The sequence below is a fragment of the Fundicoccus sp. Sow4_H7 genome (genome assembly GCF_052115865.1).
Lineage (GTDB): Bacteria > Bacillota > Bacilli > Lactobacillales > Aerococcaceae > Fundicoccus_A.
The window spans coordinates 1-230,686 of the sequence record NZ_JBQKME010000002.1; the positions used below are offsets into that span (position 1 = coordinate 1).

The 230,686-nt window shown below is 35.0% G+C and carries 220 protein-coding genes, 1 other RNA gene, 4 pseudogenes and 2 other annotated features (1 of these 227 cut by a window edge); of the genes and pseudogenes, 40 read left to right on the top strand and 185 right to left on the bottom strand.

What is annotated here, in order from left to right:
• From ACTQ54_RS02695 to spxA, 3 genes are all read right to left on the bottom strand, one after another.
• Positions 1–187: IS3 family transposase (locus ACTQ54_RS02695; protein WP_441754877.1), on the bottom strand; the 187-nt coding region annotated here is incomplete at its 3' end.
• Positions 188–210: 23 nt separating this feature from the next.
• Positions 211–966 (bottom strand): transposase, encoded by a 756-nt coding sequence (locus ACTQ54_RS02700; RefSeq protein WP_441754426.1) that lies wholly within the window; start codon positions 964–966, stop codon positions 211–213.
• A 150-nt stretch (positions 967–1,116) separates the two neighbouring features.
• Positions 1,117–1,515, bottom strand: coding sequence for a transcriptional regulator SpxA (gene spxA, locus ACTQ54_RS02705; protein WP_441754428.1), 399 nt, complete (start codon positions 1,513–1,515; stop codon positions 1,117–1,119).
• Positions 1,516–1,996: 481 nt separating this feature from the next.
• Between spxA and trpS the strand changes: the two genes are divergently transcribed.
• The gene (gene trpS / locus ACTQ54_RS02710) at positions 1,997–3,001 is read left to right on the top strand and encodes a tryptophan--tRNA ligase (protein ID WP_441754430.1); all 1,005 of its coding nucleotides are present in this window, start codon (positions 1,997–1,999) and stop codon (positions 2,999–3,001) included.
• A gap of 89 nt (positions 3,002–3,090) precedes the next feature.
• On the opposite strand, the gene ACTQ54_RS02715 is transcribed toward trpS, so the two are convergent.
• Complete coding sequence (locus ACTQ54_RS02715; RefSeq protein ID WP_441754432.1) at positions 3,091–3,546, bottom strand: Fur family transcriptional regulator; 456 nt, start codon at positions 3,544–3,546, stop codon at positions 3,091–3,093.
• A gap of 188 nt (positions 3,547–3,734) precedes the next feature.
• Here ACTQ54_RS02715 and ACTQ54_RS02720 point away from each other — a divergent pair, with 188 nt between their 5' ends.
• Positions 3,735–4,862: an FUSC family protein gene (locus ACTQ54_RS02720; protein WP_441754434.1), complete on the top strand. Its 1,128-nt coding sequence runs from the start codon at positions 3,735–3,737 to the stop codon at positions 4,860–4,862.
• Between the two features lie 92 nt (positions 4,863–4,954).
• On the opposite strand, the gene ACTQ54_RS02725 is transcribed toward ACTQ54_RS02720, so the two are convergent.
• Entirely contained in the window at positions 4,955–6,340 is a 1,386-nt protein-coding gene (locus ACTQ54_RS02725; RefSeq protein ID WP_441754436.1) for a L,D-transpeptidase family protein, read from the bottom strand.
• Positions 6,341–6,609: 269 nt separating this feature from the next.
• On the opposite strand from ACTQ54_RS02725, the gene ACTQ54_RS02730 reads away from it, so the two are divergent.
• The gene (locus ACTQ54_RS02730) at positions 6,610–7,659 is read left to right on the top strand and encodes a peptidoglycan-binding protein (RefSeq protein WP_441754438.1); all 1,050 of its coding nucleotides are present in this window, start codon (positions 6,610–6,612) and stop codon (positions 7,657–7,659) included.
• 48 nt (positions 7,660–7,707) lie between these two features.
• Here the strand turns inward: ACTQ54_RS02730 and ACTQ54_RS02735 are convergent, their stop codons facing one another.
• The 3 genes from ACTQ54_RS02735 to ACTQ54_RS02745 all read right to left on the bottom strand — a co-directional run bounded on the left by ACTQ54_RS02735 (position 7,708) and on the right by ACTQ54_RS02745 (position 11,194).
• Positions 7,708–8,202 carry a ComE operon protein 2 gene (locus tag ACTQ54_RS02735; protein WP_441754440.1) on the bottom strand — a complete coding sequence of 165 codons (495 nt, stop codon included), beginning with the start codon at positions 8,200–8,202 and terminating at the stop codon, positions 7,708–7,710.
• Between the two features lie 29 nt (positions 8,203–8,231).
• Positions 8,232–9,059: an alpha/beta hydrolase gene (locus tag ACTQ54_RS02740; RefSeq protein ID WP_441754442.1), complete on the bottom strand. Its 828-nt coding sequence runs from the start codon at positions 9,057–9,059 to the stop codon at positions 8,232–8,234.
• A 173-nt stretch (positions 9,060–9,232) separates the two neighbouring features.
• Positions 9,233–11,194 carry a heavy metal translocating P-type ATPase gene (locus tag ACTQ54_RS02745; RefSeq protein ID WP_441754444.1) on the bottom strand — a complete coding sequence of 654 codons (1,962 nt, stop codon included), beginning with the start codon at positions 11,192–11,194 and terminating at the stop codon, positions 9,233–9,235.
• A 209-nt stretch (positions 11,195–11,403) separates the two neighbouring features.
• On the opposite strand from ACTQ54_RS02745, the gene ACTQ54_RS02750 reads away from it, so the two are divergent.
• Together ACTQ54_RS02750 and ACTQ54_RS02755 are read left to right on the top strand one after the other, a co-directional pair.
• A complete protein-coding gene (locus ACTQ54_RS02750; protein WP_441754446.1) occupies positions 11,404–12,075 on the top strand; it encodes a TMEM164-related integral membrane acyltransferase in 672 nt (223 codons plus the stop codon).
• 89 nt (positions 12,076–12,164) lie between these two features.
• Positions 12,165–13,709 carry a ClC family H(+)/Cl(-) exchange transporter gene (locus ACTQ54_RS02755; protein WP_441754448.1) on the top strand — a complete coding sequence of 515 codons (1,545 nt, stop codon included), beginning with the start codon at positions 12,165–12,167 and terminating at the stop codon, positions 13,707–13,709.
• Between the two features lie 278 nt (positions 13,710–13,987).
• Here ACTQ54_RS02755 and ACTQ54_RS02760 read toward each other — a convergent pair whose 3' ends face one another.
• The gene (locus tag ACTQ54_RS02760) at positions 13,988–14,956 is read right to left on the bottom strand and encodes a hypothetical protein (RefSeq protein WP_441754450.1); all 969 of its coding nucleotides are present in this window, start codon (positions 14,954–14,956) and stop codon (positions 13,988–13,990) included.
• Positions 14,957–15,080: 124 nt separating this feature from the next.
• Between ACTQ54_RS02760 and ACTQ54_RS02765 the strand changes: the two genes are divergently transcribed.
• On the top strand, positions 15,081–15,749 hold the full coding sequence (locus ACTQ54_RS02765) for a YggS family pyridoxal phosphate-dependent enzyme (RefSeq protein ID WP_441754452.1): 669 nt from the start codon (positions 15,081–15,083) through the stop codon (positions 15,747–15,749).
• Between the two features lie 61 nt (positions 15,750–15,810).
• Here ACTQ54_RS02765 and ACTQ54_RS02770 read toward each other — a convergent pair whose 3' ends face one another.
• On the bottom strand, positions 15,811–17,034 hold the full coding sequence (locus ACTQ54_RS02770; RefSeq protein WP_441754454.1) for an AI-2E family transporter: 1,224 nt from the start codon (positions 17,032–17,034) through the stop codon (positions 15,811–15,813).
• Positions 17,035–17,058: 24 nt separating this feature from the next.
• The gene (locus ACTQ54_RS02775) at positions 17,059–18,003 is read right to left on the bottom strand and encodes a VOC family protein (RefSeq protein ID WP_441754456.1); all 945 of its coding nucleotides are present in this window, start codon (positions 18,001–18,003) and stop codon (positions 17,059–17,061) included.
• 139 nt (positions 18,004–18,142) lie between these two features.
• Here ACTQ54_RS02775 and ACTQ54_RS02780 point away from each other — a divergent pair, with 139 nt between their 5' ends.
• A complete protein-coding gene (locus ACTQ54_RS02780) occupies positions 18,143–19,105 on the top strand; it encodes a glutathione S-transferase family protein (RefSeq protein WP_441754458.1) in 963 nt (320 codons plus the stop codon).
• Positions 19,106–19,241: 136 nt separating this feature from the next.
• Here the strand turns inward: ACTQ54_RS02780 and nth are convergent, their stop codons facing one another.
• Entirely contained in the window at positions 19,242–19,865 is a 624-nt protein-coding gene (nth, locus tag ACTQ54_RS02785; protein WP_441754459.1) for an endonuclease III, read from the bottom strand.
• 207 nt (positions 19,866–20,072) lie between these two features.
• Here nth and ACTQ54_RS02790 point away from each other — a divergent pair, with 207 nt between their 5' ends.
• A complete protein-coding gene (locus ACTQ54_RS02790) occupies positions 20,073–21,764 on the top strand; it encodes a YfhO family protein (RefSeq protein WP_441754461.1) in 1,692 nt (563 codons plus the stop codon).
• A 36-nt stretch (positions 21,765–21,800) separates the two neighbouring features.
• On the opposite strand, the gene ACTQ54_RS02795 is transcribed toward ACTQ54_RS02790, so the two are convergent.
• The 12 genes from ACTQ54_RS02795 to ACTQ54_RS02850 all read right to left on the bottom strand — a co-directional run bounded on the left by ACTQ54_RS02795 (position 21,801) and on the right by ACTQ54_RS02850 (position 37,427).
• Positions 21,801–22,376 (bottom strand): DNA-binding protein, encoded by a 576-nt coding sequence (locus ACTQ54_RS02795; RefSeq protein WP_441754463.1) that lies wholly within the window; start codon positions 22,374–22,376, stop codon positions 21,801–21,803.
• Positions 22,376–22,720, bottom strand: a complete 345-nt coding sequence (locus ACTQ54_RS02800; protein ID WP_441754465.1) for a hypothetical protein — start codon at positions 22,718–22,720, stop codon at positions 22,376–22,378. The genes ACTQ54_RS02795 and ACTQ54_RS02800 overlap by 1 nt, the downstream gene beginning before the upstream one ends.
• A 328-nt stretch (positions 22,721–23,048) precedes the next feature.
• On the bottom strand, positions 23,049–25,721 hold the full coding sequence (locus tag ACTQ54_RS02805; protein WP_441754467.1) for a DUF1002 domain-containing protein: 2,673 nt from the start codon (positions 25,719–25,721) through the stop codon (positions 23,049–23,051).
• A 161-nt stretch (positions 25,722–25,882) separates the two neighbouring features.
• Positions 25,883–26,578, bottom strand: a complete 696-nt coding sequence (locus ACTQ54_RS02810) for a YitT family protein (protein WP_441754469.1) — start codon at positions 26,576–26,578, stop codon at positions 25,883–25,885.
• A gap of 312 nt (positions 26,579–26,890) precedes the next feature.
• Positions 26,891–27,370, bottom strand: a complete 480-nt coding sequence (locus tag ACTQ54_RS02815) for a hypothetical protein (protein WP_441754471.1) — start codon at positions 27,368–27,370, stop codon at positions 26,891–26,893.
• Positions 27,371–27,904: 534 nt separating this feature from the next.
• Complete coding sequence (locus tag ACTQ54_RS02820) at positions 27,905–28,894, bottom strand: tRNA dihydrouridine synthase (RefSeq protein ID WP_441754473.1); 990 nt, start codon at positions 28,892–28,894, stop codon at positions 27,905–27,907.
• Between the two features lie 125 nt (positions 28,895–29,019).
• Positions 29,020–29,874 carry an ABC transporter ATP-binding protein gene (locus tag ACTQ54_RS02825; protein WP_441754475.1) on the bottom strand — a complete coding sequence of 285 codons (855 nt, stop codon included), beginning with the start codon at positions 29,872–29,874 and terminating at the stop codon, positions 29,020–29,022.
• On the bottom strand, positions 29,861–32,467 hold the full coding sequence (locus tag ACTQ54_RS02830) for a hypothetical protein (RefSeq protein WP_441754477.1): 2,607 nt from the start codon (positions 32,465–32,467) through the stop codon (positions 29,861–29,863). The genes ACTQ54_RS02825 and ACTQ54_RS02830 overlap by 14 nt, the downstream gene beginning before the upstream one ends.
• 361 nt (positions 32,468–32,828) lie before the next feature.
• Positions 32,829–33,809, bottom strand: a complete 981-nt coding sequence (locus ACTQ54_RS02835; RefSeq protein WP_441754479.1) for an aldo/keto reductase — start codon at positions 33,807–33,809, stop codon at positions 32,829–32,831.
• Between the two features lie 125 nt (positions 33,810–33,934).
• Positions 33,935–36,544 (bottom strand): ATP-dependent chaperone ClpB, encoded by a 2,610-nt coding sequence (gene clpB, locus ACTQ54_RS02840; RefSeq protein ID WP_441754481.1) that lies wholly within the window; start codon positions 36,542–36,544, stop codon positions 33,935–33,937.
• A 131-nt stretch (positions 36,545–36,675) separates the two neighbouring features.
• The gene (locus ACTQ54_RS02845; protein WP_441754483.1) at positions 36,676–37,062 is read right to left on the bottom strand and encodes a hypothetical protein; all 387 of its coding nucleotides are present in this window, start codon (positions 37,060–37,062) and stop codon (positions 36,676–36,678) included.
• Between the two features lie 17 nt (positions 37,063–37,079).
• On the bottom strand, positions 37,080–37,427 hold the full coding sequence (locus ACTQ54_RS02850) for a metal-sulfur cluster assembly factor (protein WP_441754485.1): 348 nt from the start codon (positions 37,425–37,427) through the stop codon (positions 37,080–37,082).
• Between the two features lie 144 nt (positions 37,428–37,571).
• Between ACTQ54_RS02850 and ACTQ54_RS02855 the strand changes: the two genes are divergently transcribed.
• Positions 37,572–38,399 carry a Cof-type HAD-IIB family hydrolase gene (locus ACTQ54_RS02855; RefSeq protein ID WP_441754487.1) on the top strand — a complete coding sequence of 276 codons (828 nt, stop codon included), beginning with the start codon at positions 37,572–37,574 and terminating at the stop codon, positions 38,397–38,399.
• Positions 38,400–38,449: 50 nt separating this feature from the next.
• Here ACTQ54_RS02855 and ACTQ54_RS02860 read toward each other — a convergent pair whose 3' ends face one another.
• The 25 genes from ACTQ54_RS02860 to ACTQ54_RS02980 form a co-directional block, all read right to left on the bottom strand.
• Positions 38,450–39,376 (bottom strand): YitT family protein, encoded by a 927-nt coding sequence (locus tag ACTQ54_RS02860; protein WP_441754489.1) that lies wholly within the window; start codon positions 39,374–39,376, stop codon positions 38,450–38,452.
• Positions 39,377–39,394: 18 nt separating this feature from the next.
• Positions 39,395–39,829 (bottom strand): hypothetical protein, encoded by a 435-nt coding sequence (locus tag ACTQ54_RS02865; protein WP_441754491.1) that lies wholly within the window; start codon positions 39,827–39,829, stop codon positions 39,395–39,397.
• A gap of 69 nt (positions 39,830–39,898) precedes the next feature.
• Positions 39,899–40,699, bottom strand: a complete 801-nt coding sequence (locus ACTQ54_RS02870; RefSeq protein ID WP_441754492.1) for a sugar phosphate isomerase/epimerase family protein — start codon at positions 40,697–40,699, stop codon at positions 39,899–39,901.
• A gap of 196 nt (positions 40,700–40,895) precedes the next feature.
• Positions 40,896–41,243, bottom strand: coding sequence for a 50S ribosomal protein L19 (gene rplS, locus ACTQ54_RS02875; RefSeq protein ID WP_441754494.1), 348 nt, complete (start codon positions 41,241–41,243; stop codon positions 40,896–40,898).
• 134 nt (positions 41,244–41,377) lie between these two features.
• Positions 41,378–42,103, bottom strand: a complete 726-nt coding sequence (trmD, locus tag ACTQ54_RS02880; protein ID WP_441754878.1) for a tRNA (guanosine(37)-N1)-methyltransferase TrmD — start codon at positions 42,101–42,103, stop codon at positions 41,378–41,380.
• The gene (gene rimM, locus ACTQ54_RS02885) at positions 42,093–42,620 is read right to left on the bottom strand and encodes a ribosome maturation factor RimM (protein WP_441754496.1); all 528 of its coding nucleotides are present in this window, start codon (positions 42,618–42,620) and stop codon (positions 42,093–42,095) included. The genes trmD and rimM overlap by 11 nt, the downstream gene beginning before the upstream one ends.
• Before the next feature lie 102 nt (positions 42,621–42,722).
• Positions 42,723–42,983: a KH domain-containing protein gene (locus ACTQ54_RS02890; protein ID WP_441754497.1), complete on the bottom strand. Its 261-nt coding sequence runs from the start codon at positions 42,981–42,983 to the stop codon at positions 42,723–42,725.
• A 31-nt stretch (positions 42,984–43,014) separates the two neighbouring features.
• Positions 43,015–43,284, bottom strand: coding sequence for a 30S ribosomal protein S16 (gene rpsP, locus ACTQ54_RS02895; RefSeq protein ID WP_441754499.1), 270 nt, complete (start codon positions 43,282–43,284; stop codon positions 43,015–43,017).
• Positions 43,285–43,383: 99 nt separating this feature from the next.
• Positions 43,384–44,862, bottom strand: coding sequence for a signal recognition particle protein (ffh, locus tag ACTQ54_RS02900; RefSeq protein ID WP_441754501.1), 1,479 nt, complete (start codon positions 44,860–44,862; stop codon positions 43,384–43,386).
• A gap of 26 nt (positions 44,863–44,888) precedes the next feature.
• Entirely contained in the window at positions 44,889–45,212 is a 324-nt protein-coding gene (gene ylxM / locus ACTQ54_RS02905; RefSeq protein WP_441754503.1) for a YlxM family DNA-binding protein, read from the bottom strand.
• Between the two features lie 161 nt (positions 45,213–45,373).
• Entirely contained in the window at positions 45,374–46,393 is a 1,020-nt protein-coding gene (gene ftsY / locus ACTQ54_RS02910; RefSeq protein WP_441754505.1) for a signal recognition particle-docking protein FtsY, read from the bottom strand.
• 28 nt (positions 46,394–46,421) lie between these two features.
• Positions 46,422–47,237: a Cof-type HAD-IIB family hydrolase gene (locus ACTQ54_RS02915; protein WP_441754507.1), complete on the bottom strand. Its 816-nt coding sequence runs from the start codon at positions 47,235–47,237 to the stop codon at positions 46,422–46,424.
• A gap of 8 nt (positions 47,238–47,245) precedes the next feature.
• Entirely contained in the window at positions 47,246–50,800 is a 3,555-nt protein-coding gene (gene smc, locus ACTQ54_RS02920) for a chromosome segregation protein SMC (RefSeq protein ID WP_441754509.1), read from the bottom strand.
• Positions 50,781–51,503 (bottom strand): ribonuclease III, encoded by a 723-nt coding sequence (gene rnc / locus ACTQ54_RS02925; protein ID WP_441754511.1) that lies wholly within the window; start codon positions 51,501–51,503, stop codon positions 50,781–50,783. The genes smc and rnc overlap by 20 nt, the downstream gene beginning before the upstream one ends.
• Positions 51,504–51,668: 165 nt before the next feature.
• Entirely contained in the window at positions 51,669–53,441 is a 1,773-nt protein-coding gene (locus ACTQ54_RS02930; RefSeq protein ID WP_441754513.1) for an oligopeptide ABC transporter substrate-binding protein, read from the bottom strand.
• Positions 53,442–53,913: 472 nt separating this feature from the next.
• Positions 53,914–55,692 carry an oligopeptide ABC transporter substrate-binding protein gene (locus ACTQ54_RS02935; protein WP_441754515.1) on the bottom strand — a complete coding sequence of 593 codons (1,779 nt, stop codon included), beginning with the start codon at positions 55,690–55,692 and terminating at the stop codon, positions 53,914–53,916.
• Positions 55,693–56,000: 308 nt separating this feature from the next.
• Complete coding sequence (locus tag ACTQ54_RS02940) at positions 56,001–56,918, bottom strand: ABC transporter permease (RefSeq protein WP_441754517.1); 918 nt, start codon at positions 56,916–56,918, stop codon at positions 56,001–56,003.
• A gap of 12 nt (positions 56,919–56,930) precedes the next feature.
• Entirely contained in the window at positions 56,931–57,893 is a 963-nt protein-coding gene (gene opp4B, locus ACTQ54_RS02945) for an oligopeptide ABC transporter permease (RefSeq protein WP_441754518.1), read from the bottom strand.
• A 1-nt stretch (position 57,894) separates the two neighbouring features.
• The gene (locus ACTQ54_RS02950) at positions 57,895–58,854 is read right to left on the bottom strand and encodes an ATP-binding cassette domain-containing protein (RefSeq protein ID WP_441754520.1); all 960 of its coding nucleotides are present in this window, start codon (positions 58,852–58,854) and stop codon (positions 57,895–57,897) included.
• The gene (locus ACTQ54_RS02955; RefSeq protein WP_441754521.1) at positions 58,854–59,870 is read right to left on the bottom strand and encodes an ABC transporter ATP-binding protein; all 1,017 of its coding nucleotides are present in this window, start codon (positions 59,868–59,870) and stop codon (positions 58,854–58,856) included. The genes ACTQ54_RS02950 and ACTQ54_RS02955 overlap by 1 nt, the downstream gene beginning before the upstream one ends.
• Before the next feature lie 67 nt (positions 59,871–59,937).
• The gene (gene acpP, locus ACTQ54_RS02960) at positions 59,938–60,180 is read right to left on the bottom strand and encodes an acyl carrier protein (RefSeq protein ID WP_441754523.1); all 243 of its coding nucleotides are present in this window, start codon (positions 60,178–60,180) and stop codon (positions 59,938–59,940) included.
• A gap of 127 nt (positions 60,181–60,307) precedes the next feature.
• Positions 60,308–61,306: a phosphate acyltransferase PlsX gene (plsX, locus tag ACTQ54_RS02965; protein ID WP_441754879.1), complete on the bottom strand. Its 999-nt coding sequence runs from the start codon at positions 61,304–61,306 to the stop codon at positions 60,308–60,310.
• A gap of 118 nt (positions 61,307–61,424) precedes the next feature.
• On the bottom strand, positions 61,425–63,464 hold the full coding sequence (recG, locus tag ACTQ54_RS02970) for an ATP-dependent DNA helicase RecG (protein WP_441754525.1): 2,040 nt from the start codon (positions 63,462–63,464) through the stop codon (positions 61,425–61,427).
• Between the two features lie 91 nt (positions 63,465–63,555).
• Positions 63,556–65,244: a DAK2 domain-containing protein gene (locus tag ACTQ54_RS02975; protein ID WP_441754527.1), complete on the bottom strand. Its 1,689-nt coding sequence runs from the start codon at positions 65,242–65,244 to the stop codon at positions 63,556–63,558.
• A gap of 30 nt (positions 65,245–65,274) precedes the next feature.
• Positions 65,275–65,631 (bottom strand): Asp23/Gls24 family envelope stress response protein, encoded by a 357-nt coding sequence (locus tag ACTQ54_RS02980; protein ID WP_441754529.1) that lies wholly within the window; start codon positions 65,629–65,631, stop codon positions 65,275–65,277.
• 316 nt (positions 65,632–65,947) lie between these two features.
• On the opposite strand from ACTQ54_RS02980, the gene rpmB reads away from it, so the two are divergent.
• Positions 65,948–66,136, top strand: a complete 189-nt coding sequence (rpmB, locus tag ACTQ54_RS02985) for a 50S ribosomal protein L28 (protein WP_441754530.1) — start codon at positions 65,948–65,950, stop codon at positions 66,134–66,136.
• A gap of 54 nt (positions 66,137–66,190) precedes the next feature.
• On the opposite strand, the gene ACTQ54_RS02990 is transcribed toward rpmB, so the two are convergent.
• The 13 genes from ACTQ54_RS02990 to ACTQ54_RS03050 form a co-directional block, all read right to left on the bottom strand.
• A complete protein-coding gene (locus tag ACTQ54_RS02990; RefSeq protein ID WP_441754532.1) occupies positions 66,191–67,150 on the bottom strand; it encodes an NAD(P)-dependent oxidoreductase in 960 nt (319 codons plus the stop codon).
• Positions 67,151–67,170: 20 nt separating this feature from the next.
• Positions 67,171–67,842, bottom strand: a complete 672-nt coding sequence (locus tag ACTQ54_RS02995; RefSeq protein ID WP_441754534.1) for a thiamine diphosphokinase — start codon at positions 67,840–67,842, stop codon at positions 67,171–67,173.
• A gap of 31 nt (positions 67,843–67,873) precedes the next feature.
• Positions 67,874–68,518: a ribulose-phosphate 3-epimerase gene (gene rpe, locus ACTQ54_RS03000; RefSeq protein ID WP_441754536.1), complete on the bottom strand. Its 645-nt coding sequence runs from the start codon at positions 68,516–68,518 to the stop codon at positions 67,874–67,876.
• 31 nt (positions 68,519–68,549) lie between these two features.
• Positions 68,550–69,488, bottom strand: coding sequence for a ribosome small subunit-dependent GTPase A (gene rsgA / locus ACTQ54_RS03005; RefSeq protein ID WP_441754538.1), 939 nt, complete (start codon positions 69,486–69,488; stop codon positions 68,550–68,552).
• 169 nt (positions 69,489–69,657) lie between these two features.
• On the bottom strand, positions 69,658–71,646 hold the full coding sequence (pknB, locus tag ACTQ54_RS03010; RefSeq protein WP_441754541.1) for a Stk1 family PASTA domain-containing Ser/Thr kinase: 1,989 nt from the start codon (positions 71,644–71,646) through the stop codon (positions 69,658–69,660).
• A gap of 1 nt (position 71,647) precedes the next feature.
• Positions 71,648–72,406 carry a Stp1/IreP family PP2C-type Ser/Thr phosphatase gene (locus tag ACTQ54_RS03015; RefSeq protein WP_441754543.1) on the bottom strand — a complete coding sequence of 253 codons (759 nt, stop codon included), beginning with the start codon at positions 72,404–72,406 and terminating at the stop codon, positions 71,648–71,650.
• A 17-nt stretch (positions 72,407–72,423) separates the two neighbouring features.
• Positions 72,424–73,797, bottom strand: coding sequence for a 16S rRNA (cytosine(967)-C(5))-methyltransferase RsmB (rsmB, locus tag ACTQ54_RS03020; RefSeq protein WP_441754545.1), 1,374 nt, complete (start codon positions 73,795–73,797; stop codon positions 72,424–72,426).
• A 9-nt stretch (positions 73,798–73,806) separates the two neighbouring features.
• Positions 73,807–74,757 carry a methionyl-tRNA formyltransferase gene (gene fmt / locus ACTQ54_RS03025; RefSeq protein WP_441754547.1) on the bottom strand — a complete coding sequence of 317 codons (951 nt, stop codon included), beginning with the start codon at positions 74,755–74,757 and terminating at the stop codon, positions 73,807–73,809.
• 11 nt (positions 74,758–74,768) lie between these two features.
• On the bottom strand, positions 74,769–77,189 hold the full coding sequence (priA, locus tag ACTQ54_RS03030; RefSeq protein ID WP_441754549.1) for a primosomal protein N': 2,421 nt from the start codon (positions 77,187–77,189) through the stop codon (positions 74,769–74,771).
• Between the two features lie 99 nt (positions 77,190–77,288).
• Positions 77,289–77,483 (bottom strand): DNA-directed RNA polymerase subunit omega, encoded by a 195-nt coding sequence (rpoZ, locus tag ACTQ54_RS03035; RefSeq protein ID WP_441754551.1) that lies wholly within the window; start codon positions 77,481–77,483, stop codon positions 77,289–77,291.
• Positions 77,483–78,118: a guanylate kinase gene (gmk, locus tag ACTQ54_RS03040; RefSeq protein ID WP_441754880.1), complete on the bottom strand. Its 636-nt coding sequence runs from the start codon at positions 78,116–78,118 to the stop codon at positions 77,483–77,485. Before gmk ends, rpoZ begins: the two co-directional genes overlap by 1 nt.
• Before the next feature lie 104 nt (positions 78,119–78,222).
• Complete coding sequence (locus tag ACTQ54_RS03045) at positions 78,223–79,236, bottom strand: LCP family glycopolymer transferase (protein WP_441754552.1); 1,014 nt, start codon at positions 79,234–79,236, stop codon at positions 78,223–78,225.
• Between the two features lie 124 nt (positions 79,237–79,360).
• On the bottom strand, positions 79,361–80,746 hold the full coding sequence (locus ACTQ54_RS03050; RefSeq protein ID WP_441754554.1) for a D-serine ammonia-lyase: 1,386 nt from the start codon (positions 80,744–80,746) through the stop codon (positions 79,361–79,363).
• Positions 80,747–80,907: 161 nt separating this feature from the next.
• On the opposite strand from ACTQ54_RS03050, the gene ACTQ54_RS03055 reads away from it, so the two are divergent.
• On the top strand, positions 80,908–81,252 hold the full coding sequence (locus ACTQ54_RS03055) for a hypothetical protein (protein ID WP_441754556.1): 345 nt from the start codon (positions 80,908–80,910) through the stop codon (positions 81,250–81,252).
• 56 nt (positions 81,253–81,308) lie between these two features.
• Here ACTQ54_RS03055 and ACTQ54_RS03060 read toward each other — a convergent pair whose 3' ends face one another.
• The 6 genes from ACTQ54_RS03060 to uvrB form a co-directional block, all read right to left on the bottom strand.
• Positions 81,309–81,932 (bottom strand): energy-coupled thiamine transporter ThiT, encoded by a 624-nt coding sequence (locus tag ACTQ54_RS03060; protein ID WP_441754558.1) that lies wholly within the window; start codon positions 81,930–81,932, stop codon positions 81,309–81,311.
• 11 nt (positions 81,933–81,943) lie between these two features.
• A complete protein-coding gene (locus tag ACTQ54_RS03065) occupies positions 81,944–83,629 on the bottom strand; it encodes a ribonuclease J (protein WP_441754560.1) in 1,686 nt (561 codons plus the stop codon).
• Between the two features lie 185 nt (positions 83,630–83,814).
• Positions 83,815–85,914: a polyribonucleotide nucleotidyltransferase gene (gene pnp / locus ACTQ54_RS03070; protein ID WP_441754562.1), complete on the bottom strand. Its 2,100-nt coding sequence runs from the start codon at positions 85,912–85,914 to the stop codon at positions 83,815–83,817.
• A gap of 163 nt (positions 85,915–86,077) precedes the next feature.
• The gene (gene rpsO, locus ACTQ54_RS03075) at positions 86,078–86,347 is read right to left on the bottom strand and encodes a 30S ribosomal protein S15 (protein WP_441754564.1); all 270 of its coding nucleotides are present in this window, start codon (positions 86,345–86,347) and stop codon (positions 86,078–86,080) included.
• 204 nt (positions 86,348–86,551) lie between these two features.
• A complete protein-coding gene (locus tag ACTQ54_RS03080; protein WP_441754566.1) occupies positions 86,552–88,576 on the bottom strand; it encodes an acyltransferase family protein in 2,025 nt (674 codons plus the stop codon).
• Between the two features lie 30 nt (positions 88,577–88,606).
• Positions 88,607–90,598: an excinuclease ABC subunit UvrB gene (gene uvrB / locus ACTQ54_RS03085; RefSeq protein WP_441754568.1), complete on the bottom strand. Its 1,992-nt coding sequence runs from the start codon at positions 90,596–90,598 to the stop codon at positions 88,607–88,609.
• 263 nt (positions 90,599–90,861) lie between these two features.
• Between uvrB and rpsT the strand changes: the two genes are divergently transcribed.
• Positions 90,862–91,125, top strand: coding sequence for a 30S ribosomal protein S20 (gene rpsT / locus ACTQ54_RS03090; protein ID WP_441754570.1), 264 nt, complete (start codon positions 90,862–90,864; stop codon positions 91,123–91,125).
• Between the two features lie 38 nt (positions 91,126–91,163).
• Here the strand turns inward: rpsT and holA are convergent, their stop codons facing one another.
• The gene (holA, locus tag ACTQ54_RS03095; protein WP_441754572.1) at positions 91,164–92,183 is read right to left on the bottom strand and encodes a DNA polymerase III subunit delta; all 1,020 of its coding nucleotides are present in this window, start codon (positions 92,181–92,183) and stop codon (positions 91,164–91,166) included.
• 111 nt (positions 92,184–92,294) lie between these two features.
• Between holA and ACTQ54_RS03100 the strand changes: the two genes are divergently transcribed.
• On the top strand, positions 92,295–93,029 hold the full coding sequence (locus tag ACTQ54_RS03100; RefSeq protein ID WP_441754574.1) for a gamma-glutamyl-gamma-aminobutyrate hydrolase family protein: 735 nt from the start codon (positions 92,295–92,297) through the stop codon (positions 93,027–93,029).
• A gap of 54 nt (positions 93,030–93,083) precedes the next feature.
• Here the strand turns inward: ACTQ54_RS03100 and ACTQ54_RS03105 are convergent, their stop codons facing one another.
• From ACTQ54_RS03105 to ACTQ54_RS03115, 3 genes are read right to left on the bottom strand one after another with little or no spacing between them, the layout of a single operon-like run.
• Positions 93,084–93,419 carry a glycine cleavage system protein H gene (locus ACTQ54_RS03105; RefSeq protein ID WP_441754576.1) on the bottom strand — a complete coding sequence of 112 codons (336 nt, stop codon included), beginning with the start codon at positions 93,417–93,419 and terminating at the stop codon, positions 93,084–93,086.
• Positions 93,420–93,434: 15 nt separating this feature from the next.
• Positions 93,435–94,622 (bottom strand): FtsW/RodA/SpoVE family cell cycle protein, encoded by a 1,188-nt coding sequence (locus tag ACTQ54_RS03110; RefSeq protein WP_441754578.1) that lies wholly within the window; start codon positions 94,620–94,622, stop codon positions 93,435–93,437.
• Entirely contained in the window at positions 94,619–95,617 is a 999-nt protein-coding gene (locus ACTQ54_RS03115; protein WP_441754580.1) for a YihY/virulence factor BrkB family protein, read from the bottom strand. Before ACTQ54_RS03115 ends, ACTQ54_RS03110 begins: the two co-directional genes overlap by 4 nt.
• Positions 95,618–95,781: 164 nt before the next feature.
• Between ACTQ54_RS03115 and ACTQ54_RS03120 the strand changes: the two genes are divergently transcribed.
• From ACTQ54_RS03120 to ACTQ54_RS03135, 4 genes are all read left to right on the top strand, one after another.
• On the top strand, positions 95,782–96,489 hold the full coding sequence (locus ACTQ54_RS03120; RefSeq protein WP_441754581.1) for a histidine phosphatase family protein: 708 nt from the start codon (positions 95,782–95,784) through the stop codon (positions 96,487–96,489).
• Between the two features lie 22 nt (positions 96,490–96,511).
• A complete protein-coding gene (locus ACTQ54_RS03125) occupies positions 96,512–97,468 on the top strand; it encodes an NAD(P)-dependent oxidoreductase (protein WP_441754583.1) in 957 nt (318 codons plus the stop codon).
• A 68-nt stretch (positions 97,469–97,536) separates the two neighbouring features.
• Positions 97,537–97,903: a transfer-messenger RNA gene (gene ssrA / locus ACTQ54_RS03130) on the top strand.
• Between the two features lie 1,634 nt (positions 97,904–99,537).
• Entirely contained in the window at positions 99,538–99,765 is a 228-nt protein-coding gene (locus tag ACTQ54_RS03135) for a hypothetical protein (RefSeq protein WP_441754585.1), read from the top strand.
• Positions 99,766–100,078: 313 nt separating this feature from the next.
• Here ACTQ54_RS03135 and ACTQ54_RS03140 read toward each other — a convergent pair whose 3' ends face one another.
• The 16 genes from ACTQ54_RS03140 to ACTQ54_RS03215 all read right to left on the bottom strand — a co-directional run bounded on the left by ACTQ54_RS03140 (position 100,079) and on the right by ACTQ54_RS03215 (position 110,088).
• Positions 100,079–100,558 (bottom strand): GNAT family N-acetyltransferase, encoded by a 480-nt coding sequence (locus ACTQ54_RS03140; RefSeq protein WP_441754881.1) that lies wholly within the window; start codon positions 100,556–100,558, stop codon positions 100,079–100,081.
• A gap of 7 nt (positions 100,559–100,565) precedes the next feature.
• Positions 100,566–100,742 (bottom strand): hypothetical protein, encoded by a 177-nt coding sequence (locus ACTQ54_RS03145; RefSeq protein WP_441754587.1) that lies wholly within the window; start codon positions 100,740–100,742, stop codon positions 100,566–100,568.
• A gap of 466 nt (positions 100,743–101,208) precedes the next feature.
• Entirely contained in the window at positions 101,209–101,841 is a 633-nt protein-coding gene (locus ACTQ54_RS03150; RefSeq protein WP_441754589.1) for a head maturation protease, ClpP-related, read from the bottom strand.
• A 498-nt stretch (positions 101,842–102,339) separates the two neighbouring features.
• Positions 102,340–102,834 (bottom strand): hypothetical protein, encoded by a 495-nt coding sequence (locus ACTQ54_RS03155; protein ID WP_441754591.1) that lies wholly within the window; start codon positions 102,832–102,834, stop codon positions 102,340–102,342.
• On the bottom strand, positions 102,834–103,484 hold the full coding sequence (locus ACTQ54_RS03160; RefSeq protein WP_441754593.1) for a hypothetical protein: 651 nt from the start codon (positions 103,482–103,484) through the stop codon (positions 102,834–102,836). The genes ACTQ54_RS03155 and ACTQ54_RS03160 overlap by 1 nt, the downstream gene beginning before the upstream one ends.
• Positions 103,485–103,501: 17 nt before the next feature.
• On the bottom strand, positions 103,502–103,906 hold the full coding sequence (locus ACTQ54_RS03165) for a hypothetical protein (RefSeq protein ID WP_441754595.1): 405 nt from the start codon (positions 103,904–103,906) through the stop codon (positions 103,502–103,504).
• Between the two features lies 1 nt (position 103,907).
• Positions 103,908–104,267: a hypothetical protein gene (locus tag ACTQ54_RS03170; protein WP_441754597.1), complete on the bottom strand. Its 360-nt coding sequence runs from the start codon at positions 104,265–104,267 to the stop codon at positions 103,908–103,910.
• Between the two features lie 21 nt (positions 104,268–104,288).
• Entirely contained in the window at positions 104,289–104,816 is a 528-nt protein-coding gene (locus ACTQ54_RS03175) for a hypothetical protein (RefSeq protein WP_441754599.1), read from the bottom strand.
• Between the two features lie 240 nt (positions 104,817–105,056).
• Complete coding sequence (locus ACTQ54_RS03180; protein ID WP_441754601.1) at positions 105,057–105,446, bottom strand: hypothetical protein; 390 nt, start codon at positions 105,444–105,446, stop codon at positions 105,057–105,059.
• A gap of 298 nt (positions 105,447–105,744) precedes the next feature.
• Positions 105,745–108,120 carry a phage NrS-1 polymerase family protein gene (locus ACTQ54_RS03185; RefSeq protein WP_441754603.1) on the bottom strand — a complete coding sequence of 792 codons (2,376 nt, stop codon included), beginning with the start codon at positions 108,118–108,120 and terminating at the stop codon, positions 105,745–105,747.
• A 39-nt stretch (positions 108,121–108,159) separates the two neighbouring features.
• Entirely contained in the window at positions 108,160–108,423 is a 264-nt protein-coding gene (locus tag ACTQ54_RS03190) for a hypothetical protein (protein ID WP_441754605.1), read from the bottom strand.
• Positions 108,424–108,588: 165 nt separating this feature from the next.
• Complete coding sequence (locus ACTQ54_RS03195; RefSeq protein ID WP_441754607.1) at positions 108,589–108,783, bottom strand: hypothetical protein; 195 nt, start codon at positions 108,781–108,783, stop codon at positions 108,589–108,591.
• A 30-nt stretch (positions 108,784–108,813) separates the two neighbouring features.
• The gene (locus ACTQ54_RS03200) at positions 108,814–109,146 is read right to left on the bottom strand and encodes a hypothetical protein (protein ID WP_441754609.1); all 333 of its coding nucleotides are present in this window, start codon (positions 109,144–109,146) and stop codon (positions 108,814–108,816) included.
• Positions 109,147–109,183: 37 nt separating this feature from the next.
• A complete protein-coding gene (locus ACTQ54_RS03205) occupies positions 109,184–109,501 on the bottom strand; it encodes a hypothetical protein (RefSeq protein ID WP_441754610.1) in 318 nt (105 codons plus the stop codon).
• A 91-nt stretch (positions 109,502–109,592) separates the two neighbouring features.
• Positions 109,593–109,880 (bottom strand): helix-turn-helix domain-containing protein, encoded by a 288-nt coding sequence (locus ACTQ54_RS03210; RefSeq protein WP_441754612.1) that lies wholly within the window; start codon positions 109,878–109,880, stop codon positions 109,593–109,595.
• Between the two features lies 1 nt (position 109,881).
• Entirely contained in the window at positions 109,882–110,088 is a 207-nt protein-coding gene (locus ACTQ54_RS03215) for a helix-turn-helix domain-containing protein (protein WP_441754614.1), read from the bottom strand.
• 191 nt (positions 110,089–110,279) lie between these two features.
• Here ACTQ54_RS03215 and ACTQ54_RS03220 point away from each other — a divergent pair, with 191 nt between their 5' ends.
• The 3 genes from ACTQ54_RS03220 (at position 110,280) to ACTQ54_RS03230 (ending at position 113,547) form a co-directional block, all read left to right on the top strand.
• Complete coding sequence (locus tag ACTQ54_RS03220) at positions 110,280–110,879, top strand: helix-turn-helix domain-containing protein (RefSeq protein ID WP_441754616.1); 600 nt, start codon at positions 110,280–110,282, stop codon at positions 110,877–110,879.
• Positions 110,880–110,944: 65 nt separating this feature from the next.
• Entirely contained in the window at positions 110,945–112,069 is a 1,125-nt protein-coding gene (locus ACTQ54_RS03225) for a tyrosine-type recombinase/integrase (protein ID WP_441754618.1), read from the top strand.
• A 365-nt stretch (positions 112,070–112,434) separates the two neighbouring features.
• Positions 112,435–113,547, top strand: a complete 1,113-nt coding sequence (locus ACTQ54_RS03230) for an IS4 family transposase (protein ID WP_441754620.1) — start codon at positions 112,435–112,437, stop codon at positions 113,545–113,547.
• A gap of 693 nt (positions 113,548–114,240) precedes the next feature.
• Here the strand turns inward: ACTQ54_RS03230 and ACTQ54_RS03235 are convergent.
• The 5 genes and pseudogenes from ACTQ54_RS03235 to ACTQ54_RS03255 form a co-directional block, all read right to left on the bottom strand.
• Positions 114,241–114,795 (bottom strand): Dps family protein, encoded by a 555-nt coding sequence (locus tag ACTQ54_RS03235; RefSeq protein ID WP_441754622.1) that lies wholly within the window; start codon positions 114,793–114,795, stop codon positions 114,241–114,243.
• Between the two features lie 40 nt (positions 114,796–114,835).
• Complete coding sequence (locus tag ACTQ54_RS03240; protein WP_441754624.1) at positions 114,836–115,066, bottom strand: heavy-metal-associated domain-containing protein; 231 nt, start codon at positions 115,064–115,066, stop codon at positions 114,836–114,838.
• 341 nt (positions 115,067–115,407) lie between these two features.
• Positions 115,408–117,209 (bottom strand): annotated as a pseudogene (locus ACTQ54_RS03245) (heavy metal translocating P-type ATPase).
• A gap of 127 nt (positions 117,210–117,336) precedes the next feature.
• Positions 117,337–117,549: a heavy-metal-associated domain-containing protein gene (locus ACTQ54_RS03250; protein ID WP_441754626.1), complete on the bottom strand. Its 213-nt coding sequence runs from the start codon at positions 117,547–117,549 to the stop codon at positions 117,337–117,339.
• A gap of 165 nt (positions 117,550–117,714) precedes the next feature.
• Complete coding sequence (locus tag ACTQ54_RS03255) at positions 117,715–118,026, bottom strand: hypothetical protein (RefSeq protein ID WP_441754628.1); 312 nt, start codon at positions 118,024–118,026, stop codon at positions 117,715–117,717.
• A 167-nt stretch (positions 118,027–118,193) separates the two neighbouring features.
• Here ACTQ54_RS03255 and ACTQ54_RS03260 point away from each other — a divergent pair.
• Positions 118,194–118,778, top strand: a pseudogene (locus ACTQ54_RS03260) (site-specific integrase).
• 271 nt (positions 118,779–119,049) lie between these two features.
• The gene (locus tag ACTQ54_RS03265) at positions 119,050–119,412 is read left to right on the top strand and encodes an ASCH domain-containing protein (RefSeq protein WP_441754629.1); all 363 of its coding nucleotides are present in this window, start codon (positions 119,050–119,052) and stop codon (positions 119,410–119,412) included.
• 615 nt (positions 119,413–120,027) lie between these two features.
• Here the strand turns inward: ACTQ54_RS03265 and ACTQ54_RS03270 are convergent.
• The 3 genes and pseudogenes from ACTQ54_RS03270 to ACTQ54_RS03280 all read right to left on the bottom strand — a co-directional run bounded on the left by ACTQ54_RS03270 (position 120,028) and on the right by ACTQ54_RS03280 (position 124,048).
• Entirely contained in the window at positions 120,028–121,341 is a 1,314-nt protein-coding gene (locus ACTQ54_RS03270; protein ID WP_441754631.1) for an IS1380 family transposase, read from the bottom strand.
• A gap of 484 nt (positions 121,342–121,825) precedes the next feature.
• Positions 121,826–123,502, bottom strand: a pseudogene (locus tag ACTQ54_RS03275) (ABC transporter ATP-binding protein).
• Between the two features lie 114 nt (positions 123,503–123,616).
• Positions 123,617–124,048, bottom strand: coding sequence for a MarR family winged helix-turn-helix transcriptional regulator (locus ACTQ54_RS03280; RefSeq protein WP_441754633.1), 432 nt, complete (start codon positions 124,046–124,048; stop codon positions 123,617–123,619).
• 297 nt (positions 124,049–124,345) lie between these two features.
• On the opposite strand from ACTQ54_RS03280, the gene ACTQ54_RS03285 reads away from it, so the two are divergent.
• The 4 genes from ACTQ54_RS03285 (at position 124,346) to ACTQ54_RS03300 (ending at position 128,108) form a co-directional block, all read left to right on the top strand.
• Entirely contained in the window at positions 124,346–125,215 is an 870-nt protein-coding gene (locus ACTQ54_RS03285; protein WP_441754635.1) for a helix-turn-helix domain-containing protein, read from the top strand.
• A gap of 14 nt (positions 125,216–125,229) precedes the next feature.
• Positions 125,230–125,835, top strand: a complete 606-nt coding sequence (locus ACTQ54_RS03290) for an NADPH-dependent FMN reductase (protein WP_441754637.1) — start codon at positions 125,230–125,232, stop codon at positions 125,833–125,835.
• A gap of 17 nt (positions 125,836–125,852) precedes the next feature.
• Entirely contained in the window at positions 125,853–127,103 is a 1,251-nt protein-coding gene (locus tag ACTQ54_RS03295; protein ID WP_441754639.1) for an NAD(P)H-dependent oxidoreductase, read from the top strand.
• A gap of 72 nt (positions 127,104–127,175) precedes the next feature.
• On the top strand, positions 127,176–128,108 hold the full coding sequence (locus ACTQ54_RS03300) for an FAD:protein FMN transferase (RefSeq protein WP_441754641.1): 933 nt from the start codon (positions 127,176–127,178) through the stop codon (positions 128,106–128,108).
• 97 nt (positions 128,109–128,205) lie between these two features.
• On the opposite strand, the gene ACTQ54_RS03305 is transcribed toward ACTQ54_RS03300, so the two are convergent.
• The 9 genes from ACTQ54_RS03305 to ACTQ54_RS03345 all read right to left on the bottom strand — a co-directional run bounded on the left by ACTQ54_RS03305 (position 128,206) and on the right by ACTQ54_RS03345 (position 135,995).
• On the bottom strand, positions 128,206–128,712 hold the full coding sequence (locus ACTQ54_RS03305; protein WP_441754643.1) for a GDSL-type esterase/lipase family protein: 507 nt from the start codon (positions 128,710–128,712) through the stop codon (positions 128,206–128,208).
• The gene (locus tag ACTQ54_RS03310; protein WP_441754645.1) at positions 128,713–128,853 is read right to left on the bottom strand and encodes a hypothetical protein; all 141 of its coding nucleotides are present in this window, start codon (positions 128,851–128,853) and stop codon (positions 128,713–128,715) included.
• A gap of 119 nt (positions 128,854–128,972) precedes the next feature.
• Positions 128,973–129,707 (bottom strand): class I SAM-dependent methyltransferase, encoded by a 735-nt coding sequence (locus tag ACTQ54_RS03315; RefSeq protein WP_441754646.1) that lies wholly within the window; start codon positions 129,705–129,707, stop codon positions 128,973–128,975.
• Between the two features lie 182 nt (positions 129,708–129,889).
• Positions 129,890–130,552, bottom strand: coding sequence for an NAD-dependent epimerase/dehydratase family protein (locus tag ACTQ54_RS03320; protein WP_441754648.1), 663 nt, complete (start codon positions 130,550–130,552; stop codon positions 129,890–129,892).
• Positions 130,537–130,986: a MerR family transcriptional regulator gene (locus ACTQ54_RS03325; RefSeq protein WP_441754650.1), complete on the bottom strand. Its 450-nt coding sequence runs from the start codon at positions 130,984–130,986 to the stop codon at positions 130,537–130,539. Before ACTQ54_RS03325 ends, ACTQ54_RS03320 begins: the two co-directional genes overlap by 16 nt.
• A 168-nt stretch (positions 130,987–131,154) precedes the next feature.
• A complete protein-coding gene (locus ACTQ54_RS03330) occupies positions 131,155–131,523 on the bottom strand; it encodes a GrpB family protein (RefSeq protein ID WP_441754651.1) in 369 nt (122 codons plus the stop codon).
• Between the two features lie 35 nt (positions 131,524–131,558).
• Positions 131,559–131,975 carry a site-specific integrase gene (locus ACTQ54_RS03335; RefSeq protein ID WP_441754653.1) on the bottom strand — a complete coding sequence of 139 codons (417 nt, stop codon included), beginning with the start codon at positions 131,973–131,975 and terminating at the stop codon, positions 131,559–131,561.
• 420 nt (positions 131,976–132,395) lie between these two features.
• Positions 132,396–134,309 (bottom strand): family 78 glycoside hydrolase catalytic domain, encoded by a 1,914-nt coding sequence (locus ACTQ54_RS03340; RefSeq protein ID WP_441754655.1) that lies wholly within the window; start codon positions 134,307–134,309, stop codon positions 132,396–132,398.
• An 18-nt stretch (positions 134,310–134,327) separates the two neighbouring features.
• Positions 134,328–135,995 carry a DUF4091 domain-containing protein gene (locus ACTQ54_RS03345; RefSeq protein ID WP_441754657.1) on the bottom strand — a complete coding sequence of 556 codons (1,668 nt, stop codon included), beginning with the start codon at positions 135,993–135,995 and terminating at the stop codon, positions 134,328–134,330.
• A gap of 230 nt (positions 135,996–136,225) precedes the next feature.
• Here ACTQ54_RS03345 and ACTQ54_RS03350 point away from each other — a divergent pair, with 230 nt between their 5' ends.
• Positions 136,226–136,867, top strand: a complete 642-nt coding sequence (locus tag ACTQ54_RS03350; RefSeq protein WP_441754659.1) for an SGNH/GDSL hydrolase family protein — start codon at positions 136,226–136,228, stop codon at positions 136,865–136,867.
• A gap of 346 nt (positions 136,868–137,213) precedes the next feature.
• Here ACTQ54_RS03350 and ACTQ54_RS03355 read toward each other — a convergent pair whose 3' ends face one another.
• Genes ACTQ54_RS03355 through lysA form a run of 5 tightly spaced genes read right to left on the bottom strand, consistent with a single transcriptional unit; the run spans position 137,214 to position 143,187 of the window.
• The gene (locus ACTQ54_RS03355; protein ID WP_441754661.1) at positions 137,214–138,950 is read right to left on the bottom strand and encodes a M3 family oligoendopeptidase; all 1,737 of its coding nucleotides are present in this window, start codon (positions 138,948–138,950) and stop codon (positions 137,214–137,216) included.
• 24 nt (positions 138,951–138,974) lie between these two features.
• Complete coding sequence (locus ACTQ54_RS03360) at positions 138,975–140,183, bottom strand: LL-diaminopimelate aminotransferase (protein WP_441754663.1); 1,209 nt, start codon at positions 140,181–140,183, stop codon at positions 138,975–138,977.
• A gap of 17 nt (positions 140,184–140,200) precedes the next feature.
• Positions 140,201–140,977: a 4-hydroxy-tetrahydrodipicolinate reductase gene (gene dapB / locus ACTQ54_RS03365; RefSeq protein ID WP_441754665.1), complete on the bottom strand. Its 777-nt coding sequence runs from the start codon at positions 140,975–140,977 to the stop codon at positions 140,201–140,203.
• A 10-nt stretch (positions 140,978–140,987) separates the two neighbouring features.
• Entirely contained in the window at positions 140,988–141,878 is an 891-nt protein-coding gene (gene dapA, locus ACTQ54_RS03370; protein WP_441754667.1) for a 4-hydroxy-tetrahydrodipicolinate synthase, read from the bottom strand.
• A gap of 16 nt (positions 141,879–141,894) precedes the next feature.
• Entirely contained in the window at positions 141,895–143,187 is a 1,293-nt protein-coding gene (gene lysA / locus ACTQ54_RS03375) for a diaminopimelate decarboxylase (RefSeq protein WP_441754669.1), read from the bottom strand.
• A 400-nt stretch (positions 143,188–143,587) separates the two neighbouring features.
• Here lysA and ACTQ54_RS03380 point away from each other — a divergent pair, with 400 nt between their 5' ends.
• The gene (locus tag ACTQ54_RS03380; protein WP_441754671.1) at positions 143,588–144,574 is read left to right on the top strand and encodes an aspartate-semialdehyde dehydrogenase; all 987 of its coding nucleotides are present in this window, start codon (positions 143,588–143,590) and stop codon (positions 144,572–144,574) included.
• 79 nt (positions 144,575–144,653) lie between these two features.
• Here the strand turns inward: ACTQ54_RS03380 and ACTQ54_RS03385 are convergent, their stop codons facing one another.
• From ACTQ54_RS03385 to alaS, 11 genes are all read right to left on the bottom strand, one after another.
• Positions 144,654–144,977 carry a HesB/YadR/YfhF family protein gene (locus ACTQ54_RS03385; protein ID WP_441754673.1) on the bottom strand — a complete coding sequence of 108 codons (324 nt, stop codon included), beginning with the start codon at positions 144,975–144,977 and terminating at the stop codon, positions 144,654–144,656.
• 81 nt (positions 144,978–145,058) lie between these two features.
• Positions 145,059–145,697 (bottom strand): response regulator, encoded by a 639-nt coding sequence (locus tag ACTQ54_RS03390; protein WP_441754675.1) that lies wholly within the window; start codon positions 145,695–145,697, stop codon positions 145,059–145,061.
• On the bottom strand, positions 145,694–146,782 hold the full coding sequence (locus ACTQ54_RS03395; protein WP_441754677.1) for a sensor histidine kinase: 1,089 nt from the start codon (positions 146,780–146,782) through the stop codon (positions 145,694–145,696). The genes ACTQ54_RS03390 and ACTQ54_RS03395 overlap by 4 nt, the downstream gene beginning before the upstream one ends.
• Positions 146,779–147,528: a cell wall-active antibiotics response protein LiaF gene (gene liaF / locus ACTQ54_RS03400; protein ID WP_441754679.1), complete on the bottom strand. Its 750-nt coding sequence runs from the start codon at positions 147,526–147,528 to the stop codon at positions 146,779–146,781. The genes ACTQ54_RS03395 and liaF overlap by 4 nt, the downstream gene beginning before the upstream one ends.
• A gap of 177 nt (positions 147,529–147,705) precedes the next feature.
• Positions 147,706–148,188 (bottom strand): transcription elongation factor GreA, encoded by a 483-nt coding sequence (gene greA / locus ACTQ54_RS03405; protein WP_441754681.1) that lies wholly within the window; start codon positions 148,186–148,188, stop codon positions 147,706–147,708.
• A 98-nt stretch (positions 148,189–148,286) separates the two neighbouring features.
• Positions 148,287–148,910: a uridine kinase gene (udk, locus tag ACTQ54_RS03410; RefSeq protein WP_441754683.1), complete on the bottom strand. Its 624-nt coding sequence runs from the start codon at positions 148,908–148,910 to the stop codon at positions 148,287–148,289.
• A gap of 132 nt (positions 148,911–149,042) precedes the next feature.
• The gene (mltG, locus tag ACTQ54_RS03415; protein ID WP_441754685.1) at positions 149,043–150,287 is read right to left on the bottom strand and encodes an endolytic transglycosylase MltG; all 1,245 of its coding nucleotides are present in this window, start codon (positions 150,285–150,287) and stop codon (positions 149,043–149,045) included.
• 272 nt (positions 150,288–150,559) lie between these two features.
• Positions 150,560–150,898, bottom strand: a complete 339-nt coding sequence (locus tag ACTQ54_RS03420) for a DUF1292 domain-containing protein (protein WP_441754687.1) — start codon at positions 150,896–150,898, stop codon at positions 150,560–150,562.
• Between the two features lie 12 nt (positions 150,899–150,910).
• The gene (gene ruvX / locus ACTQ54_RS03425; protein WP_441754689.1) at positions 150,911–151,348 is read right to left on the bottom strand and encodes a Holliday junction resolvase RuvX; all 438 of its coding nucleotides are present in this window, start codon (positions 151,346–151,348) and stop codon (positions 150,911–150,913) included.
• Positions 151,345–151,608 (bottom strand): IreB family regulatory phosphoprotein, encoded by a 264-nt coding sequence (locus tag ACTQ54_RS03430; RefSeq protein WP_441754691.1) that lies wholly within the window; start codon positions 151,606–151,608, stop codon positions 151,345–151,347. Before ACTQ54_RS03430 ends, ruvX begins: the two co-directional genes overlap by 4 nt.
• An 84-nt stretch (positions 151,609–151,692) precedes the next feature.
• On the bottom strand, positions 151,693–154,353 hold the full coding sequence (alaS, locus tag ACTQ54_RS03435; protein ID WP_441754693.1) for an alanine--tRNA ligase: 2,661 nt from the start codon (positions 154,351–154,353) through the stop codon (positions 151,693–151,695).
• Positions 154,354–154,721: 368 nt separating this feature from the next.
• On the opposite strand from alaS, the gene ACTQ54_RS03440 reads away from it, so the two are divergent.
• Positions 154,722–155,660 (top strand): diacylglycerol/lipid kinase family protein, encoded by a 939-nt coding sequence (locus ACTQ54_RS03440; protein WP_441754695.1) that lies wholly within the window; start codon positions 154,722–154,724, stop codon positions 155,658–155,660.
• A 46-nt stretch (positions 155,661–155,706) separates the two neighbouring features.
• Here the strand turns inward: ACTQ54_RS03440 and ACTQ54_RS03445 are convergent, their stop codons facing one another.
• On the bottom strand, positions 155,707–156,357 hold the full coding sequence (locus tag ACTQ54_RS03445; RefSeq protein ID WP_441754696.1) for a hypothetical protein: 651 nt from the start codon (positions 156,355–156,357) through the stop codon (positions 155,707–155,709).
• Positions 156,347–156,967, bottom strand: coding sequence for a hypothetical protein (locus ACTQ54_RS03450; protein WP_441754698.1), 621 nt, complete (start codon positions 156,965–156,967; stop codon positions 156,347–156,349). The genes ACTQ54_RS03445 and ACTQ54_RS03450 overlap by 11 nt, the downstream gene beginning before the upstream one ends.
• 174 nt (positions 156,968–157,141) lie before the next feature.
• Between ACTQ54_RS03450 and ACTQ54_RS03455 the strand changes: the two genes are divergently transcribed.
• Both ACTQ54_RS03455 and ACTQ54_RS03460 read left to right on the top strand, forming a co-directional pair.
• Entirely contained in the window at positions 157,142–158,401 is a 1,260-nt protein-coding gene (locus ACTQ54_RS03455) for a GHKL domain-containing protein (RefSeq protein ID WP_441754700.1), read from the top strand.
• Between the two features lie 2 nt (positions 158,402–158,403).
• Positions 158,404–159,156 carry a LytR/AlgR family response regulator transcription factor gene (locus tag ACTQ54_RS03460; RefSeq protein WP_441754702.1) on the top strand — a complete coding sequence of 251 codons (753 nt, stop codon included), beginning with the start codon at positions 158,404–158,406 and terminating at the stop codon, positions 159,154–159,156.
• A 5-nt stretch (positions 159,157–159,161) separates the two neighbouring features.
• Here ACTQ54_RS03460 and recD2 read toward each other — a convergent pair whose 3' ends face one another.
• The 7 genes from recD2 to ACTQ54_RS03495 form a co-directional block, all read right to left on the bottom strand.
• The gene (gene recD2 / locus ACTQ54_RS03465) at positions 159,162–161,606 is read right to left on the bottom strand and encodes an SF1B family DNA helicase RecD2 (protein ID WP_441754704.1); all 2,445 of its coding nucleotides are present in this window, start codon (positions 161,604–161,606) and stop codon (positions 159,162–159,164) included.
• A 112-nt stretch (positions 161,607–161,718) separates the two neighbouring features.
• Positions 161,719–162,009 (bottom strand): 50S ribosomal protein L27, encoded by a 291-nt coding sequence (gene rpmA / locus ACTQ54_RS03470; protein ID WP_441754706.1) that lies wholly within the window; start codon positions 162,007–162,009, stop codon positions 161,719–161,721.
• A gap of 14 nt (positions 162,010–162,023) precedes the next feature.
• Complete coding sequence (locus tag ACTQ54_RS03475) at positions 162,024–162,359, bottom strand: ribosomal-processing cysteine protease Prp (protein ID WP_441754708.1); 336 nt, start codon at positions 162,357–162,359, stop codon at positions 162,024–162,026.
• 1 nt (position 162,360) lies between these two features.
• A complete protein-coding gene (rplU, locus tag ACTQ54_RS03480) occupies positions 162,361–162,669 on the bottom strand; it encodes a 50S ribosomal protein L21 (RefSeq protein ID WP_441754710.1) in 309 nt (102 codons plus the stop codon).
• Positions 162,670–162,689: 20 nt separating this feature from the next.
• Positions 162,690–162,767: a sequence feature (ribosomal protein L21 leader region), on the bottom strand.
• Positions 162,768–162,854: 87 nt separating this feature from the next.
• A complete protein-coding gene (mreD, locus tag ACTQ54_RS03485) occupies positions 162,855–163,406 on the bottom strand; it encodes a rod shape-determining protein MreD (protein WP_441754712.1) in 552 nt (183 codons plus the stop codon).
• A complete protein-coding gene (gene mreC, locus ACTQ54_RS03490; protein WP_441754714.1) occupies positions 163,387–164,232 on the bottom strand; it encodes a rod shape-determining protein MreC in 846 nt (281 codons plus the stop codon). Before mreC ends, mreD begins: the two co-directional genes overlap by 20 nt.
• A 20-nt stretch (positions 164,233–164,252) precedes the next feature.
• On the bottom strand, positions 164,253–165,293 hold the full coding sequence (locus ACTQ54_RS03495; RefSeq protein ID WP_441754716.1) for a rod shape-determining protein: 1,041 nt from the start codon (positions 165,291–165,293) through the stop codon (positions 164,253–164,255).
• 204 nt (positions 165,294–165,497) lie between these two features.
• Between ACTQ54_RS03495 and ACTQ54_RS03500 the strand changes: the two genes are divergently transcribed.
• Positions 165,498–166,235: a class I SAM-dependent methyltransferase gene (locus tag ACTQ54_RS03500; RefSeq protein ID WP_441754718.1), complete on the top strand. Its 738-nt coding sequence runs from the start codon at positions 165,498–165,500 to the stop codon at positions 166,233–166,235.
• Between the two features lie 55 nt (positions 166,236–166,290).
• Here ACTQ54_RS03500 and ACTQ54_RS03505 read toward each other — a convergent pair whose 3' ends face one another.
• From ACTQ54_RS03505 to ACTQ54_RS03565, 13 genes are all read right to left on the bottom strand, one after another.
• The gene (locus ACTQ54_RS03505) at positions 166,291–166,494 is read right to left on the bottom strand and encodes a cold-shock protein (RefSeq protein ID WP_441754720.1); all 204 of its coding nucleotides are present in this window, start codon (positions 166,492–166,494) and stop codon (positions 166,291–166,293) included.
• A 186-nt stretch (positions 166,495–166,680) separates the two neighbouring features.
• Positions 166,681–167,409: a RadC family protein gene (radC, locus tag ACTQ54_RS03510; protein WP_441754882.1), complete on the bottom strand. Its 729-nt coding sequence runs from the start codon at positions 167,407–167,409 to the stop codon at positions 166,681–166,683.
• Positions 167,410–167,440: 31 nt separating this feature from the next.
• Positions 167,441–168,790: a bifunctional folylpolyglutamate synthase/dihydrofolate synthase gene (locus ACTQ54_RS03515; RefSeq protein WP_441754721.1), complete on the bottom strand. Its 1,350-nt coding sequence runs from the start codon at positions 168,788–168,790 to the stop codon at positions 167,441–167,443.
• 33 nt (positions 168,791–168,823) lie between these two features.
• Positions 168,824–171,460, bottom strand: a complete 2,637-nt coding sequence (locus ACTQ54_RS03520) for a valine--tRNA ligase (protein WP_441754723.1) — start codon at positions 171,458–171,460, stop codon at positions 168,824–168,826.
• A gap of 60 nt (positions 171,461–171,520) precedes the next feature.
• Positions 171,521–171,728: a binding site (T-box leader), on the bottom strand.
• 81 nt (positions 171,729–171,809) lie between these two features.
• Positions 171,810–172,565: an NAD-dependent protein deacylase gene (locus ACTQ54_RS03525; protein ID WP_441754725.1), complete on the bottom strand. Its 756-nt coding sequence runs from the start codon at positions 172,563–172,565 to the stop codon at positions 171,810–171,812.
• 111 nt (positions 172,566–172,676) lie between these two features.
• Positions 172,677–173,171: a thiol peroxidase gene (locus tag ACTQ54_RS03530; RefSeq protein ID WP_441754727.1), complete on the bottom strand. Its 495-nt coding sequence runs from the start codon at positions 173,169–173,171 to the stop codon at positions 172,677–172,679.
• Positions 173,172–173,263: 92 nt separating this feature from the next.
• Positions 173,264–174,481: a tRNA uracil 4-sulfurtransferase ThiI gene (gene thiI, locus ACTQ54_RS03535; protein ID WP_441754729.1), complete on the bottom strand. Its 1,218-nt coding sequence runs from the start codon at positions 174,479–174,481 to the stop codon at positions 173,264–173,266.
• Between the two features lie 9 nt (positions 174,482–174,490).
• On the bottom strand, positions 174,491–175,633 hold the full coding sequence (locus ACTQ54_RS03540; RefSeq protein ID WP_441754731.1) for a cysteine desulfurase family protein: 1,143 nt from the start codon (positions 175,631–175,633) through the stop codon (positions 174,491–174,493).
• Between the two features lie 105 nt (positions 175,634–175,738).
• Positions 175,739–177,460 carry a septation ring formation regulator EzrA gene (locus ACTQ54_RS03545; protein WP_441754733.1) on the bottom strand — a complete coding sequence of 574 codons (1,722 nt, stop codon included), beginning with the start codon at positions 177,458–177,460 and terminating at the stop codon, positions 175,739–175,741.
• Positions 177,461–177,676: 216 nt separating this feature from the next.
• On the bottom strand, positions 177,677–178,285 hold the full coding sequence (gene rpsD / locus ACTQ54_RS03550) for a 30S ribosomal protein S4 (protein WP_441754735.1): 609 nt from the start codon (positions 178,283–178,285) through the stop codon (positions 177,677–177,679).
• A gap of 485 nt (positions 178,286–178,770) precedes the next feature.
• Positions 178,771–179,481, bottom strand: a complete 711-nt coding sequence (locus ACTQ54_RS03555; protein WP_441754737.1) for a 5'-methylthioadenosine/adenosylhomocysteine nucleosidase — start codon at positions 179,479–179,481, stop codon at positions 178,771–178,773.
• Positions 179,482–179,495: 14 nt separating this feature from the next.
• The gene (locus tag ACTQ54_RS03560) at positions 179,496–179,951 is read right to left on the bottom strand and encodes a hypothetical protein (RefSeq protein ID WP_441754739.1); all 456 of its coding nucleotides are present in this window, start codon (positions 179,949–179,951) and stop codon (positions 179,496–179,498) included.
• Between the two features lie 21 nt (positions 179,952–179,972).
• Positions 179,973–180,551: an NUDIX hydrolase gene (locus ACTQ54_RS03565; protein WP_441754741.1), complete on the bottom strand. Its 579-nt coding sequence runs from the start codon at positions 180,549–180,551 to the stop codon at positions 179,973–179,975.
• A gap of 121 nt (positions 180,552–180,672) precedes the next feature.
• Here ACTQ54_RS03565 and ACTQ54_RS03570 point away from each other — a divergent pair, with 121 nt between their 5' ends.
• The 3 genes from ACTQ54_RS03570 to ACTQ54_RS03580 all read left to right on the top strand — a co-directional run bounded on the left by ACTQ54_RS03570 (position 180,673) and on the right by ACTQ54_RS03580 (position 184,051).
• Positions 180,673–181,827, top strand: a complete 1,155-nt coding sequence (locus tag ACTQ54_RS03570) for a 5-bromo-4-chloroindolyl phosphate hydrolysis family protein (RefSeq protein ID WP_441754743.1) — start codon at positions 180,673–180,675, stop codon at positions 181,825–181,827.
• Positions 181,827–183,125, top strand: a complete 1,299-nt coding sequence (locus tag ACTQ54_RS03575) for a toxic anion resistance protein (RefSeq protein ID WP_441754744.1) — start codon at positions 181,827–181,829, stop codon at positions 183,123–183,125. Before ACTQ54_RS03570 ends, ACTQ54_RS03575 begins: the two co-directional genes overlap by 1 nt.
• A gap of 128 nt (positions 183,126–183,253) precedes the next feature.
• Positions 183,254–184,051, top strand: coding sequence for a C39 family peptidase (locus tag ACTQ54_RS03580; RefSeq protein ID WP_441754746.1), 798 nt, complete (start codon positions 183,254–183,256; stop codon positions 184,049–184,051).
• A 66-nt stretch (positions 184,052–184,117) separates the two neighbouring features.
• On the opposite strand, the gene ileS is transcribed toward ACTQ54_RS03580, so the two are convergent.
• From ileS to ACTQ54_RS03680, 20 genes and pseudogenes are all read right to left on the bottom strand, one after another.
• Positions 184,118–186,907 (bottom strand): isoleucine--tRNA ligase, encoded by a 2,790-nt coding sequence (gene ileS / locus ACTQ54_RS03585; RefSeq protein ID WP_441754748.1) that lies wholly within the window; start codon positions 186,905–186,907, stop codon positions 184,118–184,120.
• Between the two features lie 255 nt (positions 186,908–187,162).
• Positions 187,163–188,044, bottom strand: a complete 882-nt coding sequence (locus tag ACTQ54_RS03590; protein WP_441754750.1) for a DivIVA domain-containing protein — start codon at positions 188,042–188,044, stop codon at positions 187,163–187,165.
• A 63-nt stretch (positions 188,045–188,107) separates the two neighbouring features.
• Positions 188,108–188,890 carry an RNA-binding protein gene (locus tag ACTQ54_RS03595; protein ID WP_441754752.1) on the bottom strand — a complete coding sequence of 261 codons (783 nt, stop codon included), beginning with the start codon at positions 188,888–188,890 and terminating at the stop codon, positions 188,108–188,110.
• Positions 188,891–188,899: 9 nt separating this feature from the next.
• The gene (locus tag ACTQ54_RS03600; protein WP_441754754.1) at positions 188,900–189,163 is read right to left on the bottom strand and encodes a YggT family protein; all 264 of its coding nucleotides are present in this window, start codon (positions 189,161–189,163) and stop codon (positions 188,900–188,902) included.
• A gap of 200 nt (positions 189,164–189,363) precedes the next feature.
• A pseudogene (ftsZ, locus tag ACTQ54_RS03605) lies at positions 189,364–190,563 on the bottom strand (cell division protein FtsZ); the annotation flags it as partial.
• 31 nt (positions 190,564–190,594) lie between these two features.
• The gene (ftsA, locus tag ACTQ54_RS03610; RefSeq protein WP_441754756.1) at positions 190,595–192,058 is read right to left on the bottom strand and encodes a cell division protein FtsA; all 1,464 of its coding nucleotides are present in this window, start codon (positions 192,056–192,058) and stop codon (positions 190,595–190,597) included.
• A 145-nt stretch (positions 192,059–192,203) separates the two neighbouring features.
• Positions 192,204–193,331 carry a cell division protein FtsQ/DivIB gene (locus tag ACTQ54_RS03615; RefSeq protein ID WP_441754758.1) on the bottom strand — a complete coding sequence of 376 codons (1,128 nt, stop codon included), beginning with the start codon at positions 193,329–193,331 and terminating at the stop codon, positions 192,204–192,206.
• A 29-nt stretch (positions 193,332–193,360) separates the two neighbouring features.
• Positions 193,361–194,488, bottom strand: a complete 1,128-nt coding sequence (murG, locus tag ACTQ54_RS03620) for an undecaprenyldiphospho-muramoylpentapeptide beta-N-acetylglucosaminyltransferase (protein WP_441754760.1) — start codon at positions 194,486–194,488, stop codon at positions 193,361–193,363.
• A 4-nt stretch (positions 194,489–194,492) separates the two neighbouring features.
• A complete protein-coding gene (gene murD, locus ACTQ54_RS03625; RefSeq protein ID WP_441754762.1) occupies positions 194,493–195,878 on the bottom strand; it encodes a UDP-N-acetylmuramoyl-L-alanine--D-glutamate ligase in 1,386 nt (461 codons plus the stop codon).
• 33 nt (positions 195,879–195,911) lie between these two features.
• Positions 195,912–196,862 carry a phospho-N-acetylmuramoyl-pentapeptide-transferase gene (mraY, locus tag ACTQ54_RS03630; RefSeq protein WP_441754764.1) on the bottom strand — a complete coding sequence of 317 codons (951 nt, stop codon included), beginning with the start codon at positions 196,860–196,862 and terminating at the stop codon, positions 195,912–195,914.
• A 17-nt stretch (positions 196,863–196,879) separates the two neighbouring features.
• A complete protein-coding gene (locus ACTQ54_RS03635; RefSeq protein ID WP_441754766.1) occupies positions 196,880–198,388 on the bottom strand; it encodes a UDP-N-acetylmuramoyl-L-alanyl-D-glutamate--2,6-diaminopimelate ligase in 1,509 nt (502 codons plus the stop codon).
• A gap of 15 nt (positions 198,389–198,403) precedes the next feature.
• Positions 198,404–200,116: a peptidoglycan D,D-transpeptidase FtsI family protein gene (locus tag ACTQ54_RS03640; protein ID WP_441754767.1), complete on the bottom strand. Its 1,713-nt coding sequence runs from the start codon at positions 200,114–200,116 to the stop codon at positions 198,404–198,406.
• Positions 200,116–200,550 (bottom strand): hypothetical protein, encoded by a 435-nt coding sequence (locus ACTQ54_RS03645; protein ID WP_441754769.1) that lies wholly within the window; start codon positions 200,548–200,550, stop codon positions 200,116–200,118. The genes ACTQ54_RS03640 and ACTQ54_RS03645 overlap by 1 nt, the downstream gene beginning before the upstream one ends.
• 19 nt (positions 200,551–200,569) lie before the next feature.
• The gene (rsmH, locus tag ACTQ54_RS03650) at positions 200,570–201,538 is read right to left on the bottom strand and encodes a 16S rRNA (cytosine(1402)-N(4))-methyltransferase RsmH (protein WP_441754771.1); all 969 of its coding nucleotides are present in this window, start codon (positions 201,536–201,538) and stop codon (positions 200,570–200,572) included.
• Entirely contained in the window at positions 201,538–201,969 is a 432-nt protein-coding gene (gene mraZ, locus ACTQ54_RS03655) for a division/cell wall cluster transcriptional repressor MraZ (RefSeq protein WP_441754773.1), read from the bottom strand. Before mraZ ends, rsmH begins: the two co-directional genes overlap by 1 nt.
• 172 nt (positions 201,970–202,141) lie before the next feature.
• Positions 202,142–202,528 carry a hypothetical protein gene (locus ACTQ54_RS03660; protein WP_441754775.1) on the bottom strand — a complete coding sequence of 129 codons (387 nt, stop codon included), beginning with the start codon at positions 202,526–202,528 and terminating at the stop codon, positions 202,142–202,144.
• A 123-nt stretch (positions 202,529–202,651) separates the two neighbouring features.
• Positions 202,652–202,855, bottom strand: a complete 204-nt coding sequence (locus tag ACTQ54_RS03665) for a DNA-directed RNA polymerase subunit beta (RefSeq protein ID WP_441754777.1) — start codon at positions 202,853–202,855, stop codon at positions 202,652–202,654.
• A gap of 36 nt (positions 202,856–202,891) precedes the next feature.
• Positions 202,892–203,962, bottom strand: a complete 1,071-nt coding sequence (locus tag ACTQ54_RS03670; protein ID WP_441754779.1) for a rod shape-determining protein — start codon at positions 203,960–203,962, stop codon at positions 202,892–202,894.
• Between the two features lie 26 nt (positions 203,963–203,988).
• Positions 203,989–205,308 (bottom strand): UDP-N-acetylglucosamine 1-carboxyvinyltransferase, encoded by a 1,320-nt coding sequence (gene murA / locus ACTQ54_RS03675; protein WP_441754781.1) that lies wholly within the window; start codon positions 205,306–205,308, stop codon positions 203,989–203,991.
• A 72-nt stretch (positions 205,309–205,380) separates the two neighbouring features.
• Complete coding sequence (locus ACTQ54_RS03680; RefSeq protein WP_441754783.1) at positions 205,381–205,614, bottom strand: DUF1146 family protein; 234 nt, start codon at positions 205,612–205,614, stop codon at positions 205,381–205,383.
• Between the two features lie 444 nt (positions 205,615–206,058).
• Here ACTQ54_RS03680 and ACTQ54_RS03685 point away from each other — a divergent pair, with 444 nt between their 5' ends.
• On the top strand, positions 206,059–206,739 hold the full coding sequence (locus ACTQ54_RS03685; protein ID WP_441754785.1) for a hypothetical protein: 681 nt from the start codon (positions 206,059–206,061) through the stop codon (positions 206,737–206,739).
• A gap of 81 nt (positions 206,740–206,820) precedes the next feature.
• Here ACTQ54_RS03685 and atpC read toward each other — a convergent pair whose 3' ends face one another.
• The 9 genes from atpC to ACTQ54_RS03730 form a co-directional block, all read right to left on the bottom strand.
• Complete coding sequence (gene atpC / locus ACTQ54_RS03690) at positions 206,821–207,261, bottom strand: ATP synthase F1 subunit epsilon (protein ID WP_441754787.1); 441 nt, start codon at positions 207,259–207,261, stop codon at positions 206,821–206,823.
• Positions 207,262–207,285: 24 nt separating this feature from the next.
• On the bottom strand, positions 207,286–208,749 hold the full coding sequence (gene atpD / locus ACTQ54_RS03695) for a F0F1 ATP synthase subunit beta (protein WP_441754883.1): 1,464 nt from the start codon (positions 208,747–208,749) through the stop codon (positions 207,286–207,288).
• A gap of 17 nt (positions 208,750–208,766) precedes the next feature.
• Entirely contained in the window at positions 208,767–209,693 is a 927-nt protein-coding gene (atpG, locus tag ACTQ54_RS03700) for an ATP synthase F1 subunit gamma (protein ID WP_441754789.1), read from the bottom strand.
• Between the two features lie 30 nt (positions 209,694–209,723).
• A complete protein-coding gene (gene atpA / locus ACTQ54_RS03705) occupies positions 209,724–211,196 on the bottom strand; it encodes a F0F1 ATP synthase subunit alpha (RefSeq protein WP_441754884.1) in 1,473 nt (490 codons plus the stop codon).
• Between the two features lie 26 nt (positions 211,197–211,222).
• Complete coding sequence (locus ACTQ54_RS03710; RefSeq protein ID WP_441754791.1) at positions 211,223–211,615, bottom strand: F0F1 ATP synthase subunit delta; 393 nt, start codon at positions 211,613–211,615, stop codon at positions 211,223–211,225.
• Positions 211,612–212,124 (bottom strand): F0F1 ATP synthase subunit B, encoded by a 513-nt coding sequence (gene atpF, locus ACTQ54_RS03715; RefSeq protein WP_441754794.1) that lies wholly within the window; start codon positions 212,122–212,124, stop codon positions 211,612–211,614. The genes ACTQ54_RS03710 and atpF overlap by 4 nt, the downstream gene beginning before the upstream one ends.
• A gap of 21 nt (positions 212,125–212,145) precedes the next feature.
• Complete coding sequence (gene atpE / locus ACTQ54_RS03720) at positions 212,146–212,358, bottom strand: F0F1 ATP synthase subunit C (protein WP_441750123.1); 213 nt, start codon at positions 212,356–212,358, stop codon at positions 212,146–212,148.
• Positions 212,359–212,384: 26 nt separating this feature from the next.
• Positions 212,385–213,104 (bottom strand): F0F1 ATP synthase subunit A, encoded by a 720-nt coding sequence (gene atpB, locus ACTQ54_RS03725; RefSeq protein ID WP_441754796.1) that lies wholly within the window; start codon positions 213,102–213,104, stop codon positions 212,385–212,387.
• 327 nt (positions 213,105–213,431) lie between these two features.
• Positions 213,432–213,785, bottom strand: a complete 354-nt coding sequence (locus tag ACTQ54_RS03730) for a Spx/MgsR family RNA polymerase-binding regulatory protein (protein WP_441754798.1) — start codon at positions 213,783–213,785, stop codon at positions 213,432–213,434.
• An 89-nt stretch (positions 213,786–213,874) separates the two neighbouring features.
• Here ACTQ54_RS03730 and ACTQ54_RS03735 point away from each other — a divergent pair, with 89 nt between their 5' ends.
• Complete coding sequence (locus ACTQ54_RS03735; protein ID WP_441754800.1) at positions 213,875–214,336, top strand: VOC family protein; 462 nt, start codon at positions 213,875–213,877, stop codon at positions 214,334–214,336.
• Positions 214,337–214,409: 73 nt separating this feature from the next.
• Here ACTQ54_RS03735 and ACTQ54_RS03740 read toward each other — a convergent pair whose 3' ends face one another.
• The 8 genes from ACTQ54_RS03740 to ACTQ54_RS03775 all read right to left on the bottom strand — a co-directional run bounded on the left by ACTQ54_RS03740 (position 214,410) and on the right by ACTQ54_RS03775 (position 222,645).
• Positions 214,410–215,609: a hydroxymethylglutaryl-CoA synthase gene (locus tag ACTQ54_RS03740; protein ID WP_441754802.1), complete on the bottom strand. Its 1,200-nt coding sequence runs from the start codon at positions 215,607–215,609 to the stop codon at positions 214,410–214,412.
• 32 nt (positions 215,610–215,641) lie between these two features.
• Entirely contained in the window at positions 215,642–216,907 is a 1,266-nt protein-coding gene (locus tag ACTQ54_RS03745) for a hydroxymethylglutaryl-CoA reductase, degradative (protein ID WP_441754804.1), read from the bottom strand.
• 199 nt (positions 216,908–217,106) lie between these two features.
• Complete coding sequence (gene upp, locus ACTQ54_RS03750) at positions 217,107–217,745, bottom strand: uracil phosphoribosyltransferase (protein ID WP_441754806.1); 639 nt, start codon at positions 217,743–217,745, stop codon at positions 217,107–217,109.
• Between the two features lie 39 nt (positions 217,746–217,784).
• Entirely contained in the window at positions 217,785–219,017 is a 1,233-nt protein-coding gene (glyA, locus tag ACTQ54_RS03755) for a serine hydroxymethyltransferase (protein ID WP_441754808.1), read from the bottom strand.
• A gap of 25 nt (positions 219,018–219,042) precedes the next feature.
• On the bottom strand, positions 219,043–220,074 hold the full coding sequence (locus ACTQ54_RS03760) for an L-threonylcarbamoyladenylate synthase (protein WP_441754810.1): 1,032 nt from the start codon (positions 220,072–220,074) through the stop codon (positions 219,043–219,045).
• Between the two features lie 29 nt (positions 220,075–220,103).
• The gene (gene prmC / locus ACTQ54_RS03765; RefSeq protein WP_441754812.1) at positions 220,104–220,961 is read right to left on the bottom strand and encodes a peptide chain release factor N(5)-glutamine methyltransferase; all 858 of its coding nucleotides are present in this window, start codon (positions 220,959–220,961) and stop codon (positions 220,104–220,106) included.
• Positions 220,945–222,024, bottom strand: coding sequence for a peptide chain release factor 1 (gene prfA / locus ACTQ54_RS03770; protein ID WP_441754814.1), 1,080 nt, complete (start codon positions 222,022–222,024; stop codon positions 220,945–220,947). Before prfA ends, prmC begins: the two co-directional genes overlap by 17 nt.
• Before the next feature lie 42 nt (positions 222,025–222,066).
• Positions 222,067–222,645 (bottom strand): thymidine kinase, encoded by a 579-nt coding sequence (locus ACTQ54_RS03775; protein ID WP_441754816.1) that lies wholly within the window; start codon positions 222,643–222,645, stop codon positions 222,067–222,069.
• Positions 222,646–223,167: 522 nt separating this feature from the next.
• On the opposite strand from ACTQ54_RS03775, the gene ACTQ54_RS03780 reads away from it, so the two are divergent.
• Both ACTQ54_RS03780 and ACTQ54_RS03785 read left to right on the top strand, forming a co-directional pair.
• Positions 223,168–224,502, top strand: coding sequence for a MurT ligase domain-containing protein (locus tag ACTQ54_RS03780; RefSeq protein ID WP_441754817.1), 1,335 nt, complete (start codon positions 223,168–223,170; stop codon positions 224,500–224,502).
• Positions 224,503–224,521: 19 nt separating this feature from the next.
• Positions 224,522–225,178 (top strand): type 1 glutamine amidotransferase, encoded by a 657-nt coding sequence (locus ACTQ54_RS03785; protein WP_441754885.1) that lies wholly within the window; start codon positions 224,522–224,524, stop codon positions 225,176–225,178.
• Between the two features lie 48 nt (positions 225,179–225,226).
• On the opposite strand, the gene ACTQ54_RS03790 is transcribed toward ACTQ54_RS03785, so the two are convergent.
• The 3 genes from ACTQ54_RS03790 to ACTQ54_RS03800 form a co-directional block, all read right to left on the bottom strand.
• A complete protein-coding gene (locus tag ACTQ54_RS03790; RefSeq protein ID WP_441754886.1) occupies positions 225,227–225,913 on the bottom strand; it encodes a DUF554 domain-containing protein in 687 nt (228 codons plus the stop codon).
• Between the two features lie 4 nt (positions 225,914–225,917).
• The gene (locus ACTQ54_RS03795) at positions 225,918–227,426 is read right to left on the bottom strand and encodes a hypothetical protein (RefSeq protein WP_441754818.1); all 1,509 of its coding nucleotides are present in this window, start codon (positions 227,424–227,426) and stop codon (positions 225,918–225,920) included.
• Positions 227,427–227,489: 63 nt separating this feature from the next.
• Positions 227,490–228,725, bottom strand: a complete 1,236-nt coding sequence (locus ACTQ54_RS03800) for an AI-2E family transporter (RefSeq protein ID WP_441754819.1) — start codon at positions 228,723–228,725, stop codon at positions 227,490–227,492.
• 140 nt (positions 228,726–228,865) lie between these two features.
• Here ACTQ54_RS03800 and ACTQ54_RS03805 point away from each other — a divergent pair, with 140 nt between their 5' ends.
• Positions 228,866–229,900: a lactonase family protein gene (locus ACTQ54_RS03805; protein WP_441754820.1), complete on the top strand. Its 1,035-nt coding sequence runs from the start codon at positions 228,866–228,868 to the stop codon at positions 229,898–229,900.
• 72 nt (positions 229,901–229,972) lie between these two features.
• On the opposite strand, the gene pcp is transcribed toward ACTQ54_RS03805, so the two are convergent.
• Together pcp and ACTQ54_RS03815 are read right to left on the bottom strand one after the other, a co-directional pair.
• Positions 229,973–230,620, bottom strand: a complete 648-nt coding sequence (gene pcp / locus ACTQ54_RS03810) for a pyroglutamyl-peptidase I (protein ID WP_441754821.1) — start codon at positions 230,618–230,620, stop codon at positions 229,973–229,975.
• 33 nt (positions 230,621–230,653) lie between these two features.
• Positions 230,654–230,686: the end of a PTS sugar transporter subunit IIA gene (locus ACTQ54_RS03815; protein ID WP_441754822.1), read on the bottom strand. The gene runs 462 nt beyond the window's last position; only the last 33 of its 495 coding nucleotides appear in the window; its start codon lies beyond the right edge, outside the window; its stop codon occupies positions 230,654–230,656.

Sequence of the window (230,686 nt, forward strand, 5' to 3'; positions counted from 1 at the left end):
GTTGGACACATTTGTGGTTTACCTTAGCATTTAGAAAATGATTTAAATAGATCGTTATACGACGGTATCCATAAATACCTTTCTGATCTTCATAAACTTGAACAATCCATTCAATCAGCTGTCTTAGACGCTTTTCAGAGGCGGTTGGTGTTCGGTTTAGCCACTTATAGTAACCCGAACGACTGATGCCTAAGACTTCACATAAATGGGCTACTTTGTATCCTTCTCTTTGGAGTTCTTTGACCGTTTGGTATTCTGCTTCAAACCGTGTTTGCGTAACATCAACTCTCTTTCTACTTCTTTTAACTTTTTTAAGGCGGCATTTTCTGCTTCTAAATATCCATTACGCGCTTTAATCTCAGTAATTTCTGCACGCAATTTTTCTTCATCTGTTTGGATGGTGTTCGGTTTTCCACGTCCGCGTCCATCACCGAGTCCGTCTGGGCCATGTTGTTTGTATTTCTGAACCCATGCATAGACGTTATTATAAGACACCTGATATTTTTCAGCCGTATCTTTATAAGATAATCCATGAGTTAGATAGTCTTTGACAATCTGAATCTTTTCATCCTGTGTTTTTTTCTGACCTTTCATTGTATACACCTCGGGTTTTGGAGTGTAGCTCCTATTTTCTTCCCCATTAGTATACTTTATTATCCACTGCCTGACAGTAGAATACGCTGGAATATTATATTTACGTGCGAGTTCTCGGATAGAGATACTTCCATCATAATATTCTTGAACAATGGCTTCTTTAAATGCTTTGGAGTAATGGTTATTGTTTGACTTAGGTTGGATACCTAATAGCCCATGTTTTTGGTATTTGAGTACTTTGTGAATGAAAGCAGATTCAGACAGTAATAATCCATATTCTTCACTTAATTCTCTAAAACTTTTCCCATCCTCTAAATACAATCGAATAAATCTTTCCAATTCTTCCCACGTATGTTTACTATTTGAACGCATAAAAACTCCCCCAAAAGTAGTTTTACTTTTTCAGCGTCTACTTTAGGGGGAGCATATCAATAAAAATGTGGCTTGACCTATAAAAAATTATTCATCAACCTTATTTGACAGAGAACCACAAAGAAGGACTTTACAGTCCTTCTTCATATATTATTCATTAACTAATGCACGTGCTTTTTGTAGTTCAAGAGCTCTTACCTCACGAGGTAAAAATCTACGAATTTCATCTTCATTAAAACCTATTTGTAATCTTTTTTCATCAATCATAATAGGTCTGCGTAATAATCCCGGTTGGTCTTGTACCATTTTGAAAAAATCATTAAGTGGTAATTCACTAATTTCGACATCCAATTCAGAGTAGGCTTTCGAACGAGTAGAAATAATATCCTCTGTTCCTTCTTCCGTCATACGTAAAATTTCTTTAATTTCAGTTAGCGAAAGTGGTTCGGTGAAAATATTTCTTTCAACATAAGGAATAGAGTGCTCTTCTAACCATGCGCGTGCTTTCCTACAAGACGTGCAGCTTGGCGTGACGTACAATGTTACCATAAAGAATCTTCCTTTCTAGTTGACTAAAAATGTAACGTTGCCTAGCTTCTTAATTTTAAAACGTGCGTTGTATTCTTAAGATGCTATTAAATATTTTTAAATTTTAGTATAGCTTCTTAATTAATACAAATATATTATATCATCGATTTTGTTGATATACAAGCTTTTTTTGAACTTTCCCTTTATTAGCATATTTAATATTAGATAATTTTATGCTATACATTGTTACTTAGTTAAGTCAATAAAACATTACTCATATTACATAAATGCGTTTTCAGTTGATTTGAAAGCCTTTGTAATGAAAAGTCTATAAAAATTATTATATTATTTTCAGTATACTCTCCATTTAAAATAAGATTTATATATCTAATATTTATGATTTTCTCTAATAAATATAATTTTCTGATGGAAAATCTCAAATTAATTCAATTTTATGATATGATAATACTACTAATGATTATGACGAAATGAGGCATTTTCCATGAAACCAACTGTTTTTTCAGGCGTTCAGCCTTCAGGTATTCCGACAATCGGAAATTATATTGGAGCAATGAAAGGGTTCGTTGATCTTCAAGATGATTATGATACGACCTACTGTATTGTTAACCAACATGCCATTACGGTTTATCAAGATCCCAAAACATTATCCCAATCAACACGAATGATTGCTGCTCTTTATGTAGCTATTGGTTTAGATCCAAATAAATCAATTATTTTTATTCAATCAGATGTTCCTGCTCATGCACAAGCAGCTTGGCTTGTACTGTGTCAAACAGGTTTAGGCGAATTAGAGCGTATGACGCAATTTAAAGATAAGGCGCAAAAACAAGAACTAGTAAGTGCTGGATTATTATCTTATCCTGCTTTGATGGTTGCAGATATTGTCTTATATGATGCACAGTACATTCCTGTTGGTGAAGATCAAAAACAACATTTGGAATTAACACGTAATTTTGTAGATCGCTTCAATAATCGCTATGGAAAGGATTTACTCGTTAAACCTGAACCAATGATTCCATCAAGCGGAGGTCGCATCCTAAGTCTACAAGATCCAACAAGTAAAATGAGTAAGTCAGATGTCAATACTCGTGGTTTCATCTCTATGTTAGATGAGCCAAAAACGATTATTAAAAAAATCAAAAGTGCTGTTACTGACTCAGTTGGTGAAGTTAACTATGATAAAGAGAACCAAGCCGCTATTAGTAATTTACTAGATATTTATTCTGCTTTAAGTGGTCGTTCTATCGATGATTTAGTCAATGAATACCATTCAGCTGGCTACGGTAAGTTTAAATCGGATGTGGCTGATCAAGTGGTCGCTGTACTTGAACCAATTCAACAAAAATACTATCGTTTAATCGATAACCAGGAATTAACTGATATTCTTATTGATGGTGCTAAGGCGGCTAACGAAACAGCAACACGAACTTTAAGCCGAATGGAACGTGCAATTGGTTTAACTTATAAGCCTAGTTTGTATGTATAAAAAATCGACAATAAAGTAAAAGACGGCAATTGATAAGGTGGTTCCTCATCAATTGCCGTCTTTTGTATTTAAATGTTATCTTCATTTTGTTATTGACAGTCTTCACAGATTCCTTGTATTTCTAGGTTCATACCTTTAACTAAATAATTCGTTTGCTCACGTGCGTCTGTTAATATATCTTGAACATTTGGGATATCAAAGTCTGCTACTCGCCCACAATTCGAACAAATAATATGACCATGTTCATGCTTAACAAAGTCGTAGCGGCTAGTAATATCTGAAAATTTCATTTCATAGACAAAACCTTCATCAACAAGTGTTTTTAAATTATTATAAACCGTTGCCAAACTCATACCACGATGTTCCGGTAATAAATCTTGATAAATCTGTTCAGCAGATGGATGTGATTCGCTACTTATCAAGTACTTTATAATGGCTTCTCTTTGAGCTGTAATACGTATATTTTTTGACCTTAACTTATCAATGACATCATTGAATAAATTTTCTTCGGTTGATAAGTCGTTTTCTGAATGTGATATTGACATGAGATCACTTCCTAGTTATTAAATCATTTTACCCATTATATCAAACTTTTCTCCTATCTGGCTATGAGCTTCTTAAGATTAATAAGTTTGTAATATATTTTCTAAAAAATTAAATTGACTTGCTTGAAATTGTAAATTAATAGTATATGATTAATTTACAATATTAAACAATGAGTTAGGAGTATAAAATGAAACTCAGAACTGTAAAAATCGGTCCACGTATTATTAAAACTGGTTTATCTGTCGCCATTTCAATTTTCCTTGCGGTGACCTTTCTTCCGCACGCAAGTGGAGGCCTAGCTGGTATAGCTGCTGTACTTTCAACCATGCCTTCAATCAGGAAGTCATATGAAACCTTGATTAGTCGAACAACTTCATTTGCTATTGGCGGTATCATTAGTATTATCATGATCTATATCTTCATTTCCACACCAATACCTCCTTATATCTATGTAGGTATTGCCTGTATTTTAACAATAGCTGTCCTAACAGCCTTAAATCTAAATGATATGATTGGCTTGGCCTGTGTAACCGTTGTGGTTATTATGTTGAGTGAAGATCAAAATTATGTAGCTGTCGCAATTAATAGAGTTTTAGAAACATTTATCGGTGTCCTTGTATCGTTTATCGTTAACTGGATTGTCTACCCACCTAAATATGATTCTAGTTTTTATCAAGTTTTAGAATATTTAACGTCAGAAACTTTAATATTAATTCGGGCTAGCTTACGTAAAAATACTGATTACTTCTTGATGAAGCGTGATATCCGTTGGAGTCGTGGACAATTATTGCGCTTAAGCTCTTTATATGAATTAATTAGTAATGAATTAGTCCTCACCAAGAAAAATCGTTATAAATTGTCTAAGAAATTAGTTGTTTATAGACACCTTATGAATACCATTCAAACAACGGTTGATTTAAGTGAAGTATTACATAAAAATGATTATCTCTACAATAATTTTCCAGACGAATTACGAATTATGATTCGTGAGCGCATCGAAATCTTACTCACTGCCCATGAACAAATCATGATGAAATTGAGTGGTAAGATTGCTCCCGAAAATGTTAATTTTATGAGGATCACTCCAGATTATCGTAAAAATTACGTCAATAAATTTTTTGATGAAGTTTGGTTTAAACTTGATAACTTGGAGGACGGAGATGATTCATTTGATTGCAATGGTATCATCCACATTATGTCTGCTATTTATAAATACGAAGAAGCCTTGCATAAATTAAACCGTATCATTCGTATCTATAAACAAGAAGTCAAAGGCTATGACGTTTCTTACGATCATGTGTTTGACAATCATTAATGAAATAGACTGCAAAATAAAATCAGTTAAAAATATAAAAGAACCTGTCATCCCTTTCCCCAAAGGCTGACAAGTTCTTTTTTTCGAAAATACTAATAGACAATTACAGGCATTCCTATATAAACAGTTTCAAAGACGTCACCCATGATGGCAGGAGGTGTATTGATACAACCAAGTGATCCGCCATCTAAATAGGCAGAACCACCAAATGAAGCTTGCCAACTGGCATCATGAATACCTTGGGCTTGGTCGTCGAAAGCAATCCAATAGTCCACTGGAACTTCATAATCTAATTCAGTATTCGGATTATAGCCGGTTAACGTTGAATCAACCTCCTTAAGCCAAACTTGATATGAGCCAGGCACAGTGCTTGTTCCAGGCAGACCAGAAACAATCGGTGTTTCAATCACTAATTCACCATTCACATAAATCCACATGGTTTGATGAGGAATAGAAACTTCAACATAACTATTTCCATAATAGGAATCAGTCATATAGCCACTTCCCCCAATAATTGGTTCTCTACGGTAAGAACCACCTGCATTCAAGTTAGCAATAATTTCTTCTGCTTCCCCAAAACGATCAATATACCATCCATAAGTCCCCGGTTCAATTGTTATTTCACCTGAGTAGGTACTATTAAAAGTAGATGGTTGGAATAGGCTAGCGTATTCTCTATTTAGTGACAAGATATATTCTTCAACTAATTCTTGATCAATGACTGGATTATTACTTTCATCAATCGTAATCCAACTTGCAATTTCATTTTTAGGAATTTCAACCTCATTATTATCAAACTCTAGCACAATTTCAGTGTTTTGCATTATATCAAGTTGAGACATTAGTGAAGTTAATACTTCGTCGTCTTGATATTGATTTGGTTTAATATATGCTGTTGTTAAATCTACATTATTTTCTTTTTCTAAAACATGGTTGGATAAACTTTTACTTAGCGAAATCACATCGATTTGATTCCCTTGAACTTCAGGAATAAGTTGGTAACCATTATCCCCGTCATTTTGAATATGAGCATCGACTGACGCATTTCGACTGCTGTTATCAACATTTAAACTTTGAATCAGCCCATTCATAAGTGCTTGATCATAGCTGATTAAATCAGCGTTATTTAATTTGCTGCCATGCAGTCTTAATAAGTTTAGTGGCCATGCAAATGCCGATTGTTCAGCTAGTAAATTATCTAATTGTTCTCGCGCATCAAAATTTACTCCCACTTGTTCAAGACTGATAAAACCAAGTGTATTATCATCTTCCGAAAATGTTATTTCCGTATCTTTTAATTGTTGATTGATTTTTTCTTGGGCTGAATCCACTGATTCACTAGCTATTGAAATTGTATTAACTTGCGTATTGGGTAAAAAGCGAGATTGATAATACCAAACCCCCGCAAAATAAATAACAACTAAGAGCACAAGTAAAGCAATCAGTCCATAAACAGGCTTAAATTGTTTTCTATCCATTAAAAATCCCCCATAATTTGTCCCTAATTAATATAATTATACCTTACTACGCCCCATCTTTAAAAGTTATATGTCGTTTTTAACCATTAAATATATTAAATAATGATTGTTTTAGGGAAGATCAGATGATATTAAATCTACATAACGAAGCTTTCAACCATCTTTAATAGATGGTAGGTTAGAATATGATTAAGATACGAATTTATATAGTGCAATTATTCACGAGATGTTATATAATATATTTATACAAAAAACAAAGGAGTCATCTTATGAAAAAAATTAAATTTATCGGCGTTAGTCTATTAACTTCAGTTTTATTATCTGCTCCTGTTGCAATGTCAGCTATTACATTTACAAATGTTACACCTACAATTGTACAAGCTCAAGAAGAAGGTTTAACTGTTCGAATTGGTTATGGTGCACCACATGGTAATCAATCATTTGGATCAGCTGTTGTTGTATTAAACGGTGATACAATTGCGGATGTTTATTTAGACGAGTTCCAATATGTTGAAGGTGAAGATTGGACTGGTGTTCCAAACTCTGATGCTGGCTTTGGCGAAAACTATCCTGAAGGATTTTCTTTAATCAGCAAGCGTGAAAATAACGATGGATACTCAGCTTTAATGGAAGAACATGCTGCTTCAACAGTATCTTATATAGATAATTTAGCTGCTATCGAAGATTTTGTAACTGGTAAAACAATTGCTGAAGTTGAAGAAGCAATCACAGAATTAGAAGGTTTAGGTGAAGACGGAAGCGTTGCTGACGTTATTTCTGGTGCAACTCTTGTAGATTCTTCTGGATATTTACAATTAATTTTAGATATTGCTAATGAAGGCATTGATTTTGCAATCGCTGATGGCGAAAATGTTGAAATTAAACAAACTTTAGCTTCACCACATGGTAATCGTTCATTCGCAATTGCGACTGCAGTTGTTGATGGTGATACTGTTTTAAGTGGTATCATTGATGAATTCCAATATGTAGAAGGCGAAGGTTGGACAGGTGTTCCTAACTCTGATTCAAAATTCGGTGAAAACTATCCTGAAAACAATATTTTAGTTTCAAAATTAGTTGATTCGGAAGGATACTCTGCAATGATGACAGAACATGCAGGTTCAACAGTTACATACTTAGATAGCATTTCAGCTATTTCAGAATTCGTTGCTGGAAAAACAATCGCTGAATTAGAAGAAGCCATTGCTGAATTAGATGGTTTAGGCGAAGAAGGCAATGTAGCAGATGTTATTTCTGGTGCAACATTAGTTGACGCTAATGGCTACATTCAAGCAATTGTTGACGCAGCAAACAAATAATTTAAATACATTAAAAGGGAAGAACCACAGCGGCTCTTCCCTTTTTTATTATGCATTTTTTTCTTTTTCGCGATTGGTATCATTAAACACCGATAGTTGTTGAAAAATATCATTAGACAATGCTTCTTTATATACCTCGATACCTGCTTGTTGGATGAGTTTCTTCGCATAATCATGATTATGATAATCATATAAATAGACAATCCGTTTAATCCCAGCTTGAATAATCGCCTGAGTACATTTCAAACAAGGAAAATGTGTCACGTAAATATCTGCCCCTTGAGTACTGGCTCCAAATTTACTGCATTGAATAATGGCATTCATTTCTGCATGAACCGTGCGAACACAGCGACCATTTTCCAAATAACAGCCAACTTGACTGCAGTGATCTTCACCACTAACAGATCCATTATACCCTCCTGCAATCATCCGTTGCTCTCTAACAATAACAGCTCCTACCATCAAACGTTCACAAGTACTTCTTTGAGCTAGAACTAGGCTTTGGGATAAAAAATATTGATTCCATGGAATGCGTTCAACCAAAGCATTTCCTCCTTTCATTCATGTGATATTTATTCATTAAAAGCAAAAAATAAGAATTCCATAAAGTGATCAGCCCAATATTTTTCATGGTGTGTTTCATCGGCTAATATCCGTAACCAAATTTGGTCCAGTTCTACTCCTTGACGCAAGAGAGTTTGATAATAAGCTAATGAACTATCAATATAAACTTGGTTAACTTTGCCGTCTAACATCGAAGCATCTACTTCATCACCTTCATTGGTTCCAACTTGAATATATATTTTATTTTGACTAGGCAGCGGATGATGGCTAATAAAATCAATAAAATTCCTTTGGCTAAACCAAGATGCAAGAGAAAATACACCGATACTACCAAAAATATCAGGATATGCAGACCCCATATAAGCGGTAATTAGGCCTCCCATTGAACTACCAGCTAGCAAGGTGTGTCTTGGATCTATTTTAGTTCGGTAATGGGAGTCGATATAAGGTTTTACCTGGTCAACAACCCACTCTGCATAAGCCATCCCAGCCCCACCAATCGCTTGGCTTGATCCAAACTTTGCCAAGTCTGTTTGCCATGGTCCATATTCATCCAGCCGTTTTTCGCCACCATTGTCAATCCCAACAATAATCATTTTAGGTAAGTTGGTATATTTTTTGAGGGTAGGAATAACTTTCCAAGAATAACCCGAATACGATTCTTTACTATAAAAAACATTTTGCCCATCATGCATATACACAACCGGATAAGTCGCCCACGTATCTTTATCGTAATCTTTTGGTAGCAATACACGTACGCGTCTTTTTTCTTGCTTGTTTGGCAAATGTAAATAATGTGTATCTAATTTTAAATAATGATTGAATTTCTGCGCCATTTTCGTGCTCCTATCTCGATTCGCTAAAGCATTCATAAATTATTCATATCATATCATTGAACCATCCATTCAACAAATATTCTTTTAATAAATATCACTGCTTATAGCAAAAAAACAGAAATCACTCATAAATGAAATAGTGATTTCTGTTTTTAATAACTTAAGACTTTAAATTATTTAATTGTTCTTAAAAGGCGTAAACCGTTTAAAATAACGACTAACGTACTACCTTCATGAATAATGACGCTAATAGCCATATCCGTTAAACCTAGTAAAGTAACGCCAACTAAAAATATAACAACCGCCATAGAAAAAATAATATTTTGCCAAATGACTTTGTTCATCACTTGAGAAACTTTATGCGTATAAACGGTCTTACTTAAGTCATCTTGCATTAAAACAATATCTGAAACTTCTACAGCGACATCTGTCCCCTGCCCCATAGCCATTCCGACATCGGCATTTACTAAAGCGGGTGCATCATTGACTCCGTCCCCTATCATGGTCGTGCTACCATATTGTACTTTTAAGTCATTTATAATATTGGATTTTTCTTCAGGTAAAACATTTGCAATCACGCGATCCATTTGTAACTGTTGCCCCACTGCTTGACCTGTTAGCTCAGAGTCTCCAGTAATCAATACGGTATGAATCTCTTGGTCATTAAAATATTGAATTGCTTCAGCCGCATTTTCTTTTACGGTATCCATTAAAGCAATATAACCAATAACAGCTTCATCCACACTGACAAAAACGACTGTCTTACCTTCTTTAGATAGTCTGTCAGCCTGAGACTCAATATCAGCTGGGACTTGATTAAATGTCGTTGGTTTACCAATGCGATAATTTTTACCTGAATAATCAGCCGTTAAACCTTTACCAGTTTGATTGGTTACTTGCAAGTCGTATTGATTACTTGCTGTAAATTTTTCTAGAATAGCATCTGCTAAGGGATGGTTCGATTGATTTTCCATCGCAATCACTATATCAATTATAAAGGCCTCATCAATTGCTTTACGATCAAAATAATAATCTGTTACTTGTGGCTTCCCTTTAGTTAAAGTACCTGTTTTATCAAAAGCAATCGCTTTAATGTTGCCAAATGCCGATAAATAAGCACTTCCCTTAGATAAAACGCCCTGCTTAGCTAAATTAGAACTTGCTGAAAGTGTTGCTGAAACAGTCGCAGCAGCTAAAGCACAAGGTGATGCCGCTACTAGCAATACCAAGCCCATCTCTGTGCTTTCAGTAAAACTCCAATCAAGAAATAATGGACTCACAAACATGATCAATAAGATTGCTACAATGACAAAATTAACATAAATCGGCTCAAACCGATCAATAATTCCTGCAATTTTTGTTTGATTATTTTGATTTTGATTAACCAAATCAATAATCTTTGAAAAGACAGTATCGCCAGCCAACTTGGTGACTTCCATGGTAAAACTACCATTGCCGTTAATTGTCCCGGCATAGACTGAATCACCCGCTTCTTTTTCAGCAGGGATACTCTCTCCATTGATCGCTGCTTCATTAATAGAGGTAGATCCACTAATAATAACGCCATCAATTGGTATTTGATCACCATTTAAAACTTTCAATTGATCTTTTAATTTTAATTGTTCAACTTCTACTTCATCAATTTGGCCGTCTTCTAAAATCAAACGAGCACTGGTTGGATTCATTTCTAGAAGTTGAGTAATTTCACGACGACTCCGCCCTTCTGCATACTCTTCAAGGAAATGCGCGCCAGCAAAAATTAACATCAATAAGGTCGCTTCCCAATAATTACCTAAAATAATGGCACCTAATGCTGCTAATCCCATCAAAATATGGGAATTAGGAGAAAAATGTCCTTTTAACTTAGTGTTACCAATCGTTTCTCCTACACCTTCAAGAATAACAACATGGTAGGCAGTTAATATAGTCGAAAGAACAAATAATAAATTTTTTAAAAATAAATAATTCTCATTTAAAAATAAAGCAACAATTGCTAGGAATAAACCTACTAAATACATTATAAGCGGTAATTTACCGTGATTATGATTATGATTATGATTATGATCATGTTCATGGTTGTGATCTTGTTGATGTATAGTCTTTGATTGAATATTTTCAGCTTCATGTGGATGCATAAAATTCCTCCAAAATCTTTCAATTAAACATTCGTTTAATCGTTTAATTGAATTATATACTGAAAGTTATACTTTTTCAAGTGATATTTATTATTTTATTGAATCATAATAATTACGATTTACTGTCTTTTGTTATTATTTTTGTTTTTCTAAAAAGCATTTGTTAAAATAAATCTGCTTGACTAATTTAAATAAAAAGGCGGTATTTTATGACAGACTATATTAGCTTATTTAGTTTGGATCATTGGATTTACATTTTAATTTTAGCCATTTTTGCCATTATATTGTTTAAATTCAATCGAAATATTAAACAATATCTTGATTGGTTAACACCAACGATACTAATAATCAGTATCGCACAACAAATATTACTTTATGGAACTTACATTGCGACTGGGAATTTTACATTAGGTGATTCTCTTCCCTTACATATTAGTCGAATCAATACTATTCTCGGCATCATATTTCTCATTACTAAAGATAAACGTTTATTTCCATTATTTTTCTATTTTAGTGGCTTTGCATGGTTAAGTTTTGCTGTTCCGACTGAAGTCCAGCATATCACACACCCTCTTGGGATTAGTTTCTTAACCAATCATGTCATAACATTATTACTGCCATATTATGCTATTTTTGCTTATGACATGAAATTAGATAAAAAAGATAAATTTTTTGCCATAAGTATTTTAGCTATTTATGTCATCTTTGTATCTTTTTTAAATCCACTAATTGATGGAAATTATTTTTACTTAACACGTAAGCCGATATTCCCTGCAACACCCGATATTATTTATGTACCTGCTTCGATTGTGCTAAGTTTTGTTATTTTTTATTTATTAGAGTTTTTATATAAATTAATATACAAATTATTTTACAAATAAAGTTTTTTTCTATAAAATATTTCTACAATCCACTTGAGAACAAGTAGGATTCTTTTTTTATATAAATACATTTAACGATTGGAGACAGTATGGAATCACAAAAAACATCTGTTATTGTAGATCATCAATCAGGTGAACTAGAAAGCCGGCTAATTTGGGAAGGTTTGTTAGTTGGCGTGTTTTCTGGTTCAATAGCCATTGTTTATCGTTTGGCTTTAAGTTATATGGATGATTTACGTCAACTTGTCTTGCATAATCAGACAACTTTCACAGCCTTTTTAGCCATTCCAATACTCATATTATTAGCTTACATAGTAGTAGTCCTTCTAAAATGGGCTCCTTTTTCTAGCGGTTCCGGTATTCCGCAAATTCATGCGGAACTTTTAGGCCGCATCGAAGCTGAAACTCTGCCAACAATTGTGAGTAAGTTTATCGGTGGAAGTATTAATAACTTCGTAGGTTTAAGTTTAGGTCGTGAAGGTCCTTCTATTCAGCTAGGTGGAACAGTTGCTAAACTGATAGGCCAACTTTTTAAACGAAACAAGTTAGAACTACATTATTTGATTTCTGCTGGTTCTGCCGCAGGTCTCGCTGCTGCTTTTAATGCTCCCTTAGCAGGAGTATTATTTGTTTTGGAAGAGCTCTACAGTAGTTTGTCAAAATATATAATGATTCCTACGATTATTGCAAGTTTAACTGCTAATTTCCTCTCATTTAGATTATTAGGGATGGAACCGGCATTTTCATTTAGAGTTGTGCGAAACTTACCGATTGAAGAGTTACATTGGGTTATTTTGCTAGGAATTTTAGCAGGATTGATTGGCTGTTCATTTAACTTATTACTTGATGTAACGCGTAAATTTTATAGCAAATTGAACGTTTCACCATTTGTGATATTTAGTATTTTATTTATCTTAGTCTTCATTGTTGGTCAAAAATTTGACTATATTTTAGGTGGAGGACATCACTTAGTTGAAGAAATAGTTGCAGAAGAATTTTCATTAGTTTTGTTAGGAATCCTATTGGTCACTAAACTAACTTTTACAGCCATTTCATTTAGTAGCGGTGCTCAAGGAGGTATTTTTTTACCTGTTCTTGTACTGGGAGCAACAACAGGTGCACTATTCTTTAACTCATTAAATTCACTAATAAATATCGGTGATTTTGAAACAAACTTTATCATTTTAGGTATGGCAGCTGTTTTAGCAGCAGTTGTGCGCGCCCCATTAATGTCTATTGTTTTAGTAACTGAGATGACAGGTTCCTTTAATCATTTATTATCTATATCTACTGTTGTTTTAATCGCTTTGTTCGTGTCTGATTATTTAAAAGTGCAACCAATTTATCATACTTTATACAATCATCTTGTCGCAAACCACGAAGAAGTACTCGATCAACGACAAACCGTTATTTCTAACTTCACATTACCTCCTGCTTCGCATATTGCAGGTGAAAAAATTGAAAATTTACATTTCCCTACTCAATTACTAATTATTAGTATTGTCCGTGAAGGCAACGAATTCGTACCTAATGGTAATGACATGTTACAAGTTGCCGATCAATTAATTGTTGTACATAATGCTGAAATGTCTGAAAAAGTCTCTAGTTATTTCCAAAAAGAAAATATTATTTAAAGCTAAGTGAGAAATATCAGAACGCATTCATCCTAAACCGAAAAAGATACACGCGTTTGGCAAACGGGTTATAGAATTTCCAAAAAGCTATGAGGTGTTTTGAAATCGAGCTATAAAATCGTCCATAAACTCCTACCTATGCAAGAAAAACGAATAAACCTTTCATTGTAAGTGCAAATATAGAAAAAAACCGTCATGAATACTGCTATAACAGCGTTCATGACGGTTTTTTTAATGCATTTTGTTTTACAATATTGCTTTTGCGATAACAGAGATATTTATTGGGCGACAGCTTCGGCTTTCAAGTCGTAGTCACTGCTTAAACCACTGCTTGAGTAGTATGTTGTAGCAAGTGAAATGCCTTCTTTTTTATTGTAGAACATGAACAGATCATTAGCTAGTTCAGCCGGGAAATCATTGCTTGATGGGTTACTTAATCGAATACGGGTGTTCGCTTTAATATAGCGGATAGGCTCCACATCAGCCAAAGTTGATTCCATCCGAAGGTCAACTTGCGGAATAGTTTCAAAAACTGCTTCATAAGTCACAGATCGTTCTCCCAGTTCGAAGGTAACTGATCCTAAATTGTCTGTTTCTGTATTATAAGAAACGGAAACTTTAGTTGGCATATTGACATGATTATAGTAAAAATCATTGGTCCAGTCCGCTTGGTTAACAGCATGAGAAATATCATAATCCGACGATAAAATCGGACCACTTATCTGTGTGAGCTCAAAATAACTATCCATTGACAGTGTTTGCGTTAAATATGCAGGAACTGTTGTAGCTAAGGCTAAACTTCCATTACGATTAACAAATAAATAACTGCTAGGAATCGAAACTTCCTGAGTAGACGTATGAATAATTATTTCTGTATTAACATTGACATTACGTACTTCACCTAAATAATCCGTTACTTCAATTGTCTTAGTCGCAACGTTATTTATTTTGATTGGATAAACATATCGCGATATGCCTTGATTATGAGAAGCATATGTTATTGTGCCCGTCGATGGATCGTCAGAGTTTGGACTAATTTCAATGGACAATGGGATTTGATCACCCCAAAAGTTAAATTTTAGAGCTTCATAAAATTCAGATACAGTATAAGGATAGGATTCACTTTGGGCATTCGCATTCGGAATGACGGCTAAATTAATCAATAAAACGGCTAAAATACTGACTACCTTTAATAGTTTTAAAATCGGATGCATCTTTGCTTTGTTTTTATCATTTATCTCCAACATTGAATTCAGCTCCTATTTTGTATTATCATATATATACATCATATACAATAAATATAAAAGCAATTTGAAAAAGGATTGAATAAATTGTGTTTTATTCAATAATAAATAGAAAGTTGAGAAAAAAATGTTAAAATTAGCTGAAAACCTTGAAACAATTAAGTCAAAAATCAAACAAATTAATCCTGAGGCACAATTATTGGCTGTAACGAAATCGGTTGATGCCGAAACAATTGAAGCTTTATATGAATTAGGAGTGACAGCATTTGGTGAAAACCGCACCGATGCCCTCTTGCAAAAACAAGAAAAATTAAAACACCTGAATGGAAAGATTGAATGGCATTTTATCGGTCGTATACAAACCCGCCCTGTCAAATCAATGATTAACCAAATCGACTATTTACATTCATTGGACCGGATGTCCTTAGCCAAAGAAATCCAAAAACGAGCCGATCATGTGATCGACTGTTTTGTTCAAGTAAATATCAGTGGTGAGGAAACAAAAGCAGGTTTCACTCCTGAGGAATTGTTGAAGTCAATCCCATTATTCGAAAGCTTCGACAAAATTAACATCGTTGGATTGATGACGATGGCACCTTATGATGCAACAGAAGAAGCATTACGAAGCTATTTCTCTCAACTGAAAGCCTTACAGCTTGAAGTACAGAAACAAAATTACGCCTTTGCACCATGTAATGAATTAAGTATGGGAATGACGCAAGATTATCCGATTGCTTTAGAAGAAGGTTCTACGATTGTCCGTATAGGAACGGCTTTGTTTGAAGGTATTGAATAAAAACTAGAAACCTCCATAACAACTGTAATTACAGTCGCTATGGCGGTTTAATCATATTCTCTTATTGAAGTGCTTTGATTTCTTTAACGGCTAATAATTCTCTTCGCAATGGTTCAAGGAATTTAATTCTTGGCTTTCTTATAATGGTTTGACTATCATCACTAGGCAACTTTGCTTTGGCTTCTTTTCGATTACGAACGTCAATTTCAATTAAACTATATATCGTAGCGACCGTCGGTACTCCCAATAGCATACCTGTAATACCGAATAAGCCACCACCAACCGTTACAGCAAATAAAACCCACATCCCAGGTAAACCGATCGCATCCCCTACGATACGAGGATAAATAAAGTCTCCTTCAAATTGCTGAACGATAATCACAAAAACTAGGTAAATAAGCGCTTGTGTAGGCGATACAGAAAGCAAAATAATAAATCCAATAGCCCCAGAAAGAACTGCTCCGACCATAGGAATAAAGGCTAATGAACCTTGCAGGGCTCCCAACATCGTAGCATATGGAATTCTTAAAATACTTAATCCAATTGTAACTAGTAAGCCTAGTACAATGGCCTCAATTAATGTTCCAGAAATAAACTTTGAAAAAATATAATTCATTAAATTAAAAATATTATGAACTAAATATCTCAATTTATCAGGCAAATACGCTAACATGAGGTCGTTAAATTGTTGATGTAGCTTTTCTTTTGACATTAAAATATACAAACTGAACATAAATGCTAACACTAAATTCGTCACAGCACTGACTGAAGTTGTAAGGATTGACATCGAAGAACTTGCTACTCTTTGAAATATTTCATTACCAGCAGACATAATGTTCGTTAGTAAACTTTGCCAATCAATCGAAGCCGTGTATTCACTTATTAAAGGAATTAAATCTTCTTGAGCTTCAATCCAATCCACCACCTGCGTCATAACAGAAGGCAATACTTCAATCAATGTCGATATAGCTGATACTAATTGTGGAACAATGAGCATCACAATTAGAGCAAAAACGAAAATAATTACTGCATAAGAAAGAAATATCGCTAATGGTCTTCGCACATTATTCGCTATCTTACTCTCAGCTTTGGGAAATAGTAGGTTTTCAAACTTTCGCATTAATAAATTAATAACAAAAGCAATCATTCCGCCTAAAATAAGCGGGAAAATAACTGTCCAAACAATCCCAATATAACTCACTACTGTACTCCAATGAATCACAATCAAAATCCCAATAAATATCAGTGCGATATTTAAGATGGTTATCAGCTCTCTTTTTCTCAAATAAATACCTCCAATTAACTGTTATTAATCTGTTATCCAATCTTCTATTGGCATTAATGATTTTTCTAACTCTGGTCTACGTTCTTCTAAAAATGGTGGTAGATCTAATTGTTTACCTAGGAGTGCTTCATTTGTATCCACTAAAAAGCCTGCTGCTTCTTTAGCGACGACTTCAAACATGACACCATTATGGTCTCTAAAATAGAGACTGGCAAAATAAAAGCGATCATATACTTTTGGTCTAAAACCTACCCGAACGAGTTCTTCTTCAATACGATCCAATGAACTTTCATCCAAATGGATAGCTAAATGATGGATAGTACCAGAGCCTACTTTTTCAATTCGGCCTTGTAATTCAATGATATTTATTTCTCCAAAAATAGAATCCGCCTTTAGTCTTAAACGCGCAAATGTTGCTTCATTGCTTACAAGCTGATAATCAAAGAGTGAAGTCAATGTTTCGATTAACTTATCTTTATCGCGTACGGTGATTTCAACGGGTCCCATTCCTTGAATCAAATGCTCAGGGTCAACATCGTTTCCTGTCCATGGTTCCCAAGATGAATCTAAGTAGCCGTTTGTGTTAACAAAGAATTGCAATTTCAACCCACTTGGGTCGTAAACAACCACTATTTTATCGCCATAATAATCTTCTTTCGTAGCTTGATAGTCAAATTTCTCTAATCGCTCTAGCCAATAATCCAAGGATGCTTCGGAAGCTACTAACAAGCCAATCCCAGTATGAGCATTCGTTCCCGCTACTTTTGCTTCTGAATGTGAATAGTCAAAAAATGTAAAATCATTTCCTGCTGTTCCAAAACGGTCACCATAAAAAACATGATACATGGTTGGCAAATTCTGGTTAACAGATATTTTTACACGACGCAAACCTAATACATGTTGGTAAAAATAATCTGTTTCTTTTAAATTATGTGAAAACATCGATATATGATGATGTTGTGTGATCATACCGAACTCCTTTTAAAATTTTTCTGTAAAACAATTTTATCATTTTAAGGGCATTTGGCAAACAAACGACCATTGTTTTGCACCAATTATAAAACACTTGTATACTAAAGTTGTAATAAATAATAGAAAGGAAGATTTTATGGGGCTTTTAGTCAATGGAGAATGGAAAGAACAATGGTATGATACCAAATCAACCGGTGGACGTTTTGTTCGCAAAGACTCACAATTTCGCAATTGGATAACACCTGATGGGAGTCCAGGTATCAGCGGAGAAGGTGGATTTAAAGCAGAAGCAGGTCGTTATCACCTCTATGTTTCCTACGCCTGTCCATGGGCACACAGGACATTAATTATGCGTCATGTTAAAGGCTTAGAAGATATTATTTCAGTTTCAGTCGTTAATCCTATTATGTTAGAAAACGGCTGGACATTTGAACCAATGGATGGTGTTGTTGAAGACTCTGTCAACCATGCAGATTATTTATATCAAGTCTATTTAGCAGCCGATCCAAACTATTCAGGTCGCGTAACTGTTCCAGTTTTGTGGGACAAAAAACAAAACACCATTGTTAATAATGAATCATCAGAAATTTTACGGATGTTTAATTCAGCCTTTGTCGAAGTAGGAGCAAAAGAAGGAGACTTTTCTCCCGAAGCCTTACTAGATGAAATTGATGCCATTAATGATAAAGTATATGACAATGTTAACAATGGGGTTTATAAGACTGGTTTTGCGACAGAACAATCTGTTTATGAGGAAAACTTTGATAATCTGTTCAATACTTTAGATGAACTGGAGGCATTATTAGGCAAGCAAAAATATTTAGTAAGCGACCAAATTACAGAAGCTGATTGGCGTCTCTTTACGACACTGGTACGCTTTGACCCAGTCTACTTCGGACATTTCAAATGTAACAAAAAACAAATAGTAGATTATCCTAACTTATGGCGGTATACGCGTGAACTTTACCATTATCCAGGAGTTAAAGAAACGGTTAATTTTGACCATATTCAAACACATTATTACGCCAGCCATTCGACCATTAATCCTAACGGTATTGTACCAAAAGGCCCTGAAATTGATTGGTCACTAGACAACTAAAATAAATATCACTATGAAAAGAATCTAAACAAAATCTTTATGCTATCTAATAAACAGAAATCACTATTTCATTTTCGAGATAGTGATTCCTGTTTTTTTGTAGTATTTCATTCATAAACGTCATTTATCGTTCTCTTTATTCTTCAAAATCATCAAAATGCAAATACTCACTACATTTAGGATTCCGTGCGGTACAGTAATAACGTCCAAATAAGACTAATAATTGATGAGCTTCACTCCAACGCTCTTTAGGAATTAATTTCATTAAGGCATTTTCAACTTGTCGTGGCGTCGCATCATCCGACACTACTCCTAATCGTTTACTTACCCGAGACACATGGGTATCGACAGCAATCGCTGGCTCATTAAATGCAACACTCAAAACAACATTGGCACTTTTTCTACCTACTCCTGGTAATGACTCTAAATCCTTTCGATTATCCGGGACTTGTCCATCAAATTCTTCGACCAATTTTACAGCTGTTTGATAAACATATTTCGCTTTATTCCGATATAAACCAATCGTTTTAATAAATGGTTCTATTTCTTCAGGAGAAGACTCACTTAGTGCCTTTGGATCTGGATACTTTTCAAACAAAGCAGGGGTAATTTTATTGACTGCTCTATCTGTTGTTTGAGCACTTAACATCACAGCAATTAAAAGTTCAAACGGATTACGATAATCCAGTTCCGATTCAGCATTTGGAAACAGCTCAGCCATTTGATCGAGTGCATAAATCATTTTCTTACTCGTCATCATGAGATATCCCTCCTCTTCCATAATAATCCATCTTTCCCATGAATATTTATTGTAAGTTAAATAAATAACACATGCAAGTGATGCTAGTGGGAATACTTTGGGGTAAAAATTTATTTACGCTTATTAAAATGGTATCATTTAATTAATTTGATTATTTAATGTTATAATCAATCATAGATTTTATGTCAATGGTTGGAGGGTTTACAGATGACAAACGATACAATAAACGTTGAATTGGATACCAGTGATTCAAATCTACTTAAGTTTTTAAATAAAAACCAGTTATTTATTTATATTTTTATTGGCATATTGATTCATGTATTAATTTTTATCCCTTTTTTTAGTCTGGATGGTATTTATCTTCAAGATGATTTTGCATTTCATCGCCTACGGCTTGAAAATTATGTAACAGCGGTTCAACACGGCGACTTCTTTCCAAAGATTTTTCCAGAAATGGCTAATGGATATGGCTATGCCGCAGACTTATTTTACCCGTCTATCTTGTTATTACCCTATGTCGGCCTGCGTCAACTTGGCTTTTCCTACATTAACAGCTTTTATCTTTACCATTTACTTATCAGTATCGCTACTTTCGGAGTTTCTTTTCTAGCAGTCAAGAAAATAAATCATGAAAACAAAACGTCTTTTCTTTTCGCCATTATTTATTCCACAGCAACCTACCGCCTAATGGATCAGTTTATTCGTGGAGCTTTGGGAGAAACTTTAGCTTTTATTTTCCTCCCCTTAGTTTTTTGGGGGATGGATGCTATACTCAAGAATAAAACAAAAAATGGGATTTTACTTGCGATTGGGATGTCATCACTATTTTACTCGCATTTAATTACAACTTTTATTGTAGCTATTTTCTTATCGTTATTCGTCATATATCTATTCATAAAAAATAAACTTACATTGACACACATATTGTCCATTGCCAAGGCAGCACTCTTAGCTTTCTTGATGTGTGCCTTTACACTGCTACCGATGATTGAACAAACATTTTCAATTGATTTCAATTTTAGTCAGGCTAATGGTATTTGGGCAGATGCCCTTAATTATTCGATGGGTGAATTAGTCGTTGATTCCCTACATAATTCCGCTGCTGTTTGGGAAAATTTAGCTCCTAATATTGGTACTTTTTTATTGATGATTATTATGTTGGTATTTTTTCAATATAAAAGCCAAAGTAAAAAGATTCAAAATTTACTGATCATTAATCTTTTGCTGATGGTTGTTTCCACCAATCTGTTTCCATGGTCCATCATACGTCAAACGATTTTTGGAATGATCCAATTCCCATGGCGGTGGTTAACACTATTAACTTTTTCAGCCAGTTTACTAGCCGCCTATAAGCTGAGTGAAGCCAATTCAAATAAATACCTTGTGATAAACATAACAACATTAATCGCCATTATTTCTGTTTCTTATAGCGGGAATATTATCCATCAATTTAATCAAAATGATATCAACCTCATCACAAATGATAGTTATAGCGATTATTTCTTATCATCGGTTGGTGGCGGCCGAGAATATATTCCAGTTGAAGCTGACTACCAAAGTTTACGTGATAATAAAGAAGCTTTACCCATTCATAACCAAACAGTTACGCATCAACTCGCAAATCAATCTTATAAAATGACAGAATGGACTTTTGAATCTGAATCTAATCAAGAAACAGTTCTTTTGCCTAATCTTACTTATGTTGGTTATGAGGTATTGTTAGACAATGACCCGATAGAAATCAAGCAAGAACAAGGACTATTAGCCATCTCAATTCCACAAGGCCGACACCAAGTCAAAGTAAAATATGTCGGTACCAGTATACAACGAATAAGCTTAATGCTTAGCATAGTAACTTGGCTGCTAGTCATTGTCTATGGCATTTTAAACTTCAAATAAATTCAAACAAATAAATAAAACCGTCCAAACCTTACTCTATTTCAGTAAAGTTTGAACGGATTTTATTTTAGCGCTTTTACTATGGCTACTAAATTCAAAAAAATCTGCCTGCCAAATTTGTTGACCGTTTTTCAAACTTATAATAGATAAAGCTGAACCTTCCTTACCGTGACTTAAAAGCATTTCAAGCTGTAGTGAAAAAATTTCAGCCGGCTTGAAGTTGATGTGATCGATTAACTCTTCTAAGCTATAGCTTCGATCGCTTAGATACTCAAATTCTGCCTGTTCAATAACTTCTTCCTGCATTCCTACTAAATCACTTAATGTTCGGCTAATAATAAAGTCGCGTATTTGTCTTCTTTTAGGTGCATTGTCACAGCCCAAGCTACCTAAAATTGCAAAGGGTGAATTAAAAGGTAGTTCAACTGGATCAGCAAAGTTCAAATCAATGTCATCTAAAGCTTTTTGGAGATTTTTAATTGCCTTAGGACCCACTCCATGTAATTTCATTAAATTCACTTTGTCAATTTTACTAATAGCTTCCAAGTGATGGATTCCGATAAAATTTAAAGCTTGGGTAGCAGCTTTGCCAATTTTTGGTAATTCAGTCATTATGATTCTCCTTTAATTGAACTGGCGGTATTTATTAAAATGTTTGGATAATATTGTTTTAATAATTCAATGAGTTGTTGAGTTTTAATATTTTTGTGGCGAATATCAATGGTCTTGGTACCTTCTCGCCCATATATAACCAGATATTCATTCAAATACCGCTTAATTTCAGACCCTCTGCCAGATGAAAAATAAGATACAATTTCAAATCGGTCGATATTGTTAACAACATAACTCTCATTGGCAAAATCGATGTAGTTTTTACTTGCTGTCAAAATAACCGGTCGAATGAACATCCTGTAAAGACTATTAAGCACAAGAGCCAGTCCCAATAGGGCAAACAAAATACCTCCTAGCGAGAAAAAACTAAAGTGGTAAGTTTGATTAAGCATAGCTGGCGGAACCTTATCCCCCAGTATCAAAAGAAAAGGATTAATAATGCCAGCTTAAACTAAACCAAACACAATGAAAAAAGCTCCAATAAATATCATTAACAGTTGCCGAGCCTTACTTCTTTTAACCTCAAAATAAGTTTGCATTGGTCTCACCTTCAATTTCAAAATTTTACTAAGCGATTATCTTACTAACATTCTAACCAACCTACTATAAATTGTACAAAAAAAAGGATTTAGCCATCATCAAAATGATTTAACTAAATCCTTAAGGGAAATACTACTCAACAACTTCTTCCGTTGTTTCTTCTTGTAGCATCTCTTGTAACTCTATTGGGTACTCGATTGGCTGACTAGCTTGGTATTCATCCATTACTTCTACACCATAAATACTCGCAAAACTAAAGGGTTCAATCGGTTCAACTGAAAAGAGATTGCCTTCAGCATCAACACCTATTGGACGGTAACCCACAAATTCATTGAGATAATCATAAGTAAATGATGGAAGTTCACCAGCAGGCATATTGTCGATCCAATAGAATAAATCAAAATAACTTGGATTCATTTCATTTACACCATATTCAACTGCATATGCTTGCGGATTTACACCAGTTGTACGACTAATTAAACTGATGATTTCTCTAACATTAGCATCACTTTTCGCTTCTTGATAATGGTTTATGCGGCGAAGTGACTCATCTCTTAGATTTGACATTCCTTGTTCAAATGCTGGTTGACGACTTGCTTCCCATGTATTGAGTTCATATTGGAAGTTCAACCAACGCAGTTGATTAATAGCAGCTTTTTCATCTGGAGATAAGTTTGCTTGCATCTCTTCTAAAACAAAAGTGTGTGATAGTAAGTCTTGCGTTAAGTCATTTAAACTGACTTTTTCAAAGAAACGATTGTACATAGCTTGAATGACCGGATGGTATACTTGTGTATCTGAGTAATCGCCCCAGTTGCTGGATAAAATGGTTTCATTATCTACAACAGCTTCTGTTGTCATTCCATTTAGAATATCTGACCAAGATTGGTAGAAATCAGGTAAAACAATGGCTATTTCAGTTTCTTCTTCGACGGTTTCTTCCACTGACTCTTCTATCGATTCTTCTACGGTTTCTTCAATTATTTCTTCAGTTGATTCATCTGTAATAACTTCTTCCTCAACAGTTTCTTCTACTAGACTTTCTTCTTCAATACTCTCTTCAGTCGATTCTTCCACTACTTCTGATTCCGACGGAACATCTTCAATTGACTCTTCTGACGGAAGCTCTTCAACTGGCTCTTCAACACTTTCTTCTATTGTCTCCGCAGACGCTTCTTCTTCAATAACTGTTTCAGGCTGTTCGGATGGTTCTTCCTCAACGGTTGTGACATCAGAATTTTCATCGATGATGATTGGAACTTCATAAGCTTCCAAACTTTCAGATGTTGGTACAGTGTATTCTTCAGGAATAGGTGCTTCGATGGCGTAATTTTCAACCGCAACACCATAGTGTTCTTCAAAATTATAGACTAAAGGTAAAATTTCTTGCGTCGCTAAATCCGTCACTTCAAGGGTATCTAAGTTAATTTGGTAACTTCCTATTAAGGTTTCTGGAACAAGCCAACTTTCAATAAAATTAACCGTTACGATGCGACCATCTTGAATTACATCCGCAATCGAATAAGCCTCAGAGGCTAAACCTGTAGCAGCAGAAATGCGTTGAATTATCTCATTAAAACTTGGTTCTTGTTGAATTTGGGCAGCTTGATTTAAATAGTAGGTGAGATAACTCTTATAGCTTGCCTTGTCTGCACTCTGTTGACTGGCTGCCTCTTGACGTTTCGCATCTGAATGAGCTGTCAGCTGGTAAATTAAGGTCCGAATATAATTCAAGCCTTCTAATTCAGCTTGTGATAGCTGTGGCATTAAGGTTTCAACAATAAAGGTATGTGAATAAATATTATGTAAGTCACCATCTTTTTGCATCAATGCATAGGTTTCATCCAAGAGTGCTTGAATGATAGGATGGTAGATATTTGTATCAGAGTAATCTGGTTTTTCCAAATTGAGTGCATCTTCGACTGTAAAACTACCTTCTTGTGATGCTAGAATTTCAGGCCAATTACTTCCAACCACACTTAATTCTAACTGTTTAATCGTATCTTCATTTTGTGCAGCTTCCGTTTGTGAAAAATCACGGGCGAAATCCATCAATTCTGTTAATAATTCATTGCTGACACTCGCATCAATTTGGTGTTCTTGCAATTGATTAATAATAATCAAGTTAAGTTCTTGTTCATTAATTTCAACATTTTGATTGATTTGATTAATGATATTTATTTTAACGTCGGTGATAAATTGATTCGTCGAATAATCACTAATTGCAGTATTATTTTTAATCGAATCGATGATTTTAATTTCTTTATTCGCAACTTGAATATCTTTTGCTTGTAAAGCAGTACCTGACTCTTCTAATAAAGCATAGACACCCGCAAGCGCACCTTCACCCGTAACTTCCGTAACGGTTGCGATACGTAAGAGAACATCTTTAGCACCCGCTGTTATTGCAGCGTTTTGATAAGTCGTAGCAGACACTAATGTGATATTTTGTGGTGTAACGATTTGAACTCTCACACCAAAACCTTCTGCTTGTGGTTGAATATAAGCACTTGAAAATACACCAGTATTTGCATCCGAACCATCATTTAAATAATGATTCACCATATTGCCATCCACTCTAATGGTATTTTCTGCAGTGATATCTTTGGCTCCCAAAAGTTGTTGAGTCATGGTTGCTTGTTCAGCGTTTAAACTTGCTCCTAAGGACATCTTACCTTCTCTTTGAATCGTTGTTTGTTCATTCGTAACCGCAAGTGCATGCGGGACATTCATGATAACAGGATAACTAATCGTTGAAAATAATAAGGATCCAACAGCTATTCTAACAAATATCTTTTTGGTCACGTCAGTAAACCCCTCTCGAAATATTTACTTATAAAACAAGTGTAGCAAATATATATGAACTAAGGTATTGATTTGCTGTGAATAAAGTTTGAATTTTCTTAAAAAAACAAAAAAACAGTCCACGATTAGTGAACTGCTTACAAATGCTCTATGATATTGCTTTAAATATTACTAACATTTTGCTTCATTGGTGCCATAGGTTTCATAGATTTAACCGCCTCAACTGCTTGCGTAGCTTTTTCAGAGCGGATAATTCTCAATTCTATTTGCCCAATTAGGAAAGAAGATACGAGTGTTGTAATAAATGAAAAAACTAAACGACTTGGCGCGATATAAATTAATGATAACAGTAAAACAGCGCCATCGGTTAGTAAGTAAGCTTTGGCAACAGAACATTTCAGATTTTTTGAAATAGCTAAAGCCAAAGCATCATCGCCACCTGCTGCTCCACCTTGCGTTACAACTAATCCACAGCCTACACCAATAAATATCCCACCTACAACAGCTGCTATCAGTGGATAATCGTATAGACTCATGATAATTGGACCTGTCCAAAGAAAGAACTTATAAAAAATAGCAAAGAAACTAGAAGCGATAATTGCCTTCTTTAAAAACGGCCAACCTAATATAGAAAACGCTAAAGCATAACAGACTAAATCGAATATAAGACTCATGATAGACGGATCAAGGCCTAAAACCTTATTTGAAAATAAGACTAAGCCAATGACGCCACCTTCCGTTATTTTAGAAGGACCATGAACATTTACGAGACCAAACGCCATAATTAAACATCCCAAAGCAATAACAAATAACTCTTTTCTTGACTGCTTTATCTTGCTCAGCAACTTGCTTAGCACAATTTCACTCCTATTCATCATTTCGACAAGGAGTTCTCTACAACGCAAAAAAGACTGCGGTCGTAGGAAACCCTCGTACTTTGCAATCTTATGATGGTAGTTGATGCTTTTTTGTTTGCTGATTTTTTCTTATAAAAACTCTGAGCTTGCTATTATTCTTTTTAGCCTCCATAAACACCACATCAGGTATTTGCAAGGCTCTTTATCGAATAAGAGACATCAGATAAAAACTACAGGTTCAATGAACTCAGTAACCATCGAATTAAAATTCAACTACTATATTGTACCACAATTTAGTGTGAACGTATAGCCTTATTTTAAAGCCGCTAAGGCTTCTGCAGTGTGAATTTCCATTTCTTTAATTTCAACATAGTCAAATTCGATTGGGTCATCTGTTTCACTAATATGTTGAATATTGGTCATTTGGAAATACCAGCCCGTAAAGTCGTTAGCAATATTTGGGAATAAGGGTGTTAAAAATTCATCCAAAGTGATTAATGTCCCATTTTCACGATCTTCCAGTGTAAATTGAACATAACCATCGCCCCACTCTAATTTAATAAATTCATTCCGTCTTTTTTCAAGAATTTCCATTACTTCATTGGGTCCTTCTTCTCCCATATCAAAAACAAGTTTTTCAACATCATCAATTAGTTGGTATGAAAGTTGAGGAAACCACTGAGATATCTTATTTGTAGCAATATATTCAAATACTACTTCCAAGTCCGCATGAATTATTTCAGTTATTTGTTGATAAAAACCATGCTCATCTTTATAAAATTGAACATCCATTTGTATTCCTCCTAGAATTTTTAAGACATGACAAATTTTTGTTGAGCAATACAAATAATCCATACCACTCATTCATAGTATACAATTAAAATACTCAACATCATAATTTAACGATATATTCGGCCTTTTAGTAGATGATTTACATCGCGTTTTGATTGCTTCAGATTTTTACTTTCGCTATACTTACGGTATCAACAAAGGGATTTATTTAAAAAGGGATTAAAGGAGCTGTTAATCGTGATTGTATGGGGAACGAAAGGATATGCAACTGACTTAGGATCGACTTCCATTACTGCAGAATGTGCCAATTGTCATAATGTCGTTAATTTCCAAGCCCAAAAATGAGGACATAATTTTTCTTTGTTTTTTGTTCCGCTATTCAGTATAAAATCACAATATATTGTCCAATGTCCGGTATGCCAGCACGGATTTGAAGTTAGTAAGGATAAATTAAGCGACTATCAAATTAACGGATAAAAAGCCAAACAAATATCGTAAGTATCTCTCTTAACGGATACTTACGATTTTTATTTATTATTCATGATCACTTTCAAGTGGGTAAGCCATTTCAAACGCATGGAGTAATTCTCGCACTTGATTGGTTGACTCTGTCTCCATTAGTTGTAAACGTAAATCACTGGCTCCTCGAAACTCACGCACATAAATCTTAAAGAAACGACGAAGGGGTTTAAATAAGTTAGGATCGGTTTTGGTATATTGATCAAACAAATCTAAATGAAAACGGAATAAGTCTAATAACTCGGTTCGTCCATGGTCTCGTCCTTCTTTTTCAAAAGCAAAGGGGTTATGAAATACTCCGCGCCCAATCATCACACCATCGATTCCATATTTTTCAACTAGTTCCATCCCTACTTGACGGTTAGGGATATCCCCATTAATCGTTAATAACGTATTAGGAGCAATCGTATCTCTTAATTCTTTGATCTCAGAAATTAAGTCCCAATGGGCATCCACCTTACTCATTTCTACTTTTGTACGCAAATGAATGGAAAGATTAACAATATCTTGTTCAAATAAATGTCGCAACCATGTCCGCCATTCATTGATGTCGCGATGACCTAAACGTGTTTTAACACTGACAGGCAAGCCACCATCTTTAGCTGCATGAATTAAATCTGCGGCAACTTCTGGACGTAGAATTAAACCGGCACCGCGACCATGTTTAAAAACATTAGGTGCAGGACAACCCATATTTAAGTCAATTCCATCAAATCCCATGTCAGCCATTCCACGACTCATCAGACTGAAATATTCTGGTTTATCACCCCAAATATGAGCAACAATAGGATGTTCATCCTCTGTGAAAGTTAATCGACCACGAACACTTTCGATGCCATCAGGATGACAATAACTTTCGCTATTCGTAAATTCTGTGAAAAAGACATCTGGCTTTCCAGCTTGGCTAATCACATGTCTGAAAACCACATCCGTTACATCTTCCATGGGTGCTAATACAAAAAACGGCTTAGGTAAATTTTGCCAAAAATTCTTCACTTCTGTCATGATCGATTCCCTTCTTATACTTGATTCTTTACAGAAATCTTATTGTACCAAATTTATCGTTAAAATGAAAATAAGAATATCTTATTTAAAGACATTCTTATTCTTGAATTAAATCTTAGCGATATTTATATTTCATAAATTTCACGATAGAGCTTTTCACTTCCGACCGTTTCACGATCAATGGATTGGATATGGACATCCAAACTATTTAAATGTTTCATGACATCTTCTAACAATCCTGCTTTAATTCGCAATTGTTTTGGATTCACTTGTTGAATACCCGGTTGATTAGCACCAACGCTGACCGAGCGATCAACTGATAAGACATATTGGTCTTCTTCGAAATTTTGCAGTTGTTTATGGATGATTTTTCCTTGATTTAAGAAGAAAATTTTCTTTGTCATCCGATCAATCTCATCTAAATTATGGGATGACAGAATGACCGTTACATTATTTTCTTGATTTAACTTAATCATCAAATCACGAATACGAATTAAACTGGTTGGGTCTAATCCATTAAACGGCTCATCCAATAATAATACTTCAGGCTGATGAATAATTGCACAAGCAAATAACAAATGTTGCTTCATACCTAGGGAATACTCTTCAATTTTTTGATGTAAATAGCGATGATTCCCTACAAGCAGGCTAATCTCTTCAACTTTTGATATATCTAATTTGTGAGCATTCGCAATATAAGCTAAGTGGTCATAACCCGTTAGGTGCGGATATAAAACCGAATTATCTTGCATAAAACCAATCTTCCGGTACATATTAAAGTCTTGATTATCCACGTCTGCCATACTTACTTCACCCGCATCCGCTTTAATCAAGCCCATCATAATCGATAATAGGGTCGTTTTCCCTACCCCGTTTGGGCCAATTAAACCAACAATTTCACCGGTTGTTATATCAAAACTAATGTCATCGAGAATCACTTTATCTTTGTACTTTTTATTTAATTGGTTAACGTATATCACGTTTCTCATCCCTTCTAACAAGTATTTTGTTTAGAAACTCTAAAGTAAGGCTATATAGGATAATGAGCCCAATTCCAATATAAGGATTTAGCCAAGTAAAATTTTGTGTAAAAGCAGTTGTCCCAGTGAGGATATCAGGGATATTTATATAATAAAAGGGTAAAAATTGCATCCAAGCTTGAGGATAAATAGTAACCAAACTATAACCACCAACTAATATGACGACCGCAGCCGCTAACATGATCCAACGCTTCTTGATTAAGAGTGACATAAAATGCGTTAATTGATTAATAAACCACGTTAAGACAATCATCAACCCCACCCCTTCTAATAAATATCTCCATAATGGAACAATCATAAAATATTGTTTAAGTGATGGTATAGTAATATAAGGACTATCGGAACCCGCCTTATCTCCAATGACTTTAGCAATATAACGGACATATGGAAAATTCCAACTTCCCACTCCGTTGAGTAAGCTTCCCGTTAAGAAGACTAAGACAAAGGCTAGCAATACAATGACGACTGAAATGGTTAAACTTGCATAATTTTTATGTGTAAATACCGTTTGCATTTTTAAAGGTAGGACTTTAATGAAACGGATCGTCCGATTATAATCCCACTCTTTCACATAATTTGTCATAAAGAAGACTGCGACAATAATCCAAATAAATATATACATTTGCTTATTAATAATATCAACCGCTAAATTTAATCCCGTTAAATCATTATGTTCGAATTGACGTGCATTTAAATATTGTTCGAAATTATTAAAACTAATCCCCAGTGGCGGCTCATCTTCACCACTTCTTGGTGACTGCTCATATTTAGGTAAAAGTTCCGTTTTATAAGGTCCTCCAGGCAACACAAAGCCGATATCATGGTCTTCCTTCCAATGGAATATCGCTTCATTAATAACAGCATTGGGAACAAATATATGATTAGACATCGGAATTGTAGTCGAGTGTACAAAACTCCCTTGGACTTGATTATTAGGATTGGTAACAAATACTCGGTCTGATTCTAATAAACCTTTTTCATTCTCTAACCAAACATCATAATTTCCTGCTAGCGCTTCATTGACTTGTGCCAAGGTTTCTTCATATAGGGGAAACATTTGGTTATAGCTGTCTAACATAGTTTGATAACTTCTTTGTTCAACTTCAGACACATTATCAATGACCATCTCTAATAAGGCCGCATTTTCCAGCGCATCTTCATACTGATTATTAATAATTGTTCCAAACATTTCAGTTTTTTCTATAAATTGATTACGGCGTACCAGTTGCTCCTGATAAGCTACGGTTCCCATATAAACAGTTAATACAATTAAACCACTAATGGCATAAATAAAGGTATTATCACGTAAGAAGCTAATCCATTCATGTTTAACTAAAAAGCCTTTATTTAACTTTTGAATACCTTTGTAATGACGACTGCTTCGTGTACGACTAAACCAAGTTGGCAAGTAAATGACAAAATACCCAGCAATGAAACAAATGGCTAATGGTATCAGTAACAACATAGTGATTATTGTCGGAGAATGAATTTCGATAAAATATCGCGTATCCAGCCAAGCAAAAACATTCCATAATTGATAAAGATTTGGATTGCTTTGAACGATTATTAATGCAATAATCGAAAGAAAACCAAGTAATAAAGTATTGTTTAACATATTCGACCAGAAAATAGAAATAATATAAACTAGGAATAAGGCAACAAAAGTGATTAAGACAAACAGCACAATTCTTAAACCTAATAACTGACCTAAGGTTAATTCATGTAAGCCAAAAATGGATTGCTTAGCCATTGGAAAACTAAGTTGCGTTGATAATGATAGATCATCAAATAGTAAGTGTAATAAATAGCTAGCTAATACTGCTGAACCAATGTAAACCAATAAAACGAATGCAAAAAAGAAAAATTTATTAATAAATACCTTACTCCGCTTAATTGGCTGAACTTTCGTAAAATAAAAGCGATTTGTAAAGGTTTCTTCTAGTAAAGGGATACCAAAAAAGAAAATAAGTAAGAAAAGGACTGGTAGACTAAATAAAATATCAAAACTATTATTTAATACAAAAGCACTTAAGGTCGTTCGATTAGGATTTAAGACTCCTACATTATTTTCAACTAACCAATCAATCTGACTTTTTTCTTCGTGTATATGATTCATGTCGATCGTCTCGGAAGGATGTCCTAGTTCATCCAATTCAATCAGAATTCCCCAAATATCCCTTTTAGCCTGGTTAACCGTGTCCCATCGTTCATAATAAGAATCCGCACTATAAATAAATCGAGCTCTTTCTCCTGCATTCATTAATTCATCAATACGTAATTCTTCTTCAGTCGGTGGTAGTTCTTCTTGGTAAACCTCAATATTTAATAGACGATCAAAATAGTTCTGACTAATTCGCCAAGAAAAATCTGCCCGTAACGAATTTGCAACTCGCATTTCTTGTGAACGCTTATTTTCAGGATTTAATTGATGAAAAGCCGTAAGCGAGCCTACAACCAGTAACGGTACCAATAATAAAAATAACCAAACCTTTAGGTCTGAGAACTTCTTAAATTCAAACTTGAGTTGAAACACAAGACTCCTCCTTTATTATAATTTTATTCTAATTAGATTAATTATACTAATAGAATATAATAAAAGACAGACGTTTTCCGATTTATATTAAAATCGTATAAGATTTCTATGAAAATACATAGAAAAATCATAAGTAAGGCATAAAAATAAGAGGCTCATGTTTAATTTATAATAAATAATTTGCTTGAGAAACGAATGCACTTTTATGTACTCATTTGGAATTCGAGTTAAACTTTCTTAACTCGTGGAGGCAACGAACTTAAAAGTTTATATTGGTTGAAGAATCAATCCATTCAAAAAACGCCTGCTCCCTTTAACTCTAAAGGCGCACGCGTTCTAAATCTTCCTATTTACGAACTTCTTAAATCGCTCCTACAACCTCGTGTGGAACATAAAGTTCTTCTAAATAAGTGATGGCTTCGCTACTTAATTCGATATCAATCGCTCCCACTGCATCATTTAAATGACTTTCTTTTGTTGCACCAATAATTGGGGCAACGACCGATTCTTTTTGCAATAGCCATGCTAAGGCAACTTGAGAACGTAAGATGCCCATTTCATCGGCAATTTTGGCGACACGTTTTACAATTAATTGATCTTGTTCTTTTGTACGGTCATATTTTTCTTTTGCAGTTTTATCCGTATTAAATCGTTTAGTCTCTGCAGACCAATCACGGGTTAAACGTCCTGCTGCTAACGGACTATATGGCGTTACAGCAATCATTTGGTCATCACACAGTGGCATCATTTCACGTTCTTCCTCGCGATACAGCAAGTTCAAATGATTTTGCATGGAAACAAATTGAGTCCAACCATTTTTATCTGCCACATGTTGGGCTTTAGCAAATTGCCATGCATACATGGAGGATGCTCCGATATAACGGACTTTACCCGATTTAACGATATCATGTAAGGCTTCCATTGTTTCTTCAATAGGTGTATTGTAATCCCAGCGATGGATAATATATAAATCGATATAGTCCATTTGTAGGCGTTCTAAACTCTGATCCACTTGATGCATTAAAGCTTTACGTGACAAGCCTTGACTATTTGGCCCATCTTTCATCCCCATAAAAGCCTTGGTTGCCACAACAATTTCATCACGCTTTGCAAATTGATTAAGGGCCTTCCCTAAAATTCGTTCACTTGCTCCATATGAATAAATATTAGCGGTGTCAAAAAAGTTAATTCCTAAACCTAAAGCATGCTTAATGACTTTAAAACTCTCTTCTTCTTCAAGTACCCACTCATGAAATCCACTATTAGGTTCTCCAAAGCCCATCGCTCCTAAACAGATGGGTGAAACATCCATGCCGGTCCGACCAAACTTAACATACTTCATTACAGTTCCCCCTTAAAGAACAAATTCATTCCATAGAAAAAGCCCTAGCAACTGACTTACTTCAATATATCAAACTGATGATTGAAAGTAAATCTATTGCTAAGGCAGTGATATTTATTTAGAGGTTATTCGACATTTAAGGGTTGGGTTTCGAATTCAATATGGTCATCGACGAGTTTCACATGTACGATGGATTGCGGTGTAATATCACCTTTAATGATTCCTCTAGCTAGAGGAGTTTCAATTTCACGTGTGATAAAGCGCATTAACGGGCGTGCTCCGTAAATAGGATCATAACCATTTTCGGCTAACCATTGAGCGGCTTCCGGCTCTAGGTCTAATTCTATTTCTTGGTAAGCTAGGCGATTTTCCAAGCTAGATAGCATTTTATACACAATTTTACTCATATGATCCATGCTTAGCGGTGTAAAGAAGACAATGTCATCAATCCGGTTTAAAAATTCAGGTTTGAAGTGCGCATTTAAGTTCGCTCTAACCTGCTTAGCTGTTTCATCAGCAATTTTACCTGATTCATCCACGCCGTCTAAAAGAAGATGGGATCCAATGTTACTTGTCATAATTAAAACTGTATTTTTAAAGTCAACTAAGCGACCTTTGGAGTCAGTTAAGCGACCATCATCTAATACTTGTAATAAAATATTGAAGACATCTGGGTGGGCTTTTTCAATTTCGTCTAATAAGATAATTGAATAGGGATTGCGTCTGACAGCTTCTGTTAGCTGTCCGCCTTCTTCATAACCAATATATCCTGGAGGGGCACCCACTAAGCGAGACACATTATGTTTTTCCATATATTCAGACATATCGATACGAATCAAATGTGATTCATCATCAAAGAGTGCTTCAGCTAACGTTTTTGCTAATTCGGTTTTACCTACTCCTGTTGGACCTAAGAATAAGAATGAACCAATCGGACGATTTGGATTTTGTAAGCCAGCTCTTGAACGAAGAACCGCTTCAGATACTTTTTCAACAGCTTCTTCTTGTCCAATCACGCGTTGATGTAAAATCTCATCTAAGCGCAATAATTTTTCTCTTTCACCTTCAACGAGTTTAGTAACCGGAATACCTGTTAAACGACCGACTACTTTTGCAATGTCTTCATCGGTCACACTTTCTTGGGTGAGTCGTTGGTTATCTTTGAGTTCATTTTCATTTTCGAGAGCTTTTAATTCTTTTTCTAATGTTGGAATGCGGCCATGTCTTAATTCCGCTGCTTTTTCTAAATCATACTCTGATTCTGATTCCTCTAATTGGCGTCTAGCTTGTTCTAATTCTTGACGTTTATCAGAGACGGTCTTCATGGCTTCTTTTTCAATTTCCCAACGCATTTTAAGATTATTCGCTTCTTCTCTTAAATCAGCTAATTCTTCTCGTAAAATTTCAAGTCGTTTTTTACTGGCGTCATCTGTTTCTTTTTTCAAAGCAGCTTCTTCAATTTCAAGTTGCATTAGACGACGGTTAACTTGGTCCATTTCAGTCGGAACAGAATTCATTTCTACACGAATGGTCGCACAGGCTTCATCCACTAAATCGATTGCCTTGTCTGGTAAGAAACGGTCAGTAATATAGCGATTAGATAGAGTTGCAGCTGCTACTAAAGCATTGTCATGAATATTAACGCCATGGTGAATTTCGTAACGCTCTTTTAAGCCACGCAAAATACTAATCGTATCTTCCACTGTTGGTTCTTTTACCATAACCCGTTGGAAACGTCTTTCTAAAGCCTTATCTTTTTCAATATTTTCACGGTATTCATCCAATGTTGTAGCACCAATACAGTGCAATTCACCCCGTGCTAACATTGGTTTTAAGATATTACCTGCATCCATGGAGCCTTCTGTTTTCCCAGCCCCAACAATCGTATGAATTTCATCAATAAATAAAATAATTTGTCCTTCGGATTTGGTTACTTCATTTAAAACAGCTTTAAGACGTTCTTCAAATTCTCCACGATATTTAGCTCCCGCAATTAAAGCACCCATATCCAATGAAAAGATTTCTTTATCTTTTAAATTCTCAGGGACATCTTTACGAACGATCCGATGAGCGAGTCCTTCGATAATAGCCGTTTTACCTACACCAGGTTCTCCAATTAGAACGGGATTATTTTTAGTTTTACGTGATAAAATTCGAATCACGTCGCGAATTTCTTCATCACGACCAATGACGGGATCTAATTTGTTTTCTTTCACGGCTTTATTTAAATTAGTGGCATATTTTTCTAACGATTCATATGTTTCTTCTTGATTTTGTTTTGTCACACGTTCTCCTCCTCTCAGTTGTTCAATTCTATTTTGCATTTTTTCTTTTGTCACACCAATAGAAAGCAAAAACTTCGTTAATGGGTGTTGTGTCTGTTCATATAAAGCCAGCAAAAATGTTTCTGTTGCTAAATATTCATCTTGAAATGTTTGAGCAATTTGATTGGCATCTGCAAATAGCTGGCTCAAAGGTTGGCTTATATTCTGGCCATATTGAACCGATGTACCAGTCACGCTTGCTATTTTATCAATTTCATTTTCAATCAATTGTTTAAATTCACCGATTGGCGTATCTAAATCTTGATACAGTTGGTGGGCAAAATGATTGTCTTGTACAAAGATTAACCATAGATGCGGTATATCAATCATTTGATGTTTACGCGTAATAGCAACTTGCTGTGCCTGAGTTAAACTTTCTTGCATCGTTGTAGTCATTTTTTCAATCATCATTTCACATCCTTTATTTATTTTCATTTAGTCAAAATTGGTCAATAAAATCTAACCAAAAAAGAAAGCCCATCTAATTGAGCTTAATTACATTATACACCTTTAGTCAGGATTGGTCAATCATTTTATCTGATTTATTTATTTTTAAATGAACTTTCAGTTTGATAGGTTTCAAGATATAACTCCAAGGCAATACTATCAATATTAATACCCGAGTCATATCTGTATGCATCAAGTAAAAGTGGCTGGAAATACTGAATAAATGATTCAATAGCGCTTAAATGATGAATGACAGAATGATTATTTGTTTGTGACAGATATTGAAAGTAAGCTTCTTCAATGAGACTGTCTATTTTTTGACGGTCTTCTTGCATTAAATAAGGGAAACTCGTTCGTATATCTGTAGCGATTCGGGATGGATCAGCATATAAAAAGATATAGATTTGAAATTGATCCAAAAACGGTTTTGCATTTTCCGCTAAATTTACTGAATGTGTAATAAATTGTTTTTCTTTGGTCAAAAATATTTCCCTTTCCTTTATGCTCTAATTCCTAAGGCTATTTTGGCATAGCGACTCATTTTGTCAGGTGTCCACGCTGGATACCAAACAAATTCGATTTCAACATCTGTAATAGCGGCAATTTTTTTTACTTCACGATTGATGTCATCGACGATAACATCTACTAAAGGACAGCCAGTTGTTGTTAGCGTCATTTCAATATGACATATTCCAGCATCATCAATGCCGACATTATAAATTAATCCTAAATTAACTAAATCAATGCCTAACTCCGGGTCAATCACTTTTTCTAAGGCTTCATAAACTGTGGTTAATAATTCTTCATTTTTATCTAATAAATTCATTTTTTCTATCCTTTCCTCCATAATTTAAAGCGAATGTTTTTCTTTACAGGTCACTATTAGTCTAAACCTTCATCTAAGTAAATGAAAGTGATTTGTTAAATACTTATAAATTCGTTATAATTAAGCCTATCGAATATATCGCATACTTAAGGAGATAATAACTTTATGCAACAACATCTGATTGCCATTGATTTAGATGGCACAACCTTAAATAATCAATCTAAACTATCTGAATTAACGATACGTACGTTACGCCATCTAGACGAGCTAGGTCATCTTGTTTGTATTGTAACAGGCCGACCTTATCGAAACAGTGAACATATTTATCGTGAATTAAATATCCATGCCCCAATTGTTAATTTCAATGGTGCTTTGTGTCATTTTCCAAATCATAGTGGTTATATACCATCTTATCATATTGCTTTGGATCGTGAAATTGCCTTTGAATTGTTTGCCCACCAAAAAGAACTTGAGATAGACTTATTAATGGCTGAAGGACGTAACCAATTATTTACTTCTTCTATGAATTTGCCAGATAGTCCCTTTGATCCCTTTAATTTAGATCAAATCTCTAGACTATCTAGAGAATCTTTGACCTATAACCCGACTGCATTAACTGTTTTTTCATCTGACAATCGTTTAGATAATATCGCAAAAAACATTAATGAAAGATATGGTGATCAAGTTTCGGTTCGAACTTGGGGTGGACAACTACCCTGCTTGGAAGTTGTACGTAAAGGGATTAATAAAGCTGTTGGCGTACAAGCAATTGCGAATTTTCACCGTATTCCACAAGAAGCCGTTATTGCCTTTGGTGATGAAGATAACGATATCGAAATGATTGATTTTGCAGGACATGGTGTTGCCATGAAAAATGCCATTGATGAAGTTAAAGCTGTTGCAAATGCTCAAACGAACTTTACAAATGATCAAGAAGGACTTGCCAAATACTTAATTGAATACTTCGACATCAAATCTTCTGATTTATACTAATAAGCATAATAAAACCAACATTTCTGTAAAACGAAATGTTGGTTTTATAGTTATATTACTAATTGCTCATGCTTTCTTACATCTTCACGCATTTGGTTTTGTTGATCTCTATTTAAAAAGTTCCCCATAACTTTATTGGATTGAATAATATTAACAAAAGCACTTGGATCGATATCAGCTATGATTAATTGTAATGAATGAAGTTCGTAACGGTTGATCACAACCATTAAGACATCTCTCGATGCACCTGAATAACCACCGCGGCCATTTATTATCGTTGCACCACGCAAAAGACGTTCATGGATATTTTTTAGCATGGTTGGTGTTTTATCAGTGACAATGAAAACCGTCAATCGTTGATCATTCGTATGAATGGCATCGATCATCCAGCCAGCAACAAAAATAGCAATGATTGAATACAGGGCTACTTCCCAATTAAATAAGATACCTGAACCTACAATAATAAACAGATTGATGATAAATGTTAAAAATCCTACGTTCATCTCCATGACACGGGATAAATAGATGGTTAAAATATCAAGTCCACCACCGGATAATCCAAACTTAATCACTACACCTGTACCAACACCACCGATAACCCCACCGACAATGGCATTTAATAAGGGTTCTTGCGAAACATGTACAACAGGTATTAGGTTTGTCATGAGCGTCGTTAAAACAACGACTACGATTGTCATAATCGTAAAATGTCTACCTAGTTTAAACCATGATAAAAATAATAATGGGACATTAATAATAAAGTACAAATTGGCTGTATTCATTATATGTCCATAGGCGGTTTGTTCAGTAAAGTAAGTCAATAATTGAGCAATACCTATGGCACCACTACTATAAATATTTCCTGGTATGTAAAACATATTTAAACTGACTGCGAAACATGTAGCAGCAAATAAAGCAACTAACAACTGAAAAATAAAATTAGCTCTGGGATTATTGCTTAAATATTGGTTAATCACTCACTCACCTTCACTTTCTTATTCAGGACGAGTACCTAAGGTATTATCTAATTCCATTTTTAGATTTCGTGCAATTTTTGAGCCAAATACAATTGTCTCATATAATGGAGTAGCTTCTTCTGTCATACGCAATAAGCTTCTTAAGAAAATTTCACCATCTCCAGCTAAAAATAAGCTATAATAACCTGTTTTCATTTCATTTAATTCGTTAATTAATTCTAATGCTTCACCACGTTTATTATAGTCCATGACTGAATGGATATTTCTAAAGATAATTTGAGCATCAGATGAAGTTTTATCGGTATTTTGAATAATCACTTCAACTACTAATGCTAATTCTTTAGTTACTCTAATTTGAAAACGATATAAGTGGTGTCCATCTTCAATCTCTTGATAACTAGCTGGTAATTTTTTTTCTTTTAAAATTGCTTCGAAATTTTCTTTTAAAGACATGTCAAAACTCCTTTTAATTTTTTCATCGTACTTATTCAGTATATCAAATAAATCTATATACGCAAAAGGTTATTTATTTAACTTTTGATTTAACCAAGACACCGAGTCATACATTGTTTGTAAATAATTGCTAGCACCAAAATGTTCAATGGTTAAGTAACCTTGATAGCCTCTTTCGTTTAGACGATCTAAAATCGCAGGCATTTGAATCATCCCAGCTCCTACTGAGCTTGCATACACTTTATCTTTGTTCGGTAACACTGTCGGATCTGCACCTTCAACTACTTGACTAGTTCGGTCTTTCAAATGAACATGGACAATTCGGTCAACTAGTATTTCAAAGGCCTCTAATTCATCTTCCCCACTATAAATAAAGTTACCCGTATCAAAAGTATATTTTAGTTCATTTAATGCTTCACCAAAATATAATAAACTTGCAATATCTGGCATAACACTTTCATTAGAGTCAAAAGGTTCGATTGTCACAGTGATATTTTTAGTTTTGGCGTACTCAATTAATGACCGGAGTCCATTGACGCATCGTGTCATGACCTCATCTTTTGCTATATTATCTCTGAGAAAGCCTGGTACAATCAATAGCTTATCCACCCCTAATTCATCTGCAACATCAACGATTCGATTGTCTACTGTATCATCTATTTCAAAATGACAATGCTCAAAAATTGAACAAATTTCCATATTAAACATAGCTAATTCTTCTTTAACTGCTTCAATATCATCCAATTCTTGAATCCCGTACTCTAAGGCCGTTACACCCATTTGACTTAACTGACTTAAAATTTCTTGGCGTGTTTTGCTAGTTTGTCTTACCGCATCATTGATATGTGCGTTAAACATTGCAATTTTCATCTAAAAAACCTCCCTTTAATATTTCAGATACTTATTTATCTTTCATTATAGGCTAAATATAGTAAAGAGACACTTAATTTCTTAATTAAAATTTTCAGACGAAAAAACCAGCTGCTTTCTAGTAAAATTTACATAGAAAACAACTGGTTTATTTTTGACGCCTCGCGCCATTAAATATTTATTTACAAAAGATGAATTATCTTCCGCGCTCTTGGATACGAGCAGCTCTACCAGATAATTTACGGATGTAGTAAAGTTTAGCACGACGTACTTTACCTTTACGTAATACTTCAATTTTTGCAACACGTGGTGAATGAACTGGGAAAGTTCTTTCTACACCAACACCGTTAGAAATTTTACGTACAGTGTAAGTTTCGCTAATACCACTTCCACGACGTTTAATAACTAAACCTTCGTATAATTGAATACGCTCGCGCTCGCCTTCGACGATCATAGCGTGTACACGAACAGTATCTCCAGGACGAAAGTCAGGAACATCATCACGTAATTGAGCTTGAGTAATTTTATCAATAATTTGACTCATTTTCTTTCTCCTTTCAACAAATATTCTTAAAAAGATCAATCAATTTAGCGGAATATCGTTAATTAAGGGTCAGTAGACCACTTGTAATATTATACTAAAATATCATAAAAAGTAAAGACTAAAATAAGCATTTACTATATTTTTTCTTCTTGAATTGCTTTTAACCACTCTCTGTCTTGACTAGATAAGGCGTCTTCTTGAATTAAGTCAGGCCTTCTTTGCCAAGTTCGTCTTAAGGATTCGATTCGTTTCCACTCTTCAATTTTTTGATGGTTACCACTTAAAAGTACCTCAGGAACTTCCATGCCGCGATATTCTCTTGGTCGTGTATATTGTGGATGTTCTAATAAATTTTCTTGAAACGATTCTTGTACAATCGACGCTTGATTACCTAAGACTTGAGGAATTAAGCGAACCGTTGCATCGATCATGACCATGGCAGCCATTTCGCCATTCGTTAGGACAAAGTCGCCTAGTGACACTTCGTCAGTTACAAAGGAACGAATACGTTCATCATAACCTTCGTAATGCCCGCAAATGAAGATTAACTGATCTTCTTTTGACCATTCTGACGCAATAGCTTGATTAAATGGCTTGCCAATTGGATCGACCAATACAATACGAGTATTTGGCTTTTTATCAATCGATTCGAGCATATCAACAACCGGTTCAACACGCAATAGCATCCCAGCGCCACCACCATATAAATAATCATCCACATGGCCATGTTTGTTGACCGCATATTCACGAAAATTATGCGTGTTGATTGTCAACAATTCATTTTCTTGAGCTAAGCCTAATAATGAGATATTTAAACTTTGAAACATTTCAGGAAATAAAGTAAGGATATCAATTTGCATCATCAATAAGTCCTTCCATCAATTCGATAGTGACTAATTGTTTGTCCAAATCAACCGTTTTGACAACATCTTCAATATAAGGAATTAAAGCTTCTTTTTTACCAGCTTCTTTACGCTTAACCACCCAAACATCATTGGAACCAAGCGTTAAAATCTCTTTGATTTTACCTAATTGAAGCCCTTCGGTCGTTATAACATCTAAGCCAATAATTTGATGATGATAAAATGAATCATCTTCTAATTCCTCTTGCTGATCTTTATCTATCGTTAGCCAGGCATCTTTAAAAACTTCAACTTGGTTAATGTTATTGAATTCACGGAAAGAAACAAGATACGTCCCCTTATGTTGAATAATGGACTCAACATGCACTACTTGCATCAATTGATTATCTTTAACTATATTGAGTTGATTGCCCTTTTTAAAACGCTCATCAACAAAATCCGTTTCTGCAATAATTTTCACTTGACCTTTAATACCATGCGTATTAACAATCCGCGCAATTTTATACTGTGTCATTACTCCACCTCACTTCATTACCATTTACAACTCTTAAATAAATATCTCCGTTTGCTTTAAAAAAACTCTAGTCAGATATAAACAATCCAACTAGAGCTTACATTATTCGGTTGCATCCTCATTATCGTTAGCAATAACGACACGTGAACGTTTCCCGTCATTTGTGCGGATACTATAAATAATGGTACGAATTGCTCGTGCAACACGACCTTTTTTCCCAATAACACGTCCAATATCCTCTGGATTTAAATGAATATGATATTCAGTAAAATCAGCAGTATCCTCTATAACTATCGACAAATCTTCTGGGTAAGCGACCAAAGGTTCTATTATCGTCATCAATAAAGCTTCAATGTTAGGCATTTAATTACTTCCTTTACTTATTAACGATTTGTTACTTTTGTTTGCTTTCGTGGAATTTTTGCATAATACCTTGAGAAGATAATAAATTACGGACAGTATCTGATGGTTGTGCACCGTTAGATAACCATTTCATAGCTAAATCTTCTTCGATGTTTAAAGTTGCTGGTTCTGTTAATGGGTTGTATGTACCAATTTTTTCAATGATACGACCATCACGAGGACTTCTAGAATCTGCTACAACAATACGGTAAAAAGGAGATTTCTTAGAACCCATACGTTTTAAACGAATTTTAACTGACATTTTTTCACCTCCGAGTATTTCAATCACAATTAGATATTCTAGCAGATTTTTTTTAGGCTGTAAAGTCTTTTCCCTTTACAGTTAATTTTTTTACAACTTTTATCTGCGTTTACGTAATTTTTTAAGACGACGTTGAATTTTTTTCTCTTCGGCTTCTTTTTGCATTTGCTCAGGAGTCATAAAAGATCGTTCATTCATATTAGGCATGCCCATTTGGTTACCCATTCCGCCTTGCATTTGACTTAATTGGTTCATCATTTTACGCATGCCTTTAGACTTACCGTTAGACACTTGGCTCATCAAATCACGCATTTGATTAAATTGTTTGATCATACGGTTAACTTCAGCTAGCGACTGGCCACAACCAGCAGCAATTCTTCGACGGCGGCTTTGTGAAATAATGTCTGGATTCGCACGTTCTTCAGGTGTCATTGAATGAACGATAGCCTTCACACGATTCATATCTTTGTCGTCAATATCAGCTTCGTTCACGCCAGGTATATTACTTAGTCCTGGAATCATCTTAATAATATCTTTAATCGATCCCATTTTATTAACTGAGTCTAGTTGCTCAACAAAGTCATTAAAATCAAAAGAAGCATCTTTAATCTTTTCAGAAAGTTCAGCTGCTCTAGCCTCGTCAAAATCTTGTTGTGCCTTCTCAATAAGGGTCATCATATCTCCCATACCAAGAATACGGCTTGACATACGTTCTGGATAGAAGACATCTAGATCATCTAATTTTTCACCTTGACCCGTAAATTTAATCGGTTTGTCAGTAATCGAACGGATAGAAAGGGCTGCCCCTCCGCGAGTATCCCCATCTAATTTTGTAATTACGACCCCAGTAATCTCCAGAGCATCATTAAAGGCTTCCGCTACGTTAACTGCATCCTGACCAGTCATAGCATCGACAGTTAATAATATTTCATGCGGTTGAACAGCTTGTTTAATTTGACGCAATTCTTCCATTAACTCTTCATTAACATGTAGACGACCAGCCGTATCGATGATAACAACTTCATTGCTATTTCTACGCGCTTGTTCTAGTGCTTGTTTAGCAATATCAACCGGGTTAACTTGCGTCCCTAATTGGAAGACATCAAAATTTAATTGTTGACCAATGGTTTGTAATTGATCAATCGCAGCAGGTCGATAAATATCTCCTGCAACTAATAATGGTTTTTTATGTCCATTCTTTGTTAAATATTTAGCTAGTTTCCCAACAGTGGTTGTTTTACCTGCTCCTTGCAAACCAACCATCATAATAATGGTAGGTGGTTGTTTTGAAATATTTAATGGTACTTGTTCGCCCCCCATTAAAGCTGTTAATTCTTCATCAACAATTTTTACGACTTGTTGTGCAGGCGACAACGATTCAAGTACATCTGAACCTAGTGCACGGTCGTTTACATTTTTAACAAATGTTTTAACGACTTTAAAGTTAACGTCCGCTTCCAATAACGCCAAGCGGATTTCACGCATCATTTGTTTTAAATCTGCTTCTGTTATACGACCGCCTTTACCAACCTGACTAATCGCAGATTGTAGACGCTCTGATAGTCCTTCAAATGCCATATTATCCCTCTTATCTTTATACTACTTTATTCATCTAAATTTCTTAACTGCTTGACTAACTCAATCATTTGTTTATCTTCACTCATGGACTGTAATTCTTCCAATAATTCGATTCGCTTCAGCCTATTGGCATTCATATGTAAAGCATCTTCATAATTTTCTAAGAGTTTTTCACCACGGCGGATGGTATCAAGAACCCCTTGACGACTTATTTCAAATTGCTCGGCTATCTCACTAAGAGAAAAATCTTCCTCATAATAAAGAGATAACATTTCTTGTTGTCTAGTTGTTAATAAGGGCTTATATAATGAAAATAAGCGACCAAAATATACTGTCTTTTCAACTAACATAAGACACCCCTATTCTATTTTTATTTGATTAGTCATACAAGCTTCTACTATTTTATCATGTTTAAGATAGACCTACAAATAGCAATCGTATAATATGACTGCAAAAACCGAATGTTTAACAATATGGAAATACATATTGAAACATTCGGCATTGTATTTATTTATTTTTGTTCGATAACATCAGAAACTAAATTATACATATATTGTTCTGGATCAAATTGCTGTAAATCTGTGGCTTTTTCGCCCAGCCCAATAAATTTCACGGGTATATCCAATTCATAACGGATAGATAAGACCACGCCACCTTTTGCTGTTCCATCTAATTTCGTTAAAACAAGCCCAGTAATATCGGTAGCTTCATTAAATTGTTTAGCTTGAATCAGTGCATTTTGTCCTGTTGTTGCATCTAGGACTAAGAGAACTTCTTGTATCCCATTAGGATTTTCTCTTTCAATAATACGTTTCATTTTAGCTAATTCTTGCATTAAATTGGCTTTAGTCTGAAGTCGTCCAGCTGTATCTACTAATAAATAATCAAATTGCTCTTCATTAGCACGTTTGACCGCATCGTAAACAACGGCTGCTGGATCACTGTTAGCCTTACCTGTCACAACAGGGATATCTAAGCGTTCGCCCCAGACATTTAATTGTTCAATCGCTCCTGCTCTAAAGGTATCCGCTGCTGCTAATAAGACTTTATGGCCTTCTTGTTTCAAGTTATAACCAATTTTTCCAACCGAGGTTGTTTTTCCAACCCCATTAACCCCAACAAATAAGACTACCGTTGGACCATTAGGATTTTCACGGATTGCAACATTATTTTCTTCATTTTTCTCATAGATATTAACCATTTCTTCGAGAACAATCCGTTTTACATCTTCTTGTTTGCTTGCCCCTTCACGCTCAATGGCATCGCGAATCGCATCTGTAATGGCGATGGTCATATTAAAACCAACATCCGCACCAATAAATGCTTCTTCTAAATCATCATAAAACTCATCGTCAATTTCGCGAAAACTAGTAAATAAACTTGCGATACGTTCAGAAAAATTCTTACGTGTTTTTTCCATTCCTCTGTCGTAGGTCTCAAAGGTTATCTCAGAATCTTTTTGTTTTAATTCTTCTTTTACAACTTGGTCTTCACCAGTAAATGCACGTTTTATTCGATCAAATAATCCCATATTCTCACTCCTTTTTAAACTATCCTTACTATCCTAAAAAATGATGGATGGCATAACTCACACCAGCATTTTCATTATCAAGAGTTACAAAATCAGCTTGTTTTTTCACTTCAGGAATAGCATTCCCCATTGCGACACCAACACCAGCTAGGTTAATCATCGATAAGTCGTTTTCCTGGTCTCCAATTGCCATCATTTCTGACGGTTGAATATTTAACTTTTGACCTAATTCCTTCAATGTATTACCTTTATTAACGCCTTTTGCTACTATTTCAAGTAAGAAAGGCCGCGATTTAAAAACTGAATAAGATTGTAACAATCTGTCTTCAATTAAAGCTATCCTGCTATCCAAAAATTCGGGACTCGTACTAACTACAAACTTATTAAACACATGGTCATCATGGATTTGATTAAAATCTAAGACTTCTGACGGTAAATTGGTTGAAGTTCGTTCAATATAGTCTGATTTTACAGTCGTATGATCAGAGATTGGTTCATAGATGGTTGTTTGATCGATAATACTAATCGGTAAGCCAATCGATTTTAGTTGATAATACCACTCTAACACATCTGTTTTCGAAAGAGTATGTCCTACAACGACACTTCCATCATTTGCGGCATGTACTTGGCCACCATTATAAGTAATAACAAAATCATCTTTGGTGTTAAGGCCTATTTGCTCAACAAAGTCCTTCATAGCTAAATAAGGTCTACCTGTACAAAGAACAATTTTTGCACCTTTTTTATGTGCATAATGCAATGCTTCAAAATCTGCTTGTGAGATTTGTCTGCTTTCATTTAATAATGTTCCATCTAAGTCGATTGCTATAAGTTTAATCGTCATAAATCCTCCTACTCATAAACTGCTTCACTTAAGCGTACGGATGCGAGTTTTGAAATGCCTGATTCTTGCATAGTTACACCATATAAGACATCTGCATGTTCCATTGTACCTTTTCTATGTGTAATAACAATAAATTGGGTATTTTCAGTGAAGTTTTGTAAATATTGACCATAACGGTCAACGTTCGCATCATCCAGTGCTGCTTCTACCTCATCAAGGACACAAAATGGTACAGGTTTTGTTTCTAGAATAGCAAACAATAATGCAATCGCAGTAAATGCTCGTTCTCCACCAGAAAGTAAGGCGAGTTGCTGCTTTCTCTTACCCGGTGGTTGAGCGATTATGTCCACTCCAGTTGTTAACATATTCGATGAATCAGATAGTTTTAAAGTGGCTTCTCCACCACCAAAAAGCTTTCTAAAGGTTTTTTGAAATTGATGATTGATTTGATTAAAGGTTTCACTAAATCGTTTAATCACTTCTTTATCCATCTGATCCATCGTCGCTTGTAATTGACTAATCGCAAGCAATAAATCTTCTTCTTGTTCGGTCAAATGCTGATAGCGTTCATTCAGTTGGTCAAAATCTTCTATTGCAGCGATGTTTATTGGTCCGAGTTTTTCTATATCCGTTTTTAATTGGCGAATTGTTTTTTGAACTTTATCAACCGAATCAATAGCGGCAGCTTCTATGACAGCAGCTTCATAGCTTAATTGGTGTTCTTGATTTAAATAGTCAAGATGATTATCAATCAATTCTTTTACTTTTTCAACTTTAGCTTCTAGGCTGGTTTTTTGCTGATATAACTTTTGATTATCTTGGGTAAAATCATCCGATTTTTGTTCCAATTCGCGAATCATGAGGTTGAATTTTTGTCTATCTTGTCGAAGGTTTATCAGCGTTTCTTGTAAAGCAGTATTTTCTTGATTGGTTCGTTCAATTGATTCTTCTATTTCCTTCAATTGTCTGTTTAGTTCTTTTACATCCGCCTCATCTAATTGGCTAGCATTTAAATATTGGGTGATTTCTTGATTTAAATGATTTAACTGCTCTTCAATATTTGTTAATGATTCTTTTTGCTGACGTTCTTCAACCTCCACTACAGCAAGTTGTGTTGACGCTGACTGAATGGATTGTTCTAAGCTTTGAAGCTTCATACGTCGCTCTTCTTCATTAGTGGAATAATCACTTAACGTCGTATTTAACTTTTCAATTTGTTGACTCGCTTCTTCCATGGCTGACTCTAAAACTTTTATCTCAGATGATAATCTTTCTTTTTCATTCTCTTGCTCCATCAAATCGACATTTAAGATCATCAGTTGTTGCTGGATTTGTTTATATTCAGATTGCTGAAGAAGCAAGGTTTGTTCGCTAGCACGTAAATCTTGTTGGGCTTGATTCAATGTATAATTGAGTTGTTCAAGCTTTTGCTCCAATTCTGTAAAATTCTCTTCAATTGTACGCAATTGCGTTTCATACTGTTTTTGTGTTGTCAAAGCATTTTGATGTTGTTCCTCAACAGCTTTCAATTCTGTTTGCCTACTCAACATTGAATGGTTCTTTTGCTTTGATTCTCCACCTGAGATAGAACCACCCGCTAATAACACTTCACCTGCTAACGTTACAATTTTCACTTGAAAGTTTAACTGTCGTGCTAATGATTGTGCCGCTTCAATGGATGACATGATAAGCGTTGTTCCCAGTAAATTTTGGATAATCGCTTGATTTTGCTTATCGTATCGAACTAATTCACTCGCAAGCCCAATATATCCACTATGCTGCTGGGCTATTTGCAAATAGTTTTGATTCAAAAAACGTCCTTTTATGTTCGTTCGAGGTAAAAAAGTCGCTCGACCGGCACGATTTTGCTTTAAATAATTAATGGCAGAACGAGCAGCTGTATCGTCATGAACAACAATATGTTGCATCGATGCACCTAGTGCTTGATCAATGGCAACTTGAAAATCGATTGGAACCTCAATTAAGTCTGCAATTGTACCATCAATTCCTGTTAGTCGACCAGCATTTTTCATAACAGCTCGAACACCTGAATAATAGCCAGTGTAGTCTGATTGCATCTGACGTAATGAATCTAGTTTTGAACTTAGATTATTCATCAGACGTTCATGTTCAAATAAAGTTCTTTGAACAGTCGTTCTTTCTTCTCTTTTTGCTTGAAAATTTTCTGTTAAGTGTTTAACTTGTGCCTGTATTTCGTTTAAGTGTTGTTTTTTTACCGACAAGTCCTTTTCACTCTCAATTTTTTCTTGTTCGCTTTGCTCTAGTCGAGTTTTGTGATTCAATTGATTGGTGTGCATTTTTTCGATTTGAAGGACTAACTTTTCAATATCATTCTGGTTTTGCTTGAATTGATTTTTAGCCGTCGCTTCTTTTTGATACCAATCAATCATTTCGGCACGAATAGCATCCGCTTGTTCTTTACCAAATTCAGTAAATAACTCTTTTTGTGTATGTAATGCCTTGACTTCTTCTTTTATCGCATGTCGATTCTCTTGAAGTTCTTTATAGTTTGCTTGTGCCTGTATCAGCTGTTCTTCAAAATCTTCTCGACGCTTTAATTGCGTCTGATAGTGTGCAAATTTTTCTTCATTGGTATTTGTTTTAAAACTAATTTGTTGACTTAAAATTTGTTGCTTGGCTTTGTTTTGTTCTAAAAATTGAACTTGCTTTTGAAAATGATCCGCATTTTCATCTATGGTTTGTATCAAGTCTTCAAGTTCATTTTGCTTAATTTGTAAGCTTGATTTAGTTTCAAACAATTGTTCTTCATTATTTTGGATTTTTTGATTTACATCCAGCAATTTTGCATCCGCATCATGCCATTGAACACGATAGCGATCAATTTGATGTGTATATAAAGCAACTTCTAATGAAGATAATTCTTTTTGTTTTTCTTGGTAAATGAGTGCCGCTTCACGTTGTTTTTTTAGTGGTTTTAATTGACCACTTAATTCATGAATAATGTCTTTCACGCGACTCAAATGATCAGCCGATTTATTTAATTTTCTTTCCGCTTCTTGTTTACGAACTTGATATTTTTGGACGCCAGCAGCTTCTTCAAAAATAGCTCTTCTTTCTTCTGGCTTATTCAAGAAAATATTCTCAACTTTACCTTGCGATATCATAGAAAAATTATTTTTACCTAAACCAGAATCCAATAGCAAATCAACAATATCTTTTAAACGGCAGCTTTCATTATTAATAAAATAACTACTTTCACCATTTCGATTATAGCTTCTAGTAATACTAATCTCACTAAAATCATAATCCAAATAGCGATCTTCATTGTTCAAAACAATGGTAACTTTTGCCAAATTAACGGCTTTACGCTGTTGCGTCCCATTGAAGATAACATCTTCCATCTTACTGCCTCGCAAGCTTTTAGCCGATTGCTCGCCTAATACCCATCGGATAGCTTCTGACAAATTACTTTTCCCACTACCGTTGGGTCCAACGACGGCTGTTATGCCTTTATCAAACTCTATAACTGTTTTATCTGCAAATGACTTAAAGCCAGTCATTTCAATTCTGCTTAAGTACATTAATTACCTGACCTCTTTCGTCAATATGTTCAAAACCATTTTTTGCAGCTAGCATTTCAGCTGTCTTTTTATTCTTTCCAATCCCAACTGATACTAACTGATTATTGACTAGTAAGCCAACTTTAAATTCTTGATTATGGGGTGGTCCCGATTGGCTCAGCAATTTGTATTGAATTAACACACTACCTTGTTGCTGAACCAATTCTTGAAATAATGTTTTATAATCGACTGTAATTCTCTCAATTATCATTCGATGTTTTTCAAACATGACTTTTTTTAGAAATTGAGCTACTTTTTCTAATCCTTGATCAAGATATAAGGCCGCTAAAAAAGCCTCAAAACAATCCGCTAGGATTGAATCCCTTTGATTACCCCCACTAGCTAATTCACCCTTACCTAATTGTATAAATTGGTGAAATTTTAAGCCTTTAGCTAAATAAGCTAAACTTGCTTCTTGAACGAGTTGTGCCCGCATTCTTGAAAGATTTCCTTCAGGTTCGTTAGGATATTGTTTATAAAGAAATTCACTGACTAATAATTCAAGAATGGCATCTCCTAAAAACTCTAACCGTTCATTATGTTGTAAACGACTATTTTTTTGTTCATTAACAAATGAAGTATGATTAAAAGCCGTAATAAATAATTGTGCTTGTGATATAGGGCTTTCTAAAATGTTTTCTAAATGCTGGATTAATTTCGACATAATGACCTCCTTCCAAACTCATGTTATACTATTTTATCACGTTTAGAGACAGCATACAAAGTTCTCCTAATGTTTTTCTATGCATAAAGAAAAACAAGACTCTCTGCAAATCACAGAGAGTCTCATTTTATCCTCTAGTTAAATCTAGAGTTATTGTTAATTTTATTATTCAGCGAATGGTTGTTCAGCTGTTAGACCAATTTCAGTCCAGTTTACATCTGTTCCAATAGCCATATCGTAACCTTTAACACGGTTATTAACTGCCATTAAGCTGTAACGGTAAAGTGTTGGAATTGTTGGAACTTCATCAATCATGTATGCTTGCCAATCATGGAATGCTTGTTGACGAACTTCTGCATCAAATGCATCTTCTGATGAAATAGCTGCAAGTAAAGCATCGTGTTCTTCAGTTACAAAACGTGAATAGTTAAATTGTGCATCACGGCCGTAAAGTCCTGAAGGATTTGGATCTCCACCAGTACCAAAAGCAGCTTGGAATACATCAATAGCTGGGTCATCTGCTTGTACACGTTCGTAGAAACTATTCATTTCCATTAATTGACCATCAACTAATTCAACATTGACTCCAATTGCTTGCCATGATTGTAGGTAATATTGCGCTAATGGTTCAGCTGTTTCCCCACCTGACATAGAAGCAAAACCTAATGTAAATGGTTCACCATTTGGATCTTCAACAAATCCATCACCATCATTATCAACAAATCCTGCTTCATTTAATAATTGAACAGCCATTTCTGGATTGAATGGATATCCTTCGATATCATCAGCATGGTAATCAGCAAAGTTTGGCGTAATATGTGTATTCGCACGAGTTCTTAAACCACTATAAAACTCAGTACCAACAGCATCATTATCAATTGCATAAGCCATTGCTTGACGTAATGCTTTATTATTTGTTACACGTGAGTCGTCCATCACATTTGTACCATTTTCAGCATCAAATGTTCCAAGTTTAAAACCGATGTATGTCATCGTATTTTGTAATTGACCTAAAACTTGCATATTAGTTGCATCCGCAAATGTGTCATATTGATCTGCTGGTAAAGCTGCAAGGTCATAGTTACCTGCACGCATTTCAGCAACCGCTGATGTCGCATTGACAACTTCTAATACAACTTCATCAATCAATGGTTTACCACGATAGTAATATTCGTTCGCTTCATAAGTAACGGCTTCGCCAGGAGTGATATTAGTTACTCTAAATGGACCAAATCCTACTGGATTTGTACGTACATATTCATTGTCTTCTAATTCAGCTACAGGAATATCGCCTAAAAGGTGTTCTGGTTCAACATAACTTGAAACCCCTCCACCTGCTTGTAACATTGAATTGTTAAAGTCAATGTATGTGACAACTAATGTATAATCATCTACACGTTCTAAACCTGAAATTTCTTCAGCTTCACCATTGTGATATTCTTCCATACCTACAACGTTTTGGAAATCTTCACCATAACGGATACCAGTATAGTCTGGGTGACCAACAACATAATATGGGAAAATAACATCATCAATTGTTAAAGGCTCACCGTCATCCCATTGTGTTCCTTCAGGGATTGTGATTGTAACTTGTTTGTTTTCTTGGTCAAATTCAATGTCAGCAAAACCAGAGTTATCAACTTCAAAGTTTTCATTGTAACCATATAAACCTTCGTTGAATAATTCAATAATTGATCCATCTGGGCCAGCTGTATAATACATATTGTTTAGTACGCCAGCAAAAGGATCCCCTACTAAAGCGTAGTATAGAGTACCACCTTCGATAACTTCGTCATCATTTTGAACGACTGTACTAAATTCTGGTAAGGCAGTTTCTTCTTGTGCTGAGACCGTAGCAAGTGCAACTTGTGACAAGCTTGAGCCTAGTGTCAAAGCTGACGTTGCTAACGTTGCATACTTTGTTAAACTTTTTCTCATTAATGATTTCCTCCAATATTTAAATATGTAATACATGATAAATCAATTAATGATGATTTGCAAATATAATATATTTAAATATTAAGTTTTAATGTTTATCACCAAATGTTAATCAATATAGCGTAAACAAACCGTTTGTGTAAGTATAAAATTATATGTCATGACTGGCTAATGGATTAAGTTATTAATTTTATTAGTTTTCAGAAATAGAAAGGTATAATTGTTAATGATAGAACAAATATTGATGTTTATTGTTTGTTAATCAATACTTTGACTGACATTAAAGACTTCTATTGTCGGTCTACGGATGTATTCACTGACATTAAGTGCACAGCATTGCACTCCTCAACTGCTGATAATTACCGACAAAAAAACAAACAGAAACCACTCTCCCATAAAAGAGAGAGTGGTTTCTGTTTGTTAGATAGCTGGAAGCTTTTGTCCCAGATAATTTTTAATCTAATGATTTATTTTATTCTGCGTATGGCTCTTCAGCAGTTAAAGTAATGTCAGCCCATGAAACATCCGATCCGATTGCCATGTCATAACCTTTCACTCGGTTGTTAACACCTACTAAAGCATAACGATATAATGTTGGGATGAATGGAGCTTCTTCAACAATATATTCTTGCCAGTCAGAGTAAGCTTGTGAACGGTAATCATCGTCTAGAGCTTCACTTGAAGAGATACGAGCGATTAGCTCATCGTTTTCTTCAGTTGCCCAACGAGTATAGTTGAATAATGAGTCACGCCCGTATAGACCTGAAGGGTTTGGATCCCCACCAGTACCCCAAGCACCTTGGTATACGTGGATTGCTGGATCATCTGCTTCAACACGGTCGTAGAATGAGTTGAATTCCATTAATTGACCATCAACTAATTCAACATTAATTCCAACAGCTTTCCATGATTCCATGTAGTATTGTGCTAATGGCTCAGCGGTTTCCCCACCTGACATAGAAGCAAAGCCTAATGTGAATGGCTCGCCATTTGGATCTTCAACAAATCCATCACCATCATTGTCAACAAAACCTGCATCAGCTAATAATTGTGCTGAACGTTCTGGATCGTAGTAGTATCCTTCTACATTTGGATCGTGGTATGCGTCAAAGTTTGGTGTAATTGGTGTGTTAGCATTCATACGTAAACCTGAGTAGAATTCTGCACCTACAGCATCGTTATCGATTGCATAACCCATTGCTTGACGTAAAGCTTTGTTAGCTAATACTAAGCTATCATCCATAACAACTTCACCTAAGTCAGCATCCCATGTACCTAATTTAAATCCAATGTAAGTATATGAGTTTTGTACTTCACCTAAAATTTGGAAGTTAGTTGCATCAGCAAATGTATCATATTGATCTGCTGGAAGTGAAGCAATATCATAGTTACCAGCTTTTAATTCAGCTACAATTGATGTTGCATTAACTACTTCTAAAACAACTTCATCTATTGGAGGACGACCTTTATAGTAATACTCATTTGCTTCAAAAGTAACAGCTTCACCTGGTACGATTGAAACTAAACGGAATGGTCCGTTACCAACTGGAGTAGAACGTACAGCATCTGCATCTTCTAATTCAGCAACAGGGATTTCTCCTAAAACATGCTCAGGTTCGATGTAGTTTGGCACACCACTCGCTTGTAACATTGAAGGAGTAAATTCAATGAAACTAACAGTTAATGTATAGTCATCCACACGGTTTAATCCAGAAATTTCCTCTGCATCTCCATTGTGATATTCTTCCATACCTACAACGTTTTTGAATGAGTCACCATAACGAACACCAGTATAGTCTGGGTGACCGATTACGTAATAAGGGAAGATTACATCATCAATTGTGATTGGCTCGCCATCACTCCATTTAGCATCTTGTGGAATAGTATATGTAACTGATTTTTCTTCTTCATTGAATTCAACATCAGCGAATCCTGAGTTATCAATTTCAAAACTTGAGTTATAACCATATAAACCTTCTTGGAAAAATCCAATAATAGTTGAGTCTGGCGAACCAGTATATAACATTGAGTTTAAAACACCCGCAAATGGATCTCCAACTAATGCGTAACGTAAAGTACCACCTTCAATTGATTCTTCATCATTTTGTACCACTGTTTCAAATTCCTGAATACCTTCAGCAGTTTCACCATCTTCTTGAGCAAGAACCGAAGTAGCTGGTCCAACTAATGATGCACTAGCAGTAAAAGTTGTAGCTGTTAAGGCTAAAAATTTCTTTAATGACTTTTTCATTTTGTTCCTCCATTACTAAAAATTGATGTTGCAACTAACAACTAATTGTATTATAACTATAAGATTAAAAAAAATCAATAGTTAAATTAGAATTTATTCATATATATCTCATATTGCATTAATTATCACCCATTTTTATCATTTGTTATTAGTTTTAAATACTTTTAATGCTTTAAAATCCACAAAATTAGCTCATAAAAATAAAAAACAGTTTAGGCTCATTTCTAAAATAGAAAGAATCTAAACTGTTTTTAATATACATCTTAATCATTTTAATATTGATTTGATCAAATACATTTATTTTGAAATTAACCTAAACGTTGACGGGAGTCAGCTGCACGTTTGAAGGCTTGTCCAATATAGTTAACACATAACATCATAACAAGTACGAGTAAAACAGCTGGTAACCAAACCCAAGTTTTATTTTCAATAACATCCGGACTATTAGCATATCCGATTAAAGTTCCTAAAGAAGGTGTTCCAACCGGTAAACCAAATCCAAGGAAACTTAATCCAGTTTCAATACCAATATTCCCAGCAAAGCTTAATGTTAAGTTTGTAATAATCAACGAACTCAAGTTTGGCATCACTTCTAAGAACATGATCTTCCAATCTCTTGTTCCAAGTGTTTTAGAAGCACTCACATAATCTTTCGAAGCTTCACTTAGTGTAGCAGTTCGAATTAGACGCGTAATACTTGTCCAACCAAAAGCTGAAATAACCCAAATTAATGTCCAAACATTAAATCGTCTAACAATTGTTACAACTACAATGATAATCATGGTTGTTGGTAAAACCATCAAGAAGTCAACAATACGCATTAAAATATCATCAACAATTCCACCATAATATCCTGAAATAATTCCTAAAGATATTCCAATAATACCTGTAATGATCGTGATCATCCAACCAATAAAGAGTGAGTTTCTTGTTCCTACAATTAATTGTGCAAGAACATCACGTCCACCTTCGTCAGATCCTAGAATATAACCATCTTCCCCAGGAGGTGTAAAACGATTAAAGATATTTACACGTGTTGCTTCATCAATATTGAGAAAATAAGGAATAATAAATACCCCGATAACAATGATCGCTAAGATAAAGACTGCTCCTAAAGCAATTTTATCCTTCATAAACTCACGACGAATAACTTCGAACCCCATCGGTGGAGCGGAAACTTCTTGAGTATTAGTATCTTGTTGCAAATTTAATTGATTCTCTTCCATTCTGCTACCTCCTTAGTCGATTCTTATTCTAGGGTCAACAAATACCATGATAATATCTGATAAAAGTGTACCTAACAAGGTCATTAGTCCAAATAGAAGTACTAAAGCCGTCATAACACTAAAGTCACGTTGGTTAATTGAACTAATAAATAATAATCCCATACCTTGATAAGTAAAAATTGTTTCCGTAATTGTTGCACCAGAAATTAAACCTGTAATGGTGTAACCCATAAATGCTGCAATTGGTAGCATGGAATTTCTAAAGATATGTCTAGTATAAACTTTACCTTCTGGAACCCCTTTTGCACGAGCTGTACGTACATAGTCTTGAGATTTAGCATCAATGATACCTGTTCTCAAGTATTGAATTGTACTTGTCGTACTAATCAAAGCTAACGTCATTGCTGGCAAAATCATATGATTCAAGCGAGATAATACATAGTCAATTGTACCAGGGCTCACTTGTGATCCAACAGTACCACGAGTTGGGAACCAACCTAGAGTATAACCAAATAACCAAAGCATCAATAAGCCTAAAACAAATGAAGGTACTGAATAACTTAAAAAGTTATAAAAGTTAACTGCTTTATCAATCCATGAATTTTCATAACGTCCAGACAATAATCCTAGTGGTAATGCAATTAAATAAGTAAGGATCGTCGTCAATAATGATAACCATAAAGTTGGCCAAATACGTTGTTGAATGATTTGCGTAACAGGCATACGATATTGCCAACTACGTCCGAAATCTCCTTGAAGAATTCCACTAATCCAATCAACATATCTTTCTGGCCAAGGCTTATTCAAGCCTAATTGCTCACGCATCGCTTCAATTTGCTCAGGACCGATCGTTGGATCGATTAAACCAGTTAAGGCATCTCCTGGCATTAAAGCTCCTAAGGTAAACACGATAATACTTAAGATGAATAATTGCGGAAGCATTAAAAGAATTCTACGAAATATTGTTTTCCACATATTATATAGCACCTCTTTCTACTACAGATGAAACATTATCCAAAGCTACTTTATGTGTATCTGAAATAGGTTTTAAGTCATAAACGCGACCTTCTTCAGTAAAATATTTAGCAGCATTTTCATGGTATTCTTTTTCAACACGAATACGATTTTCTTTATTGCTCTCACGATTATTCGGATTGATTTCTGGAATAGCAGATAAAAGACGACGCGTATAAATATGTTGTGGGTTATCATAAATATCTCTGTTTTCACCGTATTCAGTGAAACGTCCACGATACATAATGGCAATTTCATCACACATATGACGAACAACACCTAAGTCGTGTGAAATAAATAAATAACTAATCTTATACTCATCTTGAATTCTCTTCATAAAGTTTAAAACTTGCGCTTGAACAGATAAGTCTAAAGCTGAAACAGGTTCATCGGCAATAACCAATAAAGGATTAATGGCAACAGCTCTTGCAACACCGATTCTTTGTCTTTGACCACCTGAGAATTCATGCGGATATTTACTTAAGGCTTCTTCAGTTAATCCAACGATTTCAAGTAACTCAATACTTCTTCTTCTTTCTTCATCAGGAGTTAGATTATCGAAGTTACGCATTGGTTCAGCTAATACATCTTTAATTCTACGTTTAGGGTTAAAACTAGACATAGCATCTTGGAAAATCATTTGAACATTCCGTCTATACTCTGAACGACGGTCACGCGCTTCGCTCGATACATCTTTACCTTCATAGAAAATTTGACCAGAGGTAATTTTTTCTAATCCGATAATAGACTTACCAATTGTTGATTTACCAGAACCAGATTCACCTACTAAACCGTAAGTTTTTCCTCTTTCAAATTCTAATGAAACACCATCAACAGCATAAACATAATCCGTCACTCGATTGAAGAAGCCGCTACGAATTGGATAATGTACTTTTAAGTCTTTAATTTCTATAAATGCCATTACACCACAACCTCCTCATCAAATTCAAAGTGTTCGTGACATGTACAACGAACAAAGTGTCCAGGTGCTACTTCATGTAAAGTTGGATTCTCTTCGTGAGCAGATGCATCTACCCATGGGATACGAGAAGCAAAACGACATCCTTTTCTCGGCAAGCGAGTAAGTGGTGGAACCACACCTTGAATAACATGTAATTCACCCGTTTTATCATCAACCATATCATTAGATTGTGGAATCGAACGAAGTAATGAACGTGTATATGGATGTTTTGGATTATTGAATAGCTCATGTACAGGGGCAATTTCTACGAATTGTCCAGCATACATAACCGCAACACGGTCAGCTGTTTCAGCAACAACACCTAAGTCATGCGTAATTAAAATAATTCCTGATTCAGTTTCTTCTTGAATATCATTTAATAAGTCCAAAATTTGTGCTTGAATCGTCACATCTAGAGCAGTTGTTGGCTCATCAGCAATAATAATAGGTGGTTTACATGCAAGTGCAATCGCAATAATAACCCTTTGTCTCATACCACCAGAAAGTTCATGTGGATATTGTCTCGCCATACGTTGAGGGTTCGCAATTCCTACTTGATCGAGTAATTCTAATACACGTTTGTGTCTTTGTTCTTTATCTAATTTTGTATGATAATATAATGCTTCTGCAATTTGATCCTCAATTCTCATTAAAGGATTTAAAGACGCTAATGGATCTTGGAAGATCATTCCAATATCATTTCCACGTATATCATTGTAGCGCGACTCATTAAAATTAACTAAGTTTTCATTTCGATAGTTAATTTCACCTGTTATCCGTGTGTTTATAGGATTATGTAAGCCTACTATACTAGTGGCTAAAGTACTTTTTCCGCAACCTGACTCACCAACAATAGCAAGTTTTTCATTTTTCATTAGTTGAAAAGACACACCGTCAACAGCATCAAAGTAATCATCTTTGATTCTAAAGCCAACGTGTAGATCTTTTACATCTAAAAGTATTTCATTATTGTTCATCATTTGCCTCCGTTCTGAAATTTACTAAGCCATAACAGCTATGACTCTTTGCTGTATTGACCTAAAATTAGTCGCGTAATTGTTCTATATACTGAACTGCATCTTCGATACTATTCAATTCTTCAATTTTTTCATCTTCAAATTGAACCCCGAATCGATTTTCTAATTCCATGACTAATTCCACCACATCCAGTGAGTCAACACCTAAATCATCGAAGGTCATTTTTTCAGTTACTTTTTCTTCTTGAACACCAAAGCGTTCTACAATCATTTTTTGAACAATTTCAAAAGTTTCATTATTGGCTGTCATTATTACACCTCCAGTTTATTAAGCTGTAGCTTATAGTCATTCACATATTCTACAATTTTAATATTAAAATGTCTACTCAAATATTAACATTCTAATTGTTTTTTAACAATGCGAAAAGTTAAAATTGTTATTTTTCTGCTTCAAAATAATCTGATATCTCTTTTATAACGTCAGTTTGCACAACTTTTCTTGCTTGTCGTATCGCATTATAAAAAGCTTCTGCATTCGATGAACCATGTGCTTTAATAACGGCCGCTTTTACTCCTAAAAGTACTGCTCCGCCTTCTTTAGTATCATCAAAATTATCTCTTAATGCTCCAAGAGCATCTTTTACAAGCAATCCACCTAATTTAGCTTTAACACCAGAATTTAATAAAACATTTTTAAGTGCTCTAAAAATATTTCTTGAAGTTCCTTCTAACGATTTAAGAATAGCATTACCTGTAAAACCATCGACAACCGCAATATCAACCAAGCCATTTAAAATAGTACTTGCTTCAATATTGCCATGGAAATTCAGTTGTGCATCATTTTTTAATAATTGATAAGCTTGTTTAGTTAATTCATTTCCTTTATTTTCTTCAGTTCCATTGTTAACTAGACCAATTCGAGGATTTTGAATATCAAGTACTTTTTTTGCATAATAATTCGCTAAAATAGCAAATTGATGAAGGTTTTCGACTTTCGTATCAGCATTTGCTCCAGCATCCATTAAAATTAAATGCTTATGTTCATCTGAAAATGTTGGTAAAATAGGCATCAGACCTGGGCGGTCGATATTTTTAATTCTTCCTACCACAAGCAAACCTGTAGCCAATAAACCACCTGTATTTCCTGCTGACACAATCGCGTTTGCTTGACCTTCTTTAACAGCTTTTGCTGCCACAACCATGGAAGCGTCTTTTTTCCTTCTTACAGCTTTAACAGGTTCATCTTCACCTGTTATCACTTCCGTTGTATGCATGACCGTTACACGCGGATTAACTTTTAAATATTGGTTTATTTGTTGTTGATCTCCAAAAAGTTGAATTTCTATATCATCAAATGCCTCAATGGCTCGATTAACACCTTCAACAATTGCTTGGGGAGCATTATCTCCACCCATTGCATCTACTGCAATTGTAATCATAAGATTAACCTCCTATATATCGTAATAATGGATTTATTATACCTTAACAATGAATAGAAACAAAGTTAAGCTTAGTGAGTTATTTATTTAAAAGGATGATAGATTTAACCATCAATTATGCTTCTAGTTTTTGATGCGTGAGAAAATCATTTAGCATTTTCCATTCATCATCGGAAACGAGATAAGGATGACGGATTAGGTGATTGACTTCGTTTTGCGCCACATTTAAAATCGTTTGATCTTCTATAATATTGGCGTAGTGAAATGTTGGTAACCCACTTTGTTCTCTTCCTAATAAATTTCCCATGCCGCGTAATTTCATATCTTCTTGGCTAATATAAAAGCCATCTTGACTCTCACACATTATTTCTAACCGTCTTTTCCCATGTTCGGTTGTAGGGTCTCCAATTAAATAGCAATACGATTGAAATGTACTTCTTCCGACGCGTCCTCTCAATTGATGTAGTTGAGCCAAACCAAAGCGCTCGGCAGACTGTATAATCATCATCGTCGCATTGGCAACATCGACACCGACTTCAACCATTGTTGTTGCCACTAAAATCTGCGTGCGGTTTTCTGTAAAATCTTCCATAGCTGATTGCTGGGCAACTTTATCCATTTGTCCGTGCAACATTCCAACCATTAATTCAGGAAAAACAACCTGTAAGCTACTCACGGTTTCTAAAACATTTTCAACAGATTCGAGCGCTTCTGAAGTTTGAATCAAGGGCAATACATAATAGACTTGAAAACCTAATTCAATTTGTTCCTTCATATGCTGATAAACTTCATCTAAACGGTCTGCTTTATACCACTTAGTTATAATTGGTTTTCTACCTTTAGGCAATTGCGCAATCGTTGAGATAGCCATGTCACCATAGATAGATTGAGCTAAAGATCTTGGAATAGGTGTTGCTGTCATTTGGAGAAGGTTCACTTCTGCTTCTTGGCTATTTCGATCAATCAATTGTTGCCTCTGTTGAACACCGAAACGATGTTGTTCATCAATAATAATGAGTCCTAATTGAGAAAACACAACGGTATCTTGCAATAAAGCATGTGTTCCAATAACTAACTTCAATTCTCCAGAAGCTAAACGCGAAAGGACTTCTTGTTTTTTTGGTTGAGGCATCACACTAATTAAATATTCAACATCTAAATTATATTGTTTAAACAAATGATTGAATTTCTCAATATGTTGGTGGACTAAAATTTCTGTTGGTACAATCATAGCAGCCTGATACCCAGAAATAACAGCTACAATCATAGCTAGAAAGGCCACAATTGTTTTCCCACTTCCTACTTCACCTTGTAACATCCGTCGCATTGGATAAGGTGCCATTAAATCATAACAAATATCATTCACGCCTTGTTTTTGTGCATCGGTCAATTCGTAGGGTAAAAGTTGAATCCATTTTTTCAATTCGTCCACATCATAATGCATTTCTTGCCCTTGATTACTTTGCGTCAAACGTCTAGCATTTTGCAAACGCCATTGAAAATAGAAAAATTCTTGAAAAATAATTTTACGCTTTGCTTGATTTCTTTCTTCTTCATTTTTAGGAAAATGTAATTGAAAAAGAGCTTGTTCAAGTGGGATTAGGCGGTATTTAGTATTTAAATAATCAGGGATATTTTCTGGTATGACGGTCCTATATTCCTCAAATGCTAATTTTATGGTATTTACAATGGTCGGTTGTTTTAAACCTTGAGTTGATCGATAGACACCCAATAAATCATTGTTTTCTTGTTGATTAGCAAATAATTTCATTCCTAATAGTGCCTGTTTACCTGCTTCCCATTTACCATAAATCGCTCGTTCTTGTCCGACTTCTATTTGATTTTTTAAATAAGGTTGATTAAAAAACGTCACTTGAATCACATCAAAGTCACCTACAGCAAAACGAAAACTTAAACGACTTTTATTGCGACCGAAATAATTAACGACGGGCGTCGTTAAAACCTTTCCTTTTAAGGTCACTTTCTCTTGATCTAAAATAGTTACCAGATCTCGTTCTTGAATATCTTCAAATCGAAAGGGAAAATGAAACATTAATTCTTTAATCGTATAAATACCCAGTTGATGAAATAAGGCCAATCGTTTAGGACCAATACCCGCTAAATTATCTATTAAGTCATCCCAACTTTTAGTCATGCAATATCCTCCCTTTCAATTTATACAAAAAAATCATAATCAACTTGTCTAAAACCAGTTGATTATGATTTAGAATTAACTTCCAGAAAAATTATTCAACAGAAAGTATGTAATTATATACTGGTTGATTTCCTTCGATGACCTCAACTTCAATTTCATCATTTGCTTCCATTAATTGGTCAGCAATCTCTTGTGCAGATGAAAGTACGCCATCTTCACCGACAATGATTGTAATAATTTCACTTTCATCGTCAATCATCGTTTCTAATGTTGTTAGCAACGCATCATTTAAATCAGCTTTAGCTAATTTAATTTTCCCGCCAATGATACCGATAAATTCGTCTTTTTTAATTTGTAAGTCGTCAATTTCAGTATCACGAATGGCGTAAGTAATTTGCCCACTCAACACAGCATCTAGATTATCTGTCATGGCTTCTTTATTTTCTTCTAGAGACAGATCAGCATTAAACGCCATCATAGCAGCAATTCCTTCTGGTATGGTTTTTGTAGGAATAACTGTAATAGGGGTATCAGATAATTGGGTCGTTTGTTCAGCTGCCATAATAATATTTTTATTATTAGGTAAAATAATAATTTTTTCAGCATTCACTTTTTCAATGGCTTTTACAAAGTCTTCGGTTGATGGGTTCATTGTTTGCCCACCTTCTAAAACTTCGGTAATACCAATTGAATGATACAAATCAACCACACCTTGTCCTGCTGCGACTGCAATAATCGCATAAGGTTGAACGATTTCTGGCGTCGTTGGCAGTGCATGTTTGCCTTGAATTTCTTTTTCACTTGCTTCAAGCGCACGCACTTGTTCACGCATATTATCTACTTTAATTTTAATCAATTCACCATATTGCTGACCTAATTGCATGATTTCACCAGGATTTTCCGTGTGAATATGTACTTTTATTAACTCTTCGTCAGCAACTACTAACAATGAATCACCTTTTGTATTTAAGGTTTGGCGGAAATCTTCATAATCAAATGCCTTAGTCACAGTTGGACCTTGTCCAATTTGTACCATGATTTCTGTACAATAACCGAATGTAATATCATCCATTGAAAGAGGATTTTCAACAAATTCTTCAAACATCGCATGACTATGCTTCAGTTCATCTGAACTATGTTCTTCTGGTTCTTCCTCAATCGTTTCACCTTTAAGTGAGGCTAACATACCTTCATAAATACAAAGTAATCCTTTACCACCACTATCAACCACCCCGACTTGTTTTAATACCGGTAGTAATTCTGGTGTATGGTCTAAAGCCTTACTTGCACCTCTGACAATAGATTCCATAATTTCTATAATATCATCGGTACGTTCAAGTTTCCTTTCACCACGAACCGCTGCTTCACGAGCAACAGTTAAAATAGTTCCTTCGACAGGTTTCATAATGGCTTTGTAGGCAGCTTCAACACCACCAACAAATGCATTGACAAAATCCTGACCATTTAAAGTTTCTTTATTTTTAATCGCTTGTGAAAAACCACGGAAGATTTGTGACAAGATGACACCTGAATTACCTCTGGCTCCCATCAACAAACCTTTTGCTAAAGCATCTGAAGCTTGTCCTACATGCTGAGTAGACTCTTGTTTCAATCGCTCAATACCTGAAATAAATGTCATATTCATATTTGTTCCTGTATCACCGTCTGGAACTGGGAAAACATTTAATGAATTAATCAGCTCAACATTGTCAGATAACCGCTTCGAACCAGCAATCATCATGGCTTGAAAATCGACTGCTGTTAAATTCTTTTGATTCACCATAAATCCTCCTTATAAACAGTCGATTGCCTAATCAACTTTTACTCCTTGCACATGCACATTAACATAACTTAATTCAAATCCTAGTAATTGTTCAACATTGTATTTCACAGCTTGTTGAATATTTTGACAAATGACAGATATTTTCGTTCCATAAGTCACTAAAATATACACATCAACTGCAACATCGTCATCTGTTTGTGAAATAACAATTCCTTTTGAATAATTTTCTTTTCTTAAAATTTCAATGATGTTATCTCTAAATAAATTTTTACTTACCATACCTACAACACCATAATTATCCGTTACAGCGGCCCCTACAACAGTAGCAATCACTTCATTACTTAATGTTATTTGACCATTTGGAGTTTGAATTTTAATCGCCATATTTAGCTTCCTCCTCATATTCTCTCATACGATATTTTACCATAATTCCTATGCTGGTACATCTTTTTACGTATTTTAAATAAATAACTTACGTTAATTCGGATCCCTTAAGAATAATTTATTATTAGAACATGAACTTTGATAGTATACATAAAAATCGAGTTAAATGCAATTTCATTTCTACCTATACAACAAATAACAGCTATAATTTCATGCAAAAATTTCAATTAACATTTGCACAGAACTTAAAAATATGTTATCTTAGTACGGTATGAAAAGGGCTATACATAGCACCTACAGACAAGGAGGAAATCAAATGGCAAAAGAATGTTATTTTACTGGCCGTAAAGCTCGTTCTGGAAATAACCGCTCACACGCCTTAAATGCGAGCAAACGTACATTTGGAGCAAATTTACAAAAAGTACGCATCATGGTTGATGGTAAACCTAAAAAAGTTTGGGTATCTGCACGTGCATTAAAATCAGGTAAAGTTGAACGTGTTTAATTTCAAATAAAAGACTGAATTATCAAGTAATTGACAATTCAGTCTTTTTTCTTTTTAATAACCTTTATCACTTTCGACAATATTACGGATAGGTTCATGGTGTTGCATAAAATGCACTAAATTTTCCTCAAATATCGGGAAAATTTCATCCCTAAAATGTTCAACAACACCAGTTATATGAGGGGATATCAATAAATTTTTCAACTGCCATAATGGTGAATCAGCTGGCAATGGCTCCGTTTTAAAGACATCTAAGTATGCCCCAGCAATCTTATCTTCCTCTAAAGCTTTTTTCAAAGCCTCTTCATCCACCGCTTGTCCTCTTCCAATATTAATAAATAATGCCGACTCTTTCATTTCATTAAAGAAAGATTGGTCAAATAAATCATTGGTTAATTCAGTCGCTGGCAAAGCATTCACAATATAATCTGCTTGGCTAATCGCGCCCTGACTTTTTTCCAAAGCAAACATTTGATCAAAATGTTCGCGTTCTTTCCCTGACGTATTTACTCCAATCGTATTCATCCGAAAGGCTTTTGCTAGCCTTGCAATTTCTTCTCCGATATTTCCAGCGCCATAAACTAAAATCGACTTTCCTGTTAGTGACTTAAAGCTGGTTGGATCCGGTTTATCCCATTCATTTTTCGTCTGTGCTATCTGACTATAAAATAGATTACGATTAGAAGCTAAAATATAGGCAAACACAGTTTCTGAAATTGGAATGGCATGAATACCACTTGCATTCGTCACATAAATATCATTGCTTGTTTTAATTTGATCAGGTATATAATCAACACCGGCAGAAATAGCTTGCACCCATTTTAAATTCGAAAAAGTTGCGGCTAATGCTTTAAAATCATCCGAATTATTCCAACCATAAATGATACGAACACGCTCAGCATCCGCTTCCTCTAATTCATCTTGTAATAGAACCTCATAGTCCGTTGCAATATTTTTAATGGCTTCTATTTGTTGTGATTTAGTAGGTGCTAAAACCAAAATAATATCCTTCATTATATATCTCCTCCCTAATCTTAGTCATTGGTGTAAATAACCATTACCATTCCTTGCGAAAAACTTAACTCAATCGGCTGTCCCTTCATAAATTCATTCGAAATTAAAGCTCTCGGATAGTCAAAATGAGTCGCTGGCAGTTCATACTTAGCGTTTGAGATAGATAAGTCTTTAACTTCTGACATTGAAACAATCGAAATATATTTAAATGTTGAATGATGGCGTAATTGATAAGTCCCTTCACTAAAAAATGAAACACGGTTATTTTCTTCAACAAAAACTAACCGGTTAATACACGATTTAAACCGTGGTTGATAAACTAAATATAAATTTGCTATCAAATGATCCATCCGGCCTTGAGTTTGACCAAGCCCACCAAAAATATAAATATAAGCTTCTTCGTTATGAGCTAAAGCATGCAACAGACCAATTTCCATATCGGTATCATCTTTTTCAGCTTGCAATTGGGTAACTTTACGGCTTCCATGATGAATCATCTCTAATTCTTCAGCGGTGACCGAGTCAAAATCCCCAATAGCCTCATCTAAATGATATCCTGCTTCAATTAAGCTCAAGGCCCCACGATCTGCCCCAATGATATAGCTTGTCTTGAATGATTGTTTAATTTCATCAATTTGTCCTATTGCTGGCTTACTTGCTCCCCCACAAATAAATATCACTTCTTCTTGCATGAAAACACATGACCTTTCTAGTGCCTTTTAATTATTCAGCTTTTAATAAACGAATGGCTTCTTGGCGATTCGAATGATTAAAAACGAATGATCCTGCTACTAATACATCTGCACCCGCTTCTAAACACTGTTTTCCTGTGGTTTCGTTGACGCCACCATCCACTTCAATTTCATATTGATAATCCAGCTCTTTTCTAATAACGGCTAATTGCTTCACCTTAGTTAAGGTAGTATCGATAAAACTCTGACCTCCAAATCCAGGATTAACCGTCATAACGAGGACAAGATCAACGTCACTTAAAATCGACTCAATCGCCGAAACAGGCGTACCTGGATTAATCGCAACCCCGGCTTTTTTTCCTAATTGCTTTATTTGTTGAATCGCTCGATGAATATGGTTGGTTGCTTCAACATGAATCGTAATAATGTCTGCTCCTGCATTGGACACATCTTCGATATATGATTCTGGTGAATCAATCATCATATGAACATCGAAGGTTAAATCAAAAAAAGGTCGGATCCTTTGATAGACCATGGGTCCAAACGATAAATTAGGAACAAATTTACCATCCATTAAATCTATATGTAAATAATCTGCTCCTGCATCTACGACATCTTGAATATCTACTTTTAAATTTGAAAAATCAGCACTTAACATGGAAGGCGCAATTTTCATGTATAATTCCTCCTAGTTTCTATAGTATGAATTAATTGTTTTTACGATTATAAACCGGCTTACGTTGAGCTATTTTTTCATAGATTTGTTCATAGTTTTGATAACGAATCGAACTGATTGTTCCATCACTAACAGCTTCTTTGACAGCACATTGTGGTTCATTTAAATGTTGGCATGATCTAAATTTACATAAATGGCTCACTGCACGCATCTCAGGAAAACATTCAGCTAATTCTTCTTTTTCAATATTTTCAAACTCAATCGCACTAAAACCAGGCGTATCTGCTATAAAGCCTTCTCCCAATGGATACAAGGTAACTTCTCTTGTCGTATGTCGACCACGATTTAACGAATCACTGATTTCAGCCGTTTCGATATCAGCGCCTGGGAGCATACGGTTTAATAAGGTCGATTTCCCTACCCCTGATTGTCCCATCACAACATAAACGCCCTCTTTTATCGAGTCAATGACCGCTTGAATTTTTGCTTCTGTATCATCGATAACGATAACTTCATAACCTATCTTTTGATAGATGGCGCGAATTTCTTCAACGAATGCCTGCGCATGTTCATCGCCTTTTTCTTCTACTAATAAATCATATTTTGTTAGTAGAATGATTGATTGGATGTGATGATGTTCTACTGAAACTAAAAAGTAATCTAACAAATTATAGGAAAAATTTGGTTCTACTAGAGACATGACCACAAATGCATAATCAACATTTGCAATATTAGGTCTCACTAATTGATTTTTTCGTTCTTCAATCTCAATAATCCGGCTATCGGATGCTTCATTGGCTAAATCAATTTCAAATAGGACTTGATCGCCAACCAATGGTTTAGTTTTTTGGTGGCGGAAATTGCCTCTTGGTTTGGTTGTATAAGATTTTCCTTCTGACCAAACATAGTAGAAGCCGCTAATAGATTGATAGATCATTCCAGTCTGTTGTTTAATTGAATGCGTAGTCATTTCAATAAATCCTCTCTCGTTAATAATTTTTTGGCTTCTAAATATCTAACTCGCTTACTTCTATCATAACATGATTTGGCTATCGATAAAATAATATTAAACTCATAAAAAAACAGAACAAAACTTGAAGGAAATAAACCTTTTGGAGTCTTGTTCTGCATATTTTTAACTATTGTGGATAAACCGCATCACTTTCTGCATAAACTTCGCCATTACGTAAAATACGATAATTAGCTGTTCCATTCGAAGGAATGTAGAAAAGTAACTGAATACGTTGCGATTCCGTAATTTCAAGTTCACGATATACATCATTAATATTGTTTTGACTGTCACCAATATACACAACAATTTGGTTAGGTAATGGTTCAGTCATTTCTGTATCATAATCTGCATAAATAGGTACATATTCAATATCAATAGTTTCCGTCGTTGTAATAATTTCTTCTTCTTCTGGGCCTTGTGAGACAACGACAGTAATTGTATCACCTGGATTTAATGGGGTTGCATTCATCGGTGATTGACGAATCACTTGGTCAGCTGGAATATAATCGCTATATTCATAAACAACATCTACATACACCCCAAAGGCATCCGCAAATGAATAGACCATATCTAGCGAAAGGTTATAGAAATCTTGCATGGTAACAGTATCGACTTGATTCCCTACAGTTAAGGTAATCGAAGTCTCACTTGGAACAACACGAGAACCTGCTTCAATACTTTGTTCTAAGATGATGCCCACTTCACCTGGATCGGTAGTAGCCATCCATCTGATATCAACAATAAAATCGGCTTGTGTTAGCTGACGACGAATGATTTCATAATTCTCACCAACATAATTCCCAATTTCAACTTGTTCTCTACCATTACTTACAGTTAAGTCAACAGCTGAATCACGTTTTACACGCTCGTTGTTTGCTGGTGAAGAGGAAATAACTTGTCCACTTGAAATCGTCTCATGCCAGACACGATTCACATTATTAACGGTTAAATCATTTTCTGCTAAAAGTGCTGTGGCTTCTTCAATCGATAAGTTATTTACATTCGGAACATCAACATATGAACTGGCTTGATTATATATATAATATCCTCCTAGAACAAGACCTAAGAGAATAAGTACAATAAAGGCAATGCGTAAAATCCCTCTTCGTTTCCGATAAGGTTCTTCATAAGTAGAAGCATTTTCATAGTTTGGATAGATGGATTCATCTAATGGCTCTGGTTGCTCCACTTGTTCGATGATTGAATTTGGTGATTTGGTAATAGGTTTAATAGAGGGAATCACAACCGTCTCATCCAAATCATCAGTTGGTGAAAAGACAGCTTCGTTCATGCGATTCGCACTTAAACTCGTACTCAAATCATTTAACATTTCTTGAACAGTATTATAGCGTTTCTTAGGGTCCTTTGCCGTTGCTTTAAGCACCACATTTTCTAAACTTTGCGGCACATAAGATAAATCTTCTTTGATACGGGGAAAAGACTCTTGAAAATGTTTCAATGCAATTGATACAGCTGACTCGCCATCAAAAGGAACAGCTCCTGTTATTAATTCATACAAAACAACACCAAGTGCATAAATATCTGATTTGGTTGTTGCACTACTACCTCTAGCTTGTTCTGGTGATAAATAATGAACAGAACCAAGTAAAGTATTGGTTTGCGTAATCGAAGTATCTGATAAGGCAATCGCAATACCAAAGTCAGTGATTTTTACTTCATTGTCTTTTGTTAATAAAATGTTCTGCGGTTTAATATCTCGATGGATGATGCGGTGTTTATGGGCTACTTCAATCGCAGATAAGATTTGACTCATAATTGAAACTGTTAGCTCCAACGATACAGGCGCATTCTTTTTAATAAATGATTTTAGATCGTAGCCATCAACATACTCCATGACAATGTATTGTTGATCATTTTCTTCATCTACATCATAAACTTCAACAATATTGTGGTGTAGTAATTGGCTTGCAGACATTGCTTCACGCTGAAAACGTCGAATAGCATCTTGGTTGTTTTGGAAGTCGTATCTTAAGACTTTTACGGCTACATCTCGATCCAAAATAAGATCTCTTGCTAAAAAAACGTTTGCCATACCACCTTGACCAATGGTTTTAATGATTTTATAACGGCCAGATAATTTATCTCCTATTTCCATCTTACTCACCCTCCTGATTCAAAGTAGGGTTCCATTCAGAAACAATAACGACGGTTATATTATCTGTTCCACCTGCTTCATTGGCAGCACCAATTAGTTGATCACCAAAATCTTCATCCATTCGATGTTGTTCAAAAATAGCACTCAATTCTTCTTGGCTTACCATATTCGTTAAACCATCTGAACATAGCATCAAGACTTCCACTTCATTTAATGGAATCAAATTAATTTCTGATTCCACTTGATTAGATCCTCCAATGGATTGCGTTACGATATTGCGACCTGGATGAACTTGTCCTTCTGCTTCAGTAATTTCACCGGTCCGAATTAATTCATTAATCAAGGAATGATCCTCTGTTATTTGCTTTAACTGACCATTAAAATACACATATGCTCGACTATCACCGACATGCGAAACAACAATATGGTCATTAATTACCACTGCCATAACTAAAGTGGTCCCCATCCCAATTAAATGGGCATTTTCAGTCGATTGTTGGTAAATATGTTGATTAACTTCATTTACGATATCGTTAAACCATTGGACCATTTCCTCAATTGAAGTTATTTCTTTATTTTCTTTAAATTTAGACCCGATATAGTCCGTCGTCATACGACTAGCTACATCGCCTGCTTGATGCCCACCAACGCCATCACATAATATGTATAAATACTGATTAGACTGGTTGATGTAGTAGTCAGCATAATCTTGATTAGATGTCCTGCGCTTTCCTACATTAGAACGAATCGTTATTTTCATATTTTCACTCCAGTTAACTACATCTTTTCTCTTTTTCTTAAGCGACAAATAAAAAAACCATCTGTGTGATATTGGTCTTGCCAAACACGAATATAGCCTTCACTCGTAATAAGATTCGATGGAATTTGATCCGTCATCCCAATTGGCTCAACTTGATAATGAACGTGAGTTGCGATAAATTGCGCAATGACTTCTTCGTTTTCTTGACGTGTGGTCGAACATGTACTATAAACCAATGTTCCATCATTTTTCAGTAAGCGATCTAAATGATTTAATAATTCGAGTTGAATCGAGACTAATTCACTCACATCAGTCGGTTTCTTTTCATATTTAATTTCAGGTTTACGTCGCATTAAACCTAAGCCTGAACAAGGCGCATCTAAGTATATCATATCATATAATTGATTTGTATTGGGTTGAAATAATGTTGCATCTGCCACATGAAAATCAATTTTTTCTGAAAGATTCATTCGTTCAGCATGATCTTTTGCTTTTTGTAATTTAGCTTTTGAAAGGTCCAAAGCCGTTAAATGACCATCTGTTAATAGTTGAGCAATATGAGTTGCCTTACCACCAGGTGCGGCACAAGCATCTAAAATAGTTTCATCTCCTTGAATATTCCCTACAGGGGCAACAAGCATCGATGATTCATCTTGTATCGTCAACAAACCTTGTGCAAACAAAATCGAATGGACTAAATTACCACTATAACAACGAATGCCATATGGTGATAATGGACTAATGTCTACATCGAATCCTTCAGCAGCTAATTGCTTTATGAATTCTTCTCGCTTTTCAGGATGACTATTAATTCTCGCCGATACAAAAGGTTCTTCTAGTAAACTCGACAGAAGCTTTTCAACCCTTGGAACGGACGCTTCAAATTGCTCTAAAAGATCTTCAACAATCCATTTTTGCACACTATATTTAATGCTCAGGCGCTCAATCGGATCTTGAATTTGATCGAAATTCGGTTTTTCCATCCGTTGGAAATTTCTTAATAATGCATTGACGAAATTCCCCAAACTTTGATGACCATTTGCTTTAGCAATTTTCACAGCTTCATTAACGACTGCAAAAGCTGGTATACGGTTTAAATACACTAATTGATAGACCGAAAGTCTTAGCAAACTCAATAGCCACGGTTCAATTTTCTTTCCTTCAATGACAGCCTGCAAATAGAAGTCAATCGTATAACGATTTTGAACAACCCCATATACTAATTGCACAAGTAAACGATTGTCGGCTTCATTTAAAATTGATTGATTAAGAAATTGATTAATGAGTTGATTAGAGTAGCCCGATTCGTATTCAATTTGATAAATGATTTTCAAAGCTTGCCAGCGAACATTTTTCGCTAATTCCTTTTCAGCTCTATTTTTTATCTTCATCTTTTCACATCATTTCCGGTAAAACTTTTGACCAAGCCAATCACTCACCGTTAGACCGTTGTAGGTTTGTTTAATGGTCATTCTTTTTTTACCACTTTCTTGCCACTCTGTAATAGCAAAAAAACTGTCATTGGCAGCTTGAACAACAATATGATCTGGATTTACCGCTAAAATTTCTCCCGGCTCACCATGACATTTAAAGTCTTTCATTGGAAAACCAGCCCAAATTTTTAAACGTTGTTCATTAAGCCAAGTATAAGTTGAGGGATTGGGACGAAAGGCTCGAATATGTTGATCGATTTCTTTCGCACTCTTTGTCCAATCTAATTGCTCATCTTCTCTTTTCAACATCGGTGCATAACTAACTAAATCAGGATTTTGAGCTTGTGGCTCTATCCTATCATTTAAAATAGCATCTAAGGTTTCAACTAACAAATCCGCACCAATCACAGCAAGCTTTTCAAAGATATCTCCCGCATCATCTTCAGAACTTATATCAAGTACTCTCTGCGAATATATATCACCGGCATCCATCTCAGGAACCATCTTCATAATACTGACACCTGTTTGTGAATCGCCATTCCAAATAGAATATTGTATAGGAGCTGCCCCTCGGTATTTTGGCAATAAAGACGCATGGACATTAAGCGCGACATATTTTGGATGTTGTAATAGTTTTTTAGGTACATATTGACCATAAGCTGCTGTTACAATAAAATCCGCCTCTTTACTTAATAATGCTTCCATTTCCTGTGAACCACTTAATTTTTCAGCTTGAAAAACCTCGATCTGATTCTCTATAGCAAGCTCTTTAACAGCGGTTGCTTGCAATTTTCTTTTTCTTCCAACAGGACGGTCTGGTTGTGAAACAACAGCTTTAATTTGATAATCCTCATCGATTAATCGTTGTAATACAGCTGCCGAGAATTCAGCCGTTCCCATAAAAATAATTGACGTCATACTGTTCCCCCTTAAATAAAATATTGAGGTTCATGATCAATGTTAACAAATATCCCTTTTTTAATCTCTTCTTGTGTTTGGGATAAAATTGTCTGTAATTCCTCTTGTATTTGTGCTTTATTTTTATATTTAATAATAATTTGATAGTAATAGTAGTTATTTTTTTTGACTGCTGGTCCATTACTTGGTCCCAGCAAGATAACTTGATCTGTGTTGATAGCAGCAAACAGTTGGCTTTTTAGAGCATAAATAACTTTTTGAGCGTGTTTTTGCTGCTTACTTGACACTGTCACACTTGTTACAAAGAAGTATGGTGGATAATTAGCTATATGCCTTCTTTGCATTTCTGTATAAAAGTAACGTTCATAATCTTGATTTTTTACCAACTGCATCACATAATGGTCTGGATTATAGGTTTGAACAATAACTTCCCCTTTATAGCGTCCTCTACCCGCTCGACCTGCTACTTGCGTCATAAGTTGGAATGTTCGTTCTGAAGCACGAAAATCTGGAAGATGTAAGGCAGTATCTGCATTCATGACCCCTACTAGTGTTACTTTTTCAAAATCAAGCCCTTTAGCTATCATTTGTGTCCCCAATAAAATATCAGCCTTACCTTTTGAAAAAGCATTTAATAATTTCTCATGTTGACCCTTGCCACGAGTCGTATCAATATCCATTCGAATCGTTTTAGCGCTTGGGAAAAGTTCAGTTAATATTTCAGCAATTTGCTGCGTCCCAACCCCGAATGTCCGAATATGATGACCATGGCAATTAGGGCATGCATGCGGAACAGGACAATGATAATCACAATAATGGCACTTCATTTGTTCATCCGACTTATGGTAGGTCAATGAAATATCACAGCGGGGACATTGTAAGACTTGACCACAATCCCGGCAAAGCAAGAATGAAGCATAACCTCGTCTATTTAATAACAAAATAATTTGTTCTTTCGCATCGAGTCTTTGCTGAATCATTTCAATCAACCTAGGCGAGAACACATCATTTTCATACCGCCCCACTATTTTAGACATATCAATTAATTCCACTTGCGGTAAGGCTTGCTCGTTTATCCGTTTTGGCAAACGAATCAGTTCATAGCGACCAACTTCAGCTCTTGAACGTGACTCTAGCGAAGGCGTTGCACTACCTAGGATGACAGGACAACCATGGTATTTTGACCGCCAGATTGCGACATTACGGGCATGATAGCGAGGATTATCCGCTTGTTTATAGGTAGATTCATGTTCCTCATCAATAACAATTAAGCCAATATTTTTAATAGGGGCGAATATCGATGACCGCGCTCCTACAACAATTGTCGCTTCGCCATTAATGATCCGTCGCCACTCATCAAATCTTTCATTGACTGATAGTCCAGAGTGTAAAACAGCAATACCCGTTTGAAAACGACTTTTCACCCGATTGACCATTTGAGGCGTCAAAGCAATTTCTGGCACTAAGAAAATGGCCCCTCGATTGCTTTCACGTGCTTTTTCCATTAATTGTAAGTAAACTTCAGTTTTACCACTGCCTGTAACCCCTTCTAGCAAAAAGGTCGTGGCTTTATTAGCTTGTCGTGCTGCTTCAACCTGATTAAAAGCCTTCAACTGATCTGCTGTTAAACTTTGGGCTACTGTCGGTTCAAATTCTTGATTAGCTAAAGGATTACGGTAAACCTCTTCTTCAACTTTTTTTAACCATTGTTTGTCAAGTGCAATTTTTAATAAACGATGATCATATTCTTTGTATTCTAAAAAATCTGTTTGTTTTAACATCACAAATTGATGACGATTGTCAATTAAATCATTTAATAACAAGGCTTGTTTGGTACTATTTTTCCTTAATTGCTGTAATTCATTTTGATAAAATTCCTCGGTTTGTAAAACATTTAAATAAGCAACCGTCTTCGTCGTTGCCCTATCTTTTAACCGATATTCAATTTTAATAATCTTTTCGTTTAATAAATACTTCAAGAGCCTAGCTGGGATTAATTGTTCAAGCGAATGGCTCTCAATATAGCTTTCTCCATTATAATCCAAGTAGTTCTCTATTAATTGTTCAAATTCCTCTGCTTTTAAAATCTCAAAATCATTTTCATACTTAACTTTTAAAACCGATGGAAGCATGGCTTGGAGAACATTAATCCTAAAAGTAAATATCTCATCGGCAATAACAGCACTCAATTCAACCAATTCTTCATTGAGGAAGGACATATAATCTAATACTTTATTAATTGGTTTTAGTCCACCTTCAAAGTCGGTTTCATTAGCGATTTCAACCACAATAGCCATCACTTGTCGGAAACCAAATGGAACTTGCACACGAATGCCAATTTCAATCATATCTTCTAGCTCAGTTGGCACTAGATAATCAAAAGTGCGATCAACTTGTTTGGTTGGAACATCTACAATAACTTTTACAATCATCTTGCACCTCCTTACACAGTGATATTTATTCGTTAAAATTGAAAATACTACTACGAAATGTGTCTAGCAAGCGTCATTTCATAGTAGTATTTACTCAAATTAATCTCTAATTTCTAAATCTCCAGATACAATTTCTTCTAAAGCTTTACCTACCGGTTTAACTGATTGGTAATCATCTAAAATTTCATTCTTATAAACGCGCATTTCATGCGCTCTCTTACTGGCTAAGATAACAAGAGAATATTTAGATGGCACTTCCTTTATTAATTTATCAATGGAAGGATATAACATCATTATTCTTTCCCTACTTTCTGAAAATAATTATGGATATCTTGTTTTATTTGATCGACCACTCGTTCAACGCGTAGGTGTTCACTCATAATAATGGCATTAATTTTCGCTACAGCATGTTCAACTTTGTCATTCACAACAACATAATCGTAATGTTGCATTAACTCAATTTCTTCACGTGCCATTTGCATACGCTCATATACAATAGCGGCTGTATCTGTTCCTCTACCTGTTATACGAGATTCTAGTTCTTGTAAACTAGGTGGTGCTAAAAAAATAAAGATTCCTTCAGGCATTTTTTGTCTTACTTTCATCGCACCTTGAACTTCAATTTCTAAAAACACATCGTTGCCTGCTGCTAAATTCTCTTCAATTTTTGTAATAGGTGTTCCATAAAAATTGCCAACATATTCAGCATATTCAAGCAATGCATCATCGCGAATTAATTGTTCGAACTCTTCGCGATTGACGAAATGGTAATCTTTACCATCAACTTCACCTTCGCGCATTTGACGTGTTGTTGCGGAAACTGAATACACATATTTAAATGGATTGTCTTTAAAAATTGCTGACCGAACAGTACCTTTACCAACCCCTGAAGGCCCAGACAATACAATTAATAATCCCCGAGTCTCTATCATTATGGCCTCCTTTATTCTTTTACCATCTACTTATTATACTATCATAGTCCAAAAAAATCTAAAAGTCACTTATATTAGAATCAGAAATCTTTAACAATATTCTATTCTAACTCCAATTGTGCTTTTATTTGATTACTAATTGAATTTAATGACTCCGATTCGATAATTTCATAATATATGCCATCAATCATTTCGCCATGACCACTTAATTGATAATTGATAATTTCATTGACAGCACTTGTATAATGTCTAGAGAGTGTGACAATTTCATTAAACGTTAAATCCGTTGACACATTATCTTGTAAAGACATTAAAATGTCATTGTATCGGTAAAGCAAGCTGAAATCAATCACTTCTGCTAATAAGGCTTCTATTAGCTGTCTTTGTCTTTCTTGCCGGCCGTAATCTCCACCCGAATCATATCGGTTTTGTGAATATGCCAAGGCTTGATCTCCATCCATGTGAACGGTTTGTCCTTCAATGAATGAATAACCTCGTTGATCAAATGATACAGCAGGTGTAATCGTCACACCTCCAACGGCATCAACTATATCAGAAAAACCTTGCATATTTACTGATATAGTAAAATCGATTGGAATATCTAACAAGTTTTGTACCGTATTAGCAGCCATCGCCGTCCCACCAAATGCATAAGCATGGTTAATCTTATCTTCCGTTCCATATCCTACAATTTCTGTTAAGGTATCTCGTGGAATACTAGTGATTGTTGTTTGATTAGTATTTGGATTTACAGTCACAACCATCATCACATCTGAACGTCCTTGGTCAACTCTACCTAAGTCGCCAGTGTCAACACCTAAAAGTAGTACTGAAAAAGGCTTATGATCTTTTTCTATATTCACAGCCTCTGCTCGAACCTGCTCTTGTTCGGATGGTCTTTCAGTTGTAATGACAACAGATGTATTTTTTAAATCACTATAGATTCTATATACATAAATACCAGCTCCTACCACTAGAACTAATAGAATTAATAAAAGAAAACATCCAAAATTAAATTTCTTTTTCTGACGTTGTCTTCGTTTATTTTTACCATTATGAATGGAACTTCGACTTCTTTGCATGGGTTCATAGGAAGCATCATTTTCTTCCGACAATAGGACTCCCCTCCTAAATCTCTCTAAAATTTATTATAAGACCTATTTTAACATTGAATGAACAATCTTCCAATTGAATAATGGAATTTTTATCTACTGTTAATAAAGGTAATATTTTATAATTTTATTTTTGAGAAAGAAAGGCTTCCAAATCAATTGATTGCCCCGCTTCATAGGCAATGGTTTGGTCTTCTTTCGGAACCATACTTCCACCTGTTGCCCAAACAACATGCGTCGAATTTTCCATAAATGTTTCTAAATGATGTTGCTTAATATATTCTTGTCCTTCTGTCGTACTCATTAAATAACTTGGTCCAACTAAGCCAGCTAAGGCTGCAGGCTCTAAATTAATCTTTTCTACGTCCATCATTTTAGATAGCCAGTAATTTGCCTCTTCCTCTTGCAGAGTATAGCCACCTGAGAAGAAATTTTCTAATAAACGAGAAACAAAACCAGATGTTCGCGGTACAGCTAAACCATCCATAATTGTTTTATCTTCAATTTCAAAATCAATAACTGAAACACCGTCATAAGCTTGGGTAATTAAACCTAATAGCATTGAAGGCATATGGGTAGGTTCAGCAAAGAAACAGTGAACGTTATCGCCATACACTTGCTTCATTCCAAAGGTTATTCCACCAGGACTACCCCCAATTCCACAAGGTAAGTATAGAAACAGTGGGTGTTCTGCATCAACTATAATATTTTGTTTTTCTAATTGTTTAGCAAAGCGACTAGCAGCAACAGAGTAGCCTAACAACAATTCAATCGAGTGCTCATCGTCAACAAAATATGAATTAGGATCTTCATTGGATTGATCTCTACCACGCTCGACAGCCATCGTAAAGTTTGTTTTATGTTCGACAACTTCTACTCCACGTGAACGTAATAATTCTTTCTTCCATTCCTTAGCATCGTGCGACATGTGAACCGTCACTTTGAATCCTAGTTTAGAACCCATTACCCCCACACTGATTCCTAGGTTTCCAGTTGTACCCACTACAAGTTTATATTGACTAAAAAATTCTTTAAATTCATCCGAAGCAAAAATAGAATAATCTTCATGGATGCTATTTAACATGCCTTCATTTAAAGCTAGAGTTTCTGCATGTTTTAATACCTCATAAATAGCTCCACGCGCTTTAATAGTCCCAGCAATTGGTAAACTATCATCACGTTTTAGCATTAATTTGCCTGGAATATCTACTTTGTAAAGTGACTCTAGGACTTTTTTTATTTCATTAATTTCATCCAAATCAGATTCAATTAAGCCATTGGTCTCTTCAGTTTCTGGAAATGCAATTCTAATGAAGGCCGCAAATCGTTCTAGACGTTCTTCAGCTTCCTTAACATCTCGAGCCGATAAATGCACCCGTTTCCTTGCCTCTTCAAATTCAGGCTTTAAAGAATTAACCCAAAAAACATTTTTTAATTCACTAATTGATTTTAGAACAGGCTTTTCATCTTTCCACTGGTTTAATGTGTAATCTGATAATAATTTTTCTACCATAAAATTGACCCTCCATTTTTTTCAACACTAATAATATATCTTTATTTGCTCGAAGGTGCAAATATTAATTTAAGATTTATGTTGACTTTAAGAACATATGTTCGTATAATACAGATACAAACATTTGTTCGGTTTTGAATTTTTTAAAGGAGCTAATATAAATGGAATTACCAATTTACCCTCAATCAAAACTTGCTAAACAAATTCATCATATTTTTGAGCCGTTTTTGGTAGAACAACCAATGCTTCAGGATGAAGATGAGTCTATGATGCCACTTTATCAAGTAGAAAAATTACTGCATGAACATTATGTGAGCCAAGAACCACTATCAATTAATTATGAATATTACAATCAGAAAAACAGAATTAAACAAAGAACCATTGTTGTAACTGTTGACTCGACTGTTCTGATTGATCGTCGCATCGTTCTAACTGAAATAGATCGAAAAAGTAGTTTTATATTACCAGTCGAACAAATACTAACGGTGTCTGCCAACATCGCTTAGTATACAAATAACACCACTGATTAACTTAATCCCCGTTAATCAGTGGTGTTATTTGTTTAGTCATTCAATAATGATGACGTTTCTTTTCTAGAAAGATATTTACTTCGTTTTGGAATAATGGTTTGAGCTTTTAAGCGCGCCATCAAACATAAGACAACAAAAGTTAAGGCAGCGATAATAACAGCAGATAACCAAAATCCACCATCTAAAACATTCAATTCACTTGCATAGCGGAATACCCATGGTATCAGTACAAATCGAATGAAATAATAAGCCAGAACAGCCAGCGTTGTTCCTGTGACAATATTTAAATAGGTTGATGAATAACGACGGTTATTCAATGTTTTTTGTGTATACTTAGCAAAGAACCCTGCCACGCTCAAGCTAATATATGGCAATACTTGTCCTAAGATTAAAAACATGAATAAGCTTGCATGTTCAAAACCATCGGTATACCAAATGATTAAGCCACTAATCAAGCCTTGAATGGCAGCTATTAAAACAGCTGCTACAGGACCTTGTCTAAAAGAAAACCAAATGATTGGGATAATTCCCCATTCAAAGAACAACATCATCAATGATAGATGATAGCCTAAACTATAAGTTACAAACGTTAAAATTGTACTTAAAATAATAGCAATCATTGCATCTATTATTAATTGACGACTTCTACGATTCATATAGGCCCTCCTTATCTTTCTTCAGGTAACTGATAATTCGATGCTTCCATAATAATTGGCAAAACAACTGGGCGACGTTTTGTCTCTTTAAATAAATACTTCCCAATTTTTTCCCTTAAATCACTCTTTAAATTACTCCAGTCAAAATCATCACTGGCTAAATGCTCTTCTAAAATATCAATCGTCATATCCGAGCAGCTTTCAATTAAGTCTAAGCTCGTTTTCATATAAACGAAACCACGTGAAGTGATTTGAGGACCAACTAAAACACGGCCCAAACGGCGTGAAATCGTTGCAACGATAATAAAAATACCATCTTCACTTAAGATACGACGATCGCGTAAGACAACATTCCCAATATCGCCTACACCAATACCATCCACTAACACATCTCCTGCTTGAACTTGTTTCGTCATGGTCATCTTGCCATTTTGGTATTCAATCACATCTCCCAGGTCAGCAATAAAGATATTTTCATTAGGAATACCAACTTCATTAGCTAATTTTCCATGCGCAGCTAGATTACGATATTCTCCATTAATAGGGATAACAAATTTAGGTTGCATAAATTTCATGAGTAATTTCAAATCATTCGGAGTCGCATGTCCAGATGTTTTAAAATTATCAGTAATTTCTTTAACAGAACCACCTACACTGTATACGATATCTGTTGTACGGGCCACTAGCGTTTCCATAGCAACTGAAGGAGTAGATGTTATATAAACTAAATCACCATCTTGTATGGCTATTTTCGGATGACGTCCTTGGGCCATTTTCTGGATTGATTTTAAAGGTTCACCTGCACTACCTGTTTCTAAAATAATGATTTTATTATCTTCCGTTGCATCTAATTGATCTAATTTTCCTAAAATGCGACGACTAGGTAGTATGATTTTATCAAGTTTAATGGCTGTATCAACAATCTCATATAACTCTTCTCCAGCAATAAAAATCGTTCGACCGGATGCATAAGCTGCATCAAAAACTTGTTGGATACGGGCAATATTACTTCCGATTGTTCCTACAATGACACGTCCTTGTGAATTACGGAATGTTTCTATAATTTCTTGGGTAATCTTTAAATCACTGACATTTTCAACTGGGCTTTCTGCTTCAGCTGAGTCTGCAAGTAAAGCAAGAACACCTGATTCACCAATATCTGTTAATTTTCCAAAATCCGTTTGATACAACTCAGAAGCACTCGGATCAAATTTAAAATCACCTGTATAAACAATTGAGCCTTCGTCTGTTTTCACAACAATCCCTACTGAATCCGGAATAGTATGCGTTGTTCTAAAGAAAGAAATCGTTGCATCTTCAAATTCAATTTCTGTATTCTCATCTACTTTGAAGAAGTTTTCTAATCGATCTTCTAAGCCTTGTGAACGTGCTGATATACTGGCTAATTCAATCGTTAACTCCGTACCAAATACAGGTACTTCAACTGTCGAAAGCAGGTAAGGCAATGCCCCAACAGAGTCAGCATGTCCATGTGTTAAGAAAATCCCAACAACACGATCGGCATTTTCTTCTAAATACGTAAAGTCTGGTATAACAACATCAATTCCTAGTAATTCATCTTCTGGGAATAGCAATCCACAATCTAAAACAAAGATTGATTGATTGACTTCCACTACATATAAGTTTTTTCCTTCCTCACGGATTCCACCTAGAGGAATGATTTTTATATTACTCATTCTCCACCTCATAACTATATATACTTTCTTTTTATTCTTACTGTTATTTTTTCAGCTTCAATCAAGCTTATTATAGCATAGATTAACTTGAATAAAAAAACCAAAAAGCTATCCTTCCTCACTTAAACGCTCTAATTTCATGAGTCATCATCAGGAGTAAGAATAGCTTTTATTTTTTTCGTTAACTAATCACGTTCTAACAATACTTTACGCGATAAGTTAATTCGGCCTTTATCATCTATTTCAGTTACTTTAACTTTAACTGTATCACCTAATTTTAGTACATCTTCAACTTTATTCACACGATGGTGTTCTAATTCTGAAATATGTACCAATCCATCTTTACCAGGTAAAACTTCAACAAAGGCGCCGAATTTTTCAATTCGTTTAACTGTTCCTTTGTATATTTCTCCCACTTCAACTTCTTTGACTAATACTTCAATCATTGATCTGGCTTTATCAATCATTTCTTGATTGCTAGAAGCAATACTAATAATACCACTTTGATCGATATCGATTTTCACACCTGTTGCATCAATAATCGAATTAATAGTTTCTCCACCTCGACCAATCACAACTTTAATCTTATCTGGATTAATCGTCATCAAGTCAATTTTCGGAGCATAAGGGCTCAATGTTGTACGAGGTTCTGCTAATGTCGAGATTAGTTCATCAAGAATTTCTAAGCGCGCTTTTTGAGCTTGTTCTAGAGCTTCCTCTAAGATTGCTTTTGTAATACCTTGAATCTTAATATCCATTTGTAAAGCAGTTATACCTTTAGCTGTACCAGCTACCTTAAAGTCCATATCACCTAAGTGGTCTTCTAAACCTTGAATGTCAGTTAAAACAGTGTAGTCTTCACCTTCCATAACCAACCCCATAGCAATCCCTGCCACTGGTGCTGTTATTGGAACACCCGCGTCCATTAATGCTAATGTTCCTGCACAAATACTAGCTTGGGAAGAAGAACCATTTGACTCTAATACTTCTGAAACTAAACGAATGGTATAAGGGAACTCGTCAACACTTGGTATCACTTGTTTTAATGCACGTTCACCTAAAGCACCGTGACCAATTTCACGACGACCAGGGCTACCCGTACGTCCTGTTTCACCCACAGAGAATTGAGGGAAATTATAGTGATGAATGAATCGCTTGCCTTCTTCAATTCCTAAGCCATCAATGACTTGATGTTCGCCTAAAGGCGCCAAGGTTGCGGCAGTTAAAACTTGAGTTTGTCCGCGAGTAAATAAACCTGAACCATGAACACGTGGTAAAAGTGCTACTGATGAAGACAATGAACGGATTTCATCAATTTTACGTCCGTCAGGTCTTACACGTTCTTTTGTGATTAAGCGACGAACTTCATCTTTTTCTAAGTCATGTAAAGCTGTATTCACGTCTTTTAAGATATCTGCAATATTTGATTCTAATAAATATTTTTCTTCAAAATATGCTTTCGCATTTTCCATTACTTTATTAACTGCATCTTCGCGAGCTAATTTTTCTTGTGTTTGAATCGCTTGAACCATTGGTTCTTTAAATAATGCTACAACTTGTTCATTGATATCTGGATCAATTTCTGCTAATACAAATTCAAATTTCTCTTTCCCAATCTCAGCTACAATTTCACTTTGGAATTGATTAAGTTCTTTGATTGCTTCATGACCGAACATTAAAGCTTCAAGCATATCGGCTTCAGAAACCTCCATGGCACTACTTTCAACCATATTAATAGCCGTTGAAGTACCTGCAACAGTTAACTGAATATCACTGGCTTCTGTTTGTTCAACATTGGGATTAATAATGAATTCACCATTCACACGTCCTACGTTAACTCCTGCAATCGGACCATCGAAGGGAATGTCAGAAATAGCTAATGATAAAGAAGAACCTAACATAGCAGCCATTTCTGGTGAATGGTCTTGATCAACTGATAAAACCGTATTGGTTACTTGTATTTCATTACGTACTCCTTCTGGGAACATTGGACGTAATGGACGATCAATTAGACGGCTTGTTAAAGTGGCTGTTTCTGAAGGACGACCTTCACGTTTAATAAATCCACCCGGTACTTTCCCAACAGCATACATTTTTTCGATATAATTAACGGTTAATGGGAAGAAATCACCCATACTTGGTCTTTTCGAAGCTACTGAAGCTGATAATACAACCGTATCACCATAACGTACAAGGACAGCACCATTAGCTTGCTTGGCTAATTCACCGATTTCGACACTAAGCGGGCGCCCACCAACTGTTGTATGGTAAACTTTTTTTTCCATTTTTATACTCCTCTTTTCTTTCGGAGGACTACTAAACAAGTATCAATCTACTTCATTTAAATACACTCATAGTTGTATAGTAGTTGCGACTCCGAATTTCTTTATCTGTATTTATTTACTTCATATGAAAAAAGGATGGCGTTGGCCATCCTGTTCATTGGAATTAACGACGTAATCCTAATTTTTGAATAAGTACACGATAACGTTGTACATCTTTTTTACGTAAGTAAGCTAAAAGATTACGACGGTGTCCGACTTTTTTCATTAGTCCACGGTAAGAGTGGAAATCTTTTTTATGAATTTCGCGGTGCTCATTTAGTAAGTTGATTTCAGCCGTAAGTACAGCAATTTGTACTTCTGGTGAACCAGTATCTCCTTCATGAGTTGCATATTCACGAATGATTTCATTCTTTTGTGTTTTTGTTAATGCCATCTCATTCACCTCTTTCTTAATAAGCCTCATACCAAGTAAAACGTTGGTGACTCGTTTAACTGAGCATGGGTAAGGTAACCAAACATCGGAATAAATCAGCAACATTTGACCACGCTAGTACAATTTACACTAAATAGATAAAAAACGCAATAGTTTTACATTATTTTTCTAATTTTTAGCTATGTATATTGCGACTACTAAGCCTTATTCTTCAAAATATTTATACAATTCCCTAGCAACTAAAATGGCAAACTGATCGCGACCTTCTTCACTATGATGAATATCGTCTAAGGTATACCATTCTGGATGCCCTTGTTGGTAACTATGCCAGTCAATTTCATGAACATTATCATACCTAGAGCTAAAATCAGCAATAATTTTATTCACTTCTTCAATATGTTGAACAGCGGAGTTTGTGTTAACGAAAAATAATTCACGGTCACCAGCTGCTTCAATTAAATCAATCATGGCCTCATCTGTCAGGGATGCATTGGTCCCTAAATTAATCACCATTGTATCATTCACAACCCCCTGATCAATTAAATCGACTAAAATTGGGGTCGCATCATATATTTGTAAACTGCCATAACCATATTCATTGCTCGACTGGAACAAGTCTAAAGCGTAGGGAGCACTAATATAAATCAATGAATCACCAAAAAAGGTCACAGGTATTTCAGCTGCAAAAAGCATCTCTCGCGTAGATAAGAATCGTGAATAAAATGGATTCGCTTCTTCGATAGAGCTAATAATGGCACGTTGTTCATCAATTTGATCATTAAGTGCCGCTTCGTTTCTTGTAATCTCGATTGCTTGACGTTGTAATTCGACTAAACGATCAGTCGTCTCAAATTCATTAACGAAATATGTACCGAATGTATCATCCATTAAAATAATTTTTTCTTCCGGTGCTTTTAATTCTTTTTCAATCGGTAAAATCGTATCTTGAACGTTGGTCATTCGCTGGCGCATACGGTATTCTAAGTCAAATTGAGCTAAAGGAATATAATCATTCGCTATAAAAATCATGACAAATACAAAAACACCTATAAAGCCTAACGCAATAATACTTCTCAATAAATATAAAGGTTTAAAGTGACGAAATGAAATAGCAGCTTTCAAATTATTCCAATTTGTTTTAAAGTTCAAATCATGACCAAATGCAATAGCGAATCGTGGTTGTTCAATCAGTTGATAAAATAATTCTCCAATAACAAATATCGTCACAATTGATGCAATTTGTAAATATACCAATGGATATGTACGTGTAAAGCTCATAAAGAACACAATTACTGGATAATACCATAGGTAGAAAGAGTAGGATCGTTGCCCTATCATTACTAATATCGGATTAGCTAGGAGCCAAGAAACAACTGGTTCTTTAATTGTCAAACTAAATACTAACAGAAAATTAGCAACGGTATATAAAGGCATCCAAAAATAATAAGTCATCGGATTTTGGTCATTGACCATAAATAACAAAGCAAGAGAAATCAAAAAACTACTGATTGAAATAAAACGAAAAACAAGTTGCCGATATTTAAAATGCCCTATTGCATTTAAAATAATCGGAATGAAGTATACGGCCCCAACTCCCATGGCAAAGGCAGAATACCTTGTACTTAAGCCATAATATACATCTGTAGGGTCTTCACCAGGTACATACCTTAATATAATAAAGGCATGGCTAACTAGTACCACTATCGACCATAAAATTCCCTTAAAAGGAATAGATACTTTTAAGCGTTTCGTCAGTAATACAATAAATATCGTCACAAAGAAAAATTGAATATATAGAGAGTTATACCACAAATGCGTAAAAGGTGAGGCATCAGTCATTTGGACAAAATAGGATCTATCTGCATTAATTTGGAAGAAATTATTAGCAAAAAACAAACTACTTAATATCTCAGTCCTCATGTAAGTTATTTCCTTTGGATTAAATATCAATAATCCTAGGACAATGAATAAAATCATCCACAGCAATGGAATGAATAAGCGACTGACAGTTTGTTTAAGATAACGCCATACACTTTTCCAATAAATTTTATTATCTTGCAGCTCAATTGATTCGAGCTTTCTACCAACAAAAAAGCCAGCTAAAATAAAAAATGTATTAACCATTAGAAAACCACCTGGTAAAAATTGTGGAAATAAATGGTAAATAATAACGGCTATAATACTGACTCCCTTTAAGGCATCAAAACTAAATATCCGATTTTTTGACAACCTTATCCCTCTTTTCATTTTACAAAGATTTTATTTTTTAAAATACGTTGCTTTTAACTCCATTATAATATCACGAATGTCGGCCGCAGCTTCAAAGTTCATATCTTTAGCATATTGCTTCATTTCCATCGTTAAGCGCTCAAGTTCTTCTTCCCGTTGCAAGCGTGATAACTGTTTAAACTGAACAAGGATATTTTCTTGTTTCTCATCACTTTCAACTTCCGTTGTAATTCGAATTAAATTACGAACTTCTTTCTTGATTGTTTTAGGTGTAATACCATGCTCCGCATTATAGGCTTCTTGAATTTCACGACGACGATTCGTTTCAGAAATTGCTCTTTCCATTGAATTTGTCATATTATCAGCATACATAATAACTTTCCCATTTTCATTACGTGCTGCCCGTCCAATTGTCTGAACCAGTGATCGTTCACTTCTTAAGAATCCTTCTTTATCAGCATCTAAAATAGCTACTAAGGATACTTCAGGCACATCCAATCCTTCACGTAATAAGTTGATTCCGACCAAAACATCAAATACCCCTAAACGTAATTCCCGGATAATTTCTGTTCGCTCTAAAGTTTTAATATCACTATGTAAATATTTTACTTTTATATCGAGTTCTTTAAAGTAGTCTGTTAAGTCTTCAGACATTTTTTTTGTCAATGTCGTAATAAATACTCTTTCATCGCGCTCAGCACGGATATTTATTTCATTGACTAGATCATCAATTTGACCTTTAATTGGGCGGACTTCAATAATTGGATCAAGTAAACCAGTTGGACGAATGATTTGTTCGACATATTCACCATTTGTATGTTCTAATTCATATGGCCCAGGTGTAGCTGAAATATATAAAATTTGGTTAACATGACCTTCAAATTCTTCTAAAGTAAGCGGGCGATTGTCAATGGCACTTGGTAAACGGAAGCCATAGTCGACTAATTGTTGTTTACGGGCACGGTCACCATTGTACATTCCGCGAATTTGTGACATTGTAATATGCGACTCATCAATGACGATTAAATAGTCATCAGGAAAGAAGTCCAATAAGGTATAAGGAGCTTGTCCGGGTGCTCGACCATCCATATGTCTAGAATAGTTCTCAATCCCGTTACAATAGCCCATCTCTAACAACATTTCAATATCGTAGTTGGTTCGTTGTTCTAAGCGTTGTGCTTCAAGTAGTTTGTTCTCATTACGCAGTTCTACCAATCTTTCTTCTAATTCCGCTCGAATAGATTCTACTGCAGATGTAATTTGCTCATTGTTGGCGACAAAGTGGGTAGCAGGATAGATTGGATAATGGGCGACTTCACTTTTAATTTCGCCAGTTAAAACATCCACTTCACGAATTCGTTCAATTTCATCACCGAAAAACTCAACGCGGATTACTTCTTTATCACGCGAAGCTAAGAATATTTCAATAACATCACCACGTACTCGGAAAGTTCCCCGTTGAAAGTCGATATCATTACGGACATATTGCATCTCAACTAAACGTGCTAAAACAGCTTCGCGACTGATTTCTTGGCCTGCTCTTAGTGACAAGACATGCTCACGGTAATTTTCAGGGTCAACCAATCCATAAATACAAGATACGGAAGCGACAACGATGACATCTCTGCGTTCGATTAAGGCAGAAGATGCCGAGTGACGTAATTTATCAATCTCATCATTGACACTGGATTCTTTTTCAATATATGTATCCGATGCAGGAACATAGGCTTCAGGTTGATAATAATCATAGTATGAAACAAAATATTCAACTGAATTTTCAGGGAAAAACTCTAACAACTCACTATAAAGTTGCCCTGCCAAAGTTTTATTATGAGCTAATACAAGGGTTGGCTTTTGAACTTCCTGAATCACATTAGCAACAGTATATGTTTTACCCGTACCAGTAGCACCTAATAATACTTGTTCTTTTTTGTTTTGTTTAATCCCCTCAACTAACTCTTTAATAGCCGTGGGTTGATCACCACTTGGTTGATAGGGAGATACGAGTTTAAATTCTACCATAAAAAAACTTCCTTTCTAATTAGCAATTTCTAGTATACTATTTTTTAAAAGTATACTCTAGAAATTATGAATAATTTTAAATTTTACGTGAAGTTATTGATAGTTCAGTAAAATAAATCACATTTTTAATTTTCCTTTCATGAATCTTTATCAAAAAAAGCATTTTTTTATTGCATAATTACACTCGCTTCATGTATAATATTTAATGTTGATTAAGTTGGCTTGGCTAGCTTAACAAAATGATAAGAAAGAGGTGACGCCACATGGCTAATAATCCATCAGCGATTAAACGTATCCGTCAAACAGCAACTAAAACTGAACATAACCGTAACCGTGTTTCACAAATGCGTACGTCAATTAAAAACTACCGTAAAGCCGTAGAAACTGGTGAAGGTGATTTAAACGAACTTTTACGCGCTGCAATTTCTGAAATTGACATGACTGCTGCAAAAGGCTTAATTCACAGAAATAAAGCTAACCGTGATAAAGCTCGTTTAACTAAATTAATGAATACAAAAGAAGCATAATATTTGAAAAAGACGATGACTAAAGCATCGTCTTTTTTTTAACTCATTTGTATTAAGCGGATAAGTACCATGTAAAAATGAATATCTTTAGGTCCTTCTCCGGTTTTCATTTGTAAATCTGCTTTTATTAATGATTGATAAAACTTACTTAAGGCACTCAATGTCATCATCTTACCACTTTTTAGAGCTAACTGTACCCGATACGGATGGATGACAAGTTGTGAGGCAATGTCTTTAATTTGATAACCACTTTGAGACAAAATCTTTGATTGTATAATGATGCGAAACTGCGAAACAATCAATGCATGTAATGCTATCGGTTCATTTTTTAATAGAAGCAAATCTTCATAAATTTGACTAGCTAGATCGACTTGTCTATCAATTAATGCACTAACTAACTCAAACACATCAGATTCTAGCGTTCGTGAAACAAGCGCTCTTACGGTTTGAATCGTAACTGGCTTACCTGATTTTGAATAGACCGATAACTTATTCAGTTCAGTCATAGTTTGTGTTAACTGATAATCAACACGTTGCAATAATTCAGTTAACGCTTCGCGTGTTATGTCAATATTGGCATCTTTTATATAAGTTTGAATAAACTGCCTTACTTCTTTTTCTTCAAGTGGAGTAACATCTACCGACAGCACTTTCTTTTGGAATGTCTTTGTAAGCTTCTTACGCTTATCGAGTTTATCCTGATTTTGAATAAATATCAGATAAGTAGAAGGATTAGGATTATCAATATAGGCGAGTAATCGATTGATTTGTGCATCCGTTAATTTTTTGTTGGATGTGGTAGATAAAACATCAAACTGATTAACAATAATAACCCGAAAATCTGAGAAAAAGGAAAACATTTCTGCTTCATCCAAAATTACATCTATAGTAACTTCTTCCATGTCGAAACGACTAATATCTAACTCATCGTTGGTTTCAACTTGATTAATTAATTGATCAATAAATGATTGTCTTAAAAATATCTCTGAACCATACACAAAATAGATCGGTTGAATTGTCCCAGCTTTTATTTCTTGAATTGTTCTTTGATAGTCCACTTTGCCCTCCTTAAAACTTAGATTTTATGATTTATTAAAATTATATTTGCTTTTAATCGAGATTACAATATACTATATAACAATATCAGATTCTTGAAAGGAGTCAATTTAATGCTTCCAATCATTGGTATAACTGGAAATATCATTACGATAAATGATTACGATTTTGAATTTTTCGATGTAAATTACTCTCCCAAAGGGTTCACACAAGCCGTTGTTAAAGCCGGTGGTGTTCCGATTATCTTACCCCTTGCTAACAAAGAGAATGTCACAGAATATATTTCAATGATTGATGCTTTAATTTTAACAGGTGGAGAAGATGTTTCACCGATGCTATATAATGAAGAACCTCGAAAAGTAATAGGACGGACTTCACCCATGCGTGATGAATTTGAAATTGCATTATTTAAAGAAGCTGTCCGTCAAAAGAAACCTGTTCTTGGGGTTTGCCGCGGCCTACAATTAATCAACGTTATTTTTGGTGGTACTTTATATCAAGATTTAAGTGAAGACGAGAGCATCAGTATCCAACACGTACAAAAAACGAAAGCTGAGTTTGTCACGCATTCTATTAAAGTTAAAACAGATTCTATTATTTCAGATATCATGGAATCCGGTGACTATGTCAATTCTTACCACCACCAAGCAATTAATGAGTTAGGTAATGGTTTAGAAGTTACCGCTTGGAGTAAAGATAATGTCATTGAAGCCATCGAATCCGTTGATAAAGATCAAGGTATCGTAGGCGTACAATGGCATCCTGAACTAAATGCTCTTACAAATGAGAAAAGCTTAAAAGTTTTCCAAAATTTAGTTAAAAGAGCTAAACAAGGAAAAGGAAATTAAAGAACAAAAACCATTATACCTTTCAGTCTTTGAAAAGGTATAATGGTTTTTTCTTTACGCCTCTGCTTTTAATGCATCCCAATCCGCTGGGTCAACTTGATTCATTTTAACGATCCAATGTTCAGCTTTTTCTTTAGAACCTAACAATGTAGGGTTATTTTCAGCTTCTTCATTTCTCTCAATAATTTCACCACTGAATGGCGCTGGTACTTCAATCGCTGCTTTTGAAGCTTCAATGTTTAATAGAGTGTCATCTTTATCAATCGATCCTAGACTCGCAATACTGGCATAAGTGATGTCACCTGCATCAAATTGTAAATCATCTGTCATACCAATTGTATAAATATCACCATTTTTTTCAATCCATAATTGATTGGATAATTTTTTCATTATTCCACTCTCTTTCTAATAAGTTTCATTTTCAGTAAACATGTAACTATGATGGTGGTATCGCATAGAAAGGATTAAACCAACACCAATCATATTACTTAACAAGGCAGAACCACCTTGAGAAATAAAAGGTAAAGGAACCCCAGTAATGGGAAGTAATCCAATCGTCATTCCAATGTTTTCTACAATATGGAATAAAATCATTGAAATAACACCCGTTGCGATATAGGTATAAAACTCATTTTGAGTTTCGAAACATGTTTGCACCATCTGATAGATTAACACAAAATAAATAAGTAGTAAAATCGCTCCTCCAAGGAAGCCAAAGTTCTCACCGATTGTCGTGAAAATAAAGTCAGACTCTCTTACTGGAACACTAACTTCAGAAATACCAATGCCTTTACCATACAACTGACCGGAACCAATTGCCATAATACTTTGAACTAATTGATAAGCATTTCCTTGAGTATCTCCGAATGGATTTAGCCATGAATCAATACGATTCAACTGGTAAGGTTGGAATAAGCCTGTAGACAACAGTAAGTCGCGATGAAAAGCTGCTAAGTAGATTAATCCCCCACCTAAAAGTGTGACAACTAAAATACCAGGGGCTAAAATTTTCCAAGAAACACCAGATACTAAAACAACTCCTGCTGTAATAGCAATGATAACCAAGTTTGTTCCTAAGTCATTTTGTTCTTGAATTAAAACGACCGGTGGTAAAGCGAATAGCATAATCTTACCTAGTAAAATCCAATCTGTTTTTAACGTCCGATTAGTATAACGATTATTATGCTCGGTTACTACTCGTGCTAAAAAAACAATGTAAGCTGGTTTAAAAACTTCTGAAGGTTGGAAAGTAAAGCCTCCAATTCTAAACCAAGATTGTGCTCCTGTCGAAGCTGCCATTTCACGGTCATAAAATAGTAAAACAGCGACTAATAACAAAATTCCAAATCCATATAAAAATGTCGACAATTTCCAATACTGTTCACTATCAAATTGCATCACAACGATAACAGCGATGGCTCCTACCCCATACCACAAAGCATGTAATAGAGTCGGTCGGATATCTGATCCTTCAATTAGAGTAGTGGTTGAATAAACACTCACTAACCCAATTATTGCAAGCAACATGACACTTAAAATAATGCCATAATCAATTCTATTATCGTATGGTTGTCTACGTCTGGCGGTATTCATTCGGTTTTCTCCTTTTCACTAAGTAAAGACTGAGATTCTTTTTCATCATTTACTTTAAAAATTCTATATTTTAAACCTGGCATTAAGCTACTATGATGTCGAAAATTAGGACTATAAGAAGCAAATTGTTTATATTGCGTCGTTTCCTCAACAAGCTTCCAATAACTTTTCTCTTTAAAATCATGATAAAAAACATTCACATAGCCACCAATAGCTATCACCATTGAGTTAAAATACAACCAAATGACCACAATAATAAGCACTCCAATAGTGCTATTACTGGTACTATTGCTTGAAAAAGCTAAGTACAGAGTAAATAATTGAGAAACTAGGAGAAAGCCAATTAAAGCGACTATGGCTCCAGGTATACTATAGTTTATCGACCAATCTACATTAGGAATAAAGTAATAGATAACGACCAAAATAGAAAAAGTAATTAACAAACCTATAAGCCAACCTTGTTCAAAGATAACATCGATTGCATATAAACGAATATGGAACGTCTCACTTAAGAAAGTAAGAATATATTCACCGAATAACATGGTAAATGACAATATTGTCACTACAAAAACTGTCGCTAAAGTAAATAAATATGCAAAAGCCCGTTTAAAAATAAAATTCTGACTTTTCTCTACTTTATAGATGGTGTTCAATACTCTTTGTAGGGTATTAAACACATTGGATGCTGGCCATAAAGAAATAATTAACCCCAAAGAGAATATACTCGAACTTGTTCCTGTTAAATAGGATTCCAAGATCGGTATTAATACATTCCCTACCTCATATGGAAGGACTCGATTGATGGTTTGCAGAATTTCAGCTTCTGAAATAGGTAGAACAGCTATAACGTTAGCAAGTGCTAATAAAACGGGGATAATTGCCGAAATAACATAGAATGACAGCTCTGCCGCATAGCTTCCAAATTTTAATTGTTGATTATTTACTTTGAAGGTTTTTAACAAACGTGATACGACTGAAGGTTGCTCTAATTCCAAGTAGTTCGCCTCCTTACTTCATATTAACTATCTAAATTTAACATAACTAATTTGAAATTGCATCTTTACACCGAACTTTTATTAATTTTTATGAAAATAAAAAATTTAGACTATTGGAATTTGGATAGGTATAATAGATTTATGAATTACTTAGGAGGCAATTTATGGCAACAGGTGTAACTTTTTATTTTGTAAGACATGGCGAAACTTTTTTGAATTTGATGGAACGTGTTCAAGGATGGGCAAATGCACCATTAACTGAACGTGGAGAAAAAGATGTTCATCGAAGCGGAAAAGGATTGGCTGATGTTGAATTCGATGCTGTCTATTCGAGTGATTTAATGCGAACAATTGATACGGCGGAAATAATTCTTTCCGAAAATAACTTTGCTGAAAACTTAACAATTGTTCCAATGAAAGCTTTCCGAGAGGTACACTTTGGTTATTATGAAGGCTTACCTGCCAAAGTACTATGGGATCAAGTCGATGAATTCGTCACTAAGCAACATGATTTACCTGCTGGTGATCGTAAAACAGTTCAATTCTTTATGAATACTGTTAAAGAGATTGATCCGTATAATAATGCTGAAAACTATATGGATTTTTGGATGCGCGTTGAGACAGGCTTAATTGAATTGCTTGAACGCCATGCTGATACGAATAAAAATATATTGGTTGTTAGCCATGGTATGACTATCCGAAATCTGTTAGAGGGCTTAGTTGCCGATTTTGACGAAATAGAACCTTTAAAAAATGCTTCTGTTTCAATTGTAAAATATTTGAATGGTCAGTTTGAACTCCTTGCATACAATCAAGTGGATCACTTTGCAGAAATTGCAGATGAAGCTTCAGTTGATCATTCAGAAAAATAAATAAAGGAGGAAACTGTTAAAGATGAAAATTGTATTATTAGAACCATTAAGAGTTCCAGATGAAACAATAGCTGAGTTATCACTAGCTTTAAAAGACAAAGGTTATGATTTTGAAAGTTATAGTGAGCGAACAACTGATCCAAAAGAATTAGCTGAAAGAACTAAAGATGCAGATATCGTTATCATTGCTAATTCCCCTTACCCAAAAGAATCATTTGAGAATGCAGATCAATTAAAATTGATTAATGTTGCTTTTACGGGTACAGACCATGTTGATGTAAAGTATGCAACTGAAAATAATATAAAAGTTGCAAATTCATCTGGTTATGCAACACAAGCCGTCGCAGAATTAACGATTGGACTAACGATGGGTGTTTACCGTTCATTAGCTCAAGGAAATGAAGATGTTCGTTTAGCTGAAGATTTTCCAGGTCTAATTCAGGGGCAAGAAATTCATGGCAAAACGGTCGGTATTTTAGGTATGGGTGATATTGGTTTGGCTACAGCTAAACTATTTATAGCATTTGGCGCAAAAGTGATTGCTTATAACCGTTCAGAAAGCCAAGAAGTGAAAGATTTGGGCATTGAGTACAAATCGCTAGATGAAGTTTTAAGTGAAAGTGATATCGTATCAGTTCATCTCCCTCTAACTGATTCAACCAAACACTTATTAGATGCAGAAAAATTAGCTTTAATGAAGGAATCCGCCATTTTAATTAATGTGGCTCGCGGACCGATTATTGACAATCAAGCTTTAGCCGATGCTTTAAATAATGACAACATTGCAGGTGCCGGGATTGATGTCTTCGATACAGAACCACCTTTACCAAGTAATGATCCTTTATTGAATGCTAAGAACGCCCTTTTATCACCTCATATTGGTTATTTGACGGACGAAGCAATGGTAAAACGTGCAAAAATTGTTTTTGATAACGTCTTGGCTTTTCTTGATGGTGAACCAAAAAACCTAGTCAATTAAGTCATTCAGTGTAAACATTGACCATGTTTGACATACAAACCATGACATGCTATAATGAAGTATATTACGGGGATGTCATGGTTTCGACAGGTATTGTTCGAACTTATGATGCGTCAGGAAGGCAGCGACTTCCTAAAAACGCTACAGTTAAATATAACTGCAAAAAACACAAACAATAATTTTGCTTTAGCAGCCTAAAAACTGCTTGCAAAGATCAGCCCGGCATCACCCATGTGCTCGGAACCTGGTCTCAAATTAAGTGGGATACACATTAGCTTTCCGTCTGCAAGCTAATGGAGAGATTATCAGACTCGCGAACACTGATGCTCGTTTATCAGCTAGGTGCAAGCTAAATTTTAAGTCGATAAACTATTGACGTAGATTTGTAAGTGGCGAGATATCTGGACAGGAGTTCGACTCTCCTCATCTCCATTTGATATAATTTCTAGGGTTCTAACAACATCTAAATGTTGATTTAGAGCCTTTTTTGTTGGTTTGATTTTCCTTACAAAACCCATTATTTACTATTAGGGGTAGTCAATAGGGTAGTCATTTTATCATAATAATGAAACATAAATATACTTATATAATATTGTTACTATATTTACTGTTTAATATTTTATAATTCAGGAAAGAATCAAACATTCAGCATTACTTTTTCTATATAAAATTAATCCACATTACATACACCAAATATGATTAGGGTATTACCCTTTTATTTTCCTTCTATACACCATCTAGCACTTATTACTATACTTTCTTTATAGAACTCAAAATAATCCAACTTCACAATCGAATAAGCATGTCATCTGTAACACCTTCAGTTTAATAAACTGTGAATAATAAATCAATTGTGTAATCTGTTCGAATGGATCATATCTAAAATTAACCCGTTCTTATGCAGAAATTTGATGAACATAAGCCTATCACTTCTGTAGAAGGGTTTTATAAAAACACTTATCTGTAGGGTTGCTATCATTATCGGGTTTAGATTCACCAATAACAAAAATAAACCCCCCTGCACTTCTTTTTAACCTTACTGAACAGCCTATCGTTATTAGCCATCTTCTAAAATTCTGCTTCTACGGTTATTTGATGATAGACTACCTACATAACAATCTGAAACAGCCTTGTATGGCTTATTCGGTTATACCCCTTAAACTCTTACCATCCAACATAAGCATACAGTTCCGTCTACCCTTTTTACAGTCGCTATGTTCCATTTGCTGGATGGGCTCATTCACAATTGATCTAACAGCGGTGTTATATAAGCACCATTTTTATATAGGGTTGTCACTCGATTCGCTCAAAAATGAGTTAAAGTCACGGTATTCGATAAACTACTCTGGAAAACTAATTTTACCCTTTAAAGCATAATATCCCCACACTTGAATAAACTCTTAGCAATATTCAGAAACTACATTTTAATGGTAATCAATGAATTAGCAGGTCTTTTTTAGTTCAAGTTAGGAAAATAGAATTTAATTAGTAAAATAAACACGCTACATATTAAGGGTATCTGCCTTCCATTTAATGCACTCATAATCGCTGTATAGGGAATATATAAGGTAAATATAGGTATCAGTCTATAAATAAAAAAAACGTCTTGTATAGCGTTTATGGGCGTTTTTAAGCCTGCAAAGTTTCTGCAAGTGGTTCGGCTAGTCTGTAATATCAACCATGTTTAAATTGCTGGTCTTATCAATTAACCTAGAGACTGCTTTTAAATTATCAATAAACTTACTCTGTATCTAGTTCACATTGATTGTATAGGCAGAATTGACACAAAACTTTTGATTACAGCAAAATCGTTTCAGATAGTAGTGTGTCACAGAATGATACAAATGTGCCAATTTGTTAGGAAAGTAAATTGACAGAAGATTCTAGAAATCCAAAGCCTTTTTGAAAAAGGTTGTTTGTCATTGATTGACAGAATTCTGTCATTTGAATTTCAGATAGATCTATAAAAACAGCTGATTTTTAGAGAGTGTCGGGGAAATTCTAAAATTTAATCAAACCGTATCAAAAGGACGTGCGACAGAAAATGTCGGGAGTCCGTCATTCAAAAGATGAAAGAAGAAGGCTATACGCAACAAGAAATAGGTGACCGTATTGGGTGGACTAGACAAAAAGTAAGCCAATATTTCATGTTACTAGAAAAGATTGCTACAACAGTACTAGAAAAAACTAAATTATTTCAAGGTGGTCGTGTAGCACAAAATGCTACAAATGTGACATTCAATTTTACCGAAGGTTGGTTCAGAAATCTAGGCTTATACAATTTACCTTGTAGCTAATACCCACAAGGGGTTATGTTCTTAAATCATCATAACAGCATTATTTTCGCCTTCATAACGCTGTTTCTACGCTCATTTCATGATACGTTACCCATCCGCTTATATGAATTGACCTTAAAACCGGTATTCTCTACACATGTATTGATCCAATTTCAGCTATTCCCAACGTTGAGAGTAAAGATGGAATTATTATTGAACGAATAGGATCTAAAATAATAATATAGATACAAAAAGACCCCACAATAAAAATGAGTGGGGTTACTTTAATCTCCTACTGACCAAGCAATATCTAATACTGCTTGTATGTCTAACTTCATTGGTATCGGCAAGCTATTGCTAGGATTATCGTAAGCGAATGGAATGGATTAAGAACTGTAAATTCGAATTTATCTATATAGTAGTCTGCTGATTCTTTTAATGCTGTAAGATATATTCCGTGAATCGTTACATCTTGGTAAACCCTTGAAGTTGCTTTAATGACTTCAAGCATTAACTGACGTCCAACACCATGACCTTTGTATTTTTCATCTACTGCAAAGTATTCGATAATTAAATAAGGATAGCCATCATTTAAACTAGCAGAAATACTTCCAGGCACTATTTTAGAAATTGTATATGAAATATACCCTGCTAAATCTCCATCTACATCAGCTATGGTTGTTTTATTAGCATGTTTCTGTTTTACTGGATTCGTTTCATCTAAAATATAATTATTTAATTCAAGGTTTCCACAATTAAAACTCTTTGCTTTTTCATGTGCATTATGAATCCAACAGTTAACATCAGAAATAATTACTCAATTACCCATTTTTACCTGACAACGGACAATTCCTAATTACTTTAACTTTAGGTAATGATTTCAACTCATTAATAACCTTACTAGAAGCATGGCTAGATGTTTCTAAATTCTTTTTTACCACTTCTTTTTCAAGTTCATTATTAACTGGAATTACTACACTTCTTGTTATCACAGCCATATGGTTGCCCTCCCTTTTAAAAATATAACACTATCTATGGTTTATTATAATTTACCAATCAAATTATTGAATTGAAAGCACAACATGCGGTATTGTATCAAAAGCTACGTAATAAACACAAAAACGGATCAATCCATTTTTATGATTAAAAAAATATACTAAAGTTTAAAAAATACAGTTCATTAGATCTAATTTATTACCAAAGAATATATTTCAAAACTGCTTCACTATCTTTAGCCATGATATATGCGATTCCTTTTTAATGTGGTGGATTCACCCTATTTACACCTTCTCATGAATCAAGACTAAATATCTAAAATTCAACATAGAAAAGACACTTATAAAGGCTTTTGAAAAAAGCTCCAATATAAGTGCCTTCTTATTGATCTAAATATTTGTTTCTGTGTAGACCAACAACTAAATGAAGAACTTTTGTCCCAACACTAGGGAAAACACACCTAACTAACTACTTTGTACCTAGTGTTTGTAGATTTTTTAATATTACATTTACTTTATTATTTTTAGCTTGATGCCTTTGTACCATGTTTTCCACAACAGATTTAACTTTATCAGCAAAACCATGCTGTAGGCACTCTTTAGCATTAAATGTTTGTTCAACATTCATCCAATCGATAATCTTTTTTCTGCTAATTCCTGTTCGTTCCACATAAATATCGACTATTGACGAATCTAATGTCCTAACCATACGACCGTAATTTTCAATGTCATCAGCATTACCGTAAACCATACCACTAGCATTATGAATTAACATTGTTGTCCCTGTGTTCATAACCACTTTATTAGCACCCATACATACAATTGACCCTGCACTTGCTGCCCAACCTGTTACCTCGACAGTAATATGCTGTGGATGGTCTTTTAAATAGTTGTAGATTTCAATGCCCTGATAGGCGTCACCACCTGCACTATTTAACTTGATGATAATCGGCTGTTCGACACCTTGCAACGCTTCTCGAACCATTTCAGCACTGATATAATTATCATCTTCAAAATAGTTTTCACCTATACGACCTGACAAATATAAAATAAAAGCTTCTTCAGTCACTTCATTTCTAAATTCATACTTAATTTTCTTCACTTAGTTCCTCCTCCCTATAGCTATTTAAATAGTTTAGGGTCATATTCAGGACAAAGTTAATTTAATGATGTTTTTATCTACAAACGATTCAATGAAGATAAATTGGTTAAATAAGACAACCGTTATATACTGTAAATATATTTACTAATCAATATTTATGTATATAAACCATCTTTTTTATGCAATTAGGCGTGACACATGTAACCCCCTATCGTACGTATAGTTATTCTTTTTGTTTAGTCTCTACCCCCTCCCCGTTTCATGGTTCCCCCAAAAAGGTCAAGATGGTTTCAATGGGGGGTTTAATTCACAGCAAAAACCTCCCCCAACTATAAAAACACAATCCACACAGCTTATGTACCCCCCTTGTGTGTAGCTAAGCTAGTAGAGTAGTGTGTATAGGCTGTGTGGTGTGTACAGAGCAACGAATAATATCATAGCTAGAGCTACTGTGTGTCTCGCCCTTCTTCAGGTCACACACTTATATAGAGGTCTGGGTTACTCGTAACTGAATATAGGTGTGTAGGTCTGGCTTGCTCTAAAGGTTCTAGGGCTAAGGCTTAAGCGTGCATAGTATGGATAAGACTCAACCAAGTAAGCATGTGTATAGCTGTTCAGTAAGTTCTTACCTTCCTCCTTGATGAGAGCATGCATATACTTATCAACGTTCCCTCGCAAGTGCGACAAAACATCTGAATCGTATTCTACCGATTCAACAATCTTAATTCGTTCTTCTTCTGTCTCGTCTGGATCATCATAATAAAATGGATAAACTAATTGAAAATGTCTCTTATGAATATTCTTTGTAGTAGTAGTATGACGATAGCCATCATCTGATAAATGCTTAGTAGTTACTTGATAATAATTACCCATATCAACAGCTGATGAAACATCTGTATCAATCGGAATATATTCTCTAACATAAGTATATACCGCTGGCAATCCATAAGCTTCTCCATTAAGTTGTGCAATGTTTTTTTCGAATGCATTCATTATTTAATTCCCCCTAAAATTTCTTTAGTCACATCTGTCTTTGTATATCGATTAGAAATAGCACGGTTTCCTTGATTAGTTATAACAGGCTTTGCTAGTAATGGACTAACTTCTGGAACGTAATAGCTAACCCCTTTAAAAAGCAAGGTTAGAGGTTTGTTGTCGCTATGAAACAGATAGTTCTCATCCTGTTCAATCTTTGATAAAGCATTTAATGCTGGCTTCACTTTCTCTTTAGTATCTAAAACAATCTGTTGAATTAATTCCTGAGCTTCTTTGATGTGTTCAGACACTTTATCAGTTAACTGGTCTATTTGAATCTGTAATTCCTTTTGTTCTTCTTCAATTGTCTCTGCTAAATTAATCTCCTGTTTCAACTCATCTAAATTTTTAACGGATTTCTCATACGCTTCACTATAAAAGTTTTTATGATCTGTGCCTTGTAAATCTGTAAGTAACTCAATTCTTTTTCGTCCTGTGATATCGGATTCTTTCGCTTTTCTTAACGCTGAATAAAAACTTTCACTACTCCCTAAAAGATTGCCTGAACCTGCCTTTATTTGATTGTGTCGTGGGTCTGCAAAACGTAATGTTTCAACTTCCGCATTTCTTAATCGGTTAAATTGTTTGATAGATTTTTCATAACTCATTTTCATTAATTCCTTTCTTATTTCAACCACTTTTCAACTATTGTTTTATTAAACCATTTTATAAATTCCATTTTTTTAAATCCTTTTTCACTCACATTGAAATACCACTCATCCGCATGAATATCATCAATAGTAAAACCTGCTAAATACATCGCACCTTTAAATGCACCATTCGTTATATAAATGCTATTCTCAACTTCAAACATTTCTTTTAAATCAACTGAACTACGCTTCTTGTTTACCCGCTTAGACTTTTGTAGCGAATTACAATAATCCAATAAAACCTTTTGTTGTTTCCGATTCAAATACTGAAATGCTAAAGGGCTATCGGTAGTGATTAATGGTTCTTCTTGAACAGTACTATCTGGAACAGATAAGGTACCAAACACTTTGTACAACCTACGAACCTGCCTATTATTCATATCAGATTGACCTCCTTTCAGAAGTTCGTTGTTCTTCTTCATTAATTAGTTTTCTGTGGATGGTGACTACTTTTTTATTAGTCACATCAATTAAATCAGCTAGTTCTTTGGCAGGTATTTCTAAGTGCTTCCGTATGGCTTTAATTGTAGGTAATCGTATTTCTTTGGTTTTTTCATCAATTGAAACTAGATCTATATATTTAGCTTTAACAAACCGTAATTCGTCATCATTTAATTTTTCCAATACCTTTAGAATTTGTTCATAGTTTCTTTGTCCCCAATCCTGTTCTGCACCACCATTCAAATAAATCGGTAATTTCCTCAATATATGGTTAGTCTGCCATCCGTATTTCTTTTCCACAATCCAGTATTCCCTCCCATATTAATCAGCTGTCATATCAAAACTTGCTAATCGTTGTAATACATTTGATTCCCTTTGTTTTGAAATTGCATTCTGTTTCTTCTTTGGTTTAATTGTATTGACATACTTTCTAGGGTTGTATTTCAATCGTATGTATTGCTCTATCTCTTGTATCTCTTCATAAGTTGCAATCTCAATATCAGAAGGAACGCTGTCAGGGCTGTTTAAAGCCTGTTTCAGGGTATCCACATCAATATTAACCAAATACCTATTGAAGAGCTTTAACCTGTCCTTATGCCTTGCTATCCGTCCATCTATAGAACTTTGAACATCTGCTAATATGATAGCGTGCTGTTCAGGTGACAAGGCTTGATGGCTAGGCTCAATAGCTCTATCAAATATCGTTCCACTAGTAAACGAATGTAGATTGTAATAAGAACCTTGAAAAGATTCTTTATTTTGCAAAGCCTTTTTTATTCGGTTCTCCAATCCAAAATAATAAGTAATTGTTTCTTTAATTGCATAATGTGTTAAGTTAATCGCCTGCACCCCCATGAAATGAAATTATCAATTTATATGAACTTTTAATCACGTTACAGAATGACTATCTTACAGTAACGGGGTACCTGCTAGGCACATACGTTAACGTAACAATGTGACCTTCATCATAATGCCTATTAATGCTGGTAATCGAATAACCTTGCTTCTCTAATTTATTTATCGTCACCAGCACTTTATATGTCAATTCCCTAGAATCAAAATCTTTAATATAGGCTTTTTTCAATTGGATCACTCCTTTGCTTCAGGAAAAATAATAGGAATGGATTGTCTGATGTTTCGCTTTTCTTCAGATTCCACTTCTTGCATTTTAATGTTAAATCTCCAATTTTTTTTATCTACATCATAAACTTTAAACCCTGCTAGAAGCATAGCTCCTTTAAATTGTCCGTTCGTTACATAACTACCATGAAGATTACGCTCATAGATATGTTTTAATCCATAAGATGAAATTCTGTGATTAAACTTATTCGTTCTCTCAAAGATTAGACACCACATCAATAGATTCTCTTGCTCCTGCTTACTCAATTCAAAAAAACTGTATGGATCATCTGTTGAATTAAAGTGATTATTTTTAGGTACTACTTTTTTAATTGCATTCCAATCGATAATATTACTCATATCCCCACACTCCTTACACCTATTAGGTGATGTTCGCTTATAATTTACACGTTAGGATTTTCTAATGTGTAAGCTCTCAGCCTTACTCTCACAAGGGTTTACGGTTTTTTTACACATTACACATTAGAAATATAATTAGATATAATATATTATTTATCCTACCTATTTTTTATTTTTCTTAAAATTAATGGTTTCTAACGTGTAACGTGTAAATCTTCTTCAAAACCCATATATGCCAATGCTTTTGACCTTACACATTAGGTTACACATTAGAATTTCCTAACGTGTAACGTGTAAATCAATCAACCCTCTTAAATCCTCGTTGCCTTCTTGTTTTTCCATCTGGTGATGTTCTTTTAATATTTGTATCAACTTTCCAATTCGGAAGGTTTAACATAATCTCGTTAACTTCCCTAGCGACTGTGTTGCCTCTTAAATCACCGTCAATATCACGACCAAAGAATTCTGTTAAAATTTCTTTAGCTGTAATATCTTCTCGAATGACTAAATCTGATTGAACACCAGATTCACCACTCAAGTAACTGCGTTTTTGCTCCAATGTCATTGAATAATAATTGTGTGGAATCTCAAGGTCTAACATTTCAAGTAAAGTATCTTTTGTTATGTCAACTTCTTCAACTTCACCTCGTAAAATATCGAACGCTTTTTCGGATTCTTCACTAATTACCAATGACTCACCAATGGAATAATATTCCAATGCTTCCGCCCACAGCTGATGTACATAATCCATGGTTAAATCATTAAACACACTTAATTCAGGCTCTGCATTATCGTGAATCATAAATGGAACGAACCGCCTATTACCTGTTCTATCCTTCAAGAAGTTCTTATCATTTATCGTGGCTATAAATACCGAATGCCTTTTATAAAATTTCTCTTTCCTGCCATAAGGCATACGATACTTATCTTGTGTAGCTGTTAGGAATTTTTTCACAGCACCAACTGAATTGTTTTTCAAGAATTCTAATTCTTCCAACTCAATCAACCATCCACTATTAATGTTTAAAAGAACATCCTTATCGATACGTTCAGACAAGGAAACATAGTATTCTGAATCCATTGCTAGCTTAGTAATCGCTGTGGTTTTACCCGTTCCTTGCTTACCTCTTAAAACAATCGTGCTATCAAACTTAACCCCAGGATCATATACCCTTGCAATTGCACCTATAAACCATTTACGTGTGGCTTCTCTGTAATATGATGTGTCCTCTAGTCCAAAGAAATCAATGAAAAATGTTTCTACTCGTTCGGTTTTATCCCACTTAACAGATTCAATTAATTCCTTTATTGGATGATACTTTTTCATTACACCTAAATTATTAACTATATGAAGCATATCTCTTTGAGGTAAATCTGTGTAAATCTCGCTTACTTTTCGATACATATCAGACATGAAAAAATCATCAACGATTTCAGTCTTATCACCTATAAAATATTCAATATATTCGGTGAACTCGTTTTGAATGAGATCTACAGCAAGGCTAGCCATTTTCTCATGGTTAATGTAATTTCTAATTAGAACCAATTTAGAGGGCTTATCTTTACCCCCGTCCTTTTCTACCCACTTGACACCATTACCATCGATGAGTGTAGAACTTCCCTCACTTACTGGGGTTAAATTTTGCTTGTTAGCAATCAACTCCCACTTTCGAGAACTCCAATTGTCTTTATTTTGATTAATAGTAAGGCTGAAATTATTGTTGTTTTTACCCGTATAACCGCCTTTGAAAGATTCGTAAGCTTTATAGCTAGTAAGGAAACCGTAAGTATGTTCACCTCGTTGCTCGTCCCATTTTGGACGATATAAGGCGGATTTTCTGAACCATTCATCTACCTTATCGGGGTCTCCATTCGTCCACCACCACATCATATTAATCAATGCTTGGTCTGCAGAAGAATCATCTCCATTGTGTTGTGAAGTGTCCCCATCAAAGAATAAGGCTTTAAACTTATCACCATTTTTAGCATTACTTGCTTTTTTTGTTAGTTCTTCGATTGTAAGTGAGTTGCCTTCGGGATCAGGTATAGGTATATCATTTTTACTTTGTGTTTCATTCCCCAAATATTTGTTATGAAGTGGTTTTATTAATTCTGTTCCGTTGGGGTTTATTATATTAATGTCGCCTAATTGGTTGCCTGTAACGGTAAAATATCGAGGTGAAGTTTTATCATACATTTCCACCTGTTCTTTTCTCTTGCGACCTTGTGGTAATTCGCCCTTTATAATAAAGTGCAATCCATTATCGCTCGGAGATATTTCTGCATAGGTTTGAAGTTGGTTATAAAATTCGCCCACTATACCTGTTTCATTTCCGTTTTGAAAGGCTGTTATCTCATCTTTAATGTTATCTAAATCAACCCCAATAAAAGGAGTGTTTGTGAACACAAAACCTAATCCGTCAAATCTATGCTCGTGTTCAATGATTGTATTGAAGTCATGCCATGTATCGGGGTTAGTAGTCCTTGCCTTCGCCCCTGCACCTGCAACGGGATCATAAGGAACTTTGGTATATTTAGATTCGCCGTTCTCATCAACTTTAATATTACCGTCTGAATCTCGTTCTATTTCTCGTTTCCACACGATCCAATTAGGATAATCTTTCAATTCATCAGGTACTGCTTCATAACCTGTAATGTCTATTTTTTGTTCCACTAAATCCCCTCCTCTCTATAGTAAAATCCGTTTGAACTATTATTTATCTTTTGGTAACTCAAGTTCATCTAACTTTTCTTCAATATCTCTAGCAAAACCCCTCACAATAAAATTTAATTCAATAAGTTGCTGTAAACATCTATTCGTTTCATAAGCTAGTTCAAAAATAGCTTGTGGTTCGTTCTTTTCAAATCGAAATGCTAACTGTTCTAAAGACGCTAAAATATCATCTGTAATTGTTGTTAAAACTTTTATTTGTGAAGCGGTAACTGAAACGTTTCCTAACTCATAATCTTTTTTCATGTTTATCGTCCTTTTCATAAAATGATTTTTGTTATCTATTCAACATATTCTCTAAAAATGGTATAATATAAGTAAATACGGAAAAAACACTCGACCGTTTATTTCCAATGTTGCTTACTAAAGATTCGTGGTCTTTAGTAAGCTTTTTTCTTATTTCAACACCATTTAGACCTGCCACAACTTAGTATTAAAGCGACTGATTTCATCTGCAGTCTTTTTGTCAATTTCAACCCTAGATCTAAAATCATATTGTTCTTGGTGTAACCAACGTTCAAAATCTTCTCGATTATCGAACTCCATAACTCTTGCTTCACCGTCAAAGTAACCATTCTTATATGAAACTCCAAATATTGTTTTCATAATGTTCACCCCCTTTAAAGCAAGTGCTAATCAGTCCTTCTGTTCATCAACAAACCCTAATTTTTTTGTTGTATCACATCTTGCCATTAAACCAACAGCAACCTCATCCATCTTTCCGTATAGCGTATCAAGAGCTATAACTTTCAATTCTTCTAAACTATCTGAATCAGTTAAATCAGCTAATAAGATTTCATTACATAACAGAATTAGCTCAAGTTCCAATGTTGCAATATCATATTTAAAATCAGGTTTAACAGCATAACCTTTGTAAACTTCTTCCCAATTATTTAGTTGATAAATTCTGCGGTTTACAAAAGAATCCATGTCACTCCAAAACTGATCCGTTGCTTGTGAAAATGTCATAATTCACACTCCTTTAAATTCAACAGCTGGATACATTTTATTCATAGCTACGTTCTTCAATGAAATTTTTGTATTGATGGCTTGCTTTCCATTTGTGAGTATTTATACGTTCTGCAATATATTCCTGAATTTCGTAATCGTCCATCTCCTCTAATTCAGACGCTCCGTTTAATTCGCCTATCATCAAATGTAAATCAGTAATATCTTTAGTTAAACCTTCCATTGATTGTAGAGAAGAAAGTCTTATAACTTCCGAATCCTTCTCATAGGATTCAACCACATCTTTACTAATTTGAACCAATTCCTCGTAACGTTCGTTGATACTTCCTATAATTTGATTTCTTAGATTTTCCATATTTTTTTCTCCTTTATTGCGGTTGGGACCAATTGAACCCGACCGAGTGTTATTTTTTACCCTGCATTATGTGGTGTGTGTAATGTGGATTTTAAAATTTTAGTGCCTCAATCGCTCGTTCAACATCTTCCATACTATAAAGCTTCTGCCTTCCTACCTTTGAATAAGTAAGTAATCCCTGCTCTAACAAGTTGTTGAGTGTGTCCTGACCAATCCCGATATAGCTTTTTAATTCCGTCTCATTTAACCAACGTTTATTAGATATGCCAATATTTTCAGTCGCCTGCTTCACAGCCTGATTAGCTAATTGCAAGAATTGCTGGTAAAGCTGTTTTTCATATTCAGGCGGTAATGTTACTTGTATTTTTGGTTGTTCCAATTTAATACACCTCCCTGTTAATTCCTAGTAATTCATCTAATGAAACATTTAGGTAATCAGCTAATTTTATAACCGTCTGTAAGTTCGGATTCTTTGACCTCTCGTGAAATAAATTGAACAGAGTAGTTTTTGAGATTCCCGTATCTTCATGAACATCAGTAACAGTTTTTTGCTGATAAGCTAAAATAACCCTTAGATTATTTTTCATAAAATCACTCCTTTTTGTTATTTTTTAACAATACTCTATGATATTATCATACCATATACTATTTATATTGCAATATGAAATATTAAATAACAATGTATTACGAAAAAATAACAGTAAGCTGGTTTTTTTTACTTTTTTATAACAATGTGTGGTATATTAGTATTGGAATTACATAGAAGTGAGGTGATTAGATGATAAAAAATAACCTAGCTGTTTTAATGGCAGAACGTGGGTATTCTGCGACTGATATTTATAATGCTACAAAAATATCAAAAACTACTTTAACAAGCTTGGTTAACAACACAGGTAAAGGGGTTCAATTTGATACAATAAATACACTATGTAAGTTCTTAAAAGTTGAACCTAAAGATTTTTTCTTGTACACAAAATATGATTATGAAATAACAAATTTCAAAGAAAACGATCATCCGCAATCTATTCACGACCATAGAACAGGCGAAATAGTCTCTGTTGCAAATTTTTATGGTTTAAATATTTATTTTGATGACGGAACAATACCTTTATCTTATGAGTACACACTAGTATTATTTAATGATTATCAAAACGATTATTATAATATGATGGAACTTTCTACAGATGACTATGATTCAAGAAGTTACAGAACATTGAAAGATTTCTTTGAAAATTCACCTCAAATTTTTGTAACTGAATTTATGAATGATTTGAAAAAATACATTGAAGATAGCTCTGAAATTTATTCAAAGGAAAATAGTGAAGGAATACTAACAATCTTTGATAGAACTGTTAAATTAAATATTAAAAAAAGCTAAACTATTAATATCCCTCTCCCCTAGTCATGTGTGGTGTGTGTAATGTGGTAGAAGGGAAAAATAAAATGATTAAAGAATATTACTTAAAGGATGGTACTCGAAAATTTTATGTTTCGGTATATCTTGGTCTTGATAAAGTTGGTAAAAAGAAGCGAACTACCCTAAGAGGTTTCGACACAATAACAGAAGCAAAACTTGCTGAAGCACAACTATTGAAAAATAATCCAATTGATAAACCTAAATCAATGACATATGAAGCGGTTTATGAATTGTGGTTAAAAGATTACTCTTTAACTGTTCGTGAGAGTACTTATCAAAAGACAACAACTATTTTTCAACTGCATATACTACCTAAAATAGGTTCAGCTATTGTCTCTGAAATTAAACCGTATGATATTCAATTGTTAGTTAACGAATGGATGGATAAATTCGTAAATTATAAAGTGATGGTTCGCTACATGAATAAAGTATTCAAAAAAGCCATTCAAATGGATCTAATGAACTTTAGTCCTATTGATAAAATTGCCATGCCTAAAGCTAGTAAAGTTTCTCAAAACATCAAAGATAACTTTTACTCTAAGGAACAGCTGAACATTTTGCTATCACAATTTGAAAAAGATGACACAAAAAAATGGCTAGCAATGTTTAGATTACTAGCCTACTCTGGTATGAGACAAGGTGAACTGCTTGCTTTAACGTGGAATGACATCAGTTTTAACTATAATACTGTGGACATCAATAAGGCACTTACAAGGGGTATTAATAACTCGCTAATTATTCAACCTCCTAAAAGTAAAACATCTGAACGTGTCATCACAATAGATCAGCAAACGATAGATATATTAAAAGCATGGAAACTAGAGCAACAAAGAATATTGATGATAACGGGTCAACGTTCTGATAATCAGTTGGTGTTCTCAACTGATAAAGACAATGGATTTTTGACAACATCACAATTAAGACAAAACATCAATAGAGTTCAAACTGCTGTAAATCTTCCTAAAATAACTGTACATGGTTTAAGACACACCCATTGTTCTTTATTGTTTGAAGCTGGTGTTAAGATGGAAGTTGTAAAAGATAGACTAGGACATTCTGACATATCCACAACAATGAACGTGTATACCCATGTAACAAAAGCCAAAAAAGAAGAGACAGCGGAAACTTTTTTAAATTTTATGAACAATTAAACCTTAGGGGTAGTCAAAAGGGTAGTCAAAACGATGTAAACGTTGATATAACAACATAGTTGCGACTCTCCTCATCTCCATTATAGCTTTACTAAGGTTTCCTAACAGCTTCTAAACGCTGGTAGGAAGCCTTTTTTAATTTCTGAACTTTTCTTGCAACTGCTATAAACCATTACCAACCATTACCATTTCCATTACTGATAGAAAAAGGGTAATGGTTTTAAAACATTAATTTATATTAACTATTTCTTTTTAATATATTTTTTCACTAGTGTTGCATTAAAATTATACTATTTCATCGCATAAAAAAATCCTTTATAATGGAGTTGGATGACTTATCCAAGACCATTACAAAGGACAATAGCATGGATAAGTATAAAAAAAAAAAGACCATAAAGAAATGGTTGTCGTTTATAAATTTAGAAAAATTAAGTGGTAAATCACAAAAAGCTATTCAAAGCTTTGAATCTTACATCAAAAAATTAACCTATGATCGCGCTCTGAGGCTCTTTTTATTCGCAATTAATAATGAAACAAAGAGTTTACGCCATTTGGATAGTCAGTTGGTAAATCCAGATCTTAGAAAAACATTCGAAATGGATGAAATCAGTTATTCTCAACTTTCTCGAGCACTCAAGAAATTGGATACATCTGTGTTAATGGAAATCTTTTCCCAACTTTTATTGCTAGTACATCAGCAGACCGAAGGTCAGAAGAGTGAAAAAATATATTTAGTTGATTCAACGACCTTTTCGTTCAGTCAACCTTCCTATCCTTGGGCAAAATTTCGTAAGACAAAATCAGGTGTTAAATTGCACTTAAGTCTTTGTTTCATGGAAGACGGTTTGCTTCATCCTGAGCAATTTGGGATTTCTAACGCTGTTGAGCATGATAGTGACCATCTAGAAGTTTTCGTTAATAAACCAGAAGCTACATATGTTTTTGACCGGGGATATTTAGATTTCGATCGCTTCGATAAGATGCACTCAGACGGCTATTTTTTCGTTACCCGAATCAAGAAAAATACGATTACTCATGTCCTCGATGAATTCGAAGTAAAGAAAGATTCTGATGTTGTCAGTGACCAGCTGGTTATTTTAGGCAAGAAAAAGGACACAAATAAAGACAAACCTTTTCGAGTTATTACGATTGAAAGAAAAGGTCAATCGGATTTACGGCTTGTCACCAATAAGCTAACGCCTAAGGCGGAAGAGATTGGAAAAATGTACAAGTCGTGTTGGCAAATCGAATTCTTTTTCAAACACATCAAACAGCACATGACGATTAAGAATTACTATTCAAAATCTGAAGATGGTGTCGTTAACCAAATTATTTTAGCAATGATCGTTTATCTACTTATGCTACTCATAAAATTGGAACTTGGACTAAAACAAACCATCTTTCAAATTTTAAGAGTGTTTCGAGCAGTTCAATTTGAATCTTATGATTATTTCGTGAGAATATTCGATCCAGGATAAGTGAAAATGTTCATAAATCACTGGGGATAAAATAAAATAAGCTTAAAATTTCTGGAAAAAAGTCATCCCTTGCGCCAGCAATTAAAACTTTTTTCCATTTTACTGAAAAGTACTTGTGAATTTAAATACAATAAAATTATTGGGTGAGTATATAGTTTTATGCAACACTAGTGAAAACCTCTGTAAAATAAGTTTCTACGGACATTTCAATGTCCATAAGTGTTTGATTATTGTGTATAATTTCTACAATGTCTGTTATAATTTGATTCATAAGAAGGCCTCTTTCTGTGTTTGTGGTGAATATAGAATAGAGGTCTTCTTTCTTTTTGTCTACTAATTTTTATTAGTCTTTACGAGAAACATTATACACATAGTGAGACGTTTCCTAAACACTTCTCTTTACTATAAATCCGTTGTGTTTTGTACCTATTTTCAGTAATCTATTACAGAACAAATCCGAGTGTTTTTCGTATTAACTGTAAATGAGTCATGTGAATTTCTCATGGTTTGTTTGGTAACTAAATCATAGGCGTTCATTGATCTTTTTTCATTTCAAAAGCAAAAATGGTGACAATTAATCAAAATTAGCCCATCAATACCATCTATTATAGAAACAATTTGACAAACAAAAAAGGAACACGCAACTGTACTTTGTAAATTCGCAGTTACTTGTTCCTTTTCATCTATATTGTATTAGTCTTCCTCTTCATCGTGGTAATCATCATCTTCTAGGGCTTCTTTTCCTAAAAAGGCTTGCAACATCCAGATTTTTGTATCTAAGTCATCTTTAAATTCAATTAGCGTATCCTCAAAGACAACATTCTCTTCTTCTTGCGCCAAGTGAATGGCACGAATCGTTAATTCACGAGTTTCTCTGAAATCATCGATGATATTGTCAACCATTTCTTCGGCTTTTATATATTTATCTGCTGGATCTTCTGATAGCATAGAATACTCGACAAGCTCTTTGGTTGTAGAAGCTGGTTTATATCCTGAAGCTAGCAGTTGTTCAGATAAACGGTCAAACCATTTTTCATTATCAATATATAGTTCCTCAAATTTTTCATGTAAAGTAAAGAAGTGAGGTCCCTTTACATACCAATGATACTGATGTAACTTTACATGTAGTGTGTGAATATTCCCTAAAAGATGGTCTGTAATGGCTGCTGCATTTATTTTCGTATGATGCACATGATCTTTATATTCTTGTTCTTCTTTTAATCTTTCTTGTGGTGTTTTTTCTGACATGATTCATTCCTCCATTATTTTTTTGATTTTTTAAGTAAACCTACGCGGCTTTTACATGCGATCTTTTTACGCCATAACCTAAGTCTTGGATAGCTTTTTCTATGTCTTCAATTGATACAGTGTCGTCGAAGTATACTTTTACACGGCTTGCATTGAACATCACTTTCAAGCTGTCTTTATCCACACCGTTTAAGTTACCAACACCATTTTCGATTTTTTGTAGACATGATGGACAAGTTAACGTTTCTAATTGAATATTTGCTTTTTGCATGATACATTCTCCTTTGAATTTTTATTTGTTCTTTATTCATTCGATTTACCTTATTGACACCTATAGTATATCAGCTATACAAGCTTTTAATCTTGATCTACATCAATTTAACGAGGTATTTTGTATTTCAATATTTTCATTTCTTACCTCTTATGCATCTATTCTAATCGACGACTAGATAGATTGAATTGATGTAGATCAAGAATTAGTATTAATCTCCTAATTGTTTCTGAAATTTGTTCGACTATATTATATTGGAAATTCTACCGTAATCTATTTTGTTTTTATTGTATTTTTTATGCATGAACCTCTTTTGCGTTCGCCGTTTCTACATCAGTTCCTTAGAGTCTGTATCGCAATAGTCTCATACCGTTCACAATTACCACTAAGATACTCGCTTCATGAACTAACATCCCGATTGACATGTTCATCCAGTCACTAAAGAATACACTGGCTAGTAAGACTAATACAAATCCGACTGCGATTACAATATTTTGTGTCATGTTGCTTGAAGTTTTTTGCGTTAAACCTAATGCATGTGGTAAGCGGCTCATATCTGAGTTCATTAAAACAACATCTGATGTCTCAATTGCGACGTCTGTTCCACCACCCATTGCGATTCCAATATCTGCCATCGCGAGGGATGGGCTAACGTTAACGCCATCTCCAACAAATGCAACGGTTTGACCTTTTTCTTGTAGTTCTTTCGAGTAAGCTGATTTATCTTCTGGTAGTAAGTTTCCATGTGCTTCAGTTAAGCCTAATTCTTCTGCGACCAAGTCTACTGTTCCTTTGTTATCTCCAGAAAGAACGATTAAGTTTTTGACACCTAAATCTTTCATCGCTTGTAAATCTTGTTTAACCCCTGGACGGACTTGGTCACGAATCCCCATTAAAGCTTTCAGTTCACCATCAACTGCTGTAATGACTAAGGAGTTTCCTCTTTTTTCGTAAGCTGCAAAATCTTCTTGCGCTTCTTTACTTAACTGTACATTTTCTTTTTCCATTAAAGCGACGTTCCCTACTGCTACACGGTGTCCATCTACTTGGGCAACGATTCCGCCACCTTTGACAACATCAGTATCTTCCACTGGCGATAAGTCAATATCCCCTAATGTTGATAGCACTGCTTTTGCGAGTGGATGGTCGGATTCATTCTCTACACTTACTAGGTAGCTTATTGCTTGGTCTGCTTCCCCATATGTTTTTGATTCTGCATCTTCTGGGTTCCCTACTGTTAAAGTTCCTGTTTTATCAAATAAAATTGTATCTACTTTACTAAAGTCTTGAATTACTTCTGATCTCTTTAGTAGTACACCGTTTCGAGCACCATTTCCGATTCCCGCAACGTTTGATACCGGGACTCCGATTACTAATGCGCCTGGACATCCTAATACTAAAATCGTAATGGCCAGTTCAATATTTTGTGAAAAGACCCATACGATAAAGGCTAGGACCAATACAGCTGGTGTATACCACTGTGAGAATCGGTCAATGAAGCATTCGGCTTCCGATTTTGAGTCTGGTGCTTCTTCAACAAGTTCAATAATCTTCCCAAAGGTTGTGTCTTCTCCGACACGATCTGCCCGGATTTGAATGGTTCCACTCTCTAAAATTGTTCCTGCGAACACTTCTCTTTTCGAACAGGATCGGCTTCCCCTGTAATGCTTGCTTCGTTAATATGTCCTTCCCCTGTTACAACCGTTCCATCAACTGGTACTTTTCCACCGGTACGAACTTGTAGAATATCACCTTCGTCCACATCCCACACATCGACTTCTTCAAATTCGCCATTGTCCATTTGTTTAAACGCGACTTCTGGCGCCATTTCTGTCAGTTCTTTAATAGCTGAACGAGTTGAGTCTAATGTACGCGCTTCTAACCAGCTACCGAATAAGAATAAGAAGGTAACGATTGCTGACTCTTCATAGTTTTGAATGAGAAAAGCACCAATAACTGCGATAGTCACTAATACATCAATACTGACCACTTTTACTTTTAAAGCACTAATTGCTTGTAGAGCAATTGGGGCAATCCCTAAAATTGAAGCGATAATTAATGCGACGTTGAAAATTTACATATTGTCAAAGCCTAATCTTGCGATAAATCCTATAACGATTAAAATTCCTGAGATAAGTGTGATTTTATTTTACTGCTTGATATTTTTTGCTGAAAACCCATTTCTTTCTCCTCCTAGTTTGTACTTGTTGACTACAGTATACTCTGCACTTTTTCATTTAAAATTGCCCCCAATCAACTTTTATACGTTTTTATATTTCCTTTGCTGAATATCCAATCTCTTCAATCTTATGAAGAATTTCTTCTTCTGATATTTTATTCTCTTCAAATACTACTCTTGCTTTGCTTCTATCAAATAAAATTTTAATTGTTTCTATCCCCGTTAATTCATTTACATTGTCTATGATTTTTTGCATACAAGATGGACAGGTCAATTTTTCTAATTGCAACGTTATCGTCGTCATCTTCTCTCTTCTTTATTTTTTTAGTCATTACTCTGAATGTTTTGATTACACAGTTAGTATAGACCGAATATTTTGTTTGCGAATTGATTTATATCAATCTTTTACATTCATTTAAACATTCGAAGAAAAAAATCACTATCCGTTAAGATAGCAACTCTTTTTCTTTTATGCACCATGTTCATCTTGTAGAATCTCAAGCTTTTGAAGGACAGTATCTATACTATTGGGATCTAAATTCGAATCATCAAATTCCGCTCCATGCCCTTGAATCAGCATATTTAATTTCGGCTGCAAGCCAGTAATATCATGCGCTGCTTCTGGTATCTCACAGTTATGCGCGACTAACAAAGCGTCTGTTTTTTCGTGAAAAGTATCTAAAGAGTCTAAAGCCATATTAGAATCATCAAATGTTAAACCATGGTCTTCCAGTGAAAAATTGAATTTTCCATTTATGTCATTTGCTATATTTTTGTCCATTTCTATAAATCCTCCGCATTTGTATTTTTGTTACATCTACAGTCTACAAGAGGTAACCGCTGTAATAATTGATGCGTATCAATAAACTGTGTTATTATTAGAAATACTTTGAATGTATAGACACCGTTCTAAAACAAAATTTAAATTTGAATATAACTAAAGATACAATGGTTGAAAGTTTAGATGTAAACGGATATACGTACTTTAGGATATTATCGTACAGCGGTGCTCGAAAATCAGAAATACTAGCTCTTAAATGGTCGGATATTGATTTTGATACATCTACACTCAACATTAGTAAAACACTCACTAGGGGTTTAAACAACAAGATTATTGTGCAACCTACGAAGACAGTGAACGGTCGAAGAGTAATTGATATGGATTATGCCTTGATGAAGCTTTTAAAACAGTGGAAGATATATCAGGCTCAATTCATGCTGAAACTTGGTTTTAATACGAATACACCCGATCAGTATATTTTTGCGAATACGAGAAATAATTTCTATTCAATTAATGTTCCCAATGACCGTATGAGAAATGTGCAAAAGCGTAATGGTCTTAAATAAATTACAGTTCATGGGTTACGACACACACATAGTAGTATCCTCTTCTCTATGGGAGCTTCAATAAAAGATGTTCAGGATCGCCTAGGACACACAGATATCCAAACAACGATGAATATCTATGCTCACGTTAAAAAAGAAGAAAAGAAAGACACAGCAGATAAGTTTGCGAAGTTTATGGATAATTAAACTAGATTTATTGGAGAAAATGAGGTGAACAAGATGGATAATGATAACGAGCAGAGAAAAGAACTTCTAAAAGGAAAGGGATTTGTCTACTCTGGTGTATTTATTTTGTTAGTGATTATAACTATCATAATTATAATAGGCTTTTTATCTCTTTTGTATATAAGCTTTCGTAATTCTTAATCGTAAATATCCGTGCTCACGTTAAAAAAGAAGAAAAGAAAGATACAGCAGATAAATTTGCTAAGTTTAAGGAAAATTAAGGAGTTAGAAAATGCAGCATACTATGGGACTTTTTGAATCGTCTTTTAAGTCAATAAAATCTGGTAAAAAAACTGTTGAGGTAAGATTGAATGATGAAAAAAGAAGAAAAATAAGTATAGGTGATTCAATAATATTTACAAAAGTACCAAAAAGCAATGAAAATTTAACTGTAGAAGTTGTTGAATTAAGAGAATTCACAACATTCAAAGAAATGTATGAACGTATACCCGCAAAGGACTTTGATACGGTAGGAGATCCTATCGATTTAATGGTACAGCAAACTTATGAAATATACAGTGCTAATCAAGAAAATGAATGGGGCACTTTAGCAATTACTGTTAAATTATTAGAAGCAAATACGAATAGCCTCTAAATAAAAAAGGTTAAATTAAAACCATTACCATTTTTGGAGTAGTAATAAAAATGGTAATGGTTGGTAACGGTTGGTAATGGTTTATAGCAATTGTAAGCAAAGCTTTAGAATTAAAAAAGGCTTCCTATCAGCGTTTAGAAGCTGTTAGGAAACCTTAGTAAAGCTATAATGGAGTTGAGGGGGCTCATCTGTCCCCTTTCACATCAAAGTTTATAGTTCTATGGTAATGGTTTTAGTAATGGTTTAGACTAAATCTTCACGCATACGCCTATGTTTTATGAAGAAAAGGCCTTAACAACACTTTAGGATTTCTATTCGATCTACGTATAATTTATGCTACATAGTTATAAAGTTAACCAAGCACAGACACTAAGTTTTTATAATCCATGAAACTATATTCAATTATAATCCTGAATTATTCATAGTTCTAGTTTTTGTTCTTTATTTCTGGAAATCTGTCTATTTTCCTTGTTTCTTCACACAATATAGAATACTCGCTGGTTTATTTTTGTTGCTGTGAACAGGTATTTAAAAACTGAATCGTTTTGACCTGTTTTTGAGCGCACGAATCCCTTGATATTGAGTTGAATTTTAAATTTTAGTCGACCTATCTTTTTACCAACTGAGCTGCTGAATTTTATCTAACAAATAGTAAAATAACTGTTGAAACACATGGGAAAAACTTGTTTTTAGACGTAATTTCCGAGCGTTTCTCACTAATTTCCCTGCCACCTTCAATAATCGAAGGCGCAGTGTATTGATTTGGAAAGCTGCTTCTCTAGCTGGAAGACAGAGGGTTTTCATAAAATTGACGATGTTATATGCCAATAGACTGACCATCATACGCGCATAGTTCTCTAAGAAATCAGAGCTGTCTGTCTTATCCAAATAAAATCCGTTCTTTGCTTCCTTGATGAAGTTTTCCATCGTCCCTCGTTTATGATAAAGCTCGAACAGAGTGTGAGCTGAATGCGTACCAGAGAGATTCGTAATTAAATATTCATGCCGAAACACGAGTGCGTCCGCCTCTCTGGTAGATTTGATACAAACCCGTCGCTCTTTCGACCAGCTCTTTGCTTGGTAAGAGGTGGAAAAGTAATGAATCTCTCGTTCTTCCCAAGCGTGATCATCATCTATAAAGACGTTCGACTCAGCTAACTTTTCTAGATTCTTATTGGCTTTTAAGCGAATGACATAGAAGCTGTCGTTGGCCTCACAGCTGTCATAGACGTCTGGGGTCGCAAAGCCGCTATCTCCCCGGACAAGAATTTCTGTACAAGGAAGTGTTTGGTGATAATGTGTCAGGATGGGTTCCAAAAATTCTTTGACTCCCTTAGAAGTATACACATTGACAGAACGAAGTTCTGCTTTCAAAAAATCACCTGTGAGGCCATCAAAAGCAACCAATGGATGATAACCAGTTGTTCCGTAGTGGGCATTATAATGAGCTGCCTCCTGCTTGCCGAAAGTATCTGAATGAGTGGAATCCAAATCAATCACTAGCTCGGTTGAATGTCGTTCTAAACGCACTTTGTCGATTAACGCTTGATTCAGTGCTTGAAATTGAGTAATCGTCTCTTCGCTCACTCGGTCCCAAAACCGTGAAAGTGAAGCTTGCGAGGCGACGATCTCTTTTTCTAGCACTAACTGGAAAATAGGGTCGTCTTTCAACAGATTGGCAGAAGCATCCGTCGAATAGCCCGCAATAAGTTGAAAAAGTAATTGCTCCAGGATAGAAATATTATCATGAAGGTAGTAATGCCGTGTGTCATGGAAAGTGAGTTGCTCCTTTGCCAGTTCTGAAAAATTAATCGACTGCATAAATTCTTTAATCAGTATTAAGCCAGTATCCGTGGAGAGATTTCCACCTGTGTTTGTTACAGTGAGTTTAGAGTTGAATTTTGATCGTTTTTCATGTAATGTAGCCATTGAGAGAACCCCTTTCTTTGGTTGAGCTTTGTCACTTTAACATATCAGATTGGGGTTCTTTTTGAACACCTAAATGGTGTGGAAAAACAAACAAGATTAAGGCGTTACAATGCGCTTTCAGAGACTTTGTAGAAAAACTATGAATTTTTCAGGTAACATAAAGCATGTCCGTAATACCGCAGGTATTAAGAATCGCACAAACCCTTTACAATATTTGTACCAACACACCGTTTGGACTGAAAAGAAATTCAACAAAGCAGCCAAGGCATTGAGATTATCGGCGCAGCTTACAATGACTTAACGAGCGAAGTGAGTTTAGAAATTGTCTAGCAGATAAAGTCCGCAATCACGACCAAAGGGAGAGATGAAGGACGGTCTGCCCTAGCATGCGCAGTTGAATTACTTGCAAGTCCAAACCCACCACCCACTAAGCTGGATTTAATTCATTCTCTATATAGGGCTTAAATTGTGTTTCATACATCTGTTAGTAAACTCCGTCATGCTCAAGCAATTCAAAATGAGTCCCCCTCTCAACAATCTGCCCATCAGATAAAACTAAAATTTCATCCGAATTAACAATCGTTGAAAGCCTATGAGCAATAACTAAACTCGTTCGATTCTTCAATAAAGGTTCCAAGGTCTCTTGAATTAGCCTTTCCGATATCGAATCCAAACTTGATGTTGCTTCATCCAAAATCAAGATTTTAGGATCCTTTAAAATAACACGCGCAATAGACAAACGTTGTTTCTCTCCACCAGATAATTTAATTCCACGATTCCCAACAATCGTTTCGTAACCTTTTGGTAAGCTAACAATAAAATCATGGATATTCGCTTCTTTACAAGCTTGTACCATTTGTTCGTATGTTGCATCTGGGTTTGCATATAATAGATTTTCTTTAATTGTAGAATTAAAGAGATATGTATCTTGTGTCACCATACCTATATGACTTCTTAAATAGTGTAAATCTAAATCACGAATATCATATTAATCAATTTTTATTGTTCCAGCTGTCACATCATATAGACGAGGAATAAGATTAAAAATAGTTGATTTACCAGCACCCGACGGTCCTACAATTGCTAGCGTTTTCCCTGCTTCAACTTCAAAACTTAAGTCTTTTAAAATTGGAGACCCTTCTTGATAATGAAAATCAACCTCTTCAAATGTCAGTTTTCCAGTAAGAGATTCTGGAATGATGGCTCCGACTTTACTTTTAATATCGATTTCTAAATCAAGATAATTAAATACACGATTGAAAAGAGCTAATGAACGAATAAATTCAACCTGAATATCCATCAACTGCATTAAGGGACGATACATCCGTGTCATTAGGGCAACTAAAACAGTAATATCCCCGACAGTAAGGCCTTCATACCCATAAAGTAGCATTAAAATACCACCTATTAAATAGATAAACATTGGGCCAGCCTCGATTAATGTATGAGCAACCATTCTAAACCATCGCCCGATTGTTCTTTCACGGATTATTAGTTTAGCTAATTGTTCATTAGTTGCACTAAAGCGTTGGTACTCAGCTTCTTCTTTGGTATATATTTTGACTAATTGTTGACCGCTCACACTTAGTGTTTCTGAAATAATTTCATTGGCTTGATCATTTAAATCTTGAGTTTCATTCGTTAGTTCCCAGCGTTTATTTCCGATAATTCTGATAGGGATAATTAATAATGGAACAATCATAATGCCAACAATCGCAAGGATCCAGTTCATCCTAAAAATCGCAACCATTGAAGTAACTAAGACTGCTACATTCGAAATAGTTGAAGTGAAAGTACCTGTAATGGCCATCTCTACTCCATTAATATCACTTGTCATACGGGTGATAATTTCGCCTTGCTTACCAATTGTAAAGAAATGATGGGACAGTTTTTGTAAATGTGAATACATTTGATCTCGCATGTCTTTTGTAATATTTTGAGATAACCAAGCACTTAAATAGCTTTGAGATAAACCAACTAATCCTGAGCCAACTAGAACAAGAAAAGATAGTCCAATCAGAGAAACTAAGCGGTTAAAATCTCCCCCAATAAATCCTTCATCAATAATTAGCCCAGTTAGCATTGAAGGAAAGACACCTAGAAAAGCAGTAAACAAAATTAATAGAGTTAAAATTATTAGCTGTAAATTATAGGGTTGCATGTACCGATATATTCTAAGTAAAATGGCTTTATTTATTTTTGGTGGCTTTTTTATTAATTTCTTTATCTAATTCGCGATTACGTAATCTTCGCAAAAAATCACCTCTTTAATGATTTACTCTACTTCTTCAACATTTAATTCTTCCATCGCTTTCAGCACTCGAATATAAGCTTCCAAATCTGATTGTTCTACTCTCTCTACTAATTGTTCAACATACTCTCTCTGTTGCTTGAGTTTTCTAGCAACAACTTCTTTTCCTTTTTTGCTTAATGAAACAAATATTTTCCGTCGATCTTCTGTGGCAATTTTTCTAATAATTAAATCTTCTTCTTCTAGTTTATTAAGAATGGCAGTAATCCGAGGAGTAGATACATTCATAATCTGTCCTAATTCGCTTGGTTGAATTTGTTCTCCTCCATAATACAAGGACATGATCGCACGAAATCTTCCTCTTGACCCATGAGGCACTCGAAATGAATGGCGAAATAACTGCTGTTGATTCATTTGATGCACTAATTCTTCAATTAAAGTTTCATTTGTTGGCAAATTTACCACTCCTATTCTTTTTCTTATCTATCATTAGTTAACTTATGTTAATTATTTTATATTATTAATTAATATTTGTAAAGTATTTCCCATAAAATATATATTGCTACACAGCTTTTTAAAAACTAAAATATGTAACGACATATTTCATGATTCATCTCTCAATCGAATTTTTATATGCTTTTTTATATAATTTTTTATATAAATACTTGATATTAATATAATTTATAAGTATAATTATGATGCTTAAGCGAATTAATTTACAATATAATATTTAATTGATGAGGAGGTGTTTGTATGAATATAGATCGCTTTATTGCAGCTAGAAAAGATAAAGGTCTTGCACAAAGTCAATTAGCAGAAGGAATTTGCACCCAAGCCACTTTAAGCCGTTTTGAAAACAATGGGAAAGTTCCAAGTCTAAAAATTCTAATCAAATTATGTAATCGATTAGACTTACCATTAAGTGAATTGTTTCCCAAAGTTGGAATTATACATTCAGAAATCAATCAACAAATGGAAGAAGCAGAATTTTCTTTAATTTTAAGTGAATACAATAATGCCAATGAGATTATTGATAAGATAAACCTTGATAGTATAAATGATGTTGAGTTAACGATGCGATACCATTATATAAAGTCATTTACTATGATTCATAAGAAAAACTCTCCGATTGATAGCTTGTATGAATTAAATCAAATTTTACTTGAAAAATTTACTGAAGAAAATGAGATATACAGATTACTTGCTTATACAGGAACTGGGATGGTTTATGTTCAACTTGAAGAATTAGATAAGGCGGAAATATATTTTGCTAGAGTGTTAGAGAAAATCTATGATCATCCAACACAACGAATGGAAGAAGTATGGAGAGTATTACATATAGTTTTCCAATGCAGTAAGTTTTATGCACAAATTGATGAATTAGAGATTAGTAATGCCTTAGCAAATCATGCCATTTCGATTTGTTCAGATAATCATGTGACCTATTATTTAGCTAGAGCTGCTATTCAATTAACAAAGAATGCGATTAAACAGAGTAAACCTAAGAATGAAATTTTAGAATTAATCTATGATGCCAGAGCATATTCTAAAATCAATAGAAATAGAATTGCTTTAAAAGAATTGGAAGAAATGGAAAGTTTTATTAATACGGAATATCAGTGAGAGGAATCAAAAATATGATTAAATTATTAGGAATTGTAGGAACAAATTCAGATAACTCAACAAATAGAAAATTACTACAATTTATTCAGAGACATTTTTCTGAAAAAGCAGAGATTGAGTTAATTGAAATTAAAGACCTACCAATCTTTGTGAAAGACAAAAGTATCGAGTTACCTTCTATAATAAAAGAAATGTCTGATAAAGTAGAAAATGCTGATGGTGTGATTATTAGTACGCCAGAATATGATCATTCAGTTCCAGCAGCATTAATGAATGCATTAAGTTGGTTATCATTTAAAACTCATCCTTTTGTTGATAAGCCAGTTATGGTTGTAGGAGCCTCATACGGAACACTAGGTTCATCTCGTGCTCAAATGCATGCGCGTCAAATTTTGGATTCACCGGAATTAAAAGCAAGAATTATGCCGAGTTCTGAATATTTATTAAATCACTCATTACAAGCTTTTGATGAGTCAGGAAATTTAATATCTAGTGAAAAAATTGATTTACTGGAAGCTTTATTCAGTGACTTTTTAACATTTGTTAATATTACAGGTCAGCTAACGGAAGCTCACGAAGCAAATGTAAGAGTTGCAGATAACTATACTTGGGAAGATTAAGAAGGAGCGTAAAAAATATGAAATTAGTCGGAATCGTCGGATCAAATGCAAAAGAATCGTATAACCGTTTATTATTACAATTTATCCAAAAACACTTTAACGCTTTGATTGATTTAGATATTATTGAAATAAATAAAGTACCTTTGTTTAATCAAAGTAACGATCAGACTCACTCACCAGTCATACAAGATATTGCCAAAAGGATCGAGGCAGCTGAAGGTGTGATTATTGCTACACCTGAACATAATCATACCATTCCAGCAGCCTTAAAAAGTTTAATTGAATGGTTGTCATTTAAAATTCACCCTTTTGAAAATAAACCAGTTATGATTGTTGGTGCTTCCTATTATTCTCAAGGTTCTTCTCGTGCTCAACTATCATTGCGTCAAATACTAGACGCACCGGGTGTAAATGCCATTGTTCTACCTGGTAATGAATTTTTATTAGGTAATGTGAAAGAAGCTTTTGATGAAGAATATAATTTGAAAGATGCTGGAACTATAAACTTCTTAGCTTCATGTCTTGAAAAATTCATTCGTTTCATAGCTGTAGTATCCGCTCTGGACGACAAAAAAATAGAAATTGCTCCTGGAAATCAAGTTGAGGAAGATTTGTTTGCTAACGGTAGGATTGAATCAACGATTGAAGGCATCGATATGCGTGCAACTGATTGGGTTGAACAAGTAATTAAAAAAGTTAATCCTGCTTCCGGTAACGACTATGTTAACTTAAACAGAGGAATCCTAACAGTTAATCAAATCGATCAATTCTTACGTTCAATGCCAATGGAATTAACTTTTGCTGATAGTAATAACCAGTTCTTATACTATAATAGTGTTCTTCCTTCAGAAGAGATGTTTGCAAAACGGTATCCAGAGCAAGCTGGAAATCCATTAGGTGCATGTCATCCTGAGAGAACACATAAAAATGTCAAGTGGGTCATTTCTCAACTTAGATCTGGTAAACAAGATATTGTCAGAGTTCATGTGCCTACTCATGGTCCAGATAAATTTGTCGTCCATAACTACCAAGCTGTCCGTGATGATGAAGGAAACTACATGGGCATTAATGAATATATTATGGATATTAAGCCAACTGTAGATTGGTATTTACAACAAACTGGACAAGAATTAGTTGGTGGTAGCGACACTGTATCTGGTGCTTCAAAGAACAATAATAACCAAGCTGATGCTGTTTCTGGTGCATCAGAAACTGATAAAGTTGAAGAAGTTGTCGTTGATACAGTATCTGGGGCATCATCTCATTAATGATAGTGAGATGAAGTTCGAAGGATGTCTTTCGAACTTTTTCATAATGATTGCAGTAAAGGAAATGATTATATGGAACATCTGACATTTAAAGCAATGGGAACAACTATTAATTTGAAAATTCAGCACAGATTTGCTGCACAATTACTTACAGAAGCTAAAAAACGTTTATTCGATTTTGAACAACGCTTTAGTGCAAATAATAATAACAGTATGTTAATGCAGGTAAATCAATACGCAGGAATTAAACCAATTAAAGTAGATAAAGATATCTATGAACTTATCGAAATTGGCAAGAAATACAGTCTAGACGATAACAATAGTTTGAATGTTGCCATAGGACCGCTGGTTAAATTATGGAATATTGGTTTTAAAGATGCTAATGTCCCAACTCAAAGTGAGATTGATGAACGGCTATCACGTATTAATCCTCGATCTATTATTCTTAATGAAAAAGAATACTCAGTCTATTTAGAAAATAAAGGCATGGAAATAGATTTAGGTTCATTAGCAAAAGGATTTTTTGCTGATAGGATTAAAGATTTTTTGTTAAAAGAAGGAGTCACAGAAGGAATCATTGACTTAGGTGGAAATATCTTATTAATCGGTTCCCACCCTACTAATTCGGATAAGCTTTGGCGAGTTGGCATCCAAAATCCATTTAAAACACGTCAAAAAATTGTTGGTATTTTACAAACACAAGATCGTTCTGTAGTAACTTCAGGTATTTATGAGCGAAGTTTACAAATTAATGGCAAAGAATACCATCATATTTTCGATAGTCAAACTGGTTATCCTATTAATAATGATGTAGCAAGTATTACCATTGTATCCAAAAAATCACTTACTGCTGAACTATACACTACAATGCTTTATAAGTATGAAAGCAAACAAATCATTTCATTCATTAATCAGCTTCCTGAAATAGAAGGTATCGTTATTACAAAAGATAATGAAATAATCTGTTCAGAAGAATTACAATCAGACTTTATTTTAATAAATTAATAAATGACTGCATTTAATATCAATAATAACAACCCCATTTTCCGAAAAAAATGGGGTTTCACTATTTTTACTCGTTAAGCAAATGATAAATACACAATTAATGTTGGGCAACGTCTAATTTTTCTAACCATTGACTTGCAATAACTCCGTGACCAACACCCACAGGATGAACACCATCTTCAACAGTGAAAAGATTTGGATCGTAAGTCTCTACAAGTGTGTTAAAGTGTTCTGATAATGGTATTAAATCAGCATCAAAATCAGATGTAATTTGATTAATGACAGCGATCATAGGATCTAATTCTTCCTTCCAATCTAGACGATCTTCTAAAGTTGGTAAAACAAATGGTTGCATTAAGACTATCTGAACTTCTGGGTTCTGTTGGCGTAACTCAGTTAATAAACGTCGATAAGTTTGATCAAAGGTCGCTATATAGTCTTTATCAATCGGTGTCTCAGAATTTCGATGATGCCAGACATCATTAATCCCAATTAAGATTGATACAAGGTCAGGTTCGAAATCTAAGCAATCCGTTTGCCAACGATTTGCTAAATCAACCAACTTATCTCCACCAATCCCTTGATTAAATACTTGTAAATTCATCTAAGAATATTGTCCCTGCAATAAATTCCCCACTATAAAAGCATACCCATGTCCTAGGTCCTTCGGATTCTCACGGTCACGACCTGTATCTGTAATACTATCCCCAGTAAATAAAATTCTTTGATTAGCCTCTAATAACATTCAACAATACTCCTTATTTTCATGATGAGACTATCTTACCATAAAGTAAGCGCTTTTTGTTCTTTTCTAACACTTGATAGAAATAATTTAGCCCTAATTAAAGACATGCGTGAAGATGATTATTTATTCTTGCTAGCAGAAATAATGAGCATCATAGGCCGCCGTAGTTCATCTGCCATACCTTGAATATCCATCATATGCCGAGGGGGCTTTGGTTCACATATTGCTTCAATACTAAAGCCATTTATAAGCAATTCATTCACATAAGTCATCAACGTTCGATGGTATTTAGTCATTTTTTCACCAAGAAACTCAACTTGACGATTACCTTCATTAAAATAATGATCGATAGGAAAATGGAGTCGTTCCCCTTTGTCATTATAAATCCAATCTTGCCTACCAGAGGCTGTAAATACCGGGTGTTCTACTGTAAAAATCAGTTTGCCGTCTGCTTTTAAAAATTGGTTGATTCGCTTTACCAATGCTTCGTAATTAGCTATATAATGAAATGCTAAGGAAGATAGAATTATATCAAAAGTTCCGGCTGGGAAATTGACTTCCTCTATTGCAGTGTGTACATATTCAATTTTTGGTGATTGCGTTTTTTCTTTAGCAATCTCAAGCATTTTTTCAGATAAATCGACACCAATTACTTGTGCTGCACCTTGATCAACTGCATAACTACAATGCCAACCATAGCCACACCCTAAATCTAAAACTGTTTGCTGAGTAAAATCAGGTAATAATCTTTGAAAGTCTTCCCATTCACCTGACTCTTCTAACCCATTGAGCGAACGATTCATTTGACTATATTTGTGGAAAAAATCTACTTGATCGTATTTGTTTTCTTTCATTGTATAACCTCTTTTTTAAACGAAGATAGCTGTAGTTCTTTTAATAGAGCTAATTGATTACATATATTTTTTTAATGAAAATATTCAATCGTTTGTTGAATAGCTTCTTTAAAATTCGTTTGTTCAAATGTTGGATAATGTTACTTAAACTTATCCCAATTATAAGCATAATCTTCATCAAATTAGTAACGCGTTTCATACATTTCTTTCATCATAGGATTGAACCAACTAATTATACGATGCACTGTTTTTGGTAAAGCGCGCACACTGAATTGTGTACCCAATTGACTATTATACTCATCTGCAATCTCCGTAATGCTGTTAGTTGCAAAAGCTGGTAAATGCCAAACTTGTTGATAGGCTCTATTATCTAAAGCAAGTAGCCTAATTGCTCTAGCAAGGTCAGGCACAAAAGCATAACTATGAGTTTTTCCAAGTGAACCGATATAATTCGGGTTTTCTCCCTTTAACATATTTTCTAAAAACTGAACATACAATACGCTATAGTTTGCAGCTCTTGGACCAAAGAAATCTGGTGAACGAACAATAAGAATCGAGGTATCCTCCATTGCATCTTTGAGTTGCTTATAGAGTTGGTGTCGCACTTTTCCTTTATTAGAACTTGGTTGCAATAAATGATTTTCTTTAACTGTAATGTATATGTGGCTAGCACCTTCAACAACGTTTTGAACTTGCTCAATATTGAGTGCATCTGCTTGTTGATAATTTTTCTCAGCTAAAGCTTTGCGTCCTACTTTTACAATTTCCTTCCCTGCTGTTTCTAATTCTTCAGCTAAATAGCTACCAATTGAACCATTGGCTCCAAAGATTACATGCTTTTCCATTCTTCTCCTCCTTTTATTTTTGCAAACACATCACTGATTAAATGCATTGTCTGCAATAAATATTCTTCTTTTTCACTTGCAAATTCCTCAGAACTTTCAGGTAATCTAAAGTTGCCTACCATTTGTAAAATCAACTGATAATCACGAATACGCTTTTGAAGTTCAAAATTTTTGGCTTTAAATAAAGCTGCTACTTGTCTATTACATTCATCACTTGGCGGTAAATCAATACTGTTGACGATTACCTTTATTTCTTTTAAATCAAACTGAGCATATTGTAAGACAGCTATCATTTTTACTCGTTCTAAATCGAATTGATCGAATACACGATAATTATTATCGCTTCGCTTTGGATGTAATAAGCCAATTTTTTCATAATAACGAATGGCGTCCTTGCTAATCCCTGCTTCTTTTGAAATTTGCTGAATATTCATGTCTCACACCTCTTCCTCTAATTCCATTCTAACATTGGAGTTAACTTCAAGGTCAAGCGAATCATTCAAAAAAATAATAAATAAATGCTGTTTTTATGATTGAACAATCGATTTTCTTATTTTAAAAATGGAGATTTTCTCAAGTTGATATATCATAAATAATCAAACTTAACTAAAAAACCACACCCCTAAGAGATTATTATTTCCATGTTGGTACATATGAATTTGATGTGTTCTAGGTTCACCTTTAGTAAAATAATACCGATCCGGTAAAATATTGGTTCCGTGTGAAGTGTACCCCATAGATTCTAAAGCTGAAATACATTCTTCACCGTCAGTAAATTGATCAAGTTCAATTGCAATATCAATGATTGGTTTTGAACTTAAATGTTCTACTGCGGTACTACCGATATGGTGGATTTCTACGGCATACACTCCGATTTTATTTTGTATTCTTTCTTTCTCTGATATAAACTCTTTTTCCCATTCACTAGTCCATGGAACTAGAAATACCTCACCTCTAGGTAAACCAAGCATATATAATACCTCCTCATAAATTGATTTTATTAAGCTTAATTCTCCATAAACTTCGCAAACTTATCTGCGGTATCTTTTTTCTCTTCTTTAGTAACGTGAGCGTAGATATTCATTGTTGTTTGAATATCTGTGTGTCCTAGGCGAGCCTGTACATCTTTTATTGAAGCTCCCATAGAGAAGAGAATACTACAATGCGTGTGTCGCAACCCATGAAAGGTAATTTGTTTGAGGCCATTACGCTTTTGTACATTACTCATACGGTCATTTGGTACATTAATCGAATAGAAGTTATTTCTCGTATTCGCAAAAATATACTGATCGGGTGTATTCGTATTAAAACCAAGTTTCAGCATGAATTGAGCCTGATATATCTTCCACTGTTTTAAAAGCTTCATCGAGGCATAATCCATATCAATTACTCTTCGACCGTTCACTGTCTTCGTAGGTTGCACAATAATCTTGTTGTCTAAACCCCTAGTGAGTGTTTTGTTGATATTGAGGCATGATTTTCTATAAACTATCAATTAATAACTTAAACAGCAAGGCAAACGTTGGTATTTTAACACATTTCTTTATTTATGCAACATATTAATTCAAACATTAAATCAAGCCTTTTTGTCTAGTCTACTTATTTCATAGTAAAATATAAGTCTATCAATTGAAAAGCCGTCATATTTTATTAGTACATCATATTATTTTAAGCGTTTCAAAAACTTCTAAATCAACTGATAATCCCTGATGGCAATACACAGAACATTTTTAAAATGAGTATTGTTACTACAGCCTATTAAAATAACCACCCTCAATTAATTTTGAGAGTGGTTTATTTTTTAGTGAAAGACACTTATTATTTCGATTTAAACCTTCCTCCTTTACTCCTTTACGAGTAACCTATGATAATAATAAACCGGCATGGCACTCCAACCATGGCAAAGACTGCCAGCTCCGTTAAAATCTTCTTTTCCTAAAATTGTTTCCCAAAATGTCGTCGCTCCATGATTGAGCATAAAGCCATAATCATTATCTAAATCATTCAATACATACTCACGATAGTCGGCATTATTTTTTAATAAAGCGTCATAAAAATAACCTTTCATCGACAAGGTGATTGGAATTAAATTATTTACTCCTGTTAAGATTTCAAGTATTGTTTCTGATTTGGCTGTATCTGCTACCCCCGAAAGGACGGCTAAACTATTCCCTAAAACGGAATAATGAAATGACTGGGTATCCAACTTATACAAATGTCTATCCTCATCAAAGAAAATATGATTAATAGCTTGAATCATCGGTTGTTCAAAGAAACTAACATCCTCCCCCACCATCTGACAAAGATATTTATAGTGTTGCATCGCATACAGAAAATAAGTATTTAATATCAAAGAGTAGTTCTTTTCTGTTGTTTGATTATTCGTCGCTCTCATTATTTCATTATCATGATGACTCCCTTCACTCCATTCATAGAAGTTCCAAAAAGGATAATCAAAGTCTGGAATCAATTGTGTGTGATCAATCTTTGAAAGAAAGTTTTCCATAATGATTTTCAATTGAGGAAAAACTTCTTCTAATATCGTTTCATCAGCTGAGTATTGGATGTATTCATATATTTGAACAAGATAAACCAAACTATAATATGGAATAGTTAAGTTAATATAGCTAGGAAAACAAATATCTAATAAACCATCCTCACGAAGTCCTTTTGAGATTAAGACCAGATTTGCACGAGCATAGGCATAATTATTAAAGGTAAAGTAACCACATAACATTTGATTGCGGCTATCTAAGGTATACAGTGCTTGTTCGCGCCATGGACAGTCGACATAATGCTCTAACATACAATTTTTTAAGGTTTGAATCGATACATCATAAATATTTTTTCTAAGGTCTGTCAATTCAAGATGATTTATACTATTTAATTTAACAGGATAGACGATTTCATTTAATCCAAGATAATGGATTCTAATGGGTTCTTCATAGTAGATTTGTAAATAACGACAACCAAATTTAAATAAATAATTTGAAAACTGATTGTGCCCTTCCTTTGCATAATAACTCACACTAAAATCGCGGTCATCAATTAAATGCTGTACGGCATTTTCAACGAGATTCTCGCCAAAAGTGATAGTTATTTTTTGATCCTTCGGAGAATAAATATCCAATTCTAGAAAGCCAACACTTTGACGACCTAAATCAAAAACAGCGCTGTGCTTATCTTCAACAATTTTAGCTGTAGCTAACCGTCCATTAAAATCAAAGTCTTCTATCGGTTTCTTATAAAAAAGATACGATTTTTCGACTAAGTCTGACTCGCTAAAAGGACGCTCAATATTTCTCGCATCATACGCAAAGCTTAAACCTAGTTGCCTCGTTATAATTTTATCTTCATAACTTATGTAATTATCATGCAATTTTGACAAGGTATTTATTTGACTATAATCAATGACTTGGTCGTTATTGATTATTTCAAATATAAGCCCTGCTTGGGCAGGATAATAAGTTTGTGTGCCTTCAATGCCATAATGCCAGACCAGAATTTCAATGGTATTTACTTCATTTTGTTTTAAAAAAGGGGTGATATTTATTTGTTGATAAATTTTATAGTTTGGGTAATCGGGGTATTGGCCAAATCCCCCTACTCCACCATTCACATAAACAACAAAATTTCCATCGCAAGAAATATTCAGTAGAACATCCCCATTTTTCCATGGAATACTTGTTTTAAAATGACCATATTCATCTTTTTGCTGCTGTGAATTAATCCAAATCCATTTTGCTTTTTGAAACACTTCAACGTTCCTCCAAAATTATTTGTGGTTTGCTATTTCAGTTGCGATTCTTTGATTTATTTCTTCTCGTTTTTCTAATAACCATTGGCTTTCTTTTGGATAAGAGCTAAAGGTAAGCTCTTTTTCTAAATCTGCTTCTAATATCGATAAAACTTCTTCTTTACCAATTAATGATTCTAGTAATTGCAATGCCCGCTGATCTTGTAGCGCATCATAAAATACTTCCATTCGAATGGATTCAATTGGCCCATCCTCGCCTGGATATACGATAAAGGCATCACCGGAAGGAAAACCATAACCAGCATCGGTATTTTGAAATGGATTAATCGCTTTTTTAGATAGTTGTGACCACCAGAAATTATAACCCCACTGTAAAAAGCCTTTAATATCATATTTATATAATTGGAAACCAATGATGCGATTTCTAGCTGACGGGAATGTAAAGAAACGATTTGCAACTTCTTTATATTGACCACAACAATAATAAGTCCACAAATCTTCCACTTGGTTTTCAAGAAACGGCTCAATATGTGAAGTTGCTGGAATGGGACGTTTCACCAAATCATTTTCATAAAAGACATAGTCTGATAAGGCATCGATAATCGGATATTTACTTAGATGTTCATAGATAATGTCACTCGCATTTTTATATGATTCTAGATGATCAAGGCTAGGTTCATCCGAAACATGGAAGTATACTTTATCTTCTAATCCATGTTCTTGAATAAACAACTTTAACTCCGGTAAGAAAGTAGCTAAAAAGGCTTTATATTCTTCACCACTGGCATCAGTATTCCATCCAAAAATCTTTTTCTTTTCTCCGTTGACTGTCGCTATAATTTTTGGCGCATGATAGGCACCCCACTGAGTAAATAAATGTGACATTTCAAAATACTTCACACCATTTGTTAGACACATCTCAACCCATTGTAACAATTTACTAAATGAGAACTGATATGTTTCATCATTTTTCTCAACATCCACTAATTGGACTGTTGGTCGCTCGCCACCTATCTCGGTATCAAGAGGAGGGGTAAACAGTGGTGTTAATATCATATTAATACCGTGGTCAACAGCTGTCTTAATGTATGAGTCAACTAATGACCAATAATCTGGGCTAAACAATTCGACACCATAATATTCCATAATCGAATCTGTGTGAAACCATTGCGTATGAATTAATTCTTGTTCTGGTGATTTCACAGGAATAACGGTCAATTCAAAAAGTTCTTCACCAAGCAGCTCAGCTGTTTCAGTTTCAAATTTAATTTTAATTGGATAAGTGCCATCAGCAATACTCTCATTGATATCAACCGTTATCCAAATCGTCCGCCATTGATTAGTAAAAGCTGTAATTCCATCATTATCTAGTTTATATAATGGGTCTGGGAACAGACTTGCTTGTGTTCGTAACACATTATCATCATGATCGTTATATATAGGAAATTCTGACGGAGCCAGTCCAACAGCTCTTAAATTAATGTTTGAAGCTAAATCAGACTCAACCTTAACAGCAATATTTTTTATGAGAGGTCCTTTCGAACGATAGGCAACTTGAAAAGAATAAATCTCATTTTGTAACGCTGAGCCTTTTTTTACTTCAACCAGATCCAATGCTTCGTCTGGAAAAACTTTTTCAAGCGAACTAATCACTTGCGTTTCAAAGATTTTTATATTATTAGTCATTTGTACAACTCCTAATTTATTTTTATTGAGTTATCTTTGATTGCGTATTCAAAAATTCTTTCAAATTCATTATATTTTACTTTTCGTCGGTTGTAAACTGGTTATAACCAGCATGCTAATGTTTTAGTCAAAACTGATAATTTTCGCTGGCTAAAAGATTACTAAACGCTTCCATCTTTATCACAATATGATAAAATAAATGCATTATTATTGTTTGAAGGAGCAAATAAATGAAATTAAAATCAAATGATCGTATATTATTTATTGGAGATAGTATAACCGACTGCGGAAGAAGTTATGAAGATGATAAGGCATTAGGTTCAGGTTATGTATTTATCGCTGGTAATTTATTACTCGGTAAGTTTCCAGACTTACATTTATCCGTTCAAAATCGTGGTATCGGCGGAAATAAACTGATTGACTTAGTTAATCGTTGGCAAACAGACTGTCTTGACCTTAATCCAGATATCTTGAGCGTTTATATTGGGATTAATGATATTTGGCACCATCGTACGGATGGTATCCCCATTGATCAATCTTATTTAGAAAATTTTGAACAACAGTACCGTGACTTGCTGACCCAAGCACGTCAACTAAATCCCGAACTCCAATTAATTTTGATCCAACCTTTTGTTCTGCCAACATTAGAAGAACGCTTAGAATGGTCAATCGAACTAAATCAAATGAATCAAATAATTGCCCAAATTGCAAAAGACTTTGATGCTGAATTGATTCAATTATCCGATCATTTCAATCGATTGCTAAAACACTCTGCTCCACTTGACTTTACAGTCGAAGATGGTGTTCATCCAACCGCTTTAGGTCATGGTGTCATCGCCAATCAATGGTTAAATTTAATCGAATCCAATTAATTTTTAAAGGCTCTTTGTCAAATAAAATTGATAAAGAATCATTTAAAGGTCAAGCATCATTTTTTATGTAGCTTGATCTTTTTGGATTCTCTCTAACTCGTTTGGGGGGAATATAAGAAGTGCAAGGACGATTTATTCAAAAAGTTATTATTGCGCCACTTTGCATTGGATTTGTAGACTGTTAGGAAGGCATTGGGCAAACAGGTATACCCTTTTCGTGTTAGGGTTATATGCCCTCTGTAACTTTTTAGGTCGTAATCAATGTAAGATCTTCGTTTTTGTCTAAAGTTATAAATGAGGTTGATGACAAATTTCGTCATCAACCTCATTTATTGTAGAAGCTGTTTTATTTACTTGTTAATTCAATAAATTGTTCGACATAGCGTGCAACGCCATCAAGGGTAGACTGCCAGAAATCGACACTTGTTACATCGATATCCATCGTTTTAGCTACATCTTCAACAGAAGCAACCGTTGTTTTATTCAACATTTGGCCATATTTTTCAGCAAAACCATCCGGTTGATCTTGATAAATTTCATATAAACCACGTGAGAATAGCCCACCAAATGCATAAGGGAAATTATAAAAACTCAATCCAGCTGAGTAATAATGTGTTTTATTTACCCACATATATGGATGTAGATAGTCCTTATCTAATCCTTCACCATAGGCTTCAAGTTGTGCATTCGTCATCATCTCAGCTAATTCTTCCGCAAACATAAAACTATTTTGACGCTTCTCAAAAACTGCAGATTCAAATAAGTATCGTGAATAAATATCAACAATAATTTGAGTAACATCTTGTAAATATTGTTCAATGACAGCAACTTTTTCAGCGTCTGATTTACTTTCTTGAATTAAATAATTCATAATAATCGCTTCATTAAACGTAGAAGCTGTTTCTGCAACTGGCATTGAGTAAGACCAATTCAATGGCTTATGTGAATGTATTTTTGTGCCGTGGTAAGCATGTCCTAATTCATGAGCAATGGTCAAAATATCACTTAATGACTCACCATAATTCAACATAATCCGTGACTGCTTGATAAATGGTAGGTTTGAACAAAAAGCTCCTCCACGTTTGCCTTTACGAGGATAAAAATCCATGTAATTTTTATCATAGAAAGCTTCTGTCATTTCAGCTAAATCCGGAGCAAAGGTTTGGAATTTTTCAATTAAATAAGCCTTCGACTCTTCAACGGTGAATGTTTTGCTTGTCTCACCCATTGGGGCAAATAAATCATAGAAAGGCAGACCGTTTTCATGCCCTAATAAACTAGCTTTATGGGTTAAATATTTTCTAAACACAGGTAAGTTGGTTTTAATGGCTTCCATTAAAGCTTCTAAAGTTTGGCGACTCATGCGTGATTGATCTAATGTCGCTTCAAGTGGAGAATCAAAGCCACGCATGGATGATATGTCAATAACTTGTGATTTAATATTATTCAAGGAGAAAGCAATTGAATCTTTTATGCCATCATACATCGCTAATTCCGTTTCAAAGGCTTCTTTTCTAACTTGCGAATCTTCACTATAAGCCAAGTTACGTAATTGACTTAACGTTTTGCTTTCACCACGAAATTCTGCTTCAGCGGTTGAAGTTAAATAACTTGTTAAGGCACTCCATCCACTTCCTGCTGAACGATTCAACTTACTAATAACTTCTTCAGCTTCATCACTTAATAAATGTTTTGCTTCATTTTTTAATTCAGAAAAATAAAAGGTATATTCAGCTAAATCTTTATCTTGCGAAATATCTATTTGTGTTTCACCTAAAAAACGATCAATCTGAGCATTAATTTTTGCAAATTGATTAAATTTGTTTGCTAATACATTTTGATAGTTTGTACTTTCGCTATCTGTTGCTTTAGTAGCTAAATTTAAAGATACAAAACTCGATAGTTTACGGAATAAAACATATTGTTTTTCTCTTAATTCAATAATCGCTTTAATATTTTCAATGCTATCTTCAAATGTTATTTGTTCAAATTCTTCCAATAATTTATCTAAAGATTCCACATCATTTAGAAAAGTTGTATCTTCAAAACTAGGATATAAGTCATTCAATTGCCATTCGTACACAAAATCGCTCCCTTATTATCATTATTATTTTGTTAATCGTTGTAAGAGTTCAGTAATCACTGTATCAGATGCAAACATTGAAAGTCGAACAAATTGTTCGCCATTTGCTCCATAAGCAGAACCTGGTGTGGAAATAATCTGATATTTATTAAAAAGATCATCGAAAAATTCCCAAGAACTTTGTTCTTTAGGCGATTTCAGCCATAAATATGGGGCATCTTCTCCGCCATAAACCTGCATCCCCAAGCCTTCTAATGCTCCTTTTACTCGCTTAGCATTCGTTAAATAATGTTGAATATTCTCACGCAAGTTTTTTTGAGTAGCTGCTTCATAAACGGCTGCTCCTGCTTTTTGGATAATGTATGAAGCACCATTGAATTTAGTCGCTTCACGGCGCGCCCACAGCTGGTTTAGACTTTGTCCATCGTAGGCTAATTCCTCTGGAATAACCATATAACCTAGGCGTAAACCAGTAAAACCTGCACTTTTAGAAAAAGATTTTAGTTCAATAGCACATTTTTTGGCACCGTCACACTCATAAATCGAATGAAGCATAGCATCCGTTTGAATAAAAGCTTCATAAGCGGCATCAAAAACAATTAAAGCATTATTTTCATTGGCATAATTAACGAATCTTTGTAAATCATCCTTATTGATAGCTTTTCCAGTTGGATTATTAGGGTAATTTAAATAAATAACATCAACCACTTCGTTTGGAATATCTGAGATAAAATCATTGCTTTCATTTGCATCTAAATAAATCAATTGACTCCATCTACGAGTCTTGCAATCATATTCTCCTGCCCTACCCGCCATAACATTACTATCAATGTAGACGGGATAAAAGGGATCCACGACAGCAATCTTGACATTATCATCAAATAAATCCTGTATATGAGCTCCATCACTCTTAGACCCATCAGAAATAAATATCTCTTTTTCATTGAGATGAATACCTTTATCCAAGTAATCATTCGTCAAGATTTTCTCAATTAAAAATGAATAGCCTCCCTTAGGTCCATAACCATGGAAAGTTTCCATTTTCAATTGATCATCTGCCGCTTGCTGAATAGCAGTTACAATCCCTGGTGCTAGTGGACGTGAAACATCTCCAATACCCAAGTCTAAAATATTTGCTTGTGGATTTGTTTGCTTAAAGGCTTCAACCTTCTCCTGTATTGTTACATAGACATAGTCTTCTTGAAACTTTGAAAAGTGTGGATTGAGGCGCATTTTTAAAATAACCCCTTCTATAGATCTAAAACATCCGACATATCATAAAGTCCAGCTTTTGCATCCACTAAAAAATGTGCCCCTTTTAAAGCCCCAAGTGCAAACAAGCGTTTATCATAGGCACGATGGGTGATTTCAATTTCTTCGTTATTATTGGCAAAAATAACCGTATGTTCACCAACGATATCTCCTGTGCGAATAGCGTGGATGCCTACTTCATGATGGGGTCTGTCATCATAATGTCCTTGACGACCATTTTGAGTTTGAATGTCCTCTTTCACTTGAGATTGAATACTGTCCAATAACATCAAAGCCGTTCCACTAGGAGAATCTTTTTTATAGCGATGATGTTTTTCCATGATTTCGATATCATAATCTAAGGGATAAAGATAATTCGTCAATAACTGGACTGCTTTTTGCATAACATTAATGCCGATACTTGTATTATGTGCATTAATAACCGGAATGTTTTTAGATGCCTCATTGATTAATTCCTCTACCGCTTCCGTTTGACCGGTTGTTGCTAATACGAGAGGCAGCTGATATTTATTAGCAAAGTTAACAACCGCCTCACTCAAGGCTGCTGACGAAAAATCAATCATAATATCTACGTCAGGTTTTTCATTAGCGAAATAAATATCTAGTGCCTCAAAAGTATTAAAGGTTGGGATTAAAGGATTGTCTTCCTTTTCATGTTGCACAGCCAGAACGACTTGATCCGATTGTGAGCGATGGATAAGTTGCCACAGAGTTTGTCCCATAGCGCCACTTGCGCCGACTAATAATATGTTCATTTTTTATCTCCTAGTCTATTCGGTAGTGACCTAAGTTGGCAAGTTCTAATTCTAAACGTTCTTTAACTTCATTGCTTGGTTCAAAAAGTGGTAGGCGATAGGTATTGTGGCAATGATTCAAACGATAGGCGACATATTTAACAGGAATTGGATTGACTTCTAAAAATAAGCTTTCGATCAGACTAGCATGATGCTGTTGTAGCTGCTTTGATTCTTCTTCCCTATGGTCAAAGAATAATTCACAAATTTGATGTGTTTCAAAAGGAGCAACATTTGCAAGTACTGAAATAACTCCTTGGCCGCCTAATGCTAAAACATCATAAATCATATCATCATTTCCGGAATAGACAGCAAAGTCCGTGCGGGTAGAATCAATAACAGCTTGGGTAAATTCAAGGTCACCAGTTGCATCTTTAATCCCGTTAATATTTGGATGTTCACTTAATTCAACAACTTGATCCACCGATAATTGAACCCCTGTTCGACTTGGAACATGATACAAAATAACTGGAATATTTACCGAATCAGCTATATTAGCAAAATGTAAGAACATTCCTTGACGGTTGGTTTTATTATAATATGGCGTTACTACTAATAAGCCATCAGCTCCAATTGCTTCTGCAGCTCGACTTAAATGAATGGTATGGGCGGTATCATTCGTTCCTGTTCCAGCAATAACCGGAACTCTTTTATCTACTTTTTCAACGGTGAATTGAATCAGCTTAATGATTTCATCATCTGTTAAAGTAGCATTCTCCCCTGTTGTCCCAGAAACAATAATCGCATCTGTCATATGTTCAATATGAAACTTTATTAAGCGCTCGTAGGAACTCCAGTCGATTTCTCCATTGGGTAAAAAAGGTGTAAAAATGGCTACACCAGACCCAGTAAAAAGATACATTTACATTTCCTCCACTCTAAAGTTCATTACGCATCATATCAGCAAAACTTTCACGTTTTACCGTTAATCGATCAACACCATTTAATATATGAATCATTGCCGGTTTAGGAATACGGTTATAATGGCTAGCCATCGTATAATTATATGCCCCAGTGCCATTCACCAACAATAAATCACCTGTTTCAGCTTTTGGCAATGGATAATCATTTATTATCTTATCCCCACTCTCACAAGCTTTCCCTGCAATCGTATAAATGGTGTCAGCTGTTTCTTCCGCTTTATTTGTTATTAAGGCCTCATATTTCGCTTGATATAAGGCAGGTCGAATATTGTCGGTCATACCACCATCAACAAATAAATAATTTTTACCACTTGTCGTTGTTTTTAAATCTCCGATTCGATATAAAGTCGAACCCATTGCATTAACTAAGGATCTGCCTGGTTCGATTGTCACTTTCTCAAGTTTTAAATCGAATTCTTGTGTTTTGTTATAAACATGCTGAACAAACTTCGGTAAAAATGTTTCTAAGTCAAAGGGTTGATCTTCCTCTGTATAATAGACACCAAAGCCACCGCCAAAGTTAATCTCTTTAATATTAATTGCTAAATTATCTTCTATCATTTTAGCAAAAGCTATCATCTCTGTCGCAGAATCTAAAAAGGATTGTTCTTCAAACACTTGACTACCTATATGACAATGAAAACCAGCAAAATCTAAGGTTGGATAGTTAGCCAACGTTTCAATCACTTCTTTAATGGTAAGATCAAAGACACTTTCACCAAATTTAGAATCATTATGAGCCGTTTTAATATATTCATGGGTATGGGCTTCCACACCTGGATTTAAACGAAGTAGCACTCTTTGACGTTTAGCTTGAGTTGTTAAAATAGCATTGAGACGCTTAGCTTCTGAACGATTATCAATAACAATCGTTCCGACATTATTTTCAATAGCAAATATTAATTCATCATCTAATTTATTATTCCCGTGAAAATATAATTTACTCGGTTCAACTCCACTCTCAATAGCTGTATAGATCTCGCCTGCACTGACAACATCTTGCCCAATTCCTAACTGAGCAATCAATTGTCCAATGGCTCTTGTTAACAAGGCTTTTGATGCAAACAAAATTTGTGTTTCAAAGTATGGATTATCAAGTGCTTTTTTATATTTCTTTACTTGTTGGACAAAGTTTGTTTCATCAAAAATATATAAGGGTGTACCATACTTTTCGGCAAGTACTTCATAACTTATTCCATCATGCTTCAATTGATTGTTTTCTTTCACTTGATACGATTCTAATCTCATTCTTTATCTCCTCGAACTTCAAAATAAATACATAAAGGTAAAAAGCCGAACTTATAATTTCAGTGATTAGAACGAACTATCACACACATTTCATTAAAAGTTCGGATTTCTAGTGTTAATCTTTTTGGATATTTATCCATTTATTTTAACACTTATTATTAATTTATTTCTAATTTTTATACACTAACTTTAAGATAATCTACCGATTTAATCTATTTTTACTATAGCAATTCTCTTTAAATGTGTCAATCAATAGAAAATCAATCTAATAGGATTCCTACTACTCTTCGCTTTACTTTCCTAGATTTCAATCTCTTCGTATTTTTCAATTATTTCTTGACATTTTATTATGGCATGATAAGTTTATAGAATAGATTAAAATAAAAGGAGAAACAACCTTATGACACACCGTATCCATTTAGCTATCGTTGGAGCTTCTGGAGTTGTTGGAAGTAAAATGATAGAAATTTTAGAAGAACGTCAGTTTCCCATTGAAAAATTATATTTATTCGCTTCAAAACGATCAGCTGGAAAAACCATTACTTTTAATGGAGAAAGCATTGAAATTCAAGAGCTTACCGAAGATTCTCTGCAAGCACCAATTCAAATTGCCTTATTTGCAGCTGGCGGAAGTATCTCAGAAAAATATGCTCCTGTTGCAGCTGAAAAAGGTATTTATGTTGTGGATAACAGTTCATTTTGGCGTATGGATCCAGCCATTGATTTAATTGTTCCTGAAATTAACAAAGAGCAGCTTGAATCACCTTCACAAATCATTGCTAATCCTAATTGTTCGACAATCCAATCCGTACTACCGCTTTCAGCATTAACAAAATACGGGATTAAACGTGTGGTCTACAATACCTATCAAGCAGTCTCTGGTGCAGGACAAGCAGGGATTGATGATTTAGTTAATCATACGTCTAATAATTTTCCTTACTCAATTAATGAAAATGTTATTCCTCAAATAGATGTTTTCCTAGATAACGGCTATACCAAAGAAGAAAATAAAATGATTGAAGAAACCCGTAAAATTCTAGGGCTTAAAGACTTAGCAGTCACAGCTACTGCCGTTCGAGTACCGATTCATACCTCACATGCCGTAAGTATCAATGTGGAATTGGAACAAGCTTTCGACTTGGATACCATTCGCCAAGAATTAGCAGCTGTGGACAATATTGTTGTCGTTGATGATCCAGGACAATTATCATATCCACTACAATCGCAAGCAGCAGGACATGACGAAGTCTTAGTTGGCCGTATCCGCCGGGATAGTTCAGTCGAAAACGGTTTGAACCTTTGGGTCGTAGCAGACAATTTAAGAAAAGGTGCCGCTACGAATACCATTCAAATTGCTGAAGCCCTTGTAAAAAATAATTTAGTTTAAAATTAAATCAAACGATAAAAACAGCGTGAGAAGCCAGACCATGTCTAGCTCTTCACGCTGTTTTATTTTGTAAATTTAGTTAATTTAGCACTTCGCCATCTTTTAAGTAAACATATTTGGGTTCATTTAATTCTTCATCTAGCTCAACCCTTAAGCCATAACCATTAAAGAACCAGCCGTCATTATCTTCGATGAAAAATACCAAGCCATTTTCTGCTTCAACTGAAGCAATAGGTTTTGTTGGAAAGTCTGAGTCAATGGCTAACCCATAACTTTGATTAATTGGACTGCTAGCGTAGATTTTTGTTTTAATACGAATTCCAGCACCTTCCGGAATTCCCACTTCCTCTTTAAACCACTGCGCAACTTTATCTGTTACTTCTAAATCAACTTGATACCGCATCTTATCTACCACCTATCTATGAATATTTAACGATATAAATTCATTATACTATATTCTAGAAGATTAAACTGGCTTTCTGTTTTAACTCTCTTCAAAGAGATGGTGTTGGAAAGCATAAATGGTCGCTTGAGTACGGTCAACCACTTCAAGTTTTGATAAAATATTAGAAACATGTGTTTTCACTGTTTTTAATGTAATAAATAAATGATCTGCAATCGCTTGGTTAGAAAAACCTTTAGTAATCAATTCTAAGACTTCTAACTCGCGGTTGGTTAATTGATCATGTAGCTGCGGCTGAGCTTTTTTAAAATTGCGCGATAACAATTTTTCACTTACTTCTTGTTCAATAACATTCTCACCTTCAAAAGTTGAACGAATCGCATCTGCTATTTCACTGGCAGAAGATGTTTTTAATAAATAACTCTTTGCGCCAGCTTCAATTGCTGGATAAACTTTTTCATCATCTAAGAATGAAGTCACTATTACTATTTTAGCTTCTGGCCATTCAGCCCTGATTCTTCGAGTGGACTCAACCCCATCCATGACATCCATCACCAAGTCCATTAAAATAACATCTGGCCTAAGTTCCAATGCTTTATGATAGCCAATAAGGCCATTTTCAGCTTCTGCAATCACTTCAATATCCGGTTGAATCATTAAATAACTTGCGACACCTAGACGGACCATTTCATGATCATCGATGATTAATACTTTTATCATTTGACACCTTCCTTAACCAGTTGTAACTTCTCTCTTTGAATTGGGGTAGAAATATCAATAATTGTCCCTTGATTTTTAAGACTTACAATTTTTATGGTGCCACCCAAACTATTGATGCGCTCTTTCATATTTGCCAAGCCATAAGTCCCAATATTACCAGTACGTTCAATATCAAAACCTACGCCATCGTCAATAATTTTCAAAGAAACCGTATCATGATCTTGTTGTAAGTAGACTTCCAATTTAGATGCTCTAGCATGCCTTAAGGTATTCGAGACAGCTTCTTGAACAATTCTAAACAAATGATCTTCGATTCCACTTTCCATTTGTGTATCTTCTAATTGATAAATAAGTTCAATTGGTATTTTATTCTTTAACTCATTAAGAAGTTGGGTAATACCTTCTTTTAACGACTTGTCATTTAATTCGACAGGTCGAAGATGTAATAATAAGGCACGCATTTCTGTTTGTGCATTACTAATAATCTCTTCAACTTTAATTAACTGTTTGCGACGATTCGTCATTTCTTCATTTTTTTCAACTTCATTAATTGCCGATAACATCATCATGGCAGCAAATAGCTGTTGACTAACAGAATCATGAAGCTCTCTAGCGATTCGTTGTCGTTCATGCTCTATGATTTCTTCACGGGTTTCAGAACCCACAAAAAGTGGGGCTGCTGAAAATTCTTGTAAATCATTTGTTAAATGCAGTAAGCGTACTCTAAGACGATTGATGTTTTCTATAATGATATTATTTTCATCAAACCAAGAATCTGAATCAACTTCCTCTTCAAAGATTGAATGTTGATATTTATCCATGACTAACCAATTTAAGCGGTTCTTTACTTCTTCAAATGGTTCATTCAAAGACGTAGCAATGTATGCCGAATATAGAAGTGTTGCAGCTAAAACTACGGCAATAATAATGACATATAAAGGGATATTAATCCAAGACACTTTGAGAAAATCACTAATAGTAAATAATTTTGCTCCAAAGATTAAAACAATGAAAATCAAGAAAATTAAAGCAGATACTAGCATCAATATGTGAAGAAAGATGCGCATCCATAGACGCATATTCATAGTATAATCACCTCTACATCACCAAAAACAGATGATACAATTATATTTAACTGACGAACCGATTCATCATAATTGGGACTCATCCATTGGAAATTCTCACCGACTAGTGAATAAGATTGGGATTCAAATATCACATTCCCGCGGATACAACTGACATTTATTTTAATGCCAACATCTCTGGGAATGATTAAGCGTGCTTTGCCATACACTTTGCGGATGACAATCGTACTTTCCTGTTTAGGTAAAATGGTATTCCCCATATCAATGATAGAATTACCACCGAAATACACAATGTTGATGTCATCCCAAGGATAGACTTCTTTAGGTTGACTCACTAAATCAACGATGGATTGTTTTTTAATAAGTGTTCGTTGTCCACTTTGTGGACGAACTAATTGAATGCCGAGATATTGGTCTTTGCTTTTAAATTGATGCAACATCGCTTCACTTAAATGAAAAAACTCATTCCCCTGCTCACCTTGAAAGAGCAAAACAAACAACAGCAATGCAATAATAAATACCCATATCGATTGTGTTAACAAGATTGATAAAATGAGAAAGAAAATTCCTAAAATAAAGAAAAAACGCTTATATGGCTCCGTTTTACTATACTTATATAAAATAAGAAATAACAAGCCTATCCCTAATACAATCATATGGCCAACGGATGAAAAAATTTCAAAAGCAACAAAAAAAATAGCTAAGATTAAGATAATAAATATATTATTTTTTAAAAAATTTGTCACAAGCATCACCCTCAATATATAAAATCATTCATTATAAGCATGACAGAACTAACTTTTAACTTCATCAGCCTATAGGATGACTCAATTCTAGTATAACAAAAAAACGTGTGGATAATCATTAACTTCTCATTATTTTACTAATAAGATAAGAATGACTATTCACACGTTGTAAACTAATTAGTCTTTTTTTGAAACTGATGTGATTTTCACATCAAAACTACCACCAGGTGTTTCGATTGAAACAACATCATTGATTTTTTTCCCAAGAATAGCTTTTGCTATTGGAGAATCATTGGAAATTTTTGATGCTAATGGATCTGCTTCAGCACTACCAACGATAGTATAAGTTTCCTCTTCTCCATCAGGTAATTCAACGAAAGTAACTTTACGACCTAAAGTCACTTCATCATCGGCTACATGTTTATCATCAATAATTTCTGCATAACGAATCATCATCTCTAAAGTTGAAATACGACCTTCAACGAAAGCTTGTTCGTCTTTTGCCGACTCATACTCAGAGTTTTCAGATAAGTCACCAAAACTACGGGCAACTTTAATCCGTTCAACAATTTCTTTACGCTTATTTACTTTTAAATCTTCTAGTTCAGCTTCAAGTTTTGCTTTACCTTCAACTGTCATAGGATATACTTTTTCTTCCATGTTAAACCTCCTTACTTTTTAAAGTATAAAAAGGATGCTCGGATTATTGCGTGGAATAATACTGCATCATCTATACAAGTTTGTACTTTTTAATCCATTCACTCGTTAACTATCGATCTAATTTTAGTTGCTAATAAATCAATCGCAACTTGATTATATCCGCCTTCGGGAACTATAATATCTGCATATCTTTTTGTTGGTTCAATAAATTGATGAAACATAGGTTTAACAACATCAACATATTGTTGGATAACAGATTCAACTGAACGACCACGATCGCGAACATCTCGTAAAATACGTCGAGCCAAACGAATATCATCATCTGTTTCAACATATACTTTAATATCTAACATATTACGGATGCGCTCATCATCCAATATTAAAATTCCCTCAACGATAATCACATCTCGTGGATCTTTTTTTCGTGTTTGTGAGCTTCTTGTATACTGCTCAAAGTCATACACAGGTTCCTCGATTGATTGACCGTTTACAAGTAAATTTAGATGTTCATAAAATAAATCATTATCAAAAGCAAAAGGATGGTCATAGTTGGTAGCCAATCGTTCCTCAAAATCTAAATGAGATTGATCCTTATAATAAGAATCTTGTTGTAATAAAACAATTGAGTAAGTCGAAATACTTTGTAAAATGCGTTTACTAACACTGGATTTACCACTACCCGAACCTCCAGTTACACCAATAACAATTGGTCTATTAACCATTGAAAAGCCCCCTCTGCATCGTATTTTTGCATAGCGAAAGGTTGGCTCACTAGACTCGCTAGCGGCGCCAACCCAAAAAATTATCTTAATCTGATAAAGAATCATTTTAAAAACATTGATACTATTAAACCATTAAACTCCATTTTCGTCAATGGTTTCTTCTTCATTTGGCTCATTTTCATTATTTTCATTAATAGAAGCATTTTCATCATCATTTGTTGCTTCCTCAATACTCGACTGTCTTTGATTAACATAAATTTCAACAAGTTCCATATGCTCTTCATATGTGCTCGTAAAGAAAACTTCACCTGTATCAATATCCGCCACAAAATAATAGTAATCATTATAAGCAGGATAAATAGCTGCCATTATAGAAGACAAACTTGGACTATTATATGGTCCTGGACCTAAACCTGAATACATATATAAGTTATAAGGCGAATCTACTTCTAAGTCTGAATAAGTGACAAATTCACGATGTTCTCCTAAAGCGTAAGAGACAGTAATATCGGATTCTAAATTCATACCCGCATTAATACGATTTAAAAAGACGCCTGCAATTAAATCACGATCTTCTTGAGTCACCGCTTCTTTTTCGACAATCGAAGCTAAAGTTAAGACTTGATGGAAGGTCATCCATGTTTGATCAATATCTTCACGTATGCCTTGGTATTCAATGTTCATCTTTGATACCATTTGGAAAATCATTTCTTCAGCTGACATACCTGCGATATAATCATAGGTTGCAGGAAATAAATATCCTTCTAATGGATATTTTAAGTTTTCAATTTCAGCAATACCTGCTAATAATGACGGGAATTGCTCAGTTAAATCTGCAATAAAATCCTCATCATTTGCAACTGCCATAAACTCTTCTGCCGTAATCGGTGTTTGTTCTTCCATTATTGCTGCGATTTCTTCTAACTGCATCCCTTCAATAACCGTTATATTCGTATCAATATCTTCGAATATCGGTTTACCACCTTCATTCAGTACGGAAACTAACTGTTCAAAATCCATCGTTTGGTTGAATGAATAGTGACCTGCTTGTAAATCACTCATATCTTGTGAACGCATATAAATACTGAATATATCTGCATTACGAATTAAATCATTTTCTTCTAGTAAATTCGCTACATCTTTTGATGTGCTACCTATCGGAACAGTAATTTCAACTAAATTATTATTATCTGGATTCATAGGACTTAAAGCCGTTGATATAAATAAATATCCCCCGACCACTACAATGATTAAAAGAACAAAAAAAGTAAGCAAGATTATCCGAACGATGCGATTTGTCCACAATCTTTCTTTTACAAACTGATTTTCATTTTCTTTAGCTCTTTGTCTAATTTCTCTCCAATTAAATTTTGCCATATATACTCCTAAAAAGTGATGATTGTTTTATTGCTGATTATAACAAATAAATTTAGAACAAACTATTAAATCAAGCTTACAATTCACTAACGTTATATTTATTTATAGAAAAATAAATAAAATTAAAGCTCAAAAATCCGAATGATTTTGATAGTTAAACGGGATATAACCTGAATGACAGGCAACTTCCATTCTTAATACTATCATAAAACATTCGGATTATTACATTATAAAATTAAATTAGTTATTTATTTATAAATAAGAGAAATGTATTAGGCTAAATCATCATCTTCAAGAAACGTATTCAGAACTTCTTCAATCATATCCCATTCTTCATTGGTTTCAATTGGTTGTAATGCCCCAGACTGCCCATCTTCTGTTTCAATATAAGAATAAGCTTGAAGTTCAACATCTTCATCTTCAATTGTACCAGCTGGGAAGACCAAAACATAATTTTTTTTGTATTCTTCTGACTCGAAAGTAAATAAAATTTCATATAAAGATTCATTACCTTCTTCATCTAAAATCGTAATATACTCATGGTCGTGATCATGATCGTGGTCATGATCGTGATGATGATCATGGTTGTGGTTGTTTTCGTTTTTATTCATTAAAATCACCTTTCATTTGTTGGAATAATCTAAATAGTTTTGTAAAATAATGACTGCTGCAAGTTTATCGATAACTTTTTTTCTCTTCTTACGCGAGACATTTCCTTCCGAAATTAGCATGCGTTCAGCTTGCGTCGTTGTTAAGCGTTCATCTTGGTAAACAATGTTTAATTCAGGCCGAAGTTCTTTCAAAGCATCACCATAATTAAGCGAGGCTTGAGCACGTGGTCCTAGGGTGTTATTCATGTTTTTAGGTAAACCAATCACAATCGTCTTCACTTGATTTTCATCAATGACCTTCAGTAACGCTTGATAGCCAAACTCATTTTTTTCTTCATCAATCCGAAGTGTTTCCAAACCTTGTGCAGTCCATCCCATCAAATCGCTAATGGCAATTCCAACTGTTTTAGTTCCTACATCTAACCCCAACACTCTTTGGTACTTACTCATTCACTTTCCTTATCCGTTAAATAATATTCAACTAACTTTTCAACAATTTCATCACGTTCATGGTGACGAATCAAATTACGCGCATCTTTATGACGTGGAATATATGCAGGGTCTCCCGATAATAAATAACCAACTATTTGATTAATAGGATCATAGCCTTTTTCCTCTAGCGCAGAATAGACTATCTCCAAAGTTTCTCGAATTGAACGTTTATTTAAATCATCTAGCTTAAACAGAATTGTTTCATCTAATGATAGCAAAGTAATCACCATTCCTTTCTATTGACTATATTTTACCCTAGAAAATAAATAAATGAAATGAATTTGCAGAATATCAAGAAAAAATTATGCTTCTGGATTTAATAATGCTTGCAAGGTCTCAGGAACAGCCTCAATCATTTGTGGTATGTTTTGAACTTCTTTCCCACCAGCTTGAGCCATTTGTGGACGACCACCTCCGCCACCACCAACAATCTTAGCTAAAGGTTTGATGACAACTCCAGCTTTTAGACCAGAAGCAATCGCAGTATCATCTGCCAACACCATCAAATTAACTTTATCTTCTACTGCTGAAACTAAGACTAAAAGATTTGAGCTCTCTTTTTGGCGCCAAGTATCTCCTAGCTGGCGTAAAGAATCCATATCTTGCTTTTCAAGATTTACAACAACGAAACTTAAGTCATTGATTGTCTGCGTATTGTTTAATAAATCAGCTGCTTGACTTTGGATCAATTTGCTATTTAGAGATTCAATTTTTGCATGCGATTCTTTTACATCTTCTTGAAGTGCTTGTACCCTGTTCATCAGCTGGCTGATTTGACTCACTTTTAGTTCTTCTTGAATCGATTTAAGTAATTGTTCATTCTTTTGATATTCCATAATCGCTGCTTGGCCCGTTAAGGCTTCAATACGACGCATACCAGCACCGATACCTGATTCACTAATTAACTTAAAAGTTCCAATTTCATTTGTATTATTGACATGAGTTCCCCCACATAATTCAATGGACTCATTACCAATATTAACAACGCGAACAACATCACCATATTTCTCACCAAATAAAGCCATGGCCCCCATTGCATTGGCATCCTCAATTGGCATCTCTTGGATATCAACATCTACAGCATTTTCTATCATATAATTTACTTTATTGGCTATTTGCTTTAATTCGTCTTCTGTGACTTTACCAAAATGTGAAAAGTCAAAACGTAAGCGGTCTGGACCAACATATGAACCTGCTTGGTTAGCATGCTCCCCTAATACTTCTTTTAATGATTGGTGAAGTAAGTGTGTTGCTGTATGATTTTGGTTGATATGCAGCCTGTTAGAACGATCTACGACTAAAGTATATGACTGTTCTACATTTAATGGCATATCAAAGGTGCGTAAACGATGCATATATTGTCCATTTGGAGCTTTTTGTACATCAACCACTTCAGCAAGCAATTGATCACCGTCATAAACGCCACCTGTATCGGCAACTTGACCACCCATTTCTGCATAGAAAGGACTGCGATTGAAAATAACCCAAGCTTGGCCATTAGTCGGTAATTGGTCTACACGTTGATCATCCATAACAATGGCTTTAATTGTAGCATTTGTTTGTAAAGTCGTATAGCCAACAAATTCAAAACTAGTGGTAATATCTTTAAAAACATCACTTTGAACTTGCATACTTTCTTCTTTTGAGCGCGCAGCTCTTGCACGTTCTCTTTGTAATTGCATTTGTGCATCAAAACCATCTTGGTCTACCCTTAAATTATTTTCTTGAGCAATTTCTTCTGTTAATTCTAATGGAAAACCATAAGTATCGTACAATTGAAATGCTTGTTCACCTGGAATGACAGTTTGATTATCTGCTTCTAATTGGTTAATTATTGCCTGTAAGTGAGACTCTCCACCTTCAATGGTTTCATGGAATCGCTCTTCTTCGTTTAAAATAATTTGTTGGACGAATTCATAATTGGTTCGTAAGGTTTCATAATGATCACCCATGACTTCTGCAATAATTGGAACTAATTGGCTTAAGAAGGCCTCTTTGATACCTAAACGACGACCGTGCATAACACTACGTCTAATCAATCGACGAATAATATATCCGCGTCCTTCGTTTGACGGCAGAGCACCATCACTAATCGCAAAGGTTACAGCACGAATGTGGTCAGCAATAACTTTAAAACTTACTTTTGCACTTGGATTATCTTCATAAACAATACCATCTGTTAGTGATTCAATTTCTTTAATGATTGGCATAAATAAATCTGTTTCAAAGTTAGTCGGTGTATCTTGAATAATCGATACAATACGCTCTAAGCCCATCCCAGTATCGACATTTTTTGTAGGAAGTGGTACATAGGTATCATCTGGTAAATGGTTAAATTCTGAAAACACTAAATTCCAAATTTCTAACCATCTTTCATTTTCCCCACTTGGATAGCTTTCTGGATGGTCTTCAGGCAAATCATTATGTTCTTGGCCACGATCATAGAAAATTTCCGTATTAGGACCACATGGACCTGCACCAATATCCCAAAAATTATCTTCAGTTGGAATCAAATGCTCTGGATTAAAACCTTCAACTTCAGTCCATAATTCCTTTGTTTCTTTGTCCTCAGGATAGTAGGTTACAAACAAACGACTTGGATCTAAGTCTAACCAATCTGGACTGGTTAAAAATTCCCAAGCATAATCGATCGCTTCTTTTTTCAAGTAATCCCCAATTGAAAAGTTTCCTAACATTTCAAATAAGGTATGATGACGAGCTGTTACTCCAACATTTTCAATATCATTGGTCCGAATACTTTTTTGCGAATTAGCAATTCGTTTGTTAGCAGGTATTTCTGTTCCGTCAAAATATTTTTTTAGCGTTGCCACTCCTGAGTTAATCCATAATAGCGTTGGATCATTGATAGGAATCAAAGATTCACTTGGTCGTACTTCATGCCCTTTTTGTTCGAAGAAATCTAAGAACATCCGTCTAATTTGAACACTGGATAATTTTCGCATACATTCACACTCCTAAAAAATAAAAAAAGACCCATTATATGTAAGGGCGACTACCGCGGTACCACCTTACTTATAACGACTCTTGTTCATTACATCTTCAACGATTGATAACGCCAATCATGCGCTAATATTTCTATTAGTTTAACTTGAGGGAGCATTTCAAATCGTTGATTTTTTTCACCTTAATAAAATCTCTCTAAAGGATTTAAAACATAGCCTCGTTATGGCCTAGTATAGCTTTTTAACAAGCATTTGTCAATTTAACATATAAAATAAATAATGAAAATAGCATTCACATTTAGCTTAACTAAAGTATAATATAGAAGAGAGGTATTTATTAGTACAGTTTGTAAATGAAAGGAAAACCCATGAGTGAACGTATTTATATAATTTGTCACCTTAATTCGGGAGCTGGAAAAGGTAAGGATGCCCTAGAAGAGGTATATCGTATTTTAAATAGTTATCAAATAACCTATCTGACATATTACACAGATTATGCGAGTCATGCAAAAGTTATAACACAACAAATCATGAGCAAAGGTTTTAATCCCGAAAATCAACAAATACTTGTGTTAGGTGGTGATGGAACATTACATGAAGTGGTTGGTGCGATGATTCAAATGGGTCTTAACGTTCCTATCGCATATATCGCAACAGGAACAGGTAATGATTTTAACCGCGTTTGGCAGCCCAATAAATCAATTCGTCAAATCATTGAAACCATGCTTTTCTCTCGTCAAGTTAAAACAATTCCTATTTTTACTTTTTATGACAGAACAACAAATATTAACGATATCGTATTGAATAGTCTTGGTTTTGGTTTTGATGCCGAAGTGAATTACTTAACGCAACAAATAGACAAAAAATCTTTTTTAAGAAAATATTTAGATGGACACTTTGCGTATCTCGTTTCAATTTTTAAAAGTTTAAATATACTTCAATCATTTAATCTGACCATTCAAGTTGATGGAGAAACGCATATAATTAACAATGCTTATTTAGCCTGTATCATGAATAATCCTTATTTTGGTGGCGGAATTAAATTAGATAATTTAGCGAGTCATGAAAACAAAGAACTGTCATTGATCATTATTCATGATGTGAATTTTAAAGCGATTATTAGCTTATTATTTAGTATTTTAATTAAGCAAGACCAACATCTTTCACCAAACGTAACGCGTTTTACGGGAGATACAATGGAGTTAAAGTTAAATAAAGCGATTCGAGGGCAGGTAGATGGCGAAGATTTAACACCTATCCAGGCTGATTTATCCATTCGCCTTTCTGAATTTCCCTTTTACTTATAATAAAAAGCATGAGAAACTTTATGGTACAGTAGTTTCTCATGCTTTTTTATTCAAATCGGTTGATGGTCTCTTCTTGCAAATGATAAATCACACCAAAATCATCTCTTAATTGACTTTTATCCGCATTAGCTTCAAACCTTAAAACAGCTGAAGGAAGATCAAATAAAGTAATTTCCCAATAACTTTGATTAAAGCTTATTGTTGGCTGATTGATAACAATATATTGGCCATATATCTGATTTTTAGAGATTTTTTGCGACCAATTATAAATACCTGGCAACTGGAGATCCAAATACATATCCCATGTTAAGTCTGTAAGTCCTATTTCAGCATTTAATTCATTATCCGCATAATTTCTTAATAACGTAGCATAATCTATTTGATACTTTTCATTAAAAATACTTTTTTCTTCCTTGGTCATGGTCGACCAATCCAATTGATTATTTAAATAATTTAAGATGATTGAAAAGCGTTGCGATTGACTACTTGCATAATTGTTATTAAAAGTACCTAGATAAGGTTGACCAAGTACAACAATTCGATTATTTTCTTGTTCAATATCAAAACCTAGAATACTTTGCGAAGTATCTTCAGTTAAATAAGTCCCATCAAAATTAAAATTTTGTGCTTGTACATTTAGATTGGGTATGAATATAAGAAGGAAAGAAAGTTTAAGTATAGCCTGTTTAAATCTCAAGTTCTTCATCCTCCACTTTTTCATAAATAATACCACGGTCATCGATTAACTGACTAGCATCTTCCGTCATCTCAAAACGAAGTAAACGATCATTTCCTAATAATGAAACACGCCATACGGACTGTGAAGCTTCAATCTTTGCATTGACTAACAATACTTCTCCAACACGATTACTGTTAATATCTTGAATCACATGAATCCCAGGGATATACTGATAGACCAATTTCATTACATCCGTTTTATTCATCCATGGTTCTACTTGATCAGCAGCAAGATGTAAAACTTCACTCAAATCAACCTCATCGATACCCCATTTATCTCGGAACTCAGCAATTTCTTCTGAAGTAGTGGATGGATCAAGCAAATAACTGCCTGAATTAATGATTTGATTTAAATAAGCATAACCATTTTCAGCGTATTGTGTATAAATGGTTATTGTTTGATTTTCATGGTTGAAATGATAACCTCTAATGGTATCATTTTGGATTGTTAGATAGGTTCCTTCATACGGAAAATCCCCAAAATTTTCTTGAGCATTCACATCCAATGCAATGAAATTGCTAAATAACATAAAGCCAACTATTATAAACAATTTAATTATTTTTTTCATTACTTTCTCCTCTTTCATGTTGACAATCAAACCACTCTGACCTATACTGACTATACATTAAACCTTCATTCAACTTCTTACTTAGATTATAATGAATAAAGTAACGTTTTAGGGAAATCCTTCCTAAACGACTTGTTTTCACTCATAATCCATCAAAAGCTAGGAGGTTTGTTTATGCTACTTAATTTTTATAACTACTTAACTCCCCTTTATTTGATTTATTCTTTTCTCATGCAGAAACCAAAATTAAATCGGTTTGCTAAATTGTTATTGTTAGTGTCAATCTTTACTATCAGTCAGTTCAGTTTAATTTATCGCGATACTCTGCTCCCTTTATTTTATTTCATCATCTTCTTTGTCATTTTGTATTGGAATAGCAAAGATGTTAGTAAAAGCATCATTTATACTATCTTTCCTTTAATTATTTATTTTGTAGGACCAAGCGTAAATAATTGGTTCTCCTATCCAAATATTGCTATATCAATCATGGTTAACTTAGGATGGATAAGTTTATTTACCTTTCTCTTCAACCAAGCTGTCGAATATATGATGAATAGATGGGAATTCAGCCAAAGTATTGTTTATAATTTACTCTTAATTTGCTTTTTTCTCTTGTATTATCGTCAGATCAATCAGTTGTTTATCTATTTTGGTTTTAATTACGATAGTTGGATATTTTTATTTACTTTAGTTTTTGCCTTAATTGTCTTTTTATTAATGATGATTCTGACTATTTTTGATTCAAGTAACCGCCAAATTCAAATGATTGAGCAAGAAAAAGCAAAAATTGAATTAAATAATCAATTTAGCCAATTAATTAGCCAGCAGTACGATGAAGTGAGAGCGTTTAGACATGACTACCATAACTTATTGTTAGCTTTAAATGGATATATTCAAGATGAAAAATGGGAACAATTGCATATATTTTTTAATAAAGAACTCCATAAATATAATAATATAGAACAAACATCCAACCAACAATTAGAAAAGCTTGTCTATATTCATCATTCTGGAATTCGTCATTTGTTATATGCTAAATTAATCTATGCGCAGAGCTTAGGGATTACTATCCATTTAGAATTACAACAAGTCTTTCAACTTGAACATGCTGAAATAAATTCTTTACCTAGAATATTAGGGATTATTTTAGATAATGCCATTGAAGAAGCTCGTTTAATAAATAAGGGTGAACTTGCTGTAGCTTTCATCGAAAATGAAGATTCACAAACTATCATCGTTAGTAATTCTATGCGCCATGAGTCAATGGATATCCATACGATTAAAACAAAAGGCTATACAAGCAAAGAAAGTAATTCAGGCTTAGGTTTATATAATCTAGATCAGCTAATCCTTCCTTCGAATCTTTTACTAAATACTCAGGCAATAAATTATGTATTCACTCAAGAAATCGTTATTCCTAAGGAGGTCGGATAAAGATGCAGTCTATTTTTATTTGTGAGGATAATTTAAGTCAATTGAATAACTTCCAAACGATTATTAATAATTATGTCATGATGGAAGATTTAGAAATGGAACTTACTTTAGCTACAGATAATCCTATAGATATTCTTGAAAGCTTAAAAGAAAAAGATATTAGCAATGGTATTTATTTTCTAGATATAGATTTAAATCACGAAATGGATGGATTACAGTTAGCACAAGCAATTAGAGAATATGATCAACTTGGATCTATTGTATTTATTACAACTCATGCTGAAATGGCAGCTGTGACCTTTAAATATAAAGTTGAAGCACTTGATTTTATTGTTAAATCATCCGTTGAGCAAATACAAGGACAAATGATTGAAATCTTAAAATTAATAAGAGAACGACAAATTCAAGGCAATAGTCGTCAAAAACAATTTGTCTTTACTTCCGGTAGTAAAACGCGCACCATTAGTATCGATAAAATTCTATTTTTTGAATCCTTGCCACAAGCTCATAAAATTGCAATAAATACCTTTGACAGCCAATATCAAACTTACGATAGCTTGAGTAACATTGAAAAATATGATGATTCATTTGTTCGTTGTCATAAGTCATTTGTTATTAATATTGATAATGTGGAAAGTATCGACACAAAAAACAAGCTTGTCAAAATGATGAATGGCTCTACTTGTCTGTTGGCAAATAGTCGCATCAAAAAAATAAAACAACTATTATTAGAAAAACAGCCAAAGTATGATTAATTCGATCAGTCTTTGGCTGTTATTATTTCATTTGCATTTACTGCTAGAAAATCATAAGGTGTCGTTCCAATCATGCCAATCATTGGATCCACCGTTAAGAAATTATTCATGGTTAGCTGATATTTATTTTGAGGGGGGGTTGTATGTTCAACCTCTTGCTCTTTGCTGGATTCAGTATTTAGATTTTCTAAGCGATTTTTGAATTCAATTTTTAGTAGGTCTGCTAGAAAGGTTTTTCTTGGCTCTTCATTTTTCATGACAGCTTTAACAAATGAATTCGGGTCACCTAATAAGATTAGACTTGATTGTGCCCTTGTTACTGCGGTATATAAGAGATCTTTCCTTAGCATCCGTGAATACTGGTCTACTAAAGGAAGGATAACCAGTGGATATTCGCTACCCTGTGCTTTGTGGATGGATGTGCAGTATGCTAAGGTCAATTGATTAAAGTCATTACGTTTATACGTTAACTCATTCTCATCAAATTCAACAACAATTTCATCAGACTTCGATTCGGTTTGATTTTTATAGTGAATGGCAACAATATTTCCAATATCACCGTTAAATACATTTTCTTCGGCATTATTGACTAATTGTAAAACTTTATCTCCTACCCGAAAAATCGTTTCAAAAAAAACAACTTCATGCTTTTTAGGAGCGGGTGGATTTAGTTGTGCTTGTAAGGATTTATTTAAAGCATTAATCCCAGCGGGTCCTTTATACATTGGAGCCAACACTTGTAAATTACTATCATTGAATCCTTTAGGCAAGGCTTTTGCCACAATTTGATGGATTACGTTCCCTACTTGATTCACATGACATTGAATAAAAGAGCGATCAGATTTTTTTTCTAATAAATCATTAGGTAATGTATTATTTCTAATGGAGTGCGCTAATTTTATAATAGAACTATTGGCTGCTTGCCGATAAATTCGCGTGAGTGAAACGGTGGGAATGACTTGGGATTGAATAAGGTCATTAAAAATTTTCCCTGGACCAACAGATGGTAACTGATCTTGGTCACCTACAAATACAACTTGCATGTGATAGGGAATCCCTTGGAGTAGCCAATTCATCAACCAAGTATCCACCATCGACATTTCATCGACAATTAACAAACTACCTTCTAATTGATTAGAATAAAAATCATTGGTTAAAGTATCACGGGTAAAACCAATTAAGCGATGGATTGTTGAGGCAGTTATCCCTGTTACTTCCTTCATACGCTTAGCTGCACGTCCTGTTGGGGCAGCTAGTAGGACTGGATTTTCATGACCATATCTATCATCTTCGTCTATGGTATAGTCATGCAAAATAGAATGCAGGACAATAATTCCTTGTACTAGAGTCGTCTTTCCTGTACCAGGTCCACCTGTAATAATAGACATCGGTGAGTCAATGGCTGTTTGTAGGGCTTCTTTTTGCCAGTTATCGTACTGAATCCCTGTTACTTCTTCAACTTTAGGTATTGCTTCTATGATTTCTTCTTTTGTAAAGCGTTCGACTTCCTCGTATTGCCAATATTGTGATAATTGCTTGACAATTCCAATCTCAGCAAAATATAAACTTGGAATCATAATGCCTTCTGCTAGACGATAAAGTCGTTTTTCAAGTACCGCTTTATCAACTGATTGTTGTAATAGTTCATTGGAGATGAGAAAGCGTCGACTATTTTCTAGTAATCGTTGAGCTTCTGACAAAGCGATGTCCTCATTAACATAAGTGTCTCCCTCATTCATTGAACGCTGACTGACAACTGTAATTATCCCAGCCATTACGCGTTCAATGGCATCCGCTTCAAATCCAAGTGACTCAGCTAATTGGTCTGCTTTAGTAAAACCAATTCCTTCAATTTTTTCGATTAATTCATAAGGATTTTCTTTAATCGCTTCAATCGCTGTACTTTGATAGATTTGATAAATTTTATCAACCGTTTTAGGTCCAAAACCCCAAGTGTTGAGCTGCATGTAGACACGTTCAGTCCCTTGATGTTCCAAGAGTGCATCTCTTAATCCTTTAGCTGTTCTCTGCGTTAAACCATTGACTTCCTTTAGGGCTTGACTATCTGCCAGAATTTTATCAATGGCATCTGTCCCTAAAGTATCAACAATCCTCGTTGCTAAAACTGTCCCTATTCCTTTAAAACGATGACTCGATAAGTATTCAGTTAAACCTTCTTCAGAAGTTGGCGCCATTTGTTGATAACGCGTGACATTAAATTGTTGCCCGTATTTAGGGTGATTGGTTAGATGTCCGTAAAATTCATAAGTTGTATCCAAATGGAGAGTCGCAAATTGCCCGGTGCAAACAATGTCTGTATCCATTAAGAGACTGGTTTGATCTTCATCAATCACAACGCGAATCACTTTATATAAATTAGACGGATTTTCGAATATGATGGTATCCACCATACCTACAATAATTTCTTCTTCACGATTATTTTCGAACAACTGGCTCACCTCATTTCTATTACTATAGTATAGCATAGTTTGATAGGCCTTATAAAATAAAAAAAAGGTAAAAACAGATTGCTCCATTTTTACCTTTTGATATTTAATATTATTACGCTTCTTGTGCTACTGGGTAAACAGAAACTTGTTTTCTGTTTTTACCTTTACGCTCAAAGCGAACAACACCTTCGATTTTAGCAAATAAAGTATCATCGCCACCGCGACCTACGTTATTTCCTGGGTGAACTTTAGTTCCACGTTGACGGTAAATAATTGATCCACCAGTTACAGTTTGTCCATCAGCTGCTTTAGCACCTAGACGTTTAGCAATGGAATCACGACCGTTTTGAGTGGATCCACCACCTTTTTTAGTTGCAAATAATTGTAAATTTAATTTTAACATATTGGTTACCTCCTTTATTTATTGGAAATATGAATAAATTCAGGATAATTCTCTGCAAGAATTTCTAAGGCGAAATGTAAATGTTCCATAAGCAACTGAACATCATGATGTAGCTTCGGTTCTTTGATCTCCGGTAAAACTATTTTCAAATAGCCCCCTTTAACCTCATCGACATCAACATCTGCTGAAACACCTAAAAGATGCTCTAAAGAATTTTCAACTGATATAACCTGGCTTGAAACAGCAGCACAGACAATATCATAACCTTCATCAGCATATCCAGCATGACCGGTCATCGTCAATTCCTTAATTGCTTGCTTTGAATCCATCTTAAATTGAATATTAATCATCTTATGCGTTAATAGAATCGATTGTTAATTTTGTGTATGGTTGACGGTGACCTTGTTTGCGGTGTGAGTCTTTACGACGTTGGTATTTAAAAGTAACCACTTTTTTCGCACGACCATTTTTTTCTACAGTAGCTTCTACTGTTGCGCCCTCTACAAATGGTGCACCTACTTTAGTTGATTCTCCACCGACTAAAATTACCTCATCAAAAGTAACCTTTTCTCCCTCGGCAACATCTAATTTTTCAACAAAAATAGATTGACCAACTTCAACTTTTACTTGTTTTCCGCCTGTTTTAATAATTGCGTACATCCAAGCACCTCCTTATTTTTATTTACACTCAGACTCGCCATATTAAGTGTTCGTTATTGAAACTTTTAAAACTTAATGATGTGCGGTTGCAGATGGAGTGCTAGCCAAATACAACATTAGTATTGTACCATTCAAGTCATCCATCGTCAACAAAAAAATCCCGTTCTTTAAACGGGATTTTAAGACTAAAAAATTAAATAATTTTCAAAACCTAGTAAGTTTAACAAGCCTCTTGATGGAAAATATAATATAAATGTTAATACGATATTGTATAACATAGTTGGACCCAGATTATTTGCTAAAAAAGGGGTTAATGCCATCGTTGTATAGCCTGTTTCACGATAAAATACAAAAATACTAAAATCAACAAATGCTACCGTTAATAAGAATAATAAAATTTGCACAAGTGATTTTTTAGGGAGATATTTTTTTACTTTAATAACAAACAATGCCACTAGTAAGTATAGCGTCGCATATAAACCTAATATCGTTGTATTATAAGAGTCAGCAATAAGTCCGAAGACAAATGCGCTAAACAAAATACTGCCATCTCTAAAATAAAAAGCAAATAAGACGAGAACATACAAGGTTACATGCGAAATGATTGTTTGTCCACTACCAAGAAATGCTGCTGGAAAGATAGCTGGTAGCGCAGAATCAATAATAATCCCAAAAAATAAGAGTAAGGCCAGATACCATTTAACTCTGCGATCACGGTTAATCTTCAACGATATCACTCTGCCCTTCCTTTTGAATGACCGTTACAAAACGAATATCAGTCATTTCTCCAGCAGGGATGATCCGAACAACCTGGAATAGACCATAATCATCCATTTGGGCACTCGCAACCTCACCAATAAATAGAGTACTTGGTGTAACACCGCCTAAACCAGATGTTATCACCATGTCACCAGCCGAAATTTTAGCTTCTGGATCCACTTGGGTCATAATTAGCTGATTGTTGCGATGATCGTAAGATGAAACAATCCCGTTTGATGATCCAGACTCACTTTGAATACTCGCGGCTACTTTCCCAGCATTAGACTGGTCAGAAGTTAGGAGCAAGACTTTTGAACTTGTCAAATTCACTTCAATAATACGGCCAATTAATCCATTTCCTGCCATGACAGACATGTTTTCGCGAACACCATCATTCGAGCCAACATTAATCGTTAAAGTTTCCATCCATTGATCCGGATTTCTACCAATGACGGTCGCATTAACAACCGTATAATCACTTAAAGTCTCTTCTAAGGCTAATTGCGATCTCATGCTCTCATTTTGAGCTTCTAAGTCAGCCACTCGCACTTGTAAATTATAGACTTGGTCAATTTTTTCTTTTAATTGTTGGTTCTCTTCAAAAGTATTAACTAAATCATCTACTGAGTTAACAAAGCGAACAACCATATTAACTGGCTCAGAAAAAATTCTTCCTGCCCATGCTGCTGTATCATTGACTGCACTAGTCAGAATATTACTAGATCCATTTAACATGGTATAAACGATTAACGATCCAATAACTATACCAGATAATAGGAGACCGATTAATTTCTTATTATTCATCAATTAATTCCTCTTTCTAACTATCGTGCATTGCGTTCAGCAATTTTCGACTCAGAATCCATTTCTTTTAACATTTTTCCTGCTCCAATGGCAACACAATCTAAAGGAAGGTTGGCTAAGTTTACAGGAATACCTATTTCTTCATATAAGCGTTCAGGAAGACGTTTCAAGAGAGCACCTCCACCTGTTAAAACTATCCCATTTTCCATTATATCCGCAGACAATTCTGGGGGTGTCACTTCTAATACTTGTTTGATGGCTAGCACGATATCTAAGATTACTTCATCAACAGCTTGCGCAATTATATTTGCTCTGATTACTTTAGTATCAGGTACACCAGTAGCAATATTACGGCCTTTAGCTCGTATATGCTCTGTTTCATCATGCTTTGTAAACTGAGCATTTCCAATATTAACTTTAATATTTTCAGCTTCTTGGTGCCCAATGGCCAATTGATAATGAGTTCGAACGTAAGCCATAATCATCTCATTCATGGCATTACCTGCTGCTGTGACCGTTGCCCCTTCAACAATTTCTCCATAAGAAATAACAGCAATATCAGTCGTTCCACCACCAATATCTACGACCAAATTACCTTTTGGCTGACTAATAGCTAAGTTCGCTCCTAATGCTGCTGCAAAAGGTTCTTCCACAATCATGGCACGGTAAACACCTAAATCTTTTATCGCATCAATTACAGCTCTACGTTCAACTTTACTGATATTGCTAGGTACACAAATAACCACTTCAGGTCTAGCTAACGAGCGACGTAAAGCCTTTTTAATAAAATGAGCTAACATTTGTTTCGTTAAGGAAAAGTTGGCGATTACCCCATCACGCATAGGTCGAATTGTTTCAAATTTTTCTGACGTTCGACCAACTAAATCATAAGCTTCTTTACCGAATGCAACCACTTCATTGGTTTCTTTATTAATGGCAACAATAGAAGGCTCACGTAGGGCTATACCTTTGCTATCAATATATATAATTGTATTGGCTGTACCTAGATCAATTCCTAGGCGTTGCTTATAAAAAATCCCCACAATTTTGCACCCTTCCATTTTGATTCAATAACTCGTTACATTATAGCAAACAATACAAGTTATTTGCTAGTCGTATTCGCTAGCTTAACAAAATTTGAAAAAATAATTTTGTTTTAAAAGCTAATCTAGTCATTATTGTACACTAGATGAATCAATAATTTAACAATATTGTGTATTTTTGTTAAACTTTAACTAATTTAAATTTATATTCGAGGTGTCCACATGAAGTCAAATGTATATGACAATGAACAATTTTATTCAGCTTATGCGCAAATGGATCGGTCGCTATATGGACTCAAAGCTGCAGGTGAATGGGCTGAATTCCAACGACTTTTACCTGATAATTTAAACGGTATAAAAGCTCTTGATTTAGGTTGTGGTTATGGTTGGCATTGCCACTTCCTAAGAGAGCAAGGTGCACATTATGTTGTAGGAATTGACTTATCTCAAACAATGCTTCAACAAGCAAAAAAAATGACGCAGGATGATCAAATTGAGTACAGTCAACAATCAATCGAAGATTTTGATTTAGGCAAGCAAACATTCGATTTAATCATTTCTTCTTTAGCTTTTCATTACATCAAAGATTTTAATCAAACAATCAGCCAGATCGTTAAATATTTAAAAACAGATGGACAGTTAATCTTTTCTGTTGAGCATCCTATTTTTACTGCTCGTGCTGAACAAGATTGGATTTATATTGATGGAGAAATCGCGCATTGGCCAGTTGACCACTACCAGGATGAAAGTATTCGAAAAACAGAATTTCTCCAACATGCAGTAATAAAATATCATCGGAACATGGCAACTTATATCAACACGCTTATTGAAAATAATTTATCGATAGAGGCTATAAGTGAACCTGTACCACCTCAAGCAATGATTGATGAGCGCCCAAACCTCGCTCAAGAATTACGGCGTCCAATGATGCTGATTATTAAGGCAAAAAAAGTAATTTAAAGCATAAAAAAGCCGGAGGGTAAATCCCCTCCGGTTAAAATGTTAAGTTAAATAATTAGCCTAATTTTTCTACGTTTGCTGCTTGAGGTCCACGTGCGCCTTCTTCTACATCGAAGCTAACTTGTTGACCTTCTTCTAAAGATTTGTATCCATCACCTTGAATAGCTGAGAAATGTACGAATACATCTGCATCGCCTTCACGTTCGATAAATCCAAAACCTTTTTCAGCGTTAAACCATTTTACTGTACCTTGTTCCATTAAATCTTAAATCCTTCCGCGTGCCAATAGACACTTTATAAATTATATTCTTGCCATGGTACGAAGAGGATGTTTAAAACAACTTTCTTACCTGTTACAAAGAACATAATCTTATTATAACATAATCTTATTTATTTGCAAGATAATATTTGAATATATTCAAAATAAGCCGATTATTATCCAATATTAACTTATTTCAAATAAATGACTTTTTTCACGTAAACTGATGAATGTATTTTCGCCAATAATTAAATGATCGAGTACTTCAATGCCCATTAAATCACCACAAGCAATCATTCTTTTTGTAAAAATTAAATCAGCTTGTGAGGGATCCGTATCTCCAGAAGGATGATTGTGGGCTAAAATTAAGCGAGCGGTTGGATATTTTACAGCTTCTTTAAAAATTTCTCTAGGATGAGCAACGGAACTATTGACAGAACCAATAAATATCGTCCGTTTTTGAATAATTTCATTCTTGGTATTCAAAAACAAAACGACTAAATGTTCTTGGTGTAAATCACGCATTTCATGCAATAACCATTCGCCGGCAGAACGCGTTGAGGTAATTTGACCGAACTTTGGGATCGCACTTTGAGCAATGCGAGTTCCCAACTCAATCGCTGCCTGAATTTCTATCGCTTTAGTCGGACCAATTCCTTTCACTTTTTGCATTTCTTCTAAACTTGCAAATTTTAACTCATGAATACTTTCAAAATGTTGCAAAAAATTCATAGCGACCTTTAATACATGGACTTTACTAGTGCCTGTCCTGAGTAATATAGCTAATAATTCATGATCTGCTAAAGCTTTTACTCCAAAGACCTTCAAACGTTCACGGGGACGACCTTCCAACGGTACTTCTTTTATCAATGGTGTTAAATTTTTTTGATTAATAAAAAACACCTCCTTTACCATATATACAGTAAAAAAGGCGATTTCCATTATTTTAGATAACGTGTTGCACAAAATATTGACGAATTTCAGACACAAAATATAATGAGCCAGTGATAACCAAGAGCTGTTCAGTGTTTGTACGATTCTCTTGTAAAAAATCATCAATAACTTGCTGCCAATTTTTTTCAACTCTTACACGTTGAGCATCTATCTGTGGAACCTGATCAATCAACTCTTGGAAATTTTCAACCGACATAGCGTTGTGGTGATTGAATTCCGTTAAAATTAAATCATTTGCTTCAAAAGATTGCAAAAGTGGTAGTTGTTCTAATTGATTTTTTGTTGATAAACCAGCATAAAGAATTGTTAATTGATAATGTGGTAAATGTTCCTCTACTAACTGACGTAATGCTGTAAGTCCAGCAATATTATGTGCGCCATCAATGTATACTAATGGTTGATCGTAAACACGCTCCATCCGAGCGATCCATTTCGTTTGTTGTAACGCAGGTTTAGCAACAACCCAATCAATGGGTTGATCAATAATTTCCATCCATTTTATAAAGGCTTGTAAAGCAACCGTTGCATTTTGGATTTGATGCATACCTAACATGCTAACAACAAAATTATTTTGCTGTGTTTCATCAGTAGGGATATTTTTTTGCCATAAATTAAAGGTAGAGCCTTGTTCAAAGTGGTTAAAGACATCGGTAATACCATACTCGATTTCAAAGCGATCAATTGTCGCACCCATTTTTTTGCTATGCTCTTCAATCACAGCTAAAGGTTCTACTTCAATTAAACCAGTAACTACTCTAGCATTTGGCTTAATGATACCTGATTTTTCAAGGGCAACTTCCTCTTTGGTATTACCAAGTTTATCTGCATGATCTAAACCGATGGTAGTAAGTACCGCTAATTGTGCATCAATAACATTAGTGCAGTCATTAGCTCCACCAATACCCACTTCAATTAAACACACATCTGGTTGCATTTTACGAAAATAGAGTAACATCATCACTGTATATAGTTCGAAGAAGACTAATTTTCCATAAGGAGTTGTTTCCATATAGGTATTAACGTCCACCATTTGTTCAACTATTTCAATTAAATCTTGATCACTGATTGGTTCACCATTCATCATAATACGCTCATTAAATCGCATAATATGAGGAGAGGTAAATGAACCGACAGTTAAACCTTGACTTAGCAGTAAATCTCTTAAATAGGCTGTCGTAGACCCTTTTCCATTTGTTCCCGTTACATGGATGGCAGGAATATTTTTCTCGGGATGTCCGACATACGCTACTGCCTCGCGTATTTTTTCAATACCAACACGTGGTGTTTCGTTAACTTGTTGATTTAACCAGTCAATCGCTGCATGAACATTATTAAATTTCAACGATATTCAATCTCCTTCATACTATAAAATAAATTATACTTTTTTAAGTTGTTCGATTCTTAATTTCACTGCCTCCAATTGTTTTTGGTAAGAAGCTTCTTTTTGACGCTCTTCCTCGACAATATTTGCCGGTGCTTTGTTCACAAATTTTTCATTGGCTAGTTTTCCTTGCGAACGTTTTACTTCTTGCGTTAATTTCTTAACATCTTCTTCTAAGCGTTTAATTTCATCTTCGATTTTGATTAAACCCTCAAGCGGCATTAAAACTTGAGCAAATGCTAATGTTTGGGTCACAATTTCAGTTGGCAATTCCGGATTCGTATCAATGGTTAACTGATCTGGATTACAAAAGCGTTCAATATAAGCTTTATTTTCATTCAATAAATCAACCACAGCTTGATCTTGGGCTTGAATAATTAAGTCTACTTTTTTAGAAAGTGGTGTATTCATTTCATTTCTAATCGTTCTTACTGAACGAATAACCTCTATCAGTTTTTCCATCGCAGTAATGGCATCTTCATTTTCGTATGCTGGATTAACTACTGGATAATCTGCTACAACAATGGATTGCGCATTTTCAGGTTTAATTAATTGCCAAATTTCTTCTGATACAAACGGCATGATTGGATGAATTAAACGTAAAATCTGATCTAAAACATGAATCAAGATACTTTTAGTTGTTAAATGTTTTTCTTGGGTATCTTGAAGACTTTCTTTAGTCATTTCGATATACCAGTCACAGTAATCATTCCAAATAAAATGATATAAAATACGGCCAGCTTCTCCAAATTCAAACTTTTCAAACAAGCGTGTTACATCACTAATGGTTGCCTGTAAACGTGCTAAGATCCATTTATCAGCTAGGGTTAAATCATCACCGATTTGAATCGAATCCAAGGTTAAATCACCAATATTAAGTAACACGTAACGGCTAGCATTCCATATTTTATTAATAAAGTTCCAAGCAGCACTCATTTTTTCAACACTATAACGTACATCTTGACCTGGAGCAGACCCATTAGCTAAAAACCATCTTAAAGCATCCACGCCATACTCGTCAATAACATCCATTGGGTCGATTCCATTACCTAAAGATTTACTCATTTTACGACCTTGTTCATCACGAATCAATCCGTGAAGTAAAACATTTTCAAATGGTCTCTCACCAGTAAATTCTAAACTTTGGAAAATCATTCGACTAACCCAAAAAGTTAAAATATCATAACCTGTTACTAAGGTATTCGTTGGGAAATAACGTGCCATATCTTCTGTTTTCTCTGGCCAACCCATAGTAGAAAACGGCCATAGAGCAGAACTAAACCAGGTATCTAATACGTCTGGATCACGTTCCCAATTTTCATCATCTTGAGGTGCATCTTCCCCTACATAAATTTCGCCGGTTTCTTTATGATACCAAGCTGGAATTTGATGTCCCCACCAAAGTTGACGCGAAATAACCCAGTCATGAATGTTTTCCATCCAAGTTAAGAATGTTTGATTGAAACGTAGCGGGAAGAAATTAATAGCATTTTCACTATCTTGATTATCAATCGTCATTTTGGCAAGTGGCTCCATTTTAACAAACCACTGCGTTGATAGAATAGGTTCAACCATTGCATCGGTTCTTTCTGAATGCCCTACACTATGGACGTGTTCTTCAACTTTTACTAATAAGCCTAGTTCTTTAAGATCAGCAATGACTTGTTTTCTTGCATCAAAACGGTCTAGATTGGCATACTTACCAGCCGCTTCATTCATGGTTCCATCCAAATTCATCACATTAATTTTAGCTAATTGATGTCTTTCACCGACTTCATAGTCATTTGGATCATGTGCAGGTGTTATTTTAACGACTCCTGTTCCAAATTCTTGGTCCACATAGTCATCTGCAATAATAGGTATTTCACGATTCATTAGTGGTAACATTACTGTTTTACCAATTAAATGTTGATATCTTTCATCGTCTGGATGGACAGCAATAGCCGTGTCACCTAATAAGGTTTCAGGACGGGTTGTGGCAATTTCAACTTGTTCATCACTGCCAACAACCGGATAATTGATGTGGTAAAAAGCCCCTGTAACATCTTTATGGATAACTTCAATATCTGATAAGGCAGTTTGTGCTTGCGGATCCCAGTTAATAATATATTGACCGCGGTAAACAAGCCCTTTTTCATATAAACTAACAAATACTTTATTAACAGCCTTACTTAAGCCGCTATCTAGTGTGAAGCGTTCACGAGAATAATCAACTGAAATCCCCATTTTACCCCATTGTTCACGAATAGTTTTGGCATATTCTTCTTTCCATTCCCAAACAAGTTCAATAAATTTTTCGCGTCCTAAATCATAGCGTGTTAAATTGTCTTCACGTAGTTTTTCTTCAACTTTTGCCTGGGTAGCAATTCCAGCATGGTCCATTCCTGGAAGCCATAAGGTATCGAAGCCTTGCATTCGTTTAAAACGAATAATCATATCTTGTAAAGTTACATCCCATGCATGTCCTAAATGGAGTCTTCCTGTTACATTTGGAGGTGGAATAACAATTGAATATGGTTCGGCATCTGGATCTTCAGATGGTGCGAATACATCTAAATCAAGCCATCGTTGGTATTTACCCTCTTCAACCTCTGTAAAATTATATTTTGTCGACATATTTTTAGTTGCCATAAAATAAAAACTCCTTTCTCATTTTGTGATTTACGACATTAAAAACGCCCTATGTCAAATACATAGGACGCGTTTAAACGTGGTACCACCTAATTTATGAAATATATAACTATTTCTCTCTTTTTTGTTAACGAAGTTATTCCTCCGTAAAGTACTACTAAAAGTTCATACTTTAACGCTCCAAGCTACCTTCATCAATTTTGAAAGTTTTCACCACAATACTTTCTCTCTAAGGTTAATTGATTACTCTTCTTTTCATAGCGCATGGTTATAAGATAATCACAGTTTAGCAAAATTAGCTCATTTACACAAGATGCAATAAATATCATTTTAGTTATATTATTTTATATCAAGCTTGCATTTCATTATAAACTGATTGAATATTTTCAAATACTTCTGCAATATTGCCATTTATTGTCAATATATTTGGCTGTGCTATCGTTAAAGTTGTCTTGTTAATCACTAATAAATGTTTCCCTTTAAAATAATGGATAAAGCTAGCAGCAGGATAGACTTTTAGCGAAGTCCCACCAATAATCAGTACATCTGCATTAGATATGTCTTGAACCGCTTGATTGATTGCCTGTTCATCTAAAACTTCTTCATATAAAACGATATTTGGTCGAACAATCCCATGACATAACTGGCATCTAGGGATCCCATCCTCATCAATTTGTAATTGATCATAGGAATATTTTGCTAAACAATCGATACAATAATTGTCATCAACAGCTCCATGCAATTCGACGACATGTTGACTCCCAGCTTTTTGATGCAAGCGATCAATATTTTGTGTAATAATTTTAATGTTTTTCCCACTCGATTCTAAATCCGCTAGAAATTTATGGGCTGTGTTGGGTTGAGCATCAGGATATACAAGATGTTCAAAATGAAAATCAAAAAAAATGGCTGGGAATTTTTTGAAAAAAAATGCTGAAATAACTTGCTCAGCGGAATAATGCGTACCAGTCTCTTCATGCAAGATCCCATTGGCCGAACGAAAATCAGGTATTCCACTCTCAGTGGACACACCTGCTCCACCAAAGAAGACTATATTCTGGCCAATATGTATGATTTCAGCCATTTGTCGTATCCTTGTGTCCATATATTATACCTCCATTTCTTCTCTTTCTTTAAATGTAGCATAAAAATGGATTAAAGCAAAAAAGACTATAAAACTCACACTGGAATTTTATAGTCTTTTGATTGTTTGATACTAAATATTATCTGCTGCAGCTATCGCATCATCATAGCTTGGTTCATCTGTTCCTTCCGGTACAACTTGAACATATTTAACAATTTTTTGTGCATCGACAACAAATACTGAACGGGCTAGTAAATCTAAGCCATCCATGATCAATCCAGTCGCTTGACCAAAATCACGATCAGTATCTGATAAAGTCACCATATCTAAATCATGTTCAGATTTCCATCCTTGCCATTCTTCAGGTGTGTTAATACTTACTGATAAAAATTGATAGTCTTTATCTTTAGTTCCTTCAGCAAAGCGTTGAGTTTGAATACTACATACACTTGTTGTGACATTCGGTACTACGCTTAAAATCGTTGTGTCTTTAATTAAATCATGTAATTGAACCGCATTACCATCTTTGTCTGTAACAGTCGCATTTGGTAACATTTCTCCAACTTGTGGTGGATTTCCTACTAATCTAATTGGATCACCTTTAAATGTAATTTCCAAAAAACTCATCCTTTCTTGATTGGCTTACTAGTTTAATTGTAGTGATATTTATTATATTAAGCAATCAATATGCTTGGATGACTAAGGTAATTGCTGGTGGATTATAAGAGATGGCTAAAAGCTTCGGTTGTTTGACGGATATAATGTTCATCAATTGTCATCACTTCAATGCCATTTAAGGCATCTTCAACAAGACCTTCAACTTCAATCTTCGTCTCTTCTCCTTCAATAATGTCTAAACGTGGCTTAGTTTTAGGTGTTCGTGGCGCAAAAACAGTACAGCAGTCGTCAAAGGGCTCGTTTGAAATATCATAGCTGCCTATTTGCTCAGCAATGGCAATGATATCATTTTTATCGGCTGCGATTAATGGACGGAAAATAGGTGAATGGGTTACTTCATTAATTACTTCAATACTTTTAATGGTTTGTGAAGCTACTTGTCCAAGAGACTCACCTGTTACAATAGCATTCGCATCGCGTGTCTCTAGGAGACGGTCCATAATTCTCAGCATCATCCGACGCATAACCGTCATGGAAAAATCATCATGTATATTCGCTTTTATTTCTTCTTGGATTTTTGTAAAAGGGACATTATGAAAAACGAGTGATAAACCATATTGGGATAATACGGCAGTTAACTTTTTAGCTTTTTCTAGCGCTTGTGGGCTCGTATAAGGTGGACTTGAGAAGTGAACAGCTTCAATTGCCAAGCCCCGTTTAATCATCTGATAACCAGCAACAGGCGAATCAAAGCCTCCTGAGAGCATTAACAAACCTTTCCCACTAGAACCATAGGGTAAACCACCTAAACCTGGGGTTGAAAGTAAGCTTAAGTAAGCTGTATCTTCTAAATGGATGTTAACTCTTAGACTATAAGTTGGTTTGCGTAAATCAACCGATAATTGCGGATAAGCGTAACCTACCGCTGAACCTACTTCACGTTGGATAGCCATTGTGTCATGCTCAAATTCTTTATCGGATCGTTTAGCGACTACACGGAAGCTTTCCCCTTCTTCTATTTTAATCTCATTAAATATCTCTACCGCTAATTTTTTAATCGCTTCAAGATTTTTTCCGACTCTATAGACGGGTTCAAAACGGGAAATGCCAGGTATTTTCGCAATAATATTGCTAATTTCTTCATAGCTAGCTTCCTTCCATTGAACAAACATAAAATCATGATTGGTAATAATTCTTACTTTTTCTAAATGCTTCGTTTTTAGGCGGATTTGTTCTGCCATTTTTTGTTGAAACATTTTGCGATTTTTACCTTTAGTTGATAATTCTCCATAGTGGATGAGTATTTCATTCGTTTGCATAAGGTCCCCCTATTTATTAATTTGCAATTTTTTGGTTACGTCAGCAATGGCAGTGAGCAGCTGTTGAAGTTCTTCTTTTGTATTTAAATCGGATAAGCTAATGCGAATAGCTGATTTAGAAACACTATCCGTTACTTGCATCGCTTTTAAAGTATGGTGGTTTGTTTGTCTGCGACTCGAGCAAGCACTTGAAGTTGAAATCAGGATACCCGCTTCAGCAAAAGCATTCAGTATGACTTCGCCAGGAATGCTAGGTAAAGCAGCTGAAACAATATGTTCGGATGTGTAAGGATAGCCAAAGACTTGCCAGCCAAAATCTTTAAACTGCTGAACAATGGCTTCTTTAAAAGCTTTTAGTTTTTCTTTTGTCGGCACTTGCTTTTCAGCAGCCATCCGTAACGCTTTAGCCCCGGCTACAATAGCGGGTAAATTTTCTGTCCCACTACGTAAACCAGACTCTTGTCCACCCCCATAAATAAATATCCCATTTTCAACACGCTGACGCTTGGCTAAAATGCCTAAACCGCGAATGCCATGGTATTTATGACTCGACAGCGTCAATAAGTCAATCCGTGGTCGTTTAATAAGGTCTAATTGAGTTGTTATAGCTTGCACCGCATCAACATGCCAGATGATTTGGGGATATTTTTTTAAAAGGTTTTCGATATCTGCTAGTGGTTGAATGGTTCCCACTTCATTATTGACGGCAATTGTTGAAAGTAAAAGTACATTGTCGTTTAACTGTTCAGCGAGTTCGTCAACTTTAATTCTGCCAAACGCATCAACATTTAGCAAAACCACATTGAAGCCTTGAGCCTTCAACGATGGGATTTGATTGCTAATCGATGGGTGTTCAACCGACGAGATTAAAATCGTATTTTTATTGGGATGAATGGCTTTTTGCTGTTCAACAATGGCTTGTAATACCCAATTATTAACTTCTGTCCCACTGGAAGCAAAAAATAATTCATGGCTCTTAAAGCAAAGTATTTGGCTCATTTGCAATCTAGCTTGTTCCATTAATTTTCGGGATGCTTCACCTGCTGGGTGCGCACTTGATGGATTGGCGTAATATTCCATGGCTACTTGTTGCGCGGTTTGCATCACTTCAGGATAAGGTTGTGTGGTTGCACTGTGGTCAAAATAAAGCATGGTGGTCTCCTTTAATCTATTCACTCTTATAAGCAATATAAAAACCTGTCGCATTGATTGCCATGCGGACAGGTTTTCTATCTTCATTCATTTAGCCTTATCAGCTTACAAGCGTGTTTGTTTTTCTTGGTGATACATGCGACGGACTTGAGTCGGTGCATCTTGCTCTACACGGCGTAAAGCTTTTTCAATAATCGCTAGGGCTTCTTCATAGCGAAACTCTTGGTAAAATAAATATTGCGCTTCCTTGATAGCTTGATCAACTTCTGGATAGTCATAGCGGAAACGATTGCTGTGTTGAATCATATATTCAGTTAGCATTGCGCTATCAACGGTATCTTCTGTCAATTCTTCTAAATCAGCTAAGTTGTCAGCCAATTGACTTTCAAGTTGGTCAATTTCGACCATATCAATTCGAACACGATTTAATTGCTTAGAGAGGTGTTCGATTTGATCGGTAACTTTATAAAACAATCCATAGAAATTATCATTTAATCCTGGTAGATGGTTTTTCTCTACTTTACGTTTGAAGTTACGTAATTCCAATTCGTACATATCTAAATTGTGTTTTGTTTCTTTTTCACGGTGATTTAGATTAGCCAGTCCTTTTAGAATGGCATTTTGATTTTCGTTAATTTCTTCTACACGTTTACGAATTTTCTTAATCGAGGCTTCGATATTCGTATAAATAGCATTTTGTTCTTCAATGTCACGGGCTATTTGGCGATATTTATTATATTCGATTTCGATTTGATCGGTTAACTCACCAATCGTTTCAACTTCATTTTCATGTAAGATGTAAGATTGTGCAATGCGGTCAACTTCAATTCCTGCATAGCGATTATTTTCAGCCACATTATTGATTAATGTCTTTAATTGGCCAATGTTTTTGTTGACGTAATCCCGTGATTCGATTTCTGTTTCCATCAAATCATACAAGGAATTAATATTGCGGTCAGCCTTGTCCATAAGTGTTTTTGCTTCAACTAAATCCGCTTGTTTAATTTTGTTTTTCGCATCATTTAATTGTTCTTGAATTTCATCAATTGTTTCTGGAACACTTACGTCTTCAAAATTAAAGCGATTCTCAAGCATGCGTTGATAACCATCCCGTAAGTCCTCAAGTGAATCTTCATGTTGATTCTTAATTTGACTATACATGGCTGGGATTTTTTCAAGAATTTCTTCAAGACTTGATAAGTCGGATTCCATGGTTTCTAGCATATCTCTAGCTTCTAGGTGGTCGCCATTTTTAGTATATTCGTTATATTTGGTAAAGTTTAGTTCTAAATAATTTAAATTTTTCTCTAGTGTTTCAATTGCTGGTCCATAGTCAAAACTATGGTTCATGATATTTTTCCGAGCGGTATTGTAACGTTCCATTAATTTTTCATGTTGCTCATAATTGTCTGTATCGACTTGTAATAATTCTGTAAGCATATCGTGGAGATCATTGACTTGGACTTCTGTTTCATCCATCATCTCGCGGGCTTGGGCCATCGCCTTTTTTGATTTAACCAAATTCATTTGCTCAGAATATTGTTCTGCCCCTACGAGTGCAGCTTCTATTTCTGTAAACTGAAAATTAGTAATGGTTTGCCACGTAGCCACGATACTTTCATACTTACGTTTAGTTTGACCTGAAAGATCCATATTTTTTAACGTGAAAAGTTGGTCAGCAATCGATACGGACATCATGTCATCTTTTCGTTGTTCTAGTTCTCTAAGTTCTCTACTGCGTTGTGTCCGTAGGTAATAGATTACACCGTAGGCAACCAACACAAGAACGACGATTAAAAATAGTATGTCAGTAAACCTCAAACTCAAATGATTCGCCCCTCTGCCTTTAAATTTATTTCTCTGCGTGTTTACTATAAAAATAAGCCTAATTATCACATTGAATTATACCATTATAACCAATTTATTTAAAGAGTTGTCTTCAGAATAGTTATATTGTAACGGTAATTTTTGAATGGTTGCGTCAAGAATATAAAAAGCAGGTAAAAATCAGAAGATTCTCACCTGCAAATAATCGGCTTAAAATTAACCTAATTTATTGTAATATTCAACGACAAGGGCTTCATCAACTTCAGCATTAAGCTCTTCACGTAATGGGAAGCGGGTTAATGTACCTTCAAAAGCATTGTCATCATATGAAACAAAGTCTAAACGACTTACTGTTGCTTCTAAGTTTGCTTTTACGATTTCTAAATCACGTGATTTTTCACGTAAACCAATCGTTTGATTTGGTTGAACTAAGTATGAAGGAATATCAACACGTTTGCCATCAACTAAAATATGACCGTGGTTTACTAATTGACGTGCTTGACGACGTGTATTAGCAAAACCTAAACGGAATACTAAGTTATCTAAACGCGTTTCAAGTAAGATCATGAAGTTCTCACCATGCTTACCTTCTTTAATTTTACCTGCTTTGTTAAACAAAGTCGCAAATTGACGTTCATTTAAACCGTACATATGACGTAATTTTTGTTTTTCTTGTAATTGTAACCCGTACTCAGATAATTTTTTACGTTGGTTACCGTGTTGTCCTGGTGGGAAAGGACGTTTTTGTAATTCTTTCCCAGTTTCTGTTAGGGAAATTCCTAAACGACGAGATTGTTTCCATGATGGACCTGTATATCTTGACATTATAAAGCCTCCAATAATTTTTTTGGAGTAAAATAATTCATTAAAAAACCGAATGCGTGCAGTCTCTGACAAGGTTTTCGCAATTAGCAGCCGCAGTTACTCACCATCCTATTGCTAGGTACAAGACTGTTGACGCGCTTTCTTTTTTTACGCTGCATTATTTTACACTCCTATTATTATACTTAAAACAAGAATAAATTCAAGTGCTTTTTCATATAAATAAATATCTCTGCTGGGAAGTGTGGATTTGATAATGAGACGGTTGTGGGTGCGAGTTTTTCCTGTTTAGATGGCGATCTGACGGTTTAGACCACCTATTTCGTCTATTCAGATGGCAATCAGACGGATTACCACGCCAATTTCGTCTAATCAGATGGCAATCAGACGGATTTGCACACCAATTTCGTCTAATTGCCATCCAATCAGACGGTTTAGCCCACCTATTTCGTCTATTCAACCCACAATCCGACTCTTAACCATCTTCCTTACCTTTCATAAGGATCAAAAGGGATCTGGCGGACAAAATTTTCTACCATGCTGGCAGAAACCTTACTAGCTAGCTCAATAAAGGTATCAAAATCAACCGACGCCTCGTCATCACCATTATCTGAAATAGAGCGAATAATGACAAATGGAATATCTAGCACATAAGCAGCCTGTGCAATGGCTGCGGATTCCATATCAGCAGCGCGAGCTGTTCGAAAGTTTTTACGGATGATATTTATTTGGTCTGTACTTGAAATAAACTGGTCGCCACTTACAATAAGTCCGATAATCGGTTCAATTTCAAATGTTCGACACACTTCTTGCGCAATTCTTAACAAATTCGAATCTGGATAGTAGCTGGTGGGCATTCCTGCCATTTGACCTTTATCATAGCCAAAGTCGACTAAATCAACATCATGATGGATGAGCGAATGCGCGATCACGACATCGCCCACTTTCAATGCGGGATCAATCCCACCGGCTGAACCTGTATTAATAATAATATCCACATCATACTTCTCTTTTAAAATCACAACACTTAAACTTGCATTAACCTTACCAATGCCTGATAAGACTAAACTCACTTGATGTTCACCTAATTGGCCATTTGTCACTTCAAACCCATAGTGTGACTCAACCGTTTGCTCAGTGATAACTTCTTTAAGGTGTTGAATTTCTTCCTTCATAGCACCAATAATACCGATTTGCATATTCTAACCCACTTTCAAACTAAAAATGCTATTAATAAAACCATTATTAATAAAATTCCTGTGATAATAATACCATTATTTAAAAAACGATCCATTTTTGCACTGTATTTACTCCGGCGATAAGTAGACGCATCATCTAATGCATCATCTGCATAAGCCGCTTCAAATTCCTCTGAATAAATATCCTCACCCTCTACCTCATCATAGGTTTCGGGATTATATACTTCATCGTAGTAGTTATTTACCTCATCAATATTTTCAATGTCATCATACTCATGATGGCCATGGTAGTCTTTTCTAGATGGGAAACCATCCTCGTGTTGCTCTTCAAAAGCTTTGCGATTAAACAAATCTTGTCCATAAATCTGCGTTTGTTCAAAATCATCATGACCTTGATTCGAGGATTCTTCCTCATTAAAGTAGTCATGATCAAAATCATCGGATTGATTTCGTGACGTTCTTGACTTCATACCTTTTACCTCCTATTACACTCAATCTTCAAGACTTATCCAATATTGTAGTGCAAACAAGGTCTTTAAATCGACAATTTCACCATTCATTAACAAATTTTTAATCTCGTCTTTTGAAAAATAAAACTTTTCAATCCGCTCATCTTCATCTTGTGACAAGGGAGTTGGCGATAAAGCTAGATCTGTCGCCATAAACAAAATAATTTCTTCGTTTAAATATCCTGGAGATAAGTAAAAGCGTTGGATTTCAGTCCAATTTTTTGCTTGATAGGTTGTCTCTTCTTCCAATTCCCTTTTGGCTCCAACCAAAGCTTCTTCATAGCCATCTTCCAGCTTATCAAGTAAACCAGCTGGAATTTCATAAATTTCTTGGGCAATGGCAGGACGATACTGCTTCACCAGTATCACTTGCTTGTCATTGGTAATAGCTAAAATGGCTGCAGCTGGTTGGTGGTGGATAAGCTCTCTTTCAACGACTAAACCATCTTCTAATTCTAGGATGTTTTTATACACTTGCAAGATTTTTCCGTCAAAAATTAATTCTGACTCACGCAATCTGCTATCATTTAAAAAACCTACTTCATTTTTATCTACTTGCATTCTTATCCTCCTTAAATAGTGTTAATACACAGATATTTATTTAATATAAGCCTCAAGTCTGATAATCAATAAAAATGTCTATGCTACAATTATAATGTAAAATGAAAAAGGAGGCATTAAAATGTTTTTTTACAGTAGCTTATTCGATTTAATTCAAATCATTATAGTCATGGCAGTAGCCTTTTATGGTTTCTTACTATTTAGAAAGACAAACAACCACAGTTCCATGTATGAGCGGAATCGTAAATTTTTCCAATTCACTGCTCAACTTTATGCGATCGTCATTATAATTGGACTCATCATTAGTATGGTTCTTCCCGTACGACAATTTGTTAATATATTACTAATGGCATTAATTGTTAATTTGGGCTTTTGGTGGCTTAGTCTTTTATTCCATCTTGTCATTAAAATCAATAATCATCCTGTATTGCGTGTGTTTTATTATATCGGGATAGTATTGACAACTTATTTTGGAATTATGTTAAGTTCAATCTCTTTCAACGCCTATATGGGCTCATACGACGTCCCAAATCAATTTTTTGGAACACTTATTACGTTAGGCATACTCATTTTAGTTGGAACAGCTTTAAGTATGTTGTTTGCTATGCTACTTGATTTATTAAGTGGTAACCTAAAGAAAAGCCGCAATCGAAAAACAAATCATAAACCAAGAGTGAAGCAAAACATTCGTGACCATTATTATGAACAAGGCCTAACTGATCAAGAAATTGATTACTTTAGAGACCAAATGGCACCAGCGAAAGAACAAATCGAACATATCAACGACATCTTTGGGCAAACAGCTAAATTACGAGCTGTTGAGGTTAGAAACAATACAAATAAGGTCTTACAAAGCTTTTTCAAAGATATCGTAGAAGACCCACAACGCTTACCACAAGCAAGTACATTTTTATATAAATATCTCCCTTCATTAGAAGATTTAATCCTAAAATATAACGAAATAAATGGACATGTGGCCAAAAACAAGCAAACTTATCTAATATTAGATCGCAGTGCACAAATTATCGATGAACTATGCCAACAAATTTCTGAAGAATATGTCCTATTCCACCAAGATACTTATAATGAACTATTTGATGGCATTAAATACGTAGAAAAAAACCTTAAAGATTCAAATAAATATCCGGAAGAAGAGCGAGAAGCAAGCGACTTTGTTGACGAATTACTACATGACGACTATGCTTCAAATGAGGACTTAATTGACGATTTCTTCAATGACTACTCAAATAACTCAGACAACAAGGAGGATAAATAATGACTGAAAAATTTGAATTCGACCATTCCACACAAGAACCTTCAAATATTGATGATTTGTTAAAGCCTTTAGATGATACGAACCAGACATCGCCAACATCTTTTTCATATTCTGATTCAGTTGATGACTTGCTTTCGAACCCTTTTAACGAACAACAAGATGAACAAAGTACCCAATTCAGCAATCAATTAAAAGAGGCAGAAGTTCAAAGTAAACGAAGAGTAACTACCGAAAAACTCATCAATCGTTTACCTGAACACCGTCAAAAGCAAGCTATCGATCTTGCTTCCCAAATTGATGAAACGAATATGAATGCTGTAATTGCTTATGGAGCCAATGCTCAGAAAAAACTAGGTGAATTCTCACATTCGATGCTCCATAATATCCAAATCAAAGATACAGGTGAAGTCGGTGATGTTTTAACAGACTTAATGAACCAATTGAACCAGTCCAATCCAAAAGAATTAACAACATCGCCGAATTTATTCAACCGTTTATTTGGAAAAGTTAAAGCTTCGATTACTGAAACCCAAACTAAATATCAAAAAATCGGCAGTCAAATAGACAAAGTTGCTATTCGTCTGGAAAGAGAGAAAAACGATTTACTTAATGATAATATGATGTTGGAACAACTGTATCAAAAAAATAAAGACTATTTTGAAGCTTTAAATATTTACATCGCTGCCGGGGAATTAAAGATGCAAGAATTACAAGAGAAAATAATTCCTGAAGCAATTGAAAAAGCTCGTGAGAGCACCAATCAAATGGATGTTCAAACGGTTAATGACTTAAATCAATTCCTCGACCGTCTTGATAAACGTACACACGATTTGCGCCTAACGCGTCAAATGACAATTCAACAAGCACCGCAAATTCGTATGATACAAAACACCAACCAAGCTTTAGCTGAGAAAATACAGGTTTCAGTTCATACCGCTATTCCACTTTGGGAAAATCAAATTACCATTGCCTTAGCACTCTTACGTCAACAAGATGCGGTGACGTCACAACGACAAGTGTCAGAAACAACCAATAGTCTGTTGTTGAAAAACTCAGAAATGTTAAAACAATCCGCGATTGATACAGCCCGTGAATCTGAAAGAGGCATTATTGATTTGGAAACATTACAGAAAACTCAAAGCAACCTTATTTCTACTTTGGAAGAAACCTTACAAATCCAATCGGAAGGTCGTCGCCAAAGAGCAGCCGCTGAGCAAGTGTTACAAGAAATGGAACTTGATCTACGTGATAAATTAATGGTTATTTCCGACGAACAAAAAGCTTTTAACCGTTCATAAAACTAAGTGTTTCCACTTGAACTTAATTATTATCCCCATAATAATTAAGTTCATTTTTTTCATACAAAAATATAGTTTGTAGGCTATACTATTAACAGAGAATACATAATAGGAAAGGTGATATGGTGGTGAAAAAGCAAAAGCCAAAGAATTCTAAACCGTTGCAAAAGATTATCTTTGGTGTCATTTCATTGTTCGTAGTTATTGGGATGGGAATTACCCTATTTTTTATGTATCAAGCAGACAGTCACCCAAACGAAGCTATTTATCGTCAGTTAGCACTAGATCATCAGTATTATTTATTAGAAAATCAAACTGAAATTAACAATAGCATCTACCACAATAACGACCGCCCACAAGATGTCGCACACCTTTTATTACCTAAATACCCTGCAACTTATATTGATATTGCACATATCGAACAATATAATGTTCCCCTTTTAAATCAAAATGATCCACGGTGGGCAAACGATGCCTATGGAACGGATGTCAGTCGTACGATTTGGGAAAATGGCTGCGCCATCCTTGTCTTAGCTATGGTTGATAGTTATTTTAATCAAACAATCACTACACCAAATGAGATTATTCGTTGGGCTGGCAATAATTATTACTTAGACCATCAAGGGACTTCTTGGCAAATATACCCTGCTTTTGGAGAGGCTTTTAATTATCAAGTGACCGATTTCGGCAATGACTTTCAACAAGCCATCAACGGCTTAGATGATGGTTATTTAATTGTGACGTCTGTTGGGCCGGGGCATTTTACCTTAGGTGGTCATGTTATCCTAATTCGCGGCTATCAAGATGGGCTTGTTTATGTCAATGACCCAAATGATGATTCAACTAAAATGAATTCCATCCAAGGGATTCCAGAACAAACACTTATACTAGACGGTTTGAATTATTGGGGCATTCGCCCTTGGTAAATAATAAAATTAAAAAGCCGGTATCAACACTGAAAACAATGTTGATACCGGCTTTTAGCAAGTTATTTATTCTTTTTCTGAAAAGTACTCTGGGAAATTTTCTTTAACAATAGCATGACAACGCGAGCATAATTCAGGCGCTTCTTCAATAGTCCCAACTTCTGGTCTAACCGCACGGCAACGATCACATACATGACCTTCTGCTCGACTAACTTTCACAGCAAAGTTGTCAAATTGCATCGCATCTGCTGGTGCTTTGTCTAAATCAGACATCTCAAAATTAGAGATAATGATCAATTGGTCTAAATAATCGGATAAGCTATTGAGTTGCGCTTGTTGTTCTGGACTTAAGAAAACTTCAACACTAGCTTCAAAAGATTTTTTAATTGGATCTTCTTCTTTGTTTTTTGCTTCTTCAAGGGCTTTGTAAATCCCTTGACGTAGTTTGAAGAAGTCACTCCATTCAGCTACGAGTTCTTTGTCCGCTTGAGTATCTTCAAATTGAGGGACATCTTGCAACTGTACATAACCTTCAACAGCAGGTAATTCTTTCCAAGCTTCTTCCATGGTATGTAATAAGATTGGCGTTAAAAGACGAATGAGACCATGTAAAACAGTATAAAAGACTGTTTGCATTGCTCGTCTTGGATAACTGTCTTCTGCTTCGATATAAACGACATCTTTGGCAAAATCTAAATAGAATGCCGATAAATCATTCGTCACAAAGTTTAAGACTAATTTATAAACATCCAGAAATTCAAAGTTTTCATAAGCTTTATTTACTTCTGAAACAAAGATACGGTATTTCGCTAATAAATATTGGTCAACTTTGCGTAAGTCTGCTTCTTCAATACGATCTGTTTCAGGATTAAAATCAGACACATTGGATAACATAAAGCGAACAGTGTTACGGATTTTACGATACGACTCTGAAACTTGTTTCAAAATATCATTCGAAACGCGCACATCGTTTTCATAATCGACACTTGATACCCATAAGCGAATAATATCTGCCCCAAGATCTTTCATCACTTCATCCGGTAAGATAACATTTCCGAGTGATTTACTCATTTTCTCACCTTTACCATCCATAACAAAACCTTGTGATAAAACGCTCTTGTATGGAGGAATGCCATTGACAGCTACTGAGGTTGTGAAACTAGAGTTAAACCAACCACGGTATTGGTCAGATCCTTCTAGATACATATCTGCAGGGAAAGATAAGTCATCTCTTTCCATTAGAACACCCGCATAAGATGTACCTGAGTCAAACCATACGTCCATAATATCTAATTCTTTTACAAATTCTCCATTTGGACTGTCGGGATGGGTAAATCCTTCTGGTAATAAATCTTTGGCATCCCACTCAAACCAAATATTTGAACCATGTTCTTCCACTAAATCTGCCACATGATTAATTACATCAACAGACAATATTGGCTCATCATTTTCAGCATAGAAGATTGGTAATGGAACTCCCCAAACTCTTTGTCTTGAAATAACCCAATCACCCCGGTCGCGAATCATATTATACATACGTCTTTGTCCGGATGGATGATACCATTTCACTTCGTTTTCAGCAGCATTTAACAAATCAGACCTAAATGCTTCAATTGACGCAAACCATTGTGGCGTTGCGCGATAAATAACAGGCTGTTTTGTACGCCAGTCATGTGGGTATGAGTGAACAACATTTGATTTAGCTAGCAATTGACCATTTTCTTCTAAAAGCTTAATAATTTCCTTATTCCCTTTTAGATAGAACATTCCCTCAAAGCCTGGAGCCTCATCCGTAAAGTGACCACGATTATCAACTGGAGATAAAATTGGCAAACCATGTTGTAAGCCCATATGGTAGTCATCTTCCCCGTGACCAGGTGCAGTATGAACAAGTCCCGTACCAGCATCTAAAGTCACATGATCACCTAACATAATTAATGAACTACGGTCGTAAAATGGATGTTGAGCTAATAAGCCGTCCATTTCAACACCTTTAAATTCTTTCGTAATATTATAATCTTCCCAACCACATGCTTGGGCAACGGTATTTAATAATTCTTTAGCAACTACAAATTGACGCCCAGCCGTTTCAACAATGACATAAACAAAATCTGCATGAACCGTAATCCCCATATTTGCCGGTAAAGTCCAAGGTGTAGTGGTCCAGATAACAAATTCAGCTGTTTCAGGAACAATTCCTTTTCCATCTTTTACTTTAAAAGCCACATATACTGAAGGTGAAGTCACATCTTTATATTCCACTTCAGCTTCAGCTAATGAAGATTCACTTGAAGGAGACCAATAGATTGGTTTTAAACCTTTATAAATATAGCCTTTATCCGCCATTTTCCCAAAAACGCGAAGTTGAGCTGCTTCATAACTAGGAGCCAAAGTTAAATAAGGATTATCCCACTCCCCTGTAACCCCTAAACGTTTAAAACTATCACGTTGATTATCCACTTGCTTTAAGGCATATTGTTTACATAAATCACGGAATTCTGCCGTTGTTAATGTTTTACGATCAATGCCATCTTGCTTAATTAAAGCCGATTCAATCGGTAAACCATGTGTATCCCAACCTGGGACATAAGGTGAACGAAAACCTGACATCGATTTATAACGGACAATAAAATCCTTTGTAATTTTATTTAAGGCGTGCCCCATATGCAACGAACCATTCGCATAAGGAGGACCATCATGTAAGATATAGCTTGGTCGACCTTCATTTTTAGCTTGAATCTGTTCGTAAAGCTTATCTTTTTCCCACTGTTCTTGATAGGCAACTTCCTTAGTCGGTAAATTTGCCCGCATATCAAAATTTGTTTTCCCCAAATTCAAAGTATCTTTTAACTTCATATAATAAATATCTCCTTTAAAATAATAAAAAAAGCCCCTTATCTGACGACAAGGGACGTTTGCACGCGGTACCACCCAAATTAGTAAATATAACAATACTTACTCACTTAAATAATGATAACGCAATTAATGCGGTCTAGCTACTTTAATGTTCACTAAAACAGGATAAACGAAGGATAATTACTGTATCAGTGATTGTTAAGCTCCCACCGACCTTAACTCGCTTTAAATATCATACAATAATCGTATTTCGTTTTATTGATCATCTCTTGATAAGTCAATTCGAATAGTTTGACCTAGAATACTTTCGCCTCTTAGGTCTTTTTCATTATCTAATTCTTCTACTGCCTTTGAATGGCTATTTTCAGAATCAAGCTGAGCTAACAATGAGTCAATTTCGTTATCCTCATCATTGACTAATTCACTCAATTCTTCTCGACTTAATGCCATGCTTGGGCGAGCAGGTTCAGGACTCACAGCTTCTTCAGGCAGTTCTGTTAATTCTACTTCTTCTGTTGGATAGTCTTCCACATCATATTCAGAAGATAAATCTTCTGCTTCATTAAAAGCAAATTCCTCATTGGATGATTGCTCTAACTCATTGACACGTTGTGAAACTTTATCATTGGTTGCACGGTAATCTAATGAGGCTTCCATTTTTTCTAAAATTGGATTTTCTTGGAATAAATGATTATATTTTTCATCATTGACATAATCTTGATAAGCATTTAACATCGATTGCAATTTATAACGGTAGTCAATTGCATACTGACGCAACTCCTCAGTACCAGAAATAATATCTGAAGAATGATTAGATGCTTTTTCCATTATTCGATCCGCTTCACGTTCAGCTTCAAAAAGAATCAATTCTGCTTCTTTTCTTGCATTTTGTTTTAAGCGTTCTGCTGCCTCATTTGCCACAACAATTGAGTTGTTCAAAGAATCTTGTAATTGGTTAAAGTAGTCAACTTTTTCTTGTAATGCATCAAGTTTTTGTTCATATTGATTATTTTCTTTAATTAGTCTTTCAAAGTCTGCAACAACTAAATCAAGGAAATCATTGACTTGTTCTTGGTCAAATCCTCTAAATTTTGTGTCAAACTCTTTATGTAAGATTTCATTGGGAGTCAATGCCATTAAAACACAACCTTTCTCAAAATATCTTCCTTCTCATTATAACACGTTAATTCAATATCGTTACTAAATTTCTAAGACATTTACGAGTAAACGAAAATTATCTTTTTTTGTGACACCTTCTACACTTTGAATCCAAAACCGACCAAACTTACGCACTGACACGATATCTTGTACACCGATTAAAGCGTCACCGCGTTCCATTTCCACAAAATTAACCTTAACGAGTCCAGCTGCAATTGAGTCCTTAGCCCGTTGTCTAGAAAAATTATAAACTTTCGAGATTAAAGCATCGAGTCTTAATGAACTCGATATAACGGTGACTGTTTGCCATGTCTCAATTGGAGTTAAAAGATCCCCCTTATCCATCGGTTCAAGTTTAACTCCTACGTTACCAATCTTAGTCACTTGTTGAATCAAAAAATCTTCCATTGTTTGATCAACTAAAATATGCCATCGTTCTCCGTCGGTAATTATATCACCAATTCGGTCTCTTTCAATACCTGTGGAAATTAAAGTACCTAAAATTCTTCCGTGAGTAATATTGGCAAATTTAACAGGAAAATTTAGATTTAGAGCTGAAACTTTAAAATCATCATAAGTCGGTTCGAAATAGTTTGGATATAGACAGGCTCTTTTCCGTTCAGCATCATCATAACCACCATCAAAAGCTAAATCAATATCTTCATTTGTATTAACCAGTTGCGTCACAATCAATGCTTCTCTGGGGGTTAGGAAATTACTTATATAGGGCGTATAACGATTTTCTACTTGCTGCATCCAGCTAAATACTTGATCAATAAAGGCTGCTTCTTCTCGACGATAATGTTGATAAACAGTCTCATTCATATAATCCCCTCAAATAAATATACTAAAAATCATTATCAACCCTCTTTGAGCTAATTGTAAGCCCAAAATAGCAAATATGACGTTAAAACTAATACCTCCAAGAGGCGGTATATAGCGGTCAAATATATCTAAATAAGGTTGACTGATTCTTGTGATAAATTGTCCAAGTGAACTTTCACGTCCACCAGGAAACCAGCTTAATAAAGCATAAATAGCTAAAACTAATTGATATAAATCTAATAGTCTCAACAATAACGATAGAATCCCTGTCATATTATTCTCCTCTACTCATTGTTATCTCTTATATTTTACTACAAAACAGCAATAAGAGGAAACACTATCTGTGTTTCCTCACGATTTAAGCTATTTAATTAATTGCGATGACGTTTTCTAAAGAATGGTGGCGTATCTAATTCATCCTCATTATTGTTTGGATCAATGTTACGTTTTGAACTTTCGTCAGCAGGTCTTTCAAAAGTTCTTTGAGGAACAGATTCATTACCAGTTGGTGAAACATCACGTGTATTTTGCTCACGTTTAATGTCCCAATCACTAAATAAATCACGTTCAGGTTCTTCAACGCTTCTTCTTGGAGAAGTTTGTTGTTGCTCACTTCTATTAGATTCCGCTGGTTGTTGAGTGTTTGAAGCTGATGGGTTAGAAAATGATGTTCTAGGTTGACGTGCTTGTGGCTTACTATTACGTTCAGCTTTTTCGCTCTCAATACCTGTTGCGATAACAGTAACAACAACTTCGTCCCCTAAACTTTCATTAATAGACGTTCCTAAAATAATATTTACTTCGCTAGTTGAAGCTGATGCAATGATTTCACTTGCATCCTGTGCTTCGTAAAGACTTAGGTCAGCCCCACCTGAAATATTAAGTAAGATTTGCTCGGCGCCATCAATTGAAACTTCAAGTAATGGTGAAGAAATTGCTTTCTTAGTCGCTTCAGCTGTGCGGTTTTCACCTGAGGCAACACCAATACCCATTAATGCAGTTCCTTGATCTTTCATAACGGTTTTAACGTCAGCAAAGTCTAAGTTAACATAGCCTGGTGCGGTAATTAAATCTGAAATACCTTGTACACCTTGTCTTAAAACATTATCCGCTTCGCTGAACGCTTCAAGCATAGGTGTTTTACGGTCTACGATTTCTAATAGACGGTTATTAGAAATAACTACTAAGGTATCCACATTCTCTTTTAAGTTTTTTAATCCTTCGGCTGCAAAGCGACCACGTTTTGGTCCTTCAAAAGTAAATGGACGTGTGACAACACCAACTGTCAAAGCGCCTAATTCTTTAGCAATACGTGCAACAATTGGAGCTGCTCCAGTTCCTGTTCCGCCTCCCATACCGGCAGTAACGAAAACCAAGTCTGCGCCTTCTAAGACATTGCGTAATTGCTCTTCACTTTCTTCTGCTGCCTTAACTCCTATTTCAGGCAAGGATCCTGCTCCAAGACCTTTAGTCACTTTTGGTCCTAATTGTATTTTTGTTTCAGCTTTTGAACCGTTTAATGCTTGGGTATCTGTATTGGCAACAATAAATTCAACACCTTGAACTTCGTCCGTAATCATACGGTTAACTGCGTTACCACCGGCGCCACCAACACCAATTACTTTAATAACTGCGCCTTCATGGTTCATAGTTGCATCAAATGATAATTCCATCGATGTGTTCTCCTCCTGTTATGTACTTTAATTAATCGAAAAACGTATTAAAAAATGAACGGACTTTAGACGTAATACTTGATGAATTTTCATCATATGCCTCTGTTTCATCTGTTGATTGATAATCAGCTTCCTCATAATAGATTGAATCATCATAATCGCGATTCGTTGAACTTGATGGTTCAACTTGATGATAATCATTATAGCGTGTTTCTGTGTCACGTGTTTGCGATAGTTGTTGTCTTGATTGTTGTGTAGCTTGTGAAGGTCTCGTTTGAGTGACTTCACTTGGGCGATTACTACTAGACACCGGGCGACTGGATGACTGTTCCGCTCTTCGGTAAGTACCTTGTGCAATACGATGAATTTCATCTAAATTAGCTACATAATCAATCATTCCCATGCTGGTTGTAAAAATAGGGTTTCTCATTCCCATCTGTGCTGGGATAAAGATACGAACTTTGTCTCCGAAATATTTTTGACTTAATTCGAGTACTCCGGGTAAGGAAGCGGCCCCTCCAGTCAGAACAAATCCTCCCGGTAAGTCCAAGGCATCAACTGCCTCTAAATCTTCATATACATTCTCAAAAATCTGTACTAAACGAGCCTCTATGATTTCTGATAAGTATTTTTCATCGACACGGACAGGTTCTTTACGTCCTACTGTTTCTACTGGGAAATATTCATCTTCAGATGTTTCTGTTGAAATCGCATAGCCATATTCTCTTTTGATACGCTCAGCACTATCTAAAGAAGTGTTTAAGATCAGTGAAATATCTTTGGTAACAAAGTCGCCACCTTCTTGATCGACATATGAATATTTTAATTGATTGTCATAAATAACGGAAGCACTTGTTTGGCCGCCACCCATATCAATTACAACCGTTCCAAACGTACGTTCGTCTTGTGATAAAGCAACAGATGCAATCGCTTGAGGTTGAAGCACAAGTTCATTAATACGCAACCCTGCTTTTTCAACACAGCGCTTAATATTATGAATTATCGTTTTCGGTCCTGTTAATAATTGAGCATACAATTCTAATCGTACACCAATCATTCCTCTTGGATCTCGAATACCATTAAAACCATCTACAATAAATTCTTCTGGAATAATTGAGATAATTTCACGTTCTGGTGGAATTGAACGAACTTTTGCAGCAGAGATAACATTATCAACGTCTCTTGCTGTGATTTCACGGTTTTCGCTAGAAACAGCAATCATCCCATGACATTCTTCAATCATTAATTTATTACTTGGTATGCCAACTGCAACCTCATTAATTTTTACACTCGCTTTACGTTCAGCTTGCGCAATCGCTTGTTGAATGGAATAGACTGTTTCATCTATATCAACAATCACACCACGGCTCAGCCCACGTGATTTTTCATTCCCAACACCGATGATATTTACTTGTCCGTTAATATGTTCTGCAACGACAACTTTAATCGATGTCGTTCCAATATCTAAACTAACAAATATTTCTGGTTTTCTCATTCAGGAATTAACTCCCTTCCTCATTCGAAAAATATAATGAGATGACTATTATCTATATTATACTTTTCTACAATATTATCACAAACTAGCCTTTTAATGAAGAAAAATTGCAAAGTGTAATCATTTATTAATTTGCTCTATTCATTTATTGGTTATCTAGTTTTATACTGCTTTGATTTGCTGCTGTTGGAACAAAATAAGCTCCAACTTCTAAATTAATTACTCCAGTAGTATCGCCAATTTGTTCTAGCATACTTGGATAATGATTAATTTTTTGGGCGAAAGTAACAATAATTGCATATACAATATTCCCATCTTTCATCATTACTTCAATCCCGTTTGGTTTATTTGGATCATTTGACGGTTGAATCGTATCAATCATAGCTAGAACATTTGGCTCCACTTGACTTAAAATTCGACTTAATTCTGTTACTTGTTTATCTTGTGTAAAATTAAGGAGTTGAGGAAGTACAGTTGTATTAACAGATTCAAATTGTTCTGAATTCATACCACTAATCGTTTGACCATTTTCTAAAACAAATTGTCTGTCACTAGCTTCACCTGCCGTAGCAACTAAGTGATGCTCATTGACTACTATTTCTAACTGTCTCCAATTATCTCTTTTAAAAACAATACTTTCAATAATTGGAAAATGATTAACTAGTTTTGACTCAATTCTTTCTTTTTGCGAAACAACTTCATCAACTGAATCAAAATTCCGAATAGCGGTCACGGCTGCTAATTGATTCGATTCAACAAATTGATTGCCTGAAAACACAAGCTGATTAACCATATGAAAAGGTGTTAATTGCCATCCTGCCACTAACATGGTAAAGAAAATAAGCACAACGACTGATAGTAATTTCAACTGACCTTTAGGTAATTGACTCAATTGTGAATTATGGCTGTTTAATAATCGGTTTTGCCATTGATAATACCACTTTTTTAACGGTTGATTTTCATAAGGGCTGTCATAATCTGCATAAGTATTAGGCGTTTGGCTTGGATATTCTCCTCCATATCGATTATCAGCTGACCTTGTGCTATCCCAGCTATAATAATCACTATATTGGTAAATCTTTTTTGGTAGACGTTGACGATTGTTATTAGGACTTTTTCTTCTGATATTACTGCTAGGACTTTCTTCTTGTACTTCTTTTTCTTCATCAATTCGATAATTCCCGCTATAACTTAGCTCGTGACTGTAATCTCTCGTATCTTGATCATATGAAGTCCCTTCGCTATCAGCTTGATTTATTCGATAATTTGGCATGCCATCACCTCCCATTCAGGGTGACATCTTTAAATTAAAATCTCGATTTCTTTCACTAATAAATCAGCAGCATTTGGCATTCCTAGTTGTTTAGCCTGTTCTGCCATATGCTCAAGACGTGAAGGGTTCATTATTAACCCTTCCACTTGATTATATAACTTTTCAGCAGTTATTTCTTCTTCTTTTATCATAATTGCAGCTTGATGGTTAACTAATGCTAGTGCATTTTTTTCTTGATGATTATCTGTTACATATGGACTTGGAATCAAGATGCTTGGAATTCCTAAAGCAGTAAGTTCCGTTAAAGTAGTTGCACCACTTCGACAAACGACTAAATCGATGACTGAAAAAAGTTCTGGCATATTTTCAATATATGGCAATACTTTAACGTTTTGACCTAATAGCCTAAGCAGGTCTGCCTGGTTTTCCACTAACTCATCATAATGACTCTGTCCTGTTGCAATAATCACTTGATATTTTCCACCCTCAAACATGGGTATAGCATCTAAAGCTGCTCTATTAATCGCGGGTGCCCCACGACTTCCACCAAAAATCAACACTGTTGGCAAGTTAGGGTCTAAATCAAATTGTTGATAAACGGCATCTTTATCGGCTTCAATTTGAATCACTTCTTGAGCGCGAGGATTACCTGTGTACCGAATTTTAGTTGGATATTTACTAAAATCTTTTTCCACATCTTTGAAACAAGTCGCAATAATATCCACATTACGTGCTAAAAATTTATTTGTTAAGCCGGCGACACTATTTTGTTCATGGATAATTGTAGGAATTCCCATATTCGATGCAGCCAGTAGTACAGGTGCACAAACATAGCCGCCTGTCCCAATAACAACTTCTGGTTGAAATCTTTCAAGAATTTTTTTGGCACGTCGGGTACTCGTTAACATATACCAGCCGACCTTGATATTTTCTAAAGACAGACTTCTTCTAATTCCTTGAATTTTAATACTTTCAAAGGCAATACCAGCATTGGGGACAATCTTTGACTCGAGTCCTGTTTCCGTCCCTATATAGAGAACTTCTAAATCTGGATATTTCTCTTTCAGAACGTTAATCAGTGCTAAAGCAGGATATATATGACCTCCTGTCCCACCACCAGAAACAGCAATACGTTTTAATTGGTTCAATAGATTCACACTCCTATTTATAAGGGAATTGCTTAATAAGCTGGTTCACGGTTTGAATAAACAAATCGCCACGAATTTCAAAGTTTTTAAATTGATCCCAGCTAGCACAAGCAGGTGAAAATAAGATTTTATCGCCTGCAGTCGCCGTATGATAAGCAGCGGTTGTTGCTGCTTCTAAATCATCAAACAGCTCAATTGTAGGAACGCCTGCTTTTGCAAAACTTTCACGCATCTTCTCTTTCGTCTCTCCATATAAATAAGCAGACTTCACATTGTCTAAATAAGGGATTAAATCATCAAATGTATTGCCTCGATCCAAGCCTCCACCAATATAAACAATTGGTTCTGAAAAGCTCTTTAAAGCTGTAGTCGTTGCCGTCATGTTTGTAGCCTTTGAATCATTGTAAAAGACACGATTATTAGACTTTGCAATAGGTTGAATTCTATGTGGCATACCTTGGTAATTTTCAATGGTTTCATTAATGATTTCATTAGGGATTTCTTTAATTTTCGCAACCGCAATAGCTGCTAAAATGTTTTCTAAATTATGCTTGCCCGGAATATGGATATCCTCTATGTCGATGATTTTTTCTCCTTGATAATATAAAGAAGAATTTTCTAAGTAAGCACCATTTTCTTTTATTTCAACTGTTACATTTTCGACAGCAAAAGGTATTTTTTTCGCTTTATTTCTAGCTATCAAATCAAAAAGAAATACTTGGTCGGCATTGTAGACTAAATATTCATTAGATGTTAGATTTTGAATTAATTGCATTTTTGCTGCAATATAAGCTTTCTTAGTCCCGTGATAATCTAGATGGGAATCGTAGATATTGGTTAGGACTGCAATAGCAGGTTTAAACTTTTGTGTTCCATTGAGTTGAAAACTAGATAACTCGATCACAATATCATCTTGATCCGTTGCTTTTTCAATTACATCAAGCGCAGGAATACCGATGTTTCCCGCTAAGAAAACATGTTTTGCGTGGAAATGATGTAAAATATCATAAATAAGTTTTGTAGTGGTCGTCTTTCCATTACTACCAGTAATCCCTATAAAAGGCGCTGCACTAAACCAATAAGCTAATTCAACATCCGTAATGATTTGAATGCCTCGTTCAACCGCCTCTGTAACAAACGGAATGTGGTATGGAATGCCAGGGTTCTTAATAATAAAGTCAAAATTTTCATCTAATAATCCAATCGGATGCTCACCTGTAACAAAACGAACACCTTTTTCAATAAACAAAGGAACCGACGGGTCTTCTTCAAGATCCCCTCGGTCATTAACAGTTACAATTGCTCCTTGCTCAAGCAAAAAATTGGTAACACTTTTACCTGTCAAGGCATAGCCAAGCACTAATATTTTTTTACCACTTAAATTAATTGTCTCTAACATGCTATTATCCTTTCAAGAGCACTGTTGGTTTTCTTAATATATCGCAAAATAGACTAAAGCTGCGATAAGTCCTACAAGCCAAAAAATTGTAACAACTTTAGTTTCAGACCAACCACTCATCTCAAAGTGATGGTGTATAGGTGACATTTTAAAAATTCGCTTATTACGTAACTTAAAGGATGTCACTTGAAGTATAACACTGGCTGTTTCTATAACAAAAACAACACCGATAATCAACAAACTCCATGGGTTATTTAATAGAATTGAAATAACAGCTAGACCTGCACCTAAAGCTAATGAGCCAACATCACCCATAAATATCTTAGCTGGCTTCTTATTATAAAATAAAAATCCTAACAATGCACCTACAATGACAAAACATGCCATGGCAACTGTTTTATTACCTTCTAAAATTGCTAAGTAAAAATAGGCACTATAAGCAATAATACTTAGCCCAGTTGCTAGTCCATCTAAACCATCCGATAAATTAACAGCATTTGAAAAACCTGTAATCCAAATAAAAGCAAAAAGAGCGACTAAGATAGGATTGGTTAGATTAAACCATCCAAATGGAATGTGGAAACTAACTTGAGAAAATGCACCTACGGCTATAACAATAGCAGAAAAAACTAATTGTATAATAAATTTTTGGCTAGCCGTCAATCCTTCGTTTTGTTTTTTAAAAATACTAATAAAGTCATCGACAAAACCAATGCTGCCAAAAAGCAAGAATGTTAACACAATCATCCATAAATGCCCATTTAAATGGTTTAAGAAATAGCCGGTTCCTAAAATGGTGACAATAATACTGAATACAAAGACAGTACCACCCATTGTAGGTGTCCCGGTTTTCACTTCATGCCAAGTTGGACCTTCTTCTCGTGTTTTTTGACCAATTTTTTTATAGTTAAAATAACCAATAAAAAACGGCATAATTGAAACTGTTATGGCAAAAGCAACAGCAAATGAAAGAACGATTTCCATAAATTATCCTGGCTCCTTTAAATTAAATCTTGATTCATTAAAGCATTAATTGTTGCTTGAACAGTTTCAGCTTCATTATACGGGATATTTTCATTACCGATTATTTGGTAAGATTCTCCACCTTTACCAGCAAACAAAATAATATCATCTTCTTTTGCTTCCAGTATGGCATGTTTAATTGCTTCTTGACGGTCTTCAATAACAATATATGGTTTTTCATCATGATCTTGAACAAGTTCGCTACAAATTTTAGCAATCGGCTCAAAACGTGGGTTATCAGCCGTTAAAATAATATAATCGGCATATTTAAACAGTATATCACCTATTTCAGGACGAGCTTCACTGTCTCGATTCCCACCACTATGTCCAAATAGAATCATCAAGCGTCTTTTTTTCTTGCGCGTTAATTCTTTTAAGACGTGTTCAATTGCATCTGGAGTATGAGCAAAATCAACAATAGCTGTGAATTCTTGACCACGATTAATAGCTTGCATGCGGCCAGAAACACCTTTAAATAATTGAGTTGCTTCGACAACTTCCTCAGCTGAAAACTGATAATAAGTTACCAGACATAAGAAGGCTGCTAAATAATTTGAAATATTATATTCGCCTAGCATAGGTAATTGCACGGTATATTCTTTATTTTTATATTTAAACGAAAATTGGATACTGCCAACACCCGCATGATAATCAGTCATGTAAACCGTTGCAGTTGGATCGTTTAAACTATAGCTAACAATATTAGCTGCTGTTGCCTGTGCCATTATTTTAGAATGTACATCATCCTTATTTATTATTGCTAAACGTGGTTTGCCATTGACAAATCTTTGCCCTAGTTGAGCAAACAATAAGCTTTTAGCATAAGTATATGCTTCCATAGTTTTATGGAAATCAAGATGCTCACGCGTAATATTTGTAAAGATAGCACAATCGATATCTGTATACCATAAACGACCCAATGCCAATGCATGTGAGGAAGCCTCGATAATAGCATCTTGCACGTCCGATTCAACCATTTCATTAAATAAGGACTGTAAAGTTAAAGCATCCGGAGTGGTATTAACCGCAGGGTATATTTTTTGATCGACCTTGTAATGAATCGTTCCAATTAAGCCTGTTTTACGATCCAAAACATTTAATAAATCACTAATAATAGTTGAAGTAGTTGTTTTTCCATTCGTTCCAGTTACCGCTACAACATTCATTTTTGTAGAGGGTTCCCCGTAAAATTGATTCGCTAAAATAGCCTGTGCTCGAAAGGTTGACGGTACAATAACAAAACAAGCATCCAGCTCCGACCATTTTTCATCCCATTTTTCAACAATTAGTAAACGTACACCTTTAGAGATAACATCTTCAACAGCTTGATGTCCATCAAAGTTTTCACCTTTTATGGCGATAAAACAAGCATTTGAGACAGACTTACGGGAATCATTCACTAATCGATCAATATCCGACAAGCTATCGAGATCTTGCCCATAAACTTGATAGTCTCCTAACACTTGAATTAATTGTGTAGCTAACATAAAAGTACCAACTTTCTATTGATTGATTAATGAATATTCTACTATAGGATGGAATATTTGCGATAGTATTTGTGAACCATTTAATCCATTATTTTGTGCAGGTTGCTGCATGGATAAATATACCATATATTTTGGATCTTCGGCGGGATAAAAGGCAACAACTGAGTGGTAGTAATCATTAGGACCTGTTAAGTAACCGCCGTTTTCTGAGTCTGCAATCTCAGCAGTACCAGTTTTTGCAGCAATACGTACTTCTGAATTATAGAAAGGTCGCGCAGTTCCCGAAGGATGTTCTACCGTTAGAACCATTGAATCTAATACATAGCGGGCGGTTTCCGCTGATATTTTTTGACCTAAGGATTGTTTTTGATAAGCCATGTCACTTTCATTGCCCATATGGTCAATGTATTGAATTTTCAGCATTTCACCATTATTTCCAATGGTTGAATAAGCTTGGAGTAACTGCATAGGTGTAGCTGATATGGATTGGCCAAATCCAGACATATATTTTGAAACGGGGTTATCAAACTGTAAGTAACCTGACGATTCATTTGGTAAGCCCGATTCGGTTGATTGCCCAAAACCAAAATCTTCTAAAATAGAAATCCATCTGTCTAAGCCGATACGGTCTACCAAATGGACCATCCCCACATTGGATGAATGGATGAGTGCTTCTTGGAAAGTAATATCTCCCCAACCATATAAATTATAATCACTAACCTTTTGGTCATAAACATTGATTGAACCAGAAGCAAAGGTTTCATCTTCACTATAAAGACCCAATTCCTTTGCCATCGCTAATACTAGGATTTTTATCGTCGAACCAGGCTCATCACTTTCTTGCACTAAAAAATTTCGCCATTCTGCTTCTATTCCTTCACGCGTTGACAGATGGAATGACGGACGCTGACTCGCTGCGACTAATTTTCCCGTATCCAACTCCACCAAATAGGCATTTAACTCTTTAGGCAAGTATTTTTTATAAACTTGATCCATCAAATCTTCTAAATAGTTTTGAATACGACTTTCCAATGTTAAATAAATATCTTCGCCTAATAAAGTATCCGAAATGATACCTTCGGCTTGTTGTGCCTCAAATTGTTTTAAACTACTTAGTTGGTCATCAAAAGCAGCTTCGATTCCAATTCGGCCTTCTAAAATAGTGGCTTGATGATTATTCGTCTCTTCAGTAGGCAATGCATAGCCGATTAAGTGTGAAGCAAATACATCGTTGATATATTGACGTTTGGTTGAGCTGACTAATACAATCCCTGGTAAATTTTCTGCTTCGATGGCTTCTTTTACTTGTGGACTTAAGTTAACTCCAGCCGTTCCAAATTCAACTTGATCCGCTTCAAAATTCAATAAAATCTCTAAAATTTCATCACGACTTAAATCTAAATATTTTGCCAATGTTGCAGCTGTCAGATCAACATCCTCAACAACATCATCACTCCAACTGCTTCTTAAGACAGCATAAATAGAATAAGAAGTAGCATCCAATGCTATCGGTTGTCCACTTGAATCAAAAATGGTCCCTCTTTTTGCATTGGTAATACTACTTCTATTATGATCTAGCGTTTGCCCATAGCTGACTAAATCGACTCCATTTGACTGTTTAGCAAGTGATAACTGTCCAAATCGGATAATTAATGCTAACAATGCAAGTATGGCAAATAAAGCCAATAAGAGAATATTACGATTCTCTTTAGAGTTTCTAATTTTCATTATTCTCCGACATTCCTAACTCTTGATTTTTCAAGCTGCATCCCTTCTTTTTCAGCAACTTGCTTAATTATATCATAATCATATTGTTCAGCAATTTCATTGACTATAATTTTTGTTTCTAACTGAACTTCTGCTGTATGATTTTGATATTCTAAAGAAGCATCGATCATAGGCTCAGTCTGATATTGAATAACAAGATTTAAGCATAAACATACGAAACAAATCAGGAAAACTATACCAATGATTAATTTATCGAATAGAGATAAGAACGAATGGCTAGTAGCAGCATAACGATCAGCATCTTGGTTACTATTCGGTATATGTTCATACGTATCAGTCGGTTCGACTTGAAGATTAGCTTCCCAATATATGTCCTCAGACTGTTCTGATTGGACATAATAATTAGATGATGCTTTTCTGAAAGGCTCAGCCATTTGCTCACTCCTTTAACACTTATTGAATAAATCGACGTTCGATGATTCTTAACTTAGCACTACGTGATCGATTATTATTTTCTAATTCCATTTCACTTGCGGTAATTGGTTTTCGATTTACCAATTGATAATCCGCATGTACTGCATCAGGTAAAACAGGTAAATTAGGCGGTAATTCCGGTAATTCACTCACTTGTTTAAATAATTGCTTGACTAACCTATCCTCAAGCGAATGAAAAGATATTACCGCAAGACGTCCTTCAACTTTTAACAAATTTAAACTTTGTTCAAGCGCATCCTCAACCGCCCCAAGTTCATCATTAACCGCAATGCGAATTGCTTGAAAAGTACGTTTGGCAGGATGCCCGCCTGTTCTACGCGTTGCGGCCGGAATAGCTGACTTAATAATTTCAGCTAATTCTGTCGTCGTTTCAATTTCTTTATCAGCACGATATTTTTCAATTGAACGAGCAATTCGCTTCGCAAATTTCTCCTCGCCATAACGGTAAATGATTCGAACCAAATCCTCATAGGACCATTTGTTAACGACTTCTTTTGCATCAAGTGTCTGCCTTTGATCCATCCGCATATCTAATGGTGCTTCTTGATGATATGAAAAACCACGCTCAGCTTGATCAAGCTGAGGCGAAGAAACCCCAAGATCAAAATAAATCCCATCTAGATATGATACTTGGTGTTTCCTTAACTCCTCGGTAATATTTCGAAAATTGTTATGAATTAATGTAATTTGACCTTTTTCAATCGCTTCTTCTAAAACAACTTCTGCATTTTGAATCGCTTGTATATCTTGGTCGAATGCATAAATATGCCCTTTGTCTGTCAACTGACTTAATAAATATTGTGTATGCCCAGCCCCACCTAGCGTACAATCCACATACGTTCCGTTAGGATTTATTTCTAATCCATCAATCGTTTCTTTAAGCAAAACTGTTTCATGGTTAAATTGCAACGATAGAGCCTCCTTCATTAAAACCCAAAATCAATCATTTCTTCTGCAATATCTTCAAAATTCTCTTCTGCTTTTGTCGCAAAATCACCCCATCGTTCGCTACTCCAAATTTCGATACGATCAGAAACACCAATGACATGACATTCCTTATCTATATCAGCGTAATCAATGAGGGTCTGTGGCAAATTAATTCGTCCTTGTTTATCAATTTCTACTTCAGTGGCAGCTGAATAAAAGAAACGAGTAAACGAACGTGCATCTTTTTTGGCTAATGGTAATTGCTTTAATTTTTCTTGTAATACTTCCCAACTGCTCATAGGGTAACCAAACAAACAGCCATCTAATCCACGCGTCACAATAAATTGTGAGCCTAGATCAAAACGAAACTTAGCCGGTATGATTAGTCGGCCTTTTGTGTCAATATTATGTTGATATTCTCCAATTAGCACGACAATCCTCCTCAGTCTAAGTTATCCATAGTCTACCACATCCCACCACTTTCTACCACCAAAAATAGAAAATCCCATAAAAAAAAGCTGCTAAAAAAATTAGCAGCTCTGATAAAGATTGATAGATTAACATTTAAATTGCAAATTAAAAAGTGGGGACTTTTTCCATCATTTAAGAGAAAATCAAGCGAAAATATTCATAAAAGCGAAGGATGATTAATCCGACTAAAAATGCAAATAAAGAAGAAAAAATAATTTTTGCAAATTTTAAATAATATTTTTGATAAGTAAATTCATCAATCACTAATATATACTGATATAAATGGACAGCAACGACAAATGTTGATAAAAAAATTGCAAAGGGAATGATATTTAGTTGGAATAAAATTCGACCGAAACATTGGATCATGACAAGTATCGAAGGTATAAACAGTATGGAATAAGAAATTGGCCATCCTGGAAAATAAAGTAAATAATCTTTAAAAAAATAATCAACAATAAAAAATAAGGCAATTGGATACAAATACAAAAGTATTTCCCCCATACTAAACGGTGTCATTCATTCCCCCCTATCATTTAATAAGTTTATATTTTAATAATAAGCTATTTATAGCAAAAAAGGTAGACAAAGCAAAATCGAAGATATTTCCTTCAATTGAACTAAGTGTCTACCCTCTATATATTAAAATTCAAAAAAATTAAAAATATGTCGCCATGTATCTTGATTGAGAACTTCCCAAAAATTTCCGTCCCCAACAACTGAATAACCGATAAACAGGCCAATAACAAAAAACAACACCAAAAGTAATAATATGAGAATAATTTTCCCTATTACTTTTAATATATTTAAAAATACAGATTCTTTTAAATAATCATCATGTTCCATGTTATTTCTCCTGTTTCAAAATAAAACTTCTATTGATTATCCTAATAATCGGCGTTTCAATCGTTTAAAGAATTGTGTAAAACGATTTGTTTTCGCTTGACTCGTATGCTTACGCTCAAGCTTACCACTTAAAATCAAATCAAGCATTAAACCTGTACCAATCGCGACACAAGTCATGGGTTGATCCGCTTTTAGGACACTAACATTTAAATAATCCGTCAAAAACGTATCGATATGATAAATCATAGCCCCACCACCTGTAATGATGATACCTTGCTCAATAATATCGGATGCAATTTCAGGCGGAATATCTTCCAGAACGGTTTTCGCTAGACGCGCAATCGTTATTAAGTGGTGTTCGATCGCTTCAAATATATGATTTGAATTAACATTGATTGAACGAGGTAAGCCCGTTACAAGATCCCGTCCTTTTACGACAGCATATTCTAACTCAGCTTCATCTAAATGAATCGCTGATGACAATTTAATTTTAATTTGTTCCGCTGACCGTTCTCCAATTAATAATTGGAAATTGTCTTTAAAGTATTGAATAATCGTCGCATCTAAATCATCACCAGCAATTTTAATGGATTCACTATGTAAAATATCAGCTGATGAAAGGACTGCAATATCAGTCGTTCCCCCACCTAAATCAATTACCATACTCCCACGGGGACTAAGTAAATCAACACCAGCACCGACGGCAGCAATTTTTGGTTCTTCTTCAATAAATATATTTCCGCCAGTTGCACGTTCTGCCGCTTCTACCAGTGACGTTTGTTCAATTTCACTAATATTCGAAGGGCAACAAATTAAAATATTCGATTTTGAAAACCATGAGCGTGTATTTATTTTTTCTAGAAATAAGACGAGCAATACTTCTGCTAAGTCAAAATCAGCAATAACGCCGCCTTTTAAAGGGCGAACAACTTCAATAGAAGCTGGAGTACGGCCGACCATTTCATATGCATCTTTTCCTATAGCTATAACTTCTTGTGTTTTCCGATCAATGGCCAAGATTGATGGTTCATTTAAAACAACACCATGTCCTTTTAAATGGACCAAAATGTTGGCGGTCCCTAAATCAATCCCGATATCCTTACTCATAGTCTTTCACATTTTCTTATTCAAACTTACGCAAAGAGTGGATGTGTTTTTGAGGAAGGGTTGATTGATTTAGACTCTACCGGTTGAATGTTTACACGTTCTACATCCGCACCTAAAGCTGCTAATTTTTCATGGAAACGATAATATCCTCTATCTAAGTTCTTTAATTCAGATACGCGTGTTAAGCCTTTAGCACATAAGCCTGCAATAATTAAAGCTGCTGCCGCACGTAAGTCTGTTGCTTTAACACTTGCTCCTGAAAATTCAGTTGGTCCATACATCACAATATTTTGACGATCAATGGTAAATTTTGCACCCATACGACGTAATTCTTCAAAATGCATAAAGCGATTTTCAAAAACTGTTTCAGTCAAAGCACTTGTCCCTTGTGCTAATAGTTGTGCGATGGACATTTGTGCTTGTATATCCGTTGGAAATCCTGGATATGGTAAAGTTTTAATATCTGTCGGTAGTAATTTCTCAGGCCCTACAACACGAATACCATTATCATATTCAGTAATCTCAACACCCATTTCAGTTAACTTACTGATTAAAGGCTTGTTATGTTCAGCAATGGCACCTTCTACAAAGACATCACCTTGAGTAACGGCTGCAGCAACCATAAAAGTACCTGCTTCGATCCGATCACTAATGATGGCATGTTCTGTACCATGTAATGATTTTACACCGGTAATTCTAATAGTTTCTGTTCCTGCACCAACAACTTTAGCTCCCATTTTGTTTAAAAAGTTCGCTAAGTCTACAATTTCAGGTTCTCTTGCTACGTTTTCTAAGATTGTTACACCTTCAGCTAAGGTTGCTGCCATCATAATATTTTCAGTCGCACCTACACTTGGGAAATCTAAATAGATCTTAGCACCTTTTAATTTGTCTGCACGTGCTTCTACATATCCAGCAGCACTGGTAATTTCAGCCCCAAGAGCTTCAAAGCCTTTTAAATGTAAATCAATTGGTCGTGTACCAATAGCACAGCCACCAGGCATAGCAACTTTAGCATGTCCAAAGCGAGCCAGTAATGGTCCCATGACAACGATTGATGCACGCATTTTACTAACAAAATCATAGTCAGCAATGGTTAATACATCTTCAGTCGCATCAACTTCAACTGTTTTTTCTGCTTCATCAAAGCTATTTCTTACATTAATTTGATTTAATAATTCATTAATTGTATGTACATCCGATAAGATGGGTACATTCGTTAAACGTGTTACCCCAGTTTCTGCTAAAATTGTCGCTGCTAAAATCGGTAATACGGCATTCTTCGCGCCTTCAACTTTAACGACACCTTCTAAACGATTACCACCTTGTACGATAATCTCTTCCATATTCAATTAATCCCCTTTTTAATAACCTTATCGTTTTGGAGTGGACGATAAGTTGAAAATTCATATTTTATTTTATAAAAATAATGTGAACAAAATATCACGTAATATTTCCATAATTGTCAAAAAAAATGAACCTACGAGGTGTCCTACCGCCACGCTTATAAAGACACATAAATAGCGTGCTACATAATAGTTTCTTTTAGTAAATAATTTCTGCCAATTAATTTTTACTAACATTTGGTAGGAAAGAAAAATGAATAATACACGCACGATTAGTACTGCCATACCATATAAAACTGTCGCCATATTATTCCACCTTTCGAGTTCTCAACTATAATAACATAATTTTGGTACGAGTTAAATCAAATTTCCTTTAAAAAGATTTCAATGGGACTTTAAACCGATGACAAATGACACAATTGTTTCATTCAACACACAATTTGATGATGTTGTAAGCGAGAAAAAAATAAATAACTTTTATTCTTTAAGAATTTGATAAATTTATTGAAAAGAAAAATCTCATTTCATATTTCAAATAGATAATCTGTTAAAACAAAATTTTGTTAATAATTCTGCAATCTAATATTCAGATAATACATAACTTCATTGACATTCATTTTGTATCTTAATTGGTATTTATATAACTAAAAAGATAATTATTAACATATATAAACAAAATATTTATTAAAATCAACACTTTATATAAAAACAAAAGGTGCTATAGTAAGTAAAAAAGATGAGGAGGTTCTTATGCTCGTTTTTTTCTCAAATTTGCACTTTCAATTACTAATCCCCCCGCCTTACTCAAATCGTTCAATTCTAATGGAAGTTTCTAGCCTAGAAAAAGTTTTTTCAGATAATCCGATACAATTTTTAGAGCAGTACTGGCATACAGATTGTCATCTCTTATTAGAACTCTATTTACGTGGTTTTATTCTTGAAACAAACGAAAGAGATAGTTGCATGCATTGGGAATACATTTTTATCAACAAAAACGATCAAAGGAAAACCATCAGTCAGTCAATTTGTAAGTATTTATTTCGAAAACACCCTATCTACAAGCTTCTTAATAATCAACCTAATTCATTCTTCAAGTACGTCCCTTTGCAACAACTCCACAAATTAATGAAAAGTAATGATTACGATATTTTAAAAACGATTATTAGTAAAGATGCTTTTGTACTGTCTTCTTTGGAATTACCTCATCAAGCACTTATCCAAAAGACCTTTTTACGTGACAACTATTTTAATTTAAAACTTCCTTCGCAAACACTTCAGTTTTTATTTAACAATGGTATATTTTACTACGAAGATTTAGTCCTCTTAGACAAAACTTTCCTCCATAACTTACCTAAATTAGGTCCGGTTAAATTGTCAAGTTTCGCCCAACAATACCAAATTGTTTTCAATTGTTCTCTTAGAATAAGCTAAAGGGCAAAAAAATATCCAAAGCATGCCTTGGATACTTTGAGGGCGTCTAAGATTATGCTTTGGATATTTATTTGTATGGATTTAATTTTTACGTTCTTTACTCACCGTAATTAAGTTGATGGCGCGTTTTAATTGAATCTTAGCACGGTTAAATTCTTTGGTATTGTGTTGATGTAGCGCTGACTGCATCGCCGCTTCTGCTTCTTGCTTGGCTAATTCAGCTTTGGCTTCATCGATATCGCGTGATCGAATCGCAAAACTCGTTGCAATTTCCAAGCGATTATTATTGAAGTTTAAGATACCACCATTGATGGCAATATAATCAACGGTCTCTTCCTCATCTAAACGTGTGACACGGATGGCTGAGGTATCTAGTGAAGCTACAATAGGCATATGGTTGGCTAAAATACTCATGCCGCCTTCTGGTGTATGTACATTACAACTTTTAGAGCGGTGATTGTATATTTCTCCATCAGGTGAATAGACAACGACTTGGATATAAGAGCTTGTTGTTTCTTCCATAAGGCTAACTTCCTTCCTCGTGTCTTAGTTGCTGTCCGTATGACTATCAGGATTAAGCTGACGTTCTTTTTCTAGGACCATATCAATAGAGCCCACATTTCGAAAAGCTTCTTCAGAAATATGATCGTATTTACCTTGGATGATTCCTTCAAAACCAGATAAGGTTTCTTCTATGGTTACAAACGATCCCGGTATACCTGTAAAAGCTTCGGCAACATGGAAATTTTGGGATAAGAAAAATTGGATGCGACGCGCACGTTTCACAATCCCTTTTTCTTCATCACTTAATTCATCCATCCCTAAAATGGCAATAATATCTTGTAATTCGCGGTAACGTTGTAAGATTAATTGCACTTCACGTGCAATATTATAATGTCTTGTCCCAACAATTTCTTCACTTAAAGCTGAAGATGACGAAGCAAGTGGGTCTACAGCTGGATAAATCCCCTGCTCTGCAATCCGTCTCTCCAAATTTGTTGTCGCATCTAAATGAGCAAAAGTTGTTGCAGGCGCAGGGTCTGTATAGTCATCTGCTGGTACATAGACGGCTTGAATAGAAGTGATTGAACCATGTTTTGTCGATGTAATCCGCTCTTGCATAGACCCCATTTCACTGGCTAAAGTTGGTTGATAACCGACTGCCGAAGGCATTCTACCTAGTAAGGCTGAAACTTCTGAACCCGCTTGTGTAAAACGGTAAATATTATCAATAAATAATAATACATCTTGATTTAGGACATCACGGAAATATTCTGCCATGGTCAAACCAGATAAGACAACCCGCATTCTTGCTCCAGGAGGCTCGTTCATTTGACCAAATACCATGGCGGTACGTTTGTTAACTCCAGATTCACGCATTTCAAAAACAAGGTCGTTACCTTCTCGTGTTCTTTCTCCAACACCAGTAAAAACTGAGATACCGCCTAATTGTTCTGCAATATTATGGATTAATTCTTGGATAAGAACTGTTTTCCCAACTCCCGCTCCTCCAAAAAGCCCAATTTTACCCCCTTTAAGATAAGGAGCTAGCAAATCAATCACTTTAATACCTGTTTCTAACACTTCAAAAGTACTACTTAAATCTTCATAAACAGGTGGTTTACGGTGAATACCCCAGCGTTTTGTATCGTTATCTTTTAATGGAGGCATGTCATCAATTGAATCCCCTAAAACATTAAATACACGACCTAGTGTTTCTTCACCAACAGGGACAGAAATGGATTCGCCTTTATCAACCACTTTCATTCCTCTGGCTAAACCGTCTGTTGATTCCATGGCGATCGTTCTAACAACACCTTCCCCAAGATCTAATGCGACTTCTAAGGTGACTGTATTATCGGTTGAATCTAATAAGTTTTCGTTGTCTTTTGTTGTTTCATTTGTTCGATGGACAACCAAGGCATGATGAATATCCGGAACACCACCCTCGATTGGAAAAATAACATCGACAACGGGGCCAATCACTTGAGATACTTGTCCGATTCGCATCATCTATTACCTTCTTCCTATTTATTATTTAGTGCGTTTGCACCATTAATGATTTCTAAAATTTCATCAGTTACTCTAACTTGACGCTCTTGATTATATTGTTGTTTTAAATCATCGATCATATCTTGAGCATTATCTGTCGCACTCTTCATTGCATTCATACGACTAGCGTGTTCAGCTGTTTTGGCATCTATAATTGCCGCGAATATTTGACTTTCTGCATATTGTGGTAATAAAATATCTAACACATCGGCTTGTGACGGTTCAATTAATACGGCACTCTTTGTTGTTGTAACAGCTAAGTCATCCGCCATATCAACTTCACTTAAAGGTAAAATTTGATCGGCACGAAATTGGCTTTTTAAGGCACTGACATGGTGGTTATAACAAACATAAAGCGCATCAAAGACTTGATTTCTAAATAAGTCAATGGCTTTACGCATAATTAATTGAACTTCTGTAAAACTTGGTGTGTCTGATAAATCTTGTTGTTCAAAAACAACTTCATAACCTTGTTCGCGACAATATTTAGCAATAGGTTCGCCAATTGCCAAAACAACAACTTCTTCTTTACTCCTATGATCCCGTTCCAACATTTCTTCCATCGAACGAATAACAGAGCTATTGTAGCCTCCTGCTAGACCTTTATCTGAAGAAATAACTAAATACCCTATCCTTTTAAGTGGACGTTCAATCAAAAAATCATGAAAATCGACAAAATTGGCTTCATCCACATCCATCGGCACACCATCGTCCAGTAAATCAAATTGATATTTAGCAATACGGGCTACCATTCGTCTTAAGACTTGAGAATAAGTTGTATAATTTTTTGCGACCGTCACAAGCTTATGATATTTCGCAGCAGAGACCATTTGCATAGCACGTGTAATTTGAGCCGTTTTAGAAGTAGAATCCATACGTTTTTTCAATTCATTTAATGACATCTTCTACCTTCTTTCAATCTATTGGCATGCTTATCTGATCGAAAAACTTTCCAAGAAGGACTCGATAATACCATCGAGTAGTTCTTTATCTGGTAAATTATGACTCGCTTTTATGTCACTTAAAACCACTTCATATTGTCTTTCCATATAAGCATAAAATTGTTGTTCAAAATCACCGATTGCTTTGACTGGGATTTGATCAAGAAAACCAGCATTCAAAGCATAAAAAAGTACCGCTTGTTTTTCAACCGCTATCGGTTTATGTAAGGCTTGTTTTAAAACTTCAACCGTTCTTTTACCACGATTTAAGCGTTGTTGAGTTGAAGCATCTAAGTCAGATCCAAAGGATGAAAAAGCTTCTAGTTCACGATATGAAGCTAAATCCATACGCAATGTACCTGAGACTTGTTTGATTGCTTTAATTTGTGCCGCTCCACCCACACGTGAAACAGATAAACCTGCATTAATAGCAGGTCGAATCCCCGAAAAAAACAAATCTGATTCAAGGAATATTTGCCCATCCGTAATCGAAATTACATTAGTTGGAATATAAGCTGAAATATCTCCGGCTTGGGTTTCAACAATCGGTAAAGCAGTCATCGAACCGCCACCCATCGCATCGCTTAATTTACCGGCACGTTCCAGTAAACGAGAGTGTAAATAAAAGACATCTCCAGGATAAGCTTCACGACCTGGTGGACGTTTTAATAGTAAACTCATTTCACGGTAGGCTGCAGCTTGTTTTGATAAATCATCATAAATAATTAATACATGTTTGCCGTTATACATAAAGTATTCGCCCATAGCAGTAGCTGCATAAGGTGCTAAATACAATAATGGTGCAGGTTGAGCAGCATTAGCTGTCATAACAATGGTGTAATCCATTGCACCATGTAAATTTAAAGTACTGACGATATTTTTTACCGTTGATTCTTTTTGACCAATAGCAACGTAAATACAAATCACGTCATCATCTTTTTGACTTAAAATTGTATCAATTGCTAAACTTGTTTTACCCGTTTTGCGATCGCCGATAATCAATTCACGTTGACCACGACCAATTGGAACTAAAGCATCGATGGCCTTAATCCCTGTTTGTAATGGTTGTTTAACACTTTGACGTTCCATAATACTTGGCGCTTCAAATTCAATTGGACGCGTTTGGCTAGTTTTTAATTTACCAAGTCCATCAATGGGATTACCTAAAGGACCGACTACACGTCCTAATAAGTCATCTCCAACAGGTACTTCCATAATTTTTCCTAATCGGCGAACAAGATCACCTTCGTGAATGTCCACATACTCACCAAAGATAATAATCCCTACATCTTGGCTTTCTAAATTTTGAATCATCCCTCTTGTACCATTGGCAAACTCAACCATTTCGCCTGCCATAACATTATCTAAACCAGTTGCTCGAGCAATACCGTCACCAATATATGTTACAGTACCAATTTCCTCGAAGATATCATTCGTTTGGAATTGGCGAATTTGTTGAAGAATATTTGATTCTAAATGATTTGTATTCACTACAATTCCTCCTCTATGATTGGATTCCGGCTTAAATAATCTTTTAATTCACGTAATGTTTTTTGTCCACTTACTTCGTAATAAAAGCTTTCACTTTGTAGGCGAATACCTGAAATTAATTTTTGGTCCACTACTGTCTTAATTTGACGTAAACGTGTTCCCGTTTTTTCTAAATATTTATTCACGATTTTTGCTTTATCTTCATTTGTTAAAGGAAAAGCACTTGTAATCGTCAGACTCTCAGCCGCTTTGTTTGTAGCTTGTTGTGGTAATTGTTGATTAATATTTTTGAGTAGTTCATCCTCGTAGGAAACTTTACGTCCTTCATTCTCTACGGCAGTAGAAGTTGTAGAGATAGTTTCAGATTCTTCTCTCATGCGGTTATCTGTCATGATAAATCATCCATTTCTTGAATAAAATCCTCAATTAGATTTTGATGGTCTGTTGCATTGATTTCACGTTTAATAATTTTTTCCGCAATTTCAATCGCTATATTCGTAATCTCCGACTTCATATTCCCCATTGTTTGTTGTCTTTCACGTTCCATATCCGCTTTAGCGGCAGTTTTCAATTGAACAACATTCGCTTTGGCTTCTTCCATCATGTTGTCTTGAATCTGTAGGCTTTGTTGTTTGGCTTGCAAAACAATTTTGGCAGCTTCATTTTCAGCATTTTTCAATATTTTTTGCGCTTCTAATTTAGCTTCTTGAGCAGAAGCGCGTTCTGTCGACGCTTTACTTAAGTCAGCATTGATTGTTTCACGTCTAGCTTCTAATATATTCATCAAAGGGCCCCAGGCTACTTTTTTAACAATAACAAGTAGTATAACGAAAGCCACTAAGGTGATAATGGTGTTTCCTAAAGCTGTATTATGATTGGCTGTAAGTAACAAGTAACTCATTTATTAACACCTCTGCTTTTCTTATCTAAATACAAGAATAAATGCAATAACGACCGCCATAATTGGAATGGCCTCGATTAAACCAACCCCAAGGAACATGGTCATACGTAATTTACCTTCTAATTCTGGTTGGCGTGCGATTGATTCGATTGTTTTAGAAATAACCATCCCGTTACCGATTGAAGCACCTAAAGCAGCGATTGATACAGCGATTGCAGCAGCAATTGAATCCATAATTTTTTTCTCCTTAATAATAAATTTTATGCGTGTTCTATTTCAATTTTATGTGATAAGTAAACCATTGTTAACGTCACAAAAATATAAGCTTGGATGGCACCGATAAATAATGAAAATCCTTGCCAAACCATTTGTAGGGGCATCCCTACTACCCATGTAAATGGTTGATATGATGTTGCCAAGCCTGCAATTAAACCAAGTAAAACTTCCCCAGCAAAAATATTTCCGTACAAACGTAAAGCCAATGTCAGTGTATTTGTAAACTCTTCAATTAATTTAATTGGGAGTAGAAAACTCACCGGTTTTAAGTAACTTTGAACAAAATAATTTTTCAATCCTAATTTACTAATCCCTAGGTAATGAGAAAGTAAAATCATTAGTAGGGCTAAACTTAGACAGACCATAGGATCTGCAGTCGGACTTCTCCAATAGCTATATTCTCCTATGTGAATAATAAAGGGTAAGCCCAAAAAATTAGAAACGAAAACAAATAACAACAAAGTAAAACCTAGTAGTTGATACATTTGAATGCGTTCGTCTGAGATAGCTCCGCCAACAATACCTTTAACAAAATCAACCAACCATTCTAAAAACAGCTGTCCCTTGCTCGGCTTGTCAGTCGACAATGACTGTGTACAATATTTGAGCAATAACCAGATTAATACGACTGTTGCTATTAGAGCTAGCAGCGTATTTAATCCAATAGGAATTCCTAGTAGATCAATTATGCGGGTTTCTTCCACTAGTAGAACCTTCTTTCTTAACAAAATAAATACTTAAAGATTTAAAAAAATAAAAATCTTTCGTATTGAACAACGGATTAATTTTAGCACTTACTTACCATGAAAACAAGTTGTAATTGAGTTTCTTCTCATTTCCTCAGAATAAAATCGCAATATTATTATTAAAAAAAGAAATCGAATTGTATAATTTTGATTTTGTTTTTATGCTTTATTTTTATTTTTTTTGGATTTAAAGCTAACTTTCAGCAACTTTTTGAATGGCTACTATTAATAAATAGCACCTTCGATATTTGACAGAAAAGAAGTTATCGCCATAAAAAGCGTTACTTAAATCCATCTTTGTAAAATTTGCTCCTTAGCACTCACAGTGGCTTTTTCCTCATTGGTGATGAGGGGTCTTTTAATCAGCATTCCATTTTGAGTTAGTAACTTAACGATTTCTCCAACCGTCATTGAATCCAACTTTTCTTTCAAATTCATTGAACGATACAAGTCTCCAGATGTATTGATGATTTTCTTTATGGATCCATTATTATCTTCTAAAAGTAGGTTAATAATTGCTTTATTAGGTGGATTGTCTCTTATATCGATGAATCTATCCACTTTTATGCCCTGATTCTCTAAATATTTAATGGCTTTTTTAGTCGTTGTACAATGGCTTAGCCCGTAAACAGTTAACAATACAATCGCTCCTTAATCCTTAATTTTTATTTATGTTTCTATTTTTCTTACTTCTTGCATGTTAAAATCCCATCAAAGGAGTGAAATAGATGAAATCAATTATCCCAAGTTTATGGTTTAGCGATAACAATTGCGAAGAAGCTATTCATTACTATGTCTCAGTTTTCCCAAATTCAACCGTTGATTCAATTGCTTACTATCCTGATGAATCATTAGACGAACATTTTGCGAATATGGCAAATAAAGTTATTACTGCTGAATTTACTTTAAACAATCAACGATTTATTGGCTTGGATGGTGGCCCAACTTTCCGATTTAACGAAGCTATTTCCTTTACTATTGAATGTGCCAATCAAGCTGAAATTGACTACTATTGGGACAAATTATCTCATGTCGCTGAAGCAGAACAATGTGGCTGGGTAAAAGATAAATTTGGTCTATCTTGGCAGATTATCCCAGACAATCTGGGTGAACTTCTTACCACTGATAGTAAAATCCAAGCCATGATGACAATGAAAAAAATTATTATTGACGATTTAATTAAGGCTTAAAAAAATAGAACATCTTACAATTACAACGATAGCTCAAGATAAAAGCGGCTGCATTTGAAAGATGTTCTTTTTGTTAGGACTTATAGGCGTAATAACGACGGTGGGCATCAATTCTACTCAAATAGAAGCCTTCCCCGTCTGTTCCTTCACTGACTTCTACTACTTCTTCAGTGGTGGTTAGAGTTTGACTAAAAATTTCTTCATAAGCTTCGATGGATAGTTTTTCACGGCGATCAAAATGTGCGATAATCATATTTTTATCTAAGGTATCTAAATATTGAGGCTGTAAGATACCTGTAATCAATTCAGCAACCGCTCCTGATCCATAGCTAAATAATCCCAAAACATCTCCACTGTTTAGTTTTTCAGCAAAAATTAAAAGAGAAATTAAGCTTAAGTAAAGGGAACCTGTATACAGATTACCTACCTGTCTATTTAAAACAGTTGAAGCTGGATATATATTTTGCCAAGCTTTAATCATATTCTCTTTTGTCTTGTCATCTAGTATATTTGATTTACTTTCTGAATACTTATCTAAAGCTTTTTTACCCATTTTTGTAAATGGTAAATGAAAGACCATAGCCTTAATTGTTTGCAGATAGTTTGCATCTACTTCTTCAAAACGTTCCATCACTTTTAAATACAAATCTTGATAAAGTTGAGTTGAAAAAGGTCCGTCTACTAAAGCAACATCTGAATAGTGTGGACGCCAAAAATCAAATTGATTACTTGTAACACTGATACTCTCTTGATTGATAGCTAAAATACTTGGGTTAGCTGTGATTAAGATGGCAACAGCCCCTGCTCCTTGCGTCACTTCACCTGAAGTATGTAATCCATAACGCGCAATATCAGCTGAAACAACTAACACTTTACGTTGCGGACGCAATTGAACATAGTCACAAGCAGACTGAATACCTGCTGTTGTACCGTAGCAGGCTTGTTTAATTTCATAACCTTTCGCGTAAGGTTGGATATTTAATAATTCATGTAAATAAATTGCTGATGCTTTAGAAAAATCAAACGAAGACTCCGTTGCAAATATAATTTGGTCGATTGTTTCTAAATCTTCATCCGTTAAAATTTCTTTGGCTGCATTAGCCGCTAGGGCAACAATATCTTGTTCAAGTAAAGGAACGGCCATCTTTTCTTGACCAATACCAATCAGATATTTATCAGGGTCAACACCTCTAGCATTTGCTAAATCTTCCGTATCTACATAGTGTTGTGGAATATAAAGCCCAATTTTATCGATACCGACAGTTATTGACATACGTTTCCTCTCTTTCTATCATAAATGATACTTTATCCTTTATTTTTTCTAACTTCTTTTAAAGCCTCTTTAGCTGTCGTTTGGCTAATTGTTTTTTGATGCTTTAAAAAATCAATGACTTGGCTCACTTCATCATCTTTTGCACCGACTTGCAAGGCAAGACTTTTCGCATGTAAAGACATATGGCCTTTTTGTATGCCATCTGTTACTAATGCAAGAACAGCAGCATAATTTTGCGCTAAACCTACAGCGGCGATTATTCCTGCAAGTCTTTCTGCATCCGGATTACCAAGCAAATCAAGTGACCATTGAGCAATCGGATGGACCGCAATCGTACCACCAACAGTTCCAATCGCTAGCGGCAATGACAAAGTTCCTACAAGCTCATTGGTTTTCTTATCAATCTCCCAGTTCGTTAGGGATTGATAGCGACCATTACGACTAGCATAAGCATGCGCACCTGCTTCAACCGCTCGCCAATCATTCCCAGTTGCAATAACAACTGAATCGATTCCGTTCATAATGCCTTTATTATGGGTTGCGGCACGATAGGGATCCAAATTAGCATATCGACTGGCTTGTTCGACCTTATTAGCAATCTTTTCGGCTTCCATTGCATTCTCATGAAGACTTAAAATCGGTACTTTAGCTTGGGCTGTTGTAATAGATGATTCAGAATAATTCGATAAAATGCTAAATAAAATCGGACTATCAATCATGCTAGAAATCTCTGGCGCAATGCCTTCAAGCACGGTATTGATAGCATTAGCTCCCATCGCTTCAGCCGGGTCCATACTTAAATAGACCACTAAAAAAATAGCTTCTTTTCCATCACTCTTACTATCAATCCATAAATCCCTCGGTCCAGCTCCTCTTTTTACCATGTTGTTAGCAAAAGAACGAGCTATTTCTAATAAGCGATCTTTATTTTCTAAGATTATTTGACGCTTTTTATCCACATCATTGACGTTGGTAAAAACAATTTGTCCAATAATTTCTCGACTCGAAACGTTCACGATGATATTATTTAGTTTTTTTGCCCCATTACTTGCCGCTGCAATAACCGAAGGCTCTTCGACTACCATCGGCACAACATAAGGTTCGCCATTGATCGAGAAATTTACAGCCACACCTAAAGGTAATTCATAATTAAATAAATAATTTTCCACCATGTGGTTGGCAACATCTTCCGGTAAGTTTTTGCTCGATTTTTCAGGCTGTAGAAAACCTAATTTTTCTAATAAATCTAATCGCTCTTGTTGCGATCTCTTATAGAAATTTTTAAATGGTTGTTCCAATCCTTATACCTCCACAATCTTCAGTAAAAATAGTCTATCATAGTTCATTAGTACCTGCTAATGATGCGAAATAATTTAACGTATTCTTATTTGATTTTGCTTATTTATTAGTGTTTAACTTGCAAGGAAAAAGTCGTAAGTCACTCATCTTGTTGAGTGGCTTACGACTCTAATCTTCTTAATACTTTTAATTAAAAGGTTATTTTGTCCCGAAAATACGGTCACCAGCATCACCTAAGCCAGGTAAGATATAGCCATTTTCATCCAGACGCTCATCTAAAGCGGCTGTATAAATATCAACACCAGGATATTTTGCTTGAACTGCTTGTACACCTTCTGGTGCAGCTACTAAACTAACAAAAATAATATTTTCAGGGCTGCAGTTATATTTAGTAGTTAAGATATCAAGTGCTGCAACAGCAGAACTACCTGTCGCAAGCATCGGATCGACTACGAAAAGTTTACGTTCATCGATATCGGTTGGAAACTTAGCAAAATATTCAATGGCTTCAAGGGTTTCATGGTCACGATAAAGTCCGATATGACCCACACGAGCAGATGGAACTAATTTTAGAATTCCATCAACCATCCCAAGGCCAGCTCTTAAAATAGGAACGATAGCTAATTTTTTACCTGCAATATGTTTTTGAGTCGTCTTAACTAATGGTGTCTCAATTTCGATATCTTCTAGTGGTAGGTCGCGTGTTATTTCATAAGCCATCAACATCGCTATTTCATTCGTAACCTCACGAAATTCTTTTGTTGATGTATTTTTATCACGAATAATTGTCAACTTGTGTTTGATCAATGGATGCTCCACTACTGTAAATTTAGCCATTATTCATTCCCCCAATTTTCTTTATTTTTCAATTGTCTATTATACTGTAAACAATGGTTTATTTTCAACGATAGTTTTCACTTTATCACGAATTGAATCTAATTCAGCTTGGTCAGTTGTTTGTAAAGAGCTAATCATAAGCTCTGCAATTAAAGCAGCTTCATCTTCTTTAACCCCTCGGGTCGTAATGGCTGCTGTACCGACACGAATACCACTTGTTTCAACAAACGATTTTTGATCATTCGGGATAGAATTTTTGTTGACCGTAATCCCTACTGCTTCAAGTCGTTCTTGTGCTTCTTTTCCAGTTATCCCTAAAGGCGTTACATCTAGCATAAACAGATGATTATCACTTCCAGCAGAAATAACACACATTGAGCTTTTATTAAAGACTTCAACCATGGCTTGGACATTTTTTAAAACTTGTCCAATATAGTCTTTAAAGTAAGGTTGCAAGGCTTCATGGAAAGCAACTGCTTTAGCTGCAATGACATGTTCTAAAGGACCTCCTTGAGTTCCTGGGAAAACTGCGCTATTTAATTTTTTCGCATGTTCTTTTTTAGCTAAAATAACACCGCCACGAGGGCCCCGCAATGTTTTATGCGTTGTCGTTGTCACCACATCGGCAAAAGGAACAGGATTTTGATGGTAACCTGTTGCGACTAAACCAGCGATATGCGCCATATCCACAAAGTAGATAGCCCCAACTTCTTTAGCAATCTTACCAATCCGCTCAAAATCGATGTGACGTGAATAAGCACTGGCGCCAGCAATAATCATCTTTGGTTTTACTTCATGCGCGATTTTTTCCAGAGCATCGTAGTCAAGTAATTCATTTTCATCTACCCCGTAACTGTACATTTCATAAGATTGGCCACTAAAATTAACAGGTGAACCATGGGTTAAATGGCCTCCTTGTGATAAGTCCATTCCTAAAACTTTATCGCCAGGATTTAAAAAAGCCCTATAAACCGCTAAGTTAGCTGATGAACCTGAGTGTGGTTGCACATTCGCAAATTCTGCTCCAAACAAACTCTTTACACGATCAATCGCTAATTGTTCTATTTGATCAACAAATTCACAACCGCCATAGTAACGACGATTCGGATAACCTTCTGCGTATTTATTCGTTAAGACGCTCCCTTGCGCTGCCATCACATCGTCTGACACAAAATTTTCAGATGCAATTAACTCAATGCCATGCATTTGACGTTGCTCTTCTTTAGCAATTAATTCAAAAATTTGTAAATCCTTTACATAGTAATTTTCCATAGACCACTCACTCCATTCATATTACTCAAATCAAATAATTTGCTGCTTTGGTACTTCGATTAATATACGCATGTGCGGCATCCGATTCTGCCAAACCTTGCAATAAAATAATCTCACAATTACTTTGTTCTAAATAACGCAAGCCAGCATACAATTCTTTTGTATGCCTAGCAATATCGCCACGAGGACCTAATGAATAAGTCGATGTCACTGCCGTTTCGTCCTGCAACAAACGCAACCATTCTTCATCGGCTAATACACCGATATTTATTTTTGAATTTCGAATAAAACTTTGCCATTCGCCCAAAGTATTATGAGCGTCCACCAGATAAACAGCCTGTTTCGGGCTATAGTGGACATATTTTACCCCAGGCGAGAGTAAATCTTGGCTCTTTAATTGTTCTTCGGCCGACATCTCAATGACGGGGATATTTAGTTGACTGAGCATTTGCGACGTAATCGCTCCAGGTCGTAAAACCACAATGCGATCATCTTCGGCTATCACAACCGTCGACTCGACACCAATATGGGTTTGCTTGCTAGCAGCTTTCACCACGCCATCAATGGCACCGGATAGATCATTTAAAACATGTTCCATCCGCGTCGGACTCGGTTTACCTGATAGATTGGCACTTGGACCAACCAGTGGAAAACCAGTCATTTCAATCAGAAGTAAGGTTTCTAATTGATTAGGCATCCGAAGTGAAACCGTAGGTCTGCCTGCAGAAATACTAGGAGCGAACATTCCTTCTTTAGCTGGAAAAATAATCGTTAATGGGCCCGGCCAAAACCGATCCATCAAATCATTTGCTGTTTGATTCACTCGTTCGACATAATGGCTAACCATCTCACGATTGGCAATATGGACAATTAATGGATTATCACTTGGACGACCTTTGACTTCAAACACTTTTTTCACAGCTACTTCATCGTTAGCAATCGCGCCTAGCCCAAAAACAGTTTCCGTTGGAAAAGCAACCAGGCCACCTTCTTTAAGAATTCCAGCTGCTTCCTTTAAATTGTCAAAATCAAAGATCTTTGTTTGGTGATTCTCCATAATTAAAAGCCTCTTCCTAATAAATATCTCTACATTTCATGTATCCATACATACCGATCCAATTGATTAAAATCTGTTAATACCTCAACCTTTGCCTTAGGAAAGGCTTGTTCAAAAATTTGCTTCACTGCTTCACCTTGCCTAAAACCAATCTCGAAAATTAATTGTCCCTTTGCTTGTAAATATTGTGCGATATTTGAAGCCAAGCGCTGATAAATGCCTAAGCCATTTTCTTCAGCAAATAAAGCAAGTGATGGTTCATATTTTTTGACACTTTCATCCATCAAGGCTAATTCATCTGAACTAATATAGGGTGGATTCGAAAGAATCAAATCGAATTTTTCATTATCTGCTATTGCGTTCAATAAGTCACTTTGTACAAACTCAACATCAACATTTAATGCTGCTGCATTTTCTTTAGCAACCGCTAAAGCAGCTTTGGAAATATCCAAGGCTTTAACAGATGTCTGGGGATATTTTTTCTTAATCATAATCGCTAAAATACCTGTCCCCGTACCAATATCTAAAACTTTTGCTTGGGGATTTTTACTTAACAAGTCGTGGGCTAATTCTATAATGCCTGAAGTTTCTTCGCGCGGAATCAAGGTATCGGTTGTCACTTTAAACCGCTCACCCATAAATTCAGTATAACCTAAAATATACTGAATAGGTTCATCCATGGCTAAACGATTTAAAATAGTTTCAAATTGTTGCCAATCTTCAGACAAAACGGGCTGATGCAAGTTTTTGACAACATCTGTTAAGCTTAAGTCAAAGGACAGCATCCAATAGGTCCTAGCTAAATTAGGATCAAGTTTGTTTTTTTCTAAAAAAATTGAAGCTCGGTGAAGAGCTTCATGTAAGGTTTGACTAGACTTGTGGTCCATTCAGTTCCTCCAACTTTTGTGTTTGGTCAAATAGAACTAAGGCATCGATAATATCATCTAATTTACCACTTAAAATGGAATCCAATTGTTGAATCGTTAAACCGATACGGTGATCAGTCACACGATTTTGCGGGAAGTTATAGGTACGAATCCGCTCAGAACGGTCTCCAGTCCCAACGGCTAGTTTACGATTAGAATCGTATTCTGCTTGTGCTTCTGCTTGAATTTGATCAAAGACACGTGCACGCAAGATTTTCATTGCTTTCTCGCGGTTTTTCAACTGTGACCGTTCATCTTGCATGGCTACAACTGTATTCGTTGGAATATGTGTTAAACGAACCGCAGAAGCTGTCTTGTTTACGTGCTGTCCCCCCGCTCCACTTGCATGGTAGATATCCACACGAATATCATTTTCATCAATTTCAAAATCAATTTCTTCGGCTTCAGGTAGGACAACAACCGTTGCAGTTGATGTATGTACACGGCCTTGCGATTCTGTTTCTGGCACTCTTTGTACCCGGTGTGAGCCATTTTCAAACTTCAATTTACTGTAAACTTTATTACCCGTAATCATTAACGATACTTCTTTATAACCACCGATACCAGTAATATTGGCATCAAGTAGTTCAACTCGCCAACCTTGACTCTCAGCGTAGTGGGTATACATATTTAATAAATCCCCCGCAAATAACTGGGCTTCATCCCCACCCGCAGCTCCACGAATTTCCATAATAATATTTTTACCATCATTAGGATCTTCGGGTAACATCATCACGCGAATTTCATCTTCAAGTGCTTCACGCTCTGATTTTAAATCACTTAATTCTGTTTTGGCCAAATCAGCCATCTCAGGATGTAAATCCTCAGCCAACATTTCTTCTGTTTCTTCAATTTCTGTTTCTACTTGTTTATAACGTTTAATTTTCTCTACCTTTGGACGCAAATCCGCCTCTTCAATCGTTAAGTCCCGTAAACGATTGGTATCTGAAATTACATCGGGGTCACTTAAAAGTTCATGAATTTCATCAAAACGAAAAATTAAACTATCTAACTGATCAAACATCTTATACTCCTCACTTTGCTTGGCTAACTTTCGAAAAAGCTTTTAATCAACAATTTTCCCAGGATGGGAATAACACTTACGGCAAACAGGTAAATAAGACTCATTGCCACCAATTTGAATTTGTTCTCCATGGTAAACCGGCTCACCTTCAAAAAAGCGTAAATTCATCGTTGCCTTTTTATGGCAGAACCAACAAATGGTTTTAATTTCTTCAATTTTATCAGCATATAAAAGTAAGTATTTCGACCCTTCAAATAATTCATTCATAAAATCATTTTTCAAGCCAAAAGCCATCACTGGAATATCTAACTCATCCACTACACGTGCTAATTGAATAATATGTTCTTTTTTCAAAAACTGAGCTTCATCAATCAGTATACAAAATGGCTTCGGTTGAATGGCTTGAATCTCTTCAAACAGATCCGTTGATTCCTCGACGGGCTGTGCCTCTCTTTGAAAACCAATCCGACTTGCAACTAAGCCAACAGAAGTCCGGTTATCTAAGGCACTTGTAAAAATTGCTACGGGCTTATTTTGCTCCTCATAGTTATGGGCAACTTTAATGATTTCAATCGACTTCCCACTATTCATTGCACCATATTTAAAATAAAACTGTGCCATTCACTCTCACCTTTCGCCTCTATGATACTTTCAACTAATCATATTAAAATAATTTCCAGACTTAGTCAATCTTTCAAACCATCAAAATAAATATCACTGCCATTGGAATTTTGTGCTGGGGAATAAAAGTTCTTTACATTGGGCAAATAATTAATGAAGTTCATAAAATTGTGCAAAAACCATGAAAGAACCAGGCTAAAGTTTTAAACTCATCTCAGCAACGAAGGCATTTTGCTATTCGTTGAGGAAACGATTGGCTACATCATGCCTAAGATAACTCAATCATTGATCCAATATCTAGATTTTAATCTCGCACTCGGTTGAAAAGAGAGTTTCATCCGAGCGGCCTGTGCACAATCGGCTCAAATCGTTATATGCCAAATGAAACTTATCCTCTCAACTTTCTTCTATTTTTTGATTTTTTTATAAATCTGCCAGCAAGCTTTGCAATTTTAACATTGCTTGCTAAAATAGATAAATCAGAGATATTTATTTAAAAAGGTTTTAAAAGGAGATTTAAATATGACCATACGAAGTTCGATAGCCAAATCAATCGGTCAATTAACACGTTGGGGCTTAATGACGTTTACAAGAGGCGGAAGTAGTTTACCTGGAAAAATTGCCACAACGATTGCCCCGGATATATTGTCTTCTTTAGCCGACGATTATGATGTGATTATTATTACGGGAACGAATGGTAAAACCATGACCACCGCACTAACGGTACATGCACTCAAACAAAAATATGACTATGTGTTAACCAATCCCACTGGTTCTAATATGCAACAAGGGATTGTGAGTACTTTTTTAGCGAGTCCAAAACTGCCTAAAGGACAAAGAGGGGTAGCGGTGCTTGAGGTTGATGAAGGTTCGTTAAAACATGTGGTTAAGCATTTGCAACCTCAATTATATGTTCATACCAATATTTTTCGTGATCAAATGGACCGTTATGGAGAAATTTATTCTATTTATAAACTAATGACAGATGCGGCAAAAATGACGCCGACGGCAACTATTTTAGCGAATGGTGATTCGCCTTTATTTCAATCGACGGAACTTCCAAATCCAACAAAATATTTTGGTTTTGATCATGAAGAACTGCAGGATGTCATGCCTCACTACAATACCGACGGTATTTTATGTCCGCATTGTCATCATATCTTAAACTATAAATTATTGACTTATGCTAATTTAGGCCATTACTATTGTCAGCATTGTGGCTTTGAACGTCCGGAGCTTGATTTTAAAATAACCCAAATTGATGATTTAAACTTAACCGAGTCTTCTTTTACGATTGAAAATACCAAGCTAACCATTCCGGTTGCAGGTTTATATAATATTTATAATGCACTAGCGGCCTTTAGTGTTGCACGCCTATTTGATGTTAATCCTGAAGCTATCGTGACTGGTTTTAAACAAGCTGAACGTGTGTTTGGTCGTCAGGAATTTTTTGAAATCAATGAAAAAAAAGTGCTCTTGAACCTAGTTAAAAACCCTGTTGGATTAAATCAAGTGATTGATTTAATTGGCTTAAGCGACGAAAAATTTACATTAATTGCCATTCTAAACAACCGCTATGCTGATGGGACAGATGTAAGCTGGATTTGGGATGGTAATTATGAGCAATTAGCCAGTTATCCCATCAAGGAAAGTTACACTTCTGGGATGAAAACAACTGAAATGACATTGCGCTTGAAAGTTGCCGGTATTGATCCAGCTAGCATTCATGAAGTAAATGAAGACGATATTATTAAGACCATCGAAAACTGTCAAACAGACTATGTCCATATATTAGCAACCTATACTGCCATGTTGGACATCCGTTCGAAATTAATAGACAAAGGCTATTTAAAATAAAGGAGCGATGACTATGAACATGAACACATTACGCATTTGCCATTTATACGGCAACTTGATGAATACCTATGGCGATAATGGGAATCTTCTCATGATTCAATATTATGCCCGTGAAAAAGGCTACAATGTGGAAACAACCATCGTTAGTCTTGATGATGACTTCGTGGCTAGTGATTATGACATTGTCTTCTTTGGTGGCGGTCAAGATTTTGAACAAAAGATTATTTCACATGATATTGGTCGCTTAAAAACTGAAATAAATAATTTTATCGTAAACGATGGTGTCATGTTAGCCATCTGTGGTGGTTTTCAATTGCTTGGCCAGTATTATGTTAATTCAGTAGGAGAAAAAATTAATGGACTCGGAGTCATGCCTCACTACACTGAAAGACAGGTCGGCAGTCGTTTTATCGGCGATATTGAAATATTCGATGAAGTCAATCAACAGACCTACTACGGATTTGAAAACCACAATGGCGTTACCTATTTAACTGATGCCTTAAAACCTCTTGGGACAGTTATCAAAGGTAATGGGAATAATGGACAAGATAAAACAGAAGGTGTCCATTATCGGAATGTATTTGGCTCTTATTTTCATGGTCCCCTCCTCGTTCGCAATGAATGGTTAGCCCGTCATTTAATTGATTTAGCTATCAAAGTTAAACACAGTAAATAATCGAAAAACCCATAAAACTGATACGAAATCAGTCTTATGGGTTTTTTATTATGATAGAAAAAGTCCAAAAAGAATTGGCATAAAAATAGCAGGCGTAAAATTTAATATTTGAAACTCAGTTAATTTTAACAAGTTCATAGCCAGCCCTATTAATAAGATTGAACCAACGACAATCATATGATTAATGGTATAGGTTGATAAAACTGGCTCTAAAAATGATGCAAAAATAATTAAGCCACCTTCAATAATTAGAATGGGAATACTGGATAGTAAAACACCTGCACCTAGTGAAGATGCCAGTAGTAAAGAAGAAATCCCATCCATTAAACTCTTAGTATAAAGAGTGGCGTTATCGCCTTGCAAACCACTTTCAAGTGAGCCAACAATGACCATTGACCCAATACAAAAAAGTAGAAAAGCACTAACAAAGCCTTGAGCAACACTAACACCTTCATTATTGGGATTCACCTTTTGATCTACTTTATTGGCTAAATTAATAATCATGCCATCAAAGTCAAAAGCTTCCCCAATAATAATCCCAGTCACCATTGAAAGAATCACAATGATGGTGTCACTTTCTTCCAATGCACCACTGATTCCAATCATAAGCACACATAAACCAATACCTTGCATAATACGTTCATGAAATCGCGGCGCAATCCCACGATTGACGAACAAGCCTATTGCTCCACCAATTAATACAGTTAATGCATTTGCGATCGCTCCCAGTTTAATCTCCTCACTCTTCTATTTCATCTTCTTCATTTGTTTCATCAATTAAATTAGATACATCTGCTCTGTCTTCAACAATGTCTAATTCATCATTGATGTAACGAAGATAGACGGGTTTCCAATTAAAATGAACATAAATTAATTCCAACGCTTCTTCTTCACCTTCATCAATGACGATTGTCGTATCTCCATTTAAAAATTCTTCAACACTTTCATTCAAAATATCATCTTCATCAGAGCTTTCTTGTGTTTGACTCGCATCTTCTTGCCCATCTAAATATGAATCATCAATAGGTGTATTGATGGCGATATAGAAGTCTAATCCTTGCCATACATCATAATAGCGCATTTTATCGAGTGCGAAACTTTTAATAACAGTAATAGACTCACCAGGTTGTAACACTTGTCCGTATAATTGATTAATTAATGCATAATCACTCTTAATCTCATCTTCACCAATGACTAAACTCGCCTCTCCATCAACAGGTAAAATGGCATGCTTAGATTGATTATTCACTGTATACTGAATCGAAACGATGATTTGACCATAAGTGAAATTTTGAAAAGCATCTGCATAATTTTCGAATGGTTCAAAGTCAGAAACTTCAATTCTCTCTAGCTTATATACAACATCTTGATCTGTATTGGTCATTTGAACATCTTCAGCAGCTAACAGAGTCTTCGTTCCCCACCACTCCGTTGTTAAACGATCTTGAATATAGCTTTGATTTAAGCTGACTTCTTCTTCCGCTTCTTTGGAAAGAGGTAAGAACAGCGGCAGTTCATCACCAAGAATGTTCGCACCTAAGCCAACAATTTCATCCATATTTTGTCGTGGAGGTACCACCGTCAAATAAAAGTTTTCATATTTGTTAATACTTGACAAGGCATCTTCATTCAACCCATAAACTAAATAGCCTTCAACCATGGATTCGGCTGTAATCTCGCCTGCATTTTGTAGCAGGATTTCCGTTAAATTACCACTTTGCGATGGGTAAAGTGATTGACTCGGCAAATAAGTCATGGGAGCATCCCGATAAGATAATTTTAATTCCTCTATTGGAAAATAGAAAGTCTCATTGGATGTGTTTGTAATAGATGTATGTAGTAAAACGACGGCAGCACCTTCATCGCTATAACCAAAATTCTTTTCAAAAGATGTATCTATTTCTTCAACCTCAAATAATTTAAAGGATTGTATTTTAATTTCGAATGCATCTTGTTGTTGAGTTAACGACTGGTTGGAAGCAAAAAGCGTTTCTCCAATGATTAATCCATCCATGTGCTTCAACTCTGCTTCAACTTGATTAAATTCAGGTACAAAACGAGGGTCCATTAAAGCTGTAGACTCATCTGTTTGTGATGATTCTTGCGAATTCAGGATTTCGTTACTTTCAATAGCTTGTTCTTGAATAAATTGCTCATATTGGCCGCTTAAACTTTCACAGCCACTCAGGAAAAATATGAGAACAATTAACAAAGCCAAAATACGTTTCAATTGATAAAAAAAAGACATGTCATTCCAACTTCCTCATTCATGTTCTGTTAAAAATTTATGGCCTAATAAATAACAAAACGTCTATTCTTTGTTTGCTTGTACTTCATCTGGTGTCATAACAACTAATGCTTCATCTTCAAATTCCGTTACCAAAGGTGGTACATAGGGATCATCATATAGATCTGAATTTTCACGATACCATTCATAGATTTCGCTACAAACAACCTTTATCACAGCATACCCCGGAACACCTAATATTACACCACTTAAACCAAATAGTCGACCAGAAATCAGCAAAATAAATAAAATTGTAATGGGATGAATTTGCAAACTATTCCCTAGTATTTGTGGCTGAATAAAACGGCCTTCAATGGTTTGCTCAATAACTAAGACAGCCACCACTTTTAGAAACATTGCTGGTGACGTTAATAGACCGATCACAACCGCTGGAATAACAGCAATAAATGACCCCAAGTACGGAATAACATTCAATACGGCTGCTAAAACGGCTAAAGTTACCCCATAGTCTAAGCCAATAATCGTATAGCCGATGGTAAAAATAATCCCTACAGCCACTGCCACAAGAATCTGACCACGAATATATTGGGATATTTGGTAATTACCCTGATAAATAACACGGCTAACAGCCAAGCGATATTTATTTGGAACGTAATAGAGGATAAAAGGTGGAATTTCATGGCCACTGACTAATAAATAGTATAGAATAATCGGAATCGTAAAAATACCAGTAAATAACTGGGCAACAATCCCTATGACACTTCCTAAGCCTCCGAATGTCGTCGTTAACAGTGGATTAATTCGTTCGGTTAAGCTTGTTAAATCAATCTGTTTAATAAATTCAACTAAATCATCCATCGAATCCGCCAGACCAAAATTAAATGGAAAATTTGTAATCATTTGATTGATTGATTCATAATAGACAGGCAAATTTTCTATGAAACTTTGCGTTTGATTGCGTATAATAGGGATAAGCGTAATAATTCCCCAAGTGATAAGCAAGACGATTCCAATAAAAATAGTAAAAACCGAAATATTTTTATTGATGCCATTTGCACTCAGCTTATTTACCAAAGGTGAAAAAAGATAATATAAAATCCCACTAGCAATAATTGGAAATGCCAGTAAGTTAATAATGACACCTAAAGGTTGAAAAAAATGACTTATCTGACCGAAAACCCAAATAATGACTAGGATAAGTAAGATAATTAACAGAGAAGTAACCAGTTTATTATTTAAAAATAGTTCCCAAAACCAACTATTTTTCCGTCTATTATTTTTGGAAGTATTTTGCCCCATCATTTCACCTCTTCTAACTTCTTCAGCTTATTTTAGCATATTTAAAGGCTATTTACTAAACTAACTATTTATTAGTCTAAAAGATTTTGCATACTTATGGTATAATTATTTTACATTCAATTTAAGAAAGGATTGTTCATATGCAAGAATATATTTTAGGGGGATATACAAGACGCGATAATGAAGGTTTAAAAACAATTCAATTTGATGAAGTTGAAGGGAAATTTTCAAATAAAAAATTAATCGCGGAATTAGGTTCTCCAACATATGTGGCATTATCCCGAGATAAATCGCTATTATTTGCTATTCATAAAGATTCTGAAAACGAAAAAGCTGGTATTGTTGCTTTTCGAAAAGATGAACATCAAAACTGGAATGAAATTAGTCGTCTATTAGCGACGGTTGGGTCAGGCTGTCATGTTTCTTATCGAGAAAGTAGCCAAACCATTTACGTTTCTAACTATGGTGACGGTGAATTAGATGTTTACCATTTGGACGTAAATGACCAATTGCATCATGTGCAGAAAATAACGCACACAGGTTCAAGTGTTCATCCAAACCAAGAAAAATCACATATCCATATGGGACTTCTTACAGCCGACCAAAATTCATTAATAGTATGTGATTTAGGAACAGACTATGTATCCGTTTATTCAATAGACGATGAAGGTTTGCTTGAATTAAAGCATGAAATAAAAATGCCAGAAGGTACCGGACCTAGACATGCTGCTTTACATCCTGCAAAACCTTATCTATATGTGATTGGCGAATTAAATAACACAACGAATGTGCTTGAAATCAAAAATGATTTCACCTTCGATTTAGTTCAAACAGTCGAAAATGTTCCACAAGAATATCGCTCTGATGCATCTGGTGCCGCAATCCGAATTACCCAAGATGGCCGTTTTATATACTCTTCTTCACGTTTCCATGATATTATTACCGTTTTTGAAATTAATGAAGAAAACGGTCAAGTAAGTGAGATTCAAAAAATTGGAACAGTTGGTCAAATTCCACGTGATTTTATTCTTGACCAAACAGAAAGCTTTGCCTTAGTCGCTCACCAGGACAGTGATCACTTAAGTGTATTTAAACGCAATTCTGAAACAGGAAAACTCTCTTTTATTGATAACACAACTTATGCACCTGAATGTGTTTGTATCGCACTAGCATAGTATTTAAACAAATAAATAACCCATCGATAACTATAAAGATTGCTCATCTTCAATCGTTATCGATGGGTTTTTTTAATAAATACTACCGCCCGTAACTTTTAAATCTTCTTGGTGGTTAAATTCAATAATCACTTCAAGTGTTAGACGGATGGCTTTGATGATATCCGCTAGTTCCATTGATGGGGTATCTGCCTTATCTATAACCTGTTCTGTTTGATACGGAATATGCATAAAGCCTGCTTTTAAAGTTGGATATTGTGTGTGGGCTAAATAAAGTGCTTGATACATAATATGATTACAAACAAATGTCCCAGCAGAATTGGAAACAAAAGCCGGAATATTTTCTTGCTTAAGTTTTTCAACGATCGCTTTAATAGGTAAGCGACTAAAATAAGCAGGACTTCCATTGGCTTGAATCGCTTCATCTATTGGTTGGTTATTTAAATTATCTGGAATACGCGCGTCATCAATATTAATTGCGACTCTTTCTAAAGAAATCCCTGCTCGTCCTCCAGCTTGCCCTATACTTAAGACAACATCAGGCTGATGTTCTTTAATGGCTTGGCTTAATTTCTCAGCTGATAGGTCAAATACGGTTGGTAATTCTAATTTGATAATTTGGGCGTTTCCAATCACATCTCCAATTTGTTTAATCGCTTCAAGTGAAGGATTGATGGCTTCACCACCAAATGGATCAAAAGCAGTCAGTAAAATTTTCATGTTAATGGACTCCTTTATATGCGGCAGTGATATTTATTTTAAAGTTACACGGCCTACTTCTTGTCC

Coding starts and splice junctions, on each gene's coding strand:
- ACTQ54_RS02700 (WP_441754426.1), bottom strand. CDS start 966: ATGCGTTCAAATAGTAAACATACGTGGGAAGAATTGGAAAGATTTATT.
- spxA (WP_441754428.1), bottom strand. CDS start 1,515: ATGGTAACATTGTACGTCACGCCAAGCTGCACGTCTTGTAGGAAAGCA.
- trpS (WP_441754430.1), top strand. CDS start 1,997: ATGAAACCAACTGTTTTTTCAGGCGTTCAGCCTTCAGGTATTCCGACA.
- ACTQ54_RS02715 (WP_441754432.1), bottom strand. CDS start 3,546: ATGTCAATATCACATTCAGAAAACGACTTATCAACCGAAGAAAATTTA.
- ACTQ54_RS02720 (WP_441754434.1), top strand. CDS start 3,735: ATGAAACTCAGAACTGTAAAAATCGGTCCACGTATTATTAAAACTGGT.
- ACTQ54_RS02725 (WP_441754436.1), bottom strand. CDS start 6,340: ATGGATAGAAAACAATTTAAGCCTGTTTATGGACTGATTGCTTTACTT.
- ACTQ54_RS02730 (WP_441754438.1), top strand. CDS start 6,610: ATGAAAAAAATTAAATTTATCGGCGTTAGTCTATTAACTTCAGTTTTA.
- ACTQ54_RS02740 (WP_441754442.1), bottom strand. CDS start 9,059: ATGGCGCAGAAATTCAATCATTATTTAAAATTAGATACACATTATTTA.
- ACTQ54_RS02745 (WP_441754444.1), bottom strand. CDS start 11,194: ATGCATCCACATGAAGCTGAAAATATTCAATCAAAGACTATACATCAA.
- ACTQ54_RS02750 (WP_441754446.1), top strand. CDS start 11,404: ATGACAGACTATATTAGCTTATTTAGTTTGGATCATTGGATTTACATT.
- ACTQ54_RS02755 (WP_441754448.1), top strand. CDS start 12,165: ATGGAATCACAAAAAACATCTGTTATTGTAGATCATCAATCAGGTGAA.
- ACTQ54_RS02760 (WP_441754450.1), bottom strand. CDS start 14,956: ATGTTGGAGATAAATGATAAAAACAAAGCAAAGATGCATCCGATTTTA.
- ACTQ54_RS02765 (WP_441754452.1), top strand. CDS start 15,081: ATGTTAAAATTAGCTGAAAACCTTGAAACAATTAAGTCAAAAATCAAA.
- ACTQ54_RS02775 (WP_441754456.1), bottom strand. CDS start 18,003: ATGATCACACAACATCATCATATATCGATGTTTTCACATAATTTAAAA.
- ACTQ54_RS02780 (WP_441754458.1), top strand. CDS start 18,143: ATGGGGCTTTTAGTCAATGGAGAATGGAAAGAACAATGGTATGATACC.
- nth (WP_441754459.1), bottom strand. CDS start 19,865: ATGATGACGAGTAAGAAAATGATTTATGCACTCGATCAAATGGCTGAG.
- ACTQ54_RS02790 (WP_441754461.1), top strand. CDS start 20,073: ATGACAAACGATACAATAAACGTTGAATTGGATACCAGTGATTCAAAT.
- ACTQ54_RS02795 (WP_441754463.1), bottom strand. CDS start 22,376: ATGACTGAATTACCAAAAATTGGCAAAGCTGCTACCCAAGCTTTAAAT.
- ACTQ54_RS02815 (WP_441754471.1), bottom strand. CDS start 27,370: ATGGATGTTCAATTTTATAAAGATGAGCATGGTTTTTATCAACAAATA.
- ACTQ54_RS02820 (WP_441754473.1), bottom strand. CDS start 28,894: ATGACAGAAGTGAAGAATTTTTGGCAAAATTTACCTAAGCCGTTTTTT.
- ACTQ54_RS02835 (WP_441754479.1), bottom strand. CDS start 33,809: ATGAAGTATGTTAAGTTTGGTCGGACCGGCATGGATGTTTCACCCATC.
- clpB (WP_441754481.1), bottom strand. CDS start 36,544: ATGATGATTGAAAAAATGACTACAACGATGCAAGAAAGTTTAACTCAG.
- ACTQ54_RS02850 (WP_441754485.1), bottom strand. CDS start 37,427: ATGGAGGAAAGGATAGAAAAAATGAATTTATTAGATAAAAATGAAGAA.
- ACTQ54_RS02855 (WP_441754487.1), top strand. CDS start 37,572: ATGCAACAACATCTGATTGCCATTGATTTAGATGGCACAACCTTAAAT.
- ACTQ54_RS02865 (WP_441754491.1), bottom strand. CDS start 39,829: ATGTCTTTAAAAGAAAATTTCGAAGCAATTTTAAAAGAAAAAAAATTA.
- ACTQ54_RS02870 (WP_441754492.1), bottom strand. CDS start 40,699: ATGAAAATTGCAATGTTTAACGCACATATCAATGATGCGGTAAGACAA.
- rplS (WP_441754494.1), bottom strand. CDS start 41,243: ATGAGTCAAATTATTGATAAAATTACTCAAGCTCAATTACGTGATGAT.
- trmD (WP_441754878.1), bottom strand. CDS start 42,103: ATGCAAATTGATATCCTTACTTTATTTCCTGAAATGTTTCAAAGTTTA.
- rimM (WP_441754496.1), bottom strand. CDS start 42,620: ATGACACAGTATAAAATTGCGCGGATTGTTAATACGCATGGTATTAAA.
- ACTQ54_RS02890 (WP_441754497.1), bottom strand. CDS start 42,983: ATGCCTAACATTGAAGCTTTATTGATGACGATAATAGAACCTTTGGTC.
- rpsP (WP_441754499.1), bottom strand. CDS start 43,284: ATGTCAGTTAAAATTCGTTTAAAACGTATGGGTTCTAAGAAATCTCCT.
- ffh (WP_441754501.1), bottom strand. CDS start 44,862: ATGGCATTTGAAGGACTATCAGAGCGTCTACAATCTGCGATTAGTCAG.
- ylxM (WP_441754503.1), bottom strand. CDS start 45,212: ATGTTAGTTGAAAAGACAGTATATTTTGGTCGCTTATTTTCATTATAT.
- ftsY (WP_441754505.1), bottom strand. CDS start 46,393: ATGGGATTATTTGATCGAATAAAACGTGCATTTACTGGTGAAGACCAA.
- ACTQ54_RS02915 (WP_441754507.1), bottom strand. CDS start 47,237: ATGACGATTAAACTTATAGCAATCGACTTAGATGGAACATTATTAAAT.
- smc (WP_441754509.1), bottom strand. CDS start 50,800: ATGTACTTAAGCAGAATTGAAATGACTGGCTTTAAGTCATTTGCAGAT.
- rnc (WP_441754511.1), bottom strand. CDS start 51,503: ATGTCGAAATTAATCCAGCATTTAGAAAACATTTTAGAAAGCCCTATA.
- ACTQ54_RS02930 (WP_441754513.1), bottom strand. CDS start 53,441: ATGAGAAAAAGTTTAACAAAGTATGCAACGTTAGCAACGTCAGCTTTG.
- ACTQ54_RS02935 (WP_441754515.1), bottom strand. CDS start 55,692: ATGAAAAAGTCATTAAAGAAATTTTTAGCCTTAACAGCTACAACTTTT.
- ACTQ54_RS02940 (WP_441754517.1), bottom strand. CDS start 56,918: ATGGAAGAGAATCAATTAAATTTGCAACAAGATACTAATACTCAAGAA.
- opp4B (WP_441754518.1), bottom strand. CDS start 57,893: ATGTGGAAAACAATATTTCGTAGAATTCTTTTAATGCTTCCGCAATTA.
- ACTQ54_RS02950 (WP_441754520.1), bottom strand. CDS start 58,854: ATGGCATTTATAGAAATTAAAGACTTAAAAGTACATTATCCAATTCGT.
- ACTQ54_RS02955 (WP_441754521.1), bottom strand. CDS start 59,870: ATGAACAATAATGAAATACTTTTAGATGTAAAAGATCTACACGTTGGC.
- acpP (WP_441754523.1), bottom strand. CDS start 60,180: ATGACAGCCAATAATGAAACTTTTGAAATTGTTCAAAAAATGATTGTA.
- recG (WP_441754525.1), bottom strand. CDS start 63,464: ATGACTAAAAGTTGGGATGACTTAATAGATAATTTAGCGGGTATTGGT.
- ACTQ54_RS02980 (WP_441754529.1), bottom strand. CDS start 65,631: ATGGCGATTAAAATTCAAACTCCAAATGGTCAAATAACATTAAGTAAT.
- rpmB (WP_441754530.1), top strand. CDS start 65,948: ATGGCAAAAGAATGTTATTTTACTGGCCGTAAAGCTCGTTCTGGAAAT.
- ACTQ54_RS02990 (WP_441754532.1), bottom strand. CDS start 67,150: ATGAAGGATATTATTTTGGTTTTAGCACCTACTAAATCACAACAAATA.
- ACTQ54_RS02995 (WP_441754534.1), bottom strand. CDS start 67,842: ATGCAAGAAGAAGTGATATTTATTTGTGGGGGAGCAAGTAAGCCAGCA.
- rpe (WP_441754536.1), bottom strand. CDS start 68,518: ATGAAAATTGCGCCTTCCATGTTAAGTGCTGATTTTTCAAATTTAAAA.
- rsgA (WP_441754538.1), bottom strand. CDS start 69,488: ATGACTACGCATTCAATTAAACAACAGACTGGAATGATCTATCAATCT.
- pknB (WP_441754541.1), bottom strand. CDS start 71,646: ATGGAAATAGGAGATAAATTATCTGGCCGTTATAAAATCATTAAAACC.
- ACTQ54_RS03015 (WP_441754543.1), bottom strand. CDS start 72,406: ATGAAAATAACGATTCGTTCTAATGTAGGAAAGCGCAGGACATCTAAT.
- rsmB (WP_441754545.1), bottom strand. CDS start 73,797: ATGAAGATAAAAAATAGAGCTGAAAAGGAATTAGCGAAAAATGTTCGC.
- fmt (WP_441754547.1), bottom strand. CDS start 74,757: ATGACGTCAATTATTTTTATGGGAACGGCTGAATTCTCGGCAGCTGTA.
- priA (WP_441754549.1), bottom strand. CDS start 77,189: ATGATTGTAAAAGTTATTGTAGATGTTCCAACCAAACAAGTTGATCGC.
- rpoZ (WP_441754551.1), bottom strand. CDS start 77,483: ATGATGTTATATCCTTCCATTGATAAATTAATAAAGGAAGTGCCATCT.
- ACTQ54_RS03050 (WP_441754554.1), bottom strand. CDS start 80,746: ATGGTAGAAAAATTATTATCAGATTACACATTAAACCAGTGGAAAGAT.
- ACTQ54_RS03055 (WP_441754556.1), top strand. CDS start 80,908: ATGGAATTACCAATTTACCCTCAATCAAAACTTGCTAAACAAATTCAT.
- ACTQ54_RS03060 (WP_441754558.1), bottom strand. CDS start 81,932: ATGAATCGTAGAAGTCGTCAATTAATAATAGATGCAATGATTGCTATT.
- ACTQ54_RS03065 (WP_441754560.1), bottom strand. CDS start 83,629: ATGAGTAATATAAAAATCATTCCTCTAGGTGGAATCCGTGAGGAAGGA.
- pnp (WP_441754562.1), bottom strand. CDS start 85,914: ATGGAAAAAAAAGTTTACCATACAACAGTTGGTGGGCGCCCGCTTAGT.
- rpsO (WP_441754564.1), bottom strand. CDS start 86,347: ATGGCATTAACAAAAACACAAAAGAATGAAATCATTCGTGAATATGCA.
- uvrB (WP_441754568.1), bottom strand. CDS start 90,598: ATGGTAGAATTTAAACTCGTATCTCCCTATCAACCAAGTGGTGATCAA.
- rpsT (WP_441754570.1), top strand. CDS start 90,862: ATGGCTAATAATCCATCAGCGATTAAACGTATCCGTCAAACAGCAACT.
- ACTQ54_RS03100 (WP_441754574.1), top strand. CDS start 92,295: ATGCTTCCAATCATTGGTATAACTGGAAATATCATTACGATAAATGAT.
- ACTQ54_RS03105 (WP_441754576.1), bottom strand. CDS start 93,419: ATGAAAAAATTATCCAATCAATTATGGATTGAAAAAAATGGTGATATT.
- ACTQ54_RS03110 (WP_441754578.1), bottom strand. CDS start 94,622: ATGAATACCGCCAGACGTAGACAACCATACGATAATAGAATTGATTAT.
- ACTQ54_RS03120 (WP_441754581.1), top strand. CDS start 95,782: ATGGCAACAGGTGTAACTTTTTATTTTGTAAGACATGGCGAAACTTTT.
- ACTQ54_RS03125 (WP_441754583.1), top strand. CDS start 96,512: ATGAAAATTGTATTATTAGAACCATTAAGAGTTCCAGATGAAACAATA.
- ACTQ54_RS03135 (WP_441754585.1), top strand. CDS start 99,538: ATGAAAGAAGAAGGCTATACGCAACAAGAAATAGGTGACCGTATTGGG.
- ACTQ54_RS03145 (WP_441754587.1), bottom strand. CDS start 100,742: ATGGCTGTGATAACAAGAAGTGTAGTAATTCCAGTTAATAATGAACTT.
- ACTQ54_RS03155 (WP_441754591.1), bottom strand. CDS start 102,834: ATGAATGCATTCGAAAAAAACATTGCACAACTTAATGGAGAAGCTTAT.
- ACTQ54_RS03160 (WP_441754593.1), bottom strand. CDS start 103,484: ATGAGTTATGAAAAATCTATCAAACAATTTAACCGATTAAGAAATGCG.
- ACTQ54_RS03165 (WP_441754595.1), bottom strand. CDS start 103,906: ATGAATAATAGGCAGGTTCGTAGGTTGTACAAAGTGTTTGGTACCTTA.
- ACTQ54_RS03180 (WP_441754601.1), bottom strand. CDS start 105,446: ATGAGTAATATTATCGATTGGAATGCAATTAAAAAAGTAGTACCTAAA.
- ACTQ54_RS03190 (WP_441754605.1), bottom strand. CDS start 108,423: ATGAAAAAAGATTATGAGTTAGGAAACGTTTCAGTTACCGCTTCACAA.
- ACTQ54_RS03195 (WP_441754607.1), bottom strand. CDS start 108,783: ATGAAAACAATATTTGGAGTTTCATATAAGAATGGTTACTTTGACGGT.
- ACTQ54_RS03200 (WP_441754609.1), bottom strand. CDS start 109,146: ATGACATTTTCACAAGCAACGGATCAGTTTTGGAGTGACATGGATTCT.
- ACTQ54_RS03205 (WP_441754610.1), bottom strand. CDS start 109,501: ATGGAAAATCTAAGAAATCAAATTATAGGAAGTATCAACGAACGTTAC.
- ACTQ54_RS03215 (WP_441754614.1), bottom strand. CDS start 110,088: ATGAAAAATAATCTAAGGGTTATTTTAGCTTATCAGCAAAAAACTGTT.
- ACTQ54_RS03220 (WP_441754616.1), top strand. CDS start 110,280: ATGATAAAAAATAACCTAGCTGTTTTAATGGCAGAACGTGGGTATTCT.
- ACTQ54_RS03225 (WP_441754618.1), top strand. CDS start 110,945: ATGATTAAAGAATATTACTTAAAGGATGGTACTCGAAAATTTTATGTT.
- ACTQ54_RS03230 (WP_441754620.1), top strand. CDS start 112,435: ATGGATAAGTATAAAAAAAAAAAGACCATAAAGAAATGGTTGTCGTTT.
- ACTQ54_RS03235 (WP_441754622.1), bottom strand. CDS start 114,795: ATGTCAGAAAAAACACCACAAGAAAGATTAAAAGAAGAACAAGAATAT.
- ACTQ54_RS03240 (WP_441754624.1), bottom strand. CDS start 115,066: ATGCAAAAAGCAAATATTCAATTAGAAACGTTAACTTGTCCATCATGT.
- ACTQ54_RS03250 (WP_441754626.1), bottom strand. CDS start 117,549: ATGACGACGATAACGTTGCAATTAGAAAAATTGACCTGTCCATCTTGT.
- ACTQ54_RS03255 (WP_441754628.1), bottom strand. CDS start 118,026: ATGGACAAAAATATAGCAAATGACATAAATGGAAAATTCAATTTTTCA.
- ACTQ54_RS03265 (WP_441754629.1), top strand. CDS start 119,050: ATGCAGCATACTATGGGACTTTTTGAATCGTCTTTTAAGTCAATAAAA.
- ACTQ54_RS03270 (WP_441754631.1), bottom strand. CDS start 121,341: ATGGCTACATTACATGAAAAACGATCAAAATTCAACTCTAAACTCACT.
- ACTQ54_RS03285 (WP_441754635.1), top strand. CDS start 124,346: ATGAATATAGATCGCTTTATTGCAGCTAGAAAAGATAAAGGTCTTGCA.
- ACTQ54_RS03290 (WP_441754637.1), top strand. CDS start 125,230: ATGATTAAATTATTAGGAATTGTAGGAACAAATTCAGATAACTCAACA.
- ACTQ54_RS03295 (WP_441754639.1), top strand. CDS start 125,853: ATGAAATTAGTCGGAATCGTCGGATCAAATGCAAAAGAATCGTATAAC.
- ACTQ54_RS03300 (WP_441754641.1), top strand. CDS start 127,176: ATGGAACATCTGACATTTAAAGCAATGGGAACAACTATTAATTTGAAA.
- ACTQ54_RS03305 (WP_441754643.1), bottom strand. CDS start 128,712: ATGAATTTACAAGTATTTAATCAAGGGATTGGTGGAGATAAGTTGGTT.
- ACTQ54_RS03310 (WP_441754645.1), bottom strand. CDS start 128,853: ATGTTATTAGAGGCTAATCAAAGAATTTTATTTACTGGGGATAGTATT.
- ACTQ54_RS03315 (WP_441754646.1), bottom strand. CDS start 129,707: ATGAAAGAAAACAAATACGATCAAGTAGATTTTTTCCACAAATATAGT.
- ACTQ54_RS03320 (WP_441754648.1), bottom strand. CDS start 130,552: ATGGAAAAGCATGTAATCTTTGGAGCCAATGGTTCAATTGGTAGCTAT.
- ACTQ54_RS03325 (WP_441754650.1), bottom strand. CDS start 130,986: ATGAATATTCAGCAAATTTCAAAAGAAGCAGGGATTAGCAAGGACGCC.
- ACTQ54_RS03330 (WP_441754651.1), bottom strand. CDS start 131,523: ATGCTTGGTTTACCTAGAGGTGAGGTATTTCTAGTTCCATGGACTAGT.
- ACTQ54_RS03345 (WP_441754657.1), bottom strand. CDS start 135,995: ATGACTAATAATATAAAAATCTTTGAAACGCAAGTGATTAGTTCGCTT.
- ACTQ54_RS03350 (WP_441754659.1), top strand. CDS start 136,226: ATGAAATTAAAATCAAATGATCGTATATTATTTATTGGAGATAGTATA.
- ACTQ54_RS03360 (WP_441754663.1), bottom strand. CDS start 140,183: ATGCGCCTCAATCCACACTTTTCAAAGTTTCAAGAAGACTATGTCTAT.
- dapB (WP_441754665.1), bottom strand. CDS start 140,977: ATGAACATATTATTAGTCGGCGCAAGTGGCGCTATGGGACAAACTCTG.
- dapA (WP_441754667.1), bottom strand. CDS start 141,878: ATGTATCTTTTTACTGGGTCTGGTGTAGCCATTTTTACACCTTTTTTA.
- lysA (WP_441754669.1), bottom strand. CDS start 143,187: ATGAGATTAGAATCGTATCAAGTGAAAGAAAACAATCAATTGAAGCAT.
- ACTQ54_RS03380 (WP_441754671.1), top strand. CDS start 143,588: ATGACACACCGTATCCATTTAGCTATCGTTGGAGCTTCTGGAGTTGTT.
- ACTQ54_RS03385 (WP_441754673.1), bottom strand. CDS start 144,977: ATGCGGTATCAAGTTGATTTAGAAGTAACAGATAAAGTTGCGCAGTGG.
- ACTQ54_RS03390 (WP_441754675.1), bottom strand. CDS start 145,697: ATGATAAAAGTATTAATCATCGATGATCATGAAATGGTCCGTCTAGGT.
- ACTQ54_RS03395 (WP_441754677.1), bottom strand. CDS start 146,782: ATGAATATGCGTCTATGGATGCGCATCTTTCTTCACATATTGATGCTA.
- greA (WP_441754681.1), bottom strand. CDS start 148,188: ATGGAAGAAAAAGTATATCCTATGACAGTTGAAGGTAAAGCAAAACTT.
- udk (WP_441754683.1), bottom strand. CDS start 148,910: ATGGTTAATAGACCAATTGTTATTGGTGTAACTGGAGGTTCGGGTAGT.
- mltG (WP_441754685.1), bottom strand. CDS start 150,287: ATGGCAAAATTTAATTGGAGAGAAATTAGACAAAGAGCTAAAGAAAAT.
- ACTQ54_RS03420 (WP_441754687.1), bottom strand. CDS start 150,898: ATGAATAAAAACGAAAACAACCACAACCATGATCATCATCACGATCAT.
- ruvX (WP_441754689.1), bottom strand. CDS start 151,348: ATGAGTAAGTACCAAAGAGTGTTGGGGTTAGATGTAGGAACTAAAACA.
- alaS (WP_441754693.1), bottom strand. CDS start 154,353: ATGCGAAAATTATCCAGTGTTCAAATTAGACGGATGTTCTTAGATTTC.
- ACTQ54_RS03440 (WP_441754695.1), top strand. CDS start 154,722: ATGAGTGAACGTATTTATATAATTTGTCACCTTAATTCGGGAGCTGGA.
- ACTQ54_RS03450 (WP_441754698.1), bottom strand. CDS start 156,967: ATGAAAAAAATAATTAAATTGTTTATAATAGTTGGCTTTATGTTATTT.
- ACTQ54_RS03455 (WP_441754700.1), top strand. CDS start 157,142: ATGCTACTTAATTTTTATAACTACTTAACTCCCCTTTATTTGATTTAT.
- ACTQ54_RS03460 (WP_441754702.1), top strand. CDS start 158,404: ATGCAGTCTATTTTTATTTGTGAGGATAATTTAAGTCAATTGAATAAC.
- rpmA (WP_441754706.1), bottom strand. CDS start 162,009: ATGTTAAAATTAAATTTACAATTATTTGCAACTAAAAAAGGTGGTGGA.
- ACTQ54_RS03475 (WP_441754708.1), bottom strand. CDS start 162,359: ATGATTAATATTCAATTTAAGATGGATTCAAAGCAAGCAATTAAGGAA.
- rplU (WP_441754710.1), bottom strand. CDS start 162,669: ATGTACGCAATTATTAAAACAGGCGGAAAACAAGTAAAAGTTGAAGTT.
- mreC (WP_441754714.1), bottom strand. CDS start 164,232: ATGAATAATAAGAAATTAATCGGTCTCCTATTATCTGGTATAGTTATT.
- ACTQ54_RS03495 (WP_441754716.1), bottom strand. CDS start 165,293: ATGGAAGGGTGCAAAATTGTGGGGATTTTTTATAAGCAACGCCTAGGA.
- ACTQ54_RS03500 (WP_441754718.1), top strand. CDS start 165,498: ATGAAGTCAAATGTATATGACAATGAACAATTTTATTCAGCTTATGCG.
- ACTQ54_RS03505 (WP_441754720.1), bottom strand. CDS start 166,494: ATGGAACAAGGTACAGTAAAATGGTTTAACGCTGAAAAAGGTTTTGGA.
- radC (WP_441754882.1), bottom strand. CDS start 167,409: ATGGTAAAGGAGGTGTTTTTTATTAATCAAAAAAATTTAACACCATTG.
- ACTQ54_RS03520 (WP_441754723.1), bottom strand. CDS start 171,460: ATGGCAACTAAAAATATGTCGACAAAATATAATTTTACAGAGGTTGAA.
- ACTQ54_RS03525 (WP_441754725.1), bottom strand. CDS start 172,565: ATGGACACAAGGATACGACAAATGGCTGAAATCATACATATTGGCCAG.
- ACTQ54_RS03530 (WP_441754727.1), bottom strand. CDS start 173,171: ATGAGTTTTTTGGAAATTACATTTAAAGGTGATCCAATTAGATTAGTA.
- thiI (WP_441754729.1), bottom strand. CDS start 174,481: ATGCAAACGAATGAAATACTCATCCACTATGGAGAATTATCAACTAAA.
- ACTQ54_RS03540 (WP_441754731.1), bottom strand. CDS start 175,633: ATGCTTTATTTTGACCACAGTGCAACCACACAACCTTATCCTGAAGTG.
- rpsD (WP_441754735.1), bottom strand. CDS start 178,285: ATGTCAAGATATACAGGTCCATCATGGAAACAATCTCGTCGTTTAGGA.
- ACTQ54_RS03555 (WP_441754737.1), bottom strand. CDS start 179,481: ATGCAAATCGGTATTATTGGTGCTATGAAGGAAGAAATTCAACACCTT.
- ACTQ54_RS03560 (WP_441754739.1), bottom strand. CDS start 179,951: ATGAAGTCAAGAACGTCACGAAATCAATCCGATGATTTTGATCATGAC.
- ACTQ54_RS03565 (WP_441754741.1), bottom strand. CDS start 180,551: ATGCAAGTAGATAAAAATGAAGTAGGTTTTTTAAATGATAGCAGATTG.
- ACTQ54_RS03570 (WP_441754743.1), top strand. CDS start 180,673: ATGTTTTTTTACAGTAGCTTATTCGATTTAATTCAAATCATTATAGTC.
- ACTQ54_RS03575 (WP_441754744.1), top strand. CDS start 181,827: ATGACTGAAAAATTTGAATTCGACCATTCCACACAAGAACCTTCAAAT.
- ileS (WP_441754748.1), bottom strand. CDS start 186,907: ATGAAGTTAAAAGATACTTTGAATTTGGGGAAAACAAATTTTGATATG.
- ACTQ54_RS03590 (WP_441754750.1), bottom strand. CDS start 188,044: ATGGCATTGACTCCCAATGAAATCTTACATAAAGAGTTTGACACAAAA.
- ACTQ54_RS03595 (WP_441754752.1), bottom strand. CDS start 188,890: ATGAATGAGACTGTTTATCAACATTATCGTCGAGAAGAAGCAGCCTTT.
- ACTQ54_RS03600 (WP_441754754.1), bottom strand. CDS start 189,163: ATGACAGGGATTCTATCGTTATTGTTGAGACTATTAGATTTATATCAA.
- ftsA (WP_441754756.1), bottom strand. CDS start 192,058: ATGAGAAAACCAGAAATATTTGTTAGTTTAGATATTGGAACGACATCG.
- ACTQ54_RS03615 (WP_441754758.1), bottom strand. CDS start 193,331: ATGCCAAATTATCGAATAAATCAAGCTGATAGCGAAGGGACTTCATAT.
- murD (WP_441754762.1), bottom strand. CDS start 195,878: ATGTTAGAGACAATTAATTTAAGTGGTAAAAAAATATTAGTGCTTGGC.
- mraY (WP_441754764.1), bottom strand. CDS start 196,862: ATGGAAATCGTTCTTTCATTTGCTGTTGCTTTTGCCATAACAGTTTCA.
- ACTQ54_RS03635 (WP_441754766.1), bottom strand. CDS start 198,388: ATGTTAGCTACACAATTAATTCAAGTGTTAGGAGACTATCAAGTTTAT.
- ACTQ54_RS03640 (WP_441754767.1), bottom strand. CDS start 200,116: ATGAAAATTAGAAACTCTAAAGAGAATCGTAATATTCTCTTATTGGCT.
- ACTQ54_RS03645 (WP_441754769.1), bottom strand. CDS start 200,550: ATGGCTGAGCCTTTCAGAAAAGCATCATCTAATTATTATGTCCAATCA.
- rsmH (WP_441754771.1), bottom strand. CDS start 201,538: ATGAAGGAGGCTCTATCGTTGCAATTTAACCATGAAACAGTTTTGCTT.
- ACTQ54_RS03660 (WP_441754775.1), bottom strand. CDS start 202,528: ATGACACCGTTTAGTATGGGGGAAATACTTTTGTATTTGTATCCAATT.
- ACTQ54_RS03665 (WP_441754777.1), bottom strand. CDS start 202,855: ATGGAACATGATGATTATTTAAAAGAATCTGTATTTTTAAATATATTA.
- ACTQ54_RS03670 (WP_441754779.1), bottom strand. CDS start 203,962: ATGAGTAAGGATATCGGGATTGATTTAGGGACCGCCAACATTTTGGTC.
- murA (WP_441754781.1), bottom strand. CDS start 205,308: ATGGAAGAGATTATCGTACAAGGTGGTAATCGTTTAGAAGGTGTCGTT.
- ACTQ54_RS03680 (WP_441754783.1), bottom strand. CDS start 205,614: ATGGCGACAGTTTTATATGGTATGGCAGTACTAATCGTGCGTGTATTA.
- ACTQ54_RS03685 (WP_441754785.1), top strand. CDS start 206,059: ATGCTCGTTTTTTTCTCAAATTTGCACTTTCAATTACTAATCCCCCCG.
- atpC (WP_441754787.1), bottom strand. CDS start 207,261: ATGGAAGAAACAACAAGCTCTTATATCCAAGTCGTTGTCTATTCACCT.
- atpD (WP_441754883.1), bottom strand. CDS start 208,749: ATGCGAATCGGACAAGTATCTCAAGTGATTGGCCCCGTTGTCGATGTT.
- atpG (WP_441754789.1), bottom strand. CDS start 209,693: ATGTCATTAAATGAATTGAAAAAACGTATGGATTCTACTTCTAAAACG.
- ACTQ54_RS03710 (WP_441754791.1), bottom strand. CDS start 211,615: ATGACAGATAACCGCATGAGAGAAGAATCTGAAACTATCTCTACAACT.
- atpF (WP_441754794.1), bottom strand. CDS start 212,124: ATGAGTTACTTGTTACTTACAGCCAATCATAATACAGCTTTAGGAAAC.
- atpE (WP_441750123.1), bottom strand. CDS start 212,358: ATGGATTCAATTGCTGCTGCAATCGCTGTATCAATCGCTGCTTTAGGT.
- ACTQ54_RS03735 (WP_441754800.1), top strand. CDS start 213,875: ATGAAATCAATTATCCCAAGTTTATGGTTTAGCGATAACAATTGCGAA.
- ACTQ54_RS03740 (WP_441754802.1), bottom strand. CDS start 215,609: ATGTCAATAACTGTCGGTATCGATAAAATTGGGCTTTATATTCCACAA.
- upp (WP_441754806.1), bottom strand. CDS start 217,745: ATGGCTAAATTTACAGTAGTGGAGCATCCATTGATCAAACACAAGTTG.
- glyA (WP_441754808.1), bottom strand. CDS start 219,017: ATGGAAAATTACTATGTAAAGGATTTACAAATTTTTGAATTAATTGCT.
- ACTQ54_RS03760 (WP_441754810.1), bottom strand. CDS start 220,074: ATGGAGAATCACCAAACAAAGATCTTTGATTTTGACAATTTAAAGGAA.
- prmC (WP_441754812.1), bottom strand. CDS start 220,961: ATGGACCACAAGTCTAGTCAAACCTTACATGAAGCTCTTCACCGAGCT.
- prfA (WP_441754814.1), bottom strand. CDS start 222,024: ATGTTTGATCAGTTAGATAGTTTAATTTTTCGTTTTGATGAAATTCAT.
- ACTQ54_RS03775 (WP_441754816.1), bottom strand. CDS start 222,645: ATGGCACAGTTTTATTTTAAATATGGTGCAATGAATAGTGGGAAGTCG.
- ACTQ54_RS03780 (WP_441754817.1), top strand. CDS start 223,168: ATGACCATACGAAGTTCGATAGCCAAATCAATCGGTCAATTAACACGT.
- ACTQ54_RS03785 (WP_441754885.1), top strand. CDS start 224,522: ATGAACACATTACGCATTTGCCATTTATACGGCAACTTGATGAATACC.
- ACTQ54_RS03795 (WP_441754818.1), bottom strand. CDS start 227,426: ATGTCTTTTTTTTATCAATTGAAACGTATTTTGGCTTTGTTAATTGTT.
- ACTQ54_RS03800 (WP_441754819.1), bottom strand. CDS start 228,725: ATGGGGCAAAATACTTCCAAAAATAATAGACGGAAAAATAGTTGGTTT.
- ACTQ54_RS03805 (WP_441754820.1), top strand. CDS start 228,866: ATGCAAGAATATATTTTAGGGGGATATACAAGACGCGATAATGAAGGT.
- pcp (WP_441754821.1), bottom strand. CDS start 230,620: ATGAAAATTTTACTGACTGCTTTTGATCCATTTGGTGGTGAAGCCATC.